Genomic DNA, 187,043 nt, shown 5'->3' on the forward strand with positions numbered 1-187,043 from the left:
CCCGGGCGTGCAGCCGCGCCCCGCGCCCGGCATCCAGTTCGTCGGGGTACCCGAGTTCACCGACCTCGGCACCAAGGTCTCGCAGGAGATCAGCGCCGCCATCGCCGGCCGCCAGAGCGTGGACGAGGCCCTCGCGAAGTCGCAGGAACTGGCGGAGAAGGTCGGCAAGGAGTACCGCAAATGACGGCCCCCGGATCGGTGGAGGGGCCGCCGGCAGGCCGGACGGGCGGCCCGGACGGGCGGCACGCCAACGGCTCGGACGGCGCAGGACCGCCGGGTGCGACCTCCACCCGCGCCGTACCGCCCAGGCCGAGGAAGAAGGGCGGGGCGCGGGCGTGGGCCACCAGGGCGCCGCTGCTGCCGGCCCTCGTGTTCCTGATCGCGGTCACCCAACTGCCCTTCGTGGCGACCCTGGTCATCTCCCTCTTCGACTGGAACTCGCTGGCCCCCGACGCCCGTTCCTTCACCTGGTTCGGGAACTACGCGACCGTCGCCACCGACGCAGACCTGCGCGGTTCCGTGGCCACCACCGCGGCGCTCACCGCGACCGTGGTCCTGGTCAGCGTCGTCCTCGGCCTGCTGCTCGCCCTGCTGCTCGACCGGGTGTTCCTGGGCCGCGGACTGGTGCGGACCCTGCTCATCACCCCGTTCCTGATCGTCCCGGTCTCCGCGGCGCTGCTGTGGAAGCACGCCCTGTACAACCCGGAGTACGGCCTGCTGAACGGGGCCTGGAACTGGGTCGGCGGCCTCTTCGGCAACGACAGCCCCGCCCAGCCCGACTGGATCTCCGGGATGCCGCTGCTCGCGGTGGAGGCCTCGCTGGTGTGGCAGTGGACGCCGTTCATGATGCTGATCCTGCTGGCCGGACTCCAGAGCCGGCCGCCGGACATGATGGAGGCGGCCCGCCTCGACGGGGCGAGCGCCTGGCAGATGTTCCGCTACCTGACCCTGCCCCATCTGCGCCGCTACCTCGAACTGGGTGTCCTGCTCGGATCGATCTACATCGTGCAGAACTTCGACGCCGTCTTCACGATCACCTCCGGCGGCCTGGGCACCGCCAACCTGCCCTACACCATCTACCAGACCTTCTACCAGGCCCACGAGTACGGACTGGCCTCCGCGGCAGGGGTCCTGGTGGTCATCGGCACCCTGGTCATCGCGACCTTCGCGCTGCGCGTCGTCTCGTCCCTCTTCCAGGAGGAGGCCACCCGGTCATGACCACCGCAGCCGTACGACGCCCCCCGCGCGCCGCACTGCCACCCGCCGCCCGCAGGGCGAAGCGGCGCTCCACCTGGCTCGGGCTGCTCGCCTGGGCGGCCGGCCTGCTCTTCTGCCTGCCCGCGCTGTGGATGCTGCTCACCTCGCTGCACTCCGAGCCGGACGCCGCGACCAACCCGCCGTCGCTCGGCGCCGCCCTCACCTTCGACGGATACCGGGAGTTCTTCGGGGCCGGGGGAGGGGCCAGCCCGTGGCCCTCCCTCATCAACTCGGCCACGGCGAGCCTGGTGTCCACGGCGCTGGTGCTGCTGCTGGCACTCCCGGCGGCCTACGCGCTGTCGATCAGACCGGTCCGCAAGTGGACCGACGTCATGTTCTTCTTCCTGTCCACCAAGATGCTGCCCGTGGTGGCCGGACTGCTCCCGGTGTACCTGTTCGCGAAGAGCGTCGGGATGCTCGACAACGTCTGGCTGCTCGTCGTCCTGTACACCTCGATGAACCTGCCGATCGCGGTGTGGATGCTCCAGTCCTTCCTCGCCGACATCCCGCTCTCCATCATCGAGGCCGCACAGGTGGACGGGGCGCGGCTGCCGACGGTGCTGGCCCGGATCGTCGCCCCGCTGGCCGGCCCGGGCATCGCCGCCACCTCGTTGATCTGCTTCATCTTCTCCTGGAACGAGATGCTCTTCGCCCGGGTGCTCACCGGCGTGACCGCCCAGACCGCCCCCGTCTTCCTCACCGGATTCGTCACCAGCCAGGGCCTGTTCCTCGCCCAGCTGTGCGCCGCGTCCGTCGTGGTGTCCCTGCCGGTGCTCGCCGCCGGCTTCGCAGCCCAGGACAAGCTCGTCCAGGGCCTTTCCCTTGGAGCCGTCAAATGAGGGCAGCGATCGTCGAGGCACCCGGCAAGGTGTCGGTCACCACCGTCCCCGACCCGGAGCCGGGGCCGCGCGACGTGATCGTCAAGGTCGCCTCCTGCGGACTGTGCGGAACCGACCTGCACATCCTGCAGGGCGAGTTCGCGCCCTCACTGCCGATCGTCCCCGGGCACGAGTTCGCGGGTGAGATCGTCGAAGTGGGCTCCGACGTCACCGAGTTGGCGGTGGGGGACCTGGTCGCCGTGGATCCCTCCCTGCACTGTCACGAGTGCAAGTACTGCCGGTCGGGGCGCGGCAACCTCTGCGACCGGTGGGCGGCGATCGGCGTCACCGTGGCGGGCGGCGCAGCCGAGTTCGCCCGTGCCCCGGTGGCCAACTGCGTACGGCTGCCCGCCCACGTCGACGTACGGGACGCGGCGCTCATCGAGCCGCTGTCCTGCGCGGTGCGCGGCTACGACGTGCTGAGCGGGAACCTCGGCGCCGAGGTGCTGATCTACGGATCGGGGACGATGGGCCTGATGATGCTGGAACTGGCCAAGCGGACCGGGGCCGCGTCCGTCGACATACTCGACGTCAATCCCGAACGCCTGGCCACCGCGCGGCAGTTGGGGGTCGACGGCTCCGGTGCGTACGCCGACGAGCTGCACCGGCCGCAGGGCTGGGACCTCGTCGTCGACGCCACCGGGAACGCGGCCGCCATCCAGGACGGGCTCGGCCGCGTCGCCAAGGGCGGCACCTTCCTGCAGTTCGGGGTCGCCGACTACGCGACGACCGCGACCGTCGAGCCGTACCGGATCTACAACCAGGAGATCACCATCACCGGCTCGATGGCGGTCCTGCACAGCTACGAGCGCGCCGCGGCACTCTTCGCCGCCGGTGTTCTCGACCCGGCCGTCTTCATCAGCGACCGGCTGCCGCTGGAGCAGTACGCGCAGGCCATGGAGCGGTTCCGGGCGGGGAAGGGGCGCAAGATCGTCGTGGAGCCGTGAGCGGCGCCGTAGGCGGAGGCCTCACCCCGGCCGCCGCCGTCCCGTGCCCGCCGTCTGCCCCAGGCGCCGTAGGCACAGCGGCTCACCCCGGCCGCCGCCGTCCCGTGCCGGACCCGCCGTGTGCCCCCGCTCAGAGCCCCAGCCACACGTACGCCGCCTGCGCGGTGAAGTCCGCGTGCCCGCCCCGGAACAGGAGGTCGGCGGTGCCGAACGCCGGGTCGTCCTCGCTGCCCGGTACGTACGGGATCGCCGCACACCGCATGCCCGCCGCCAGCGCCGCCGTCACCCCCGGTGCCGCGTCCTCGAACACCGCGCAGTAGCCGGGTTCCGCCGCCAGCAGCGCGGCGGCCCGCAGGAAGACGTCGGGGGCGGGCTTGCCGTGCGCCACCTCCTCCGCGGAGACGATCACCGCTCCCGCCGCCTCGCCCAGGTACGCGTCGAGCCCGGTACCCGCGAGGACCGCCTCGATGGCAGCCCGGGAGGAACCCGACGCGACCGCCATCGGTACCCCCTGCGTGTGCAGCCGCTCCACCAGTTGGCGCATCTCCGGGTAGACCTCGGTGGAGGCGCGGGCCAGCTCCAGGTACAGCCGGTTGTAGTCGGCGAGCAGCTCGTCGGTGGCCTTGGCGATCCCGTAGGTCTCCCGGAGGATCTCCAGCGTCTCGCGCGTGCCGATCCCGATGAACCGGGTGTTCTCCTCCCAGGTGTAATCGACGCCGTACGACGCGAGGAGCTTGCGCCCGGTCTCGTAGTAGTTCGGCTCGCTGTCCACCAGGGTGCCGTCGAGATCGAAGATGACCGAAAGGGGGCGTGGGGTGCTCATGAGCACAGCATGAGGCATGCGGATCAACGCACCCCGGCCGCCTTTCCGATCGCCTCCACCAGCGGCAGCAACCGGTGCGGCACCCGCTCCCGCAGCGCCACCTCCGTACGCGTCCTGACCACACCCGGCACCTGGATCAGCCGCTGGATGACGTCCTCCAGGTGCCCGGCGTCGCGCGCCACCACCCGGGTCATCAGGTCCCCGCCGCCCGTGATCGAGAACGCCTCCACGATCTCCGGCACTCCGGCGAGCGCGTCCCCGACGTCGTCCAGATGGCCCTGCGTGACCTCCACGTGCACGAACGCCAGCACCGGGTGGCCGAGTGCGGCGGGGGAGAGGGCGGGGCCCGTCCCGGTGATCACCCCGTCCCGCTCCAGCCGGTCCAGCCGTGCCTGGAGCGTGCCGCGCGCGATGCCCAGGATCCGCGCGTACTCCCGCACGCTCGTGCGCGGCTGCTCGATGAGCAGTCGCAGAATGCGGGTGTCGAGCGCATCCACTGACAAGTTGCCCCTCCATGGTCCGTTGGTCCGCCGCCGGCCCTGCCGTACGCCTCCATTGTGGGCCATTGGTCCAGTCCCCGCAGCACGAGTTGAGCCACTGTCCCACCAGATGCTTTCCTGAGGCCACTGATGGCGCCGCACAGCGCCCGGAGCGGCGACGGCGCCGCACCGGACCGGGCGGCGCCTTTTCCATGCCGCCGCGCGCCGCGTCCGGCCGCGCGGACGTCCGGACGCTTCCTGTCCGGCGCCTTGCTGTCCATTTCGAAAGCTTGTTGTCCGCACACGACCGAGGGGGCGGGGTCACCGCTGTGAAGAGGATGTTCCACGCACCGGACCCGGGCCGGATGCGGCTGCGCAGCGCGCTGCGCGCCGTCCTTGGCATCGGCTTGGCCGTCACCCTCTCGGGGCTGGTCGGTCACTCGCTGGTCGCGGCGATCACGGCCGGCCTCGCCGCGCTGCTGGCCCTCTTCACGGTCGGCGATCCCACCGTCCGCAGACAGGCGGTCACCACCGCGCTGCTGCCGGTCGTCGGCTTTCCGGTACTGGCGCTCGCGACCGCGCTGCACGGTCACGCCCTGCTGCGGGACGCGGCCTTCCTCGCCGTGGTGGGGGTGGGCGTGTACGCCCGCCGGTGGGGGCCGCGGGGGCACGCCCTGGGGATCTTCGCGTTCATGGCGTTCTTCATGACGCAGTTTCTCCACGCCGTGCCGGCGCAGCTGCCCGAGCTGTACACCGCCGTCGCACTCGCGCTCACCGCCTCCTCGGCGGTGCGGTTCGGGTTCTGGTGCTACGAGAGGCGGGTTCCGCCGCCGGTCCTTCCGGTCCCGGTGCCCGGACGCCGGCTGTCCAGGGTCACCACCCGGCAGGCGATCCAGGCGACGGTGGCGTCCGCCTTCGCCCTCGGCGTGGGGCAGCTCCTGTCCGAGGAGCGCTGGTACTGGGCGGTGGGCACCGTGTGGTGGATCTTCGTGAACACGACCTCACGGGGAGAGACGCTCGTACGCGGCTTCCGCCGGGTGGCGGGCACGCTCACGGGCATCGTCATCGGCCTGGTGGTCGCGGTCGAACTCGACGGGGCGCCCGTTCCCACCGCCGTCCTCGTCGCGCTCTGCGTCTTCGGGATCTTCTACACCGCCGCCGTCTCGTACACCTGGATGATGCTGGCGGTGACCGTGATGGCGGGCCTGCTCTACGGGCTCCTGGGCGTACTCGACCATGACCTCCTGGTCCTGCGCCTGGCCGAGACGGGGGCCGGGGCGGCCGGGGTGGCGCTCGCCGTGCTGCTCGTCCTGCCGGTGACGACCCACGCGACCACCCACGCCTGGATCCACCGCGCCGTGCAGTGCGTGCACACCTGCACGGAGGACGCGGCGGCCCGGCTGGCGGGGAAACCCGACGCGGATCCCGCCCCGGGCGTGGCGGAGCTGGAACTCCTGCTCGGCCGCGTCCGGCTCTCGCTGGCACCGCTCGTACACCCCCTGAGTCCGCTGCGGGGCCGCAAGGCACGAGCGCGCCAGGTGCTCGCCCTGCTCGACGACTGCGCCCGTGAGATCCGGGCGCTGGCCGGCATCGCGGCGGACGCGGAGGCGTCCCACGACGCACGCCTCACCGCCGCCTGCTACCGGGTGGAGCGAGCGGTCGAGGCACTCACGTCCCCGGACACCACGCACCCGGAGACCGAGTCCGTCCTCGGCCAGGAGAACGCCGCAGACGTGGCGGCCCTGCTGCACCTGCACGCGATCGAACGCGCCCTGGCACAGCTGGCCGCACCCCTCGCCGCGCGACCGGCGTCCCGCTAGCCGAATCACCCGTGCCGACGGCCGCAGGCTTCCGCGCCGACGGCCGCAGGCTTCCGCGCCGCGGACGGGCTCCCTCGGTCCGGTGTCCGGTGGCGTGGGACGCAGACCCGGTTTCGGACGGACCGGCTGGAATGGCGGCAGTAGCTGTCAGCGGCGACGCTGGGGCCGTGGCGCACGCTTTCGCAGCCCGCCCGGCCGCACCCGGAGGCATGACGGCCGCAGGGCGACCCCCAGGAGGCAGCGGTGAGCGAGGACAAGGGGCCCGCTGGCACGGACGAGCAGGCCGAACTACGCGAACTGCGCGGCCGGGTCGCGGCCATGGAAGCGCAGCGGGGCGGCCGGGGACATCGCGGCCGGTCGTTCCTGGCCACCGTACTCATCATGATCGGCTGCCTGCTCGCACCCCTGGCCGCCGTCGCCTCCTGGGCGGCCGGCACGGTCGGTGACACGGACCGGTACGTCGCCACGGTCGGCCCCCTCGCCGACGACCCCGCAGTGCAGGACGCCGTCGCCGACCGGGCCACGGACGCCCTGACGGCCAGGATCGATCTGTCGACACTGCTGTCCGACGTGGCCGCCGCCGACCGACCCCGGCTGGCACAGGCCCTGGGCCGGCTCGGCGACTCGCTGGAGGGGGCCGTCCACAGCTTCGTGCACGACCAGGCGCGTGCCGTGGCCGGCTCCGACGCGTTCCGCGACTTCTGGAACCAGGCGAACCGGCGGGCCCAGAGCTCGCTCCGGAAGGCACTGACCGGAAGCGGCGGGGGAGCGGTCCAGTTGAAGGGCGACACCGTCACGCTCGACCTGGCGCCGTTCGTCGACCGGGTCAAGGAACGGCTCGTCGACGAGGGCATGACGGTCGCGAACCGGATCCCCGAGATCCACACCGACTTCACGCTCGTCAGGTCGGACGACGTCGGCAGGGCCAAGTCGTACGTGCGGCTGCTGCAACTGGCCGGGAACTGGCTTCCCGTCATCGCCCTCGTCCTTGTCACTGCCGGGGTGCTGCTGTCGCCACGCAGGCGAAGGGCCCTGGCCGGCGCGGCCCTGGCCGTTGCCGTGACCTGCGGACTGCTCGGGGTCGGGCTGCGCGTCCTCCGCGTGTTCTACCTCGACAGGCTGCCCGTGGACGTCTCGCAGGATGCGGCGGCGGCGGTGTACGACACGCTGACGCGAACCATGTTCACCATGGTCCGCTCGGTCGTGGCGCTCGGCGTCGTCGTCGCCCTGGCGGCGTGGCTCACCGGGCCCGGCCGCCGGGCGGCTCTGGTCCGCGGGCTGTGGACGTCCGGCATCGGAGCCGTCCGGTCCACCGCCGACCGCGGCGGAATGCGACTGGGGCCGGTCGGTCCCTTCGTCCGCCGCCACCGCACCTCTCTCACCTGGGTGCTGGTCGCTGCCGCGTTGCTCGTCCACCTGTGGTGGTCCTACCCCACCGGTTGGGTCGTGGTCGGGATCGCCCTGTGTCTGCTGTTCCTGCTGGCGGTGGTGGAGTTCCTGGCACAGCGGCCGGACGGGGCGGGCGCCGTGCGCCCAGAGCGCCTCCTCTGACCGGGCGGACCGGTCACCACGACGCGCTCGGGGAAGCTTGCGGCGCGGACCCGCTACCCGCGCGACCCGGCTCGCCCCTTGCCCGCGTGGCCCTGCACACCCCTGCCCGCGCGCCCCGGCTCGCCCCTGTCCGCGCGACCCGACTCACCAGGTCTCCGTCCCGTCCGGCGCGGAGGAGGGCCGGTCCGGCCCCTCGCCCGCTCCCTTCTCCTTGGCCCGCATCCGCAGCCCGAGCAGCGGGAAGACGAGCATCGACATCATGGCCGCGCCGACGAGCGCCGCCGCCTCACCCGTCCCCACCGCCTTGTCGTCGAGCCCGATCGTCGTGATCGCGACGACCAGCGGCAGGCAGGTGGCGGAGTAGACCGTCAGCGCCCTGCGGCTGAGCGGCGAGAGGTCGCGCGGAGCGAACGCGTACGCCGGCAGTCCCCGCACGACGAGGAACAGGACCAGGAACACCGGCAGCAGCAGGAGCGGGCGACCGCCGTCGAGCAGCGCCGAAAGGTCGAACTCGATCCCCGTCACGATGAAGAACAGTGGCACCAGGAAACCGAAACCGAGCGCCTCGATCTTGCCCAGGACGTTCTCGCTGTCCTCCGGCGAGCTGCCCCGCAGGACCAGCCGGGTGAGCAGGCCCGCGACGAAGGCGCCGAGGAGGACGTCGAGACCGAAGGCGTACGACAGGCCCAGCATCGCGAAGAGCAGCAGCATCACGAACCGGACCGCGAACTGGCCGCTCGTGTGGAGGGTGGTGTGGACGACCCGGACGAACCACGCGGGCCGCGGGCGCAGTGCCGCCCACAAGGCTGCCGCGGCGACGACGGCGAACACCCCGAGGACAAGGGTCGCCGCGCCCGGCGCCCGCCCGCTGAGCAGGACCGAGATGGCGATGACCGGCCCGAACTCACCGACCGAACCGAAGGCCATCACCACCGTGCCGAACCTGCCCCGCAGATCACCGCTGTCGCGCAGGAGCGGCAGCACCGTGCCGAGTGCCGTACTGGTGAGCGCGGTACCGATGATCACGCTCCGGTCGAAGTCCAGGCCGGTCAGGGCCAACGCGATGCCGAGCCCCAGCACCAGCGAGAGCCCCCAGGCACGTACGGAACGGTTCAACGTGTCGCCGCGGATGGCACCGAACTGGATCTCGTAGCCCGCGAGGAAGATGAGCATCGACAGGCCGAGGTCCGCGAGCGCGTCGATGACCTCGTTCGAGTGGGCCCAGCCGAGTACGTCGGGACCCAGCAGGATGCCGAGCAGGATCTCGAAGATGACCAGGGGGACCCTCATCCGGCGTGCGCAGCCGTGGGCGAGCAGGGGGGCCAGTACCGCGGCGGCCATGATGAGGATCAGCGTTCCCGGGTGGTCCATGGCGGCGTCCCCTGCTGGGCGGCGAGTTCGTGGTGCTCCCCCGACGATCGGTGCAGGGGGCCGGTGGGGCACGTGAGGGCGGACCATGCGGGTGACTCCGGCGGGCGGGCGCGAAACCGGGCGTGGGAGCTGGGTACTTCACCCGGACGGGCCCGCCCGGGTGAGGGCGCGGGGCCTGCGCGCCAGACTTGACCCGAGCCGGCCGCGGGCGTCCTGATGCGGGACCGCGGTCCGGTACGACGCCGGAGGACACCTCGTACCGCGCCCTGTACGGCGCCGTCGCTCACGGACGAGTCCGCGACGGCACCCCACCCGGAGACGGGCGGCCGGGCATCCCGTGGACGCCCAGGCACCCACCGGACGATCACGAAACGGCGGTACCGGCCCAGGTGACGAACAGTGTGAGGGAGACGGCGCACGGGATGCGCCGGCCTGCCGCCCTGGCGTTCTCGGCCGTGACCATGGGGGTGATCTACTTCCTGCTGCCCCTGCACGTGCTCGGACGGCACCGGCCGGTGCTGAGCTGGCTGGTCCTGGTGTGCGCACTGGTCGTGGTCGCCCTGGGCCTGCTCGTGGAGATCCAGTCCGTCATCACCGGCAGGGGCGGCACCCGGCCCGCCTGGACCATCGCGGGACTCATGTGCCTGTCGGTCTGCGTGTTCTCCGCCGCCTACTTCGTACTCGCGCAGCAGCCGCACGAGTTCGTCGGGTTGCGCACCCGGGTGGACGCGCTGTACTTCACCGTGGTCACCCTGGCCACGATCGGCTACGGGGACATCAGCCCCAGCGGCCAGGCGGCTCGGGCGCTGACCCTCATCCAGGTCCTGTACAGCTTCGTCTTCCTCACCGCGGCGGCCACCGCGCTCTCGCGCCAGGTCCGGGTCCGCCTGCTGCGGCACAGGGGTCCCCGGTCCGAGCGGGACGGAGGCTGAGCGGGTTGCGCGGTTGCGCGGTTGCGCGGTCGCGCGGTCGCCGGGTCGGGGTGGATGCCCGGCGGTCGGCGTCGCTTCAGGACCGGTACGGGCACGGGCTGGACCGGTACGGGCACGGGCTCTCCGCTCGGAAGGGGGCGTGCGGCTCTCCTCGCACGCTCCCGTAGGCTTCTCCGCGCTCCCCGGCGGCCGGTGCCCAACCGGCCGATCGCCGTACATCGGGGGTAAACCCGGCGGCATCATGCGGAGAAACGATCCGGCGGGACGGAATTCCGGGCGTAGATCGTTGATGTCTGGGGATGGGAGCAGGATGCGCGATGACCTTGAGCGAGCCGCCGGAGTGATACCGGGGCCGACTGCCGACCCGATACCCGGGTCGGTCCCCGGACCGACCCCCGCCCCGGGCTTCCCGGGCGGTGCGGTGTTCGGCGCGGCCGGTCCGACGACTGGCCCTGGCGGTCCGGTGCTTGGCACTGGCGGTCCGACGACTGGTCCTGGCGGTCGGGTGCTCGGCACCGGCGGTCCGACGCCGGTCGCCCCTGCTCAGCGGTTCCCGGTTCCGGACGCTCCGGTGCGGAGTGCCCCGGTCCCGGACGCCCAGGACTTCCTCCTCCCGCCCCCTGGCGCGCCCGCCCCGGCTGTCGCGAGCGTCCCCGGCCCCGCGCCCGCTCCCGAGCAGCGTGACCACTTGCTCTCCGCTCCCGAGCAGCAAGACCGCATGCTCCCCGCTCCCGAGCAGCACGACCGCGCGCTCCCGGCCTTCGAGTCCGCCGCCCGGTGCCCCGTCGCCCACGGTGCGGGCCTGCTGCCGGCGCTTCCTGACGGGCCTTCGGCCGTGGAGCCCGTCAACCGCGCGTACGCCACCGACCTCGCCACCCTGCACCGCCTCGCCGAGGACTTCGTCCGCCTCCTGCACCACGAGATGCCCGCCCACGGCGACCCCGGGCCCCGACTGGCCGCCGTGCACGCGGAGATCGACGCCACCGGTACGTACCGGCACACCCCCGGCGAACTCGCCTTCGGCGCCCGGGTCGCCTGGCGCAACAGCAACCGTTGCATCGGCCGTCTCTACTGGAACTCGCTGCGGGTCCGCGACCGGCGTCACGTCAGCGACGCCGACGGCGTCGCCCGCGAGTGCGCCGACCATCTCCGGGAGGCGGGCAACGGCGGTCGCATCCGCCCGTTGATCACGATCTTCGCCCCGGACACCCCGGCCCGTCCCGGCCCCCGCATCTGGAACGAACAACTCGTCCGGTACGCCGGTTACACCGCCGCGGGCGGCGAGATCGTCGGTGACCCCCGCAACGCGGGCCTCACCCAGCTCGCCGCGCGGCTCGGCTGGCGCGGCGGCCCCGGCAGCCCCTTCGACGTACTGCCGTTGATCGTGCAGGGCAGCGACGACAAGCCGCAGTTGTACGAACTGCCCGCCGACGCGGTCCTGGAAGTGCCGCTCCGGCACCCCGAGGACACCTGGGCCGAGGAGTGGGGCCTGCGCTGGCACGCGGTGCCCGCGATCTCCCACATGTGTCTGGAGATCGGCGGCATCTGCTACCCCTGCGCCCCCTTCAACGGCTGGTACATGGGCACCGAGATAGGCGCCAGGGACCTGGCCGACACCGACCGCTACAACCTGCTGCCCGCGCTCGCGGCGCGCCTCGGCCTGGACATGAGCTCCGACCGTTCGCTGTGGAAGGACCGGGCGTTGGTCGAGCTCAACCGGGCCGTCCTGCACTCCTTCGACCGCGCGGGCATCACCATCACCGACCACCACACCGAGTCGGAACGATTCCTCACCCATCTCGACCGCGAGGAGGCCAGGGGGCGGGAAGTGGGCGCCGACTGGTCGTGGATCGTGCCGCCGATGTCGAGTGCGGCGACCCCGGTCTTCCACCGGACGTACGACAACACCGAGTTGACCCCCCTGTTCACGCACCACGAGGACGCGCTCGTACGGGCGCGGGGCGAGGGCGCCCACTGACCCGGCACGCCGGGGCCTGACCGGTCCGGGGCGGTCCGTTCGGGCACCGGTCGGTCCGGACCGCCCTGCTACCGTCGGCCCCGCACGCACACCCACTCGCGGAAAGGGGCTGCACGGTGAGCAGCAGCACGGCATCGGGCGCGCACTCGGAACAGGTGGCCCCCGGGCAGGGGCCGGCCGCGCCGGTACCTCCAGGACCGGCGCGTGCGTTCATCGGTTCGTTCACCTCGGCGGGCGGACGTGGACTCCTCACCGCGGCCGTGGACCCGCGGACCGGCGCGCTCACCGCGCTCGGCGCCACCGCTGCCGTCGCCGATCCGTCGTACCTGGCGCTCGCCCCCGACGGCCGGGTCCTGTACGCGGTGAGCGAGCGGGACCAAGGTGCGGTCGCGGCATTCGACGTTGCCGACGCGCTGCCGCGGCAGCTGGGGGAGCCGGTGCCGGCCGGCGGCGGCTCACCCACCCATCTCGCCCTCGCCGACGGCCACGTGGTCACCGCGAACTACGGTTCCGGCAGCGTCACCGTCCTCCCGCTGCGCGCCGACGGAGCCCTGGACGCCCCGTCCTGCGTACTGCACCACCACGGCAGCGGCCCCGACCCGGAACGCCAGGAAGGCCCGCACGCCCACCAGGTGCTGCCGGACCCGAGCGGTCGCTGGGTGCTCAGCGTCGACCTCGGGACCGACTCGGTCCGGGTCTGCGCGCTCGCCGCGGACACCGGCACCCTGAGCGTGCGCGCCGAGGTCGCCCTGCGCGCCGGCAGCGGCCCCCGCCACCTGGCCTTCCACCCGGCGGGCACGCACGCCTACGTCGTCAACGAGCTGGCACCCACCATGACCGTCTGCCGCTGGGACGCCGCCGAAGGCACCCTCACGCGGCTCTCGGAGGTCCCGCTGCTGCCGGAGCCGGTCGAGGGTGCCAGCTACGCCTCCGAGGTCGTTGTCGCCCCCGACGGACGCTTCCTGTGGGTCGCCAACCGTGGCCACGACAGCATCTCGGTGTTCGCCCTCCCGGCCGACGCCGCGCGCCCGGAACTGCGCACCACCGTTCCGTGCGGCGGTCACTGGCCGCGTGACCTGGTCCTCGATCCGACGGGCCGCCGCCTTTACGCGGCCAACGAGCGCTCGGGGGACGTCACCTGGTTCGACGTCGACCAGGAGAGCGGGATCCCGCGCCTGGCGGGCTCGCTCGACGCACCGGCGGCCTCCTGCGTGGTCCTCGGCTGACCCGGCGTACGCGCAAGGCCCGCACCCTCGGCGATCAGGTGCGGGCCTTCTGCGTACGTGAGCGGGCGCGGCCGGTCAGTGGACCGGCGCCGCCTGCTGCGGGGTGATGCCCAGCGCCGTCGTGTACTGCGAGAGCACCAGCTTGCCGATCGCCGGGTAGGCGCCCAGCGGCTCGGCGAACGCGCAGCCCGCCTCCTTCGCGGCGGTCTCCAGCAGGTCGGCGGCGACCTCCGGGCCGATCAGGTACGGGGCGAGCGCCAGGTTCGCGGAGCCCGAACCGCGGAGCTGCTCGGCGATCGAGGCGATCGAGCCCTCCTCGTCGAGCGCGGCGGCCATCACCGGCACGGCCAGCCGCGCGGCCAGCAGCATCCCGGTGATCCCGGCCGCCTGCACGGCCTCCTCGCCGCCGACCGTCGCCAGCACGATGCCGTCGGCGGCCGTGGCGACCGTGAACAGCCGGGCGCGGTCCGCGCGCGACAGACCGGCCTCCGAGAGGCGCACGTGCAGGGCTTCTGCGAGCAGCGGGTGCGGGCCGAGGACGTCGGTCAGCTCGGCGGCGGCGTGGCTGTCCACGAGCGCCTGCCGTATGCGGCGCATCGTGGCGGCCTCGGGCCCGGCGAGCAGCGGCACGACGACGGCGACGGGCCCCTCGGGCGCCGCCACCTCGCGGCCGACGGCCAGGGCCTGCTGGTAGCGGGCGGTGCGCTCGGCGGCGGCGTGCGCGAGCACGGCGTCCAGGGTCGGGTACTCGCCCTGGTCGTCACCGTCGAGGTAACCGATGCGGGCGTCGAGGCCCGGCAGCTCGGAGCGGGCGATGCTCAGGAGTTCTTCCGCCAGGCTGCGCGTGGCGGTGGACGGCTCGCCGGGAACGGCGAGAACGAGTGCGGGCGCACCCTCGGGAGCGGCCACGGGCTCCGGACGGCGGTGGCGTCCGGGCTGGCGGGGGCGCGGCATTCGTACAGGCAGGCCGGAAGCGGGCCCAGTGGGGGAGCTCATGGCGCCGCATGCTACTGGCTTTGCGGGTGCCGCCGTTCGGGGAGGGTGTATTCGAGCGGTATCTGTCCCGTTTTATCCAGTGCATGACGATGGATGGCGGTGAATGCCCAGTCACTCAGCGGGTTTGATGTCCCGATACATGCAACATGTGCGGATCGGGCGGAAATGACAGGGTGCCGGTGGCGAGTGCCGAGGCGATCTCCAGTGCCCCGTGCAGCGGATCCCCCGCCGCCGGAACGAACCGCGCCTGCGGCAGCCCCTCCGCGAGAGCCGCGCGCAGAGGGACGAGGAGAGGATCGCCCAGCCGCAGCAGGCCGCCCGTGAACGCGACCTCGCAGCCGGGCGACGCCAGGTCCGCTCCGTCGTGCCGCGGCGGGCACACGGCGGCGGCCGCGTCCGTGAGATGACGGGCGGCCTCCCGCAGGATGCCGGCGGCCACCGGGTCCCGCGGCGCGCACGCGGCCACCTCCGGGGCGAACGAGGCGAGAACGGCGGGCCGGTCGGTACGCGGATACAGCTGCCCCGGTAGTCCCTGCGCTGGGCCGAAGACCGCTTCGAGCCGCTCCAGCAGCGCGGCCGACCCGCCGCGCCGGCCGTCATGGGCGCGCATCGCCGCTTCGAGCCCGGCCCGTCCGATCCACGCCCCGCCCCCGCAGTCACCGAGCAGATGGCCCCAGCCGTCGGCCCGCCGCCACGTGGCCAGGTCGGTGCCCAGGGCGATCAGACCGGTGCCCGCCGCGACCACCGCCCCCGGTCGCGGCCCGAGTGCTCCGGCGTACGCGGTCACGGCGTCGGCGGCGAGCGCCACCTTCCGCACACCGAACTCCCGGAACAGCAGACCGGGCAGTTCCGCCCGCAGGCCGTCGCCCAGGGTCGCCATCCCCGCGGCGCCGACGCACACTGCCGCCAGTTCGCCGCCGCCCGCACGGGCCAGCAACTTCCGTGCCGCGGGCACAAGTTGCGCGGAAAGGTGCGCGGCGTCGATACCCCGGCCGCCGGTGCGTACCGGCTCGGCGGAAACGGTCGTGGGCGACACCGGCGCCAGACTGCCGGCCCTCGCGAGCGCGAACCGCACACCGGAGCCCCCGGAGTCGACGCCGAGGACGTACTCCCCGCGCCCGGCCGTACCGCCAGGGGGGCTGCCCGCAGTGTGGATGTCCATGGTCCGCGGGAGCCTACCTCGGGCGAGCGGCGCGGGGGAGGGGGTCCGAAGCGCAGTCCTGCCCACGGGGAGCCCAGGTCAGGGCGTTGTCGTACTACGCCAGTAGAGTGAGGCCCGTGACAGCGCGACCGTTGAACGAAGTGGTGGAGCCGGGGTGGGCACAGGCGTTGGCGCCCGTGGCCGGACGTATTGCGGCGATGGGAGACTTTCTGCGGGCGGAGGTGGCGGCGGGCCGCACCTATCTGCCCGCCGGAGCGAATGTGCTGCGGGCCTTCCAGCAGCCTTTCGACGACGTACGGGTGCTGATCGTCGGTCAGGACCCCTACCCGACGCCCGGAATGGCGATCGGGCTGAGCTTCGCGGTGAACGCCGATGTGCGGGTGCTCCCCGGCAGCCTGGAGAACATCTACCGGGAACTGCACACGGACCTGGGGCTGCCGCGCCCGTCGAACGGCGACCTGACGCCGTGGACCCGGCAAGGCGTGCTGCTGCTCAACCGGGCGCTGACCACCGCGCCCCGCAAGCCGGGCGCCCACCGGGGCAAGGGCTGGGAGGAAGTCACCGAGCAGGCGATCCGGGCGCTGGTGGCACGCGGCAAGCCGATGGTGGCGGTGCTGTGGGGGAGTGACGCACGCAGGCTGCGCCCGCTGCTGGGGGAGGTGCCGTCGGTGGAGTCGGTGCACCCGTCCCCGATGTCCGCCGACCGCGGGTTCTTCGGCTCCCGGCCGTTCAGCCGGACCAACGAACTGCTGACCCGCCAGGGAGCGGCCCCGGTGGACTGGCAGCTTCCGTAACGAAACCCCCCTCGCACCTGCCAGCGCCCGCCCACCGCAACTCGCACGAGAGGGTCCCTTCGTGCGAGCCCTCCCGAACGGGCCCTCTCGTACAGGGACACAGTCCGGCCCCCTCCCGGGCGGTCCGGGGCCGGACGGTGCCCTGTTCAGCCGATCACCGCCGCCCGTACGCACAGCACGTCCGGCAGGTGCGAGGCCAGTTGCCGCCAGCTGTCGCCGTCGTCCGCGCTCGCGAACACCTCGCCGTTGCGATTGCCGAAGTAGACCCCGGCCGACGGTGCGTTGTCGTCCGTGCACAGCGCGTCGCGCAGCACCGTCCCGTAGTGCTCCTCCTGCGGCAGGCCGGACGTCAGCGGCTCCCAGCTCTTGCCCGCGTCCTGGGTCCGGTAGACCCGGCACCTGCGGTCCGCGGGCACCCGGTCCGAGTCGGCCGTGATCGGGAAGACGTACGCCGTGTCCCCCCGGTGGGGGTGGGCCGCCACCGCGAAGCCGAAGGTGGACGGCAGTCCCTCGCCGATGTCCGTCCAGTTCGCGCCCGCGTCGTCACTGCGGAAGACACCCCAGTGGTTCTGCAGGTACAACCGGTCCGCGTCGGCGGAGTCCTGCGCGATCTTGTGCACGCACTGGCCGAACTCGGGGTCCGGGTCCGGCAGGAAGACCGCCGACACGCCCTTGTTGGACGGGGCCCAGCTCGCCCCGCCGTCCCTGGTCCGGAACACCCCTGCCGTGGACACCGCCACCGTCACCAGGTCCGGGTCGCGCGGGTCCGTCACCACCGTGTGCACGGCCTCACCACCGCCGCCCGGCACCCACCGGTCGCGCGTCGGATGCTCCCACAGCGGCCGGACGAGCTCGAAGGTCTCGCCCCGGTCCGCCGAGCGGTACAGCGCCGCCGGCTCCGTGCCCGCGTAGACCACGCCCGGCGCGGCCGGTCCCGCCGGGTGGAGCTGCCACACCCTCTCCAGCGAGGCCCCGGTGTCCGGCGGGAACCTGACGGCGGGCTTCTTGGGCTCCGTCCAGGTGACGCCGAGATCGTCGGAGTGGAAGACCGAGGGGCCCCAGTGCGCGCTGTCCCCGCCGACCAGCAGCCGGGGCGTGTCCCCGCTCCGGTCGATCCCCACCGAATACACAGCCTGCGCGTTGAAGTGCGGGCCGTCGAACTCCCACTCCCCGCCACCGCGACAGCGGCCGAGAAAGAGTCCCTTGCGTGTGCCTACCGCGAGCAGTACGTCGGACATGGCCGACACCTCCCAGACTTCGTTGTCCCCAGGTATCGGCCAGTCTGCACCCCACCACTGACAACGGCCCCGGCGAAGGGCGTCGCCCCAGGTCAGGCCGGTAAGCCGGGAATGTCCGCGAGTGTCGGCGCAGGGTCGGGAGCGGCTTCAGGACGGATTCCTTGACAGGCTCCCCGCCCTTGGAAAACATCCGTCCGGTACGCCCCGAACGGACCGACCGACGAGGAGAGTCAGCCATGACGTCCCCCACCCCGCAGCAGGTCCTCGCGGCGGCCGCCGGCCCCGTGCCGCCGGGCGCGTCCCTGCCGACACCGCCCGTCTTCGATACGGTCGAGCAGGAGCGCCAGTACCGTAAGGAGCAACTGGCCGCCGGGTTCCGCCTGTTCGGCAGGTTCGGCTTCTCCGAGGGCGTTGCGGGCCACATCACCGCCCGCGACCCCGAGCACCCCGAGCACTTCTGGGTGAACCCCTTCGGCACGGCCTTCTCCCTGATCAAGGCGTCCGACCTGATCCTGGTCGATCACGAGGGCAACCTGCTGCACGGCAGCCGCCCCGTGAACCGCGCCGCGTTCGTCATCCACGCCGCCGTGCACCAGGCCCGCCCCGACGCGGTCGCGGCCGCCCACTCGCACTCCCTGTACGGCAAGGCGTTCTCCAGCCTCGGCGTGCCGCTCGACCCGATCACCCAGGACGCCTGTGCGTTCTTCGAGGACCACGGCCTCCACACCGAGTACTCGGGGGTGGTCAGCGACGCGGAGGAAGGGCGGCGGATCGCCCGCGCGCTCGCCTCGTACAAGGCCGTGATCCTGCAGAACCACGGCCTGCTCACCGTCGGGGGCACCGTCGCCGAGGCCCTCTGGTGGTTCATCACGATGGAACGTTCCTGCCAGGCCCAGCTCCTCGCCATGGCGGCCGGCACACCCAAGCTCATCGACCGCGGCACCGCGCTGCACACCAGGAGCCAGCTCGGCGGCTCCTTCGCGGGCTGGTTCCAGGCACAGCCGCTGCTGGACCAGATCTCCGTGTCCGACCCCGACCTGTTCGGCTGACCGGGAGGCGCAGGCCGTCGCCGCGCCGCGCACAGCGCACCGCGCGTCCCGCACCCCGCCGGGACCGCGCTTGGTCCCGCACCCCGCCGGGACCGCGCACCGGCCCGCACCCCCGCCGGGCCCCCGTCACCGTCCCGCGCCCCTGTACCTGAGACACCTGAGAGCGAGCGTTCATGAGTCACCTGGCCGGCCGAGGCATCGCCGACATCACCGGGGAGGCCGCCGAGTGCGGGATGCTCGGCTACGGCAAGGCCGGACAGCGCACCACCGGCATCCACACGCGCCTGCGCGCACGTGCCTTCGCCTTCGCCGAGGGCACCGGGCCCGCCGACCGGCGGCTGATGCTGGTGGTCTGCGACCTGCCGCTGATCTCCGGCGGGCTCGTCCAGGAGGTCGTACGGCGACTGCCCGACGGCTGGACCGAGTCCAACCTGATGATCACCGCCACCCACACCCACTGCGGCCCCGGCGGCTACTTCCACCACGCGCTCTACAACAGCAACACGGGCGGCTTCCGCCCCAAGACGTACGCGGCGATCGTCGACGGGATCACCGAGGCGGCGCACGCGGCCCTCGACGACCTGGCGCCCGCCGAACTCGCCCTCTCCCACGGCGAACTCCACGGTGCCAGCGTGAACCGCTCCCGCCGCGCCTTCGACCGCAACCCCGGGCACGACCGCGCCTACTTCCCCGAGGCGGTCGACCCGCACACCACCCTGCTGCGCATCACCCGCGGCGGCGAACTCACGGGCGCGGTCCACTGGTTCCCCGTCCACAACACCAGCATGACCAACAACAACACCCTCATCAGCAGCGACAACAAGGGCTACGCCGCCTACAAATGGGAGCGCCTCGACCACAGAACGGACTACCTGGCCCCCGGGCAGCCCGACCTGGTGACCGCCTTCGCGCAGACCAACACCGGCGACATGTCCCCCAACCTCAACCTCCGCCCCGGCAGTGGCCCCACCGATGACGAGTACGAGAACACCAGGATCACCGGCACCCGACAGCAGGAGTCAGCCACCGCGCTCCTGGCCACCGCGGCCCCGCTGACCGGTCCGATCGACCACCGGATCACCCATCTCGGCCTCTCCGGCACCGAGGTGGGCCCTGACTTCACGGGCGACGGCCGTGCGCACCGCACCGGTTCCCCCGTGGGAGGCGCCGCGGCCCTCGCGGGCGCCTGGGCCGACGGCAAGGGGTTCGCCGGTTTCCGCGAGGGCCGCAACCCGGTCTGGGACGCCCTGTCGCGGCGGGTGATCTACGCGCTCTCGCCCGCCCTGCGCGACGCCCACGCGCCCAAGGCGCTCGTGCTGCCCGCAGGCCCGCTGAACCGGCTGCGCCCCATGGTCCAGGAGCGCGTGCCCGTGCAACTGCTGCGCATCGGACGGCTGTACCTCATCGGCATCCCGGGCGAGGTCACGATCGTGGCCGGACTGCGGCTGCGCCGTACCGTCGCGGGGATCGTCGGCGCCGACCTCGGGGAAGTGCTCGTCGCGAGCTACAGCAACGGCTACTTCCACTACGTCACCACCCCCGAGGAGTACGACGCCCAGGAGTACGAGGGCGGCAGCACCCTCTTCGGCAGATGGCAGCTGTCCGCCCTCTGCCAGACCGCCGCGGCCCTCGCCACCGCCATGCGCGACGGCCGCCCCGTCCGGCCGGGCACCCCGGAGCCCCTCCCGACGGCACGCGAGCACCGTCGGCGCACGCCGTCCGACGAACCGCACCCGGGCCGCTCCTACGGCGACGTGCTCTCCTTCGCCCGCATCGGCAGACAGGTCACGGCCTGCTTCGTGGCCGCGCACCCCGCCAACGACCTGCGCAGGGGCGACACCTACCTCGCGGTGGAACGGGCCGAGGGCGAGACCTGGACCCGCTACGCGGACGACGGCGACTGGTCGACCACCTTCCGCTGGGCCCGCACCGGCCGCGGCACCTCCACCGCCACCGTGACCTGGACCGTCCCGGACGGCACACCCCCCGGCCCGTACCGTCTGCGCTACTTCGGCAACAGCACGGACCGAGGGGCCTTCACGGGTGCGACGGAAGTCTTCGTCGTACGGTGAGATTCCCCCGGGCCCGCGGCCCGCCGGGCTCGGACGGACCGGCCGGCGGCCCGCCGGGCTCAGACGGACCTGTGGTACTGATCCGGCACCCGCACCTCGCCGCCCAGCTCCCGGGCCGCGTGCCGCGCCCAGGACGGGTTGCGCAGCAGCTCCCGGCCGAGCAGCACCGCGTCGGACTCCCCGTTGGCGAGGATCTTCTCCGCCTGCGCGGCCTCGGTGATCATCCCCACGGCCGCGACCGGCAGCGAGGTCTCCGCCTTGACCCGGGCCGCGAACGGCACCTGGTAGCCGGGGCCGACGGGAATCCGCACACCCGACGCGTTGCCGCCGGTCGACACGTCCAGCAGGTCCACCCCGTGCTCCTGGAGCAGCGAGGCGAAGCGCACCGTGTCGTCGCCGTCCCAGCCGTTCTCCGCCAGCCAGTCCGTCGCCGAGATCCGGAAGAACAGCGGCAGCTCCTCGGGCCACACGGCCCGCACCGCGTCGACGACCTCAAGGGCGAAGCGGGTGCGGTTCTCGAAGGAGCCGCCGTACCCGTCCGTGCGGCGGTTGGAGTGCGGGGACAGGAACTCGCCGATCAGATAGCCGTGCGCGCCGTGCACCTCCGCCACCTGGAAGCCCGCGTCCAGCGCGCGCCGCGCGGCGTCCGCGAACTGTCCGACGATCTCCCCGATCTGCGCCACCGAGAGCTCATCGGGCACGGGGTGGCCCTCCTGGAAGGGCACCGGGCTCGGCGCGACGGGCTGCCAGCCGTTCTCCTCGGGCCCCACCGGCCCGCCGCCCTTCCACGGCCGGTCGGTGGAAGCCTTGCGGCCCGCGTGGGCGAGCTGGATGCCGGGTACGGTGCCCTGCGACGTCAGGAAGGCCGTGATCCGCCGGAAGGCCGCCACCTGGGTGTCGTTCCAGATTCCCAGGTCCGCCGGGCTGATACGTCCCTCGGGGCTCACCGCGGTCGCCTCGACCAGGATCAGGCCCGTACCGCCGGTGGCACGCGCCGCGTAGTGGGCGAAGTGCCAGTCGTGCGGGACGCCTGCCTCCGGGCCGCACGGCTGCGCGCTGTACTGGCACATCGGCGCCATCCAGACACGGTTGGGGAAGGTCAGGCCGCGCAGGGTGAGGGGCTGGAAGAGACTGCTCACAGCGAACTCCGATCGAGGAAGGGCCGGTTGCTGGTAGTACGTTAACCATCGTAGTACGGCATCTGTCAAACTACGATGAGTCTCGTACAATCAGAATCCGGGCGTCCCGTCCGGCCTCCCGCCGGTGCGGCCTTCGCCGCCCGCCGATCACGTACGCCAAGAGGAAGAGGGGCAGTCATCGTGAGCACCGCCGCAGTGAACAGCCGTGAACTCGCGCACCCCGACCGTGCGGAGATCCGCCTCGAAGGCGTGCTGCACGCGCTGTCGGACCCGATGCGGCTGCGCATCGTCCGTGACCTGGCGGCGGCGGAGCAGGAGCTCGCCTGCGCCACCTTCGAGCTGCCCGTCTCGAAGTCCACGACGACCCACCACTTCCGCGTGCTGCGCGAGAGCGGCGTCATCCAGCAGGCCTACCGCGGCACGGCCAAGATGAGCGAGCTGCGCCGCGCCGACCTGGAAGAACTCTTCCCCGGACTGCTCGAAGTGATCCTGGAGGCCGCGGAGTTGCAGGCGGGACGCGGCTGAGCCCGGCAGGAAGGCTGGCGCGCCCGGGCCCGCGGCCGGCCGTGTCCGGCAGCTCCGGGCGAAGGGCCGCCGCAGGAGTGCAGCGGGGCTGCCGACCGTGTCCGGCGGCTCAGAACGAAGGGCCGCCGGCCGCGTCCAGGAGCTCAGGGGCCGGGGCCGCCGGCCGCGTCCAGCAGGCCCGCCCAGTCGGCGATCTTCACCGACCGCCGGCCCAGTGACTCCCCGAGCGCCGCCTCCGCCGCCTCGATGGCCAGCCACCCGGGCCACAGCACCGGGCGCAGTCCGGACCGCCGCAGCACGTCGACGGGTTCATCCCCGGCCACCGTGCGCCGCGCCAGGGCCGGAGCGTCGGCCAGCAGCGAGTTCACGGTCTCCTTGGCGCACGGCCGGTTGGTGCCTATCACTCCGGTCGGCCCCCGCTTGATCCACCCGGCGACGTACTCGCCCGCCGCCGGCCGCCCGTCCCGCAGCACCCGCCCGGCCGTGTGCGGCACCGTTCCCCGCGCGGGGTCGAACGGAAGTCCGGGCAGCGGTGTTCCGTGGTAGCCGACCGAGCGCAGCACCAACTGGGCCTCGATCTCCTCGTACACGCCCGTGCCGCGCACCGCGCCCGTCCCGTCCGGCTCCGTGCGTTCGAACCGTACTGCGGCCACCCGCCCGGCCTCGGCCAGCACCTCCACCGGGCGCAGGAAGAACCGCAGCCGAACTGTCCGCCCACGCGGGGGAGGTGGCGCCTGCGCCCAGCCGCGCAGCACCTCGACGTTGCGGCGCAGGGCGGTGGGCAGGCCGGACGGATCATCGAACGCCGCGTCCAGGGCCAGCTCGACGGGTTCCACCGAGACCGAGGCGTCGGGCAGCGCGCCGAGTTCGCGCAGTTCCTTGGTGGTGAACTTGGCCTGGGACGGCCCGCGTCTGCCCACCATGTGGACCTCGCGCACCGTGGACCCCGACAGCAGGTCGAGGGCGCGCTGCGGCACGTCCGTGGGCAGCAACTCCTGGGCTCCACGCGCCAGTACACGTGCCACGTCGACGGCCACGTTGCCCACCCCGACGACCACCGCCGAGCGCACCCCCAGGGCGAAGCCGCCCGGATTGGCGTCCGGGTGCGCGCTGTACCAGGAGACGAACTCGGTGGCGGAGAAGCTGCCGGGGAGGTCCTCGCCGGGGATGCCGAGGCGACGGTCGGCGGCGGCGCCGACGCAGTAGACCACCGCGTGGTACATCTCCAGCAGTCGCTCGGGCGGGAGTTCGGGCGTCCCCGCCTCGATGTTGCCGAGGAAGGAGACCTGTTCGTGCTCCAGGACGCCGCGCAGGGTGCCCTGCAGCGACTTGATCTTCTCGTGGTCGGGGGCGACGCCGTACCGCACCAGTCCGTAGGGGCACGGCAGCCGGTCCAGCACGTCCACCCGCACGGGTACGGCGGTCTGCTGGACGAGTGCCTGGGCCGTGTAGACCCCGCTCGGCCCCGACCCGACGACTGCGACGCGAAGCATGGCGGAACTCCCTCCCGCAGGGTCTCTCCAGGATCGCACCGCCCGCCCGGGAGCGGCAGGGGGCTGCGCCACCGGAATGCCCGGTGTGAGCGGCGTGTGCGTGCCGTGACGGAATTCTGGTCATCGACGGGATAGGTTCCTAAAGTGCCGGAAAGTACGTTTTGCAACCCGCCCAGTAGTTTTGCGCCTAATGGCGCAGTTTCGGTGTGGCCTGTCTGGGAACTACAGGGCCACGGCACCGTCACCACCGGCCCCGACGACTCCTTCGGTGGGCCCTGGGACGGTGGCGCACGCCGCGAGGTCCTCCCTCCGTGGTTCAACATCCGTCTGACCTTCGCCGACGGTGCCCGGATCGAGGTGCTCGCCGTGGTCTCGGAGGGCCGGGTCGCCATCGAGGACATGAAGGCCGACCCGCCCTTGTCGTTCGACGGCTTCGCCACGCTCGCCAACTGGATCGAGGGGCCGCTGGAGGACGCCTGCCGGGTCGCCGTCGAACAGCAGCGGTTCGCCTCGGGCGGGTCGCGCGGCGTCGCCGAGGCCGTGCCCGTCTTCGCCGAGGAACCGGCGGGCAAGCGCAGGGCCCGTCCCACCTGGCCGCGCGGCAGCGCGGGACGCATGATCGCCGCCGAGGCGTACCGGACCGCGCAGAAGGAGGGCGAGGATCCCGTCCTCGCGGTGATGTACGCGACCGGACGCAGCCGGCGCAAGTCGCTCAAGGTCATCGCGAGCGCCCGGGACGAGGGGTACCTGGCACCCCGCCACAACCGCCGCTGAACCCCGTTCACCCGGCGCCGGTCACTGCTCCTTCAGCATCCGTACCATCCGGTTGATCTCGGTCGTCTGCTGGGCGACCAACTCGGTCGCCCACTCCTCGACCATCAGGTCGTTGCCCTCGGCCAGTGCGGTGCCCGCCATGGTGAGCGCCCCCTTGTGGTGCGTGATCATCAGCTTCAGGAACAGCTCGTCGAACTGCTTGCCCCTGGCCGCCCTCAGCTCCGCCAGCTGCTTCTCGGTGGCCATGCCCGCCATCGCCCCGTGGTCGTGCGGGGCCTCGGGCCGCTTGTCGGCGCCGTTGCGCTGCTGCCACGCCGCCATGACGTCGATCTCCGGGCGCTGTGACGCCGCGATCCGTTCGGCGAGCAGTCGCACGCCCCGGGAGGAGGCGCGCGTCGGAGCCAGTGCGGTCATCACCAGGGCCTGGCCGTGGTGTGCGGTCATCATCCGCGTGTAGGCGAAGTCCGCCGAGTTGGGCGCGTTGACCGGGGCTGCCGCACGGGCCTCGTCGGGGGACAGCGTCCTGGCCGGTTCGCCCGGCTTTCCCGGCGCCACCACGGCGGTGTCCCCGGCCGGCTTCGCCCGTGCGTCCTCCTGCGGCGTGCCCGAACAGGCGGACAGGGCGAGCAGGGCGGCGACGGCGAGCGGAACCTGCGCGACGAACTTGTGGAGCGCTCCGCCCGGTTGACGGAAATGCACAGCGGCCTCCTGGGGCACAACGGTGAGTTGATGACCGTCCTAGCACGATTTCGCACACGGATGATCAAAAAACTTCATTACATCTCCGTTGCCGTCTGTTGAGATGTACATGCGAAGGAAGATACTCGCGGAGTCCCGCCTTCGTTCAACTGCGAACCAGATCAAAGGAGTACGCAGTGACCTCGTTGACAGCACCACGTGTCCGACGACGTAGACGCCTGGGTGTGGCAACCGCCGCAGCCGGGCTGTTCGCCACCCTCCTCACGGCGGGCCCCGCCGCCGCGACCCCCGACCCCGGTGACAGCCCCAAGCAGCGGCAGTCGGTCACCACCTCGCAGCAGGAGGAGGCCCGCAAGGCCATCCAGGGCGGCGAGATACCCGGCGTGGACGAGATCGTTCACAGCAAGAACGTCGAACACCTCGCGAACATCCCCAAGGACGCGCTCAAGGGCACCAACTCGGACCTCGCCTTCCAGGGCAAGTACGCCTTCGCGGGCAACTACGACGGTTTCCGGATCTTCGACATCAGCAACCCGAGGAAGCCGAGGACCGTCACCCAGGTCCTGTGTCCCGGATCGCAGAACGACATCTCGGTCTCCGGCAACCTGCTCTTCCTCTCCACCGACTCCTCGCGCAGTGACAACTCCTGCACCAGCGTCACGCAGCCCGCGACCGAGAAGTCCTCCTGGGAGGGCATGAAGATCTTCGACATCAGCGACATCCGCAAGCCGCGGTACGTCGCAGCCGTCGAGACCGCCTGCGGTTCGCACACCCACACCCTGGTGCCGGAACGCCGCGACGTGTACGTGTACGTCTCCTCGTACTCGCCCAGCGCCGCCTACCCGGACTGCAAGCCGCCGCACGACGGCATCTCGATCATCAAGGTGCCGCGCACGGCTCCCCAGAAGGCCGCGGTCATCGACTTCCCAGTGCTCTTCCCCGACGGCGGCAACCCCGGTGGCGGCGCCGAGAAGCCGTACGTCTCGGCGACCACCGGCTGCCACGACATCACCGTGCTGCCCTCCAAGGACCTCGCGGCCGGCGCCTGCATGGGTGACGGCATCCTCTTCTCCATCGCGAACCCGGCGAAGCCCAAGGTCATCGACCGTGTCCAGGACAACACCAACTTCGCGTTCTGGCACTCGGCCACCTTCAACGAGCGCGCGGACAAGGTCGTCTTCACCGATGAGCTCGGCGGCGGCGGAGCCGCGACCTGCAACGCCGAGATCGGTCCCAAGCGCGGTGCCAACGGCATCTACGAGATCAAGGGCCGGGGCGACCACCGCAAGCTCGTCCTCAAGAGCTACTACAAGATCCCCCGCCACCAGGCGGCCACCGAGAACTGCGTGGCCCACAACGGATCCATCATCCCGGTCCACGGCCGGGACATCATGGTCCAGTCCTGGTACCAGGGCGGTGTCTCCTTCTGGGACTTCACCGACTCCTCCAAGCCGAAGGAGATCGGCTACTTCGAGCGCGGTCCCATCTCCGCCGACGCGCTGGTCGGCGGCGGCACCTGGTCCGCGTACTACTACAACGGTTACGTCTACTCCAACGACATGACCAAGGGCCTCGACGTCCTGAAGATCGACGACCGGCGCACCGATCCCGCGAAGCGGGTCCGGCTGCGCGAGCTCAACGTGCAGACGCAGCCCGACTACCTCTGACGGTCCTGCTCCCTCGCACCCGCGTCAGCTACGGTCACCCGCGCCGCCGGACGGATTCCCGTCCGGCGGCGCTCCGAGTTCCCAGTCCAGCCCGTACCGCTGGAACAGCTCCGAGCGCAGCCGCATCAGCGGCATCGGCGCACCGGGCAGCAGCAGGGCGAACACCGTGCCCATCAGCAGGGCCCGCAGCATCACGTACTCGGTCTCGGGATCCGCGGAGCCGTAGCGGACCATCGCACCCCGCAGGGCGTCGGCGAGCTGCTGTTGCTCCGGGCACTTCACGAAGCCCTCCGCCTGGAGGATGCCGGCCATGTGCGTGCGCATCAGCAGGGGGTGTTCCTGAGCCAGCCCCAGCACCGCGTCCACCGCGCGCGCCAGGACCTCGCGCCCGTCCTGCGCGGCCGGTTCCCGCTCGATCGCGGACCGGATCGTACGGTGCATCAGCCGGTGCACCGCTGACTGCAACAACTGCCGCTTGCCAGGGAAGTAGTACGACACCAGGCCCCGCGCGGAGCCGGCCCGGTCGGCGATGTCCGCGAGGGTCGTCGCCTCGTACCCCCGCTCGCCGACGAGTTCCACCGTCGCCTGCAGGATCCGCTCGCGCGAACGCCGCCGCAATTCCTCGTTGTGCGATGCGCTGCGCGGGGACATGCTGTAACTCCTGCGTTGACTGGCTCGAAGCCAGTATACTCAGCGGACGGTTGCCACCCCGGCTCGTTCGGGGGCGGCCTGCGGGACCGCTGTCTGCCTTGGGCGACGCGGGGGATCGTCCAAGGTGGACAGCACGGCCGGGCCCCGGGATTCACTCCTGGGGCCCGACCGGTGTCCGGGGCCGGTGGGACCGGTCGAGCAGGTCCAGCACCGGACGCAGTCCGTCCGGACGTTCGGCCGCGGGCAGGTGGTCCACGAAATGGACCGCACAGCCCAGCGCGGCGGCCCCGCCGTCCGCGGTCCGGTCGTCACCCACCATCAGCACCTGGGCCGGATCCTGGCCCAACGCCTCGCACGCCGTCCTGAACAGCCGGGCGTCGGGCTTCTGCACCCCGTGTTCGTACGAGAGCACGTACGCGTCGACGAACGGGTCCAGACCATGGGCGCGGAACACCGGACGCAGGTCCCAGCCGATGTTGCTCACCACCCCCACCGCGACTCCGCGCGCGTGCAGCTCCCGCAGCACCTCCGGCGCGTCCGGGTACGGCTGCCAGGCTTCCGGGAGCATGTGGCGTGCGTACAGCGCGTCGTGCAGGGAGTCGTGCGGGAGCTGCACCTGGCGGGAGAGCCCGGTGTACGCCGCGCGGTGCCCCTGCGCGCTCTCGTCCCTGGTGGCCCACAGCGCGGCCAGTTCGGGCGGCATCCGCAACGGCGGAGCGCCGCCCGGCAGGGCCCCGGCCGCCGACAGCAGCTCGGCGTACCGATGCCGGTCCGCAGCGGGCACGCTCGCGCCGAGCACCGCGTCGACCCAGGAACGGGCCGGCTCGACGCGGAGCAGTGTGCCGGAGAAGTCGAAGAGCACGGCTTTGATCGTCATTTTGGGATCATCCCCGCGGCGCGGTCCGGTACGCGTAAAGGGCGGCCGACAAAAGCACCGCCACCGTACCGAGCAGCCAGCCCGCGAGGACGTCGGAGAACCAGTGCACACCGAGGTAGAGGCGGGTGAACCCGACGCCCACGACCGACACCACCCCGACGGCCAGCAACGCGACCCGCGCCGCGCGCGGAGCTCCGTACAGCCACATCAGCCAGAGCAGAAGCCCGAAGGTCACCGTCGCCGTCATCGCGTGACCGGAGGGGAAGGCCGCGTAATGGGCGGAGTCGACCGGGTCGGCCCACTGCGGACGCTCGCGCCCGACAGCGGACTTGAGCACCTGCTGGACGAACGCGCCGACCGCGCTCGTCACCGCGATCCACATCGCCGCCAGGCGCTCACCGCGCAGCAGCAGCCAGACGAAGACCGCCGCGACGACCGCCCGCATCGCCCAGGGGTCCCACACCCAGTCGGACAGGATCCGGTTGGTACGGGTGGCCCCCGGATCGTCCACCGCCCAGCGGTGCAGCCCGTTGGCGAGGCCGACGTCGAGGGTGAGCAACGGCCCCCATCCGGTGGCGACCAGGGCCAGCAGCACCGCGAAGGCGCCGCTGAGGAGGGCGCCCGGCAGGAGCGTCGGCGGGCGGGCAGGCAGGGCGGGGCGAGGGGAGCGCATGAGGTGATCCTTGCCGACCTGCGGCGGATCAAGCTCCCTCGGCGCACCGGGGCCTGTCGGCCTGCTCCCGAGCACGTTCATCCGGTGCACCGGGGCCTGTCGGCCGTCGCCGGACGGAGTTGCCCGGCGTGCGCACACGCGCCGGCTTGCGGCGGGACGGGACCCCGCGGCGGGGCGAGCTATCCCAGCGCGCTGAGACCCGGTACGAACGCCACCACGAGCGGGACGACGGGAACCAGCGCCGACACCGCCGTCAACCGCAGCCGGCGGCCCGGACTCAGCCTCGGGACCGGGGAGAGCAGCCGGTTCACCCGCTGCGGCAGACCGGCTTCAGGCGTCGGGCAGGGGCCGAACACCCCGCGGTGCTCGTTGAGTTCCACCAGCGCGAGCGCCGTGGTCAGCCGGCCGAACCTGCGGGATGCCATGTCGTCGGCGGCCAGCTCGACCAGCCGGTGCATCTCGTCGCGGAACGCCGCGAACACCGGGATCTGCGGGAAACCGTTCGCCAGCGCGCCCGAGCAGTGCAGCAGCCAGTCGTGCCGGGCGCGTGCGTGTCCCTGCTCATGGGCCACCACCGCGTCGAGCTGGCGCCCCTTGAGCCGGCGCAGCGCCGCAGTGGTGATGACCAGGCGCGCTTCGGCCCCCGGCAGCCACCAGGCGTGCGGCCGTTCCTCCTCCAGCACGACGAGACGGTCCTCGCCCGGCCCGCCCGGACCCAGCCGTTCCTCGCCCGGCAGTACCGGCGCCCGTACCAGCAGCTCCGCCCGGCGCTGCCTGCGCGCGGTGCGCGCCCGGAGGATCTCGCGGGTCAGCATGGCGCCGGTCCAGACCCCGCAGCCCGCCAGGACGACCGCGAGGGCCGCGGACCACGGGCCGTGCGCGCCGAAGGCGTACGCCTCGACGACCCCGCGCGGCGCGGGCGCGAACACGTGCCCCCGTACCAACTGCCACGCGGCGGCCGCGCTGAACGTCATGGCGAGGGCAAAACACAGCAGCACCGCGCCCACCACGCACTGCCACATCCAGAGCGCGACCACGGGTTCCCGCTCCCGCCAGTCGGTGGCCGCCAGCAGACGCGGAGCCGTCGCGGCGGTCAGCAGGCCGAGCAGCAGCAGCGCCAGGGCAACCATCATGGCGTCAGCCTATGAGGGCACCACCACCCCCGGGTATGGGAGCGGTCCAGGAAGTGACGTACGACTCACCGGGCCCGACAGCCCCTTGCGCGCCGTCTCCCCACCGCTTCGCCCTGCCCGACGGCTGCTCGCCGGCCCCTCACAGCGTCAGCAGCATGGTGAACATGCCGAGCGCCATGGACAGCCGGCAGGCGAGCGCCAGTTCCGGGCGGGCGCCCCAGCCGAACGCCCCGCCCGCGGGCACCGGCACCGGCGCCGGTGACGCCGACGGCAACGCGCCGGCCAGCGGGATCAGCCGGGCCCCCGCCCGCAGGACGTACACCGCGTAGTACGCGAGCAGCACCCCGGTCAGCAGCGGCACCCCGCCCGCCGTCACGGCCCCGTGCCCCACGTGGCCGCCCGCCGCACCACCGGCGCCGGGAGCCATCACCACCGCCATGTACACCATGGCGGCGGAACCGATCAGATGGTGCAGGTGGTGGGAGCCGTGCGTGCCCCCGCGCACCCACCACAGGGCGCGCAGGGCCGCCGCTCCGAACACCGTCGCGTACACCGCCCAGCTCCAGCCAGGCGGGGCGAACACCGCGGCGGGCACCGCCATCACCGCCATCCCGAGCCCCATCAGGGCCTCACCCCTGGCCACCGGGCGCTCCGCCCGCGGCCCGCTGCGCATCCGCAGCAGGCAGTACGCACTCGTCACCCCGCACAGCGCCACCAGCAGCCAGCCGGACATCGCCGCTCCGTGCACGGAATACCTCCCGTTCGGTCCACCACGACTTGTCGACAGGTCGAGGAGTCGATGCCCGCAAGGGCCGGGGCGTACGCACGCGCAACGGCACACGGGGGGAGCACGGACCGCGTTAGGGTCGGACAGCGACCGGACGACGCCACAGAAACACCCCCGGTTCCGCGACAGCACAGGAAACGCACCCGGCCCGGCGCCAACGAGGGGCACGGGTGCGGCACAGAGCAGATGGGGCACCGCCAGCATGGACACCACTTCGCGCCCGGCCCTCGGGGAACTCGTCTACCGCGACGCCGTCGAGGCCGACGCGGACGCGCTCGTCGCGCTCATCGAGTCGGCCTACCGCGGCGACAGCAGCCGTACGGGATGGACCACCGAGGCCGACATCCTCGAAGGGCAGCGGACCGACGCCCAGGGCGTCCTCGCCGTCATCACTGACCCGGGCAGCCGGCTGCTCACCGTCGAGCGGGACGGCGAGCTGGTCGCCTGCTGCCAGCTCGAACACCGGGGGGACGCCGCCTACTTCGGTATGTTCGCGGTGCGGCCGGGGGTGCAGGGCGGCGGTCTCGGAAAGCTGATCATCGCGGAGGCCGAGCGCCTGGCGCGGGAGTCCTGGCAGGCGCGCGAGATGCACATGACCGTGATCTCCGTACGCCACGACCTCATCGCCTGGTACGAGCGCAGGGGCTACCGCCGTACGGGACGGATGACGCCGTTCCCGTACGGCGACGAGCGCTTCGGGATCCCGCAGCGCGACGACCTCCAGTTCGAGCTCCTGCTGAAGGAACTCTGAGCGGCCGCGCGACCCCCGGGAGGGGGCCGGGCCGGGCGACGGCCCGTCCCGGCCCGTGAGCGGTCCTCAGGCCATGAACCTCAGGCCATGAAGCGACCCGTCCTGCGGATCTCCGGGTAGTCGGTGGTCACCCCGTCCAGCTCCAGCGCGTGGGCCAGCCGCAGCTCGTCCGGGGTGTTCACCACCCAGCCGATCACCCGCAGTTTCTCCGCGTGCGCGCGCCGTACGGTCTCCAGGGTGAGCCGCTGGAGATCGAGCACGACGGCCGCCGCCCCCACGGCGAGCGCGCGGTCCACCACCTCGGGGCCGTAGAACTGCGCGACCAGCGCGGTCCGCACCCCGGGCAGCAGGGCGGTGACCTGGGCGAGGGCCTCGTCGTGGAAGGACAGCACCTCGACGCGGTCCAGCAGGTCGCGCCGCCGCAGCACCTCGGCCAGCGCACGCGCCGCGGCCACGTCCTTGATCTCCGCCTGCAGGGGCGCGGAGACCGCGTCCAGCACCTCCTCGAAGAGCGGGACCTGCTGGCCGCCGCCCGCGTCCAGGGCGCGCAGCTCGGCGAGCGACATCGCCGAGATGGCCCCTTGACCGTCCGTCGTGCGGTCGACGTCGGCGTCGTGCATGACGACGAGGGCGCCGTCCTTGCTCAGGTGCACATCGAGTTCGATGACGTCCATGCCCGCCTGCTGGGCGTGGCGGAAGGAGTTCAGGGTGTTCTCGTGCTCGACACCCATGACTCCGCGATGACCGATGGTGAGGAAAGACAAGGTGATCTCGCTTCCGTCGACGGCGGCTCACAGCGAGATTAACGGCCCGTCCCGGCAACGGAACCCGCCTGGCGCGAGGAAGTGGAATCTTCGAACTGGGTACCGGCGATTCCCAGGATCAGACCGGTGGCGAGGGCGGCGAGAAGGACGGCGCGCATGCTCATGCGGAGGGCTCCGGGCAGGTAGGGACGGGGGCGGGGCACCGCCTGTCGCGACAGGCGCGGTCGTGACAGGCGCGGTTGCGACAGGTGGTGCTCGCGACAGGTGGTGCTCGCGACAAGGACAGGGTGCGACCGTCCTACCGCCAGAAGTGCGCGGGAGGGCGTTACCTCACCCGTCCGTGGGCGCGTCCGGCGGGAGTTGACCCTCCGTCCCTGGCGGGTGGAGTTCCGCGAGATCGGCCAGCATCGCCCGCGCCAGTTCGAGTTCGGCGAGATGCTGCCGCTCGGCCCAGCGCAGCGCGACCTGTGGATGCGCCCACTGCGTCACCCCCTCGGCGCGAGCGAGGGCTTCGCGTACGCCCGCCAACTCGCCTTCCGTGCAGGTGATGTGCTCCGTCACGCGGGCGCGCAGCCGGGCGGGGTCCGAGAGGTGCCCGAGCCATACGCGCAGGACGAGCGGGTGCTTCAGCACGGAGGGCCCCGTCCCGCCGGTGTCCGCCCACTCGGTGAGCGCCTCGCGGCCCCGCGGGGAGAGGGTGTAACGCCGCTTGGCGCGTACCTCCTCGGGGCCCGAACGGCTCGACGTGACGTAGCCCAGGTCCTCAAGTCTGCGTAGCTCCGCGTAGATCTGGCTGATCGCCGGCGACCAGTAGAAGAAGCGCAGTGAGGAGTCCGCCCACTTCTTCAGCTCGTAGCCGGTGCGCTCGCCGGGGAAGGACAGCAGCCCGAGCACCGCCCATGCGGTGGGCGGCAGTTGGGCGATGTCGTCCTGCCGCGCATCTTGCTTCTTCGAGAACTGACGGTTAGTCATATGACGAATTGAAGTAGCGGCGGAGCACGGAAATCAACCCCTGGAGGGGCCGTGGAATTCTCAGTCATCTTCGAGGCCCAACTGGCCGACCCCACCCCCGAACGTGAGCACCAGGTCATCCGGGACAGCGTGGAGCAGGCCGTCCTGGCCGAGCGGATGGGGTTCGACCGGATCTGGGCCGTCGAACACCACTCCCTCAAGTGGTACGCGCACATGTCGGCCCCGGAGATCTTCCTCACCTGGGTCGCCGCGAAGACCTCGACGATCAGAATCGGGCACGGCGTCGTCTGCATGCCGTTCGCCTTCAACCACCCGGCGCGGGTGGCCGAACGGGCCGCCATGCTCGACCTGTTGTCCGGCGGGCGGCTCGATCTCGGCGCGGGCCGCGGCGGTACGAAGCAGGAGACCTCGCTGTGCGGCGTGGACCCGGACCGCACGACCAGGGAGGTCGAGGAGGCACTGCGGATCATCGGCCGGGCCTGGCAGGAGGACGAGCTGGAGTACCACGGCGAGCTCATCGACATCGACCCGCACCCGATCCTGCCGCGCCCCCGGCAGAGTCCGCACCCGCCGCTCTTCCTCGCGTGCAGCCGCACCGAGACGCTCGTCCGGGCCGCCGAACTCGGCGTCGGCGCGCTCGTGATGGGCTTCGCGGGGCCCGAGGCGATCGCCGACATGCGCACGGCGTACGACGCGGCGCGCGCTGCCCGCGGTGACGGACGCTTCGTGTCCAGCGTCGTCAACGACCACTTCTCCGTGCTGTGCCCGACGATCGTCCTCGACGACGGGGAGCGGGCCAGGAGCGTCGGCGTGCGCGGGCAGCGGTTCTTCGCCCAGTCCATCGGCCACTGGTACGGCGGCGCCGGCGTCCCCGACGAGGCGGTCGTGGCGGGCGCCGACGAGGGCGCGGAGATGCGCAGGGCGGCCGAGCAGGTGCTCGCGCGTCTGCACGAGCAGCGCATTCCGGTGCGTCCCACGTCGACCGCCACCTTCCTCGCCGACCACGCGTACGGCACCGCGGACGACGCGATCGCGTACGTGGAGCGGCTGCGCGACGCGGGCGCCGACGAGATCATGTGCCTGATCCAGATGGGCACGGTGCCTCAGGAGGCGTGTCTGGAGACCCTGCGGCAGTGGGGCGAGAAGGTCATCCCGCACTTCCGTGGGGCGTGAGGACATGACCGGTACCGCGCAGGGCGACCGGCTCGACCCCGCGGCCCGCCCCCTGGTCGACCGTATGACCAGGGGTTTTCCCGATCTCGGGGGCGGCGTCACCGACGCGGCCCGAGCCCGTCGTGTCCTCGCCGCGTCGCTCCCGCCCGGTGCCGGGTGCCCGGCGGTGGGTTCCGTGGAGGACCGTACGCTCCCGGGGCCCGCGGGGGCGCCGGGGATCCGCGTGCGCGTCTACCGGCCGACGCGTCCCGTCCCTCACCCGACCGTCGTCTTCTTCCACGGCGGCGGGTTCAGCCTGGGCGGTCTCGACTCGCACGACGGCACGGTGCGCCAGATCTGCCGGGGCGCGGGCGCGGCCGTCGTCTCGGTGGACTACCGGCTCGCACCCGAGGCGCCGTACCCGGCCGCGGTCGAGGACGCGTACGCCTCGTTGTGCTGGGTCGCCGAGCACATCGAGGAGGCGGGCGGCGACCCGGGCGCGCTGGTCGTCGCCGGAGACAGCTCCGGCGGCGCGCTCGCCGCGGTGGCCGCCCGGATCGCGCGCGACAGGGGCGGCCCCGACCTCGCCCTCCAGGTGCTGCTCTACCCGGTGCTCGACGCGGCCCAGGACACCCGCTCGTACCGGGACAACGCCCGCGGCTACTTCCTGACGGCGGCGCACATGCGGTGGTTCTGGGAGCAGTACTTGGGGCCCGAGGGCGCCGCGAGCCAGGTGGCGCGGCATCCGGACGTCTCGCCGCTGCGCGCCCGGGACCTCTTCGGGCTGCCGCCCGCCCTTGTCCTGACGGCGGGCTGCGACCCGCTGTGCGACGAGGGCAGGGACTATGCCCGCGCGCTGGGGGCGGCGGGGGTGGCGGTCACCGCGCGGCACTTCCCCGCGATGTTCCACGGGTTTCTCGGGTTCACCGGGCTCCTCGCCGACTCCCGTACGGCGATGGCCGCCGTCACGGAAGCCATCGCCGCCCTCGAAGTGCACGGCAGGAAGAATTCCGGTGATCTGGGGGGTGCGGCAGGATAATTTGTTCCATGCCCACTTGTGCGAGATAACCCTGCGTGGATACGGTTCCTTGACGCGAGGTTCTCCGGTGGAGGAAGTGACATGACGCAAATCTTGGCGCAGGGCATAGCCGATGGAGCCGTGGCGGAAGCCTCGCGGGTGGTCGACCACCCTGCCTGGCGGGTGCTCAAGGACGCGGTGGAGCAGATCAGGCCCTGGCAGTGCGCCGACGGCTCGATCGATCTCGACGCCGAGGGCGCCCCCGCCCGCGGGGAGGTGGACGCCGTGCTCGACCGGGTGATCACCGCGGTCGAGGAGCTGGCCCCGCTGCTGCCGCACGACGCCGCCTACCACCGGGCGCTCGTCGCCGACCTGCGTGCCTGGGCCGGATCCGGCTACGCGGTCCCCGACTTCCTGGACTCGCTGCTCGCCTTCCAGCCGGCCGCCTCGCGCGCCGACGGACTCCAGCACCTCGTGCTGTTCCCGATGTACACCCAGAACGGCAACCCGGACCGCAACCTCGAAGCGGTCGCGCTGCGCATGGTGTGGCCCGAGTGGCTGGCGGAGCTGGAGCGCACGCGGTACGACAACCCGCTGTTCTGCGGCATCACCTTCGAGGACTTCACCTCGGGTTACGACACCAACTCCGCCGTGCTCTTCCCCGAGACGATCGCCGTGCGCCAGGCGCCGGAGCGGTTCACCTGGGGCGGCATCTTCTGCGACCGCGAGGCGGCCCGCTTCCGTGCCGTCACCGCGGCGGCCGTGGACGTCCTGGGCCTCGAACTGCCCGACGACATCCGGGCGATGGTCGCCGACCAGGACCGCTGCCAGCAGGCCTTCGTACTGTGGGACATGGTCCACGACCGCACGCACAGCCACGGCGACCTGCCGTTCGACCCCTTCATGATCAAGCAGCGGCAGCCGTTCTGGATGTACGGCCTGGAGGAGCTGCGCTGCGACCTCACCGCCTTCAGGGAGGCGGTGAAGCTGGAGGCTGACGGCGTCCCGCAGGGCCGCGACGTGCAGTACGCGATGCTCTTCGACCGGATGTTCCGCTTCCCGGTCACCGGCGAGCGGGTGCGCAACTACGACGGGCTGGGCGGCCAGCTCCTCTTCGCGTACCTGCACCAGCACGACGTGGTGCGCTGGACCGACAACACCCTCAAGATCGACTGGGTGCGGGCCCCGCAGGTCACCAACCAGCTCTGCGCCGAGATCGAGGAGCTGTACCGGGCCGGCATCGACCGCCCGAAACTGGTGCACTGGTTCGCCGCGTACGACCTGGTGGCGCGCTATCTCTCCCCGCACCCGGGATCGCGCTGGGCCAAGGGCCCCGACGCCCTGGACCTCTCGCTGCCGCCCCGGAAACTGGTCGACGACGTGCTTCCCGACGAGTTTCCGCTGAGCATGTTCTATGAGGCGCTTTCCAAGAAGCTCAAGTCAGTGATCGCCTCGACCAAGGGGATCACCGCGGCGGGCGCCGAGCGGGTGGCCGCGTGAGCTCCCGCGCCCAGGAGGCGACCGACATGACCGCACGCAACACACCGGAGGGGCCTCTGGAGGGGGCCGTCATCGCGGTGGCGGGCGCGGCCGGGCCCGCGGGGCGCGCGACGCTGCTGCGACTCGCCGAGGCCGGGGCCACGGTCGTCGGCGCGGACGCGGACGCCGCCCGTCTCGCGGAGGCCGTCGATGCCGCCCGGTACGCGCACGGCGGCGCGACCGTCACGGGCGACACCGTCGACCTGCTCGACCTGGCCGCCACCCGCGCGTGGGCGGACAAGACCGAGAAGGAGTTCGGCCGGGTCGACGGGATGGTCCACCTCGTCGGCGGCTGGCGCGGTTCGGCGACCTTCGCGGAGACCGACCTCGCCGACTGGGACCTGCTCGAAAAGCTGCTGATCCGCACCGTGCAGCACACCTCGCTCGCCTTCCAGGAAGGCCTCCAGCGCAGTGACCGGGGCCGCTATCTGCTGATCAGTGCCGCGGGCGCGTCCAGGCCCACCGCGGGGAACGCCGCCTACGCCGCCTCCAAGGCTGCCGCCGAGGCGTGGACGCTCGCCCTGGGCGACGCCTTCCGCAAGGCGGGGGGCGAGCAGGGGCCGCGTACCGCTGCTGCCATCCTGGTGATCAAGGCTCTGGTGCACGACGCGATGCGCGCCGAGCGCCCGAATGCGAAGTTCGCGGGCTTCACCGACGTCACGGAACTGGCCGAGGCCATCGCCGGTGTCTGGGAGCGGCCCGCCGCCGAAGTGAATGGACAGCGACTGTGGCTGACCCCCGAACCGTGACGGAGCCCGGGAGCGGTTCCGCGCCGGAACCGACCACCACGACGACCGTGACCACCACGACCACCACCACCGTGAGCGGACCGGTGAACCGGCCCAGGACGGACGCCCGTCGGCACCACGACCCCACCTCACGGGGGTTCGCCAGCGACAACTACGCGGGCGCCCATCCCGAGATCCTGGCCGCCCTCGCGCTCGCCAACGGCGGCCACCAGGTCGCGTACGGCGAGGACGACTACACCGCGCACCTCCAGCAGGTGGTGCGCGGCCACTTCGGCCCGTCCGCCGAGGCGTTCCCGGTCTTCAACGGCACCGGCGCCAACGTCGTCTCCCTGCAGGCGCTCACCGACCGCTGGGGCGCGGTGATCGCGGCCGAGAGCGCCCACATCAACGTCGACGAGGGCGGTGCCCCCGAGCGGATGGGCGGACTCAAGCTGCTCACGGTGGCGACCCCGGACGGCAAGCTCACCCCCGAGCTGATCGACCGGCAGGCCTGGGGCTTCGACGACGAGCACCGGGCGATGCCGCAGGTCGTCTCGATCACCCAGAACACCGAACTCGGCACGGTGTACACCCCGGACGAGATACGGGCGATCTGCGACCACGCCCACGCGCACGGCATGAAGGTCCACCTCGACGGCGCGCGCATCGCCAACGCCGCCGCCTCGCTCGACGTCCCCATGCGCGCCTTCACCAACGCCGCGGGCGTCGACCTGCTGTCGTACGGCGGCACCAAGAACGGCATGCTCTTCGGCGAGGCCGTGATCGTCCTCGACCCGGACGCGGTCCGCCCGGCGGCGATGAAGCGGCTGCGCAAGTCGTCCATGCAGCTCGCCTCCAAGATGCGCTTCGTGTCGGTGCAGCTGGAGGCGCTGCTCGCACGCGACCTGTGGCTGCGCAACGCCCGGCACTCCAACGAGATGGCCCGGCGCCTCGCCGCGGGCGTCCGCGGCGTCGACGGCGTGGAGATCCTCCACGAGGTGCAGGCGAACGCGGTGTTCGCCCGGCTGCCGCACGACGTGAGCGAACGCCTCCAGAAACGCTTCCGCTTCTACTTCTGGGACGAGGCTGCGGGCGACGTGCGCTGGATGTGTGCCTACGACACCACCGAGGACGACGTGGACGCCTTCGTGCAGGCGCTCAAGGAGGAGATGGCCCGCTGAGCAGTCCCCCGGGGCGGCTCGTGAGATGCATAGATATGCGATCGACCGAAAAGTTATTGACTCTCGGTCGGTCGCATTCCTATGCTCACGGGCCATGGAGCTGATCCAGCAAAACCCGGACCTGTCCGCCTATCTGGCGTCCGACGAGGCCATCGACCACCACCACCCGCTCGTGCGGCGGACGGCCGCACAACTCGCCGGACAGGTCGCGGACTCATATGCATACGCCCATGCGGCCTTCGAGTACGTACGGGACACCCTCCCGCACTCGGCGGACTCGGGAGATCCGCGCGTCACCTGGCGCGCCTCGGACGTCCTGGCGCAGCGCACCGGGATCTGCCACGCCAAGGCGCACGCCCTGGCCGCGCTGCTGCGCGCGGAGGACATCCCCACCGCGCTCTGCTACCAGCGGCTGGAGTACGACGGAGCGGGCGGCCACTGTGTGCACGGACTGGTCGCCGTACGGTTTCGCGGCGGCTGGCACCGGCAGGACTGCCGCGGCAACAAGGAAGGCGTCGACGCGCGGTTCTCGCTCGACGGCGAGCGCCTGGCGTTCGTGCCGGCCGGGGAGCGCGGCGAGCGGGACTACCCGACCCTGTACGCCGCACCCCACCCGGCCGTGCTCCGTGTCCTCAAGGAGGCGCCGGACCGCGCCCGCCTGTGGGACGCGCTACCGGATGCACTATGAGGCCTCAGTGCCTGTGGGACGCGCTGCCGGACGCCCTGTGAGGCCTCAGCCCGCCTCGCGCAGCTGTGCCTGGGTCGGGGCCGTGCCCCCGAGGTGGGCCGGGACCCACCACGTGTCCTTGTCGTCCCTCGGGCGCACCGGGTAGGCGCGCTGGGCGGCCTCCAGCAACTCCTGGACGTGCTCGCGCAGCCGCCGGGTGATGGCGCCCGCGTACTCGTCCGTCGAGGCCTTCAGGGGCTTGCCCACGCGGATGGTGACGGGGATGTGGTGACGGCCGAAGTTGCGCGGCCTGCCCTTGGTCCAGATCCGCTGGGTGCCCCAGACGGCCATCGGGATCAGCGGTACGCCGGCCTCCTGGGCCAGCCTCGCCGCGCCCGACTTGAAGCTCTTCAACGTGAACGACTCGGAGATCGTCGCCTCCGGGAAGACCCCGATGATCTCGCCGGAACGCAGCGAGTCCAGCGCGTGCCGGTAGGCGTTCTCACCCTGCTTGCGGTCCACGGGGATGTGCTTCATGCCGCGCATCAACGGCCCCGACACCTTGTGCCGGAACACCGACTCCTTCGCCATGAAGCGCACCAGGCGCTTCTGCGGAAGGGCGGCGAAGCCGTTGAAGATGAAATCGAGGTAACTGATGTGGTTGCTGACCAGCACTGCCCCGCCCGAGCGGGGGATGTTCTCAGAACCCTGAGTGTCGATCTTGAGGTCGAGCGCCTTGAAGAGGGTGCGAGCGGCGCCGATGACCGGTCGATAGACGAGTTCTGCCATGACGGGGGACCCTTCTCTGACCGGGGAGGGCTCTCCCGGTGTGAAAGTTACGCTGCCGTAGGTTTTCGGCGTTGGGCAGATCGTGCCCCATGTACGGCCCAGTAGCCAGTCCCCGGGTACCCAGAACGCGAGATTCTCATCACGTCCCGCGATGTCCACTCATACCCTGACCTGCTGCGGGTTCGTCGAGGGCGACGGGAGGGCGGGGAATCACGGCGCCGGGCCGAACGCTGCACACTGTGTCAAGCACCGCGTAAGGGGAGGGTGAAATATGCCGGAACACGACGCCACCACGCGGCTCGGCGCGGGCGAACTAGGCGTCGCGCCGGGGGAGCGGGCCACCCTCGTGCAGTTCTCCAGCGCGTTCTGCCAGCCGTGCCGGGCCACCCGCAGGACCCTCTCCGAGGTGGCGGCGATGGTCGAGGGAGTGACGTACGTGGAGATCGACGCCGAGGGCCGGCTGGAACTCGTACGGCGGCTGGACGTCCGGCAGACGCCGACCGTACTCGTCCTGGACGGGGCGGGCCGGATCGTGCGGCGCGCGACGGGGCAGCCGCGCAGGGTGGACGTCATCGCCGCCCTGGGGCACGCCGTCGGGTGACCCGGCCGGGGCCGGTGAAGGGCCCGACGTGATCAATCTCCCAGTGGCCGCGGCCCCGCGCGTACTTGACTGCGTCCACCCCCGATCGTCAGGGTGACACCATGCCCACGGAAATCCTTCTGCACGGGCGGGCCCACGTGGACCTGGCCCGCTGCGCGAGCGCGCGTTGTCCGGGTGTCTGAGCAGCCACGGACCCCAGGACCGCGCCCTCCGTCCCCGAAGGACAACTCCATGACGCTCCAGCCCGCCCTCGCCGCTCCCCGGCAGGCCACCCCCGAACTGTTCCGTTCCGTCTTCCGGCAGCACGCCGCCGGGGTCGCCGTGATCACCGCCGCCGGGCGCGGGGGTGAGCCCGTGGGATTCACCGCCACGTCCCTCAACTCTGTCGCGGCCGAACCCCCGTTGCTCTCTTTCGGGGTGGGCACCACGTCCTCCAGCTGGCCCGTCATCGCGGAGGCCGAGCACATCGGCGTACACATACTGGGCGAGCAGCAGGAGCCGCTGGCCGCGACGTTCGCGCGCAGCGGCGCCGACCGGTTCGGCGCGCCCACACGGTGGCAGGTCGGCCCCGAGGGCGTGCCGGTGCTCGACGGCGTACTGGCGTGGCTGGTGTGCCGGGTGGTGGCGCGGGTGCCCGCCGGGGACCACCGGATCGTGCTCGCCGAGGCCGTCGCCGGTGATCCCTCGGGTGCGGGCCGGCCGCTCCTCTACCACCAGGGGCGCTTCAACGCCCTGCGCGACTGAGGGTTCCCGCAAGCGCGCTTGCGGGGCCGATCGCGCGGCGTTGGACAGGTCACAGTTCAAAGCGCTTGCTCATCGGGAAAGCTATGGGTGTACTGGCGAGTAATATTCTGGTCGGGACGTAACCCGCCCCGACCGGAAACCGCCCCTTCAGGCGCCTATGCTGCCTGCAACGAGGCAGCCGACAAATAGACGATGCAGTAGGAGAGCCGGCGTGAGCTTGAGGATCGTTGTCTGTGTGAAGTACGTGCCCGACGCCACCGGCGACCGGCACTTCGCCGATGACCTGACGGTCGACCGCGACGATGTCGACGGTCTGCTGTCGGAGCTCGACGAGTACGCCGTCGAGCAGGCGCTGCAGATCGCCGGCGAGGCCGACGACGCGGAGATCACCGTCCTGACGGTGGGCCCGGAGGACGCCAAGGACGCGCTCCGCAAGGCGCTCTCCATGGGCGCCGACAAGGCCGTCCACGTCGAGGACGACGACGTGCACGGCAGTGACGTCATGGCCACGTCGCTGGTGCTCGCCAAGGCTGTCGAGAAGACCGGTTACGACCTGGTCATCACCGGCATGGCGTCGACCGACGGCACCATGGGCGTCCTGCCCGCGATCCTGGCCGAGCGCCTGGGCGTCCCGCAGGTCACGCTGCTCTCCGAGGTCACCGTCGAGGACGGTGTCGTCAAGGGCCGCCGCGACGGCGACTCCGCCACCGAGCAGCTGGAGGCCTCCCTCCCGGCGCTCGTGTCGGTGACGGACCAGTCCGGAGAGGCCCGCTACCCGTCCTTCAAGGGCATCATGGCCGCCAAGAAGAAGCCGGTGGAGTCCCTGGACCTGGACGACCTTGACCTCGACGCCGAGGAGGTCGGCCTCGAAGGCTCCTGGACCAAGGTCGACTCCGCGGACAAGCGCCCGGAGCGCACCGCGGGCACGATCGTCAAGGACGAGGGCGAGGGCGGCAAGCAGCTCGCCGAGTTCCTCGCGGGCCAGAAGTTCATCTAGCGGCCGAGGTCCGGAGGCGTTCTACCGGACCGGCGCAGCAGGCCCGCGCACCTCAACCCCCGCCCCGTTTCTTCGCACTCGCAGGAGAGCATTCCCATGGCTGAAGTTCTCGTCTATGTCGACCACGTGGACGGTGCCGTCCGCAAGCCCACCCTGGAGCTGCTGACGCTCGCCCGCCGCATCGGCGAGCCCGTCGCCGTCTTCCTCGGCGCCGGTGGCGACGGTGCCGCCGCGGTGCTCGGTGAGCACGGTGCGACCCGGGTACTGACCGCTGACGCCCCGGAGTTCGGCGACTACCTCGTCGTTCCGAAGGTGGACGCGCTCCAGGCCGCGTACGACGCCGTCTCCCCGGTCGCCGTGCTCGTCCCGTCCTCCGCCGAGGGCAAGGAGATCGCGGCCCGCCTCGCGGTCCGCATCGGCTCCGGCATCATCACCGACGCCGTCGACGTCGAGTCCGGTGACGAGGGCCCGGTGGCCACGCAGGCCGCGTTCGCCGCCTCGTACACCACGAAGTCCCGTGTCTCCAAGGGCACCCCGGTCATCACCGTCAAGCCGAACTCGGCCCCGGTCGAGCCCGCCCAGGCGGCCGGCGCGGTCGAGGCGCTGACCGTGTCCTTCTCCGCTGCCGCCACCGGCACCAAGGTCGTCTCGCGCACACCGCGCGAGTCCACCGGCCGCCCCGAGCTGACCGAGGCCGCGATCGTGGTCTCCGGCGGCCGCGGCGTCAACGGCGCCGAGAACTTCTCGATCATCGAGAAGCTCGCCGACTCCCTCGGTGCGGCCGTCGGTGCCTCGCGCGCCGCCGTCGACGCCGGCTGGTACCCGCACACCAACCAGGTCGGCCAGACCGGCAAGTCCGTCTCGCCGCAGCTGTACGTCGCCTCCGGCATCTCCGGCGCGATCCAGCACCGGGCCGGTATGCAGACCTCCAAGACCATCGTCGCCATCAACAAGGACGCCGAGGCCCCGATCTTCGACCTCGTCGACTACGGCGTCGTCGGCGACCTGTTCGCCGTCGTTCCCCAGCTGACCGATGAGGTCGAGTCCCGCAAGGGCTGACCTGCAACTTCTTGTACGAACTCGGGGCCGTGCGGTGTTCTGCCGCACGGCCCCGAGCCGTGTGGCGGCCCGTTCCCGGCAGCCATTGACGCGGATCATGCGAGCCATTAACTTCGCTATGCGGATTGTTTATTCCGGGAAGCGGAAACCGCGAAAACTGGAGGGTTGGAATGGGTCAGCAGGAGAAGGTGGCAACGAGCCTCGCCGGCGCGGTCAGCGAGGGGATCAGCGCCTCCCTCGTACCGATCGACGCGGAGCTCGAGCGCCGCTACCCCGGAGACCCAGGGACCCGGCAGCCCGTCCACACCGTGTACGTCCCGGGCAACCTCTACGACGCGGGCACCATACGCTCCTGGGGCGACCAGGCGCTCAAGATGCTCGACGAGCACGCCCCCAGCGCCGCGGTGTTCGCCGAGGTGCTCGGCCTCGACCCGGCCCTCGCCGACGCCGTGTACGACCGCGTACGCGCCAAGCTGGAGCGCGAGCCGGTCGAGGACCTGCGCGTCGACTTCGAGGACGGCTACGGCGGCACCGCGGCCGACGAGGACACCTACGTCGCCCGCGCCGCGCGCCTGGTGGCCGACTCGTACAAGGACGGCACCGCCGCCCCGTACACCGGCATCCGTATGAAGTGCTTCGAGGCCCCCGTGCGCGACCGGGCCATCCGCACCCTGGACGTCTTCCTCACCGGCCTGATGGAGAACGGCGGCCTCCCCGACGGGCTCGTCCTGACGCTCCCCAAGGTCACGTACTGCGAGCAGGTCACCGCGATGGTGCGCCTGGTCGAGGCCTTCGAGAAGGCGCACGGCCTGCCGGCCGGCCGGATCGGTTTCGAGATCCAGATCGAGACCAGCCAGTCCATCCTCGGCGCCGACGGCACCGCCACCGTCGCCCGCATGATCGAAGCGGCCGAGGGCCGCGCGACCGGGCTGCACTACGGCACCTTCGACTACAGCGCCTGCCTCGGCGTCAGCGCCGCCTACCAGGCCAGCGACCACCCCGCGGCCGACCACGCCAAGGCGATCATGCAAGTCGCCGCGGCGGGCACCGGCGTACGCGTCTCGGACGGCTCCACCAACGTCCTGCCGGTCGGCCCCACCGAGAAGGTGCACGACGCCTGGCGCCTGCACTACGGCCTCACCCGGCGCGCCCTGGCCCGCGCCTACTACCAGGGCTGGGACATGCACCCGGGTCACCTGCCGACCCGTTACGCGGCCGTCTTCACCTACTACCGCGAGGGTTTCGAGCAGGCTGCCGCACGCCTCGCCGCGTACGCGAACCAGGTCGTCGGCGGCGACGTCGCCGACGAGCCCGCGTCCGCGAAGGCGCTCGCCGGGTACCTGCTGCGCGGCATCGACTGCGGCGCCCTGGACACCGCCGAGGTCGCCAAGCTCAGCGGGCTGACCCGCGCGGACCTGGAGAGCTTCGCCGTACCGCGCCGCGGGGACCTCACGACCACGGCTCCGTAACCGCACCGCCGCCGCTCCGGGCCCCCGCCGCCCGGGGCCCGGCCGGCCGGAACCCGGCCCCCCGGCCCGGCCGGGGGGCCTCCCGCGTTCTCAGACGGCGTCCCACGGCGGGATCTCACCCGAACCGCGGGCGACGAGCCGGGTCTCCAGCACCACTTGGGACGGTTCCCCTGCCGCTCCGTCGAGCCGGCTGAACAGCAGGCCCGCGGCGGTACGGCCGAGCGTCGCGGCGTCCTGGGCGACGACCGTGACGCCGGGGACGAGCAGATCGGCCAGCTCGAAGTCGTCGAAGCCGACCAGGGCGACCGGGCGTTCGCGCCCCGCGAGGACCCGCACGACCGTTACCGTCACCCGGTTGTTGCCGGTGAAGACCGCCGTCACCGGCTCGTCCGCGGTGTCCAGCATCGCGACCGCGGCGGCCCGCACCCGCTCCGGTTCCGTACTGCCCAGCTCCACCCAGCCCTCGGCGACGGGCAGGCCCGCGTCCTCCATCGCCGCGTGGTAGCCGCGCAGCCGCTCCGTCGCGGTGTGGATCCGCGGCTGGTCGCCGATGAACCCGATCCTGCGGTGGCCGTGCGCGATCAGGTGCGCCACGCCGTCCCGCGCACCGCCGAAGCTGTCGGAACGTACGACATCCGCGTCGATCCGGCCCGGCGGGCGGTCCACGAACACCGTCGCGACGCCCGCGGCCATCTCCGGCTCAAGGTAGCGGTGGTCGTCGCCCGCCGGAATCACGATCAGCCCGTCCACCCGGCGGGCGCACAGCGCGAGCACCAGTTCCTGCTCACGCTCCGGGTCCTCGGCGCTGGAGCCGTTGATGAGCAGCGCGCCGTGCGAGCGGGCGACCTCCTCCACGGCGCGGTTCAGCGGCCCGTAGAAGGGGTCGGCGAGGTCTTCGAGCACCAGGCCGATGCTGGCGGTACGGCCCTTGCGCAGCACCCGGGCGCTGTCGTTGCGGCGGAAACCCAGGGCGTCGATGGCCTCCCTGACACGTCGTTCGGTGTCGGGGGTGACGCCGGCCTCGGCGTTGACGACCCGTGAGACGGTCTTGAGACCGACTCCCGCGCGGGCGGCCACGTCCTTCATGGTCGGCCGGTTTCCGTAGCGGCCAGAGGGCGGCAGGGGGCGCTGGGACCTCGCTGCGGCGGTAGAAGGAGGTGCGGTGTCGGCCACTGTGCGCTGTCCTGTCGGTCGTCGGCGTGGGGCGTGCGGCGGTGTGGCACCGAGCATAGGGCCCCACTGTCTGGACAACGTTGTCAGCAATATGGAGACTGGCCCAGTCCCCTGATCTTTTTCCGTTCCTCTTTTTTCTGGAGATGCACGCCGATGTACACCGAGTCCACCGACCTCGTCGCAGCGCTCGACATCGGCGGCACCAAGATCGCCGGAGCGCTGGTGGACGGCACCGGCCGGATCCGCCTCAGGACCCAGCTGCCGACCCCCGCACAGGAGGACGGCGACACGGTCATGGGCGCGGTGGAGGCGGTGCTCGACACGCTCAAGCAGTCGCCGCTGTGGCCCGAGGTGCGCGCGGTGGGCATCGGCAGCGCGGGCCCCGTCGACGCGTCGGCCGGCACGGTCAGCCCGGTCAACGTGCCGGGCTGGCGCGGCTTCCCGCTGGTGGCGCGGGTGCGCACGGCAGCGGACGGCCTCCCGGTCGAACTCGTCGGCGACGGGGTCGCGATGACCGCCGCCGAGCACTGGCAGGGCGCGGCCCGCGGCCACGACAACGCCCTGTGCCTGGTGGTCTCCACCGGCGTCGGCGGCGGGCTCGTCCTGAACGGCACCCTGCACCCCGGGCCCACCGGCAACGCCGGGCACATCGGCCACATCAGTGTCGAGGTGAACGGAGACGCCTGCCCGTGCGGTTCGCGCGGTTGCGTCGAGCGCATCGCCAGCGGTCCCAACATCGCCCGTCGCGCCGTCGAGCAGGGCTGGCTCCCCGGCGCGGACGGCGACACCACGGCGGCCGCCGTGGCAGCCGCGGCAGCGGCGGGGGACCCGGTCGCCCTCGCCTCGTTCGAACGTGCCGCCCAGGCGCTGGCCGCCGGGATCGCCGCGACCGCGACCCTGGTGGAGGTGGACATCGCGGTGATCGGCGGCGGAGTGGCCGGGGCGGGCGGCGTGCTGTTCGACCCGCTGCGGCGCGCACTCAAGGACTACGCCGCGCTGTCCTTCGTTCAGGAGCTGCAGGTGGTGCCCGCACAGATGGGCAACGACGCCGGTCTGGTGGGCGCGGCGGCAGCGGCTCTGCTCGGCACGGGCCGGGGCGGGACCGGCAGCCGCCGCGCGGCCGGCTGACCGGCCTGCGAGGGGGAGCTTTCGGGGTCGGGAGCCCACCCCCCCTGGCCGGGTCGGGAGCCCACCCCCCCCTGGCCGGGTCGGGAGCCCGCCCCTGGCCGGGCCGGGCTCCCGGTTCGGACCGCGGTCAGCAGTTCAGCTTCGCGTCGCCCCAGTCGGCGTGGTCGTGGTCGACCCCGTCCCCGCCGTCGGTGACCACCAGCCGCACCGTCTGCGCACCGCTCACGTCGGCGGAAACAGCCTGTGCGGCCGAGGAGTTGTCGAGCACTCCGGTCGACGCCGCCTTCCGGCCGTCGGCCCACACCTCGAAGACGGCCGTGCCCCTGTCGCCCGACTCGTCGTCGAGACCGACCCGTGCGGTGAAGGTGGCGCACTTACCGCCGGTGTAGTACTCGGCCTCGCTCGCCGCGTGGGTGCCCAGGCCCTTGGTGAAGACCTGGCCGCCCACGGTGAGCGGCCTGCCGTCGCCGGCCGGCTCCTCGCCGTTGCTGAGGTCCTTCTCGATCGGGCCCCAGCCGTTGGCCGAGCTCAGCGTCCCGAGGTCACTCGCGTACGAGACCCCGGCCGGCGGCGCCACCGCGAACCGCACCGCTGCCGGAACGGTCGTGGTCAGCCGCTGCCCGGCGGCCGAGCGGTACGAGGCGGTGAGGGTCAGGCCGTAACTCCCGGGCCCGGTGCCCGGCGGCGCGACGGCCGACCACCCGGTGCGCAGCCGCTCGCCGCCGGGGAGCTCCGGGGTGCTGCTCGGGGTGGTCGCGCGGATCTTCCAGCCCGCAGGGCCCGTCAGCCGCACCGACAGCCCGAACGCGGACGTGCGGCCCAGGTCGGCGACGGTGGAGACGAGTTCGGCGCCGTGGCCCACCTCGGTCGGCGCAGCGGTGTCCGTGCCGGCCTCGACGACCGGCGGCAGGGTGGCCCACCGCTCGTCGGCCGACACCCGCAGCAGCACGGTGCCGTGCGCGGGGACCGTCGCGGCGAGGGTGCCCGCCGTGTGCCCGGTGGTCTTCCGCCACAGGTCGCGCACCCGGTAACCGGTGGCGGCGGGCAGGCCCACGGACCCGGCGGTGGTGGCCACGCGCTGCGGGGAGCCGGTCTCGTTGAAGAGCGCGACGGCCCGGCTGCCGTCGGCCATCTCCTTGGCGACGACCCACCGGCCGCCCTCGGAACTCACCACGGCGCCCTGTTTGCCGAGCCTGTCCTGGTCGACGGCGATGACTTCCCTGTTGGAGAGGATCTCGAAGGTCTCCGGGGTGGCCTTGCGCAGGTCGGAGCCGATCAGCAACGGGGCCGCCATGATCGACCACATGGAGAAGTGGGTGCGGTACTCGGTGCCGGTCATGCCGCCGTTGCCGACCTCCAGCATGTCGGGGTCGTTCCAGCCGCCGGGGCCCGCGTACTTCGCCAGCGGCAGGTTCTGCTTCATGATCGACAGCATCGAGCCCCAGCTGTCGTTGATGTCACCCGTCGTGCGCCACATGTGGCCGACGTCCTTGCCCCACTCCCACGGCCGGTACGAGCCCCACTCGCAGAGGCTGTAGAGGATGGGGCGGCCGGTCTTGGCGGATGCGGCCTTCAGCGCGTCGCGCATGGTGGTGTACCGGAGCATGTGGTCCACGCCCTGGTTGTTGCAGTTGTCGTACTTGAGGTAGTCGACGCCCCACCCGGCGAACTGCTCCGCGTCGCTGTACTCGTGGTTCAGCCCGCCCGGCATGCCGACACTGTCGCAGGTCCTGGTGCCCGCGCTGCTGTACAGGCCGAACTTCAGGCCCTTGGCGTGGACGTAGTCCGCCACCGCCTTGATCCCCTGGGGGAACCGCACCGGGTCGGGCACCAGCTTGCCCGCCGCGTCGCGCTCCGGCTTCGCCCAGCAGTCGTCCAGGTTGACGTACTCGTACCCGGCGGCCTTGAGCCCCTTCTCGACGAAGAGGTCCGCGATGCCCTTGACCATGGCCTCGTTGAACTCGGCGCGGCAGTGGGTGGAGTTCCAGTTGTTGAAACCCATGGGCGGGGTGAGGGCGAGACCGTCCGGCAGCTTGGGCCGCTCGGTGGGACCGGGCACGGGTGCGGGCGCCGGCTGGCGGGCGGGCGCGGGTGCGGCGACGGCGGCCGGAGCGGCGAGGCCCGCGGCGCAGAGCAGCGCCGCGGTGAGTGCGCCCGCGACTCTCCGGGCGCGTAAGTGGGCCGACGGCGGTGTGGGGGCGGTAGGGCGCGTGGGCGTGCGACGCATGGGGGGTTCCTCCGTACTCGTGGCGCTCTCGTGATGCCTGATACTCACGGACGAGGGTGGAATGACCTGATCTGTGACGCGTGGTCTGCGCGTGTCACTGATGCATCGATGCGCGTCAACGGTAGGGCTTGTTCGACCCTGTGGGAAAGAGGCCGGGAGGGGTGCGGTTGTGGGGGGTTGTGTGGTGGGGGGAGGGCGAGGGTGCGGTTCCGGACCGCCGGCCCGGTCACCGTCCGGACGTGTGGCCGTGCATTGCCGAACGTCCTGGGCATGGCCGCGCATCGCCGAACGTATCGACGGGTAGGGGCAGCCGGTGACCACGAACGACGATCCGTTGGCCGAGGCGCGTGCCCTCGCGGGGTGCTACGGGCTGCGGCCACTGCCTGTGGAGGGTGGACTGTTCCGCAGGACGTGGGCCGGGCCGCCCGACGCGACCGGCCGCGCGTCCGGGTCGGCGATCATGGTGTTGCTGACCTCGGCCCCCGGCGACTTCTCCGCCCTGCACCGGCTGCCCGCCGACGAGGTGTGGCACTTCTACCGCGGTGACCCGCTGGAGTTGCTGCTCCTCGCGCCGGACGGCACCGACCGCCTGGTGCCGCTCGGCGACTTCGCGCGGGGCGGCCCCGTGCAGTACGTCGTGCCGGCCGGAACGTGGATGGGCGCACGGGTCGCGCGGGGCGGCGGCTGGTCGTTGTTCGGGACGACCATGGCGCCGGGGTTCGCGCCGGCCGACTACGAGGGCGGCGACCCGGACCGACTCGCTGCCCGCTACCCCCGACAGGCCGTACGTATCCGGGAGTTGTGCCGCACAGGCGCCCCGCTCACCATGACCGCAGAGGACGACATCCGTGACGCAGACACCCGTGACGACGATGAGTGAGACGACCGGGCACGAGGCTGCCGCGCGCGAGGGCGGCGGTGATGGGGGTGGACGTGGGGCCACCGGGTCCGGGACGGCCGGCTTCGGAACGGCAGGGCCCGGGACGACCGGCCCTCCCGCGGGCCCGCGGAACACGTCCGCGCGAGACACCGGCCTGCCCGACCTCACCGGGCGCGTCGCCCTGGTCACCGGGGCCAGCGGCCTCGTCGGCGGAGGCATCGCCGCCCGGTTCGCCGCCGCCGGCGCCGGGGTCGTCGTGCACTACCGCGAGAACGAGAAGTCGGCCCAGGCGCTGGTGGCGCAGATCGTCGACGCCGGCGGGCAGGCGCTGTCCGTACAGGCGGACCTGAACCGTGCGTCCGAGTGCGAGCGGCTCCTCGAAACGGCGGCCGACTGGCGCGGCGGACTGGACGCGCTCGTCCACGCCGCGGGCATCCAGCCCGTCCGGGACCTGGCGGACATGACCGACGACGACTGGCGGCAGATGTACGACACCAACACCACCAGCGCGTTCTCCTGCACCCGCGCGGCCGTACCTCTCCTGGCTGCCCGAGGCGGCGGCAGTATCACGTACATCGCCTCGATCGAGGGCGGCCAGGCGACCCCGGGCCATGCGCACTACTGCGCGTCCAAGGCCGCGCTGATCATGTTCGCCCGCTCCGCAGCCCTGGAACACGGCCGGGACGCCGTCCGCGTCAACACCGTGTCCCCCGGGCTGATCGAACGTCCCGGCCTGCGGGACGACTGGCCCGAAGGAGTCCGCCGCTGGTCCCGGGCGGCGCCTCTGGCCAGGCTCGGCAGCCCCGAGGACATCGGCAACGCCTGCGTCTTCCTCGCATCGGACGCGGCCGGCTGGATCACCGGTACGGACCTGGTGGTGGACGGCGGGGTCAGCGCGCTGCCCACCTGGTGAGCCCCGGCGACCGCTTGGTGCCCGCCTGGTGCCCGCCTGGTGCCCGCCTGGTGACCGCCCGGTGACCGCCTGGTGGTCCTGCGCCCCCTCAGACCGCCATCGCCTCGGCTGGTGCCCCCTGCACCACAACCACCAGGAACATGTCCGCGTCCAGGTCCATCACGACCTCGGCCGGGCAGCCCTCGGCGCGCCGGTCCTTCGCGTACTCCTCGGCGGGCCAGCTGCCGCGCGGGCCACCGGCCGGAAATCGACTCAACACAGTGCGGTTCATGCCGCGCCCCTCTCGTCCGTGCTCCTGCTGTACCTCTGTGCGCCCAACGAGATTCCGTGACGACGGGTCACGGTCGCAGTACGTCCCGGGGGCGCCCCCGTGTCTGCTTCGACGCGCGGACCGGTCATATGCGTTGCTCCACCCGGGCCACAGGTCGGCCACGGTTGTGTCCGGGAACGGCTCCAGGCACCATGCCGCCGGGACCGCCGTTCGTGGCAGGGTGTTGCGGGCAGTCCACTGGGGGCTACGGCAGAGGGGGACCCGTGATTGTTTGGATAAACGGGGCGTTCGGAGCGGGCAAGACCAGTGCCGCACGCGAACTGATCGATCTGATTCCGAACAGCACCTTCTACGACCCGGAGGTGATCGGCGCCGGGCTCGGCCAGCTGTTGCCGGCGAAGCGGCTCGCCGAGGTCGGCGACTACCAGGACCTGCCGATCTGGCGGCGCATGGTCGTGGACACCGCGGCTGCCCTGCTTGCCGAGGTGCCCGGGGTGCTCGTGGTGCCGATGACCCTGCTGAGGCAGGAGTACCGGGACGAGATATTCGGCGGGCTGGCATCGCGTCGTATCCCGGTACGACATGTGCTGCTCCAGGTCGAGGAAACGATCCTGCGGACGCGGATCGCGGCCCGGGAAGAGCCGGGCATGACCGACGCCGACACGGAGGCCAGGGTGCGCCGGTGGGCCTACGACCACATCGAGCCCTACCTCGCAGCGCTCGACTGGATCACCGGGGACGCGCACGTCGTCGACGGCAGCCACCGCACGCCCCACGAAACCGCCGAGCAGATCGCCCGGGCGGTACGTTCCGGAGCGGCGCCGGTCTGCGACATCGTGCAGACGCCCCCGCCCGCCGCCGAGACCCTCGCGGCGGGCGTGCTGCTCTTCGACGCCGACGGCCGCGTGCTGCTCGTCGACCCGACCTACAAACCCGGCTGGGAGTTCCCCGGCGGGGTGGTGGAGAGCGGTGAGGCGCCGGCGCGGGCCGGGGTGCGGGAGGTCGCGGAGGAGATCGGGATACGGCTGGGACAGCCGCCCAGGCTGCTCGTCGTCGACTGGGAACCGCCCAGGCCGCCCGGGTTCGGCGGGCTGCGGATGCTGTTCGACGGTGGCCAGCTGGAGGACGGCGGCGCGGACCGGGTACTGCTGCCGGGGCCCGAACTGCGGGCGTGGCGGTTCGTCACCGAGGAGGAGGCGGCCGGGCTGCTGCCCCCCGACCGGTACGCGCGGCTGCGCTGGGCGCTGCGGGCCCGGGAGCGCGGGACGGTGCTCAATCTGGAGGACGGAGTACCGGTGGGCTGAACACGTACGGCCCGTGCGGCCGGGGTGCGGGCGTGTCTCACCCGGCCGTCGAAGCCCGTTCCGCCGCGGAGAGGAGGGTGGTGGCCGTGTCCCGCGTGAGCGGGTCGCCGTGGCCGAAGCAGGCGACGGACGGCGCGAGGGAGGCGAGCCGCCGCATGGTGGCGAGGGCCTGCTCGCGGTCCACGTTGAACACGCCCAGGATGACCTCGTCCACGGCCGCGACGGTGTCGCCCGTGAACAGCACGCCGTGGTGCGGAAGATGGACGGCGACGGAGCCCTCCGTGTGGCCGGGTGCGTGCACGATGCGCGCACCGCCGCCGAAGTCGAGAAGATCCCCGTCCTCCAGCTCCCGGTCGACCCGGGTGGGCGGCGGCTCCGGCACGGTCAGCCCGTTCTCCCACAACGGCAGCTCCCAGTCGAGGAGTTGCGGCTGAGGGGTCGGGGCCTCGCCGCGTACCACCGGCGCGTCAAGCCGGTGCGCCAGCACCTCGGCGCCATACCGCTGCGCCAGCTCATCGGCAGCTCCCACGTGGTCGCGGTGGCAGTGGGTGAGCACGATCCGGCGCAGCAGCCGCGGGTCGGCCCCCACGCTCCGTATCGCTCCCTCGATGTCCGCTGCCGCGTCCCGGTGGCCGGCGTCGATCAGGGTGAGCTCGGCGCCCTCGCGCCACAGGTAGGCCTGGCCGACGGGGAAGCGGAGCATGTGCAGCTGGGGGAGTACCGCTACGAGGTCCATGCGGCGAACGTACGAGAAGACGTACGCCCGCCGCAGGCGGCTTCGCTCAGCGCATAGTTCGCCCGACGCCGAACGGGCCGGGCGGACTCTCCGCGTCGCGTCGAGAGTGCGTCGAGCGTGCCTGGCCGGTCGCGCCGCGCGGGGTCAGGCCTTCTTCGACTCGGCGTAGTTGACGAGGAAGAGGGCCTCGGCCACCGAGAGGCGCTCCAGCTCCTCGGGCGAGACGCTCTCGTTCACCGCGTGGATCTGCGCCTCGGGCTCGCTCAGCCCGATGAGCAGGATCTCCGAATCGGGGTAGAGCGTCGCGAGGGTGCTGCACAGCGGGATGGAGCCGCCCATGCCGGACGTCTGCATCTCCTGGCCCGGGTACGCGACACGCATCGCGTCCGCCATCGAGGTGTACGCCGGGCTGGCGGTGTCCGCCTGGAACGGCTGGCCCTGGCCGACCTGTTCCACCTCGACCTTCGCACCCCACGGGGCGTGCGCGTGCAGGTGGGCGGTGAGCAGCTTCGTCGCCTCGGCCGCGTCCTGGCCCGGCGGCACCCGCAGGCTGATCTGGGCGCGCGCACCCGCCTGGACGGACGGGGTGGCACCGACGACCGGCGGGCAGTCGATGCCCACCACGGTGACTGCGGGACGTGCCCAGATGCGGTCGGCGACCGTGCCGGTGCCGATCAGCTCGACCCCGTCGCGCACCTTCGCGTCGCCGCGGAACTCGTCCTGTGGGTACTGCAGACCGCCCCAGGTACCGTCCGCCGTCAGCCCGTCGACGGTCGTCGAACCGTCCGGGCCGCGCAGGGAGGCGAGCAGCTGGATCATCGCGGCGAGCGCGTCCGGCGCGGCGCCGCCGAACTGGCCCGAGTGCAGGTTGCCTTCGAGGGTGTCGAGGGTGACCCGCAGCATCGTCATGCCGCGCAGGGTGGCCGTGACCGTGGGCAGGCCGACGCGGAAGTTTCCGGTGTCACCGATCACGATCGTGTCGGCGGCCAGCAGTTGCGGGTGTGCCTCCGCGTACCGCTCCAGGCCCCCGGTGCCCTGCTCCTCGGAACCCTCGGCGATCACCTTGACGGAGACCGGGACGCCGCCGTTCGCCTTGAGGGCGCGCAGGGCGAGCAGGTGCATGAGGAAGCCGCCCTTGCAGTCGGCAGCGCCGCGCCCGTACCAGCGGCCGTCGCGCTCCGTCAGCTCGAACGGCGGCGACACCCACTTGTCCACACCGAGCGGCGGCTGTACGTCGTAGTGCGCATACAGCAGTACGGTCGGGGCGCCCTCGGGCCCCGGCAGGAAGCCGTACACCGACTGGGTGCCGTCGGGCGTGTCGAGCAGGGCGACGTCCTCGAAGCCCTCGGCGCGCAGGGCGTCGGCGCACCAGTTCGCGGCGGCCTCGCACTCGCTCCTGGGGAACTGCGCGGGGTCCGCCACCGACTGGAAGGCGACCAGCTCGGCGAGCTCCGACTTGGCGCGGGGCATCAGCTCGGCGACGGTCGCGGCGATCGGGTGGGTGGCGGTCATGGGCACGCTCCTCGTGGGTGCGACGGTGGGTCGGGTGCCTCGTCGGGGACCCCTGCCGGACGGCACGGGTCGGCTGCTTGCGACGAGTGCTCCGCGGACAGTTGTGTGTACGGCGAAGACATGACCGATCCTCCCACAGCGGATCCGGCTTCCTCCGCGCCGTAGGATGCCGCAGGAAAGCATGGGGCACGGGTCGGATCAGGAGCAGAAGCACATCGTGAGCAGCGAGAACGCAGACGCCGCAGCAGACGCCGGACACGAGCGGGGCGAGGACGGCGGGCCCGTGTGGGACGTCGTGGTGGTGGGGGCGGGGCCGGCCGGGGCGTCCGCCGCCTACGCGGCGGCGAGCGCCGGGCGGCGCGTGCTTCTGCTGGAGAAGGCGGAACTCCCCCGGTACAAGACATGCGGAGGCGGCATCATCGGCCCCTCCCGCGACAGCCTGCCGCCCGGCTTCGTGCTGCCGCTGCGGGACCGGATCCACGCGGTCACCTTCTCGCTGGACGGGCGGCGGACGCGCACCAGGAAGTCGCGGACGATGCTCTTCGGGCTGGTCAACCGGCCCGAGTTCGACCAGGCGCTGGTTGCGAGGGCGACGGAGGCGGGCGCGGTCCTGCGTACCGGTGTGACGGTCGCGCGCGTCGAGCAGCACGGTGCGGCGGTGCCCGACCGGCGCACGGCTGCGGTCGTGCTCTCGGACGGTGAGACCGTTCTGGCGCGGGCCGTCGTCGGGGCCGACGGCAGTGCCAGCCGGATAGGGGCGCACGTCGGGGTGGAGCTCGACCAGGTCGACCTCGGCCTGGAGCTGGAGATCCCGGTGCCCAGGACGGTCGCGGACGACTGGGCGGGCCGGGTGCTCATCGACTGGGGCCCCATCCCCGGCAGTTACGGGTGGGTCTTCCCCAAGGGGGACACGCTGACGGTCGGCGTGATCGCGGCCAAGGGCGAAGGGGCCGCCACCAAGCAGTACTTGACGGACTTCGTCGCCCGGCTCGGCCTCTCCGGCTTCGAACCCTCGGTCTCCTCCGGGCATCTGACGCGCTGTCGGGCTGCCGGGTCGCCGTTGTCGCGGGGCCGGGTGCTGGTGTGCGGGGACGCGGCGGGTCTGCTGGAGCCGTGGACCCGGGAAGGCATCTCCTTCGCCCTGCGGTCCGGACGGCTCGCGGGGGAGTGGGCGCTGCGCATCGCGGAGGCCCAGGACGCGGTCGACGCCCGGCGGCAGGCCCTGAACTACGCCTTCGCCATCAAGGCGGGCCTCGGCGTGGAGATGGGCGTGGGCAAGCGGATGCTCACGCAGTTCGAACGTCATCCGGCGCTGCTGCACGCCGCGCTCACCGGCCTGCGGCCGGCCTGGAAGGCGTTCGCGCGGATCACCCGGGGGACGACGACGCTGGGCGAACTCGTACGGATGCACCCGATGGCGCAGCGGGCCCTGAACGCCGTGCACCGGCCGGACGACACCCCGCCGAACCCGCGCGGGGCCGAGGCGGCGGAGAAGGCCGACGGGAAGGATGACGGGAAGGTCGACGGGAAGAAGGACGACGCCCACGGGGCCGACACGAGCTCTGGCGCGAGCGCCGGTACGGGTGCCGACACGAGCGCCGAAGCGGGTGCGGACACGAGCGTTGATACGGGTGCCGACGCGGGCAAGGACGGCCGGAGTGGCGCCGTCGAGACCTCCGGGGCGGGCGAAGGCCGGTCGGACGAGGGCAGGACGGACGTGCGCTGAGCCTGTGGCGTGGGGCTGCGGCCGCGGGGTGCGGCCGTGCGGGTGCCATTGCCGTTACAGGGATCGGTGTCGGCAGCTGTCCCGGTCGGTAGCTGTCCCGACCCGTCGGGCCCTCGTGGTCCGGCGGGTCGATGCGTACTGGCGGGTGGTCGATGCGTGCCGGCGGGTCATCCGTACCAGCGGGTCGCTCCGTGCCGGTAGGTCACTTCGTAAGCGTGATGCGGAAGACCGGGTGCTTGGGGGCGGCGGCGAGCAGTTCCGCGTCCGTCGAGTCCGCGGTGACGTCACCGAAGAAGCGGCCCACCTCCCAGCCCCACTTCTTGAGGTACGTGCGCAGGATGACCGGCTTCTCGGCGTCGGTGACCTCGACGGCGGTGAACTGCTGCGTCCTGCGGCCCACTTGCAGCTTTCCACCGCCCGCGGCCCGCATGTTGCGGACCCACTCGGAGTGACCGCGTGCCGAGACCAGGTAGGGGCCGCCCGCGTACGGGAGCGGATTGACCGGAAGCCGGCGCCACTCCCCGCTCTTGCGCCCCTGTACGGAGAGCTCGGCGGTGCCGAGCAGGCTGACGCCGCGCCGGGCGAGCCAGCCGACGGCGCCGTTCAGGAGGTTGTCGAAGCGGCCGGGCTTGACGTAGTGCGTGGCGCTCATGGCGGATCCCCTGTCGTGGGTCGATGATTCTGCCATTGAGAGAGCGCTGCTCGAATTCAAGAGCAGTGCTCTCGGTTGTGAGCACCAGTCTGCACGGGCGGACGAGTCAAAGCAAGAGCAGTGCTCACAAAAGTGCTCGCCGAGCACGATGTAGTGCACTGCTCTCGTTATTGTGCGGTGCTCTCAGTCAATGGCACACTCCCTCCATGAGCACCACGCGCGGAGCCAGGGAACGGGCCAGGACCGAAGTCACCGCCGCCATCAAGGAAGAGGCACGCAGACAGCTTGCTGCCGACGGCGCCGCCAAGCTCTCGCTGCGCGCCGTCGCCCGAGAACTCGGCATGGTCTCCTCCGCCCTCTACCGCTACTTCCCCAGCCGAGACGACCTCCTCACCGCCCTGATCACCGACGCGTACGACGCGGTCGGCGAGGCGGCGGAGGCCGCGCTCGCAAACGCTCCCGCCGACGCGGACCACCTCGCGCGCTGGCTCGCGGTGTGCATGTCCGTACGGCGGTGGGCGCTCGGTCATCCGCACGAGTACGCACTCATCTACGGTTCGCCGGTGCCGGGCTACAGTGCCCCGCAGACCACGGCGGAGCCGGCCGCCAGGGTGGCCCTGGCCCTGGTGTCCGTGGCGCGCGACGCCCATCGCTCGCGTGGGCTCGCCCTGGTACGGATCCCCGGCGCCCTGCGCCCCGAGGCGGAACGGCTCGCCGGGGACGTCGCTCCCGATCTGCCCCCGGAGACCGCGGTGGCCTTCGCCGCGGTGTGGGCGCAGCTGTTCGGGCTGATCTCCTTCGAGGTCTTCGGCCACTACCACCGGGTGGTCGAGGACCGGGACGCCTTCTTCGCCCATGCGGCGGGGGAGCTGGCACGGGCGGTGGGGGTGCTGACGCAGAGCTGACGCGCGTGTGTCGCGGGACGGCTCGGGTCCGTACCCACAGGCTTACGGGTCCGGGCTGGTGCGGCCCGGCTGGCCTGGCTGAGTGCCGGGCGCTCCCCGGTATCCCCACAGCACGTGCACGATGCGCGCGACGAAGGCGAAGGCGGCCAGAACGGCGCCCGCGAGGAGCAGTCCGCGCCGCAGTGTCGGCGGAAGGTCGAAGAGGAGGCGTGGCAGCGTCAGCGCGCCGAATGTGACCAGGGCCAGTGCGAAGCCGCTCACCAGGGCGTACCCGATCTCCACGGTCATCGCGTCGCGTTGAGCCTGCGTTCGGGTCCCCATGGCTGGAGTGTGCCAAGGCGCGCCGCCGGGGGGAAGGGCGCGCGGGGCTGTCGGCGGGTCCGGCGGCCTCGGCTGCGGACGCGCGCGGCGAAAACCGTCGGGTGCGGCAGGCAGGCCGGGCAAGCAAGCAAACGGGCGGGCAGAGGAGTAAGCGCAGGAGCGCAGGAGCGCGGGGCTGCTCAGGGGCTGGTCACCGGGTCACGGGCGGCTTGGTGTTGCGCGCGACCACGCCCAGGCACGCGGCCGCCGTGGCCAGGACCGCCACCGTGGCCAGCGCGGTGGGCAGCGAGAACCAGTCGGTCAGGAACCCGATGGCGGGCGGGCCCAGGAGCAACCCGCCGTAACCGAGCGTCGAGGCAGCCGCGACGCCGCTCGGACCGGCCAGCTCGCCCGCCCGGGAGATGGCGACGGGGAAGATGTTCGCCAGACCCAGACCGGTGACCGCGAAGCCGAGCAGGGCGAGCCACAGAGTCGGGGCGAGGGAGCCGAAGAGCATGCCGACGGCGGCGGTCGAACCGCCGAGGGCCAGGGTTCGGGTCTGGCCGAGGCGTTCGAGGAGGGTCGTGCCGGTGAGCCGTCCGACGGTCATGGCGAGCGCGAAGAGCGAGTACCCGGCGGCGGCCGTGCCCGGGTGGGCGTCCAGGTCCTCCTGGAGGTGCAGCGATCCCCAGTCCGCGAGTGCGCCCTCGCCGTACGCCGTGCACAGGGCGATGACGCCGAAGAGGAGGACGGCGCGGCGATGGGTGGACGTCGGCGCCGGGGCGTTCGCGGTGGTTTCCGCAACCTTGCCGTCCCCGCCGCCCCTGCTGCCCCCGCCATCCTTGTCGACCTTGCCGTCCCCGCCGGACCCGCCCGGCCCGGCGGGTCGAGCCGCGGCCTTCGAGGCTTCTGCCGTGCCGGGAGACGACGTGTCGGAGGAACGCACCGGGACAGAGGCCTCCGTACGTTCCGACAGCTGCCGGGACTCCCGCAGCAGGGTGGGGCCGGCCGCTGCCGTGACCAGCAGGCCCAGCACGGTGAGCGTCAGCAGGTGCACGGCGGGGGAGAGGCTGCCCGCGACCAGTCCGCCGAGTCCGGCGCCGACCATGCCGCCCAGGCTGAACGCCGCGTGGAAACTCGGCATGACCGGGCGGCCCACCGCGGTCACCAGGTCGACGGCCGCACTGTTCATGGCGACGCTGATGCCGCCGTACATCGCACCGAACACCAGCAGTACGAGACCGAGTGCGAGCGGCGAACGGGTCAGTGGCGGGAGCGCGATGCTCAGCGAGAGCAGTGCTCCGCAGCAGACCGTGACCCGTGCGCTCCCGAAGCGGCCGCACAGCCGGCCCGTGAGGGTCATGGTGATCACGGCGCCCGCCGACACGCCGAGGAGAGCGAGCCCGAGCGTGCTGGCCGAGGCGGAGGTCTGCTCCTTGATCGCGGGGATCCTGACCACCCACCCGGCGAATACGAAGCCGTCGAGGGCGAAGAACAGGGTCAGTGCGGTGCGGAGACGGGACAGGGAGGGCGCGGCGGTGTTTCCGTCCGAAACCCCCGGCGCTCTCGTCCGGACTTTGTTTAGGTTCGGCACAAAGGCAGCATAGGGGCAGCCCCCACACGGGGCAAGGCGCTCCCGGGGCGTGGCAGACTCCACAGCATGAACGGCAAGGGGACCACGGTGACCAGCACCAGAACGAGGTTGGAGAGGGGCCGCGGGGCGCTCGGCCCCGCCCTGGAACTCGTACACACCGGCCGTGCGCCCACGCGTGCCGTGCTCACCGCGGAGCTCGGTGTCACCCGGGCCACCGCCGGTGCGGTCGCCGCCGAACTCGAAGCGCTCGGACTGATCCAGGTCGACTCCCGGCCGGGCGCGGCCGCCGGATCACAGGGCCGCCCCTCGCACCGGCTGACCGTCGACGACGCGGGCCCCGTCGTGCTCGCCGCCCAGGTGCACGCCGACGGCTACCGGGCCGCGCTGGTCGGCCTCGGCGGCCGGATCGTGGCGACGGCGCCCGGCTGCGAGGTGATCGACGCCGACCCGGCGCAGATCATCGGCTCGGTCGTGAACGCGGGTGCGCGACTGCTCCGGGAGAGCGGGCGCAGGTGCGCGGGGGCCGGGCTCGCCGTCCCCTCGGCCGTCGCCGAACCGGAGGGCACCGCCCTCAACCCCCTGCACCTGGCGTGGCCCGCGGGGTCCGCCGTCCGGCAGATCTTCGCCGAGCGCGTCGCCGCGGCGGGCATCGAAGGCCCGGCCTTCACCGGCAACGACGTCAACCTCGCGGCCCTCGCCGAGCACCGGCACGGCGCAGGCCGCGGCGCACAGCACCTCCTGTGTGTCGCCACGGGTCACCGCGGCGTCGGCGGGGCGCTCGTACTCAACGGCCGTCTGCACAGCGGGAGTTCGGGTCTCGCGCTGGAGGTCGGCCACCTCACCGTGAACCCGGCGGGCCGCCCGTGCCACTGCGGCAGCCGGGGCTGCCTCGACGTCGAGACCGACCCCCTCGCCTTCCTGGCGGCGGCGGGCCGCACGGCGGGGCCCGAGGTCTCCCTGCTCCAGCAGTCGCGCGACCTGCTCCGGGAGGAGTACGCGGACCCGGCGGTCCGGGGCGCGGCGCAGGCCCTGGTCGACCGCCTGGGCCTCGGCCTCGCCGGACTGGTCAACATCCTCAACCCGGACCGGATCATCCTCGGCGGCCTGCACCAGGCACTGCTCGCCGCCGAGCCCGACCGGCTGCGGGCCGTCGTGGCCGACCGCAGCCTGTGGGGCCGCAGCGGGGGAGTTCCGATCCTGGCCTGCACGCTGGACCACAACTCCCTGGTCGGTGCGGCGGAGTTGGCCTGGCAGCCGGTACTGGACGATCCGTCGGCGGCGCTCGGCGCGGGGTCGGCCGTCTGACGGGACGCCGCCTGGCCGACCGTGCGCCGACAGGGCGACACGGCCCGGCTGTCATCGTCCCGCACCGCCGGGACGACCTGGCGGTACACCGCGTGTCACCGTCCCGCGATGCTGAGGCGACCCTGCGCCGACAGTGCAGCACGGCCTGCTTGTTACCGTCCCGCTCATGACTGTCACCCCCGCCGACGTACGGTCGGCCGCCTGCCTCGCCGTCGCCACCCTTCGCCGTGCCCGCGACGCGGACTGGAGCGTTCGGGCAGGCGCATTGGAGTGGGACTGCTGGGAGACCGCCGAGCACCTGATCGACGACCTCTTCTCGTACGCCGTGCAGCTCGCGTCCGAACGCACCGACACCGACGTGCCGTTCCGCTACACCCAGGAGACCCCCGGCTCCCCCTGCAACGCCGTGCGCGCCGAGCGTGCGACAGGCGTGGACGGGCTGCTCCTCGCGCTCGAATCCGCCGCCGGACTGCTGCACGCCGTCACTGCGACCAAGCCTGCCGAGGCGAGGGCGCACCACGTCTTCGGCGTCTCCGACCCGGAGGGCTTCGCGGCGATGGGGGTCGTCGAAACCCTCGTCCACACGTACGACCTGGCGAGCGGGCTCGGCATCGACGGTTGGGAGCCGCCCGCCGACCTGTGCGCGCGCACCCTGCACCGTCTGTTCCCCGACGCCCCTGTCGGCCCGCCGCCGTGGCCCACCCTGCTGTGGTGCACCGGCCGCGGTGAACTCCCGGGCCTGCCCCGTCCCGCCACGTGGCGTTGGTACGGGGAGCCCCGGTGAGGGCAGGACGGCCAATCGGTCACCGCGGGCCACGTAAGTCTGCCCCCGGGGGCCCGTGCGGGGCCCGTGCGGCCCCAGGTCTAGCCCAGGACGAGCGGGCGGGTCCGTACGACCCGTTTCTTGCGCTCGCGGCCCAGGTGCAGCGGCAGGGTCACCGTGGCCCCGGCGGCGGGCAGGGTGAACCAGACGGTCTTGCCCGCATCGCCGTGCGGGTGCACGCCCCAGGCCTCGCTGACCGCTGCGATCAGCGCCAGACCGCGTCCGCCGGTGTCGAGCAGACCGGCGTCGCAGACCCTGGGAAGGGTGGGATCGTGATCCTGGACCGACACCGTGAGCCGGTCGAGCAGCAGCTCGATCTCCACGGTGCAGACCTTGTCCGGCTCCGCGTGCCGGTGGACGTTGGTCAGCAGCTCGGTGACGCCTAGAGCCGCTTGGTCTATCAATGGGTCCTGATGCCAGTAACGCAGTTGCGCCGAAACGATCCTGCGGACTTGGCCGATCCGCGACGGCAGAGCTTGCAACTCCACCGTGCAGTACCTGCTGGGCTGGCTGATCACGGCTGCGACTCCCCGATTGAGGTCGGAAGACGGTCGAAGACGGTCCGGGTGCCGGGGTCCGGCCGGTGCTGCTGCGCAAACCACAGCGTCACTGCCGGTGCACCCTGTGTGAGGTATCGCCAGGGTGACCCAGTGCGTACCCCCGCGCAACTCGCGCCGCCTCCGCCACGCGGGGCACCTGGCCTACTGGGGCGGCCCCCTGCCCGGCTCGGCCGCCGTCCGGCGACAACGGATTGCGGGCAGGCATGTGACGCGTCTCGGCGGCGGCGCGGTGGTTCCGAGGGCAGGGCCCGGCCCGCCCTGATGAGAGCGAGGCCACCGCTGCCGGCCGTACGCAAGGTGTGCTGAAGTCGGGCTCCGGCATGGTGACTTCACCCCTTTCCGTGAGCCCCGGGTCCTGTCGGCGGTGCTGCTGCGCTGCCCGCGCGGGGGCGGACACCCGCACCGAGGGAGCCGGTACGCCGCCGGTGGCGAGCCCGTCCCGCGCCCCCGGTGCGGTCTGCCCGCGTGCGGTCGCTCCGTAACACAAGGGAACCCTATGGCTGCCCAAAGTGAACGTTTGTGCAGGTGGACGACCTAGAGTGGCAAGTGGGTGCGCACTGTGCCGACGGCTCATGCCGCGGGCACGGTATCCCCGCACGACCGTACGGAACCGCACGGCAGGGCACGGCAGCAGCACGAGGAGTGGCGCGGATGAGCACCATCGACCCGGCAGAGCACGACGGTCAGGCTCCGGCCGCCGCCGCGCCCGTCGCCGTACCGACTATCGACGTGGACCGCAGCGACCCGGACTACCGGGCCTGGCTCAAGGAGGCCGTCCGCAAGGTGCAGGCCGACGCCAACCGGTCCGCCGACACCCATCTGCTGCGCTTCCCGCTGCCCGAGCAGTGGGGTATCGACCTCTACCTCAAGGACGAGTCGACGCATCCCACCGGCAGCCTCAAGCACCGGCTCGCCCGCTCGTTGTTCCTGTACGGGCTGTGCAACGGATGGATCCGGCCCGGCCGGCCCGTCATCGAGGCGTCCAGCGGTTCCACCGCCGTCTCCGAGGCGTACTTCGCGAAACTGATCGGTGTGCAGTTCATCGCGGTGATGCCCCGCACGACGAGCGCCGAGAAGATCCGGCTCATCGAGTTCCACGGCGGGCGCTGCCACTTCGTGGACGACTCACGGCAGATGTACGAGGAGTCGGCCCGCCTCGCCGCGGAGACCGGCGGCCACTACATGGACCAGTTCACCTACGCCGAGCGGGCCACCGACTGGCGCGGCAACAACAACATCGCCGAGTCGATCTACCAGCAACTGAAGCTGGAGCGCTACCCGGAGCCCAGCTGGATCGTCGCCACGGCGGGCACCGGCGGCACCTCCGCGACCATCGCCCGGTACGTGCACTACATGCAGTACGACACCTTCATCTGCGTCCCCGACCCGGAGAACTCCTGCTTCTTCGAAGGCTGGCGGAACCACGACCCGCTCGCCACCAGCGACTGCGGCTCGCGCATCGAGGGCATCGGCCGGCCCCGGATGGAACCGTCGTTCGTCACCGGTGCGGTCGACCGGATGATGAAGGTCCCCGACGCCGCGAGCGTCGCGGCCGTCCGCGCGCTGGCCGCGGCGCTCGGCCGCAAGGCGGGCGGCTCCACCGGCACCGGCCTGTGGAGCGCGCTGAAGATCGTCGGCGAGATGGTGGCACAGGGGCGTACCGGCAGCGTGGTCACCCTGATCTGCGACCCGGGCGACCGCTACCTCGACAAGTACTACTCGGACGCCTGGCTGGCCGAGCAGGGACTCGACATCGCCCCTTACGCGGCGGCGGTGGAGCAGTTCCTGAAGACCGGCATCTGGCCGTAGCAGGCCGGCGCCCTACTCGGCGGGCCGGTCGGCCCGCCGGGCGGTCAGCCGTTCGTCCAGTGTGCGCACCGCGTCCCGGAACGCGCGCCCCACCCCGGGGCGCGCCGCGCGCAGGAGGAGGCGCAGCGGCGCCGGGCCGTCCACGGCCATCGTCCACTGCACGCGGGTCGCCGCGCCGGTCGGCCAGATCCGCCACTCCTCCAGCATGGCCCGCACGCCGGGCGCGTTGCAGAGGTCGATCCGGTACGCGTAGAGCCGCGACGGCTCCGCGGCCACCACCGTCTCCATGAACTTGGTGCCGCCCCTGAGGTGCACCTCGCGGCCCTGCTCCGTCGGCCGGGCGAACGTCACGGCCGAGAACCAGCGGGGCCACTCGGCGGTCTCCTCGGCCAGGGCGCGGTACACCTCCTCCGGCGGCGCGCCGACCTCGGCGGCGAAGACCAGTCGCAGCGGCGCGGACTCGGCGAATTCGAGGCCGACGCCCCGGAGTTGGCGGACCATGCGGGATGAACCTCCGGCGGGACGTAAACGGGCGGACGCGAACGGTCGGACGCGAACGGTCGGACGTGACAGCGTAGTTGACGAACTGTCAGTTGTCGTCGGGATCGACTGCCGGTGCTTGCTCGCCCGCGACCACCAGCCCCGGCAGGTGCTCCGTCATCTCCTCGCGCGCTGCCGCCGAGACTCCCTGGTCCGTGACGAACGAGTCCACCTGATCCAGTGACGCGAACGAACTCAGGCCCACCGTGCCCCACTTGGTGTGGTCCGCGACCACCACCACCCGGCGGGCCGAGCCGACCAGCCGCCGGTTGGTCTCCGCCTCGGCGAGGTTGGGTGTGGACAGGCCCGCTTCCACGGATATCCCGTGCACCCCGAGGAAGAGCACGTCGAAGTGGAGTGAGCCGATCGCCCGGTCGGCGACGGGGCCGACGAGTGAGTCCGAGGGGGTCCGCACCCCGCCGGTGAGCACGACCGTCGCGGCGCCCGCGCCGTCGCCGCCCGCCTGCCGCGCCGAATGGAACACGTCCGCCACCCGCACCGAGTTGGTCACCACCGTCAGGTCGGGCACGTCCAGCAGGTGCCGGGCCAGGGCGTAGGTGGTGGTGCCGCCCGACAGCGCGATGGCGCTGCCCGGCGCCACCGTCGCGGCGGCCGCCCGCGCGATGTCCTCCTTCGCGGACAGCTCCAGCGCCGACTTCGCCTCGAAACCGGGCTCGTGGGTGCGCGCCTCGACCACCGGCACGGCGCCGCCGTGCACCTTCTCCACGACTCCCTGCCTGGCGAGCGCGTCGAGATCGCGGCGCACCGTCATGTCGGACACGTTCAGGCGCCGGGTCAGCTCGTTGACCCGCACTCCGCCCCGGCGGCGCACCTCGTCGAGGATGAGGGCGCGGCGCTGTTCGGCGAGCAGGTTCTGGTTCTCGGTCACTGCGGGCCCCGGTCCTTCCACGTCGGCGTAAGGGTTGCTCATCCTCGCACGGGCGGTGTCGCGCCCTGACGGCCGGTGGGCCGCCGGGTAGCCTGCACATTTCGTGCGGGCGACTCGCGAAGAATGTGCGGCGGGGGTGGGCAGCGGGGTCCGCGTCCGGGATGCTGAAAGCCCCACCGCGAAACCCTGCGCGAGGACGAGCCCCCACCGTCCCCGCCGCGTACCTCCCTCCCCCTCGCGCAGGCACCCGCACACGCACGCACGCACACGCACGAGAGCGAGCTCGCAGTGCCCCCTGCCCCCACCGCTCCGGACGGCCCTGCCCCGGACGCGCTTGCCCCGGACGCGCTTGCCCCGGACGCGCTTGCCCCGGACGCCCTCGCCCCGGACACCCTCGCTCCGGGTGCCGCCGCCCCGGAGCACCGCGCCCCGTGCGGCCCCGACGCCGAGGGCCCGACGCCCGCGCTCGAACTCCTCGTCCACGGGGTGGGCGGGGCCACCCCGCAGGACATGCTCGGCGACCCCCGGACCGTCCGCATCACTGGCGACGGCACCGCCGCGGTCTTCCGGCGCGGCGAGGACGCCGACGCCGAGGAACGGCCCGCCGACTACCTCGACAAGCCGATCCCCGAGGCATACGTCTGGTCCAACCTCACCTCGGGCAACGGCATCCGGGCGCTGTGGCTCCTGCTGCTCCCCTTCATGGTCGTCAACCTCGCCCACTGGATGCGCCCCACCACCCACGGCCGCGTCCGCACCACAAGGCTCTACGGCGTCCTGGTCCGCCTCGTCGCGCTCACCCTCACGGTCCTTCTGACCGCCGCCGCCTGCGAGGTCGCCATGGACCTCACCGCCTGGCAGTGCGCGGGCTCGGTCGCCTGTGCGGGCGAGAAGTCCTGGCTCGGATTCCTGTCCCCGGCGGGCGGCGGCTGGTGGAGCCCGCCAGGGCGCCGCATCGCGCTGGCCGCGCTGGTGCCCGCCGCCCTCACCGGCCTGCTCTGGTACCTCTCGCACCGCACCTGGAGCGCATACGAGTCCCAGCAGCCGCTGCCCGCCTCCGCCGTCCCCGCCGATCCGGAAGGGGGGTCCGACCCCGCGCTCGGCCGCCCCGGATTCTGGTACGGGCGCAGGCTCGTCGCCAGGCTGCGTGCCGCGCACACCGCCGCCGGGTTCCTGGTGGTGGCCGCGGCCCTCTCCGTGGCCACCGCGCGCCGCGACCGCGCGACCGGAGGCCCCTTCCTGGACGCCTGGGGCTGGGCCATGCAGGGTGCGCTCCTGGCAGGCGCCGTCGTGGTTGTCTGGGTCGTCTGCCGACGCGGACGCAGCGAGTCCCGCTTCGACCTCGCTCTCGACCGCGCCCTGGTCACGCTGCTGCCCGCGACCGCGCTGGCCGGACTTCTGCTGGCCGTGCTGTACGCCGGCTGGTCCCGGCCGGGCTGGCAGTCGCAGGGCCAACTCACCGGCGGAGCGCGCGCCTTCGGGGCGTTGACGCTCGCCCAGCTCCTGCTGGTCCTGTGCCTCGCCGTGGTCGCGTACCTCCTGCACCGCCGCGCGCCCGTCGCACGTACCGCCATGCGGGGTCTCGGGGGGCCCGCCGTCGCCATGCTGGCCTGCGCACTCGGCGGCGTCATGTCAGGCGGCGTCGCCCAACGGGTCGCGGACTGGCTCGACGGGCCCGCCACCCCCGGCATGTCGACCGGCCCCGCCGCCCCGCTGATCGGCCCGCCCGTACTGCTGACCTGGCAGGCCTCCGTCATTCCGCCGCTGCTGCTGGTGCTGGTCCTGCTGGCCGTCTTCTACGGCGTGCGCACCTGGCGTACCCGTAACGCCCTCACCACCCGTGTCGAGGCCGAGTACCCCGGCGAGAACCCCGACCCGATCCGCACCGGCCGCATCGCCCTCACGCGCGCCGCCGCCGACCTCACCGACCACGCCCCTCGCATGATCGCCGTCCTCTCCGGGGCGACGCTGGTGCTCGGTGCGGTCGCGCTCCTCGGCGCCTTCCTGTACGACGAGGTGCCCGGCCGCGCCGCCCAGGGCACGCCCTCGCCCGTGGAGGCCGTCGCGCACACCTCGCAGGCACTGGGCTCCTGGCTGATCGGGTTCGGGTTCCTGCTCTTCGTGACCTGGGGCCGTCGCGCCTACCGCGATCCCAAGGCCCGCCGCACCATCGGGATCCTCTGGGACGTCGGTACCTTCTGGCCGCGTGCGGCCCACCCCTTCGCCCCGCCGTGCTACGCGGAGCGGGCGGTCCCCGACCTCACCTGGCGGATGGCCACCTGGACCGACAGGACCCGTGGGCGCCTCGTCATCTCCGGTCACTCACAGGGCAGCGTCCTGGCCGCGGCCGCGGTCTGGCAACTCCCGCAGCACACCCGTCGCCGGGTCGCCCTGCTCACCTACGGAGCCCCGCTGGAACGGCTGTACGGACGCTGGTTCCCGGCCTATTTCGGCCCTTCCTGTCTGTGCGCCCTGCACGACGAGGTGGCCTGCTGGCGCAATCTGTGGCGGCACACCGACCCGATAGGAGGCCCGGTCCGCGTCGTTCCCGACGAGGGCCGCCACCCGGTGGACCACGACCCGCTCCTCGACCCGCTCGCCTACGGCCGCACCCGTGAACAGCCGCTGCCCGCACCGGTCCTGGGCCACTCCGACTATCAGGCGGACCCGGTGTTCGCCGCCGAGCGCGACAGGCTCCTGGCCCAGCTGCCGGAGCCGACGCTGCCCCGCCAGCAGGGCAACGAGGCGGTGGATCAGGGCAGTTCGGGAAGGTCGTCCGGGTAGAGGAGCGTCAGGTCGTCCGTGGACACCTCGGTGAACTGGGCGACCCGGCCGGCGTGCCGCTCCACCATCGACTCGAAGGTCTGCCTGGCGGTACGGCCGTTGCCGAACGCCGGGCCCTTCGGCAGCGCGGTGAAGTACTTCAACAGCGCCTCCGGGGTGCCGGTGCCGAGCCGGTACTCATGGTCCTCGGACTGCTGCTCGACGATCCGCAGCAGCTCCTCCGGCTCGTAGTCGGAGAAGGTGATGGTCCGTGAGAAGCGCGACGCCACACCGGGGTTGACGCTGAGAAAGCGCTCCATCTCCGCCGTGTAGCCCGCCACGATCACCACCACCGCCTCCCGGTGGTCCTCCATCAGCTTCACCAGCGTGTCGATGGCCTCCTTGCCGAAGTCCCGGCCGGAGTCCTCGGGGGAGAGCGCGTACGCCTCGTCGATGAACAGCACCCCGCCGCGCGCCCTGTCGAACGCCTCCTGGGTGCGGATGGCCGTCGACCCGATGTGCTCACCCACCAGGTCGACCCGGGACACCTCGACGAGGTGGCCGCGCTCCAGCACCCCGAGGGACGCCAGGATCTCGCCGTACAGCCGGGCCACCGTCGTCTTGCCCGTGCCGGGGGAGCCGGTGAACACCAGGTGCCGGCGCACCGACGCCGCCTTGAGCCCGGCCTCCTGCCGTCTGCGCCCGATCTCGATCATGTCGGTGAGGGCGCGCACCTCCCGTTTGACGCTCTCCAGGCCCACCAGCGCGTCGAGTTCACCGAGCACGTCCTGCGAGGAACGGGACGGGTCCACGGCAGGGGTGCCGGACGTGGGGACGGAGGTGGCCGTCGGGCGCTGCACGGGGATGTCGGAGAGCAGACCGGGGGACTGGGTGGCGGTCAGCACCACCGGCGGCGGTTCGGCGGCGGCGGCCCTCACCCCGCTCTCGTCACTGGTGCAGTCCTCGACGACGGGGCCGTCCTCGGCGAACTCGTAACCGCCGCGCGCGCACCGCTCGGTGCGGCAGCGCGTCAAGGTCGTACGGCAGCCGTCCATGACGTGGAAGCCGTAACCGCTGCTGCCGGTCACCCGGCAGCCGTGGAAGGTGCCGCGTCCCTCCGCGGAGACGTAGAACCCCGACTCGGCGGGGGAGGTGACGGTGCACCGTTCGATCCGCGGGTCGGCGCCCTTGGTGACGATCACGCCCGTCTGCACGGCGTCGATCGTGCAGTTCGCGAGGGTGCCGCCGCTTCCGTGGTCCCGGAACCACGCGCCCGTCGACGCCTCCTTGATGCGGCAGTCGTCGAGCTGCGCGATCGCCCCGTCACTCACCGACACAGCGGTGTTGCGCACCTGCGAGAGGTCGCTGTCCACGACGTCGGCGCGCGAACCCCGGTCCAGGACGAACAGGGCGTCCGGCACGTCGTGCACCCGGCAGGAGTCCAGGACGGCGGTCGCGCCGTCGCTGACCCACACCGCCGGGTAGTCGCCCGTGCTGTCGTGGATCTCACAGCCGTTGGCGTCCACCCGGGTGCCCGGGTCCCACACCGAGAGGCCGTTGCGGCCGAAGCGCCGCACCGTGGAGCGGGACAGGGTGAGCACCGCGCGCCCCCGCAGGTCGACGGCGTTCTCCGGGATGTCGTGGATGTCGCAGTCGGACAGCGTCAGTACCGCGTCCGTGTCGAGCGTCACGCCGTCGGCCGAGGTCCGGTGCACCGAACACCCGGTGAGGTGTCCCGTGCCGCGCGAGGTGACCTGCACGCCGGTGCCCTTCACCTCGTAGATCTCGCAGCCGATCGCCTCGACGCCTGAGCCCTCGCCGGACACCGCGAGCCCCGAGCCGGACGTGTGGTGGATGCGGCAGCGCTCCAGCCGCGGGTGCGCGCCCCCGCTGACCGAGACCCCGGCCTGGCCCGCCGCGGCGACCTCGCAGTCCTCGAACAGACCGCCCGCGCCGTCCAGCACGCCGATGCCGACGCCGCCCGGGTTGTCGATCGTGCAACGCCGCACCGTCGGCCGTGCGGCGCCGCGCACCTCGATGCCGACCGCGGAGCGCGTCACGATGCGCAGCCCCTCCAGCTCCGGCGTGCCGTCCTCGATCAGCAGCGCGGGCGCGGCGGAGTCCTGGCCCTCCAGGCACAGTTCCTGTACGACGGCGGAGGCGCGGACCGTCAGCGCGACGCCGTCCACCGGGGCGATCCGCACCGAACCGGCACCACCCTCGGGGGCGCGCAGCGTCACCGAGCGCCGTACGACGAGGTTCTCCCGGTACGTGCCTGGGGCGATGGTGAGGACGTCGCCGTCCCCCGCGGCCTCCAGGGCGGCGGCGAGGGAGTCGTACTCACCCGTGCGGCGCCGCCACCTCGAAGTACCGGAGTGCGTCACCTGGACCGTGCCCTGTGCCATGGCGTTGCCGTGCCCCCACCTCGTACGTCCCGCTGCTCACGTCGATCTCGCTGCACCACCGTAGCGCGCGGGGGAAGCGGCAGTTGACCGGTCCGGGCAGCGTCAGCCGCCCGCGCCCGTGCGGCCCCACTCGGGACCGACCTTCGCCCACGCCCGGTCGAGCCGCTCGTACCGCCGTTGCATGAGACGCCGTACGACCAGCAGCCTCGCACAGTGCGCCAGGGCCGCGACCGTGGCTGCCGCGCCCAGACCCGTGAGTGCGGCCTGGGCGGCCGCCGTCGAGGCGTCCAGGGGGCGGTTGACGATGCGGCCGTGGCCGTCGGTCCACATCGGGAAGGTGTCCCCGGGGTCGGCCGCCCGGTTGAGCGTCGTGGCCCGCCCGGTGTGCCGGGTGCCGTCGTGGGCGGTCCAGCGGGCCAGCACGCCGACCGGGCCGGCGTATCCGGTGCTCGTCCCCGCCCCGCCGTCCGCGCGCCGCTCGCGCAGCGGGCGCAGCACCACGCCCTGGGTCTCGTGCCGCTCGTGGTGCTGGACGCGCGCCGCGTGCTGGAGGGAGGCGTTCGTGCGCAGTCCGACGGCCAGTCCCGCCGCCGGGGCGGCGAGGACGATCAGCAGGAGCGCGACGAGCGCGGCCCAGGCCTCCACGAGATCGGTGCCGCGGCGCAGCGGACTGTCACGCCAGCGCCACACGCCCGACGCGGTCCGCCGCCTCCGCGCGGACCACATCCGTTCCGCCGCCCTCGAAGGCTCCTCGGCTGCTCGCACGTCCCCGCCCCTTCCGCGTCCGCCCAACGCGCCTGCCGCATCAGCGAGTTCCCGGGAGGGGGCGTGCTCATTCGGCCGAACCGGGACAGAACTCTATGCCTCCTCGAAGACCACCGGGTCACCGATCCGCAGCACCCCGGTGCCTTCCGGCACCACGTTCTGGCCGAAGACCAGCATCCCGGCGGACCTGCGGTGCTTCGCGAGGGTGCGCAGCGGCTCCTTGCCGCGCTCGGCGGTGGCCTGGTCCGTGGTGGTGACGACGCAGCGCCCGGACGGTTTCGCGACCCGGAAGGAGACCTCGCCGACGGTGATCCGGCGCCAGCCGTCCTCCGCCCAGGGGGCGGTGCCCGCCAGCACCAGATTCGGCCGGAACCGGTTCATCGGAAGGGGGCCCTCGTCCGGCATGTCGCCCTGCGCGATCAGCGAGTTGAGGGCGTCGAGCGAGGACAGGGTGGTGACGAGGAGGGGGAACCCGTCGGCGAAGCTCACGCTCTCGCCCGCGCGCCCGAAGTCGGGGTGTATGAGCCGGCGGTGCGCCGGGTCGTCCATGTGCACCATGCGCACCTCGCAGCCCAGGTACGCGCCCCACCACGCGTCGGCCGCCGAACCGGCGGGCACCGCCTCGTACTTGTCGCCGAACAGCGTCACCGGCACCGTCCGTACGGGCGCGGGGACGCTCACCTCCAGCGGGTCGAGGCCCGGGGCGGACAGCCGCACCGCACCGCCGGGCAGCGGTTCGGACCCGGCGAGCGCCAGCCTCGGGTGCTCGCGCTGGGTGATCCCCTTCCCCGACGCGTCGGTCAGCAGCCATCTGCGGTCCCCGACGGGCCCCCAGGGCTCGATCGCCAGTTCCCGGGGTGCGCAACCGCGGGTCGCCTTCACCGGATAGACGTGCAGCGAGTGCACCGAGGCCTCAACAGAGTGGGTCATGCGGACCATCCTGCCAGCGGGCTCGGACATCTTTCCGAGTCCACTGTGTGCCTCCGGGCGGGGAGTGCCTCCAGCAGCTCCCGGCCGGTCCCCCTAGTAGCCGCCGCCCTGCTGGTACTGCCTGTTGTACGGGTCCTCGTACGGTGCGGCGGCGGGCGCGGGGCGCGGGGCCACCGGACGCATCGCCTCGTAACCTGCGGGTGCGACGGGACGCTGCGGCTGCGGCTGCTGCTGCCCCTGCGGTGCGACCGGGCGCTGCGGTTGCGGACGCTGCATCTGCGGGGGCTGGCCACCCGGGTACCCGCGCGGCGGGCCGGCCTGCTGCGGGATGTACGGCGCGGGCGCGTTCTGCAGTTGCGGAACGGGAGCCTGCTGCAGGTGCGGTGCCTGCTGGTACTGCTGGACGGGCGGCTGCTGCTGCGCGGGCTGGGGGTAGCCGTAGGCGGGCTGCGGGTGCGAAGGTGCGGCCGGCAGTGCGGGAAGCGCGGACGGCAGGGCCGGCAGATAGCTGTTGCCCGAGTCGTACATGGCGGGCACCCGGATCGGGGCGATCTGGGGCGTGCCCCGCTCGGCGACGAGGGAGTCGTAGATCGGGGTGTCCGGGAAGGACGGCGCGGAATAGTAGCCGCCGCCATAGGTGGCGCGGGGGGAGGTCATGGCAACTAAGTTAAGCCCAAGATGTTCTGGTTGGGGAGCCCGATAAGAGGGTTGTTTTACGTGTTGTGAGTGGTCCTGGGTCACTAATCAGAGCGAACTTGGGGAAAACGGTCGTCTTGTAGCGTTCGGATCGTGTAAGGAACGGTCTATTTCGACTCGCGATGGGGGCGAGCATGTCCATGCTTAAGGGAACCAACGTGCCGGTGCCGGCACAGTCCGTGCGGATCGAGGTGGGCCGCCGATCGGGCCCCGGGGTGCCCGACGTCGACGCGTCCGCGCTCCTGCTCACCGGTGGCCGGGTGCGCTCGGACGCCGACTTCGTGTTCTACAACCAGCCCGCGCACGCCTCGGGCGCGGTCCGCCACGACGGCAAGCGGCCCGGCGGCGCCGGCGAGGTGACCGACACCCTCTCCGTCGACCTCGCGCGCGTGGAGGGCGCGGTCGAGACCGTGGTGCTGGCCGCGTCCGCCGACGGCGGCAGCTTCGGGCAGGTGCCGGGGCTGTACGTACGGGTGCTGGACGCGGCGAGCGGCGCGGAGATCGCCCGCTTCGACAGCCAGGACGCCACCGTGGAGACGGCGTTCGTGCTCGGGGAGCTCTACCGGCGCCAGGGCGCCTGGAAGTTCAGGGCGGTCGGCCAGGGCTACAGCAGCGGCCTCGAAGGGCTCGCGACGGACTACGGCATCACGGTCGACGAACCGCAGCGGGCCGCCCCCGCCCCTGCCCCCTCCTCCGCACCTGCCCCCGCACCGGCAGCCCCCACGCCGGCTCCTCCCACCCCTGCCCCCGCGCCCGCACCTGAGCCCGCGCCCACCGTGCCCGTGTGGCCCGCGGCTCCCGACGCGCCGCAGGCCCTCGCCACCTCGTGGCCGTCCGCGCCAGCGCCGTCCCACGCCACGCCGCCCCCCGTGGCACCCGCCGCCCCCGCGCCGGGGCCGGCGACCGCTCCCGTGCAACTGACCAAGGTCACGCTCACCAAGGCCGCGCCGGCCGTCTCCCTCGCCAAGCAGGGCGGCTCCAGCGGCGCCATGCGCGTCAACCTCAACTGGGAGTCCCGCAAGCAGTTCAAGGGCTGGGGCAGCAAGCTCGGCCGGGCGATGGCGCAGCACTCCGACCTCGACCTCGACCTGTGCGCGCTGTACGAACTCACCGACGGCCGCAAGGGCGTGGTGCAGGCCCTGGGCAACGCGTTCGGCTCGCTCCACCAGCCGCCCTTCATCCTGCTGGACGGCGACGACCGCACCGGCGCGCTCTCCGCAGGCGAGAACCTCACCGTCAACCTCGACCACAAGGCCCAACTGCGCCGCGTGCTCATCTTCGTGACGATCTACGAGGGTGCGCGCTCCTTCGCCGATCTGCACGCCACGGTGACCCTCACCCCGCAGAACGGCGCCCCGATCGACTTCTCGCTCGACGAGTGCACCGTGCCCTCGACGGTCGCGGCCCTCGCCCTGATCAGTTACGAGAACGGCGACCTCACGGTCCGCAGGGAGGCCCAGTACCTGGTGCCCCAGCGCGGCGTGAGCCCGCAGCGCACCGTCGACCAGGCCTACGGCTGGGGCATGAACTGGACCCCCGGCCGGAAGTGAGGGCCCCTCAGCGGTCCGGCGCGGCCCGGGGACCGGCGTAGGTACGCCCCTTCCAGGCCGCGCCCCGGCCCCTGAGGTGCTGGACCGCCGAGTCCACCGTCATCAGCGTGTACAGGAGCGCCGTGAACGGCAGCAGCGGGGCCAGCGCCAGCGTGAGCCGGTAGTACCGCAGCACCGGGACGTACGTCCCCGCCAGCACCGCCCACGCCGCGAGCCCCGCCCACCCGGCCGCCGCGTCCCCGGTGAGCAGCCCGACCCCCAACGCGTACGGCGGTGCCAGGTACACCACCGCGAGCCCGGCCACCGTCACGAGCAGCAGCAGCGGGCTGTGCCGCAGCTGTGCGTACGCGCTGCGCGAGACCATCCGCCAGAGGTCGCCGAGGCCCGGGTAGGGGCGCACGCTGTCCACCCGGTCGGCGAGACCGAGCCAGATCCGCCCGCCCGCGCGCCGCACGACCCGGGCCAGCGCCACGTCGTCGATCACCGCGCCCCGGATCGACTCGGGCACCCGCGCACGCTGCGCCGTCTCCGTACGCAGCAGCACGCACCCGCCCGCGGCGGCGGCCGTCCGCGACCCGTCGCGGTTGACCCACCGGAACGGATAGAGCTGCGCGAAGAAGTACACGAACGCCGGGACGACGAGGCGCTCCCAGTAACTGACCACGCGCAGCCGGGCCATCTGTGACACCAGGTCGAATCCTCCGCCGCGCGCCGAGGCCACCAGCTCCCGCAGGCTGTCCGGCTCGTGGGCGATGTCGGCGTCCGTGAGCAGCAGATACTCCGGGCTGCTCGCTCGGGCCAGCTCGATCCCGTAGCGCACCGCCCACAGCTTGCCCGTCCACCCGGGGCCCGGCTCACCTGGGGAGATCACCGTCAGCGGCAGCCCGCCGTACTGCGCCGACAGGGCGCGCGCGAGCTTGCCCGTGCCGTCGCTGCTCCCGTCGTCGACCAGGATCACCTCGGCGCCGCCCGGGTAGTCCTGGGTCAGCAGTGACGGCAGGCTCTCCGGCAGCACCGCCGCCTCGTCGCGCGCGGGCACCACCACGGCCACGTAAGGCCACTGCCCCGCGGGCGGCTCGGCCCGGCGCGGCAGGCGCTGATCGGTACGCCAGAAGAAACCGTGGCCGAGGAGCAGCCACAGCCAGACGGTCAGCGATCCCACAGCGATCCACGCGACGACGCTCACCGTCGCAGTCTGCCGCAGGAGCGGGCCCGGCGGGAGGACGCCGGGGCGTTCGAAGGGTCGGGCTAAGGTGACGGGGTGAAGATCGCGCTCATGGACTCCGGAATCGGACTGCTGGCAGCGGCGGCGGCGGTGCACCGGCTGCGGCCCGACGCCGACCTGGTCGTCGCCTCCGACCCCGACGGGATGCCCTGGGGGCCCCGTACCCCCGAGGACATCACGGCGCACGCCCTGGCCGTCGCCAGGGCCGCCGCCGCGCACCGGCCGGACGCACTGATCATCGGCTGCAACACCGCCACCGTGCACGCGCTGGAGACGATCCGCGCCGAGCTGGAGCCGGGGATTCCGGTCATCGGCACGGTTCCTGCGATCAAGCCTGCGGCCGCGGGGGGCGGCCCCTTCGCGATCTGGGCCACCCCGGCCACCACCGGCAGCCCCTACCAGCGCGGCCTGATCCGTGACTTCGCCGCGGGTGTCCGGGTCACCGAGGTGCCCTGCCCCGGCCTCGCGGACGCGCTGGAGGTCGCCGACGAGGACGGGATCGACCGGGCGGTGGCCGCCGCCGCCGCGCTGACGCCGTCCGATGTAAGGACCGTCGTCCTGGGATGCACCCATTACGAGCTGGTCGAGGACCGCATCCGCGCGGCCCTCCAGCCGGCCGACGCCGAGACACCCCTGACGCTGCTCGGCTCGGCGGAGGCCGTCGCGGCGCAGGCACTTCGCCGGGCCGGTGCCCAGCCGGCGCCGGCCGCCGATCCCTCATCCCACCTCACGGTTCTCCTCAGCGGACGCAGGTCGGCCACGCTGACCGCACCCGCCCTCGCCTACTCCGAGGGACGCCTGCTGGCTGCCATGACCGCGGAACGTGAGTACGCTGCCACGCATGAGGGAAATCCCCGGGGCTGAGGGTCTCCCGAGCGAGCCCGCCCCCCACGCGAACACCTGGACCGGCCGTGCGACCAACCGCGCGCAGTGGCTGCTCTCGGCCTCCGGCGCGGCTTTCCTGGCGCTGGGCATCGAACTCGCCGTCGACTCCTCCTGGGTCTCCGGCGTCGTCCCGCTCCTGATGGCGGTCGTCGGCTGCGTCGCGGCCGGACTGCTCATCCTGTTCGGGACACTGGCGTTCGTCCATGTGGCGGTGAAGGTCGACGACCACGCCCTGGAAGTACGCTGCGGCCACATCGGGCTGCCCCGCCGCCGCATCCTGCTCTCGCACGTCGTCGGCGCCGAGTTCGCGCCACGGGTCACCCCGCGTCAGTGGGGCGGCTGGGGCTACCGCTGGCGGCCCGACCAGGGCATGGCGGTGGTGGTGCGCCGCGGCGAGGCCGTGGTGCTGAAGCTCGGCGACGGACGTACGTTCACGGTCACCGTCGACGACGCGGCGGGCGCGGTCCGAGCAGTCCGGGACCGGCTCCGCCTCGACCCGGCGGCGGGCAGGCCGAGCGCTTGACGGCTCGGTGGTGCAGGGTGAGTGCCTGACGGCTCGGCGGCCGGCGGGCCGAGCGTCTGACGGTTGGGCGGTGCGGGCCGAGCGCCCGACGGTTCAGCGGTGCAGGTCGCGCGCCCGGTCCCGCGGCGGGTCCTCGGCCGCGCCCTGCTGGAGGCGCGCCGTGGCCAGACCCGCCAGCAGTGCGGCACCGGCCGTCACCGGCGTGAAACTCAACGCGTTGCCGATGCTCGCCAGAGCTGCCAGCGCCGTCAGCGCGGCGCCCGCGGAGAGGACGACCGGCGTGCTCCGGGGCGAGCGCCACAGCCCGTACACCAGCCAGCAGTAGGCCGCACCGAGCAGTGCCACGCCCATCACCCCCTGCTCGGCCGCCTGCTGCAACGGCGCCGAGTGCGGTTTGCCGTCGGAGTCGACGCTCTGGCGGGCGACCTGGCTGAGCCCGCCGAACCGGTCGGGGCCCACCCCGGCCAGCGGGTTCTCCTTGGCCATGTCCAGAGCGTCCTGCCACAGCCCCACCCGGCTCGGCGTGAGCTGTCCGCGCAGGGACACCGTCAGCCCCTGCGGGAGTACGTCCTCGGCGACCGCCCAGGACGCCCCGACGACCAAGACCGCGGCCACCACCAGCCCCACCAGGCCGGGCAGTCTGCGCCGCATCCTGGCGGCCGCCAGGGAGCACAGCAGCACCCCCAGCACCGCGGCGAAGCCGGCCGCCGACCCCAGGGCGAGCGCCCCCGCGGCCACCGCGAGAGCCACCAGCCGCAGCAGCACCCGTACGGCAGCCGCCTGCGCGGCCCCGGCCGCGACACATGCCGCACCCGCGGCCAGCACCAGCAACGCGGCGGCCGCCCCCATGTGCCCCGGCGCCGGTGACGCGCTCGCACCTGGCATGCTTTCCCCGGATGCCAGGGCGAGCCCGAGGGCGCCGAGCGCGAGAGAAGTGGCGGCGAGCACCGGCAGCAGGGTGCCGAAGATCCGCCCGCACGCGTACCCGGCGGCGACCGCGAGCACCGCGAGCAGCACGCCCTCGGGGCGCGCGTCCCGCCCGGCGGCGCAGACCAGCGCCCAGACGGCGCACAGGCCCAGCACGACCGCGCCGGCCACGTCACACGCGCCACCGCGGTCCCGGGGCTCCTGCCCGCCCTCCGTGACCGGACCGCCGCTGCGCACGTCCATCCCGCCGCCCCCCGCACCGTGACGGGCCCCGCCGGCTCCGGCCGGAACCGGCCGTGCGGCAAGGACTGGCGCACACGGTAACGGGAGCGGCGAAATTTGTGGATGTGTCTCGCAACATCGTGCCTGGACGACGCATCGCCTGGATCGTGCCGAGACGACGCATCGCCTGGGCCGTGCACGGACGACGCATCGTCTGGGCCGTGCACGGACGACGCATCGCCTGGATCGTGCACGGACGACGCAAACGCCTGGCGGGCTTCCGCCCCTGCGGGCGGCAGCGAGGGACCGTCCTGCTCAGCGCGCCCGGAGCCACCGTAGACTCCGCCGGGTGAGCGCCACCATCACCCCCGCAGCAGCCCCGCCGGAACCTGCCCCGGCCGCACCCCGCCGAGGGTTCTGGCTGGTGCGGTCCGCCGCAGCCGCCGTGTCCGGACTGCTGCTCTACGCGAGCTTCCCGCCCCGCCCCCTGTGGTGGCTGGCCCTGCCCGGTTTCGCCCTGCTCGGCTGGGCCCTGCGCGGGCGCAGGCTGCGCACCGGATTCGGCCTCGGGTTGCTTTTCGGGATCGGCTTCCTCGTCCCGCTGCTGTCCTGGACGGGCGAGGAGGTCGGCCCCGTGCCGTGGCTCGCGCTCGCCCTCATCGAGGCGCTGTTCCTCGGTTTTGTCGGCATGGGCGTGACCGCGACCTCGAAGCTCCCCGCCTGGCCCGTGTGGGCGGCCGGGCTGTGGGTCCTGGGGGAGGGGCTGCGATCCCGGTTCCCCTTCGAGGGCTTCTCCTGGGGGAAGATCGCCTTCGGGCAGGCGGACGGGGTCTTCCTGCCGCTGGCGGCGCTCGGCGGCACCCCGCTCGTCGGCTTCGCCGTCGCCCTGTGCGGATTCGGCCTCTACGAGGCGGTGCGGCAGTTCCTGGCCCGGCGCACCGCCCCGTCCGGCGGGCGCCCGTTCCCGGCCTCGCGCCCCGCCCCGTCCGGCGGGACGAGGCCCGCCTCCCGAGCAGGTGTCGCGGTGGCGGCTCTCGCCGTGCTCGTCCCCCTGGTGGTGTCGCTCGCCGCCCGCCCCCTCCTCGACGATTCCGCCGAGGACGGCACGGCCACCGTCGGCCTGATCCAGGGCAACGTGCCGCGCCTCGGCCTGGACTTCAACGACCAGCGGCGCGCCGTCCTCGACAACCACGCCCGCCGTACCGAGCAGCTCGCCGAGGACGTCAAGAACCACAAGGAGCCCCGGCCCGACTTCGTCATCTGGCCGGAGAACTCCTCGGACCTCGACCCGTACCGCAACTACGACGCCCGCGAAGTCATCGACCGGGCCGTCCGGGAGATCGGCGTCCCCGTCGCGATCGGCGCGGTGCTCACCCCCGACACCGGCAAACTGCGCAACACCCTCATCCAGTGGGACCCCGAGCGCGGGCCCGTCGACACGTACGACAAACGGCACATACAGCCGTTCGGCGAGTACATGCCGATGCGCGACTTCGCCCGCCTCTTCAGTTCGGACGTGGACCGGGTGCGCCGTGACTTCGGACCCGGCAAGAAGGTCGGCGTCTTCGACATGGCGGGCACAAAGGTAGGCCTGGTCACCTGTTACGAGGCGGCCTTCGACGACGCCGTACGGGACACGGTGGTGCACGGCGGCCAGCTCATCGCCGTACCCAGCAACAACGCCACCTTCGGCCGCAGCGAGATGACGTACCAGCAACTGGCCATGAGCCGGGTGCGTGCCGCCGAGCACGGCAGGGCCGTCCTCGTGCCGGTCACCAGCGGTGTCAGCGCGGTCATCCAGCCCGACGGCAAGGTCGTCCAGCAGACCAAGATGTTCACCCCGGACGCCCTGGTCGCGAAGGTGCCGCTGCGCTCCTCGCTGACTCCCGCAACCCGGGTCGGCATCGCCCCGGAGATCGCACTGGCCCTGCTCGGTGCGGCCGGCATCGCGTGGACCGTCACGCGAGCAGTACGTGCACGACGCAAGTAACAGCTCCATTAGGGTTCTGTCATGGCTACTCCCGATTTCATCAAGAACATCCGTTCCACCGCGGGACACCAACTGCTCTTTCTCCCGGGCGTGACGGCCGTCGTCTTCGACGACGAGGGCCGGGTGCTGCTCGGGCGGCGCTCCGACAACGGCGAGTGGTCCCTCGTCGGCGGCATCTCCGACCCCGGCGAGCAGCCGGCCCGGACGGCGGTGCGCGAGGTGTTCGAGGAGACGGCGGTCGAGTGCGAGGTGGAGCGGGTCGTCCTGGTCCAGACCCTGCGGCCGATGCAGTACGCCAACGGCGACATCTGCCAGTTCATGGACATCACGGTGGCCTGCCGGGCCACCGGCGGCGAGGCGGCGGTCAACGACGAGGAGTCCCTTGAGGTCGGCTGGTTCCCGGTCGACGCGCTCCCCGAGATGCGGGAGTTCGCCACCTTCCGGATCAAGCAGGCCCTCGCGAACGAGCCGACCTGGTTCGCGCCGGCGGAGGACGCGGTGGCAGGGGGCGCGGGTGTGGGCGTCACCCCCGCGGGCTACTGAATCGAGCGGACGCGGACGCGAACGCGGCACGAACGTGACGGCTCCTGCGCGGACGCCGTCCCGCCGGATGCCGGTGGGAGACCTCTCGGTACCGGTGTCTTACATTCCGGTACCGGTGTCACACCTTCCGGTACGGGTGTCAGACCTTCCGGTAGGTGTACGCCTCGGTGGCCGCCGACTCGATGGCGTCCAGCGGAGCCCCTGCCGAAGCGGTGACGACGGCGGCCACCGCGCCCTCCACGAAGGGCGCGTCCAACATCCGTGTGCGGGGCGGCAGTCCGCCCCCCGCACCGTCCGGCCCACGGTCACTCTCCGCTTCCGCCGCCGCCTCCTCCGCGTCCGCGTCCGCGAGCATTGACTTCACCGTGAGTACGGCACTGCCCAGGTCGACGAGCACCGCAACTCCGGCCCCGCGGTCCACCGACCAGGCTGCTTCGGCGATCAGTTGCGCGCTGGTGCCGAGGCCACCGTCCGAGTCTCCGCCCGCGGCGGCGACCGGAGCGGCGGGGCCGCCCCCGGCCAGCCCCCGGGCCAGCTCGGCGACGGCCGCTGCCACCGCCGCACTGTGCGACACGAGCACCACCCCGACCAGGCCGCCGCCGTCCGCCACGCTGCCGCCGTCCTTCACCGCGCTCATCCGTCCACCCCGGCGAGCGTACGGAGCAGCAGGGCGGCCGAGGTGGCTCCTGGGTCCTGGTGGCCGACACTTCGCGCACCGAGGTAACTGGCCCGCCCCTTGCGTGCCTGGAGCGGCACGGTGGCCAGAGCGCCGCTCTCCGCGGCGTCACGGGCGGCGGCGAAGACCTCGGCGGGCGACGGTACTCCCGAACTGGAGCGCTCCTCCAGGACGGCCACCGCGGGCAGCAGCGCGTCCAGCATCGTCTTGTCTCCCGCCGCGGCCCCGCCCAGCTTCGCCACGGCGTCGACACCGGCCCGCAGGGCCTGGGCGAGTTCCGCCACGGACACCTCCTGCGCCTCGCCGAGCGCCTTGCCCGTGCGCCGCAGCAACGTCCCGTACAGCGGCCCCGACGCACCGCCCACCGTCGAAATCAACTGCCGTCCGGCCAGGGACAGTACGCCGCCAGGTGTGCTGGGCGGCTCCTTCTCCAGCACAGTTGCGACGGCTGCGAAGCCGCGCCGCAGATTGCTTCCGTGGTCGGCGTCGCCGATCGCGGAGTCGAGCTCCGTCAGCCGGTCGGCCGCCTCCTTGACGGCGGAGGCCATGCCGCTCATCCACCGGTGGAAGAACGAAGAATCCAACACCAAGTCTCCTTCCGAGAACGCTTCCCTGACTCTGGCTCTGCCCTTGACCCTGGCCCTGGATCCGGCGACTGCCTCCGGCACGGGGATTCTCAGCGGCCCCAGCGCAGTGAAGCAGTCTGTACGGGCGCGTCCCACCACCGCAGCAGTTCCTCGTCGACCTGGCAGAGCGTCACCGAGCAACCCGCCATGTCGAGGGACGTGACGTAGTTCCCGACGAGGGTACGGGCCACGGGCACGCCACGCTCGCGAAGGACCCGCTGCACCTCGGCGTTGAACCCGTAGAGCTCCAACAGGGGGGTCGCGCCCATCCCGTTCACCAGGGCCAGTACCGGGCCGGTCGGTCGCAGGTCGTCCAGCACGGCGTCCACCGCGTAGTCGGCGATCTCGTGCGAGGTCATCATGGCCCGCCGCTCGCGCCCCGGCTCGCCGTGGATACCGATGCCCAACTCAAGTTTTCCTGCCGGCAGTTCGAAGGTCGGGCTGCCCTTGGCCGGGGTCGAGCAGGCGCTGAGCGCCACCCCGAAGCTCCGCGCGGACCCGTTCACCCGCCGCGCCACCTCGGCCACCCGCTCCAACGGGGCGCCCTCTTCCGCCGCCGCCCCGGCTATCTTCTCCACGAAAAGGGTCGCCCCGGTGCCGCGCCGTCCCGCCGTGAACAAGCTGTCGGTCACCGCGACGTCGTCGTTGACAAGCACCTTGTCGACGCGGATGCCCTCCTCCTCCGCCAGTTCCGCCGCCATGTCGAAGTTCAGTACGTCCCCGGTGTAGTTCTTGACGACGAACAGCACCCCCAGGCCCGCGTCGACGGCGGCGGCAGCGCGCACCATCTGGTCCGGCACGGGTGACGTGAACACCTCGCCGGGGCAGGCGGCAGAGAGCATTCCGGGGCCCACGAAGCCCCCGTGCAGCGGCTCGTGCCCGCTGCCGCCGCCGGAGACGAGTCCGACCCTTCCCGCGACGGGTGCGTCCCGCCGCACCACGACCCGGTTCTCCACGTCGACGGCGAGTTCGGGATGCGCGGCGGCCATTCCGCGCAAGGCGTCCGACACGACGGTCTCCGGCACGTTGATGAGCATCCTCATGTGTACCTCCAGCAGGGCGGCGCAGGGGCGGTCGAACTGCGTCCTCAGTATCCAAGAGCGGTGGCTCCCGGGAGAGGGGTGTGCGACCGCTGCCTGTGTGTGGTGGGGATCCCGCGCGGTGGGTTCAGGGGGTGAAGTGCCGTACGTAGCGCTTCTGCCAGGGGGTCTCGACCGCGCGGCGGTCGTAGTGGGCGCGGACGTAGCGGACCGCGTCCCGCGGGGGGACGCCGTCCAGGACGGCGAGGCAGGCGAGTGCGGTGCCGGTGCGTCCGCGGCCGCCGGCGCAGGCCAGCTCGACGCGGTCGGTGCCGGTACGGGCCAGGGCCTCGGCCAGCACGGTTTGGGCCCCGCCCCGGTCGGCCGGCAGCCGGAAGTCCGGCCAGCGCAGCCAGTGCGCCTCCCACGGCACCGCGGGCGGCTGCTCACCGAGCAGATACAAGGCGTAGGTAGGGGCCGGACCCTCCGGCAGGCGGACGCGCAGTCCCCGGCCCCGGACCAGCCGTCCGGACGGGAGGCGCAGCACCCCGGCGGCCGTGGGCTCCCACCGGGGTGCGGGGCTGTCTTCAGATGGATGGCTCACTGTGCTGCTCCTGTCCCGATGGGGGAGATGTGCCTGGCGGCGGGGGTGCACGCCCGCCCCTCGGACAGGCCGAGGACGAGCGACACGGTCAGCGGTGCTGTCACCCGAACGGCCCCTCTCCGCTGTCGTCCACCTCCCGCGGCCCTGACCGTGGTTGCCACGTCGGTTCGCGACGTACCGCCCGACGAAGGAGCTTCTCGTGGCACATTCAACGACGCCCGCAGGAACCCCGAGCGGCACCGACCCGCACCTCGCGGGCGGCAGCCCCTGGGCGGCGGGCGGAACCATGTTCGCAGGCGTGCTGCTGCTGGTGGACGGCGTTCTCGACATCCTGAAGGGCATCGTCGGCATCGCCAAGGACGACGTCTACACCCGCCTCGGCGACTACGTCTTCAAGTTCAACGTCACCACCTGGGGCTGGATCCACCTCATCCTCGGCATCGTGCTCGCCGTGGTCGGCTGGGGCATCCTCAAGAACGCCCTGTGGGCCAGGGCGACCGGTGTGATGCTCGCCGCCCTGAGCATCGTCGTCAACTTCCTGTGGCTGCCGTACGTGCCGATCTGGGCGTTGATCTCCATCGGCATCGGCGTGTTCGTCATCTGGGCGCTGTGCGCGGCACGTACGGACCCCTCGGGCATGCGCAAGGACCCCGCAGGCGCGCGTAGGGACTCCGCGACCGGCTGAGAAGCGGGTTCCGGAGCAGCACGGAGGCCAGGACGGTCCGCCAAGGGCCCGTCCTGGCCTCCGCTTGTGTGGTGCGCGGGTGCGGCCCGCCAAGGGCCGTCCTGGCCCCCGTTTGTGCGGTGCGCGGTGCGGTCCGCTATCCCGCGGCTTCCCCGGCCTCTTCGGGCTCCCCGACGATCTTGGCCGGCCGGTCCACGCGGTCGAGGCTGTCGAGGCGGGCCAGGTGATCGCCGAAGCCCCCGCGGGCCCGGGGGCGCAACCGGCTGGAGGTGGTGACGGGACAGTCGGGAGTACGCAGGATCCGGGCCCCGGCCCGCTCCAGGGCGGCGACCAGACCGTGGTCCTCGTCCAGCGGCAACGGCGGGAAGCCGCCCGCCGCCGCGTACGCGCCCGCCGAACAGCCGAGGTTCGCACCGTGCACGTGCGGATGCTGCCAGCCGGTCCGCCCCTGGTCCCGCGGCCCGCGGTGCCCCGCGGGCGGCCGGGACGCCTCGTACAGGCGGTGGTAGCGGACGGCGAGGTTGCGCGAGTGCGGCGGCCAGCGGTCCACGGCGACGGTTCCGACGAGCGCCTCCCAACCCTCTTCCGCCCTGGCCAGATGGAAGGCCAGCCAGTCCGCCGGCACCCTGCTGTCGGCGTCCGTGGACGCGATCCACGCACTGCCGGCCCCGGCGGCGGGGAGGGTGGCGAGCCCCGCCGCCACCGCGGCGGCCCTGGCGCGCCCGACGTTGCGGTAGCGGACCGGGACGACCAACGCGCCCGCTGACCGCGCGATCGCTGCCGTGCCGTCCGTGCAGCTGTCCGCCGCGACCACCGTGACCACCCGCACCGATTCGAGAGCGGGGTGCCTGGCCGCGGTGCCGATCGCATCCAGCGCCGCCGGCAGCAGGGACTGCTCGTTGCACGCCGGAACGATCACGACGACGGAGCGCCGTGGCTCCACACCCGTCATACGAGGCCTTCGCGCGCGGCGGGCGAGGGCGCGGGCGCACCGTCCGGGCCCGTACGCACGTACACCTGGAGGACGAAGTCGTCCTCCCGGTGGTCGGCCGTCAGCGACAGCCCTGAGACCGAGCCGACGATCTCGGCGAGCGTGCTGCCCGTGCCGAGGTGTTCGGGGACCGGGTGGTTCCAGTGGACGGTGACGAGGGTGCCGCCCTCGTCGAGGGAGTCGACGACGCGGGCCAGGAGTTCCTGGAGGGTGGCCGCATCGAAGTAGTAGAGCAGTTCGGACAGGACGATCAGGTCGAAGCTGCCCGCGGGCCACTGCGCCGGCAGGGTGAGCCGGCTGACCTCCACATGAGGCAGCCCGGCCGTGCGCTCCCGGGCGCTGACCACGGCCGACTCCACCCGGTCGCAGGCCAGCAACTGGTCGCAGCGCTCGGCGAGCCGGACGGTCAACTCGCCGACCGAACAGGCGGGTTCGAAGGCGCGCCGATAGCGGGGGAGCGGGAGACAGGCCACTGTGAGGTCGTACTTCCGCCGCTCGTACCAGCGCTCGGCCAGGTGCCAGGGGTCGGGCGCGTGGCGGTACATGTCGTCGAAGTACGAGGCGGGGGTGCCGGGGGCTCCCTCCGGGGCGCCCGGGGGCGCGGCAGCGTGGCGTGCGCTGAGGGTACCCGCCGCGTCCGCGGTTCCTGCCGGGTCCGCCGTGCCGGTCATCGGAACACCACCTCCAGGTCGCGCAGATGATGGGCGAGCTCCTCGGGCGGCAGGATCGCGGCGTCGCCGGGGCCGGGGCCAAGTGGCCGCACCTGGCTGACGAAGCGCTCGACCGCCGCCCTCTTGCGGGCCCGGACGTCCGGGGGCAGGAGGATGCGCGCCGCCCGGTCCCACGGCACCGCGGGATCGCCCGGCGTCGCCCAGTGCCACATCCACACCGGATAGAGCCAGCACGGCACGCCGGCGTCGGCAGCCGCCCGCTCCGCGGCACGCCCCGCCGCTTCGTGATCGCCGTGCACGTCACCCGTCCACGGCGCGACGACCAGGTCCGCGTCCTGGACGAGCAGCGCGAGCTGTGCCGCGACGTGGTCCTCGTACGGACCGACCTGGGTGTCGGGCACCCGCAGCCGTACGACCGTGGTGTCCTTCGCCCCGAGTTCGGCGAGCGCGGCGCGGGTCTCGGCCGTCCTCACCCGTACGAGATCCTCCGCGGTGAGTACCCGGCTCCCGGGGTGCGAGGCCTCGCCGTCCGTGACCGCGACCACGGTCACCTCCGCCCCGGCCGCCGCGAGCATGGCGATGGCGCCGCCGAAACCGAGCACCTCGTCGTCGGGGTGCGCCGCGACGACGACCGCGCGGGAGCAGGGCTTCACGGTGAGCTCGGGCAGTTCCGCCCAGCCGGACCACGCCCGCCACGCCGCCTCGTCCGTGCCCGGGGCCTGGATGGGGTCGGCGAAGGGCCGGGCCGGGACGCCGGTCATCGGTCGCCCTCCGGCCGTGCGAGCAGTGCTCCGAGTCCGGCGAGATCACGTTCGGCGTGGTGCTGACGGATGTACACGGTGAGGTCCGCCGCGTCCCGGGCGTGGCGGGCGTCGTGGCACAGCGGCCCGGCCCCGGTGGCCCGTCCCACGTGCTCCAGCACGGCCTCGCACACCGACTCCACGAAGGCGCGTACCCGCAGTGCTCGCAGCCGCGCCCCGCCCCCGGAGTCCAGCGGGTCCGCGTCGATCTCCTCGGCCGCCCGCTCCAGCAGGACCTGCGCCGCGTGCAACTGCACGTCCACCGCCCCCAGGTGCGCGTCCGTATGGGGGTCCGCACGGCGTGCCGCGGCCTCCTTGAGGACGCGGGCGACCGCCAGCGCGCCGCCGTACCAGCACGCGGCCACCCCGATGCCACCGTGCTCGAACCCCGGCCTGCGCACGTACGCCTCCGGCCCGCCGACCTCCTGGGCCGGTACGTCGGTGAACCGCACGTCCGGAGTGTCGCTGCCCGCCATGCCGACGGCCTGCCAGGTGCCTTCCACCGGCCGGCAGCCCTCTTCGTCCACCCGTACCGCGAACAGCCGGCGTTCCTCCCCGGCCCGTGCGGTGACCAGCGCGTGCGTGCAGCTGTGCGCTCCTGAGCAGTACTGCTTCAACCCGCCGAGCACCCACCCCGAGTCCTTGCGGATCGCCGTGAGCCCCTCACCGGGCGGTTCCGCGGCCCACACGCCCCACCGCTCCCCGGCGGCGGGCGCCGGAGCGCCCAGCTCCGCCAGGATGGCCGTGGCGTCGACGTGGCCCTCCACCAGCCGCGCCGTGCACAGCCCGCTCGCCGCGACGTCCCGCAGCGCCGCGAACCGGTCGGCCGTACGCCCCGAGCCGGGCAGCGGGAACTCCAGCTCGCCCGACTCGACGCGCCCGACCACGGCGGCGAAGCCCGCGGCGGCCTCGGCAGCCGGCCGCGGGATCTGGTCACCTGGCATGGCACGTACTCCTTCTCGTTCTCCACCGACGTTCACCAGCAGTGGGTGCGGGGCGAGGTCGGCGCCGCCCGCACCCTGCCCACTCTGAAGCGCTTCGCCGGGGCGCGCACACGGGCGCCGCCCCCGAGCGGGCCGGCGATCTTCCCAGTGCCCCTTCGGACGAGGGCAAAACCCGCGGAACCGCAGGTGTGACGGCGCGGAGGGCGGGAATCCGGGCGTAGCGCCGCCGTCGCACGGGAAGCCGGACGGGCAGACGGACCAGGCGGACGGACAAGATGTTCCGGGCCGGGAACGGGTGCATGATCGAGGAGCCCGGTCACCGGCCCTCGCACCACCAGCCGAGGCACCTCACAGCAAGCACCACCACCCGAGGCACCACCACGAGCAAGGGATGAGACGGATGGCACGCGCGGCTCTGTTCGACGTCGACGGGACCCTCGTCGACACCAACCACCTGCACGTCGTCACCTGGTGGGAGGCCTTCCGCCAGGCAGGTCACGACGTGCCGATGCGCGACATCCACCGTGCGGTGGGACTCGGCTCGGACGACCTGATCAGCCACCTTCTGGGGGACGGCCGCGACCGCGACCAGGACGACACGATCAGCGCCGCGCACACCACGCTGTACGGGACGTACTTCGAACGCCTGCCCGCGTTCGCCGGGACGAGCGATCTGCTGCACACCCTGCACCGACGGGGCTGGCGCATCGTGCTCGCGACCTCGGCGGGCGGCCCCGAGCTGGCGGCCCTGCGCCGGGCCATCGGCGCGGACGACGTCATCGTGGGTGTCGCGAGCGCGGACGACGTCGAACAGGGCAAGCCCGCCCCGGACCCGGTGCACCAGGCACTGGAGATCGCGGGGGCGGACCCCGAGGACGCGGTGTTCGTGGGGGACACCGTGTGGGACATGAAGGCGGGAGCACGGGCCGGGGTGCGGACCGTCGGCCTGCTCTGCGGAGGCATTCCGCGCGCGGATCTGGAGCAGGCGGGCGCCGCCGAGATCTGGACCGACCCCGCCACCTTGCTGTCCCGGCTGGACGACAGCCTCATCTCCGCACTCGAACGCAAGGCGCAGGACTGACCCACCGGTGACCCGCGGGGACGCGGGGGGAGGCCGGGGACGACCGGGGACGGGCTACGCCGTACGGGTCACGGAGGGGGCAGGACGCCCGCCACGGCGGCGACCACGCCGATCAGTGCGTACACCGACATGCCCGCGGTCACTCCTCGAACGCGCCGAGAATCCGCTCCGCCGCCAGCGTGGGGGTCAACTCGCCCTCGCGCAACGCGTGTTCGATGCCGGGTGCAGCACTTCGTACCGCCGGATGGGAGTGCAGGCGGCCGAGCAGCTCGTCGCGGACCATCGCCCACGCCCAGTCGACCTGCTGGCCCGCCCGTTTGGCGGCCAGCCGGCCGGACGAGTCCAGGAGCGTACGGTGCTGTTCCAGGCGGTCCCAGACCTCGTCGAGCCCCGCGTTCTCCCGGGCGCTGCAACTCAGCACCGGGGGGGTCCAGTTGGCGTCGGCAGGGTGCATCAGACGCAGGGCGCCCGCCAGCTCCCTCGCCGCGGACCGCGCGTCGCGCTCGTGCGGTCCGTCGGCCTTGTTGACCGCCACGATGTCGGCGAGCTCCAGGACGCCCTTCTTGATGCCCTGCAACTGGTCGCCGGTACGGGCCAGGGTGAGCAGCAGGAAGGAGTCGACCATGTTCGCCACCGCCGTCTCGGACTGGCCGACGCCCACCGTCTCCACCAGTACGACGTCGTAACCGGCGGCCTCCACGACCACCATCGCCTCCCGCGTCGCCCGCGCCACCCCGCCCAGCGTCCCCGCCGAGGGGGAGGGGCGCACATAGGCGGACGGATCGACCGCCAGGCGTTCCATCCGGGTCTTGTCGCCCAGGATGGAGCCGCCCGTCCGGCTCGACGAGGGATCGACGGCGAGCACCGCCACCCGGTGCCCGAGCCCCGTCAGCATCGTGCCGAACGCGTCGATGAAGGTCGACTTGCCGACACCGGGAACCCCGCTGACGCCGATCCGGCGTGCCGCGCCCGAGTGCGGCAGCAACTCGGTGAGCAGTTGCTGGGCGAGCACCCGGTGATCGGCGCGGGACGACTCGACGAGAGTGATGGCACGGGCGACGAACGCCCGCTTCCCGTCGAGCACGCCCTTGGCGTACGCCTCGATGTCGGTCTTCGGGGGCATCCGGTCCTCAGTCTCCGTCCGGCACAGTCTTCGGGGGCATCCGGTTCAGTCTTCGTCCGGCCCGGTCAGCTCGTGCCCCAGGTCCGCCGCCAGCCGCTTCACCAGGTCGTACGCCGCGTCCGGGATCACCGTACCCGGGGGGAACACGGCGGCCGCCCCCATCTCCAGGAGCGTGGGGACGTCCTGCGGCGGGATCACCCCACCGACGACGACCATCACGTCCTCCCGGCCCTCCGCCGCCAGTTCCTCCCGCAGCGCCGGCACCAGCGTGAGGTGCCCGGCGGCGAGGGAGGACACCCCGACGATGTGCACGTCCGCCTCGACCGCCTGGCGCGCGACCTCGGCCGGGGTCTGGAACAGCGGGCCGACGTCGACGTCGAAGCCCAGGTCCGCGAAGGCCGTGGCAATCACCTTCTGGCCCCGGTCGTGGCCGTCCTGGCCCATCTTGGCGACCAGGATGCGCGGGCGGCGGCCCTCCGCCTGCTCGAAGACGTCGACCAGGGCACGGGTGCGCTCCACCGAAGGGGACTCTCCTGCCTCGTTGCGGTACACACCGGCGATCGTACGGATCTGGCCCGCGTGCCGCCCGTAGACCTTCTCCAGCGCGTCCGAGATCTCGCCCACGGTCGCCTTCGCGCGGGCCGCGTTCACGGCGAGGGCGAGGAGGTTGTCGTCCAGGTTCCGGGAGGAACCCCGCTCGGCGGACGCGGTGAGCGCGCGCAGGGCGTCCTGGCAGGCGTTCTCGTCGCGCTCCTCGCGCAGCCGCCTGAGCTTGGCGATCTGCTGGGCGCGCACCGAGGAGTTGTCGACCTTGAGGACGTCGATCTCCTCGTCGGTGGCCACCCGGTACTTGTTGACGCCGATGACGGGCTGACGGCCGGAGTCGATCCGGGCCTGGGTGCGGGCGGCGGCCTCCTCGATGCGGAGCTTGGGGATGCCCGCGTCGATGGCCTTCGCCATGCCGCCCGCCGCCTCCACCTCCTCGATGTGCTGCCAGGCGCGCCGCGCCAGGTCGTGGGTGAGCTTCTCGACGTACGCGCTGCCGCCCCAGGGGTCGATGACGCGGGTGGTGCCGGACTCCTGCTGGAGCAGGAGCTGGGTGTTGCGGGCGATGCGCGCGGAGAAGTCGGTGGGCAGGGCGAGTGCCTCGTCGAGGGCGTTGGTGTGCAGCGACTGGGTGTGGCCCTGGGTCGCGGCCATCGCCTCGATGCACGTGCGCGGCACGTTGTTGAAGACGTCCTGGGCGGTCAGTGACCAGCCCGAGGTCTGCGAATGGGTGCGCAGGGAAAGAGACTTGGCGCTCGACGGCTCGAACTGCCTGACCAGCTTCGCCCAGAGCAGCCGCGCGGCCCGCAACTTGGCAATCTCCATGAAGAAGTTCATGCCGATCGCCCAGAAGAAGGACAGCCGGGGCGCGAACGCGTCGACGTCCAGGCCCACTTCCAGCCCCGCGCGCAGGTACTCGACGCCGTCGGCGAGGGTGTAGGCCAGCTCCAGGTCGGCCGTCGCACCGGCCTCCTGGATGTGATAGCCGGAGATGGAGATGGAGTTGTAGCGCGGCATCTTCTGCGAGGTGAACGCGAAGATGTCGGAGATGATCCGCATCGAGGGCTTCGGCGGGTAGATGTAGGTGTTGCGGACCATGAACTCTTTGAGGATGTCGTTCTGGATGGTCCCGGCCAGCTTCTCCGGCCCCACCCCCTGCTCCTCGGCGGCCACGATGTACAGCGCGAGGACCGGCAGTACGGCGCCGTTCATCGTCATCGACACCGACATCTTGTCCAGCGGGATGCCGTCGAAGAGCTGGCGCATGTCGAGGATCGAGTCGATCGCCACGCCCGCCATGCCGACGTCACCGGTCACCCGGGGATGATCGCTGTCGTAACCGCGGTGGGTCGGCAGGTCGAAGGCGACGGAGAGTCCCTTCTGGCCGGCGGCGAGGTTGCGCCGGTAGAAGGCGTTGGACTCCTCGGCCGTCGAGAAACCCGCGTACTGGCGGATCGTCCACGGCTGGTTGACGTACATCGTGGGATACGGACCGCGCAGGTACGGGGCCACTCCGGGGTACGTCTGCAGGAAGTCCAGGCCCTCGGTGTCCTTGGCCGTGTAGAGCGGCTTGACCGGAACGCCCTCGGGCGTCTCCCAGACGAGATCCTCGACACCTCGCCCCGTCGCCTCCTTGACGGCGGAGCGCCACTGCTCGTCGGATCCGGCGGGTGCGGCCTGCGCCCGGGACGAGGGCCCGGCGGGGGCGGCCGGTGATCCGGGCCCGGCGAGCGGGATCTGCGAGAAGTCGGGAATGCTGCCCATTACTTCACTTCCATACGGTCGAGGACGGAGGTGAGCACGGCCACCGCGTCCGAGCCCGCGAAGACGAACGCGTCGACGCCGGCACTCCGGTACGAGTCTTCGGATTCCCCGGGGCGGCCCGCGAGGAACACCGACCGCGCCCCCGCCTCCTTGAGGGCGGCCGCGACCTGCGCGGCCTGCTCCGCGTACAGGGCGTCGCTGGAGCAGATGCAGGCGACGCCCGCGCCGCTCGCGGCGAACGCCCCGGCAGCCGTGTCCGCGTCGACCGTCACCGGATCGTGCACCGGTTCGACGCCGCCCGCCTGGAAGAGGTTCGCGGCGAAGGTGACCCGCCCGGTGTGCGCGGCGGCGGGCCCGAGCGCGGCGAGGAAGACCCGCGGCCGGGTTCCGGTCGCGACCAGATGGGCGTCCGAGCGGGCGCGCAGCGCCTCGTACGCCTCGTCGCGGCGGACCAGGGGCAGCCCGCCCGAGGGCCTCGCGGGCGCCGGGTCGCGGACGACGGCGCGTTCGGCGAGGAGCGGGAACTCGCTGACCCCGGTGATGGGTTCACGCCGCTGGGCGAGCGCCTTCGTACGCCGCTCCCAGGTGGCGGCAATCCGTGCGCCGACGAGCCCGGAGGCAAGTGCCCGCTCCTGGCCGCCCGCGCGTTCGATCTCCTGGAACCACTCCCAGGCCGCCGCCGCGAGTTCGTCCGTCAACCGCTCGACGTACCAGGAGCCGCCCGCCGGGTCGACGACCCGCGACAGGTGCGACTCCTCGACGAGGATGGTGGAGGTGTTACGGGCGATACGGCGCGCGAACGCGTCCGGCAGGCCGATCGACCGGTCGAACGGCAGGACGGTCACCGCGTCCGCGCCGCCCACCCCGGCCGCCGTGCAGGCGATCGTGGTACGCAGCATGTTCACCCAGGGGTCGCGCCGCGTCATCATGACCGACGACGTCACCGCGTGCTGCCGCTGCCCGCCGGCCCCCGGCGCACCGCACGCCTCGGCGACCCGGGCCCACAGCAGGCGGGCCGCACGGAACTTGGCGATGGTGAGGAACTGGTCGGCGGTGGCCGAGTACCTGAAGTCGAGCTGCCCGCACGCCGTTTCGACGTCGAGGCCGGCACCGGTGAGGGTGCGGAGGTAGGCGACGCCGGTGGCCAGGGAGCAGCCCAGCTCCTGCGCGGCGGAGGCTCCTGCCTCGTGGTAGGGCAGCGCGTCCACCACCAGTGCACGCAGGCCCGGGTACTGACGTGACGTCAACTTGGCCAGGGTGGCAGCCTGTTCGGCCAGTTCGGGATCGTACGTACCGGTGCGGGCGGCGACTCCCAGCGGGTCCGCGCCGAGGTTGCCCCGCGCCTCGCCGGCGGCCACGCCGCGCACCTCGTAGAGGCGGAGCAACTCACGTGCGGCAGCGTCGAATTCGGCCCCGGCGTCGAGGGCGACGGGCGCCAGATCGAGGTACACCCCGTCCAGTACGCGCTCCAGCCCGGCCACCGGAACTCCGGCGGCGCCGACCGCCAGCCACAGCGAGGAGACACCGTTCTCCAGGTCGGCCAGCACCGCCTCGTTGGCGAGCGCGGGATCGGGCCGCTCGTGCCGCTGCCGTACGTCCCACCCGCCGGCGGCCGTCGCCCCCGCAGCGGAGGAGCCCCGGGTGAACGGGGCGAAACCGGGCAGGCCGGCTGCCCCCGTGTCGCGGGTGTTGTCGGCGGTGTACAGCGGGCGCGTGATGAGCCCGTCGTCGAGGGAAGTGGACAGGGCTTCTTCGGCCGCGAACCCCGTGACGTCTTTACCCGATTTGCGCAGCACGCCTTCCACCAGGCGCTGCCACTGCTCATGGGTCGCATCAGGGAACTCGGCGGCCAGGGAGAGCCCGTCGTCAGGCAGGACCGTCATGCCCAGATGCTAGGGCAGTGCGCCAAAGCCGCAGCAGGGGTAACCGCTGTGACCTTGACCTCTCCTGACCTGCCTTGATCCGTCCACCCGGATGCCCTAACGAAAAGGTTGACCGCGAGCGCCGCGCACCGCACCACCGGGCACCGGGCGCCGAGCACCGAGCCCTGAGCCGCGCGGGATCGGCCGGCGCCCGGAGCTCAGGCCAGCCGCAGTTCCCCCTCCGGCTGCTCCTTGCCGCGGCCCGTGGGGGAGGACACCAGGGAGAAGGGGTGGCCGGCCGGGTCCGAGTAGCGCCGCACGTCCCGGCTGAGGCCGGTGTTGTTCGGTGTCTCCAACGGGCGGGCGCCCAGGCCGATCACCTCGCGCTCCGCCTCGTCCATGTCCTCGGCCGCCACCAGGATGCGCAGATGGGCCTGTTGCGAGTCGTCGGGACGCGGCCAGCTCGGCGGCGCGTACCCGTGGTCCCGTCGGATCGCCAGATGGACGCCTTCGTGCCCGACGATCTCCACGAAGTCCATGTCCTCGCCCCTGCGGGTCTCCGCGTCGAAGAGCCTGGCGTAGAACTCCGCCAACTCGTCCGCCTCCGCGCAGTCCAGCACCAGCACCGTCCGCTTCTCCACCGTCATGTTCCTGTCCCGCCTCCGCGATCCGCCGTGCGCGATGCCGTGCCCCTACGTTCTGCACGTACCCAGGGCGGGGCAGGAAACGCCGTCGCACGGCCGGGGTTCGTACCCACCGCCACGCGTCCCGCGCGGGCGGAGACGGGTCAACTGCCAGGGCCGCGCGTCGGGTGCGTCGGCCCGGACGGGGGAGGGGTGTCGGCGCAGGACGCGAAGTGCAGCTCGCGACCCGCTGTGCGCGGCGCGAAGAACCGGGCCACGTCCTCGTCGGACACCTCGGCGGGTGTCGCGGGCGACCACCGCGGGTTGCGGTCCTTGTCCACGATCAGCGCGCGCACCCCCTCCACCAGGTCGGGCCGGTGCAGCGCAGCGCACGAGACCCGGTACTCCTGCACCAGCACCCGCTCCAGCGAGCCGAGCCCACGTGCCCGCCGCAGGGCTTCCAGAGTCACCTTCACAGAGGTCGGTGACCTGGTCAGGATCGTTTCGGCGGCCTCCTTAGCCGCCTGCACCCCGCTGTTGGACAGCCGGTCCAGGATCTCTTCGACCGTCGGTGCCGCATAGCAGTGGTCGATCCACGGGCGCGCGTCCGCCAGCTCCCCCTCGCCGGGCTCCGCCGCGTGGCGCCGTACAGCTTCCGCGGCCGGCAGCGCACCGAGGTCCGCGAGCAGCGCGTCCAGGTGCGCCGAGGGTACGAAGTGGTCGGCGAGCCCGCACAACAGGGCGTCCGCGGGGCCCACCGCGTTTCCGGTCAGCGCGAGGTGGGTGCCCAGTTCACCGGGGGCCCGTGCGAGCAAATGCGTACCGCCGACGTCGGGGACGAAGCCGATACCGGTTTCCGGCATGGCGACGCGGGAGCGTTCGGTGACGACGCGGAGGCTGCCGTGGGCGGAGACGCCGACGCCGCCACCCATCACGATGCCGTCCATCACGGCGACGTACGGCTTGGGGAAGCGGGCGATACGGGCGTTCAGCCGGTACTCGTCCCACCAGAAGGCCTCGGTCGCCCGCCCGTCACCGTCCCGCGCGTCGTCGTGGATGGCGCGGATGTCACCGCCCGCGCACAACCCGCGCCCGCCCGCACCGGAGATCACGACGGTTTCCACCGCCGGGTCGAACTCCCATGCGGCGAGGGCCGATCCGAGGGTGCGGACCATGGGGTGGGTGAGGGAGTTGAGGGCACGGGGGCGGTTGAGGACGAGGTGTCCGGCGTGGCCCTCGACGTGTGCGAGGACGGGATCCTGCGCGCTCTGCTCATGCATGGGTCAGCCCTTCAGGACGGGTCGGACGGGTGGGGGCAGTCGGACGGTCGAGGGCCCGTCGGCCGGTTCAGGCCGTCGTCCGGGTCCGACCGTGCGGGCCGGTCGGATGCCGGGAGCAGGAGTGGGCGCACGGACCGCCAGCAACGGGGGTCCGCCGCGGACAGGAGTCCGCTGCGGTCGTCGTCCGGCCGGTACCCGGACGCGTCGTCGGGACGAAGCACGGTGCAGCCCGCCTCGGTGGCGAGGAGTGCTCCCGGCGCGTGGTCCCAGGGAAGCGTGCGGTGGTGGAGCAGGAAGTCCAGTGCGCCCTCGGCCAGCCGTGGATAGTCGACGCCCGCGCACTTCGTGCCCGAGGAGAGCCGGGCGAACCGCGGTGCCGAGGACTCGACGTGGGCGCGCGCCCGGGGGGAGAGGAATCCGGTGAGGGCGGCGCCGCGAAGGGCCCCGGGCTCGGCCGGAGCCGGTGCGCGGAGCAGTCGGACGCCGTCGCCACGCCAGGCGCCGGATCCCCTCTCCGCCGTGTACGTCGCACCGGTCGCGGGTTGCAGGATCCAGGACGCCACGGTCTGCCCGCCGCTTACCAGCGCGGCCATCACGGCGTAGTCGTCGCGGCCCGCGACGAAGTTCGCGGTGCCGTCGAGCGGATCGACCAGCCAGACCTCGGGTTCCTGCGCGACGGCCGCGAGCAGGGCGGGGGTTGCGGCGACGGCCTCCTCGCCGACCACGGGCACGTCCCGTAGACCGCGCAGCCGCCGGGTGATCAGTGCCTCCGCGTCCCGGTCGGCCACGGTGACCACCTCGCCGGGAGTCTTCTCCGTGATCTCGCCCTCGCCGAGGGCCCGGTGGCGGGGCACGATCGCCTCGGCGGCTGCCTCCCGCAGAACGTCGGTCACCTCGTCGATCCACATGATCGCCAGGCTAATCGACGGGCCGGGGGCGAGGGGGCGCAGTGCACGCGCCCCCTTCCCAGGCCTGTGTGCACGCGGCCTTCACGGGTCGTTGTGCACGCAGCCTCCATGGGCTTTCGTGCACCCGGCCCGGGCGCTCCGCGAGCGCCGTGCACTCGCGCTCCCCTCAGCGCTCAGTGCTCGTTCTCCGTCGGCCGCAGGTCGCGCGGTACCCACGCCCATGCCACCGCCGCCGCGCCCAGGGTCAGGACGGCGCCGACCAGGAACGCCGGGGTGATGGCCGTCGTGTACGCCGCCGAGATCGTGTCCAGCAGGGCGCGGCCGGCGTCGCCGCCGATGCCCTGCGCGACGTGCGCCGCTTCTCCCACTGAGTCCCGTACCGACTGCGCGGCAGGGCCTTCGATGGCCAGGGGCGGCAGGTTGGTGCGGTACAGGGCGGTGGCCAGGCTGCCGAGTATGGCGACCCCGAGCGCGGCACCGAGCTCGTAGCAGGTCTCCTCGACGGCGGCCGCGCCGCCGACCTCGTGGGCCGGGGTGGCCGCCATCAGCGTCACCGAGGCGACCGTGGTCGCGATGCCCACGCCCATGCCGAGCACGGCGAGCGCGACGGCGACCGCCGGGTAGCCGATCTGGGCGAACTGCTGCACCGTCCACGGCAGGGCGAGACCCGCCGTCATGACCAGCAGGCCCGAGCCGAGGATGTGCCGGATCGGGAAGCGCTGCATCAGCGAGGGCGTCACCATCGAGGTGAGGACCAGGCCGAGCGAGGCCGGCAGCAGCCGGACGCCCGCCTCCAGAGGTGTGTACCCCTGCCCGTACTGGAACCACTGGGTCACCAGGAAGAGCACCGCACCCATGCCGACCATGCCGAGGAAGATCGACACGGCCGCGATGGAGAAGGACCGGTTGGTGAACAGGCGCACCTGGAGCAGCGGGCTCTCCAGGCGGAGTTGACGGCGTACGAACACCGTCAGCGCGACCGCGGCCAGTACCAGCAGCGCCCACGGCAGCGGGTCCGCGAAGCCGCTCTTGCCGAGCTGCTTGATGCCGCCCGCGAGGGCGAGCATGCCGACGATCGACTGACCCACGCCCCACCAGTCCCAGCGGCCGCTGCGCGGTGAGTGCGACTCGGGCAGGATCCAGGCACCCAGCGCGATCACCAGCGCGGCGACGGGCAGGTTCAGCAGGAACGCCGACTGCCAGCCGAAGTCCTCGACGAGGAGCCCGCCGACCACCGGGCCCAGCGCCATGCCCGCACCGAAGACGGCCGCCCACACGGCGTACGCGAAGGCCCGTTCCTTGGCCTCGGTGAAGACGTGGCGCAGGATCGACAGCGTGGACGGCATGATCGCCGCACCGCCGACGCCGAGCAGCGCGCGGGCCGCGATCACGTGCCACGCCTCGGTCGCCAGGACCGCGAGCAGCGACGCCAGGGCGAAGATCGCGAATCCGGTCAGCAGCATCCGTTTGCGGCCGATCCGGTCGCCCAGCGCACCCGCCGTCACGAGCAGGCCGGAGAGGATCAGCGCGTAGACGTCGATGATCCACAACTGCTCGACCGAGCCGGGCTGGAGGTCGGCGACCAGGGACGGGAACGCCACGTTGAGGATCGTGGTGTCCATCGCGATCAACAGGAGGCTGCCCGACAGGATCGCCAGGACGACCCAGCGCCGTGGGTCCAGGTGCGGGGCGGCGGTCCCGGCGTCGGGCCGGGCGGCGGCGGGGGAGGACATGAAACACCGTTCCGAGACTAGTAAGACTCAACTGAGACACCAGTGTCTCACACGGAAGGTGTTCGTCCCAGTCCTGGGGTGTGCGGGCCCCAGCCTCGGGGCGTGCAGGGGCCCGGTCTCGGGGTGTGCAGGGGCCCGGTCTCGGAGTGTGGAAGGGCCCGGCCTTCGGATGTGCGGGGGCCTGGGGTGGGCGCGAGTAAGGTCGCCGGAGCGTGAATAAGGGCTGGTGAGAGCTGATGTGAATAAGGGCTGGTGGGAAACGGCCGGATCCCGCACGCTGGCCCGATGCTGATCAGAGACGCCACCGCCGACGACTGGGCCGCGATCTGGCCCTTCTTCCACCAGATCACCGCCGCCGGTGAGACCTTCACCTTCCCGGTCGGCCTCGACCGCGAGAGCGGTCGCGGCTGGTGGATGCTGAGCGCCCCGAACCTCACGGTCGTCGCCGTCGACGACACCGGCGAGATCCTGGGCACCGCCAAGATGAACAACAACCAGCACGGCAACGGCGCCCATGTCGCAAGCGCCAGCTACATGGTGGACCCCGCCCACGGCGGCCGGGGCGTCGGCCGCGCCCTCGTCGAGCACACCCTCGACCGGGCGCGCGCACAGGGCTTCCGCGCCATGCAGTTCAACGCGGTCGCCGCTACCAACACGCACGCGGTACGCCTCTACGAACGGCTCGGCTTTCGCATCGTCGGCACCATCCCCGAGGGCTTCCACCACCCCCGGGAGGGGTACGTCGGCCTGCACGTCATGCACCGACCGCTCTGAGAGGCGGCCGTCCGCTCCGACAAGCCGCCCCTCTTCTTGAGAAGTCGTCCGCTCCGAGAAGCGGAAGCGGTGGCCGGGCGCGGTGGCCGGGCGCGGTGGCCGGGGGCAGTGGGACGCCCCCGGCCGGACGACTCAGCCCACGTCGTCGTTACGAACGTTGCTCCTGCCGCCGTCCACGGGCGCGGCGCCCCGTCCCGGTGCGGCTTCCCGGACGGCGGCCTCGCGCGGCGCGGCGGGGGCCGCCTCGGGGTCGGCGGACCGGGTCACCTCGGCGCGGATCATGGCGTTGAGGGCGAGGAAAGGGTCGATGGGCATGGCAAAGCCTTCCTGCGTGCGAAGAATGCGGTGCGTGCGTGGGGAGGACCTGCGGGGCGCCGTCCGCGAGTGACGGGCGGCAGAGGTCCGCTCAGCAGCGCAGCACCACGCGGCGCACCGGATGCGGCACGGGGGCCTGGAGCTGTGCCAGGACGCGGGAGGCGATCTCCGGACGCTCGACGCGGTTGCCGGGGAAGGGAGTGCGTACGACTCGGACGGGCCCGCGCACGCCGTCGCGAACCGTGGTCCTGCGCACGGCGGCGGCGGCAGCCCGCAGCTCGGAGTCCGTACCGTCCACGAGGCCCTCGGTCTCGGCGGTGGACGACGGCGGGCGTGCGTCGGGGGCGGGCACGGCTCCCGGCAGCCCCGACACCATCAGCGCCGCCAGCGCGGCGCACACGACGAACACCGCGGCGCCCGCCGCGACGAGCGCCGGCAGCGCAGCGAGCGCGCGGCGCCGGTACGGCGACCGGTGGGAGCGGGGCGCGTCAGCCATGGGGCACAGGTGCCCCGGAGTGACACGCGATCCAGCCGGCCCGGACGTAATTCCCTCCACCGGGGTAGGCCGGTTGGCGCTCTCCGGCGCTCTCCGGCGCTCTCCGGCGCTCTCCGGCGCTCTCCGGCGCGGGCCGGTCGGAATGTGCGGCAGGAATCCCCGCGCGGGCGACGGGTCTTGAGCTTGGCTCAAGGGCTGTCGGACGGGTCCAGGTCCAGCTCGTCCGCGTACTCGTCGCCGATCTCGTCCCCGGCGCGCTGCGGAGCGTCCGGTTCCTCCTCGGCGAGGAGCTGGTCCAGGGACTCGCCACGCCGCGCCTCCTCCGCCGTCGTCCCGAAGGACTCGGCGGGCGACCAGTGGTCCGGCGGGTTGATGCCTGAGTCCAGGGGGTCGTAGTCGAGGTGGTCGCTGATCAGCGTGTCCTGGGCGTCGAGGACTCCGTCGTCCTCCGGCACCTCGCCGCTGTCACCGCCGGAGTCGGTCATGTCGCTCATGACCACACGTTGCCCCACGCGGATGGCGTACGCATCCCGGAGGTGCGGAGCGCGCGGGAGGGCAGAAGAATGCGTGACAGACCCGGACACGCGGTGGAAGTGTCCGGAGGAATCCCCAGGAGGCGGCATGAGCGAGCAGGGACCGGATCCTTCGGAAGTGACCCCCGACAGCCGGCTGCACAGTGGCGGCAGCGACGACGCGACGCCCGAGGACCTGGTACTGGCCTCGGGCCGTGACCTCACGCCCGAGAACCTGGAGTGGGCGCGCAAGCGGCTGGCGGACAAGGGCCGCGCGGCCATCGAGTCGGAGCTGCCCTGACCGGGGTCGTCCCTGACCGGGGTCGTCCTGCCCCGCCCGGTTCGGCCTGGGGCACCTGCTGCCGCACGCAGCGAAGGGTGTGCCCCGCGTCCCGCGCGGGGCACACCCATGTGGTTCCGGTGTGGTTCCTGCCGCTGCCCTGCCGGTTCATCGGCCGGCGTACACGGCGCTGACGAAGGCCACCAGCTGGTCGGCGGGCAGCGCGCGGGCCAGGTCCGCCTCGGTGACCATGCCGACCGGTGTGCCGTTCTCCAGCACCAGCAAGCGGCGGATCCGGGCGTCGCTCATTACGCGGACCGCCTCGTCGCAGTCGGATGACACGTCGACCGAGACCGGCTCGCCCTCTGCCAGGTCGCCCGCGGTGACCTTCGACGGGTCGTGGCCGGCGGCGACGCACTTCACGACGATGTCGCGGTCGGTGACGATGCCGGCCAGGGCGCCGTCACCGTTCGTCACCGGCAGGGCGCCGATGTGGTGCTCCCGCATCAGCTGTGCTGCCCGGTCGAGGGTCTCGGTCGCCGGGATGGAGCGGACGTCAGGGGTCATCAGGTCACGGACGGTGGTCATGGCGGGTCCTCCGGGGTCGACGGGTGCAGCCACCGCCATGCTGTCCGTGCCCCGCCCGCTCGGCGACCGCAAGCTGTCGTACGGGTGATCGGCGCAGGACGCGCCCCGAGGGGGGGGAAGCCGGAAGCCGCCCGGCCCGGGGAGCCGGGAGGGCCGGACGGCCGGATCCGCGGGGCGCCACGGACGGCCGATCATCCGTCCGTGACGCTCCTTGGCGACCGGGGGCAGGCTCGTATGCACTCACCGTGCCCGGGGGCTGGCTCGTATGCACTCACCGTGCTCGTTCCGCACCGGCGCGTCTTCCACAACGCCGGCGGCGGAGGAAGCACGAGCGCAGAACCCGGCCGCTGTCTTGCGCGTACAAGCTTTGCGGCAGTTGGGCAAACCCGGCAACCCGCATCGCTCGTGCGTCGTATCGTCGGCCCATGAACGGCAACCCGCCCGGCAACAGCGTGACGCCCGGCAACAGCACAACACCCGGCAGCACGCCACCCCGTGAGGTCGCCCTCACCGGCAACGCCGGTGCGGCCGGAAACCACGGCGCGCACGGCGACAGCCCTGCGAACGGTCTCGGCGGCCCCTCCGGCGCCGGCCGGGCGGGGTCTGTCCGGGAGGTGCCACGTGCCACGCCCGACCCCGACCCCGTGCCCACGCCGTCCGCGGCCGCCGGGCTGACCACCGGGGCCGTCGCCCGGCGCCTGGGCGTCGCGCCGACCACCTTGCGCTCCTGGGACCGCCGTTACGACATCGGCCCCGCCGTCCGCGGCGACGGTCAGCACCGACGCTGGACCCCCACGGACATTGCCGTCCTGGAGCGCATGTGCGGGTTGACCTCGCGCGGTGTGCCGCCCGCCGAGGCGGCCAAGCTGGCCCGTGCGGGCCCCGACGACCCGCCGCCCGCGCGCCGTCAGGACCCGGACCGCCCCCAGGCCCAGGTACCCGCACCCCGTGCCCCGGACGCCGGTGTCCCGGCGCGTACGGTACGCGGCCTGCGGAACGCCGCCGTGCGGCTCGACTCCCCGCTGCTCGACCGGCTGTTGCTCGCCGCGGTCCAGGAGCACGGCCTCGTCGGCACCTGGCACCAGGCGATGTCTCCCGCGCTGCGCGCCATCGGACGCGCCTGGGCCACCTCGGGCGACAGCGCGGGCGAGAAGTACGTGGAGGCGGAGCACCTGCTCTCCTGGCACATCTCCACCGCCCTGCGCCGCGGCGTCCTGGCCAAGGACCCGGACGACGACGCGCCCGTACTGCTGGCCTGCACACCGGGGGAGATGCACACCCTCGCCCTGGAGGCCCTGGTCGCCGCCCTGTCCGAACGGGGCCTGCCGGTGCGGATGTTCGGCGCCGCGGTCCCCCTGGGCGCCCTCGCCGAGGCGGTACGGCGCACCGGTCCGCGCGCCGTCGTGCTCTGGTCCCAGACCCGCCCGACCGCCGACCGGTCCCTCATCGGCCTGGTCCGCTCCACCACCAGTGGCATCCGCGGTGCCCGCACCCAGCCGGCTGTGCTCGCCGCCGGTCCCGGCTGGACGCGGACGGCCGCGGCCGAGGGCGTGCACCGGCCGCACAGTCTGGCCGAGGCCCTACGGCTGATCGAGGCGGTGCGGTGACGGCCGGGGCCCCGGGCCGCGGCTGATCGAGGCGGTGCGGTGACGGCCGGGGCCCCGGGCGCGTCACGGCGAGGTCCGCGGACGTAACCCTGCCCGCGCCGATCGGGGCCGCTCCGCACCCTTCCACATTCCTGCAACACGTTCTACTGTGTGCGCCGCCGCAGCGACCTGCCGTCACCAAGACGCCCGGAGGGCCCGTGCACCTCGAATACACGCCCGAGCAGCAGCAGTTGCGCACCGAGCTGCGCGCCTACTTCGCCACCCTCGTCCCCGGCAACGCCTACGCCAGGTACGCCGACCCGGCCGCCCAGAAGCGCTTCTACCGGGAGACGGTCCGCCGCCTGGGCGCCGACGGCTGGCTCGGCGTCGGCTGGCCCGAGGAGTACGGCGGGCGCGGTCTGACCCCGATGGAGCAGTACGTCTTCTTCGACGAGGCGGCGCAGGCGGGCGTACCGCTGCCGCTGATGGCCCTCAACACCGTCGGCCCGACGATCATGCAGTTCGGCACCGACGAGCAGAAGTCGTACTTCCTGCCGAAGATCCTCTCCGGCGAACTCGACTTCGCCATCGGGTACAGCGAACCCGACGCGGGCACCGACCTCGCCGCCCTCAAGACCCGCGCCGTACGCGACGGGGACCACTACGTGGTGAACGGGCAGAAGATCTGGACCACCAACGGCGACACCGCCGACTGGGTGTGGCTCGCCGTACGCACCGACCCGGACGCCCCGCCGCACAAGGGCATCACCATGCTCCTGGTTCCGACGTCCGACCCCGGATACTCCTGCACCCTCATCAACACCCTCGCCTCGCACGACACCACCGCCAGCTACTACGAGAACATCCGCGTACCGGTCTCCCGGCGGGTCGGCGAGGAGAACAAGGGCTGGCGGCTCATCACCAACCAGCTCAACCACGAGCGCGTCACGCTCGCCGCCCACGGCACCATGGCGGTGCGCGCCCTGCACGACGTGCAGCGCTGGGCCATGAACACAAAACTCGCCGACGGCCGGAGGGTCGTGGACCTCGGCTGGGTGCGCGGCCGGCTCGCCCGCACGCACGTCAAGCTCGACGCGATGAAGCTGCTCAACTGGAAGATGGTGAACGCCGTCCAGGACGGCACCCTCACCCCGCAGGACGCATCAGCCGTCAAGGTGTACGGCTCCGAGGCCCGCCGGGACGCCTACGGCTGGCTCATGGAGGTCGTCGGCGCGGCCGGCCACCTCAAGGAGGGCTCGGCGGGCGCCGTCCTGCACGGCGAACTGGAGCGCGGCTACCGCTCCGCCGTCATCTTCACGTTCGGCGGCGGCAACAACGAGATCCAGCGCGAGATCATCTCGTGGATCGGGCTGGGCATGCCGAGGGTCCGGCGGTAGCGCGCGGGCGCAGGACCTACCGTGGAAGGCATGTCCTCCACGAGCGGCGCAGACCCCGGCCTCTTCGGGCCCGCATCCGTCACCTGGCAGGTGCACGGCGATCCGATGATGTGGATCGCCGGGGTCCGGGCCCTCTACCTCCAGGCCCTGCACCCGCGGGCAGTCCGCGGCATCATGATCAACAGCACCTTCATGGATGACGCCTGGGGCCGTCTGATGCGCACCGCCGGTTTCGTGGGCACCACCACCTACGGCACCACCGAGGCCGCCGAGCGGGCGGGGGAGCGGGTCCGCGGAATCCACCGGCGGCTGGGCGTGGACGATCCGGAACTGCTGCTCTGGGTGCACTGCGCGGAGATCGACTCCTACCTGGGGGTGGCCCGCCGCTCCGGACTGCGCATGACGGACGCCCAGGCCGACCGGTACGTCGACGAACACCGGCAGAGCGCCCGCCTGGTCGGCCTCGACCCCCGGCAAGTACCAGCCTGCGCCGAAGAGTTGGCGGAGTACTTCGCCGCGATGCGGCCCGCCCTCGAAGCGGGCGACGACGCCCGCGCGGTGCATGCGTTCCTGCGCAGGCCACCCGTGCACCCCGCGCTCGTGCCGGCCCGCGAGCTGGTGTGGCGGCACGTCGCCGGCCTCGCCCTCGCCTCCCTGCCGCCCTGGGCCCTGGACCTGTACGGCGCCCCGGCCCCGCGGGCGGCGGACCGCCGGCTGCGCGCCACCGGGGCCGTCCTGCGCGGCATCCCCGCGCGGCTCCGCTGGCAGCTGCCACCAGGTCACATTCTGAAGGCAGTTGCGCGGCTGGGGCCCGGCAGCCGCCCGGCCCCGTACAAACTCGACCGAATGGCGGCCATACTGGGCGGGCCGGGGAGGGCGCAGCGGAGCGACGGGGGCGACAGTACGAGATGGCGGACACCAGGCTGATCCAAGGCCGGTACCGGCTGCTCGATCAGATCGGGCGCGGGGGAATGGGCGAGGTGTGGCGCGCCCGCGACGAATCGCTGGGCCGGCACGTCGCGGTGAAGTGCCTCAAGCCGATGGGCGTCCAGCACGACCAGAAGATCTCCGGGGTGCTGCGCGAACGCTTCCGGCGCGAGGCGCGGGTGGCGGCGGCCCTCCAGCACCGTGGCGTCACCGTCGTGCACGACTTCGGCGAGTACGAGGGCGTGCTCTACCTGGTCATGGAACTCCTGGAAGGACGCAACCTCAGCCAGCTCCTTGAGGACAACAAGCAGCACCCGCTGCCCGTCCACGACGTCGTCGACATCGCCGAACAGGTCGCCTGGGCGCTCGCCTACACCCATGAACAGGGCATCGTCCACCGCGATCTGAAGCCCGCCAACATCATGCGGCTCACCGACGGGACGGTGAAGATCTGCGACTTCGGCATAGCGCGCCTCGGCCACGACATCGGTTTCACCTCCCGGCTCACCGGCACCGGCATCGCCATGGGCACCCCGCACTACATGTCGCCGGAGCAGATCAGCGGGGTCAACGTCGACCACCGCAGCGACCTCTACTCGCTGGGCTGCGTGCTGTACGAGATCGCCACCGGGGTGCCGCCCTTCGACCTGGACGACGCATGGGCGGTCCTGGTCGGGCACCGGGACACCGTCCCGCGGCCACCGCGCTCCCATCGCGACGAACTCCCCGAGTTCTTCGACCGGATAGTCCTTGAGCTGCTCGCCAAGACCCCGGACGGGCGGCCGGGCGACGCGAAGGACCTGGGCCGCCGTCTCACCGACGGGCGTCTCACTCCGGTGGGCACGGCCGTCGGCGCCCTCGGGCACCCCGCCACGGCGCCGGCCGCCGCCCCCGGGGTCCGTGCGCCGGCCGAGCGTCCCGAGCAGCCGCCGTCGCGGGAGCCCCGGCTGCCGTCCTGGACCCGCGGCATGACCACGGGCCACAAGGCGGGCGGCACCGGCACCCTCACCCCCGCGCACGGGGACCCGGCCGCCGGACTCACCGGCGAGTGGACCGGCGGCAGCGGACTGCGTGCCCCGGGCGGCACCCAGGGCGGTGTCGTTCCCGTACGCACGGAGCGCCCCACGCCGGCGCCCGAGGTCCTGGAAGTCCTCGACAACCGGCACAACGCGGGCCTCAGCCTGGGCAGGCTCGGCCGCTGGGAGGAAGCGGGCGAGGTGCACCGCGCGGTCGCCGCCGAACGCGAGCACGCGCTGGGCCCCGACCACCCCGACACCCTCGCCAGCCACTACGAGGTCGGCTTCACCCTCAGCCGTACGGGACGCGCGGCGGACGCGCTGCGCGAATTCACCAGGGTCTCCGAGGGACGTTCGCGCACCATGGGGGCGGAACACCCGGAAACACTCGCCGCCCGGCAGGAGACGGCCTACGTGCTGGGCCAGCTCGGCCGGCACTTCGACGCCCACCAGGTGTACTCGGCGGTCCTCGCCGCGCGCGAGCGCACCATGGGCGCCGAGCACGTGGACACCCTGCGCTGCCGGCACAACCTCGCCTTCAACCTCAGCAGGCTCGGCCGGCTGGAGGACTCCTACCGGATGGCCCGCGACGTGGCTGCGGCGCGCGGCCGGGTGCTGGGCACCACCCATCCGGACACGCTCGTCACCCGGTACGAGGTGGCGTACGCGCTCGGGCAGCTGGGCCGCTGGACGGAGGCCCTGCAGACCTACCGCGAGGTGGCCGCGGCCCGCGCGCAGGCGCTCGGCGCCGACCACCCCGACACGCTCTCCGCCCGCTACGAGGTGGGGATCTGCCTGGGCCGCCTCGGCCGCAGCGCGGAGGCGCTGGAGCTCTACCGGGACCTGGTCGACGACCGGACCAGAACGGGCGGCCCGGCCGACGCGGAGACCCTGCGGGCCCGGCACGGCCTCGGTGTCAACCTCGGGCGTCTGGCGCGCTGGGAGGAGGCGCTGGCCGAGGCCAGGGACGTGTGCGCGATCCGGGAACGCGTCCTGGGCGCCGGCCACCCCGACACACTGGTCTCCCGGCGCGAGGTCGCCGTGGGACTCGGCTGGCTGGGGCGCTGGGCGGACGCCCTCGCGGTCTACCGTCAGGTCGCCCTGGCCCGCGAACAGGTCCTGGGCGCCGGCCACCCCGACGCTCTCGCCAGCCGCAACGACGAGGCCCAGTGCCTGGAGCAGCTGGGCCGGGGCGCGGAGGCCGCCGAGATCTACCGCCGGGTGGCGGCTCTGCGGAGGGGATAGCGGGGCGGGAGCCGTCGCCTACCAGGTCGGCGTCGGTACCACCGTCAGCAGCGCGGAGACCGCCACCACTCCCACCAGCATCACGACCTCCGCCCGCGCGGGCCGCTCCGCCGCCCGCGGATCCACCTTGCGGTGCCCCGTCCGCCGGCGGTGCAGGCGGGAGCGGGCCACCAGGGCCAGCACGCTCACCACCGCGAAGAGCACGAGCTTCACCAGCAGCGTCCGCCCGTACGCCGTACTGAACACGTCGTCCAGCGGCAACCGCCGCAGCGTGCTGAACGTGCCCGTGACGGCCAGCGCCACGTAGAGGAAGACGGCGACACGCGCATACCGCCCCAGCAGCGCGCGCCCGGGGCCCGCGCCCTGCGCCGCCCCGTCCTTGCGCCACAGGTGCATCGCCCGCAGCACGTACACCAGGGTCCCCGTCCACAGCGCCGACGCCGTCAGGTGAACCGTCGTCAGCGCGATCCCGACCTCCGGGGTGTCCAGCTCGGGATGTGCCCGCACCGCCTCCGAGAGGATCACCACCACCAGCGGCAGGACCGCCCCGGCGGGCCGCTTCAGCCAGGCGCAGCCGGCCGCGGCGAGGAAGGCGTTCGCCTGGAGGAGGAGCATGCCGCCGGGACCCGTCGCGTACGTCTCGGTGAAGGTCATGCCGCCCAGATCGGCCATCTGGACGATCTGGCCGAACGACGCGGCCGCCCCGGTCAGCGACAGCGCGACCCCCCACGCGGGTGGCCGGGCCGCGGGAGCACCCGGCACCGCCCGCGCCAGCCGGTGCCCGGCGATCTCGCCGAGGTGCAGGAAGAGCGCGGCCAGGAACACCGAACGCAGCAGCGTCGTGGTCCCGGCCCCTGGTATCCGGAGCTCGCCCGTGTCGCGGGACACGATGCCCATGCCCAGCAGGGCCACGCCGACGAGCACCGCGACCGCGATCCCCGGCAGGAGATACGTCTTCACGCGCTGCCACCGGACGTCGGCCGCATCGGGCGCGGCGGACGTGGCCGACGGAGGCGATGCAGGCGCGGCCGGCACATGCGAGGCCGGCGCAGGCGCGGCCGTCGGGTCGGCGGACGCGGCGGGCCCGTCGGCGCGGGTCGGGGTGGAAGGCTCCGGGTAGGTCACCCGCCGATTTTCCCCGGGCGGACGATGCGGCACAAAGCGACCCCCTCGTACCGCCCCCGGCCCGGTTCCCCCTCGGGCCCCCGCTCCGCCCGTTCTCCCGGCACGCTCGCTCCCCCTGTCGGACGGATGACCCACCGCATAGGGTCCGGCCATGCCGAAACGTTCCTCGTACGACGTCGTCATCGTCGGCGGCGGTCACAACGGGCTGGTCGCCGCCGCCTACCTCGCCCAGGCGGGCCGCTCGGTGCTCCTGCTCGAACGGCTCCCCGTCACGGGCGGGGCCGCGGTCTCCGCCCGCCCCTTCGCCGGCACGGACGCGAGACTCTCGCGCTACTCGTATCTCGTGTCGCTCCTCCCCGGAGCCATTGTGCGCGACCTCGGTCTGTCCTTCGCCGTACGGAGGCGGACGATCTCCTCGTACACCCCGTACGGGAGCGGTGGTCTGCTCGTGGGCGGCGACGGCACGTCCGCCTCCTTCGCGGAACTGACCGGCGGTGGTAAGGAGTTCCGGGCCTGGGAGGGTTTCTACGGGGCGCTGCGGCAGGTCGGTGAGCGCGTCTTCCCCACGCTCACCGAGCCCCTGCCCGACCGGTCCGCGCTCCGCGGTCGCATCGACGACGAAGCGGCCTGGCGGATGCTCTTCGAGGAGCCGGTCGGCGTCGCGATCGAGGATGTCTTCGCCCACGACCTGGTCCGGGGCGTGGTCCTCACCGACGCGCTGATCGGCACGTTCGCGGACGCCCATGACCCGTCACTGATCCAGAACCGCTGCTTCCTGTACCACGTCATCGGCGGCGGCACCGGCGACTGGGACGTCCCGGTCGGCGGCATGGGCGCGCTCACCGACGCGCTCGCGCACGCCGCACGCAAGGCCGGCGCCTGCCTGGTGACCGGCCACGAGGTGATCCGCATCGACACCGACGGAGCAACCGCGGAGGTCTCGTACCGCACCCGGGGCGCGGGGGGCGGGGCAGATGACGCTGTCGACGGCGGGACCGTGGCGGCCCGGCACGTCCTGGTCAACGCCTCCCCGCACGCACTCGCCGCGCTCCTCGGCGACGAGCCGCCCGCGCACACCCCCGAGGGCGCCCAGTTCAAGGTCAACATGCTGCTGAGCCGGTTGCCGCGGCTGCGGGACCCGGCCGTCACCCCGCAGCAGGCGTTCGCGGGGACGTTCCACGTGGCCGAGGGGTACGAGGAGCTGGCGGCGGCCCACCGGGAGGCCGCGGCCGGGCGTCTGCCGAGCGCGCCGCCCTCGGAGATCTACTGCCACTCGCTGACCGACCCCTCGATCCTCGGCGACGACCTCCGCGCGCGCGGCCACCACACCCTCACCCTCTTCGGGCTGCACACCCCGGCCCGGCTCTTCGCCGCCGACAACGACGCCGCACGCGACGAGCTCCTGCGCACCACCCTGGCCCGCCTCGACGCGCACCTCGCAGAGCCGATCGCCGACTGCCTCGCCACCGACGCGGAGGGCAACCCCTGTGTCGAGGCCAGGACCCCGGTCGATCTGGAACGCGAACTGCGGCTGCCCGGCGGCCACATCTTCCACGGCGACCTGTCCTTCCCCTACCGGCAGGACCAGGAGTGTGCGAGCGGGCCCGGCGAGAGGTGGGGGGTGGCGACCGGCCGCCCCAACGTGCTGCTGTGCGGGGCGGGTTCGGTGCGCGGCGGGGGAGTCAGCGGGATCGGCGGGCACAACGCGGCGATGGCCGTGCTCGGCCGGTAGCCGCCCTCAGTCGCGGGAAGCCGTCCACCCCTGAGCCGTGAGGCGGGCCGCGTCCTTGGGCCGGGACTCGTCGAAGAGCGTCCGGTGGCCGTCCGTCACCCGCAGCCCGTCGACGTACGCCCCGCGACCGACGTAGCGCACGTCGGTCGCGTACCGCCAGCGCAGGGTGACGCTGCTGCCCTCGTACGGCGCGAGGTCCGCGCCCGCCCGGTGCCAGACGCGCCCCGACCACCCGGTGACCGCCCCGGCCGGGTGGGGCCGCGGCTCAAGCCCCCGCCGTACGGTCGTGAACGGCAGCGGGCGCCAGGTGGCCCCCGCGTCCGTGGACGCCTCCAGGGCCAGGGTGTCCGCCGCCGGTTCGGTGTCCCACCACAGGTCACAGCGCAACAGCCCCCGGTCCGAGCCGAGCGGCAGCGCGGGCAGCGTGAGGGTCGCCGTCGTCGCCGGGGCCATGCCGGAGAACCACGCGGTCCGCCCCCTGGCCGGCCGCACCGCCACCGCCCTCGCCATGGCGTCCGCCGTCGCGACGCGCGGCGCGGACCCGGAGCGCCAACCGCGCACCGGGTGGACCGAGTTGCCCAGCACGATCAGGAACGAGTCGGTGGAGGGATCGATCACCACGCTGGTGCCGGTGAAACCGGTGTGGCCCGCGGTCGTGGGTGTGGCCATCGCGCCCATGTACCAGTGCTGGTAGAGCTCGAAGCCGAGACCGTGCTCGTCGCCGGGGAAGGCGGTGTTGAAGTCGGTGAACAGCAGCTCGACCGACTCCGGCGCCAGAATGCGGGCGTCCCCGTACACGCCCCCGTTGAGCAGCGTGCGGGCGAGGACCGCGAGGTCCCAGGCGGTGGAGAAGACTCCCGCGTGCCCGGCGACGCCGTCGAAGCTGTACGCGTTCTCGTCGTGCACCTCGCCCCAGACCAGACCGCGGTCGAGGCCCGACCACGGCTTGCGGGCGTCCTCGGTGGCCGCCGTCCTCGGCCGCCAGGAAGCCGGCGGGTTGTACCGGGTGCGGTGCATCCCGAGCGGAGCAGTGATCTCGTCGTGGAGCAGTACATCCAGAGTGCGAGCGGTGATCTTCTCCAGGACGAGCTGGAGCGAGATCAGGTTCAGGTCCGAGTACAGATAGGCCGTGCCGGGCGGGCTGGCCGGTGCCTCGTTCCACAGCATCCGCAGCTTTCCCTCCCGGGTCGGCTGCGAGTACAGCGGAATCCAGGCGGTGAAGCCCGAGGTGTGCGTGAGGAGGTGGCGCACGGTGATGTCCGCCTTGCCCGCGGCGCCGAACTCCGGCAGGTACGAGGCGACCTTCGCCTCCAGTTCCAGCGCACCCCGCTCGATCTGCTGGACCGCCAGCAGCGACGTGAACAGCTTCGACACCGACGCCAGGTCGAAGACCGTGTCCCTGGCCGTCGCGATCTGCTGCTCCGGCGGGAACTCCACCGCCGTGTCGGTCTTCTCGTCGTACGCCGCGTAGCGCACGGCCTTCCCGATCGGCTCGTGCAGCGCGACCGTGCCGCCGCGCCCGGCGAGCAGCACCGCGCCGGCGTACCAGGGGTGCACGGGTGAGGGGCCGAGGAACCTCTTCGCCTCCGTCACCACGCGCTCCAGGTGCTCGGGGAGCAGCCCGGCCCGTGCGGCGGAACCGTAACTGAGCGTCGGACGGCGGCGGTCGCCGGCCGACGCCTGCCGCGTCCCGCCGGCATCCGCGGACCCGGCGGCCCGCGCCGCTCCGGCCGCGGGGATCGGACCCAGTACCAACGCACCTCCCAGTGCCACGACCCCGCCCGCGAAGTGCCTTCGTCCCATGCTGCGGCGCCCGGTGTCCCGGGGTCCGGTACCGACGGCTCCGGTACCTCTGTGCTCCCCATCCTCAGTCATGGCCACCAGCAGGCCAAAGCGCACCGCCCGTGTCAACCACCCCGTCCGCGCCGAAGAAACTGACGCAGCATCAGAAAACCTCTTCCCCTCCCGGCCGCCCTGCGGCATCCTGCCGCCCATGAAGACCGAGCTGAGCCAGAAACTGGGAGTCGAGCACGCCATCTTCGGCTTCACGCCGTTTCCGGCGGTGGCGGCGGCACTGACCCGCGCGGGCGGATTCGGTGTGCTGGGCGCGGTCCGCTACACCGCCCCCGACGACCTCGCCCGCGACCTGGACTGGATGCAGGAACACACCGCCGGCAAGCCGTACGGCCTGGACGTGGTCATGCCGGCCAAGAAGGTCGAGGGCGTCACCGAGGCCGAGGTCGAGGCCATGATCCCGGCCGGCCACCGCCGTTACGTCCAGGAGATCCTCGGCAAGCACCACGTGCCAGGACTCGCCGAGGGCGAGGCGTCCGGCTGGCGGATCACCGGGTGGATGGAAGAGGTCGCCCGCAACCAGCTCGACGTCGCCTTCGACTACCCGATCAGACTCCTCGCCAACGCGCTGGGCTCCCCGCCCGCCGACGTCATCGCCCGCGCCCACGCGCACGACGTCCTCGTCGCCGCCCTCGCCGGAAGTCCCAAGCACGCACGCCGGCATGCCGAGGCGGGCATCGACATCGTCGTCGCCCAGGGGTACGAGGCGGGCGGACACACCGGGGAGATCGCCACCATGGTCCTGGTGCCCGAAGTCGTCGACGCGGTAGGAGAGTTGCCGGTGCTCGCCGCCGGCGGCATCGGCAGCGGCGAGCAGATCGCCGCCGCGCTCGCCCTCGGCGCCCAGGGAGCCTGGCTCGGCTCGATCTGGCTCACCACCGAGGAGGCGGACCTGCACTCCCGCGCCCTCACCGCCAAGCTGCTCGCCGCGGGCTCCGGCGACACGGTGCGCTCGCGCGCCCTCACCGGCAAGCCCGCCCGCCAGCTCCGGACCGAGTGGACCGACGCCTGGGACGACCCCAGTGGCCCCGGCGCCCTGCCCATGCCGCTCCAGGGCCTGCTGGTGGCCGAGGCCAACTCCCGTATCCAGAAGTACGAGGTCGAGCCCCTCCTGGGCACCCCGGTCGGCCAGATCGTCGGCCGCATGAACTCCGAACGCAGCGTCCAGGCCGTCTTCGACGAGCTCACCCGGGGCTTCGAGCGGGCCGTCACCCGTATCAACCACATCGCCGGAAGGAACGAGGGAGCATGACGCCTTCGCCGCAGCAGCAGGGGCCCCAGGGGCAGCAGCCGCAGCCACCCAACGGTTTCTGGGCCCAGGCCGCAGCCGATCCCGGCCGGGCCGTCCTGACCGCACCCGACGGTGAGGAGTGGACCGCGGGCCGGCTCCTCGCGTCCGCGAACCAGCTGGTGCACGGGCTGCGGGCGGCCGGTCTCCAGCGCGGCGACACCTTCGCCGTGGTGCTTCCGAACGGCGCCGAGTTCTTCACCGCCTACCTCGCCGCCTCCCAGGCAGGCTTCTACCTGGTCCCGGTCAACCACCACCTCACCGGGCCCGAGATCGCCTGGATCGTCTCCGACTCCGCGGCCAAGGTCCTCCTCGCCCACGAACGCTTCGCCGCCCAGGCCACCGCTGCCGCCGACGAGGCGGGCCTGTCCGCCACCCACCGCTACTGTGTCGGCACGGTTGCGGGGTTCCGCCCCTATCACCAACTCCTCGAAGGACAGGACGAATCGACGCCCGACGACCGGACCCTCGGCTGGGTCATGAACTACACCTCGGGCACCACCGGCCGGCCCCGCGGCATCCGCCGCCCCCTGTCGGGCAAACTCCCCGAGGAGTCCTATCTCGGCGGGTTCCTCGGCATCTTCGGCATCAGGCCCTTCGACGACAACGTCCACCTGGTCTGCTCGCCGCTCTACCACACGGCCGTGCTCCAGTTCGCGGGCGCGGCCCTGCACATCGGGCACCCCCTCGTGCTGATGGACAGGTGGCACCCCGAGGAGATGCTCCGGCTCATCGACACCCGGCGCTGCACCCACACCCACATGGTCCCCACCCAGTTCCACCGGCTGCTCGCCCTCCCCGATCAGGTGCGAAGGCGATACGACGTGACCCCGATGCGGCACGCGATCCACGGCGCCGCGCCCTGCCCCGAACACGTGAAGCGCGCCATGATCGAGTGGTGGGGCGACTGCGTCGAGGAGTACTACGCGGCCAGCGAGGGCGGTGGCGCGTTCGCCACCGCGGAGGACTGGCTCAAGAAGCCGGGTACGGTCGGCAAGGCCTGGCCCATCAGCGAACTCGCGATCTTCGACGACGACGAGAACCGGCTCGCGCCGGGCCAACTGGGCACCGTCTACATGAAGATGAGCACCGGCGGGTTCAGCTACCACAAGGACGAGGCCAAGACCCGCAAGAACCGCATCGGAGACTTCTTCACCGTCGGCGACCTGGGCATCCTGGACGAGGACGGCTACCTCTTCCTCCGCGACCGCAAGATCGACATGATCATCTCGGGCGGCGTGAACATCTATCCCGCCGAGATCGAGGCCGCCCTCCTCGGACATCCCGCCGTGGCCGACGCGGCGGCCTTCGGCATCCCGCACACGGACTGGGGCGAGGAGGTCAAGGCCGTCGTGGAACTCGCCGAGAAGAACGCCCCGTCGGCGGAGCTCGCGCAGAGCATCCTTGCCCACTGCGAGCGCCAACTCGCCGCCTTCAAGCGGCCGAAGACCCTCGACTTCATCGAAACCATGCCCCGCGACCCCAACGGCAAGCTCTACAAGCGGCGGCTGCGCGAGCCCTACTGGGAAGGTCACGGCCGCGCGCTCTGAGCGGCATGCCGCCCCGGTCAGCTCTCCCGCGACAGGAACTCGGCGATCTCCGCGTGCAGTTCGACGGGCACCGCGAAACCCCAGCGGCCCGCCGCCTCGGCCGTCAGCTCGCGACTCCACTCCCAGGAACTCCGGGCCGCCTCCCGCACGGCGGCGCCGTCCAGCGGTGCGGTGGTGGTCGCGTACCGTGCGACATCGGCCGCGGGCAGGTCCTCCTCCATGGCGCGGCTCGGCGTGAGCCAGTGGGCGGTGCTTTCGCGGAGCAGCCGGCAGAGCTGAAGCTGGTGCGGGGCGACCATCGCGTGCAGCAGGTTATGGGCCCGGCCGGTCTCACCGCGCGCCAGCAGATGGGCGAGCATCAGCGTCCAGTTGGCCAGCTCACTGCTCAACTGCTGCGCCGTGGTAGTGGGTTGCGGAGGGACGAAGGGAGCGAGCTGGTCCGCGGCCTCGGTCAGGCGGCCCGTGCGGTCCAGCAGTACGGCCGCATCCGGCCTCGGCAGGTGAACCTGACCGGACCAGGACGGCACCTCCGCGATACCGGCGCTCGCGGCAGTCACATGGAACTCGCCGCGCATCAGGTCGTCGAAGACGACGGCCAGGATGCCGTACATGTTCGTGTACGCCAGCTTCAGCGGAGCGAGCCGCTCCACGAACTCCCGCCCGTCGAAGGTGGCGAGGTGGGCGTCCTCCACGTACAGGTACGCCTCGATGTCGGAGTACGCGTCTGCCTCGCCGAGCGTCCACGACCCGTACAACAACACGCCCTCCAGGCGTGGTTCCGCCCCGGCGGCCGCACGGAGCCGCTCGATGCGCTGGTCCAGGGCGGGGGAGCGGGACTCGGATTCCATGGGCGCAGTCTGCCATCACCCCCAGCAGCGGCAGAACCGCGGGCCCGGCGGTGAAGGGGTGCTTCCGCCGGGCCCGCGGCCCTTGTGCTGCCGCGTTGCGCTGGACGCGGCGTCCGTTGGTCAGAGGGGGGACAGAAGATGGCCCGCCCCCGTCAGGAGAACGCCTGCCCTGTCATGCGGAGCGAAAACCTCGCCGGGGCGGCGACCCCCGCCGCTACCCCACGCCCGCCGTCGCACCCACGGTCGCACCCGCCGTCGGGTCCGCCCCCGTCCGCTGTGCCCACAACTCGACGACGCGCGCCGCCGACGTACCGATTCCGGTGGGCCCCAGCCAGTCCGGCCCCGTGGACACCTGCGGGGTAGGAACGGCGTTGTGCCGCAGCAGGTCGGACTCCTTGTAGCGGTCGCAGCCCTCGTGCCAGGTGAGGATGCCGGCCATCCAGTTCTTCAGCTCGTCCGCGTAGGTGGCCAGAACCTTCCTCGCGTCGGCGTCGAGCTCGAACTCTTCGCAGAGATCCGGCAGTTCTGCGGAGATCACATGCTGGAACTCGGCCATCCTGGCGGCCATCAGATCGACCACGACGTCCCGCGCCCGCTCCACGTCACACTGGAGGAAGTGCTGCACCACCAGCACCCCGTTGTGCATCTCCCCCTCGAACTCGATCTCCTTCTGGTACGAGAAGACGTCGTTCATCAGCGCCGCGTAGTCCATCGCGGAGCGCTCCATCGAGAGGAACGGGCGCGACCGGTAGATCTCCGGGGGCAGCGTGTTCCCGTGGGAGAGCCGCGAGAGGCTCATCGTGAGGTCGGAGCCGAAGGTGAAGCGCCGCATCTCGATGTAGTCGATGGGGTCGGGCACCCGGTCCTGGGCCTGGTTGGCGAGCTCCCACAGCCAGCTCGCCGTCATGTCCTCGATCGCCTTGCGGAACTGCCGCCGCGCAGGCCCGGCCATCGGCCCCGCCGTCCGTCGCCACAGGTCGTCGAGCCCGCGCTCCAGCGGGGTGAGCGGCGGCGGCACCGGCTCGCCGTCGACCGGCATGAACAGCGAGAGCCGGTCGTTGGCGGCCTTCGCCCCGGCCAGGTCCAGGGTGCGCCCGTACAGCACGGGGAAGAGGTCGTCGCCGTACGTTCCCCAGGCCAGCCAGCCCGAGCTGACGTCCAGCTCGGCGAGCGAGGCGTCCGGGTGGATGCCGGCCGCGCACAGGGGCAGGTCGTAGGCCCGGATCTTCTGCTCGTTCCACACGCCCGAGCCGGGCAGCCCCGGTGCCTCCGCGAGAATGCCCATCGCGTGTCCCCAGGCCACCAGGTTCTCCCTGGAGGCGTCCAGATGCGGGCTCAGGGTGGTCGTGAAAGGCATGCCCAGGTCCGGGACCTCAAGGTGCCCGACCCTCTCGAAACGGTGCACGGCCACCGTCTTGAGCCGGGCCGGGACACCGACGGCCAGGGAGGCGAGCAGCTGGGCGGCGGCGGTGCCCAGGCCGTTCGGCCCGGCCAGGGCGTGCGAGACGGGGTCGTGGGCGTCGGCGCCCGCGCCGTTCATGTACCGGCTGGAGCGCATGTGCCATTCGTGACCGCCGGCCTGCCAGTCCTGGAGGCCCTTCGCGTACGCGAGGACGTCCAGCCGCTCCTGGGGTTCGATGCCGAACTCGGCGAAGAGCGGCTCCAGTTCGGTGAAGAAGGTCGTCTCGAACTGCTGCAGCCGCGAGGTCAGCAGGTTGTTGACGGTCTCGGCGGCCTCCTGGGTCGAGCAGCCGAGGAAGGTCTCCATCACCAGGACGCCGTTGGAGAGCTCACCCTCGTCGAGGATCTCCCGCTCGTAGCTGAAGAGGTCGTTGCGCAGGTGCACTCCGTCCGAGAAGGAGTCCCGCAGCACGCACATCGGCCGTGCCGCTGCGATCCGCGCGGGGACCTCCGCCTTGGCCGCGTACTCCACGAGCCCCGCCGACCACGGGGCGCCGCCCACCTTGCGGCGCATCTCGATGTACTCGACGGGGTTCGAGACGCGGCCCTCGCTGATGTTCATCAGCTCCCACATCGACTCGTCCAGGAGGTGCTCGGTGGCGACCGCGAACCGCCGCCGCCAGTCCTCGGACATCGAGGGGCAGGTGCGGCGCCACAGGTCGGCGAGCCCCGCCTCGACCGCGTTGGTCGGCTCGGGCGTCGTCGCCCCCGCCGCCACCGGCATGTACGCGGGCAGCCGGTCCAGGTACTCCTTGGCGCCCGACATGTCGGGGCTGCGCTTGTACAGCTCCACGAAGTGGTCGTCGAAGAAGAACACCCACACGTACCAGTCGGTGATCAGCGCCAACTGCTCGGCGGTGCAGTCGGGGTGGGTGTACGCGCAGAGCAGCGCGTAGTCGTGGCTGTCGAAGTCGTGCTCGTCCCAGATGTCCGAGCCCTCGATCATGACCATCTCGCGCGCCCACACCTTGGAGTGCTCCCGGGCGTGCTCCAGATGGGGATTGAGCCGGGCGGGATGCGGCATGTAGAACTCGGGCAGCCTGAAAGGTTGGGGCATGGTGGAGGAGATCGCCTTCCCTGCTCGACGGTGTGGCTCCGTCCCACGCTAAGCACGGAGCCCCCGCCAGGAGCACGGCCCCGGGCGATCATCACCGAAGTGGTGAATCTGCGCCCGGGGCCGGTTAACGATCTTCAATGCGGTGCAGCGACGCGCCGGGTGCCGTCAGGGACGAGGGCTTCAGCGCTCCGTCGCCCGGACCACCCTCAGCTTCGGCGAGGTGAGGATGTCCCGCTCGCAGAACCGCGAGGTCACCCACCTCTCGCCCGAGAACAGCTCCGTCTGGTCGCTGTAGTACGGGGAGGAGGGGTTGGACGACTGGCTGTACGTCAGCAGCGTCCGCGCCACCGGGCAGGGTCCGCCGTTCCAGCCGACGGCCTGGATGTAGCTGGAGCCCGTGGTCACCTCCGAGTAGCCGCCCGCGGCGGCGTTCCACACCGGCTCGACCTTGTTCCACAGGCCGAGCGACTCCGTGCCGCCGTGCACGGGGATGCGCTTGCCGCCCCGTACGACGAACTGGTTCAGGCCCAGCGGGGCGTCGAGTGCGATCCCGGCGGCCCGCAGCTCCGCGACCGCGCCGATCAGTGCCGGACGGACGCCGGGAGCAGCGGTGTTGAGGGTGTTCGGGGTGCGCACCGGGTCCGCGGGGTCGAACGGGACCTTCCACAGCTCCGCCGCCGGGACGGACGCGGAGAGCGACCGCCAGAACCGGTCGAAGAGCAGCGCGCCCCGGCTCCCGGTGTCCATCTTCCGGTCCCACTTGCGCAGTACGGCGCAGGCCTCGGCGAGCTCCGCGCCGGCGCAGGTCCTGAGGAGTTCGGGCAGCGCCAGGTCGGCGGCGGGCACCCGGTTCGCGAACTGCTGTTCCTGGAGGTCGGAGACGGTGAGGCGCCCCTTGCGGGCCATCGCCGCGACATCCTGGACCGCCCCCCTGGTGCGCATCGAGCGCTGGGTGCCGAGGGAGCCGAAGACGCGCTCGTACCCGGTGATCGGCCGGTCCGCGTTGGTCAGCCAGGCACTGTCGTTCGAGTTCTCCGCGTACGGCGCGTCCCGCAGCGTGGGCATCCTGGACGGACCGAAGATCCCCGGCTCCAGTGCGTCCTTGTCACGGCCCAGGGCGCAGTCACCGCGCGCGCCGTCCAGGATCGCCATGCCGGACGAGGGATAGGTGACCTTGCCGAGCGCGGTGGAGCAGCGCTGCGCCAGGTCGTCCGTGATGCGCGGCAGCACCTGCGACTGGGTGAAGAGGGAGCCGCCGGAGGAGTCCGCGGCGATCGTGTTCACCCACGGCAGGCCCTGGGTGCGGCGCAGCGCCTCCTGCACACCGCGCACGTCGCGGGCCTTGCTGAAGCCGAGCGCGGTGTCCCCCGCGCGCAGGTTCGTCGCGTTGGGGTCGTTGAGCGCGTAGGCCGTGGTGGCCGTCCACGGCAGCGGCAGCTGCGCGCCCAGCGCGGTGACGACCGGCCCGTACCTGGTCCACCACTGGGTGCGGGTGACGGGAGCGCCGTCCTTGACGGGAACGGTCACGGTCCGCTTCGTCATCCGCTCCCGCCGGCCGTCCACGACGTACACCGTCGGGTCGTCGGCGGCGAGGGTGAGCTGATGGAGGTTCATGGTCACACCGGTGGCGACGGTGTGGCTCCAGGCGATGCGCGAGGTGTGCCCGATCGACACGGTCGCGCTCCCCAGCAGGGAGCCGCCCGCCACGTTCAGCTCGCCGGGGACGGTCTGCTGCGACTGCCAGAAGCGCCGCCCGCCGGACCACGGGTAGTGCGGATTGCCGAGCAGCAGCCCGCGGCCGTTCGCCGTCGTACGGCCGCTGAACGCGACGGCGTTGGAGCCCATCGCCGCGTCCGACGTGTCGAAGAACCGCCGTGCCGCCTCGCCCGGATCCACGGACTGCACGGCGCCACGTGCGCCTGGCGCGCCGGTCTGCCGCGCGGCGGCACGGGAACCGTCTCCCGCTGCCGCCGGGGGCTGCGCGGCCGTGATGCCGTCCACGCCGCGACCTTGCCCGCCCAGCACCGCGAGCGCGAAGTTCAGGGTCTGCACGTCCTCGACGGACACCGGACGCAGCCAGCCGGCGCCCTTGCAGGCCGGGTCGGTGAGCTCGTTCTTGCGCAGCCACGCGTTGTACCCGGCCGTCCAGCCCCGCATCAGGTCCTTGACCTGACGGCTGGGCCCCACCGGGGCGGGCCGGGCCATCAGCCTCCCGACCGTCCCGCTGTCGCGCACCCCCTGGAAGTAGAGGTCACTGGCCAGGTTGGTCGAGGCGGACGACAGGGAGCCGTCCGGCTTCCCCTGGGCACCGAAGTACCGCGAGCGCTCGGCGCGGACGGTCGCGAAGCCCTCAGCCAGGGTGCAGGCCTGGTCGTTCGCCTGCGCCCAGCCGGTGCCGAAGCCGAGGTTGGCGTAGTCCTTGGCCACGATGTGCGGGATGCCGTACTCGGTGTACCGGATGACGGCGGAGAGCCCGCCGCCCGAGGGACGCTGCTCCTGGCCCCTGGGGCCTGCGACGGCGGTCGGCGAGAGCGTGGCGGCGGCGGTGAGCAGGGCGATCCCGGTGACGGCAAGGGTTCTCGTACGGGTCCGGAGGGACAACGTGGCTCCCAACTGATCTCAGGAACAGGTTAGTTGTGCCATGCACGGTGCTGTCGGTCCCACTCAGTCACTACCGGTCGGTACCTGTCAACATCCCGCGCGGTATGCGACCTCGCGAACGCCTGCTGAACAGCGCGGCCGGGTGGAGGACCACTTCCGGTCCACCGCGCAGACGATCACTTGGGGCGCCGGTCCACGATCCGCTTGAACTTGCCCACCGAGCGCTCCAGCGTCCCGGGGTCCACCACCTCCACGTCGACGGACACCCCGATGCCGTCCTTCACCGCTGCCGTCACCGTCCGCGCGGCAGCCGTCCTGGCGTCAGCCGTCGCGTCCGCGCGCGCCTCGGCCCGTACCGTCAGCCGGTCCATCCGGCCCTCGCGGGTCAGCAGCAGCTGGAAGTGCGGGGCCAGGGCCGGCGTACGCAGCACGATCTCCTCGACCTGGGTGGGGAAGAGGTTGACCCCTCGCAGGATGACGAGGTCGTCACTGCGGCCGGTGATCCGTTCCATGCGGCGGAAGTTGCGTGCCGTACCGGGCAGCAGGCGGGTCAGGTCCCTGGTCCGGTAACGGATCACCGGCATCGCCTCCTTGGTGAGCGAGGTGAGGACCAGCTCGCCCTCCTCGCCGTCCGGCAGCACCTCCCCGGTCAGCGGGTCGACGACCTCCGGATAGAAGTGGTCCTCCCAGATGTGCAGCCCGTCCTTGGTCTCCACGCACTCCTGCGCGACACCGGGGCCGATCACCTCCGACAGGCCGTATATGTCGACCGCGTCGATCGCGAACCGCCCCTCGATCTCCCGGCGCATCTCCTGCGTCCACGGCTCGGCGCCGAAGATGCCGACCTTGAGGGAGGTGGAGTGCGGGTCGACCCCCTGGCGCTCGAACTCGTCCAGCAGGGTGAGCATGTACGAAGGGGTCAGCATGATGATCTCGGGCCGGAAGTCCTGGATGAGCTGGACCTGTCGTGCGGTCATGCCGCCGGACGCGGGGATCACTGTGCAGCCGAGCCGCTCCGCGCCGTAGTGCGCACCGAGTCCGCCGGTGAACAGCCCGTAGCCGTACGCCACATGGACCTTGTGGCCGGGCCGCCCCCCGGCGGCGCGGATCGACCTGGCCACCATGTCGGCCCACATCGAGAGGTCGCTCTCGGTGTAGCCCACGACGGTCGGGCGGCCGGTCGTGCCGCTGGAGGCGTGGATGCGGCGGACGTCCTCCTGCGGGACGGCGAACATCCCGAAGGGGTAGTTCTCGCGCAGGTCGGCCTTGGTGGTGAAGGGGAAGCGGGCCAGGTCGCCGAGCGAGCGGCAGTCGTCGGGGTGCAGGCCCGCCTTGTCGAACGCGGCCCGGTAGTGCGCCACCTTCGCGTAGGCGTGCCGCAGGCTGCTGCGCAGCCGCTCCAGTTGCAGGGCCTGGAGCTCCTCGCGGCCCAGCCGCTCCGCCGCGTCGAGCAGAGGCTCCATGTGTCACGCTCCCGTTCCTCGAACCCGTTGTCCACGGCGCCACCGCCCGGGGCACCACCCGTAGGGCCAAAGCGGACGACCGATCATTCGGTCGTGGTGCGTCCCGGGTCAGTAATTCAGCACGGATGGTCTCCTGACAAGGGGGCGGACGGTGCAGGATGGCGGACTCCACGGCGCTCCGGCCGCCCTCTGGCTGCAAAACACCCCAAAATGCTGGGTATCGGTTGATCAAGGAAGAACGGGATCGAAGGCGAGTACTCGAATGCAGCGTCGAATCCGCAGGACCGCATGGACCGCAGTTCTCACCGTCGCCGGAGCGGCGGTGCTGGGCGCATGCGGCGGCAGCGGGCCCGCCCCCGCCGTCACCACCACCGTGACCGCGCCCGCGCCGACCGTCACGGTGACGGCTGCCCCCACCCGGGCCGCCCCCGCCCCGGTCCCGAGCGGCAGCAAGCCGGCACCCAGCACGGACGCCCAGGCCGCGCGCAAGCCCGAGGTGGTCCTGACCGGTGACGCGGGAGCGGCGGGCAAGGAACTGCAACGGCTGAGGAAGACCGGCTGGTGGAACCCCGACAAGATCGAGTACGCGGACGATCCGGTGACCGCGCTCCAGCAGTTCGACAAGTGGCTGAGCAAGGGCTACGTGGCGCCCGGCGGCGCCTGGACCCCGGCGGGGGAGGCGGCCGTGGAGGCAGCCAACGACGGAGGCCCCGAGCTCTAGGCAGGGGGCGACGCCGCGTGAGGGTGCGTCCGGTCGCCGGGACGGCCCTCACGCGTCTGGCGCAATCCACGGGCTTGGGTATTTACTGGCATCGCGCTTGTTGACGCCTTTTCTAGCAAGGCGACCGTTCCGGTGGGGTGCCCCGCGCGCCGCGTTCGCCTGCCCGGTCGCTCCAGACCCACCGTCCCGGAGGCCCGAGTTGACCGCCCACGACCGCCCCGCCCGCCTTCTCGTCGCCCTGCTCGCAGGCGCGGGCGCCGCCCACGTCGTGGCGCCGAAGCTGTTCGACGGCATGGTGCCCGAGTTCCTGCCGGGCGAGCAGCGCGCCTGGACGCACGCGAGCGGCGTCGCCGAACTGCTGCTCGCCGCGGCCGTCGCCGTACCGCGGACCAGAAGGGCGGGCGGGCTCGCGGCCGCCGGCTTCTTCGTCGGAGTCCTCCCGGCGAACATCAAGATGGCGTACGACTGGCGCAACAAGCCGAACGCCCTGCGGGCCGGGGCCTACGCGCGCATCCCGCTCCAGATCCCGCTGGTGCTGTGGGCGGCCAAGGTGGGCCGGGACGCGGCCCGCTGAGCACCCGTCACCTCCGCCGGGCGATGCGGGTTCCTCACCGGTTGCGGCGCCGCTTGGTGGTCGTCCTGCGCCAGCCGAACGGGCCGGGAAGATCCATCGAGGTGGTGCGGCGGCCGGTGCTGCTGTGCGTGTGACGGGGCCCGTGGCTGCCGCCGCCCGTGGTGATCGACCACGAGTGGCGGTTGATGTTCAGCCGTACGCCAGGGAGGATCCGGAAGCTCTTGCGGAAGGTCAGCGGCATCGTCGGCATCCTGGTTCTGTGAGGAGGGGCGAAGGCCCGGTGCCGTACTGATTGCCGGTAACGGCGCGACGATGCGCCCGCCGTCCGTTCAGCGCGCGGCAGGCTGCCAGAGCGAGGTCACCGGGTCGTACACCCTGACCCCCTCGGGCAGTCCCAGCTCGGTGGCCCGGATCCGCTTCCCGTGGTGCGCGGGGTCCGCCGCGACCACGATCTCCGGCACGGTCCGCACGTCGCCCGGCGTCGGCGGCAGGAGGACGGTACGCACCGTGGCGTACGCGGACGCACCTGCGGCCACCCGGTAGGGGGCGCTGTCGGCCGGGGGCTCCGGACGGGCCGCGCCGTCCAGGTCGCCGAAGGTGACGGTGGGGATGCGGTCCACCGTGCAGGCGCGCGGGCCGTGGTTGGTGAAGCGGAGGGACAGGACGTCCGGGGTGGGCGCGGCGGTCACCTCGACGGACAGGTTCCGCTCGGCGCAGAGCGCCTGCGGACCGGCTTCCGGGGCGGGCGGCGCGCCGGCGGCGGTGGCCGAGGCGGTGAGCAGCAGGGCGGCGGCGACGGCTGCCGTGGCGGTGATGCGCTGAGAGAAGTGCATACGGTCAATCGTCCGCCCGCAGCGGCCCGGACGCGAGTACATCGGCGACCGTATCGGCGTCCGACGCACGCTTGTCCTCCCGGTAGCGCACCACCCGTGCGAACCGCAGCGTCACGCCCTCCGGGTAGCGGGTGGACCGCTGCACCCCGTCGAACGCGACCTCGACCACCAGTTCCGGCCGCACCCGCACCACGTAACCCTCCTCGGCCACCTTCAGCTGTCCCAGCCGCTCCGTCTGCCACTCCAGCATCGCGTCGGTGAGCCCCTTGAAGGTCTTGCCGAGCATGGCGAAGGAACCGTCCGGCCGCAGCGCCCCCAGATGCAGGTTCGACAGCTTGCCGGTGCGCCGTCCGTGCCCCCACTCGGCGGCGAGCACCACCAGGTCCAGGGTGTGCACCGGCTTCACCTTCAGCCAGGAGGCGCCGCGCCTGCCCGTCTGGTACGGGGCGTCCAGCGCTTTGAGCACGACTCCCTCGTGCCCCCGCTCCAGGGTCTGCGCCAGGAAGCTCTGCGCCTCCTGCACGCCGTCCTCGGCCCTGCGCACGCACTGGGGCCCCGGCACCAGGCGCTCCAACCGCAGCCGGCGCTCGCGGTAGGGCAGGTCGAGAGTGGGTTCGCCGTCGGCGGCCAGCACGTCGAAGAACACCGTGGACAGCGGCAGCGCCTCCCTGGCCGCCGCGACGTCCAGCCGGGAGCCCACCCGGCCCGCCACGTCCTGGAACGGCAGTGGCCGGCCGTCCGCCCCGAAGGCGATCACCTCGCCGTCCAGGACGAACCGGTCGCCCGCCAACCCGGCCGCCAGTTCGACGAGTTCGGGAATGCGGTCGGTGACGTCCTCCAGCGTCCTGGTGAACACCCGCACCTGGTCCCCGGCCCGGTGCACCTGGACCCGGATGCCGTCCAGCTTCTCCTCCACCGCGCACGGCCCCAGTTTGGCCAGCGCCTCGTCGAGGGTCTTGCCGGGGCTCGCGAGCATCGGCGGCACCGCCCGCCCCACCTGCAGCGTGAACCGCGCGAGCGCCTCGGGCCCCTCGGCCAGCAGTGCCCGGCCCACCGTGGTCAGCGAACCCCCCAGCATCACCGCGCGCCGCACGTCCGCGGGCGCGGCGCCCGCCGCCGTGGCCAGCCCCTCGGCGGCCAGGGCGTCCAGCGCCCCCTGACGCACCTCACCCGTGAGCAGACCGGTCAGGAAGTGCTGCTCCTCCCGCGTCGCGGCGGACATCAGCTCGTGCACGAGCCTGACCCGTTCGGTCTGCGCACCACGCCCCGCCACCGCGGCGAACGCGGTCAGCGAGGCGTCGACCGCGGCCACGGTGAGGGCCGGCTCCGCGGCGGGCGGCACGGGCTCGCGCAGCAGGTTCCAGCCGATGCCGATCCGGCCCTGCGGGAGACGCCCCGAGAGGTACGGGACGACGATCGGCACGTCCTCGGGGGCGGCGGCCCGGAACAGCTCCGCGAGCAACGCGGTCTTCTTCGAGCGCGCGGAGGTGGCGGCGACGTCCCGCGACACGCGGGCCAGGGTGTCAAGGAGCATACGGTCCATCCTGCAGCGCTTGCCGGGGAGCGGCATTTCATGCGGGGCGTGGAGGTGCCCCCGCGTGGACGCCTGCGTGGGGGCGCGGGGGCACGCCCGCGGGGACCCACGCAGCCGCGTGGAGGTGTCCTCGCGCTGACGCCCACGCGACGGACGGCGCTTCTCGCGGCGCGGTCGGAGGTTCCGCGGCCCGTTGGGTTTCGTACAGTCACCCCGTGGCCCTCTTCCGTATCGCAGCCCGCACCCCGCTCGCGCCCGCAGAGGCCTGGCGCCGGCTCACCGCCTGGGAGCGGCACGCCGCCCAGGTCCCCTTCACCCGGATCACGGTGACCACCCCGCCGCCGACCGGGCAGGGCACGCGGTTCGTCGCCCGCACCCGGCTGGGCCGGCTCGGGTTCGACGACCCGATGGAGGTGACCGCGTGGCAGGCCCCGTACCACTGCAGGCTGGAGAAGAGCGGCCGGGTGGTCCTGGGCTGGGCCGAAATCGACGTACGGGAGGATCCGGACGGCGGGGGCGGGGCGCGGGTGGCGTGGACGGAGGACCTGCGGCTGCGCGGGCTGCCCCGGATCTGCGACCCGGTGCTGGGCGCCGCGGGCCGACTGGTCTTCGGCCGGGCGATGCGCGCGCTGCTCAGGGAGCCGAAGGGCCGGTGACGCGCGGGCGGCCCCGGCTCAGGGGGTGGGGCGGCGGGTCGGTGGCGTCGCGGACCGGTGACCCGGAGGGTTCCGTCGGCCGGGAGGGTTCCCGTCGGCCGGGAGTGGTTCCCGGCCCGCCGCGCGGTCGCGCGGCTGAGACGTCCCGCCCGTTCGCCGACTACACCGCGCAGCGGCCCGCCGCGCGGTCGCGCGTCTGAGCCTTCACCCGGCTCATTCCTCCTGTGCGGCGGTGGCCTTGGCCCAGCGGTAGTCCGCCTTGCCGCTCGGTGAGCGTCGTATCCGGTCGGTGAGGACCAGCTTCCGGGGGATCTTGTAGCCCGCGAGCCGGGTCCTGCAGTGTTCCTGCACGGCCGCCAGGTCGGGCGCGGTGCCGCCGTCACGCACCTGCACCACCGCCGCCACCCGGCTGCCCCACTTGGCGTCCGGCACCCCGGCGACCAGCGCGTCGTACACCTCCGGATGTGACTTCAGCGCCTGCTCGACCTCCTCCGGGTAGACCTTCTCGCCCCCGGTGTTGATGCACTGCGATCCGCGGCCCAGCACCGTGACGATGCCCGCCTCGTCGACGGTCGCCATGTCGCCGAGCAGCACCCAGCGCTCGCCCTCGCGCTGGAAGAAGGTCTCGGCGGTCTTCTTCGGGTCGTTGTAGTAGCCGAGCGGCACGTGGCCGCGCTGGGCGAGCCGGCCGATCTCTCCGACGGCCACCGGGACGTACGTCGCCGGGTCGACCACCTTGGTGCGCTCGTTGACCTCCAGCCGAAAGCCCTTCTCCGGGCCGGAGTCGTCGGTCGCCTTGCCGTTGGAACCGGACTCGGAGGAACCGAAGTTGTTCAGCAGCAGGACGTTCGGCACCAGCTCCTGGAACTGTGCGCGCACCGTGTCCGACATGATCGCGCCGGACGAGGAGACGCTGAACAGCGAGGAGAGGTCGGTACCCTTCAGCGGCCCGTGCAAGGCGTCGACCAGCGGGCGGAGCATCGCGTCGCCCACCAGCGAGACGCTGGACACCTTCTCCCGCTCGATCGTCCGCAGGACCTCCTCCGGCACGTACTTGCGGTGGATCACCACCCGCTGGCCGTAGTTGAACGCGATGAACGAGGTGAGCGTCGAGGTGCCGTGCATCAGCGGGGGAGTGGGGAAGAAGGTGATCCCCGCGCCGCCTGCGGCCACCCGCTCGGCCAGCTCCTCCGGCCGGGACACCGGCTCCCCTGCCGGGTCGCCACCGAACAACCCGGCGAAGAACAAATCCTCCTGACGCCACATCACCCCCTTGGGCATGCCGGTGGTGCCACCCGTGTAGATGATGAAGAGGTCGTCGGCCGAACGAGGGGCGAAGCCGCGCACGGCGGGAGCGGCAGCCTCGGCGTCCGTGAACTCCACGCAGTCCAGACGGGCTGCCCCCTCGGGCGGGGTGCCCACCCGCACCAGGTGCCGCAGCTTCCCGCTGCGCGGCCGCGCCGCCGCGACCCGCTCGGTGAACTCGGCGTCAAAGACGAGCGCCGCGAGGTCGGCGTCCCGGTAGAGGTACACCAACTCCTCTTCCACATAACGGTAGTTCACATTGACCGGTACCAGCCGTGCCTTCAGGCAGGCGAGTACGGTCTGGAGGTACTCGACACCGTTGTAGAGATGCAGACCCAGATGTTCGCCCGGCTTCAGCCCCGCGCCGATCAGGTGGTGGGCGATGCGGTTCGCCGCCGCGTCGAGGTCGGAGTAGGTGAGACGGCGCTCGGCGCCCGTGCCGGGGTGGTCGATGTGCACGAGAGCCTCGCGGTCGGGGACCGCGTCGACGACCGACTCGAACAGGTCGGCAAGGTTGTACTCCACCGTTCCTCCTGAACCTCGGGTGCGGGTGCGCCAGTTGATGTGTCGGCCATCACAGCAAAGCCGGGTCCAAGTGGGAAGGGCGCGCACCGAAGAAATCTGACTGACTGTCAGAAAACTCTTGAAGTGGTGCGTGGACTCCTGCAACCTGTTCCAGGTCTGATTCCAGGCCCGACGACGGGAGGACGGTCATGGACGGTGACACTGATCCGGGTGCGGCGCCGGGTACGGAGCATCTCGCCGTGCGGCGCGAGGGAGCCACCCTGGTGCTCACCCTGAACAGGCCCGAGGCGAAGAACGCCCTGTCGCTGCCGATGCTGGTCGGGCTGTACGACGGCTGGCTGGCGGCGGACGCGGACGACTCGGTGCGGTCGGTGGTGCTGACCGGCGCGGGCGGTTCCTTCTGCGCCGGAATGGACCTCAAGGCGTTGGCCGGTACGCGGGGGATGGGCGGCGACGGCGATGTCTACCGGGACCGGATGAAGGCCGACCCCGACCTCCACTGGAAGGCGATGCTCCGCCACCACCGGCCGCGCAAACCCGTGATCGCGGCGGTGGAGGGCCACTGTGTGGCCGGCGGTACGGAGATCCTCCAGGGCACGGACATCCGGGTCGCGGGGGCATCCGCGACCTTCGGCCTGTTCGAGGTGCGGCGGGGACTCTTTCCGATCGGTGGTTCGACGGTGCGGCTGCCGCGGCAGATCGCGCGCACCCACGCCCTGGAAATGCTGCTGACGGGACGCCCCTACGGGGCCGAGGAGGCGGCGCGGATCGGCCTGATCGGCCATGTCGTCCCGGACGGGACGGCCCTGGAGAAGGCACTGGCCCTCGCGGAACAGGTCAACGCCTGCGGACCGTTGGCGGTCGAGGCGGTGAAGGCGTCGGTGTACGAGACGGCGGAGATGAGCGAGTCGGAGGGGCTGGTCGCGGAGCTGAAGCGCGGCTGGCCGATCTTCGACACGGCGGACGCGAAGGAGGGGGCACGGGCGTTCGCGGAGAAACGCCCGCCGGAGTACGGAAGGACGTAGCGGTGGCGGCCGGTGGCCGCCCGGACCACCGCCGCGGGGTGCGTTGCGCCGGGAGCGGCCGCGTGCTGCCCGCACCACTGTCGGGAGGCGAGGGGCGCGGGTGGGTCGGTCGCCGGCACGGCTGCGGGGGCGGGGCCGCCTCGCGGAGCTGCCCTCCACCCGCCCCATCCCGAAGCCGCTGCCGCCGGGCAGGGAGCGGTCGGCGCTCGACGCCGGAGGGGCCGGTCCGAGCGGCTCTGCCCCTGTGCACGTCTGCGTCACGCGTCATCAAGCACGGGGCGAGCCGGTGGGCCCAGCCCCTCCGGCCCACTGCTCGAAAGCCACCACCCACCCCAGAATCCGGAGCGTGAGCTCATGAACGCCTCTCCACCCGTCGAGACCCTCCGTGCCCCCCTCGCCGTCGAGTTTCCCTTCACGCGGTCCCTCGGCCCGGTGCAGTCCGCCTTCCTCACGGGCCTTCGCCACCGCACGGTCCTCGGTGTCAGGACCGCCGACCGTGAGGTCCTCGTACCGCCCGTCGAGTACGACCCCCGCACCGCCGACGAGATCCGGGACCTCGTCGAGGTCGCGGCCACCGGGACCGTGACCACCTGGGCGTGGAACCCGTCCCCCCGAAGGTTCCAGCCGCTGGACACCCCCTTCGCCTGGGTGCTCGTCCGGCTAGACGGCGCCGACACCGCCCTGCTGCACGCCCTGGACGCCCCCGGGCCCGACCACGTCCGCACCGGTATGCGGGTCCGGATCCGGTGGGCCGAGGAACGCACCGGCGCCATCACCGACATCGCGTGCTTCGAACCGGACGAGGGCGACCGGCCCCAGCAAGGCGGCCAGGATGCTCAAGTCGCGCCGCACGAGGGCCGGTTCGACGACATGGTGACCCTGCTGACCGTCCCCGCCCGCCTCGACTACACCTACACACCGGGCCGCGCCCCGACCGACTACCTGACCGCGCTCGCCGATCACCGCACCGTCGGCGAGCGGTGCCCGGCCTGCCGCAAGGTGTACGTGCCGCCGCGCGGCGCCTGCCCCACCTGCGGGGTCGCCACCGCCGAACAGGTGGAGGTCGGGCCGCGCGGCACCGTCACGACATTCTGCATCGTCAACATCAAGGCGAAGAACCTGGACATCGAGGTTCCCTACGTCTACGCGCACATCGCACTCGACGGCGCCGACCTCGCTCTGCACGGCCGCATCGCCGGCATCCCCTACGACCAGGTCCGGATGGGCCTGCGGGTCGAACCGGTGTGGTCCGAGGGTGGCCGCTACCCCGACCACTACCGGCCCACCGACGAGCCGGACGCCGACTACGACGTGTACAAGGAGCTGATCTGACATGGCCCCCACCCCCGCGCGGCGGCCCGTACGGGACGTCGCCGTCGTCGCCTTCGCGCAGACCGGCCACCGGCGCCGCACGGACGACGTCTCCGAGGTGGAGATGCTGATGCCCGTGCTGCACCAGGTGCTCGCCGAAACCGGCTTGCGGACCAGCGACATCGGCTTCACCTGCTCCGGCTCCAGCGACTACCTGGCCGGCCGGGCGTTCTCGTTCACCATGGCGCTGGACGGCGTCGGTGCCTGGCCGCCGATCTCCGAGTCGCACGTCGAGATGGACGGCGCCTGGGCGCTGTACGAGGCCTGGGTGAAGATCCTCACCGGCGAGGCGGACACCGCTCTGGTCTACGCGCACGGCAAGTCGTCACCGGGCGACGTCCGTGACGTACTGACCCGCCAGCTCGACCCGTACTACGTCGCACCGCTCTGGCCGGACTCCGTCTCGCTCGCCGCGCTCCAGGCCCAGGCGCTGCTCGACGCGGGCGACACGGACGAGCCCGCACTCGCCGCGGTCGCCGCCCGTAGCCGGGCCGACGCGAGCTCCAACCCGCACGCACAGCTCAAGGGTGACGTTCCGTCAGGCGAGTATCTGGTGCATCCGCTGCGGTCCGGTGACTGTCCGCCGATCGGCGACGGGGCCGCCGCGGTGATCCTCGCCGCCGGGGACCGGGCCCGCGAGCTGTGCACGCGGCCCGCCTGGATCCGGGGGATGGACCACCGCATCGAGGCGCACTCCCTGGGCGTGCGCGACCTCACCGACTCACCGTCCGCCCGACTGGCCGCCGAACGGGCCGGAGCCTACGAAAGCCCGGTGGACACCGCGGAGTTGCACGCGCCCTTCACCTCCCAGGAGGTCGTCCTGCGCAAGGCGCTGCACCTGGGGGCCGACGTCGTGGTCAACCCGTCGGGCGGTGCGCTCGCCGCCAACCCGATGATGGTCGCGGGGCTCATCAGGATCGGCGAGGCGGCCGCCCGGATCCAGCGGGGCGAGTCCGACCGGGCTCTGGCACACGCCACGTCCGGCCCCTGTCTGCAGCAGAACCTCGTAGCGGTCCTGGAGGGGGAAGCCAGTGAGTAGCACCTCGTACGGCAAGGAGCCCGTGGCGGTCGTCGGCATCGGCCAGACCCACCACGTCTCCGCCCGCCACGACGTCTCCATCGCGGGCCTCGTCCGTGAGGCCGCCCAAAGCGCTCTGGCCGACGCCCAGTTGACCTGGCAGGACATCGACGCGGTCGTCATCGGAAAGGCCCCCGACTTCTTCGAGGGCGTCATGATGCCGGAGCTCTACCTCGCCGACGCGCTCGGCGCGGTCGGCAAACCCATGCTCCGCGTCCACACGGCGGGCTCCGTCGGCGGATCCACCGCCCTCGTGGCGGCCAACCTGATCGCCGCCCGCGTGCACGGCACCGTACTCACCCTGGCCTTCGAGAAGCAGTCCGAGTCCAACGCCATGTGGGGCCTCTCCCTCCCCGTCCCCTTCCAGCAGCCCCTGCTGGCAGGAGCCGGCGGTTTCTTCGCGCCGCACGTTCGCGCGTACATGCGCCGCACCGGCGCCCCCGACTCCATCGGCTCCCTCGTCGCGTACAAGGACCGGCGCAACGCCCTCAAGAACCCGTACGCCCACCTCAAGGACCCCACCCTCACCCTGGAGAAGGTGCAGGCGGCCCCGATGCTCTGGGACCCGGTCCGCTACTCCGAGACCTGCCCGTCCTCCGACGGCGCGTGTGCCATGGTCCTCACCGACAGGGAGGGCGCCTCCCGCGCCCCGCACCCGCCCGCCTGGGTGCACGGCGGCGCCATGCGCAGCGAGCCCACCCTCTTCGCCGGCAAGGACTTCGTCTCCCCGCAGGCCGGCAAGGACTGCGCGGCCGACGTCTACCACCAGGCGGGCATCACCGACCCGCGCCGGGAGATCGACGTGGCCGAGATATACGTGCCGTTCTCCTGGTACGAACCCATGTGGCTGGAGAACCTGGGCTTCGCCGGCGAGGGGGAAGGCTGGAAACTCACCGAGTCCGGAGTCACCGAGATCGAGGGCGACCTCCCCGTCAACCCCTCGGGCGGCGTCCTGTCCAGCAACCCCATCGGCGCCTCCGGCATGATCCGGTTCGCCGAGGCCGCCCTCCAGGTCCGCGGCCGGGCCGGCGAGCACCAGATCGACGGTGCCCGTACGGCCCTCGGCCACGCTTACGGCGGCGGGTCCCAGTTCTTCGCGATGTGGGTGGTGGGGTCGCAGCGGCCGGACGCGTGAGCGCGGCGGGCGCGGGTCGAGGGAAGCGGCCCGTGCCCGGGTTCCCCGGCTGCTTCGGGTCGCGGTCGAACTGGTCCGTGGTCCGGCGCCGGCCGGTGGAGTCACTCGCAGAAGATCTGCACCTTGGAGGTGGGGTCCTCCACGTCGACGATGACGTCGTCGAGGTGCTCGATGAGTTCCTCAAGGTGCTGCGGCTTGAGCTCGGTGAGGTCGATCGGTACGCCCGACCTGGCCAGCTCCGTATTGACCTTGGTCATTGCCTGCGGCGGGAGGAGGCTGGTGAGCCGGACCCCGGCGCGCAGCAACTGGAGCGGAACCCGGATGTTGACCCGGCTCGCTCCGTCGGAGCCCGGGTCGTCCGACGAGTCCACGACCACCCGCAAGTACTTGGGCCGTGACTTCGAGCGGGGCGCGGCCGTCGTCGGGGGAGCGGGCTGCTCCCTTTCGAGGACGGCGAGCAGTCGCTCGGCCTCGTCCGCGGTGACCTTGCCATCGGCCAGCATCTGCAGGACCTGACGACGTTGCTCGTTCATGGGGAGCTCCTTGTTGTTCTCGCTCTTGTGACTGCTCTGTCTCATATGACGTTCACCGAGAAGACCGTCCGGCCGTCCGCCAGCTCGAACCGGGTGCCGGGCAGCGCCCACATCACACGCAGGCCTCCGCGCAGGGCGCCCAGCGGACTGATCCTGAAGACGACGCACGCGACCAGACCCGCCGACACGGCGAGCAGCAGCAACGGCGACAGCACCAGCAGGACCGGGAGCACCGGCACGAACAGCCGGCGTCGACGGCCGTCCGAACGGCGGTAGCGCACCGTCACCAGTTGCGGGATCACCGCCGGCCCTCCAGCTCTGCCAGCGCTTCCTCGGCGCTGATGTCCCCCCGCCGCAGGCGGTCGACCACCTCGGCGGCGCCGGTGGGGGCGGGGTCGGTGTCCACGAAGTCGAGCTCGTCCGCGATCCGCTTGAGCCGGGACTTGACCGTCGGGTAGCTCACCCCGAAGGTCCGCTCCATCTCCTTGATCGACCCGTGCGACCTGACGAACGCGGCCACGAAGACCTGGTCGTCGATGCTCAGCTGCGCCAGCTGCGGCGGCTCGAACTGCCCCTCGATCGCGATCCCGCTGCCCGCCAGCCGGACCCGCTCGACCATGAACGGCTGTCCCTGTGTCAGGTCCGTCAGTTCCTGCCAGTCCACCCTCGGCTCCTTACTCTCGATGACGAGCCCGTGGTTCATTTCTACCTTGAGATTCTTAAGATGACAACGAGCAGAACTTAATTTTCTCAAGTTCTACCTTGAATGCCTGGCCTCTCGGTCCGTGGCCTGTCGGTCACCCGGTGCGATCGCTACTGTGGCTCACGGATGACGACGAACGGGAGGAGCGCGACGTGGCGACAAGCACGCAGCAGGGGCTGGTGGGCGCGGCCAGGCCGGAACTCGATCTGAGCGGGGCCGACTGGCAGTCCGGCAGCAAGGGGGCGGGCGACGTGCAGATCGCCTTCGTGGAGGGGTTCATCGCCATGCGCAACGGGGCGGTGCCCGGCAGCCCGTCCCTGATCTTCAACCCGGCGGAGTGGCGGGCCTTCGTGGTCAACGCGAGTCATGGAGCGTTCGACCTCACCTGACGGTCCCCGCGGCAGCTCGATCCGCCCGGTGGGCCGCAGGACAGGCCCGGTGGTCCGATTCGTCCGATGATGAGGGGGAAGAGGGGCGGGGACCGGGGGAAGCAGCCGCACACACCTGGAGGTCACCATGCGCAGCAGTGACGTACTCGTCGAGGGTTACGGAAGGATCAAGGAAGAGGTCCGTGCGGCCGTCGAGGGACTGTCGGCGGACGAGCTGTCCCGGCAGGTGCCGGAGGGAGCCAACACCCTCGGATGGCTCGTCTGGCACCTCGCCCGCGTCCAGGACGACCACATCAGCGACGTCGCCGGCCGCGAGCAGGCCTGGACCGAGGACGGCTGGGCCGAACGCCTCGGGCTGCCGGTCGCCAACTCCGACACCGGGTACGGGCACACCGCGCAGCAGATGGCTTCCGTACGGGTGGCCTCGGCGGCCGACCTCCTCGGTTACTACGACGCCGTGCACGAACGGACCCTCGCCTTCCTCTCGGCCACCGGCGACGAGGACCTCGACCGTGTCGTCGACAAGGAGTGGGACCCGCCGGTGACGCTCGGCGCCCGCCTGATCAGCGTTCTCGCCGACGACCTCCAGCACGTGGGTCAGGCCGCGTTCGTACGGGGGTCGCTGCGCCGGGGCGAGGGGAGCGGCTGAGCGCACCTGCGCTCAGCACGGCCCGCGCCACGGGTCGAGTTCGAGGTTCTTGCGCATGGAGGAGAGGCCGAGGCGACGGCTCTGTGCGCAGAACTCCCCGTTGGCCAGGTCGTACTCCACGTGGAAGACGGCCTTGCCCGCGGTGACGAACGGACGCAGCGCGGCGCACTCGTCGAACTCCGCGCACTGCTCGTTGACCGCGAAGTCGAAGTACCGCACCAGCTCCGGGATTTGCGGCAGGTCGTTCTTGAGGCCGACGGCCAGCCCCTTCGTGCGGGCGAGCGAGGACAGCATCTTGTTGTACGCGAGCTGGTGGGCGGCGGTGAGCGGGAAGCCGGTGTCGTGGAGATAGGCGTCCATCAGATCGGGCTCGACGGCGTCGAAGCCCTTGCGCCTGCACATCTCGAACCGCCGGTCCATCAGCGGTCGCAGGACGTCCAGCCGCCGGATGTCCAGCCAGCGCTCGCCGTCCCAGCCGTTCGGGCCGCCACGGACCGAGGCGGGGAAGTCGTCGCGGTCGGGCCGGAAGTCCTCCCAGGCCCCCGCGTTGATGTAGCAGATGACCTTGCGGCCGTCCGCGTGCAGCCGGGCCACGTCGGCCGCGGAGTTCTCGAAACCGTCGATGTCGTACACGGGGACGTCGGTACGGGGGTCCACCCGGCCGTCGAGCTGCCACTGCCAGGCGGTGCCGGGGCGCGGCTGCCAGATCCGCCGCACGGGTGGTGCGGGGGCAGGAGCCGTGGCAGGCCTCCGGGGTGGTGCGGAGGACCGTTGGGGCGACGGCGGGAGGGACTTGGACGGTGGCGCCGTGCGCGGCGGGGTGGCCGCCGACGAGGGCCGAGGCGCGGCCGTGGCGGTGCCCGCGGCGCCGGGGCCCCCGGCGGTGGGTGCGGCGCGCGGTCCGGGTGCCGGCGAGGAGCAGCCGCCGAGGAACAGCAGCAGCGCGCACACCCCCGCCAGCAACGCCGAAAGGGCGGCGGTCGGTCGAGGAGCGGCCCGGCCGGCCGTTTTTCGCGGGGAGGCGGTCACGGGGAAGGCTCCAGCAGTTCGGGTGGCAGGGCCGACCAGGGGTTGGGGAGTTCGCCGCCGACCGCGCAGCACACCGCCGCCCCCCGGTCGAGCGCGGTCCGCACCGCGACGGGAGACATCGCCCGCGGGACGCCGTACACCAGATGGCAGAAGCGCTCCGGGGGGAAGCGGGTGGTCCATCTGGGCCGGTCGAACGGCGCGACGTAACTCGTCCAGTGCCCCTCGAACGTGACGATCAGGTCGGCGAGGCGGGCGTAGCCGGGAGCCGGGTGGGCCCCCGGGTTGAGGACCACGGTCCGCGCACCCGTCCGGCGCGCGGCCCGGACGGTCCTGCGGCAGTGCGGCAGCGCGGACCGCTCGGCAGGGGCCCGGTCGAAGAACCACCCGTCCACCGAGAACCAGGACCGGTGCCGCTCCAGGTCGGCCGCCACCTCGCTCTCGGGACGCTCGCCGTAGTCCAGGTCGACGTAACCGAGTACGGGAACTCCCGCCGCACGAAGGCCTCGTGAGGCCTCCGCGAAGGCGGGGTCCGCGAGCTCGCCCGGCCCGTCCGCGGCGTTCAGGACGACACCGTGGACCCGGTCGGCGGCGGCCAGGGCCAGCCGCCACGGCTCCGGGTCGACGGCCGGGTGCGTGTAGAGCGGCAGCAGTACGCTCACCGCGCGGCATCCTGGCGCGGCTGCGGGTCCTGATACCCCGGCGCGGCGGGGGTGGCCGGGCCCCCGGTGACGACCGGGTTCCGAGGACCCGCGGGCCCGCCGGCGGACGCCCACTGCGCCGGAGCGGGCACGAGAACACGCCCGGTCTCCCCGACGACCGTCCCCGTCTCCCCGACGACCGTCCCCGTCTCCCCGAGGACCGTCCCCGTCTCCCCGTGGACCGCTCGCGCGCCCCGCGGGGCCGCCCGAGCCTCACCAGGAGCAGCCCCGGCGCCCCCGTGGGCCAGCCCGGAGCCTCCTACCGCCTCCCACAGTGCCCGTACCGAGTCCCGCAGTACGTACGCGGGCCGCCAGCCCAGTGCGTGGTCCGCCGCCTCGATGTCGGAGCACTGCCACGACACGTCGGCGGACCGTGCCGAGCCCGACCCGGCGCTCTCCTCGACCCGGCCGCGGAATCCGGCGGCCAGGACCAGGCCCGTCACCAGGTCTCGGACCGGGACGGCGGTACCGCAGGACACGTTCAGCACCGGTGGCAACGGGCCCGGCGCCGTCGCCGCCAGGACGACGGCGCGCGCCACGTCCCGGACATCGACGAAGTCCCGGTAGGCGGACAGGTCACCGAGCCGGACCACCTTGCCCGGGTCGTCACCCGCCTCGTGCAGCTCCCGGGCGAGACGTCCCGGCAGTCCGGCCGCGGGGGCGCCGGGGCCCACCGGGTTGCCGACCCGCAGGACGACCGCGTCGAGTCCGGACGCGGTGACGGCGAAGGTGCCGGCCAGTTTGGTGGCGCCGTAAGGGCCCGCGGGCCGCGTCGCGGCGGCCTCGGTGACCCGTACGCCGTGCGAGGTCGTCCCGTACTCGGCCGCCGAACCCAGGTGCACCAGCCGCGCCCGGGGCGCCGAGCGGCGCATGGCGGCAGCCAGTACGGCGGGCCCGCGCGCGTTCACCTCCGCGAGGGTGAGCGGGTCACCGCCCACCGCGCCCGCGCAGTTGACCACCACGTCGGGGCCGAACTCCGCCAACGCGTCCGCGAGTTCGTCCGGTGACGCGGTGGCGAGGTCGACGCGCAGCCCGGCGTCGGGGCCCCGGCCGCCGCCGAGCAGCCGGACGCCCGCGAGGGCCCCCAGCTGCCCGGCCGCGTGGGCGCCCAGGTATCCCGTGGAACCCAGGACGAGAATGCGCATCGTCTCTCAGGCTCCCTTGAGCAGCAGCGACTGGTGCGTGGTGAACTCCGCGTTCGCCCGGTCGTAGTCGTCGGGCCGCCCGATGTCGAGCCAGTAGCCCTCGAACGCGTAGGCGTGCGGCGGGTTCCGGGTCTTCAGGAGGTCGAGCACCAGCTCGTCGAAGCCCAGCGGGAGGCCCGCCGTGTAGCCGTCCAAGGTGGCACGGGACAGCCCGTACACGCCCATCGACACCCGGTAGTCCACGCTCGGCTTCTCGGTGAACGCGACCACCTTGGAGGCGTCCGTGGTCAGCACGCCGAAGTCGATGCGCACCTGGCGGGCGTAGGTGGCGATCGTCAGGGGCGCCTGGGAGGCGCGGTGCCGGCGCAGCACGTCGGCGTAGTCGAGGTCGGTGAGGATGTCGCCGTTCATCACGAGGAACGACTCCGGCAGCCGGTCACGCAGGTTGAGCAGCGGGCCGATGGTGCCGAGCGGGCTCTCCTCCGTGGCGTAGTCGATCCGCATGCCCCAGCGCTCCCCGTCGCCGACGTAGGCGCGGATGATGTGGCCGAGATGGCCGATGGCCAGGGTGCAGCTGGTGAACCCGGCCGACGACAGCTGCCGGAGCACGATCTCCAGAATGGCGTGCTGGTCACCGATCGGTACCAGCGGCTTGGGAAGTGCGGTGGTGTACGGCCGGAGCCGGACGCCCTTGCCTCCGGCGAGTATCACAGCGTGCATGGGAGTCTCCCTTGGTACGACTGGCGGAATGAGCGGGGCTGCGCGTGGGGGAGTTGATGACGGGCGGATGCGTGTCCCTGGGGGGTGGGAAGTCAGATGTTGTAGATGTCGGTCTTGTAGCGGGCCAGGTTGGCCGGGTCGCGGAAGAACTCGACGGTCGCCGCCAGCCCCTGCTCCAGGTCGTGGGCGGGGGTCCAGCCGGTGGCGGCAGTCAGCCGGGACGCGTCCGCGACCAGCCGCATCACCTCGGAGTTCGCCGGGCGGATGCGCTGCTCGTCCTCGCGGACGTCCAGGTCTGCCTCCATCACCTTGCCGATGAGCCGCACCAGGTCGCCCACCGAGATCTCCCCGCCCGTACCGGCGTTGAAGGTGCGGCCCACGACGTCGTCGGCAGGAGCCGTGCCCACCGCGAGGAACGCCTGCGCCGTGTCCCGTACGAAGGTGAAGTCGCGGGTCGGGCGCAGGTCGCCGAGGGTGATCGTCCGTGAGCCCGCCGCCACCTGGCCGATGACGGTCGGGATGACCGCCCGCATCGACTGCCGGGGACCGAAGGTGTTGAACGGCCGCAGGGTCACCACGGGAGTGGCGAAACTCGCGTAGTAGCTGTCCGCCAGCCGGTCGCCCCCCGCCTTCGAAGCGGCGTAAGGGGACTGGGTGTTGATCGGGTGGTCCTCGGTGATCGGCACGGTCCGTGCGGTGCCGTACGTCTCGCTGGTGGAGGTGTGCACCAGCCGCGGGGTGCCCAACGCCCGTACCGCCTCAAGGACGTTGAGGGTGCCGGTGACGTTGGTGTCCACATAGCTGTGCGGCGCCTGGTAGGAGTAGGGGATCGCGATGAGCGCCGCCAGGTGGTAGACGGCGTCGGCGCCCTCGGCCAGCGCCCGGACCGACCCGGGGTCGCGGACGTCGCCGAGCACGATCTCCACCTGGTCGAGGACGTCGGCGGGCAGCGTCTCCAGCCAGCCGTACGACGAGAAGGAGTTGTACTGGGCCATGGCGCGCACCCTGAAGCCGGCGGCGACCAGGGCCTCGGTCAGATGGGAACCGATGAAGCCCTCGGCCCCGGTGACGGCGGCGAGCGGTGAGGTGGTCAACGTGTGCGTCCTTTGCGGAAGTGGATCGAAGTGGGAGTGGCGTGGACGGAGCGGGGGAGGGGAGCCGTCCGGGCCCCGGGCAGGGGCGCGGAGCAGCAGGGACGACAGAGAGGGGTGCGGGCGCGGGCCGTCTCAGGCGTGCGCCGTCGGCCGGCCGAGCAGGGCGACACAACAGATCAGCAGGGCCACCGCGGCCGTGCCGCAGCACAGCAGCGGTACGAACGGACCCGGTGGCGGGCCTGGCAGGCCCGCGCTCGCCGCCCAGGCCGCACCGCCGACCCCCGCCGCCGCGACGGCACAGATCGCGGCGGGCAGCCAGGCGATGCCGAAGGCCTGCAGCAGCAACGCCGTCCACAGCACCGCGCCAAGTGCGAGCAGCGGCGCGACCTCGGCCCCGGTCAGCAGCGCCGTCGGAACCAGCGGCAGCAGATAACCGAGCAGACACCCGCCCAGCACCCCCGCCGACCGCAGCCGGAACCCGGCCGGGGTCGCCGCCCTGCGGAGCGCCGCCACGGACAGCCCCCGGTAACGGAAGAGCAGCCACTCGGCGGGACCCATGCTGAGGGTGAGCGCGACCACGGCGTACGGGTGCCGCAGCCCGGCGGACATCACCAGCAGCCCCGCGGCGAGCCCGAACAGCCCGTACGGCAGCGAAGGCAGCACACCGGGCCGGACCGCGCCCGGCGCCGGGCCCTCCCGGAGCGCCGTAAGGATCGTGTACCAGGCCGCACCCACCGCCAACAGCGCGGTCAGCAGCGGCAGGACGGTCCGCACCCACGGGTCCGGGTCCCACCACGGCAGCAGCCCGGCGCCCGCGATCAGCGGCGTCAGCGTGGTGAGGAGCAGCCGCTCGCGGGCGAACACCAGCAGCACGCTCGCCGCCGCGAGATAGACCGACTGCCACACCGTGAACAGGGCGGCGGGCCCCGGGCCCACCAGTACCGCGCCCGCCCCGGCAGCCAGCACACCGCCCGCCGGAGCCCCGTACAGCAGGGTCAGACCGGCCTCCCGGCGTCCCGACGTCAGCCGCAGGTACGCCCGGTGCGCGAGACCCTGGCTCCACGCCCAGGACAGCAGCCCCGCCACGACCAGCGCGAGCACCGCCCGGTCGGTGAACCAGAGCTCCGAGGTCAACGGGTAGGCGAGGCCGGGCAGCCCGAACAGTGCGCCGCGCAGTTCACACCGCACATGGTCGGGGGCCCACGGGTCGGTCTCGGGCGCGGGCTCGGGGAAGCTGCGCGGCACCCGGGTGTAAAGGTCCTCGGCCAGCGAGAACAGGTTCGGGTGGCCGTACCTCTCCTTGATCGCGTCCGCCGTCAGCCCCTCGGACTCCAGCAGGGCCGCCACCTCGTAGGCGTGCACGGCCGGCCCGACACGGTCGGCGAGCTGCGCCGCCAGAGTGTCCACCGCGTCGTCGCTGCGCACCCGGCGGCCGGCCCCGATGCGCGGCAGCCGCAGCGCCATGGTCACCGAGGAGACGGACGCGAGCCGCAGCGTGAGGGTGTCCTCCTTACCCCGGCCCTGCTCCAGGGAGATCGGACCGCTCATCCGGCCACCTGCCTCAACCGCGCGGCCTCGGCGACGTCGCCCACCACGGCCGAGAACTGTCCCGTGGTACGGCGGGTCTCGGCGGCGGGCGCCGAGAGCGTGGCGGTGCCGTGCGCCGCCAGGTCGAGGTAGATCGCCCGGAAGGTGTCCACGGTCTGGCGCAGCGTGAACTGCTCGATCACCCGCAGCCTGGCCGCCTCGCCCATGCCCGCCCGCCGCCGCGGGTCGCGCAGCAGCTCCAGGGCGGCTGCGGCCATCGCGGACGGGTCCCGCGGCGGCACCACCAGGCCCGCGTCACCAACGGCCTCGCGCACCCCGCCCACGTCGGTGGAGACGGTGGCCCGGCCGCACGACATGGCCTCGATCAGGGTGAAGGGGAAGCCCTCGCTGATGCTGGAGAGCATCACCACGTTGCCCGCCGCGTAGGCGTCCTTGATGTCCTCGACGCGCCCCTCGAAGGTCACCGCCTCCCCGTGCCCGAGCGAGGCCGCCAGCGCCTCGCAGCGCTCCCGGTACGCCTCGCCGCCGCGCGGGGTGCCGCCGAACAGCCGTAGCGTGGCGGTCGGAAGCTGCGCCCGCACCTCGGCGAACGCCCGGATGAGCGTCTCCAGGTCCTTGATCGGGTCGACCCGTCCCGCCCAGCTGAGCGTCGGCCCGGCCGGCTCGGGCCCGGCGTGCGGGAAGGCGGCCGGGTCGACGCCGTTGTAGACGGTACGGATCAACTCCGGTGCTGCGCCGCCCTGTTCCTCCCAGAGCCGGTTGTACCGGTTGCCGGGAGTGATCAGGGCGGCCTTGCGGTACGTCTCCTCCGCCAGCAGCCGGAAGAACCCGAGCAGCACCGCCTTGACCGGCCACCGGTAGGGGGCCGTCCGGTAGCCGAGGTAGCGCTCGCGCAGGTACACCCCGTGCTCGGTCAGCAGCAGCGGAACGCCGTACTGCCGCAGCCCGGCGAGTCCGGGGAGGACCGCCACGCCGCCGCTCACCGCGTGCGAGACCCCCGTCCGCGGCGGCGGGGCCGCCAGCGGCCTGAGCGCGTGCTCCAGGAGGCCGGTGGCGGTCACCGCGTCGTGCACGGTGGGCCCGGCCTCCCTGGTGGGCAGCCCCGGCCGGTTCCACACCCCGGTGAGGATCCGGATCGCGGCGTCCGAACGGAGCGCGGGGCTCAGCATCCCGTCGCGTGCCGCGTGCGCCAGGTCGTACAGGGCGGACGCGAAACCGTCCTCGGCGCCCGGGTCGAGCAGCGCGGTGAGGAATTGTTCGTACGAGGCCAGGAGCCGTCGCAGCCGACGGCCGCGCGGCGGTGAACCGGCGGGCACCGGGCCCCACATGGGCACGGAGAGGGGCTCGCGGACGTTCGCGGGCAGCTCCCAGGCGAGGGGCTCGCGGCCGGAGCCGGTGACGGCGACGACGTCGAAACCGATGTCCGGCATTCCGGTGACCAACTGGTCGCACCAGACGCTCACACCGCCGTGACTGTGCGGATAGGTGCCTTCGGTGAGGAGAGTGACCCGCGTGGCACCTGAGTCCGGTGCGCGGTGTGGATCCAGCATGGGTGTGCTCCACGGCAGGAAAGGATGCGGAAGAGACGAGGTACGGGCCGGCCGCCGCTTCGGGGCCGGCCCCTGGGTGTCGTCGGTGGCGCGTGGCCGGGGTCAGCGCCCGCCGCGGAGGGGCACCGGCTGTGCGACACCCGGAGGAATCGGGAGGCGCGGCACCGTCTGCCGCGGCCCGAGCGGCGGTTGCTGCACGGCTGCGCCCCGTGCGGGCACGGACCGTTGTGCCGCGCCGGCGGCCAGGGCCAGCGTCACCTCGGCCTGTGCGCTGTCCGGGGCCACCCAACCGGACACCGTTCCCGCGTACGGCTGCCCGAAGGCGCCGGTGCCGGAGCTGAGCACCCTGCGGGTGCCGACGGGCATGGTGGCGGCGGCCCGCACGCCGGCCGGGGCCCGCACGGTCACGGTGTCGCCGATCCGGAAGGCGGTGACCCGGCCCGTGTCCAGGGCGGACTTCCAGAGGGCCCGGTCCCGGAGCTCCGCGCCGATCTCGCGCATCCGCAGGTTCACCAGGGGCGCGGACGCCGTGTACAGGTCGTCGTAGCGCTGGATCGTGCCGTCCAGGACGGGATAGCCGATCCGGTCCTCGGCGAGGTTGGACTGGTGGATGAAGTGCGGGCGCGGGTCGTTGCCCAGCACATGGCTCATCGTGGTGCTGATCTCCTGCGGCACGATGTGCTGCGCGAAGCCGGTCGCGGCGTCCAGCGGCGCGGGCAGACAGGTGGTCGAGGGGAGGTCCTCGCAGAGCCCGCTGCCGCCCTGGGCCCGGCCGGTGTAGATCCAGTTGTACTCGTCGACCTGTTCGGCGGTCCGGCCCGCGTTGTAGAAGATGTTGACCGGGTGGCGCGAGACGGTGCGGGCCGGGCCGACCTCACGCTGCTGCGGCTCGCGGGAGCTGTCCGAGCCGAGCCACTCGACGCCGTTCGCGGCGAGGGCCGGGGCGAGGTTGGGGTTGTCCTCGGGCTGCTGCGGCGAGATCTTCAGTCCGGAGTGCTCACCCGTCACCAACTCGTCGTGCGACAAAGGAAGTCGCTGGGCGATCCCCCACAGCCTGTTGTCGGCTATCTGCCGGGATATCTCGGCCTGGCCCATGTACTTGACCGAGCCGTCCTGGTTCTTCGCGCACTTCCACGGAATGACGGACACGTCCTGCGCGCAGCCGAGATAGGGGTGGTCGTAGGTGTGGTTGAGCCAGCGGAACTCGTCGCGCCGTGCGCCGAAGGCGTCGGCGAGGGGGTCCGCGCCGTTGTTGTTCTCCCGGTGTTCGACGCTGCCGCCGCCGTTGAACGCGAGGTCCAGGGTGAAGCCGCGCGAGCGTGACCAGTCGGCGGCGTGCCGGACGTCGTCCGCCGTCATCCGGATGGGGTTCGCCTCGCCCTGCCCCGGCGGGCAGTCCACGTCGCCGGGGGTGCAGTTGAGACGGGCGTCCCACCGGTCGTCCGCGGCGAACACGTCGTCGACGTGCACCGCGAAGTAGTTGCGGGCCGCCCCGAGCCGGACGCCCTGGGTCATCCAGTCGACGATGCCGCGCGCCAGCAGCCGGAACTGCTGCTGGTACCGGTTGTAGGCGAAGGTGACGACCAGCTCGCGGCGTCCGTCGTGCCGGTACTCACCGACGAGACTGCCCGTGCCCGCGCCGCCGGGGATCGGCGCCTGGACGTAGGTGGTGAAGTCCGCGCCGGGAGCCGGCTCGGCGAGGAACGCGTAACTCTCACCCACAGCCGGTGAGTTGTCCTCGAACGGCACGGCGCCTTCGAGATAGCCGAAGGGCCCGCCGCGGCCGGCTGCGGTCACCTCGGCACGCACCCCGTCCACGGAGCCGCTGTAGGCGGGCACCTGGAGGCCCACCTGGGGACGGGCGTAGGTGTACGCGTTGACCCGGGGCACCCCGTAGAGCCTCTCGTACGCGACGAGGGCGGCCTGCTCCCCCGAACCGGCCGGGAACGGGTCGTCGTTCGGGGCCACGACCGCCTGGTACCTGGCCCGTGGCCGGCCGTCCACGGTGTCGGCGAGGAACGCGGCGTCGATCACGGGCCGCCCCCCGGCGGCGAGCTCGACCCGGGTGAACGGGGTACCCGCGGCCTCCAGTTCGGCGGCGACGGCAGCCGTCGCGGGCCCTCCGTCGTCGATCACGAGCACCCGGAGGTCGATCCGCGGCGTCTGCTCGGCCGCCACGGGCACGGACGCCGTTGCCGGGGTCCCCGCCGCGGGCAGCCCCAGTGCCAGTGCGAGTACGCCGGCGCCGAGGGCGCCATGACGTCTGATCCGCTTCATGCGGTGTGCTTCCCTCCCGAACGGACCGCGCGGCACTGTCGCCCGGCGGCCCCCACCCCCCACACGGCGGCGCCACCCCTGGAAACCGGGTGGCGCCGCCGCGTTCTGTTGCGACACATGTTCCTGCCTGCGTGCCCAACTTGTGTGCCTGATGTGAAAGATGACGAAAAAAAGTAGGTGTGGCGCAGCAGATCGAGGCAAGGAGAAGGGGTCGCACCGGAGTGCCGGGAGCGATCTTCACCGAACGGCCCCACGCGTGCGCGGGGCAGGTGGAACAAGGCCGTAAACGCTTTCGGTGACCCCGGGGTCACTCTTGGTGGATACCCAGTGGGCCAGACCGGTGCCGCGTGATCCGATGAACCTCTTCCGGCCATGCACAAGACCGGCCGGCCCAGGGGGGAGAGGGCCGACCGGTCGTCAGGGGGCGCCGCCCCCGACCGTCGCACGGGCCGGGGGAGGCCGGAGCTCGGCCCTGGTGCGGGGCGGGGCTCAGCCCGGCGCGGGGGTGACGCGGGCGTCGACGCGTGCGAGGGCGGTGGCCGGAGCCGGGTGCCGAGGTCGGGTGAGGTGCATGAGGGCGGAGACTAGGAGCGCGGCGGGCCCGTCGTCTCCCCCCGCCGGGCCGGGACGCGGCCCCCGCGGCCGGAAGCACTCGCTCCCGACGGGTCGGCGGATGCTCGCCGCCGTGCCGGACGCCCGGGGCAACGCGCTGTACGGCGTGCGTGCCGGTGATGGCGTGCGGACCTGCCGCACCGAGGGTGCGGGGCCGGCGGGGTCGGTTCGGTAATGGCCGGAACTGTGCGCGGCCACAGCCGCGCTCCGAGGCGGGGCCTGACCCGCAAAGGCGGACAACCTGGACGGCCGGTGAAAACTGCGGGTGCCGAGCCGGGCCCCGCCGTGCGACGCCGGGGGACAGGTGAGTGAGGAAAACGTGAAGGAGGTGTGTGGTGCCTCCGGCGGCACCCGCCACCCCGGGCGCGGCCGGGACGCCGCCCCGAGCGGGCGTCACCCGCCCCCGCGGCCCTTCACGGGCATATGCTGAAGCCCTCCGGAAGCTCGCACCGGCGCCGCCTCGCGCCGGGCGCACGGCCGGACCTGGGGGGTGGCGCGATGCCGCGCGGTTCTGGCGTTCCCAAACGCACGCTGTTGGAGCGGGAGAGCGAACTGGCCGCGGTGGACGAGGCGTTGGCCGCACTCACCGGACTGCCCGGCGACCTGGCCGACCCGCGCGGGCCCGCCCGCGGTGGCCTCCTCGCGGTGGCGGGCCCCGCGGGTCTCGGCAAGACCACCCTGCTCGCCGAGGTCCGCCGCCGAGCCACCGCCCGCGGCTGCGGGGTCCTGTCCGGGCGGGGCGGCGACCAGGAGCAGACGGTCGCCTTCCACGTCGCCCGCCAACTCCTCCAGCCCCAGCTCGCCGGCCAGTCCGACACCGAACTCCGCCGCCGTCTGGGCAGTTGGTACGACATCGTGGGCCCCGCCCTCGGCCTCTGCGTGTCGGCACAGGGAGCGCCACCCGACCCGCAGGGCCTGCGCGACGGGCTCGACTGGGTGCTCACCCATGTCGCCGTGCAACGTGCACCCCTGGTCGTGGTCGTCGACGACGCCCACTGGGCCGACCCGGAGTCGCTGAGCTGGCTGGCCGCGTTCGCGCCACGGGTGGAAGACCTGCCCATGCTGCTCGTCGTCGCCTACCGTCCCGACGAACTGCCCCGCCACGCGGAGCAGTTGCGGTCACTGCCGGGGCGGGCCGGGTACCGACCGCTCGGGCTCGAACCGCTCACCCCCGCGGCCACCGGAGCCCTGGTGCGGGACTGGCTCGGCGCCCACGCGGACGACGCGTTCTGCCGCGAGTGCTGGGCCGTCACCGGGGGCAACCCCTTCGAGACCGTCGAACTCGCGGCCAAGGCACTCGACCGCGACCTGACCCCCGACGCGGCCAGCGTCCACCTGCTGCCCGGCATCGTCGCCGCGGTCAAGGGCAGCGGACTCGTCGCCCGCCTCGAACGGCTCGGTACCGGCACGGTGCGGTTCGCCTGGGCCTGCGCCGTCCTCGGCACGGAGATCTCCCTCGAACTCGCGGCGAGCGTCGCGGGCCTCGGCGCCGAGGCCGCTTCCGACGCCGCCGATCGCCTGCGCGAGGCCCGTATCCTCGCGAGCCCCCAGAGGCCCGACGCGCCACTGGAGTTCGGGCACCCGTTGATCGCCACGGCCATCTACCGCGCCATCCCGGACGCCTTCCGGGTCGCCCTGCACGGCCAGGCCGCCTGGTGCGTCGTCGACGCGGGACTCGGCTCGTCGGCCGCCGCCCGCCACCTCCAGGAGACCCACCCCGAGGGCGACCCGTGGGTGGTGCAGCACCTGCGTGCCGCCGCCCGCGAAGCCACCCGGGCCGGAGCCCTCGACGCCGCACGCAGGGCTCTCGCCCGCGCCCTGCGCGAACCCCCGCGGACCGAGGAACGCGCCGCTGTGCTCTACGAGTTGGGCTGTGCGTCGCTCCTCACCGAGCCTGCCACCACCGTCAACCACCTCCGCGCCGCCCTCGAAGAGCCGATCTCCGACCCCGCCCTGCGCCAGGCCGTCGTCTACCGCCTCTCCCAGGTCCTCGCCCACAGCGACCGCCTCGCCGAAGCCTGCGAGACCCTCGCGCACGAGGCCCGCACCGCCACCGACGCCCGCACCCGGCTCCGTATGCAGGCCGAGAAGTTCATGTGGGACGCCTTCCGCGCCGACGAACCCGACTCGCCCGCGCGCTCCCGGCGGCTCGCCCACCTCGCCGACCGGCTCACCGGCCGCGACGTGACCGAGCGCTATGTCATCGGTCTCCGCGCCTGGGACGCCACCCTGCGCGGCGAACCCTCCGAAGTTGCGGTCCACCACTCCGAACGCGCCCTCGTGGGCGGCCTGAGCTGGGCGGACGACACCAGGGGCTTCGAAGTGCCGGTGCTGACCGCACTCGTCTTCCTGTACGCCGACCGGCCCGCCCGCGCCGAGGAGCTCTTCGCCCCCGGCATCGCCGAGTTCGAGCGCCAGGGCTGGCGCGGCGCCCATCTGTCCTTCGCGTACACCCTCCTCGGCTACATCAGGTTGCGCCGCGGCCGTCTCGCCGAGGCCGAGGACTTCGTCCGCGCCGGGGTGCGGCTCGCCGAACGCACCGGGGTCCGCACCCCCGTCCAGTGGTACGGGGTCGGCGCCCTCGTCGAGGTGCTGCTCGCGCGGGGGCGCACGAGCGAGGCGGCGGCGGTCGCCGACGAGCACGGGTTCTGCGAGCCGTTTCCCGCCGCCGTCACCTTCCCCGACTCGCAGACGGTGTACGGCGCACTGCTGCTGGCCCAGGGCCGGAACTCCGAAGCGGTGGCCGAACTCCGCGCGGTGGGAAGGCGGTTGGAGCGGCGCGGTATCCGTAACCCCGGCTGGTGCCCCTGGATGCTGCACCTCGCACTCGCCGAGGCCCGCGACGCGCCCCTGGCCGCGCGGGCCACCGCACGCGAGGCCGTCGCGCGCGCCCGCCGGACCGGCACCCCTTCGGTGATCGGACAGGCGCTCAGGGTCGAGGCGGAGGTGTCGGCGGAACCCACCGAGCGGGTGAAGGTGCTTGAGGAGTCCGTGGCCTGCCTGGCAGCTTCCTCGGCCGCCTACGAACTGAGCCGTTCGCTGTTCGCACTGGGCCGGGAACTCAGGCGCACCACCCGGACCAAGGAGGCCGCCGAGCACCTGTACCGGGCGCTGGAGGGGGCGCTCCTGTGCGGGGCCGACGGCCTGGCGGCCCGGATCCGGGCGGAACTCGCGGCGGCGGGCCTGCGCCCGAGGCGCCTGCACGAAACGGACACGGGTACCTCCACGCTCACCGCAAGAGAGCGGACGGCGGCGGTGCTGACGGCACGCGGGGACTCGCCTGCGGCCGTCGCCAGCGCGCTGGGCACGGACGAGTCAGAGGCGAACCACCTGCTCTCGGCCGTCTTCCGAAAGGTCGGCACGGGCCGGGCCGGGCTGGAGGCGGCGCTCGGGCTGCCGGATCCGGGTACGGCGCCCGAAGTGCCGGACCCGGGAGCGGTCCTCGGTGTGCCGGGGCCGGAAGCGGCGCTCAGTGGGCCGGGGTCAGAAGGGATGCTCAGTGGGTCGGGACCCGGGGCGGCGCTCGAAGTCCCGGGCCCGCGATCGGCGCTGGAAGTGCCGGCCTCCGGAGCGGCGCTCGAAGGGCAGGCGCCGGGGGCGACGCCGGCAGACAAAGGGCCGGCGGCGGCGCCGAAGGCTTGAGGTGTACGTCCGACGCGGCGGCGCCGGGCAGAACAAGGCGGGCCGGCGATCGTCCCCGGCCGGACGAGCGTCCACGGCGGCCACTCCCGCGGGCCGGACGAGCCTCCACGGCGACTGGTCCCGCGGGCCGGACGAGCGTCCACGGCGGCCACTTCCGCGGCCGGATCCGAAGCCCGCGACGACGCTTCGGTAAGGGTCCGGCAAAGGGCCCCGCAAAGGGGCCCGGCCGCTTTTCCGCAGGCCGTCCCGGCCACGTACCATGTCGGCATGTCCTTCCTCCGCCGCCGCCCTTCCGCCACGCCCGCGGGTCCGGAATTCGACGTCCTCGCGATGGACCCGGGTGACTGGCCGGGAAACCTCGGCGCCGGCCTGCTGCCCGCGCCCGACGGCAGCTGTCAGGGCGTCTTCCTCCGGTACGACCTGTTCGGCGGGCGCGGCCCCTCGATGATCATCGGGAACCTCCCCGAAGGTTCCCCGGCCCGCGAGCTCACCGACGGCCAGGTCCCCTTCGAGGTGGCCCAGCTGCTCCTCGCCCTGGAGAACGAGGAAGAGGTGGAGGTCGTGAGCGTCGAGGACGTGCCCGTCATGCAGGGTGACAACCTGCTGATCGTGCGCCGCCTCAAGCTCTCCGAGAGCCGTATCTCCTGCGTGCAGTTCGACCGCAGTGACAACGTCCTCGTGACGATCGCCAGTTGGGACCGGCCGATCACCGACGACCTCTACGCGCTGCTGAAGCCGCTCCCCGCGGAGATGTTCCAGGGCTGACCAGCCCGTGGGCGCCGCCCTCTCCATCGGGCGTACGGCTCAGCGTGTGGGCGCGGCCCTCTCCACCGGGCGTACGGCTCAGTCCGTGGGCGCCGCCCGTTCCACCAGGCGTACGTCGGACTCCTTCACATAGCCGATCCGGTGCCCGTACTGGATCTCGTAGTAGTTCTCGCCGCCCCGGACGACCCGGCCCACCTGCCCGTACCCCGGCGCGTAGAAGTACTCGCCGGGCGTCCGCCGGCCGGCGACGTACCACTGGCCCGCCGGGATCCGGTAGGTCAGCGGCACCACCGGCTGGACGGGGACGCCTGCCGGGTACGCGGAGGGCTCCGGGTACGCCCTGCCGTAGACCGGGATGTCCCGGAGGCCCTCGCGGGGCGTGAGCAACGACGCACGGACGTTCACCGCGGTCGGCTGCTCGGCGGGGTTGTGGAACCACGCCTTCTGTCCGAGGTACCAGAGCGCCGTCCAGTCCCCGCGCCGCTCCGCGACCGCGTAGCTCTGGCCGGTCGAGGCCCGTGCCCCGGTGTCGTTGACGTCGGTCGTCGACTGCTCGCCGCCCGGACGCCGGCCGACGTCCTTGACCAGCGGCGCCGCGAGGTCGGGTGCGGTGTGCAGCCGGACCGCACCCGACCCGTGCTCGGGGCACGGCTCGGCCGGTTTCTTGCCGCAACCCCGGTAGGGCGGCCGGTGCGTCCCGTGGTCCGGCAGCACGGTGACCGCCTCGCTGCCGGGCCCCGCCGTCGCCACGAACGGGCTGCCGAGCAGCTCGAAGTAGTGCGCCCAGTCCCAGTACGGGCCCGGGTCGGTGTGCATGCCGCGCACCGTGTCGGGGAGCGCGCCCGGCACGTTGTCGTGGCCGATGATGTGCAGCCGGTCCAGCGGGATGTCGTACTTCGCGGCGAGGTGGCGTACGAGACGGGCCGACGACCGGTACATGGCCTCCGTGTACCAGGCGTCCGGAGCGGTCAGGAAACCCTCGTGCTCCAGGCCGACCGACTTGGCGTTCGTGTACCAGTTGCCCGCGTGCCAGGCCACGTCCTTCAGTGCCACGTGCTGCGCGACATGGCCGTCCGAGGACCGCAGTGTGTACTGCCAGGACACGTTGTCCGGTCTCTGGACCAGGCCGACGCTCGTCTGCCAGGAGCCTTCGGTGTCGTGGATGACGAGGTAGTCGATGCTGCTGTCCCGGCCGCGGGCACCGAGGTCGTGGTTGCCGTGGTCGGTGTCGCCGAGTTTCTTGTACGGGGCGGGGACCCACTCGCAGGACACCGTGACGGGACACTCGACGGGCGCACCGGGACGGGGGCCGGGCCGGCCGGCGGCCGGGGTGGCGGGTGGTGCGGCGGACGGCACGGCGGGCAGCGTGACGGACTGGCCGGTGTCCGTGGTGCGGTGCAGGCCGGCCCGGATGACCGCGAACACCTCGTCCGCGTACTGCCGCACGGCCGCCGGCTCGGTGGCGCCGGAGAAGCGCTGCACCGCCGCGTACCAGTCGGCGGGATCCGGGCCGGGAGCGCGGCCGAGCCGCTGCTGGGCCGCGGCGAGCAACGCGGCGCCACCCAGCACGTTGGCCGCCGGATCGCTGCGCAGCTTCTCGGCGGGAAGCCCGGTGAGCGCGGCGGCCTGCGCCAGCGTCCCGCCGGTGCCGGTGCCGGTGCCGGTGCCGGTCCGGGCCCCGGCGCCGCGGCCGGCGCGGTCGGCTCCGCCGTCGGCTGTGCTCGGGGGGTCCTGGCGGCCGTCGGTGAGGTGCATGGGCCCGTAGCCGCCGGTCACGCTCGGTGCGCCCGGGTGCGTGTCCCAGCGGGACTGGAGGTACGACACCCCCAGCAGCACGCTCTGTGGCAACCGGTATCTGGCCGCGGCAGCTGCGAAACCGGCCTGCAGGGTTTCGGAGGGCGGCGCGGCGGCGGGGATCCGGGCCGCGTGGGCCGACGTGGCGAGCGGGACGAGTGACGTCAGGAGCAGGGCGGCGGAGGCCGCGACGCCCCCCGTCCTGGTGGCGGAAAGGCACGCGGAACGGTGCAAGGCGTCCTCCGGAAGCGAACGGGCCGGGCGGCGGAACCGCTCATGATGCCCACCCGCGCCACCCGAACCGTGCAGGGCCGGCGGGGACGCCCCGCGTGGCGAACCGGCACACCCGCTTCCCGGAACGACAACTGCCGCCTCCACCGGGTGAGTTGTACTCACCTGGCAGAGACGGCAGTTTCGGGGTCGGCGCCACCTGTTCGGGCGACGGGGCGCCGCGGCGCCCGCTGCGGGGCGTCCCCTGGCGGGTCAGGCCCTGCGTCCTGTGACCAACCGGTAGATCAGAAGCACGATCACCGAGCCGACGACCGCGGCGATCCAGGTCGACAGCGAGAAGAAGCCGTTGATGGAGTCGACCCCGAAAATCATCTTGCCCAGCCAGCCGCCGAGCAGACCGCCCACGATGCCGATGAGCATCGTGATCAAGCAGCCGCCCGGGTCCTTCCCCGGCATCAGAGCCTTGGCGATGGCTCCGGCGAGCAGTCCGATCAGGATCCAAGCGATGATGCCCACTGTGATTCAACCTCCGTGCGAACAGAACCCCGGCGGCGGCCGGGGCTTCTAGCTGGTAACCGCACGGCGCTTTTCCCAAACACCTCGCGCGGGCGGGAGCGGGCCAGAGATCACGGAAGGGGTCGAAGGTCCCGGAGCTCCGGGGACCTTCGACCCCTCCTGCGACCTCGGTTCGATTCTCACCCGGCAGGGCGAAGGGCAGTGCCCGCGCCCAGGCACTGCCCTCCGCCCTTCCCCTCCACCCCGCGGTGGCGGACGACCCGCCTCAGCGGGTGCCGACCGCGGCACGCACCGCCCGACGGGCGAGTGCGCAGTCGTCGTGCAGCCGCCGCAACAGCAGGCGCTGCTCCTCGCCGGGAGAGATCCCGGAGCCGCCCGGGGAACCGGCCGGCGGGGCCTCTCGCATGGTCCGCTGCACCTTTGCCTCGTACGAGCGGACTTCGCGCGTCGTGACGAGCATCAGGTTGACCAGGAAGGCGTCCCGGGCCGCTGTGCCGGCCGCCTGCGCGAGCTGGGCGATCTGCCGGCGGGCCACCGGGGAGGCGTCGCCGAGGATCATCCACAGGGTCGCCAGGTCGTAGCCCGGCAGGTACCAGCCCGCGTGCTCCCAGTCGACCAGCACCGGGCCCGCCGGTGACAGCAGGACGTTGGAGAGGAGGGCGTCCCCGTGGCAGAACTGCCAGGGCAGCGAGGACCGGGAGATGCCGTGCAGCAGCTTCTGCAGGTCGCCCAGGTCACGGTCGGTGAACAGGCCCAGCGCGTGGAAGTCGGTGAGCCGCTTGCCGTAGTTGAGGGGCTGGCCGAACATCTCGGCCGGCGGGCGCCAGTGGTTGAGCTTGTCGATCGCGCCGAGGGTGGCCCGGACGTCGGCACGAGGAGGAGCCTCCGCCGGGTGTCGCGTCAGGGCCGCCGCCCGGCCCGGCATCCGCTCGATCACCAGTGTGCAGTTGTCGGGATCCGCGGCGATCAGCCGCGGCACCCGCACCGGTGGGCGGTGCCGGACGAAGGCGCGGTAGGCAGCTATCTCGTGCCTGAACCGCTCGGTCCACTGTTCGGAATGGTCGAGTAAGCACTTCGCGACCGCGGTCGTGCGGCCGACGGTGCCGACGAGCAGCACGGAACGTCCGCTGCGGCGCAGCACCTGCACCGGATTGAACTCCGGGCAGATCCGGTGCACCGAAGCGAGCGCCGCCCGAAGCTGCGCGCCCTGAGGGCCGGACAAGTCGAGTCTCCCGCTGAGCGGTTGGGTTCCGGGCCCTGCCGTGCGCCGAGCCCGACCGGTGCCCGCCGCCGCGGCGTGGTGCGGATCGAGATACGGCCCGCCGCCCGTCACCAGCGGGCGGTGCGGCCGGGGCGGGGCGGACACGGAGGAGGATGCTGTGTACATGGGCGGTACAGGTCCCTTCGTGCGCCGACGAGTTGCGTGCGCCGCCGGTCCCGGCGGACGGTCCGTACCCTGGGGAGTACGAGCCGGCTGCCGGGCCGGGGTGGCGCTTTCCTACCTGACACCCGGCCGCGGGTGGCACACCATCTGGCGCACCCTGGCGAACCCTGGCGAATAGTCGCGACGCATATCGCAGCGGGTTAGTGTCAAGTCAGCCGAGAACCTGGGGGCTTGACGTGACCGGAGAACCCAACACCCGCCTGAACGACCTGTTCGGCCTCACCGGATGGTCCAAGGGTGAACTCGCGAGAATGGTGAACCGGAAGGCGGCGGCCATGGGCCACCCGCAACTGGCCACCGACACCTCGCGGGTACGACGCTGGATCGACACGGGGGAGTCCCCCCGCGATCCGGTGCCCAAGGTGCTGGCGGCTCTGTTCACCGAGCGGCTCGGCCGTGTCGTGACCATCGAGGACCTCGGGTTCACTCGCACTGGCCGCACGGGACGACGCCGGGCCCCGGGCAAGACCGACCACCCCGACGGCGTGCCGTGGACGTCCGAGCAGTTGGCCGAGATCCTCTCCGAATTCACGGGAATGGACCTCATGCTCAACCGACGCGGCCTGGTGGGCGCGGGCGCCGCGCTCGCCGCCGGCTCCGCACTGACCAGCGCCATGCACGACTGGCTGCACTCCGACCCGACTCTCGCGGCCGACGGACCGCGTATCAGCGAACCCCTCCAGGTGGAACGCGCCGGGTACGACCTCTACGAAGCGGCCCCCGTCGGGTCGCAGGAGATCGACGCACTTGAACGATCGGTCGACGTCTTCCGTGCCTGGGACGCGTCGCGTGGCGGCGGGCTCCAGCGCAAGGCGGTCGTCGGCCAGCTCAACGAGGTCGGCGGGATGCTCTCCTACCGGCAACCACCCCATCTGCAACGGCGGTTGTGGGGGGTCGCCGCCAACCTGGCGGTCCTCGCGGGCTGGATGTCGCACGACGTGGGCCTGGAACCCACCGCACAGAAGTACTTCGTCATCGCCGCCCACGCGGCCCGCGAGGGAGGCGACCGGCCGCGCGCGGGCGAGGCGCTCTCCCGGGCGGCCCGGCAGATGGTGCACCTCGGCAAGCCCGACGACGCACTGGACCTGATGAAGCTCGCCAGGTCCGGCTCGGGCGAACAGACCCTGCCGCGCACGCGTGCCATGCTCCACACCATCGAGGCCTGGGCACAGGCCTCCATGGGACAGGGGCAGGCGATGCGGCGCACCCTCGGGGAGGCCGAGGAGCTGTTCGTCTCCGACAACGGCGACGTACCGGCGCCCAGTTGGATGCAGATGTTCGACGAGGCTGACCTGCACGGGATGCAGGCCCTCGCGTTCCGCACCCTCGCGGACCACGAACCGTCCGCGGCGGTGATGGCACAGCGGCACGCCAAGCTGGCCCTGGAACTGCGGCCGGAAGGACGTCAGCGCTCCAAGCTCTTCGACCACATCTCGATGGCCTCGGCCTGCTTCATCGGCAACGACCCCGACCAGGCCGCCAGGTACGCCAGGCTGGCCCTGAGCTCCATGGGGGAGACCTCGTCGCACCGCACCTGGGACCGGCTGCGCAGCATGTACCGGCTCACGGCGCAGTACTCGGACTATCCGATGATCGACGATCTGCGCCGGGACCTGGAGCGGGTGATGCCGAAGAAGGCCGGCGGCACGCGGGGAGCGGGGGCCGCCGCCGTGTGAGCGAACCGGGCTAGGCGTCGACCCTGGCGATCAGTACGCAGGCGTCGTCCTCGCGCTCTGTCTCACCGAACTCCTCCAGCACCAGCCGAACGCACTCACGGGCGCCGTGGGCGTCGGCGAACCGAGGGGCGAGGGACAGCAGCCTGCTCCGGCTCTCCTCGTCCGTGGCGCTGCGCCTCGACAGTCCGTCGGTGTGCAGGACCAGCAGGTCACCCTCGCGAAGGGCCACTTCGGCCTGCTCGTACGAGGTGCCGGTCGTCGCGCCGAGCAGGATGCCCTGCGGCGGGGTCAGCGGTCGTCCCTTGCCGTCGCGGAACAGCAGCGGGGCCGGATGTCCGGCCTGCGCCCAGGTGAGGAGGCGGGTCTGGGGGTCGTACTGGCAGCAGACCGCGCTGCCCAGGGAGGGATGGGCGAAGGAGGTGCCGAGCAGCTGATTGAGGTGCCCCATCAGCGCGGCGGGGCGCACGCCCGCGAGGGCCATGCCGCGCAGGGCGCCCAGGAGGAGCGCCATGGAGGAGGTGGCGCTCACCCCGTGACCGGTCAGGCCGCCGACGGTCAGCAGCGACTGACCGCCGGACAGTTCCATGGCGTCGTACCAGTCCCCGCCGACGAGTTCGCCGCTGGCGGAGGGCAGGTAGTACGCGGCCAGGTCGAGCGCGCCGCCCGCGGGGAGGGGCGCCGCGCCGCGCCAGGACGGCAGGACGGCTTCCTGGAGCTGTACCGCCACCTTGTGCTCGGTGCGGGCGAGATGGCGGCGCAGTTCCAGCGAGTGCCGGTTCTCCCGGACGGTGTGCTGGGTGCGCCGCAGCGTACTGATGTCACGCAGCACGGCCCACATCGAGGCGGTGCAGCCGTCCGCGTCGAGGACGGGTTCGCCCATCATGTGCAGGGTGCGCACCGTGGCGTCGTCCGAACGTACGATCCGGAACTCGCCGTCGATGGGCCTCCCGTCCACCAGGCAGTCGGTCACCATCGCGGTCAGCAGGCCCTGGTCGTCCGGGAGCAGCGCGGCCGGCAGTTCGTCCAGCGAGAGCGGGCCGCTGCCGCGGCCGCGGCCGAAGATCTCGTAGAGCTCGTCGGACCAGCTGACCTCGTCGGTCAGCAGATTCCATTCCGCGCTGCCGACCCGGGTGAGCAGGGAGCCCGCGTCGGGCAGGGGTGGCGGAGATCCGGCGGGGGACGGCGTCGCGGCTACGGCGGGCTCGGCGGGCGCGGCCGGCAGCCCGTCCTTCAGCTGCCCCAGGTGGCACCCCAGATCGTCCAGTTGATGGACAGCCAGGTCGCACAGGGCGCGCTGCCAGCGCAGCTGCGCGTCGTCACTCTCGTCGAGCGGCGCGTCCCGGCGGACCGCGTCCATGTCGCCGCGCAGCCGACGGGTCTGCGTGATCAGTGCGTCGACCATGCCCCGCTCGGGAGGCTGTGGCGCGGAGCGGTCCGCGAACAGGGGGGACGGCATGGCGTACTCCGATACAGGCGCGGCCGGGGACGGTCTGTCGGGTCTTCGGTGGGGTGGGTCCGATGGGTCCGTGCGGCGTGCCGATGAGGGTGCGCGGACGGTGAGAAGTCGACTGTTAAGACTCTGGCACAGGGAGCCGGGGCCCGTAAGCGGTTTGGCAACACTCGATCCGGTGGTGCACCTGGCATATGCCAACGGCTCTCGGGGCCGATCACGAGCGTCTCGCCACCACCGCCCCACCTGCTCCACCAGTCCCGCAGGTCACAGCGGTGGTGGCGCTTAGGGTCCGGCAGGTCGGGTACCCGGCGCGATGTCCCTTCCCGTACGCGCAGCACGAAGGAGCATCAGTGATGGACCGACGCCAGGACGGCCCCGAGGAGCAGTCTCCCGGAATCCCGCGCGACCTCCCCGACCAGCAGGCGGGCGCGGACGACGACCCGCATGCGGCAACCGACATGCCGGACCGGGTGGACCCCGAACCTGAAGAGGGCACGGTGGACGAACCCACGGGCTGAAGGACCGACCCGGGGGCGGAGGGGTGCCCGGCCTGCCGGCAACGCCCGTGCCCCTCGGCTCGTGCCCGGCGGCCCGTGCCCGGGTGGCTCTCACGCCACCGTCCGGCGCGCACACTCCTCCACCACCGCGCGCAGGTCCCCCGTCCTGCGCAACTGCTCGCGTTGCACCTGGGCGCCGTTGCCACGGGCCAGCAGCACATCCAGGTGTTCCTTGACGAGGTCCGTGTCACCGCTGTCGCGCAGCGCATCGGACACGTGCGCCAGCAGCGCCCGTACGACTGTCTCCGCGGGCGCAGGCGTCAGGGTGAGCGGATCGATCAGCTCACCGCAGAGCCCCGACCGCGCCGCCCGCCACGACGCGAGGCGTAGCAGCCCCACACCCGTGTCGTCGGGCGGGCCGCCCGACGCCCACTGCCTGGCCGCCGTCTCCACCAGCGCCCGTACGAGCGCGGCGATGAGCACGGTGTCGTCCGCCTCCAGACAGACATCGGGCACCCGGACCTCGACGGTCGGGTAGTGGCGTGACAGCCGGGCGTCGAAGTAGATCATTCCCTCGTCGAGCAGGGTCCCGGTGGCCAGCATCGCCCGTACCTGCCGGTGGTAGTTCGCGGCCGACCCGAACCGCTCGGTCGCCCCGGTGGACGGCCAGCGCCCCCACACCCGGCTGCGGTACGAGCTGTAGCGGGTCTCCCTGCCCTGCCAGAACGGCGAATTGGCACTCAGCGCGAGCAGCGCGGGCAGCCACGGCTGTATCCGGTCGAGCACCGCGACGCCCTCCTCGTCGGAGTCCACCGAGACGTGCACGTGGCAGCCGCAGGTGAGCTGCTCCAGCGTGGTCAGCCCGAACTCCTCCTCCAGCCGCCGGTAGCGGTCCCCGGCGTTGATCGAGGGGGCGACCGGCAGCGGGGAGGTGGCCAGCGCCGCGAGTTCGGCGCCCGCCCGCCGGGCCCCCGCGGCGGCCTCCCCGCGCCAGCGGCGCACCTCGGCGGCCAGCTCCTCGATGGAGGTCCTCGGGCGGGTGGCTATCTCCAGCTGCTCGCGGTGCAGCTCCTTCTCCAGCGTGGACCCGTCCGGCAGCGCGGCCAGGACGGCCCCGGACACCGCCCTCGGGGTTCCGTCGCCGTCGACCAGCAGAAGTTCCTCTTCCACTCCCACACTTCGCACGGGTGGCCCCCCTCGGGCTCGATGATCTTCGTGGTGGCGGAGCGAGTGCCTTCTTTCTCTACCCACGTGTTCCGGGCGCGCCGCATGTTCATGACTGTGCAAATATCGGATCCATGTCGGCACTGAGCGATCTTCTCCCGCCTGAGGCGGTACGACTGGACGTCCTCGCGGCGGACTGGAGGGAAGCCGTCCGCGACGCGGGCGAGCTCCTCGTCGCCACCGGAGCCACCACGGCGGACTACACCGCCGAAATGATCCGGAACGTGGAGGAGAACGGCCCGTACATCGTCATCGCGCCCGGTTTCGCCTTCGCCCACGCCCGTCCCTCGCCCGCCGTGCTGCGCACCGGAATGTCGTGGCTGCGGCTCGCCCGGCCGGTGGAGTTCGGGCACGAGGCCAACGACCCGGTGAACCTGGTGGTCGCCCTGGCGGCCGAGGACGCCGCCGCGCACACCGCCGCGATGGCTTCACTGGCCCGGCTGCTGGGCGACCCCGAGGCGTCGCGTGCCCTGCAGGAGGCGCGGACTCCGCAGGCACTGCACGCCGTGCTCGCGGGCCGGCAGGACGCTCCCACCCGGACGGACGGGGCCGCGCCGGGGGCAACCACGGGCGCCTCGCCAACCACGGGTGCCTCGGCAACCGCCGGTGCCGCGGGCACCGCCGGCGCCCTCAAGGCCACCGACCCCGCCGATCCTGCCGATCCCGTAAAGCCTGCCTCTCCCGCAGGCCCCGCCGTGCACAAGATCCTCACCGTCTGCGGAAACGGCGTCGGCACCAGCCTCTTCCTCAAGAACACCCTCGAACAGGTCCTCGACCGGTGGAACTGGTCGAGGTACGTGAACGTCGAGGCCACCGACACCATCTCCGCCAAGGGCAAGGCCTCCGAGGCGGTCGCCATCCTCACCTCGCGCGAGATCGCCCGGACACTCGGCGACGTGGGTGTGCCGGTGAAGGTCGTGGAGGACTTCACCTCCACCACCGAGGTGGACGGCGTGCTCCGCGACACCTACGACGTCTGACCGCGGCCCAGGACGTCCGACCGCCTGCGCAGCCGGAACACGTACCACCCGATCGACCCCCGCCCGGAGGCCCCGCTCATGGACTGGCTCGTCTCTCTCGCCAAATTCCTCGTCAACGAGATCCTCAGCCAACCCGCCTACCTCATCGGCATCATCACCGCCGTCGGCCTCATCGCCCTGCGGAAGTCCGCGGGGCAAGTCGTCGGCGGCGCCATCAAGGCGACGCTGGGTTTCCTGCTGATCGGGGCCGGCGCCGGTCTCGTCGTCAACTCCCTGGCCCCGCTCGGCGAGATGATCCAGGGCTCGACCGGTGCGCACGGTGTCATCCCGACCAACGAGGCCATCGTGGGCATCGCACAGGCCCAGTACGGGGCCAGGGTCGCCTGGCTGATGATCGTGGGGTTCGCGGTCAGTCTGCTGCTCGCACGGTTCACGCCCCTGCGGTACGTGTTCCTGACCGGGCACCACATGCTGTTCATGGCCACGCTGCTGACGATGGTCCTCGCCACCGCGGGGCAGGGCTCGGTCGCCGTGGTCGTCGTCGGCGGCGTCCTGCTCGGCATCCTCCTGGTCGCGCTGCCCGCCTTCGCGCACCCCTGGACCAAGCGCGTCACCGGGAACAACAGCGTGGCCATCGGCCACTTCGGTACCGCCGGGTACATCACGGCCGGCGCTGCGGGCCAGCTCGTCGGCAGGCGCAGCCGCAGCACCGAGGAGATGAACCTCCCCGAGGGGCTGCGCTTCCTGCGCGACTCCATGGTCGCCACCGCACTGTCCATGGTGCTCATCTACATGATCATGGCGATCCTGTTCCTGGTGAAGGTCGGTGGGGACGTCGCCTTCAAGGCCTTCGGTGACGGCGCGGCGGCCACCGACGTCGGCAACTACCTGATGAAGTCCGTGATGCAGGGCCTGCAGTTCGGCATCGCCGTCGCCGTCATCCTGTTCGGCGTCCGTACGATCCTGGGCGAGCTGGTGCCCGCCTTCCAGGGCATCGCCAACAAGCTCGTCCCCGGCGCCGTCCCCTCACTGGACGCGCCGATCGTCTTCCCGTACGCCCAGAACGCCGTGCTCATCGGTTTCATCTCCAGCTTCGTCGGCGGCCTGATCAGCCTCGGACTGCTCACCTGGATCTTCAATCCGGCCTTCGGCCTCGCCCTGGTCCTGCCGGGGCTCGTTCCGCACTTCTTCACGGGCGGTGCGGCCGGTGTCTACGGAAACGCCACGGGCGGGCGGCGCGGGGCGGTCGTCGGCGCGTTCCTCAACGGCGTCCTGATCACCTTCCTGCCCGCACTGCTGCTGAAGGTGCTGGGCGCGTTCGGCAAGGAGAACACCACCTTCGGCGACGCCGACTTCGGCTGGTTCGGCTCGATCGTGGGCAATGTCGCCAAGGTCGGCGGCGGAGCTGCGATCGCGCTGATGCTGCTGGTCGGCGCGGTCCTGCTGGCGGGCGCGATCGTGATGCAGAAGCGGGTCGTGGACACCGGCTGGGACCCGGGTGCCAAGCGGGACGCGGCGCTCGGGGTGCATGCCCGCGCGACGACGGCGGCCGACCCGCAGGGCGCCGCCGCACCCTCCGGGACGTACGCCCGCGTCGCCCCGCCGGCCGGGGCCCCCAAGCCCCCGCCGCGCCCCGGCGCCGAGTGACGCACCCCGGCGCCGGGGCCCGGTCGCTACCCGGCGCGCCAGAGGGCCGGCACGTTCGGCGGCTCCCAGCCGGGCCCCGCCGTGTGTGACTGGAGGCAGGTGTAGGAGCGGCCGGCGTACGTCACCCTGTCGCCCGCCCGGTAGGCGGCACCCGCCCTCCAGGTGCCGGACGGGGGCGGGGTGGTCGGTGGGTCGGTGGGCCCCGGATCCTGCGGCACGTTCAGGACGAAGTCGTAACTCCCCTCCTGCAACGGCCCGTTGGTCCGCATGGTCATCAGGAGCCGTGGGTCGAAGATGCTGTCCGTGTTGTTGCGGGGCTCGCCGGGGAAGTACAGCTGGGTGGTCAGTACGGGGCGGCCGGGGGCCTGCACCTTCACGTGGAGGTGCCGGGTGCGGCCGGGGTAGAGGCCGGGCACGATCGTCGTCAGGGTGAACGCGCCCTGGGCGTTGGTGAACTGGTGGCCCCGGAAGCGGAAGCCGCTGTTGTCGTACGCGCCGTTGACGTCCGCCTGCCAGAAGTCGAGCAGGGCGTTCGCGACCGGTCGGCAGGCCAGCCCGAAGACGTACCCGGTGACGGTCAGCCTGGTGCCCGGCGGGTTCCCGTCGAGGAGCGAGGTGCGCAGCGGCGAGTTCGGTTTGAAGTACGGGCCCTCGGTCTGCTGCGGGGTCGGGTCGTCGCCGTCGTCGCAGGACGGGGTGAGCTCGGGGCGCGGGGTCTGCGCGCCCCTGGTGGTCCTGGCCAGGGCCGGCACCCCGACGAGGGCGGTCGGCAGCGCCACCCCGGCGGCGAGCGCCGCCCTCAGCACGGTCTTGCGGGACGGCGAGTGGGGGGAGGGGAGTGGGGAAGGGGCGGTCTCGGGGGTGTGTTCCGTGGGTTCGGACTGGTCCATCGCGGGGACGCCTCCAGGTCGGACGGACGAACGGGAGTGGAAGGGGCCGGGGTGGGCGGCCGGGCTTCCCTGCGAACCTAGGCGGGGGAGTCCGGGTGCGCGAGGGACGCAATGCGGTGGTCGTGGTGCATTGCACCGCTGCCGCGCCGGAACTCGCCGGGGCTGTTGCCGGTCTCGCGGCGGAAGAAGCGGCAGAAGTAGGCCGGGTCCGCGAACCCGACCGCCGATGCCACCTGACGTACCGTCAAATCAGTGCGAGCCAGGAGTCGTTTGGCCTCGTGGACGCGGACCTGGCGCACCAGCCGGCCAGGGGTGCGGCCAGTGCTCTGCTTGACCGCCTCGTTGAGATAGCCGACCGTCACGCCGAGCCGGCGGGCGTAGGAGGCCACCGACGTCTCGCCCCGCTCCGTGCCCGACAGCAGGGCGACGAACTCCTGCGTCACCAGCTTCGGGCGGTCCGCCGGCCCGGCCCCGGCGGGCACCGGACCGGCGAGACGGGAGGCGCGCACGATCAGCACGTGCAGACAGGCCCGCAGCACGGAGGCGAAGCCGGCCGCCCCGCCGCGGTACTCACGCTCCATGTCGGCGACCAGATGGGCGAACCGGGAGGCCTCCTGCGGGCCGGGGCTGAACCACGGCCGCTCCCCGAGCGCGCGCAGCAGATCGCGGTCACCGGGATGGTCCAGCAGGAAGTCCTCGGTGAACAGGACGACCTGCCCCTGCAGCCCGACGGCGTCCTCCCAGTGGTGCACCTGTCCCGGAACCACGAAGCACAGGTGCGGCGGGCGCAGCTCCCACCGGGAGAGGTCGATGACGTGCGCGCCGCGCCCGCCGGTGACGTAGACGATCTCGTAGAACGTGTGGCGGTGCGGGAACGACGCCCGGGACATCGGGCCGACATCGTCGAACGAGCCGATGGCGAAGGGAAACTGCTGGGGTGCGGGCACCTGGAGCCGGTGCAGCGGGACGGCGCTCTCCACGGTTTCCATCGGTTCCGCTCTCCTCGTACTCCGGCTCCGGAGCTCCTCCGGTGCGGCATTGGTCCGGACCGACGCACGATGCCACGCGGGCACGGCGGAGGGAACCGGGCGGTCCGCCAACGGGCGGGAAACCGCCGGTGCGACAGGTCGCCCACGGGGGAGTGAGTGCCGGGGCGGCCCGTCGGCAGGGCCCCCGCAGGCGTCGTCCGAGGTGCCGTCGTGAATGTCCTGGCCCAGCCTGGACAAGCGAGACCCGTACCCCCGGTCACGTTCCGGACAGACGAAGGGCGCACACGCACATGGGAACCGACGACGTCCTGACCGCAGGCGCTCCGCCAGACGACGACCCGGTCGCCATCCGGTCGAGGATCACCCTGCACGTCAACGGGGCGGACAAGTCACTGACCGTCGACCACCGCGCCACCCTCCTGGACGTACTGCGCGAGGACCTCGACCTGACCGGGTCGAAGAAGGGCTGCGACCACGGGCAGTGCGGTGCCTGCACCGTCCTGGTCGACGGCAGGCGGGCCAACAGCTGCCTGCTGCCCGCCGTCGCGCAGGACGACCGGACCGTCACGACCGTCGAGGGACTGGCGGGGCAGGCGGCAGGGACAGGCTGGCAGGGCGGTCAGGACGCGGGCCGGCAGAGCGGCGCCCGGGCGGACGAGGAGCAGTCGGGGCACCACGCGGCGCAGGGCGCCGAGGGCGGACCCGCCCTGCACCCCGTGCAGCAGGCTTTCCTGGAGCGCGACGCCTTCCAGTGCGGCTACTGCACCCCCGGCCAGATCTGCTCCGCCGTCGGCATGCTCGCCGAGGCCGAGGCGGGACATCCGTCGGCCGCCACCCCGCGGCGGGAGCTGGCCGCTCACCCGAACGGCCCCCGGCCCCTGGACCGGGACGAGATCCGTGAACGGCTGAGCGGAAACCTTTGCCGCTGCGGCGCCTACCCGAACATCGTCGCCGCAGTCGAGGACGCCCAGGAGGCACTCCGATGAAGCCCGTCGGTTACGTACGTCCGCAGAGCGTCGAAGAAGCGGCCGCCGCCCACGCCGGCCGTGCGGGAGCCCGCTATCTCGGTGGCGGCACCAACCTCGTCGACCTGATGAAGCTCGGCGTCGAGACGCCCGACCTGCTCGTCGACGTCAGCAGGCTGCCCCTGGACACGGTGGAGGAGCGACCCGACGGTTCCCTGCACCTCGGTGCGACCGTCCGCAACAGCGACCTCGCCGCCCACCCGTTGGTCCGCACCCGCCACCCCGTCCTCTCCCAGGCGCTGCTCGCCGGCGCCTCGGGCCAGTTGCGCAACATCGCCACCACCGGCGGGAACCTCCTCCAGCGCACCCGCTGCAGCTACTTCCAGGACACCTCCAAGCCCTGCAACAAGCGGGCACCCGGCACCGGCTGCGCCGCCCGCGAAGGCGTCCACCACGACCACGCGGTGCTCGGCCACTCCGCCCAGTGCATCGCCACCCACCCCTCCGACCTGGCGGTGGCCCTCGCCGCGCTGGACGCGGTGGTCGAGCTGTGCGGCCCGGACGGGGAACGGACCGTGCCCGTCACGGAGTTCCACCGGCTGCCGGGCGACCGGCCTGACCAGGACACCGTGCTGCGACACGGCGAGCTCATCACCGGCGTCACCCTGCCGTCGGACGCCGCCGGGCTGCCTTCCGCGTACCGCAAGGCGCGCGACCGTGCCTCGTACGCCTTCGCACTGGCCTCGGTGGCCGCCGTGCTCGACATCCAGGACGGTGTCGTACGACAGGTGGCGCTCGCCTTCGGCGGGCTGGCGCACCGACCCTGGCGCGCTCGCCGCGCGGAAGCCGGCCTGCTGGGCGCCGCCCTCACGGCGGACCGCCTCACCGAGGCGCTGGACGCCGAACTCGCGCACGCCGAGCCGCTGCGCGACAACGCGTACAAGGTCCCGCTCGCCCGCCGGCTCGCCCACGAGGTCCTGACGGAACTGGCCACCGACCAAACCTGAACCGGACCTGCCGCGGCCCGCCCCCCGCACCTCCGGCAGCCGCCCCCCCCGCACCTCCGGCAGCCGTCCCCCCCTGCACCTCCGGCAGCCGCCCCCCTCCTGCCACACCTCCGGCCTCCTGTCACACCCTGGCCTCCTGCCACACCTCTGGAAGGACATTCCGCGATGCGCAACCCCCCGACCGCGCTCGGCGCCCCCGCCGCCCGCCGGGAGGGCCGGGACAAGGTCACCGGCGCCGCCCGCTACGCAGCCGAGCACACCCCGTCCGGCTGCGCCTACGCCCGAGCGGTGCCCGCCACGGTCGCACGCGGCCGGATCACCGCCGTCGACGACACCGAGGCCCTGGCCGTCCCCGGCGTGCTGGCCGTCCTCACCCCGCGCTCCGCACCCAAGCTGGGCAAGGCCGACGACCCGACGCTGCACCTCCTCCAGGACGACGACGTCCCGCACCACGGCTGGTACGTCGCGCTCGTCGTCGCCGACACCCCGGAAGCCGCCCGCGAGGCCGCCCAGGCCTTGCGCATCGAATACGCCACCGAGCCGCACGACGTCACCGTCCGTGACGGCCACCCGGACGGCTATACCCCCGATGAGGCCAACGGAGGCTTCCCCGCGACCCGCGAACGCGGCGACACGGAAAAGGCGTTCGCGGGGTCACCGCGACAGGTGGACGCCTCGTACTCGATCCCGCCGCTGCACAACCACCCCATGGAGCCGCACGCCAGCACCGCACGCTGGGACGGCGACCGGCTGACCGTGCACGACTCCAGCCAGGGGGCGAGCACCGTCCGCCAGGTACTGGCCGGGCTGTTCGAGGTGCCGGAGGAGAACATCACCGTCGTCTCCGAGCACGTGGGCGGCGGCTTCGGCTCCAAGGGCACGCCACGCCCGCAGGTCGTACTGGCCGCGATGGCCGCCCGCCATGTCGGCAGACCGGTCAAACTCGCCCTGTCGAGACGGGAGTTGGCAGAGGTCGTCGGGCACCGGGCGCCGACCCTGCACCGGATCAGGCTGGGCGCGCAGGCAGACGGCACCCTCGTCTCCGTCGACCACGAGGTCACCACCCACACGTCCCGGGTCAAGGAGTTCGTCGAGCAGGCCGCCGTGCCGACCCGCGTCATGTACGCCTCCGCGCACAGCCGCACCACGCACCGCGTCGTCCCGCTCGACGTGCCGAGTCCGTCCTGGATGCGCGCACCGGGCGTGGCCCCCGGCATGTACGCCCTGGAGTCGGCCATGGACGAACTCGCCGAGGCCGTCGGGCTCGACCCGGTGGAACTGCGCGTGCGCAACGAACCGCAGAGCGAGCCCGACAGCGGAAAGGCGTTCAGCAGCCGGCACGTGGTCGAGTGCCTGCTGGAGGGCGCCCGCCGCTTCGGCTGGGCCGACCGTGACCCGCGGACGGGCGTCCGCCGGGAGGGAAAGGTGCTGACGGGCACCGGAGTGGCCGCCGCCACCTACCCGGTCGAGGTGTCGCCCTCGCGCGCGTCGGCGCGGGCGCTGCCCGACGGGTCGTACGTCGTACGTGTCAACGCGACGGACATCGGCACGGGTGCACGCACGGTGCTCGCCCAGGTCGCGGCCGACGCGCTCGGCGTACCGCTGGACTCCGTACGCACCGAGGTCGGCAGCACGGAACTGCCGAAGGCACCCCTGGCGGGTGGGTCGTCGGGGACGGCCTCGTGGGGCTGGGCGGTGCACGAGGCGTGCACCGCGCTCGCGGGGCGGCTGGCCGCGCACCAGGGACCGGTCCCGGCGGAAGGGCTGGAGGAGACCGCGGACACCGCGGGAACGGCGGACGCGGAATCCCCGTACGCCCGGCACGCGTTCGGCGCGCACTTCGCCGAGGTACGGGTGGACACGACCAGCGGAGAGGTACGGGTGAACCGCGTGCTCGGCGTCTACGCGGCGGGCCGCATCCTCAACTCCCGCACGGCGAAAGCACAGTTCGTGGGGGGCATGACCATGGGCATCGGCATGGCGCTCACGGAGAACAGCACCCTGGACCCGGCCTTCGGGGACTTCGTGGAACGCGACCTGGCCGCCTATCACGTGCCGTGCCACGCGGACGTGCCGGACATCGAGGCGCACTGGATCGACGAGAAGGACGACCACCTCAACCCGATGGGCAGCAAGGGGATCGGCGAGATCGGCATCGTCGGCACGGCGGCGGCGATCGGCAACGCGGTGCACCACGCGACGGGAATCCGCTTCCGGGAACTCCCACTGACTCCGGCGCGTTTGCTCTCCGCAGGGCTGTGACCTGACAGCTCTGCCCGACCTGCCCGCCCCGGGACCAGGATCTGCCCGTCCCGGGACCAGGATCTGCCCGCCCCGGGGCCAGGACCCGCCCGCCCCGGGGCCCCCGGCCCTGATCCCCCCGGACCTGGAGACCTGCATGCGCCCCGGCGACCAGAGCGAACCGACGTCGCCCTCCCGCCCCGGCCTCGAACCCCGCCCAGGTTCCCGCACCAGCCCCGGCCCCCGCCCCACGGCCGCCGTTCTCCTCCTGCACGGCGGCCGTGCCGACGGCATCGAAGCACCGCCCCCGCTGAATCTCCCGGGCCGCCGCATGGTTCCCTTCGGCCGTGCCGTGTCCCGCGCGGCGGGTGGCGGCCGCATCGCCGTGCGCACCGCCGTCTACCGGCACCGGGGGTGGAACGGCGAGCGTGCCGACCCGGTGCCCGACGCCCTGCGCGCCCTGGACGGACTCGTCGCCGCACTCGGGCCCGTCCCGGTGGTGCTGCTCGGGCACTCGATGGGCGGTCGCGCGGCCCTGCGGGTCGCCGGGCACCCGCAGGTCCGCGGGGTCGTGGGGCTGGCCCCGTGGTGCCCGCCCGGCGAACCGGTCGAGCAGCTGGCGGACCGCGATGTCGTACTCCTGCACGGCGACCGGGACCGTACGACCAGCCCGCGGGGCACCCGCGACCTGGCCGCCCGCGCCCGCCGGGCAGGCGCCCGCAGCTGTGTGGTGAACGTCGAGGGCAGCGTCCACGCGATGCTCCGGCGGGCCACCACCTGGCACGCGCTCACCGCGAGGATCACCGCGGGACTGCTCGGACTCGTGCCGCTGCCGACGGCCGTGGACGAGGCGCTGCGACTGCCCGGGGACACCGACCCGGCCGAAGGGGTCGTCGACGCGGAGCGGTGCACCTGACCCGCGGGCCTGCGTGGGACGTCACGCCCGTGGGGTCGGACGGCGCGGGTCAGCCCGGCAGCGGCCTGCGTACCGTCCGGGGGTGCGGCTGGCTCGGGCCCCGTCCCTCCAGCCTCCGCAGCTCGACGTTGAACTGCGCCCCCACCAGCAGCGACAGGTTCGCGAACCACACCCACACCAGGAAGACGATGATCCCGGCCAGCGACCCGTACAGCCTGCTGTAGCTGGCGATGTTCGTCGCGTAGAAGGCGAATCCGGCCGAAGCGGCCAGCCACAGGAACGCCGCCAGTACTCCGCCGGGCAGACCGCGCCGTACCCCCTTGGCGACGGCCGGTCCCGAGTGGAAAAGGATCATGATCAGCAGGGCGACCAGACAGCCCAGCACCGGCCACTTGAGCCCGGACCACACCGTTTCACCCAGCTGCCCCATCCCCAGCCGGTCGGCGAGCCCGCGGGCCATCGGGCCGGTGATCACCAGAGCCGTCGCACTCATCAGCAGCAGGAGCAGCAGACAGGCGGCGGTCACCACGTTGACGTGCGCCTTGCGCAGCGCGGGCCGGGAGTCCCGCACATGGTGCATGGCGTGCAGCGCCCGCCGGAACACCGCCAAGTAGCTGGATGCCGACCACAGCGAGCTCACCGTCCCCGTGACCAGCAGGATCCATACCGCCGACGTGCCCTGGACTGCCCTCTCCAACGCCTCCCGCAGCGCCGCGCCCGACTCGGCGGGCGCCACCGACGCGATGTCCCGGATCAGCGACTGGGTCGCGTCCGGGTTGGCGAGTCCGATCAGCGTGACCGTCACCAGCAGCGCCGGGACCAGCGCCAGGATGGCGTAGTAGGTGAGCGCCGCCGCCCAGTCGGACACGTCGTCGTTCCACACGGAGACGGGGGTGCGCCGCAGGGCGGTACGGTAACGGGCCGCCCTGCCGGGAGCGGGCGGCGGACCGCTCCGGTCGGCCGGCGGTGCGGTGGGCTCACTCGGCATGGTGCGTTCTTCCGTGGGTGGGGCGGGGGTCGACTGTGCCTACCTTCTCACCTCGGTGTAGCACTTCATCCCCATGTGATGCGGTATGCGCGTCACGGGGAGAAAACGTTTCGCCGCGCCCGCGCCGAGGGGACGAGCATCCCCGCCCCCACCCCGGGCGGGAAAGGGTTCAGGGCGTACGGTGAGCGGCCGCCGCGTCCTGTTCGGGTGCCCCGGAACCGCCCGTCGACGCCCCGCCCCGCGACTCCCGGCGCAACGCGACACCGGTGGCCAGCGCGCCCACTCCTTCCCAGATGCCCACGCCGAGGAAGCCCGCCGGGGCGCGGCCGGAGACCACGGCGAGCGTGAAGACCGTGCAGGTGAGCAGCCGGAACGGGACGGTCCAGCGGAAGAATGCCCGCCAGTCGGCGAGCGCGGCCAGCACGTAGTACACGCCCATGTTGACCGCCGCCATCGAGGAGGCGGTCACGAACATCAGCGTGTGGTCGCCGTCCGCCCGCGCTCCCTTCGGCACCGGATCGAGGCCCATCAGCGCGATCTGGGCGTCCGGGGTGACGAGCCCCACCACCCCGAGCGCCGCCGCCAGCAGGCCGAAGACCGCCATCGTCCAGCCGGAGGGGGAACGGGGCAGCCGTACAGAAGTCTTCACAGAGGTCCTTCGCGAGGGGAGCGGAACACGGGGCGGATTCGAACAGTCCGCCACCATAACTACCTTGTGCACAACCGGCCTTGGCAACCGGGGCAGCCGGCAGGGCCCGCCGACCGCCCCGGTGCGGGCAGGGCGTGGCGCTGCCGCCGCGCCGCCCCCCTGGTATTCGCTGGCGCGGTGGCCGGGCGCGTGGTCCAGTGACCGCATGGATCTTGCAGCGGTACGAGAACTGTTCGACGCCGAGATGCGCCGGGAGGCGTCGCCGGAGCGCCCCGGCATGGAGCTGGAGGACACCGGAGACGTCGTACGGCAGACCGGCGGCGAGGGTGACTGGAACGGTGTCCTGTGGTCCCGGCTGACCGCGGCGGGCGCGGACGCGGCGATCGCCGAGCAGGTCCGGCACTACGGCGCACTCGGCCTGGACTTCGAGTGGAAGCACTACTCGCACGACCTCCCCGACGACCTGCCGCAGCGGCTCCTCGCGGCGGGGTTCGAGCCCGAGGGGCCGGAGGCGCTGATGGTCGCGGAGGCCGCGGCCCTGCAGACGGCCCCCCAACTCCCCGACGGGGTCCGGCTGGTGGAGGTCACGGACAGGGCAGGTGTCGACCTGATGGTCAGGGCCCACGAGCTCGCCTTCGAGGGCAGCCCGGCGCAGCTCTCGGCGCGGCTCGGCGGACGGGTGCTCGCCCAGCTCACCCAGGCCCCGGAGACGATCTCGGTGGTGGTCGCCCTGGCGGGCGGCGAACCGGTGAGCGCGGCCCGCGCCGAATTCCTGCCCGGAAAGCAGTTCGCCGGCCTGTGGGGCGGCGGTACCGTGCCCGGTTGGCGGGGAAAGGGCCTCTACCGCGCCCTGATCGCCCACCGGGCCCGTACCGCCGCCGCCCGCGGCTACCGCTACCTTCAGACGGACGCCGTGCTGGACACCAGCCGGCCGATCCTCGAACGCCTCGGCTTCGTCCAGCTCAGCCTCACGACCCCGTACAACTACCGGGTGGAAACGGCGGGTTGAGGGGTCAGGCGGTGACGATCGCGGGATCGCTCACGCCGGTGCCACCCGTCTCCACGTGCCCGGCGAACCTGCGCAGGAACGCGCTGTCGGTTCCCGAGGTCACCGTCAGGTCGTACCAGTGCTTGCCGCCCCGTACGTCCACGGTCCGCTCGACCTTCCCGCCGGCCGGAACCGTGAAGGAGACCTTCGCGTTTCCGTATCCGTTGACCACGGTCAGCCGGCAGGCCGCCTTGCCGGTGTTGGTCGCGGTGAGTGCCAGCTGTCCGCCGTTGCCGGTGGAGTGGCGCACCTTCACCTCGGGCCCCGCGGTGGCCGCCGTGCCCTTGAAGGTGCGCAGGAAGCCGTTCGGGCCGAACACGGACAGGTCGTAACTGCCGTTGGAGTAGGCGGAGTTCCAGGTGTCGGTGATCTCCTTGGCCGCCTCGGCCGTGTAGGTCCACGGGCCGTCTGTGCGGTTCGCCGAGGTGACCAGGAAGCCCGCGCCCGCGGTCGTGCCCCCGCTCATCGCGAGCGTGAACTTCCCCGTCGACGGCGCGAGCGTCCCGTCCACGTACGGGGCGTAGCGCAGCGGTCGCGAGGGACGCGAGCCGCGCTCCTGCTTGGGCAGTGCGCCCGCCGCCGGCGGCTTGGGCACGTAGCTGTCGTGCCGTTCGTTGTCCGGCGGCTCGTACCCGTCGGTGGCCGGCAGCGACGCGGGGTCCGTGTCGTGCAGCCGGAAGTCGAACGCCGAGGTCAGGTCACCGCACACGGCCCGCCGCCAGGGGGAGATGTTCGGCTCGGCCACCCCGAAGCGGCGCTCCATGAACCGGATGATCGAGGTGTGGTCGAAGGTCTCGGAGCAGACGTAGCCGCCGGTGCTCCACGGCGACACCACGAGCATCGGCACCCGCTGCCCGAGCCCGTACGCACCCGCCGCGTACTTCGCGTTGCCGCCGAACTGGTCCAGGGTGGTGTCCACGGTGGACCTGCCCTGCGCGGCGGAGGCCGGCGGGTACGGCGGCACGACGTGGTCGAAGTAGCCGTCGTTCTCGTCGTAGGTGATGAACAGCGCCGTCCTCGCCCACACGTCCGGGTTCGAGGTGAGCGCGTCGAGCACCTTGGAGATGTACCAGGCGCCGTAGTTCGCGGGCCAGTTGGGGTGCTCGGAGAAGGCCTCGGGCGCGGCGATCCAGGAGACCTGCGGCAGCTTCCCCGACTTGACGTCGGCGGTGAGGATGTCGAAGAACCCGTCGCCGTTCTTCACGTCAGTGCCGGTGCGCGCCTTCTCGAAGAGCGGGTCACCGGGCTTCGCGTTGCGGTAGGCGTTGAAGTACAGCAGCGAGTTGTCGCCGTAGTTGCCCCGGTAGGCGTCGTCGATCCAGCCCCAGCCGCCGGCCGCGTCCAGACCGTCGCCGATGTCCTGGTAGACCTTCCAGGACACACCGGCCTTCTCCAGGCGCTCCGGGTACGTCGTCCAGCCGTAGCCCGCCTCCTCGTTGCCGAGCACCGGGCCTGCGCCCTTGCCGTCGTTGCCGGTGTGACCCGAGAACATGTAGTAGCGGTTGGGGTCGGTGGCTCCGATGAACGAGCAGTGGTAGGCGTCGCACACGGTGAACGCGTCGGCGAGCGCGTAGTGGAACGGGATGTCCGCACGCGTCAGATGGGCCATCGTGCCTGCCGACTTGGCGGGGATCCACTTGTCGTACGAGCCGTTGTTGAAGGCCTGGTGGCCGCCCGCCCAGTCGTGGTTGAGGCCCGCGATGAACTGCATGCCGAGGTCGTCCGCGTCCGGGTGGTACGGCAGCACCTCCTTGGCGCCGTTCGGCTGGTGGAAGACCGACTTGAGGCCGTGCGGCACCACGGGCCGCGGGTCACCGAAGCCCCGCACCCCCTTCATCGCGCCGAAGTAGTGGTCGAACGACCGGTTCTCCTGCATCAGCACGACGACGTGCTCGATGTCCTTCATGCTGCCGGTGCGCCGGGCGGCGGGGATCGCCGCCGCCCGGTCGATGGAACCCGACAGCGCGGCGAAACCGGCCGTGGCGCCGGCTATCTGAAGAAAACGACGGCGGTTGACCGCCGGGGACGAAGGCACATCAGGCATGGGCGGGTGACCTCTGCGAGTGGGGGACAGAATCAAACGGAATGTTGCAAGAGTGATCAGGAAATGGGAAGAGGAAAGGGTGAAGACCGGGTCAAGGGGGCGGTGAATGAGGGGTTCCGGGATTGTTGGATGATCAATAACCTTGACCCGAACACCCGTTGCGCCGTCGCACCGGGCTGCCCCCGTGCACCACCGCGCACGCGCACCGACCGCACGGCCGCCCGCCGCGCCACCGAAGGAGCGTCACCATGTCCGCTGTCGACGAGGCCCCCGACATCCTCTCGCCCGAGTTCGCCGCAGACCCGTACCCCGCCTACCGGGTGATGCGCGAGAGCACACCGCTGATCTGGCACGAAGCCACCCGGAGCTGGATCGTCTCCCGCTACGAGGACGTCGAACGCGTCTTCAAGGACAAGGAGTCGCAGTTCACCACCGACAACTACGACTGGCAGATCGAACCGGTACACGGCAAGACGATCCTCCAGCTCAGCGGCCGTGAGCACTCGGTGCGCCGCGCCCTGGTCGCCCCTGCCTTCCGCGGCAGGGAACTCCAGGAAACCTTCGTCCCGGTCATCGAACGCAACGCCCGTGAACTGATCGACACCTTCCGGGAAACGGGCGAGGTCGACCTGGTGGACGCCTTCGCGACCCGCTTCCCGGTCAACGTCATCGCGGACATGCTGGGCCTGGACAAGGGCGACCACACCAAGTTCCACGGCTGGTACACCGCCGTCATCGCCTTCCTCGGCAACCTGGCGGGCGACCCCGAGGTCGCCGCCGCGGGCGAGCGCACCCGGATCGAGTTCGCCGAGTACATGCTCCCGGTCATCCAGGAGCGGCGGGAGAACCCCGGGGACGACCTGCTGTCCTCACTGTGCGCGGCCGAGGTCGACGGCGTGCGGATGAGCGACGAGGACATCAAGGCGTTCTGCAGCCTGCTCCTCGCGGCGGGCGGCGAGACCACCGACAAGGCGATAGCCGCCCTGTTCGCCAACCTGCTCGCCCACCCGGAGCAGCTCGCGGCCGTGCAGAAGGACCGCACCCTGATCGACCGGGCCTTCGCCGAGACCCTCAGGTACACCCCGCCGGTCCACATGATCATGCGTCAGACCGCGGTCGACGTCACGGTCAGCGGCGGCACCATACCCGCGGGCGCCACCGTCACCTGCCTGATCGGAGCCGCCAACCGCGACGAACAGCGGTACGCGAACGCCGACACCTTCGACATCTTCCGCGCGGACCTGAACGCCACCAACGCGTTCTCCGCCGCCGCCGACCACCTGGCGTTCGCGCTCGGCCGGCACTTCTGCGTCGGAGCGCTGCTGGCCCGCGCGGAGGTCCAGATCGGCGTCAACCAACTCCTGGACGCCATGCCCGACGTCCGCCTCAAGGACGGGGCACGGGTGGGCGAGCACGGCGTGTTCACCCGCGGCCCGGACTCCGTGCCGGTCGTCTTCACGCCCGTACGCTGAGCACGGTCGCGGCCGGGGGTGCGGCTCCCCCGGCCGCCCCGGCCTACCTCGCCACCGGGGTGAACGACACGGGCAACGCCGCCAGTCCCCGCATCCAGATCGAAGGACGCCAGGTCAGCGACTCGGCCGGCACCGAGAGCATCACGTCGGGCAACCGCTCCAGGAGCGTCTCGATCGCGGTACGCGCCATCACGTCAGCCAACTGCGGCGCCGGGTAGGGACACCGGTGCTCACCGTTGCTGAACGACAGATGTGCCGAATTGCCCTCCGCCCCCACATGCCCCTGCGGCCATATCTGCGGATCCGTGTTGGCGGCGGCGAGCCCCAGCACCAGGCAGTCGCCCGCCTGGATCCGGCGCCCGCCGAGCTGGGTGTCGCGCACCGCCCACCGGCCGATGAAGTTCTGGGTCGGGGTGTCCCGCCACAGGATCTCCGTCAGCGCCTCGCCGACGCTCAGCCGGCCACCCGACACGTTCAGCGCAAACCGGTCGTCGGTGAGCAGCAGCCGCAGCGTGTTGCAGATCCAGTTCGCCGTCGGCTGCTGCGCCGCCGCGATCACCGAGATCAGGTCCTGGACGACCTCCTCGTCGGCGAGGCCCGCGGGGTGGTGCAGCATCCGCGAGGTCACGTCGGGCCCGGGGGACGCCCGCTTCTCCTTCACCAGCTGCTGGATGCGCTCCTGCACCCGTACGTACGCGGCCACCGGGTCGTCACCCTCTGCCGCGTCCAGCGACACCCGCAGGTCGTGCACCAGGTCCTCGGTGTCGGCGGCGCCGGCGGGCATCCCGCACATCTGGACCGCCGCCCGCATCGGCAGCGCGTGCGCGTACGCAGACATCAGCTCGGCCTGCCCGCTGCCCTCGAAGCCGTCGATCAGCTCGTCCGCGAGCTGCCGGCACTCGTGGCCCAGCTCGAACTGGTCCACCGCCTCCAGCGCCTCACTGATCACTCCGGCCCGCCGCTCGTGCTCGGCGCCCTCGGTGAACAGCACCGAGGGCTGGTAGCCGACGAACGGCAGCAGCGGCCAGTCCGCGGGGATGTTGTCCCACTGGTTCCAGCGCCGCGAGTCGCGCGCGAACAGCTCGTCGTGACTGGTGACGTAACTGACCTCCGGATACCCGAGCACCAGCCACGCCGGCACGTCCCCGTCCAGGAGGACCGGGGCCACCGCCCCGTGCTCCCTGCGCAGCCCCCGGTACAGCTCGGCCGGGGTCTGCTGGTACTCCAGACCGCCCAGCCGCACGCCTTGGGCGTGCGCGGGACAGCCGGGCGGCGGCACGTCGGTGTCCGCGGCGGAAGGGTGGTCGATGCTCATCAGGTCAGCTCCCGTGCCAGGGCGAGGCGGTAGAGATGGTCGACGAGGGTGGTCAGCACGGCCTTGCCCGAGGACCGCACCCGCGCGTCGCAGGAGATCATCGGCACGCTCTCGTTCAGGGCGAGTGCCTGGCGGATCTCGTCGAGCGAGAAGTGCGCGCCGTCGTCGAACCGGTTCACCGCGACGATGAACGGTGTCCGGTGGTGTTCGAGGCGGTCGATGGCGTACCAGGAGTCCGCCATCCGCCGGGTGTCCACCAGCACGACCGCCCCCAGCGTCCCGGAGAACAGCCGGTCCCACAGGAACCAGAACCGCTCCTGACCCGGCGCCCCGAACAGGTACAGCACCATCTGCTCGTTCAGGGTGATCCGGCCGAAGTCGAAGGCGACCGTGGTGGTGGACTTGTCCGCGTTGCGCGAGAGGTCGTCGACGCCGACCCCCGCCTGTGTCATGTGCTCCTCGGTGTTCAGCGGGCGGATCTCGCTGACCGACTTGACCAGGGTGGTCTTGCCGACGCCGAAGCCGCCGACGACGACGATCTTCAGGCCGGTGTCGGCGGCGTCACCGAGCGGGGTGCGCTCGGGCGCCTGACGCTCGTCGGCCGCGGCGCCGTGCGACACGGTCAGCTCAGAGGCGGCGGAGTCCATTGAGCACCCCCAGCAACAGCTCTGATTCGGGCAGTTCGGCAACTGCGGTGGCCGCACGTGGGCGGCGGGCGGTGATCGACCCGGCGGACAGGAGATCCTCCAGCAGAATGCGTACGACGGTGATCGGCAGCCCTAAGTGGGCGGCGATCTCGACGACGGCGGCGGGGTGGCGGCAGAGTTCGAGGATGCGGACGTGCTCGGAAGGCATACCGGCCGTCGGTTCGCTCTCGCTGACCACCAGGGTGACCAGGTCGAACACCTTGTCGTCGGCCTCCGAGCGGCCGCCCGTCACGGTGTACAGGCGGTCGGGGGAGCCCGTGTCGACGGGCGGGCGGGTCATGACAGGCTGCCGTCAGGGGCCGGAGAGCGCGGATCGGCCCGCAGATGGTCGCCGATCTGCTCGACCAGCTCGCTCATGTGGTGCCCGATCATGCCGGGGTCCGCGCCGGCCGCCGCCACCACCGCGAGGTGGGCGCCCTGCCCCGCCTCGACGATGAGCAGCAGCCCACCGGGGAACTCGGTCATCAGGTTCATCACGCCGCCGCTGCCGTCCCCGAACTCGACCGACGCACCGTGCGCGAGGGACTGCATGCCGGACGCGATGGCCGACAGCTGGTCCGCCTGGTCGAGGGTGAGGTGGCTGCTGCGGCAGAGCTTCAGCCCGTCGCGGGAGAGGACGAGGGCGTGGCGGGAGCCGGGGGTGCGCTCCAGGAGGTTGTCCAGGAGCCAGGTGAGGCTGTTGTCAGTGGTCTGCACGGTGGTCAGGGGCCGTCCGGTGCGGCGCTGCCGCGGCCGGGTCGGGCCCGTGCCTCCAATCCGGGAATCAAGAAATACGGGGGAGGGGTGCGCACGGGGGAGTGCGCGAGGGTCAGACGGAAGGGGTGTCGGCCTGGCCGGGGTCGCCGGGGCGCCGCTGCTGCGACCGGTGGAACGCACCGAAGCGGGCGCCGGCATCCGGGCGGCCGGAGCTCCGCGGGGGCGGTGCGGAACCGGCCGGGTCGGCCGCCGGAGCGTCGTCGGAGGCGGACCGCCGCTGGTCGGCGGCCTCCATGGTGCGGCCCCGGGGACGAACCGGCAGGCCGTTGGGGGTGGAACCGCCCGAGCCCGGCGCGTCACCGGTGGGGGTACGGCCGGCGTGCGCGGGGAGCTCAGGGGTGTGCGGCGGCGCCGCGGGGCGCGCATCGGGAATCAGCGGCGCGTCGGCGGGGGCAGCCACGCCGGACCCGGCGGGAGTCTCCCGAGCCGCGGGCACCGCCTGTGCGGCGGGTGACGCGGACCTGCCGGTCGCGGACGGTGCCTCGGCCGCCGCGGCGACCCGCACCTCGGGCGCCGTCGCGGCAGCGGTCCGCTGCTGCGCCAGCAGCTGAGGCGGCAGCAGGACGACGACACCGGTGCCGCCGCGCGAGGACGGCCGGTAGTTCACCGAGATGCCGTACTTCGCCGCCAGCACGCCCACCACGGCCAGCCCCAGCCGCGTCCCCTGGAGGGACGCCAGGTCCGTCGACTGCCCGGACACCGAGGCGACCGCGCGGCGCATCGCGGCAGGAGCCATGCACAGGCCGCTGTCCTCGACGGTCACCACGAGGCCCGAGGTGCCCTCCTCGACGTACACGTGCACCTCGTTGACCGGCGGCGAGAAGTTCGTCGCGTTGTCCATCAGCTCGGCGAGCAGGTGCATCACACCCTCGGCGGCGAAACCGGCGATCGCCGCCTGCGACGTGGAGTGCAGCCGCACCCTTCGGTAGTCGCTGATCCGGCCCACGGCGCCGCGCAGGACCGACTCCATCACGATCGGCTTGTTCCACGCCCGGCTCGACCGGCCGCCCATCAGCAGCGCCAGACGGTCCGTCAGCAGACCCAACTGCGAGGTGGTGTGGTCGAGGTGGAGCAGATCACCGAAGACCTCACCGCCGTACTTGTCCTGCATGCCCCGCAGGTCCGCCAGTATCCGCAGCGTCTTGGCCTGCACCCGGCCGAGTCCCGTGGCGCTGGCCGCTCGGGCGGCGACCGCACGCCGCTCGCTCTCGGCGAAGTCCCGTACCGTCCGCTCCAGCAGGGACCGCAGCCGGGGGTCGGCGGGCTGTTCCAGACCGGCCAGCACCGTGTCGGCCGAGGCCCCGGAACGCAGCCTGCCCACCGCGTCCGGCAGTACGGCGGCGGCCACCCGTTCGATGTCGCCGATCGTGCGCTCGGCCAGGGCCCGCCCCGCCTCCGCGTCGGCGGTCCGCGTCCTGAGCTCGCCCACGCGGGTGGCGACGGCGTGCAGCAGCTGCGTCAACTGCGGGTCGGTGGGCCGTTGCACGCTGCGCAGCGCGCCGTCGACACCCGCCCCGTCGTGCAGCCGCTTGTCGACCTCGGGCAAGGACACGTTGAGCAGGTGCGCGCTCTCGCCCGCCCGACGGGCCGCCTCCTGCCGCAGCAGTTCGCTCTCGCCCCGGGCCCCGTCGGCGACGCGCGTGTGCTTGACGGTCAGCGCGCCGGCCACGAGCACCGTGACCACTACGGATATTCCGGCGACCACGACCGTCCCGAGCACCCAGGCCCTGGCCGCGCCCGGGGCCGCGACGACCGCGCCGCCGCCGGCCAGCACGACGAGGACCAGACACACCACAGGCGCCACCCAGGGCGGGCGCCTCCTTGGGCCAGGGCGCGGACGGGGGGTGGCAGACGATGTCATAGCGCGGATCCTCAGGCGTGTGTGCGGTGTCGGGGAGGGGCTGGAACCCGTCCCCCGCCGGACGAACAGTTGGTCGGCACGCGGAAGTTGAGTCCTACCTTCCGCTACCCGACCGTGGCCATGCTAGCCACGGAACGACATGTCCGAGCACCGGCCCAGAACCATTACGACAATTACCGCACGCCACCGCTCCCGGCGGTGGCCGCCGACCACACCCGCGCGGCCAGCAACGCCGGCTCGACGCTCCCGTCGACGACCAGGTCGCAGTCGTGGCGCACGGGTTCGACATGTCGCTCATGGGCGTCGCGGCGGTGCTCCACATAGTTCCGCAGCAGCACGTCCAGGGGGAATCCGTCCCGCAGACACTTGCGAGCGATCTTGCGAGCCAGCCGGACATCGGCCGGCAGGTCGACGAACACGTCCAGGCGCCGCCCCGGAGTGCGTCGCGCGACCCGGTGCGCGAACAAGCCGTCGACGACGACGGCCGCCGAGTGGTCCAGCGCCCGCGTCACGTCCCGGTCCAGCCGGTCCAGGTCCACCGACCCGGGGTCGCCCACGTCCAGCCGCGGCGTCCCCGACCCGTCGGCCGCCCACACACCCCGCCCCGGGGAGGTGAAGTAGTAGTCGTCACCGTGCAGGACGCGCACAGGAGAGACCGGCGCCACGCCCTCCAGCGCGGCGGCCAGGGTGGTCTTGCCCGCCCCCGAACCGCCCGTAAGTGTCAGCAGCATGCGTGTGTGCCCTCTCGGTCCGCGAGGGACCGAGGGTGGCACACGCGCGTGGGCAGCAACATTGCCCATAGGCAAGACGACACGACCCAGGGCCCACCGGCGGGGCGACACGGCCAGGGCCCACCGGCGCGACGCCGCCCCCCAGGCAGAGCCCGGCGCCGGGGAGGACCAGGGCCTGACGCCCGCCACCGACAGCGGCTCACCGGCGGGAGCGGACAGAGGAACAGAGGGGCCCGGCGCCTCGCCCGGCCACCCCGTTCTAGGGTGAGGGCGACGCTGCCGCACCCCCGGAACCAGGGAGAACACCCGCGATGAAGCTCCGCTGCGCCGTGCTCGACGACTTCCAGTCCGCCGCGGCCACCGCCACCGACTGGGCACCTGTGGCAGACGAGGTCGAGCGGGTCTCCTTCACCGAGCACTTCACCTCCGAGGACGAACTCGCCGCAGCCCTCGCCGACTTCGACGTCGTGGTCACCCTCCGCGAACGCGTGGCGTTCCCCGCCTCCCTCCTCGCCAGGCTGCCCCGGCTGCGACTCCTGATCGCCTCCGGGATGCGCAACTCCGTCATCGACCTCACCGCCGCCGAACGGTACGGAGTCACCGTCTGCGGCACCGCCAGCTCCTCCGCGCCGCCCGTCGAGCTGACCTGGGCCCTCCTCCTCGGCCTCGCCCGCAACCTGGTGACCGAGGCCAACTCCCTCCGTGACGGCGGTCCCTGGCAGTCCTCCGTCGGCGCGGACCTGCACGGCCGCCGCCTCGGACTCCTCGGCCTCGGCAAGATCGGCAGCCGGGTCGCGGCCGTCGGACTCGCCTTCGGCATGGAGGTGAGCGCCTGGAGCCAGAACCTCACCCCGCAACGGGCCGACGAGATCGGTGTCACCCTCGCCGTGTCCAAGGAGGACCTGCTCGCCACCAGCGACTTCGTCTCCGTCCACCTGGCACTCTCCGACCGTACGCGCGGCCTGCTCGGCGCCCCCGAACTCGCCCTGATGCGGCCCACCGCCCACCTGGTGAACACCTCGCGGGCAGCCATCGTCGACCAGCAGGCACTCCTCACTGCCCTCCACACCGGAACGATCGCCGGGGCCGCCGTCGACGTCTTCGACACCGAACCCCTGCCTGCAGGCCACCCGCTGCGCACCGCTCCGCGACTCCTCGCCACCCCGCACCTCGGTTACGTGTCCCAGGCCAACTACGCGACGTACTACGGACAGGCGGTGGAGAACATCCGCGGCTACCTCGACGGGACGCCGGTCCGCAGGCTCGGCGGGGCCTGAGCCCGGAGGACACTTGCGCCATGGCCGCCTCAGACCCGCCCATCCGCCCGCAGCCGCCCTCCGTCACCTCACCGCCCACTGCCACCGGCGCCCCCTCCCCTCCTTCCACCTCCCCCTCCTCCCCGCACGAACCCTTCGCCCCCGCGACCGGTGACGGCCCCGCACGCGGTGAACCGGCGGAACAGCGCGCCGCGGCGGTCCGCACCGCCTTCGACGGCCTGTTGCAGATCCGCCGCATCACGCTGGGATCCGAATCGCAGCCCGCCCCCTGGGAAGTGCGCCAACTCCTCAACGCGGTCGCCCTCCCGCTGGAAGCCGCGCCCCTCGCCCCCTCCGCGACCGACACCGACGGCCGCCGAACGGCCACCGGGTACCGGGTGCGCCTGGGCGAGGAACCGCAGACCGCGGCTGTCGAGTGGCTCGGCCCGTCCGGCAGCGGCGCCGCCGCCGAGGAACGCGAGCAGCTCGCCCGCTGCGCCGAGGTGCTGACCGCGCTCGGCTGGGACGCGCTGCTCTACCGGGGGCCGCGCCGCCGCTGGTTCGTCGAGGTCCGCCCGCCGCACGGCACTCCGTAACCCACCCCGGGACGCACGAACGGCCCCGGGCGCCCTCTCGGGACGACCGGGGCCGTTCGGTTGGTCAAGCGGGGTGCGGACGCGTCAGCCGACCTGGGTGGGCGAAGAGGTCTTGCCGCCGCCGTCGGCTCCCGCCTGGGCGGCGCTCTCCTCGGCCAGCCGCTCCATGCCGCTGGTGGTCTTCAGCGGCTTCTCCTTGATGAAGACCACCGCGACCAGTGCGAGCGCCGCGAACGGCGCCGCGATCAGGAAGAGGTCGGCGGTCGCCAGGCCGTACGCGTTCTCCACGATGTCGCGCAGCGGCGCGGGAAGCTTGGTCATGTCCGGCACGGAAGCATCGCTCTCGCCGGCCGGCACCGGGATGCCCGCCTTCGTCATGCCGTTGGTCATCTCGGTGGCGACCCTGCTGGCCAGCACCGCGCCGAGGGCGCTCGTACCGATCGTGCCGCCCATGCTGCGGAAGAACGAGAGCACGGAGGTGGCGGCGCCCAGCTCGGTGGCAGGGACGTCGTTCTGCGCGGCGAGCACCAGGTTCTGCATCAGCATGCCGACACCGATACCGAGGATCGCCATGTAGAGGCTCAGCAGACCGAAGTGGGTGTCGGCGTCGATCGTCGACAGCAGTGCGAGCCCCGCGGTCATGATGACCGCGCCCGAGACCAGGTAGACCTTCCACTTGCCGGTCCTGCTGATGATCTGGCCGGCGACGGTCGAGGACACCAGCAGACCCAGGATCATCGGCAGGCTCATCAGGCCCGCAGCCGTCGGCGACTTGCCGAGCGCGATCTGGAAGTACTGCGAGAGGAACACGGTGCCGCCGAACATGGCCACACCCACCAGCAGGCTCGCCACCGTGGTCAGGGTGACCGTGCGGTTGCGGAAGATGGTGAGCGGGATGATCGGCTCCGGTACCCGCGCCTCGACGAACACAGCGGCGACGAGCAGCAGCACGCCACCGCCGGTCAGCGCGGCCGTCTGCCAGGAGGCCCAGTCGAACTGGTGCCCGGCCAGCGAGGTCCAGATCAGCAGCGCGCAGACGCCCGCCACGATCAGGAACGCACCCAGGAAGTCGATCTTCACCTCGCGGCGGACGGTCGGCAGCTTCAGGGTGCGCTGGAGCAGCAGGATGCCGAGCAGCGCGAACGGAACACCGATGAAGAAGCACCAGCGCCAGCCCAGCCACGAGGTGTCCACCAGCACACCGCCGACCAGCGGGCCCGCCACTGTGCCGACCGCGAAGACGGCACCGAAGATGCCGGCGTACTTGCCCAGCTGACGGGGCGGAATGATGGCGGCCATGACGACCTGGGCGAGCGCCGTCAGACCACCGGCACCGATGCCCTGCACGACCCGGCTGAAGATCAGCAGCCCCACCTCGTGCGAGAACCCGGCGAGCAGCGAGCCCACCACGAACATCACGAGGGAGAGCTGGAGCAGCAGCTTCTTGTTGTAGAGGTCCGAGAGCTTGCCCCAGAGCGGGACGGTCGCCGTCATGGCGAGCAGCTCGGAGGTGACGACCCAGGTGTACGAGGACTGGCTCGCGCCGAGATCGGCGATGATCCGCGGGAGGGCGTTGGCCACGACCGTGCCGGCCAGGATGGCGACGAACATGCCGGCCATCAGCCCGGACATGGCCTGGAGTATCTGCTTGTGGTTCATGGAGGTGGGCGCCTCGGCCGGCGCCTCGGTTGTGGTCAAGGTGTCCTTCTTAGGAAGTCGATCCGGGGATCGGGCAGGAAGAAAACTCAGGTGCCGGACGAACCGGCGTCCTTGTCGGGGACGGCCAGTCCGGAGGCCAGATGATCGAAGGCGCGCCGGAACACGTCGATGAAGGCGACGTTCTGCGTGGGCCTGCACCAGTCCTCGATCGAGACGCGTACGGCCGTGGTGGCCACGGCGGCGACCAGGCGGGGATAAAGCCCGACGGGCTCGCCCTCGACGCCGCCCAACCGCTCCGCGACCGTCTCCGCGAGCTCCATCTCCTCGGCCATGTGCGCGCCGAGGCCCCGGACGAGGAGATGCGGGGAACGCTGGAAGACCTTGGCGCGCAGACTCCAGATCTCGTGGCGCTCCTCGACGTCGACGAGCTCGGCGGAGAACGCCTCCCGCAACACGTCGAGCAGGGAGTGCTCGGCGGGCGCCTCGCGCACCGCACGGCGGATCCGATGGCCAACCTCCGCGTCGATCATGAGGAAGGCATCGTCGTGACTGTCGAAGTAGTTGAAGAACGTGCGCGGCGAGACCCCCGCCGCACTGCTGATGGCCTCCACGGTGACGTGCTCCGCCCCGTGCTCGGCGGCCAGCCGCACGGCGGCGTCCGCCAACGCGGCCCTGGTGGCCTGCTTCTTGCGCTCACGGAGCCCGGGACCGCCATCTTTGTTCTGCACAACTTGCAGAGTACGCAAAGATGCAGACCGTGCAAAATTAATTGGTGCGAGGGAGGCCTGGGCCCGGCGGCTGGGGAGGCTTGGGGCGGGGCGGTGAGGGGAGGGTTGACGCGATGGGTGCAGGTCCGTATAGTTCTTCGGGTTGTCCGATGTGAGCACCGGTTACGACTGGCCCAGGACAACCGTTGAGCAATACGGAAACCCACATCGCGCGTGACTACGGTTGCGCCCCTTTGCGTCTCCTTTTTGCGAACGAGGAACCGCAAACCCCGATTTGGTTCGGGGCGCAGGAATCCGCTAATGTCTCACTCGTCGGAACGGCCGGTAAAGGCCGCGAGGACAACCCAAGTTCGACTGGGATTCACACCGGAAACGGTCTGATAGAGTCGGAAACGCAACAACACAAAAGAAACAAAGAAACACCGAACGAAAACGTCCGGAGGAAAGCCCGCAGGGGTGAGTACGAAGGAAGCGTCCGTTCCTTGAGAACTCAACAGCGTGCCAAAAG

At 72.5% G+C, this 187,043-nt stretch carries 170 protein-coding genes and 1 pseudogene (1 of these 171 only partly in view); 77 read left to right on the forward strand and 94 right to left on the reverse strand.

Annotated elements, in window-relative coordinates:
* The 4 genes in view from ACIQM4_RS22980 to ACIQM4_RS22995 are tightly spaced (each overlapping or abutting the next) and all read left to right on the forward strand, a layout consistent with a single transcriptional unit that may run on beyond the window.
* Nucleotides 1-184: the end of an ABC transporter substrate-binding protein gene (locus ACIQM4_RS22980; protein ID WP_401594576.1), read on the forward strand. The gene continues 1,196 nt to the left of window position 1, outside the view; 184 of the gene's 1,380 nt are visible here — the last part of the coding sequence; the start codon falls outside the window, past its left edge; the stop codon is at nt 182-184.
* Nucleotides 181-1,218 (forward strand): carbohydrate ABC transporter permease, encoded by a 1,038-nt coding sequence (locus ACIQM4_RS22985; protein ID WP_401594579.1) that lies wholly within the window; start codon nt 181-183, stop codon nt 1,216-1,218. Before ACIQM4_RS22980 ends, ACIQM4_RS22985 begins: the two co-directional genes overlap by 4 nt.
* The gene (locus ACIQM4_RS22990; protein ID WP_401594581.1) at nt 1,215-2,096 is read left to right on the forward strand and encodes a carbohydrate ABC transporter permease; all 882 of its coding nucleotides are present in this window, start codon (nt 1,215-1,217) and stop codon (nt 2,094-2,096) included. The genes ACIQM4_RS22985 and ACIQM4_RS22990 overlap by 4 nt, the downstream gene beginning before the upstream one ends.
* A complete protein-coding gene (locus tag ACIQM4_RS22995; protein WP_401594584.1) occupies nt 2,093-3,082 on the forward strand; it encodes a zinc-dependent alcohol dehydrogenase family protein in 990 nt (329 codons plus the stop codon). The genes ACIQM4_RS22990 and ACIQM4_RS22995 overlap by 4 nt, the downstream gene beginning before the upstream one ends.
* Nucleotides 3,083-3,212: 130 nt before the next feature.
* Here the strand turns inward: ACIQM4_RS22995 and ACIQM4_RS23000 are convergent, their stop codons facing one another.
* Both ACIQM4_RS23000 and ACIQM4_RS23005 read right to left on the reverse strand, forming a co-directional pair.
* Entirely contained in the window at nt 3,213-3,905 is a 693-nt protein-coding gene (locus ACIQM4_RS23000) for an HAD family hydrolase (RefSeq protein ID WP_401594586.1), read from the reverse strand.
* A 23-nt stretch (nt 3,906-3,928) separates the two neighbouring features.
* Nucleotides 3,929-4,408 (reverse strand): Lrp/AsnC family transcriptional regulator, encoded by a 480-nt coding sequence (locus ACIQM4_RS23005; protein WP_401594589.1) that lies wholly within the window; start codon nt 4,406-4,408, stop codon nt 3,929-3,931.
* Nucleotides 4,409-4,722: 314 nt separating this feature from the next.
* Between ACIQM4_RS23005 and ACIQM4_RS23010 the strand changes: the two genes are divergently transcribed.
* Complete coding sequence (locus tag ACIQM4_RS23010; RefSeq protein WP_401594591.1) at nt 4,723-6,204, forward strand: FUSC family protein; 1,482 nt, start codon at nt 4,723-4,725, stop codon at nt 6,202-6,204.
* A gap of 318 nt (nt 6,205-6,522) precedes the next feature.
* Nucleotides 6,523-7,755, forward strand: coding sequence for a hypothetical protein (locus ACIQM4_RS23015; RefSeq protein ID WP_401595046.1), 1,233 nt, complete (start codon nt 6,523-6,525; stop codon nt 7,753-7,755).
* Between the two features lie 144 nt (nt 7,756-7,899).
* On the opposite strand, the gene ACIQM4_RS23020 is transcribed toward ACIQM4_RS23015, so the two are convergent.
* A complete protein-coding gene (locus ACIQM4_RS23020; protein WP_401594594.1) occupies nt 7,900-9,126 on the reverse strand; it encodes a cation:proton antiporter in 1,227 nt (408 codons plus the stop codon).
* A gap of 389 nt (nt 9,127-9,515) precedes the next feature.
* Here ACIQM4_RS23020 and ACIQM4_RS23025 point away from each other — a divergent pair, with 389 nt between their 5' ends.
* The 3 genes from ACIQM4_RS23025 to ACIQM4_RS23035 all read left to right on the forward strand — a co-directional run bounded on the left by ACIQM4_RS23025 (nt 9,516) and on the right by ACIQM4_RS23035 (nt 13,262).
* Entirely contained in the window at nt 9,516-10,058 is a 543-nt protein-coding gene (locus tag ACIQM4_RS23025; protein ID WP_401594597.1) for a potassium channel family protein, read from the forward strand.
* 718 nt (nt 10,059-10,776) lie between these two features.
* On the forward strand, nt 10,777-12,036 hold the full coding sequence (locus ACIQM4_RS23030) for a nitric oxide synthase oxygenase (RefSeq protein ID WP_401594600.1): 1,260 nt from the start codon (nt 10,777-10,779) through the stop codon (nt 12,034-12,036).
* A 155-nt stretch (nt 12,037-12,191) separates the two neighbouring features.
* Nucleotides 12,192-13,262, forward strand: a complete 1,071-nt coding sequence (locus ACIQM4_RS23035; RefSeq protein ID WP_401595049.1) for a lactonase family protein — start codon at nt 12,192-12,194, stop codon at nt 13,260-13,262.
* A 75-nt stretch (nt 13,263-13,337) separates the two neighbouring features.
* Here ACIQM4_RS23035 and ACIQM4_RS23040 read toward each other — a convergent pair whose 3' ends face one another.
* Nucleotides 13,338-14,258 carry a sirohydrochlorin chelatase gene (locus ACIQM4_RS23040; protein ID WP_401594603.1) on the reverse strand — a complete coding sequence of 307 codons (921 nt, stop codon included), beginning with the start codon at nt 14,256-14,258 and terminating at the stop codon, nt 13,338-13,340.
* Between the two features lie 115 nt (nt 14,259-14,373).
* On the reverse strand, nt 14,374-15,420 hold the full coding sequence (locus ACIQM4_RS23045) for an N-acetylglucosamine kinase (RefSeq protein WP_401594606.1): 1,047 nt from the start codon (nt 15,418-15,420) through the stop codon (nt 14,374-14,376).
* A gap of 116 nt (nt 15,421-15,536) precedes the next feature.
* Between ACIQM4_RS23045 and ACIQM4_RS23050 the strand changes: the two genes are divergently transcribed.
* A complete protein-coding gene (locus ACIQM4_RS23050; protein ID WP_401594608.1) occupies nt 15,537-16,214 on the forward strand; it encodes a uracil-DNA glycosylase in 678 nt (225 codons plus the stop codon).
* Between the two features lie 146 nt (nt 16,215-16,360).
* Here the strand turns inward: ACIQM4_RS23050 and ACIQM4_RS23055 are convergent, their stop codons facing one another.
* Nucleotides 16,361-17,452, reverse strand: a complete 1,092-nt coding sequence (locus ACIQM4_RS23055) for a WD40/YVTN/BNR-like repeat-containing protein (protein WP_401594611.1) — start codon at nt 17,450-17,452, stop codon at nt 16,361-16,363.
* A 236-nt stretch (nt 17,453-17,688) separates the two neighbouring features.
* On the opposite strand from ACIQM4_RS23055, the gene ACIQM4_RS23060 reads away from it, so the two are divergent.
* Entirely contained in the window at nt 17,689-18,501 is an 813-nt protein-coding gene (locus ACIQM4_RS23060; protein ID WP_401594614.1) for a class II aldolase/adducin family protein, read from the forward strand.
* A 173-nt stretch (nt 18,502-18,674) separates the two neighbouring features.
* On the forward strand, nt 18,675-20,573 hold the full coding sequence (locus ACIQM4_RS23065) for a neutral/alkaline non-lysosomal ceramidase N-terminal domain-containing protein (RefSeq protein WP_401594616.1): 1,899 nt from the start codon (nt 18,675-18,677) through the stop codon (nt 20,571-20,573).
* Between the two features lie 59 nt (nt 20,574-20,632).
* On the opposite strand, the gene ACIQM4_RS23070 is transcribed toward ACIQM4_RS23065, so the two are convergent.
* Nucleotides 20,633-21,712: an NADH:flavin oxidoreductase/NADH oxidase gene (locus ACIQM4_RS23070; protein ID WP_401594620.1), complete on the reverse strand. Its 1,080-nt coding sequence runs from the start codon at nt 21,710-21,712 to the stop codon at nt 20,633-20,635.
* Nucleotides 21,713-21,892: 180 nt separating this feature from the next.
* Here ACIQM4_RS23070 and ACIQM4_RS23075 point away from each other — a divergent pair, with 180 nt between their 5' ends.
* Nucleotides 21,893-22,237 (forward strand): ArsR/SmtB family transcription factor, encoded by a 345-nt coding sequence (locus ACIQM4_RS23075; protein ID WP_401594623.1) that lies wholly within the window; start codon nt 21,893-21,895, stop codon nt 22,235-22,237.
* Between the two features lie 143 nt (nt 22,238-22,380).
* Here the strand turns inward: ACIQM4_RS23075 and ACIQM4_RS23080 are convergent, their stop codons facing one another.
* Nucleotides 22,381-23,730 carry an FAD-dependent oxidoreductase gene (locus ACIQM4_RS23080; RefSeq protein ID WP_401594625.1) on the reverse strand — a complete coding sequence of 450 codons (1,350 nt, stop codon included), beginning with the start codon at nt 23,728-23,730 and terminating at the stop codon, nt 22,381-22,383.
* Nucleotides 23,731-23,934: 204 nt separating this feature from the next.
* Here ACIQM4_RS23080 and ACIQM4_RS23085 point away from each other — a divergent pair, with 204 nt between their 5' ends.
* Nucleotides 23,935-24,504, forward strand: a complete 570-nt coding sequence (locus tag ACIQM4_RS23085; RefSeq protein WP_401594628.1) for a DUF6214 family protein — start codon at nt 23,935-23,937, stop codon at nt 24,502-24,504.
* Between the two features lie 21 nt (nt 24,505-24,525).
* On the opposite strand, the gene ACIQM4_RS23090 is transcribed toward ACIQM4_RS23085, so the two are convergent.
* On the reverse strand, nt 24,526-25,203 hold the full coding sequence (locus tag ACIQM4_RS23090; protein WP_401594631.1) for a DUF305 domain-containing protein: 678 nt from the start codon (nt 25,201-25,203) through the stop codon (nt 24,526-24,528).
* A 176-nt stretch (nt 25,204-25,379) separates the two neighbouring features.
* Between ACIQM4_RS23090 and ACIQM4_RS23095 the strand changes: the two genes are divergently transcribed.
* Nucleotides 25,380-26,870 (forward strand): LVIVD repeat-containing protein, encoded by a 1,491-nt coding sequence (locus ACIQM4_RS23095; protein WP_401594634.1) that lies wholly within the window; start codon nt 25,380-25,382, stop codon nt 26,868-26,870.
* A 24-nt stretch (nt 26,871-26,894) separates the two neighbouring features.
* On the opposite strand, the gene ACIQM4_RS23100 is transcribed toward ACIQM4_RS23095, so the two are convergent.
* The 5 genes from ACIQM4_RS23100 to ACIQM4_RS23120 all read right to left on the reverse strand — a co-directional run bounded on the left by ACIQM4_RS23100 (nt 26,895) and on the right by ACIQM4_RS23120 (nt 30,952).
* Entirely contained in the window at nt 26,895-27,521 is a 627-nt protein-coding gene (locus ACIQM4_RS23100; RefSeq protein WP_401594636.1) for a TetR/AcrR family transcriptional regulator, read from the reverse strand.
* A 151-nt stretch (nt 27,522-27,672) separates the two neighbouring features.
* Entirely contained in the window at nt 27,673-28,398 is a 726-nt protein-coding gene (locus ACIQM4_RS23105; protein ID WP_401594639.1) for an HAD family hydrolase, read from the reverse strand.
* Nucleotides 28,399-28,405: 7 nt separating this feature from the next.
* On the reverse strand, nt 28,406-29,071 hold the full coding sequence (locus ACIQM4_RS23110; protein ID WP_401594642.1) for a phosphatase PAP2 family protein: 666 nt from the start codon (nt 29,069-29,071) through the stop codon (nt 28,406-28,408).
* Nucleotides 29,072-29,250: 179 nt separating this feature from the next.
* A complete protein-coding gene (locus tag ACIQM4_RS23115) occupies nt 29,251-30,204 on the reverse strand; it encodes a M56 family metallopeptidase (RefSeq protein ID WP_401594644.1) in 954 nt (317 codons plus the stop codon).
* A 139-nt stretch (nt 30,205-30,343) separates the two neighbouring features.
* Nucleotides 30,344-30,952, reverse strand: a complete 609-nt coding sequence (locus ACIQM4_RS23120; protein ID WP_401594647.1) for a DUF5134 domain-containing protein — start codon at nt 30,950-30,952, stop codon at nt 30,344-30,346.
* 241 nt (nt 30,953-31,193) lie between these two features.
* Here ACIQM4_RS23120 and ACIQM4_RS23125 point away from each other — a divergent pair, with 241 nt between their 5' ends.
* Nucleotides 31,194-31,742 carry a GNAT family N-acetyltransferase gene (locus tag ACIQM4_RS23125; protein WP_401594650.1) on the forward strand — a complete coding sequence of 183 codons (549 nt, stop codon included), beginning with the start codon at nt 31,194-31,196 and terminating at the stop codon, nt 31,740-31,742.
* 80 nt (nt 31,743-31,822) lie between these two features.
* Here the strand turns inward: ACIQM4_RS23125 and ACIQM4_RS23130 are convergent, their stop codons facing one another.
* From ACIQM4_RS23130 to ACIQM4_RS23140, 3 genes are all read right to left on the reverse strand, one after another.
* A complete protein-coding gene (locus tag ACIQM4_RS23130) occupies nt 31,823-32,506 on the reverse strand; it encodes a glycerophosphodiester phosphodiesterase (protein ID WP_401594653.1) in 684 nt (227 codons plus the stop codon).
* Nucleotides 32,507-32,544: 38 nt separating this feature from the next.
* A complete protein-coding gene (locus ACIQM4_RS23135; RefSeq protein ID WP_401594655.1) occupies nt 32,545-32,670 on the reverse strand; it encodes a hypothetical protein in 126 nt (41 codons plus the stop codon).
* Nucleotides 32,671-32,836: 166 nt separating this feature from the next.
* Nucleotides 32,837-33,478, reverse strand: a complete 642-nt coding sequence (locus ACIQM4_RS23140; protein WP_401594658.1) for a PadR family transcriptional regulator — start codon at nt 33,476-33,478, stop codon at nt 32,837-32,839.
* A gap of 51 nt (nt 33,479-33,529) precedes the next feature.
* On the opposite strand from ACIQM4_RS23140, the gene ACIQM4_RS23145 reads away from it, so the two are divergent.
* From ACIQM4_RS23145 to ACIQM4_RS23170, 6 genes are all read left to right on the forward strand, one after another.
* The gene (locus ACIQM4_RS23145; RefSeq protein ID WP_401594660.1) at nt 33,530-34,651 is read left to right on the forward strand and encodes an LLM class flavin-dependent oxidoreductase; all 1,122 of its coding nucleotides are present in this window, start codon (nt 33,530-33,532) and stop codon (nt 34,649-34,651) included.
* A gap of 4 nt (nt 34,652-34,655) precedes the next feature.
* The gene (locus ACIQM4_RS23150; RefSeq protein WP_401594663.1) at nt 34,656-35,669 is read left to right on the forward strand and encodes an alpha/beta hydrolase fold domain-containing protein; all 1,014 of its coding nucleotides are present in this window, start codon (nt 34,656-34,658) and stop codon (nt 35,667-35,669) included.
* 81 nt (nt 35,670-35,750) lie between these two features.
* Nucleotides 35,751-37,148 carry a DUF6421 family protein gene (locus tag ACIQM4_RS23155; RefSeq protein WP_401594666.1) on the forward strand — a complete coding sequence of 466 codons (1,398 nt, stop codon included), beginning with the start codon at nt 35,751-35,753 and terminating at the stop codon, nt 37,146-37,148.
* Nucleotides 37,149-37,174: 26 nt separating this feature from the next.
* Nucleotides 37,175-37,936 (forward strand): SDR family NAD(P)-dependent oxidoreductase, encoded by a 762-nt coding sequence (locus ACIQM4_RS23160; protein ID WP_401594669.1) that lies wholly within the window; start codon nt 37,175-37,177, stop codon nt 37,934-37,936.
* Nucleotides 37,937-38,019: 83 nt separating this feature from the next.
* Entirely contained in the window at nt 38,020-39,096 is a 1,077-nt protein-coding gene (locus ACIQM4_RS23165) for a threonine aldolase family protein (RefSeq protein ID WP_401595052.1), read from the forward strand.
* Between the two features lie 94 nt (nt 39,097-39,190).
* The gene (locus ACIQM4_RS23170; protein WP_401594672.1) at nt 39,191-39,784 is read left to right on the forward strand and encodes a transglutaminase domain-containing protein; all 594 of its coding nucleotides are present in this window, start codon (nt 39,191-39,193) and stop codon (nt 39,782-39,784) included.
* Between the two features lie 45 nt (nt 39,785-39,829).
* Here ACIQM4_RS23170 and ACIQM4_RS23175 read toward each other — a convergent pair whose 3' ends face one another.
* Nucleotides 39,830-40,552 (reverse strand): lysophospholipid acyltransferase family protein, encoded by a 723-nt coding sequence (locus ACIQM4_RS23175; protein ID WP_401594675.1) that lies wholly within the window; start codon nt 40,550-40,552, stop codon nt 39,830-39,832.
* 271 nt (nt 40,553-40,823) lie between these two features.
* Here ACIQM4_RS23175 and ACIQM4_RS23180 point away from each other — a divergent pair, with 271 nt between their 5' ends.
* From ACIQM4_RS23180 to ACIQM4_RS23200, 5 genes are all read left to right on the forward strand, one after another.
* Nucleotides 40,824-41,153 (forward strand): TlpA family protein disulfide reductase, encoded by a 330-nt coding sequence (locus tag ACIQM4_RS23180; protein ID WP_401594678.1) that lies wholly within the window; start codon nt 40,824-40,826, stop codon nt 41,151-41,153.
* A gap of 231 nt (nt 41,154-41,384) precedes the next feature.
* Entirely contained in the window at nt 41,385-41,897 is a 513-nt protein-coding gene (locus ACIQM4_RS23185; RefSeq protein ID WP_401594680.1) for a flavin reductase family protein, read from the forward strand.
* A gap of 211 nt (nt 41,898-42,108) precedes the next feature.
* Nucleotides 42,109-42,894, forward strand: coding sequence for an electron transfer flavoprotein subunit beta/FixA family protein (locus ACIQM4_RS23190; RefSeq protein WP_401594683.1), 786 nt, complete (start codon nt 42,109-42,111; stop codon nt 42,892-42,894).
* A 96-nt stretch (nt 42,895-42,990) separates the two neighbouring features.
* Nucleotides 42,991-43,953 carry an electron transfer flavoprotein subunit alpha/FixB family protein gene (locus ACIQM4_RS23195; RefSeq protein WP_401594686.1) on the forward strand — a complete coding sequence of 321 codons (963 nt, stop codon included), beginning with the start codon at nt 42,991-42,993 and terminating at the stop codon, nt 43,951-43,953.
* Nucleotides 43,954-44,123: 170 nt separating this feature from the next.
* Nucleotides 44,124-45,422 carry a DUF6986 family protein gene (locus tag ACIQM4_RS23200; protein WP_401594688.1) on the forward strand — a complete coding sequence of 433 codons (1,299 nt, stop codon included), beginning with the start codon at nt 44,124-44,126 and terminating at the stop codon, nt 45,420-45,422.
* A 90-nt stretch (nt 45,423-45,512) separates the two neighbouring features.
* On the opposite strand, the gene ACIQM4_RS23205 is transcribed toward ACIQM4_RS23200, so the two are convergent.
* Nucleotides 45,513-46,508 carry a LacI family DNA-binding transcriptional regulator gene (locus tag ACIQM4_RS23205; RefSeq protein WP_401594691.1) on the reverse strand — a complete coding sequence of 332 codons (996 nt, stop codon included), beginning with the start codon at nt 46,506-46,508 and terminating at the stop codon, nt 45,513-45,515.
* Nucleotides 46,509-46,748: 240 nt separating this feature from the next.
* Here ACIQM4_RS23205 and ACIQM4_RS23210 point away from each other — a divergent pair, with 240 nt between their 5' ends.
* Nucleotides 46,749-47,723: an ROK family protein gene (locus tag ACIQM4_RS23210; RefSeq protein ID WP_401594694.1), complete on the forward strand. Its 975-nt coding sequence runs from the start codon at nt 46,749-46,751 to the stop codon at nt 47,721-47,723.
* Between the two features lie 127 nt (nt 47,724-47,850).
* Here ACIQM4_RS23210 and ACIQM4_RS23215 read toward each other — a convergent pair whose 3' ends face one another.
* Nucleotides 47,851-49,950: an NPCBM/NEW2 domain-containing protein gene (locus ACIQM4_RS23215; RefSeq protein WP_401594697.1), complete on the reverse strand. Its 2,100-nt coding sequence runs from the start codon at nt 49,948-49,950 to the stop codon at nt 47,851-47,853.
* A 313-nt stretch (nt 49,951-50,263) separates the two neighbouring features.
* Between ACIQM4_RS23215 and ACIQM4_RS23220 the strand changes: the two genes are divergently transcribed.
* Both ACIQM4_RS23220 and ACIQM4_RS23225 read left to right on the forward strand, forming a co-directional pair.
* Nucleotides 50,264-50,830: a cupin domain-containing protein gene (locus ACIQM4_RS23220; protein WP_401594700.1), complete on the forward strand. Its 567-nt coding sequence runs from the start codon at nt 50,264-50,266 to the stop codon at nt 50,828-50,830.
* Entirely contained in the window at nt 50,799-51,743 is a 945-nt protein-coding gene (locus tag ACIQM4_RS23225; protein ID WP_401594703.1) for an SDR family NAD(P)-dependent oxidoreductase, read from the forward strand. Before ACIQM4_RS23220 ends, ACIQM4_RS23225 begins: the two co-directional genes overlap by 32 nt.
* 88 nt (nt 51,744-51,831) lie before the next feature.
* Here ACIQM4_RS23225 and ACIQM4_RS23230 read toward each other — a convergent pair whose 3' ends face one another.
* Nucleotides 51,832-52,014 (reverse strand): hypothetical protein, encoded by a 183-nt coding sequence (locus ACIQM4_RS23230; protein WP_401594705.1) that lies wholly within the window; start codon nt 52,012-52,014, stop codon nt 51,832-51,834.
* A 263-nt stretch (nt 52,015-52,277) separates the two neighbouring features.
* Here ACIQM4_RS23230 and ACIQM4_RS23235 point away from each other — a divergent pair, with 263 nt between their 5' ends.
* Nucleotides 52,278-53,318 carry an NUDIX domain-containing protein gene (locus tag ACIQM4_RS23235; RefSeq protein WP_401594708.1) on the forward strand — a complete coding sequence of 347 codons (1,041 nt, stop codon included), beginning with the start codon at nt 52,278-52,280 and terminating at the stop codon, nt 53,316-53,318.
* A gap of 37 nt (nt 53,319-53,355) precedes the next feature.
* Here ACIQM4_RS23235 and ACIQM4_RS23240 read toward each other — a convergent pair whose 3' ends face one another.
* Together ACIQM4_RS23240 and ACIQM4_RS23245 are read right to left on the reverse strand one after the other, a co-directional pair.
* On the reverse strand, nt 53,356-54,054 hold the full coding sequence (locus tag ACIQM4_RS23240) for an MBL fold metallo-hydrolase (protein ID WP_401594710.1): 699 nt from the start codon (nt 54,052-54,054) through the stop codon (nt 53,356-53,358).
* A 144-nt stretch (nt 54,055-54,198) separates the two neighbouring features.
* Complete coding sequence (locus ACIQM4_RS23245; RefSeq protein ID WP_401594713.1) at nt 54,199-55,566, reverse strand: dipeptidase; 1,368 nt, start codon at nt 55,564-55,566, stop codon at nt 54,199-54,201.
* A 217-nt stretch (nt 55,567-55,783) separates the two neighbouring features.
* Here ACIQM4_RS23245 and ACIQM4_RS23250 point away from each other — a divergent pair, with 217 nt between their 5' ends.
* Entirely contained in the window at nt 55,784-57,292 is a 1,509-nt protein-coding gene (locus ACIQM4_RS23250) for a geranylgeranyl reductase family protein (RefSeq protein ID WP_401594715.1), read from the forward strand.
* A gap of 202 nt (nt 57,293-57,494) precedes the next feature.
* On the opposite strand, the gene ACIQM4_RS23255 is transcribed toward ACIQM4_RS23250, so the two are convergent.
* The gene (locus tag ACIQM4_RS23255) at nt 57,495-57,944 is read right to left on the reverse strand and encodes a nitroreductase family deazaflavin-dependent oxidoreductase (RefSeq protein ID WP_401594717.1); all 450 of its coding nucleotides are present in this window, start codon (nt 57,942-57,944) and stop codon (nt 57,495-57,497) included.
* A 206-nt stretch (nt 57,945-58,150) separates the two neighbouring features.
* On the opposite strand from ACIQM4_RS23255, the gene ACIQM4_RS23260 reads away from it, so the two are divergent.
* Nucleotides 58,151-58,849, forward strand: a complete 699-nt coding sequence (locus ACIQM4_RS23260) for a TetR/AcrR family transcriptional regulator (RefSeq protein WP_401594720.1) — start codon at nt 58,151-58,153, stop codon at nt 58,847-58,849.
* A 42-nt stretch (nt 58,850-58,891) separates the two neighbouring features.
* Here ACIQM4_RS23260 and ACIQM4_RS23265 read toward each other — a convergent pair whose 3' ends face one another.
* Together ACIQM4_RS23265 and ACIQM4_RS23270 are read right to left on the reverse strand one after the other, a co-directional pair.
* A complete protein-coding gene (locus ACIQM4_RS23265; protein WP_401594722.1) occupies nt 58,892-59,170 on the reverse strand; it encodes a DUF6332 family protein in 279 nt (92 codons plus the stop codon).
* A gap of 190 nt (nt 59,171-59,360) precedes the next feature.
* Nucleotides 59,361-60,743 (reverse strand): MFS transporter, encoded by a 1,383-nt coding sequence (locus ACIQM4_RS23270; protein WP_401594725.1) that lies wholly within the window; start codon nt 60,741-60,743, stop codon nt 59,361-59,363.
* 66 nt (nt 60,744-60,809) lie between these two features.
* Between ACIQM4_RS23270 and ACIQM4_RS23275 the strand changes: the two genes are divergently transcribed.
* Both ACIQM4_RS23275 and ACIQM4_RS23280 read left to right on the forward strand, forming a co-directional pair.
* Nucleotides 60,810-62,048, forward strand: coding sequence for an ROK family protein (locus ACIQM4_RS23275; RefSeq protein WP_401594728.1), 1,239 nt, complete (start codon nt 60,810-60,812; stop codon nt 62,046-62,048).
* A 166-nt stretch (nt 62,049-62,214) separates the two neighbouring features.
* Complete coding sequence (locus ACIQM4_RS23280; RefSeq protein ID WP_401594731.1) at nt 62,215-62,832, forward strand: hypothetical protein; 618 nt, start codon at nt 62,215-62,217, stop codon at nt 62,830-62,832.
* Between the two features lie 80 nt (nt 62,833-62,912).
* On the opposite strand, the gene ACIQM4_RS23285 is transcribed toward ACIQM4_RS23280, so the two are convergent.
* Nucleotides 62,913-63,389: an ATP-binding protein gene (locus tag ACIQM4_RS23285; RefSeq protein ID WP_401594734.1), complete on the reverse strand. Its 477-nt coding sequence runs from the start codon at nt 63,387-63,389 to the stop codon at nt 62,913-62,915.
* A 693-nt stretch (nt 63,390-64,082) separates the two neighbouring features.
* On the opposite strand from ACIQM4_RS23285, the gene ACIQM4_RS23290 reads away from it, so the two are divergent.
* Complete coding sequence (locus ACIQM4_RS23290; protein WP_401594737.1) at nt 64,083-65,240, forward strand: PLP-dependent cysteine synthase family protein; 1,158 nt, start codon at nt 64,083-64,085, stop codon at nt 65,238-65,240.
* 12 nt (nt 65,241-65,252) lie between these two features.
* Here ACIQM4_RS23290 and ACIQM4_RS23295 read toward each other — a convergent pair whose 3' ends face one another.
* Both ACIQM4_RS23295 and ACIQM4_RS23300 read right to left on the reverse strand, forming a co-directional pair.
* Nucleotides 65,253-65,741 carry an SRPBCC family protein gene (locus ACIQM4_RS23295; protein ID WP_401594739.1) on the reverse strand — a complete coding sequence of 163 codons (489 nt, stop codon included), beginning with the start codon at nt 65,739-65,741 and terminating at the stop codon, nt 65,253-65,255.
* Between the two features lie 88 nt (nt 65,742-65,829).
* Complete coding sequence (locus ACIQM4_RS23300; protein ID WP_401595055.1) at nt 65,830-66,669, reverse strand: DeoR/GlpR family DNA-binding transcription regulator; 840 nt, start codon at nt 66,667-66,669, stop codon at nt 65,830-65,832.
* Between the two features lie 288 nt (nt 66,670-66,957).
* On the opposite strand from ACIQM4_RS23300, the gene ACIQM4_RS23305 reads away from it, so the two are divergent.
* Nucleotides 66,958-69,453 (forward strand): hypothetical protein, encoded by a 2,496-nt coding sequence (locus ACIQM4_RS23305; RefSeq protein ID WP_401594742.1) that lies wholly within the window; start codon nt 66,958-66,960, stop codon nt 69,451-69,453.
* Here the strand turns inward: ACIQM4_RS23305 and ACIQM4_RS23310 are convergent.
* The 4 genes from ACIQM4_RS23310 to ACIQM4_RS23325 form a co-directional block, all read right to left on the reverse strand.
* Nucleotides 69,423-71,837: a right-handed parallel beta-helix repeat-containing protein gene (locus ACIQM4_RS23310; protein ID WP_401594744.1), complete on the reverse strand. Its 2,415-nt coding sequence runs from the start codon at nt 71,835-71,837 to the stop codon at nt 69,423-69,425. The two genes, ACIQM4_RS23305 and ACIQM4_RS23310, sit on opposite strands and share 31 nt — an antisense overlap.
* Before the next feature lie 102 nt (nt 71,838-71,939).
* Nucleotides 71,940-72,602, reverse strand: coding sequence for a hypothetical protein (locus ACIQM4_RS23315; RefSeq protein WP_401594747.1), 663 nt, complete (start codon nt 72,600-72,602; stop codon nt 71,940-71,942).
* A 93-nt stretch (nt 72,603-72,695) separates the two neighbouring features.
* Complete coding sequence (locus ACIQM4_RS23320; RefSeq protein WP_401594750.1) at nt 72,696-73,532, reverse strand: MOSC domain-containing protein; 837 nt, start codon at nt 73,530-73,532, stop codon at nt 72,696-72,698.
* Between the two features lie 93 nt (nt 73,533-73,625).
* Complete coding sequence (locus tag ACIQM4_RS23325) at nt 73,626-74,189, reverse strand: DUF6643 family protein (RefSeq protein ID WP_401594753.1); 564 nt, start codon at nt 74,187-74,189, stop codon at nt 73,626-73,628.
* A gap of 161 nt (nt 74,190-74,350) precedes the next feature.
* Between ACIQM4_RS23325 and ACIQM4_RS23330 the strand changes: the two genes are divergently transcribed.
* Nucleotides 74,351-75,778 (forward strand): TerD family protein, encoded by a 1,428-nt coding sequence (locus ACIQM4_RS23330; RefSeq protein ID WP_401594756.1) that lies wholly within the window; start codon nt 74,351-74,353, stop codon nt 75,776-75,778.
* A 7-nt stretch (nt 75,779-75,785) separates the two neighbouring features.
* On the opposite strand, the gene ACIQM4_RS23335 is transcribed toward ACIQM4_RS23330, so the two are convergent.
* Nucleotides 75,786-76,964, reverse strand: coding sequence for a glycosyltransferase (locus ACIQM4_RS23335; protein ID WP_401594759.1), 1,179 nt, complete (start codon nt 76,962-76,964; stop codon nt 75,786-75,788).
* A 75-nt stretch (nt 76,965-77,039) separates the two neighbouring features.
* Here ACIQM4_RS23335 and ACIQM4_RS23340 point away from each other — a divergent pair, with 75 nt between their 5' ends.
* The gene (locus ACIQM4_RS23340; RefSeq protein WP_401594761.1) at nt 77,040-77,867 is read left to right on the forward strand and encodes a glutamate racemase; all 828 of its coding nucleotides are present in this window, start codon (nt 77,040-77,042) and stop codon (nt 77,865-77,867) included.
* Nucleotides 77,845-78,411 (forward strand): hypothetical protein, encoded by a 567-nt coding sequence (locus ACIQM4_RS23345; protein WP_401594764.1) that lies wholly within the window; start codon nt 77,845-77,847, stop codon nt 78,409-78,411. Before ACIQM4_RS23340 ends, ACIQM4_RS23345 begins: the two co-directional genes overlap by 23 nt.
* A gap of 93 nt (nt 78,412-78,504) precedes the next feature.
* Here the strand turns inward: ACIQM4_RS23345 and ACIQM4_RS23350 are convergent, their stop codons facing one another.
* On the reverse strand, nt 78,505-79,581 hold the full coding sequence (locus ACIQM4_RS23350) for an O-antigen ligase family protein (protein WP_401594767.1): 1,077 nt from the start codon (nt 79,579-79,581) through the stop codon (nt 78,505-78,507).
* Nucleotides 79,582-79,685: 104 nt separating this feature from the next.
* On the opposite strand from ACIQM4_RS23350, the gene ACIQM4_RS23355 reads away from it, so the two are divergent.
* Genes ACIQM4_RS23355 through ACIQM4_RS23365 form a run of 3 tightly spaced genes read left to right on the forward strand, consistent with a single transcriptional unit; the run spans nt 79,686 to nt 82,093 of the window.
* Nucleotides 79,686-79,913, forward strand: coding sequence for a hypothetical protein (locus ACIQM4_RS23355; protein ID WP_401594770.1), 228 nt, complete (start codon nt 79,686-79,688; stop codon nt 79,911-79,913).
* Complete coding sequence (gene lnt / locus ACIQM4_RS23360; protein WP_401594772.1) at nt 79,910-81,550, forward strand: apolipoprotein N-acyltransferase; 1,641 nt, start codon at nt 79,910-79,912, stop codon at nt 81,548-81,550. Before ACIQM4_RS23355 ends, lnt begins: the two co-directional genes overlap by 4 nt.
* Nucleotides 81,551-81,571: 21 nt before the next feature.
* A complete protein-coding gene (locus ACIQM4_RS23365) occupies nt 81,572-82,093 on the forward strand; it encodes an NUDIX hydrolase (protein ID WP_401594775.1) in 522 nt (173 codons plus the stop codon).
* 139 nt (nt 82,094-82,232) lie between these two features.
* On the opposite strand, the gene ACIQM4_RS23370 is transcribed toward ACIQM4_RS23365, so the two are convergent.
* The 4 genes from ACIQM4_RS23370 to ACIQM4_RS23385 all read right to left on the reverse strand — a co-directional run bounded on the left by ACIQM4_RS23370 (nt 82,233) and on the right by ACIQM4_RS23385 (nt 85,018).
* Nucleotides 82,233-82,730 carry a PTS fructose transporter subunit IIA gene (locus ACIQM4_RS23370; RefSeq protein ID WP_401594778.1) on the reverse strand — a complete coding sequence of 166 codons (498 nt, stop codon included), beginning with the start codon at nt 82,728-82,730 and terminating at the stop codon, nt 82,233-82,235.
* On the reverse strand, nt 82,727-83,356 hold the full coding sequence (gene dhaL, locus ACIQM4_RS23375) for a dihydroxyacetone kinase subunit DhaL (protein WP_401594781.1): 630 nt from the start codon (nt 83,354-83,356) through the stop codon (nt 82,727-82,729). Before dhaL ends, ACIQM4_RS23370 begins: the two co-directional genes overlap by 4 nt.
* A gap of 89 nt (nt 83,357-83,445) precedes the next feature.
* A complete protein-coding gene (gene dhaK / locus ACIQM4_RS23380) occupies nt 83,446-84,438 on the reverse strand; it encodes a dihydroxyacetone kinase subunit DhaK (protein ID WP_401594784.1) in 993 nt (330 codons plus the stop codon).
* Nucleotides 84,439-84,562: 124 nt separating this feature from the next.
* On the reverse strand, nt 84,563-85,018 hold the full coding sequence (locus tag ACIQM4_RS23385; RefSeq protein WP_401594787.1) for a protein phosphatase: 456 nt from the start codon (nt 85,016-85,018) through the stop codon (nt 84,563-84,565).
* Nucleotides 85,019-85,217: 199 nt separating this feature from the next.
* On the opposite strand from ACIQM4_RS23385, the gene ACIQM4_RS23390 reads away from it, so the two are divergent.
* Nucleotides 85,218-85,703: a hypothetical protein gene (locus ACIQM4_RS23390; RefSeq protein WP_401594790.1), complete on the forward strand. Its 486-nt coding sequence runs from the start codon at nt 85,218-85,220 to the stop codon at nt 85,701-85,703.
* 136 nt (nt 85,704-85,839) lie between these two features.
* Here the strand turns inward: ACIQM4_RS23390 and ACIQM4_RS23395 are convergent, their stop codons facing one another.
* The 4 genes from ACIQM4_RS23395 to ACIQM4_RS23410 all read right to left on the reverse strand — a co-directional run bounded on the left by ACIQM4_RS23395 (nt 85,840) and on the right by ACIQM4_RS23410 (nt 89,109).
* Entirely contained in the window at nt 85,840-86,655 is an 816-nt protein-coding gene (locus ACIQM4_RS23395; protein WP_401594793.1) for a glycosyltransferase, read from the reverse strand.
* A complete protein-coding gene (locus ACIQM4_RS23400) occupies nt 86,652-87,239 on the reverse strand; it encodes a class I SAM-dependent methyltransferase (RefSeq protein ID WP_401595057.1) in 588 nt (195 codons plus the stop codon). Before ACIQM4_RS23400 ends, ACIQM4_RS23395 begins: the two co-directional genes overlap by 4 nt.
* A gap of 122 nt (nt 87,240-87,361) precedes the next feature.
* The gene (locus ACIQM4_RS23405) at nt 87,362-88,126 is read right to left on the reverse strand and encodes a PIG-L deacetylase family protein (RefSeq protein WP_401594796.1); all 765 of its coding nucleotides are present in this window, start codon (nt 88,124-88,126) and stop codon (nt 87,362-87,364) included.
* Entirely contained in the window at nt 88,123-89,109 is a 987-nt protein-coding gene (locus ACIQM4_RS23410; protein ID WP_401594799.1) for an acyl-CoA dehydrogenase, read from the reverse strand. Before ACIQM4_RS23410 ends, ACIQM4_RS23405 begins: the two co-directional genes overlap by 4 nt.
* A 400-nt stretch (nt 89,110-89,509) precedes the next feature.
* On the opposite strand from ACIQM4_RS23410, the gene ACIQM4_RS23415 reads away from it, so the two are divergent.
* Nucleotides 89,510-90,190, forward strand: a complete 681-nt coding sequence (locus ACIQM4_RS23415; RefSeq protein ID WP_401594802.1) for an HAD family hydrolase — start codon at nt 89,510-89,512, stop codon at nt 90,188-90,190.
* Nucleotides 90,191-90,329: 139 nt separating this feature from the next.
* Here the strand turns inward: ACIQM4_RS23415 and meaB are convergent, their stop codons facing one another.
* The 7 genes from meaB to ACIQM4_RS23450 form a co-directional block, all read right to left on the reverse strand.
* On the reverse strand, nt 90,330-91,313 hold the full coding sequence (meaB, locus tag ACIQM4_RS23420) for a methylmalonyl Co-A mutase-associated GTPase MeaB (RefSeq protein WP_401594805.1): 984 nt from the start codon (nt 91,311-91,313) through the stop codon (nt 90,330-90,332).
* 45 nt (nt 91,314-91,358) lie between these two features.
* Nucleotides 91,359-93,623, reverse strand: coding sequence for a methylmalonyl-CoA mutase (scpA, locus tag ACIQM4_RS23425; RefSeq protein ID WP_401594808.1), 2,265 nt, complete (start codon nt 93,621-93,623; stop codon nt 91,359-91,361).
* The gene (locus tag ACIQM4_RS23430; RefSeq protein WP_401594811.1) at nt 93,623-95,506 is read right to left on the reverse strand and encodes a methylmalonyl-CoA mutase family protein; all 1,884 of its coding nucleotides are present in this window, start codon (nt 95,504-95,506) and stop codon (nt 93,623-93,625) included. The genes scpA and ACIQM4_RS23430 overlap by 1 nt, the downstream gene beginning before the upstream one ends.
* A gap of 197 nt (nt 95,507-95,703) precedes the next feature.
* Entirely contained in the window at nt 95,704-96,132 is a 429-nt protein-coding gene (locus tag ACIQM4_RS23435; protein ID WP_401594813.1) for a VOC family protein, read from the reverse strand.
* 140 nt (nt 96,133-96,272) lie between these two features.
* The gene (locus ACIQM4_RS23440) at nt 96,273-97,388 is read right to left on the reverse strand and encodes an enoyl-CoA hydratase/isomerase family protein (protein WP_401594816.1); all 1,116 of its coding nucleotides are present in this window, start codon (nt 97,386-97,388) and stop codon (nt 96,273-96,275) included.
* Nucleotides 97,389-97,399: 11 nt separating this feature from the next.
* Complete coding sequence (locus ACIQM4_RS23445) at nt 97,400-98,296, reverse strand: inositol monophosphatase family protein (RefSeq protein ID WP_401594818.1); 897 nt, start codon at nt 98,294-98,296, stop codon at nt 97,400-97,402.
* 173 nt (nt 98,297-98,469) lie between these two features.
* Nucleotides 98,470-100,029, reverse strand: coding sequence for an MFS transporter (locus tag ACIQM4_RS23450; protein WP_401594820.1), 1,560 nt, complete (start codon nt 100,027-100,029; stop codon nt 98,470-98,472).
* A 285-nt stretch (nt 100,030-100,314) separates the two neighbouring features.
* Here ACIQM4_RS23450 and ACIQM4_RS23455 point away from each other — a divergent pair, with 285 nt between their 5' ends.
* Nucleotides 100,315-100,803 (forward strand): GNAT family N-acetyltransferase, encoded by a 489-nt coding sequence (locus ACIQM4_RS23455; protein ID WP_401594823.1) that lies wholly within the window; start codon nt 100,315-100,317, stop codon nt 100,801-100,803.
* Between the two features lie 132 nt (nt 100,804-100,935).
* Here ACIQM4_RS23455 and ACIQM4_RS23460 read toward each other — a convergent pair whose 3' ends face one another.
* From ACIQM4_RS23460 to ACIQM4_RS23470, 3 genes are all read right to left on the reverse strand, one after another.
* Nucleotides 100,936-101,118 (reverse strand): hypothetical protein, encoded by a 183-nt coding sequence (locus ACIQM4_RS23460; RefSeq protein ID WP_401594826.1) that lies wholly within the window; start codon nt 101,116-101,118, stop codon nt 100,936-100,938.
* Between the two features lie 91 nt (nt 101,119-101,209).
* On the reverse strand, nt 101,210-101,614 hold the full coding sequence (locus tag ACIQM4_RS23465) for a hypothetical protein (RefSeq protein ID WP_401594828.1): 405 nt from the start codon (nt 101,612-101,614) through the stop codon (nt 101,210-101,212).
* Between the two features lie 188 nt (nt 101,615-101,802).
* Nucleotides 101,803-102,108 (reverse strand): hypothetical protein, encoded by a 306-nt coding sequence (locus tag ACIQM4_RS23470; protein WP_401594830.1) that lies wholly within the window; start codon nt 102,106-102,108, stop codon nt 101,803-101,805.
* Between the two features lie 127 nt (nt 102,109-102,235).
* Between ACIQM4_RS23470 and ACIQM4_RS23475 the strand changes: the two genes are divergently transcribed.
* Nucleotides 102,236-102,427 (forward strand): hypothetical protein, encoded by a 192-nt coding sequence (locus tag ACIQM4_RS23475; protein WP_401594832.1) that lies wholly within the window; start codon nt 102,236-102,238, stop codon nt 102,425-102,427.
* Nucleotides 102,428-102,574: 147 nt separating this feature from the next.
* On the opposite strand, the gene ACIQM4_RS23480 is transcribed toward ACIQM4_RS23475, so the two are convergent.
* Nucleotides 102,575-102,994 (reverse strand): CBS domain-containing protein, encoded by a 420-nt coding sequence (locus ACIQM4_RS23480; protein WP_401594835.1) that lies wholly within the window; start codon nt 102,992-102,994, stop codon nt 102,575-102,577.
* A 425-nt stretch (nt 102,995-103,419) separates the two neighbouring features.
* On the opposite strand from ACIQM4_RS23480, the gene ACIQM4_RS23485 reads away from it, so the two are divergent.
* From ACIQM4_RS23485 to ACIQM4_RS23500, 4 genes are all read left to right on the forward strand, one after another.
* The gene (locus tag ACIQM4_RS23485) at nt 103,420-104,601 is read left to right on the forward strand and encodes a MerR family transcriptional regulator (RefSeq protein ID WP_401594838.1); all 1,182 of its coding nucleotides are present in this window, start codon (nt 103,420-103,422) and stop codon (nt 104,599-104,601) included.
* Between the two features lie 197 nt (nt 104,602-104,798).
* A complete protein-coding gene (locus ACIQM4_RS23490) occupies nt 104,799-105,977 on the forward strand; it encodes an acyl-CoA dehydrogenase family protein (protein ID WP_401594841.1) in 1,179 nt (392 codons plus the stop codon).
* A gap of 30 nt (nt 105,978-106,007) precedes the next feature.
* Nucleotides 106,008-106,904 (forward strand): oxygenase MpaB family protein, encoded by an 897-nt coding sequence (locus tag ACIQM4_RS23495; RefSeq protein ID WP_401594843.1) that lies wholly within the window; start codon nt 106,008-106,010, stop codon nt 106,902-106,904.
* Nucleotides 106,886-109,165 (forward strand): tetratricopeptide repeat protein, encoded by a 2,280-nt coding sequence (locus ACIQM4_RS23500; RefSeq protein ID WP_401594846.1) that lies wholly within the window; start codon nt 106,886-106,888, stop codon nt 109,163-109,165. The genes ACIQM4_RS23495 and ACIQM4_RS23500 overlap by 19 nt, the downstream gene beginning before the upstream one ends.
* A gap of 18 nt (nt 109,166-109,183) precedes the next feature.
* On the opposite strand, the gene ACIQM4_RS23505 is transcribed toward ACIQM4_RS23500, so the two are convergent.
* The gene (locus tag ACIQM4_RS23505; protein WP_401594848.1) at nt 109,184-110,125 is read right to left on the reverse strand and encodes a CopD family protein; all 942 of its coding nucleotides are present in this window, start codon (nt 110,123-110,125) and stop codon (nt 109,184-109,186) included.
* A gap of 316 nt (nt 110,126-110,441) precedes the next feature.
* Between ACIQM4_RS23505 and ACIQM4_RS23510 the strand changes: the two genes are divergently transcribed.
* Nucleotides 110,442-112,022 (forward strand): phytoene desaturase family protein, encoded by a 1,581-nt coding sequence (locus tag ACIQM4_RS23510; protein ID WP_401594850.1) that lies wholly within the window; start codon nt 110,442-110,444, stop codon nt 112,020-112,022.
* A 6-nt stretch (nt 112,023-112,028) separates the two neighbouring features.
* On the opposite strand, the gene ACIQM4_RS23515 is transcribed toward ACIQM4_RS23510, so the two are convergent.
* The gene (locus ACIQM4_RS23515; protein ID WP_401594853.1) at nt 112,029-113,825 is read right to left on the reverse strand and encodes a serine hydrolase; all 1,797 of its coding nucleotides are present in this window, start codon (nt 113,823-113,825) and stop codon (nt 112,029-112,031) included.
* 190 nt (nt 113,826-114,015) lie between these two features.
* Here ACIQM4_RS23515 and ACIQM4_RS23520 point away from each other — a divergent pair, with 190 nt between their 5' ends.
* Both ACIQM4_RS23520 and ACIQM4_RS23525 read left to right on the forward strand, forming a co-directional pair.
* A complete protein-coding gene (locus tag ACIQM4_RS23520; RefSeq protein WP_401594855.1) occupies nt 114,016-115,128 on the forward strand; it encodes a nitronate monooxygenase in 1,113 nt (370 codons plus the stop codon).
* Complete coding sequence (locus ACIQM4_RS23525; RefSeq protein ID WP_401594858.1) at nt 115,125-116,714, forward strand: acyl-CoA synthetase; 1,590 nt, start codon at nt 115,125-115,127, stop codon at nt 116,712-116,714. The genes ACIQM4_RS23520 and ACIQM4_RS23525 overlap by 4 nt, the downstream gene beginning before the upstream one ends.
* Nucleotides 116,715-116,731: 17 nt before the next feature.
* Here ACIQM4_RS23525 and ACIQM4_RS23530 read toward each other — a convergent pair whose 3' ends face one another.
* The 4 genes from ACIQM4_RS23530 to paaK all read right to left on the reverse strand — a co-directional run bounded on the left by ACIQM4_RS23530 (nt 116,732) and on the right by paaK (nt 124,144).
* Nucleotides 116,732-117,562 (reverse strand): nucleotidyltransferase domain-containing protein, encoded by an 831-nt coding sequence (locus ACIQM4_RS23530; protein ID WP_401594860.1) that lies wholly within the window; start codon nt 117,560-117,562, stop codon nt 116,732-116,734.
* A 214-nt stretch (nt 117,563-117,776) separates the two neighbouring features.
* The gene (locus tag ACIQM4_RS23535) at nt 117,777-120,080 is read right to left on the reverse strand and encodes a germacradienol/geosmin synthase (RefSeq protein ID WP_401594862.1); all 2,304 of its coding nucleotides are present in this window, start codon (nt 120,078-120,080) and stop codon (nt 117,777-117,779) included.
* A 180-nt stretch (nt 120,081-120,260) separates the two neighbouring features.
* Nucleotides 120,261-122,681, reverse strand: coding sequence for a penicillin acylase family protein (locus ACIQM4_RS23540; protein WP_401594864.1), 2,421 nt, complete (start codon nt 122,679-122,681; stop codon nt 120,261-120,263).
* Between the two features lie 176 nt (nt 122,682-122,857).
* Complete coding sequence (gene paaK, locus ACIQM4_RS23545; RefSeq protein ID WP_401594867.1) at nt 122,858-124,144, reverse strand: phenylacetate--CoA ligase PaaK; 1,287 nt, start codon at nt 124,142-124,144, stop codon at nt 122,858-122,860.
* A 262-nt stretch (nt 124,145-124,406) separates the two neighbouring features.
* On the opposite strand from paaK, the gene ACIQM4_RS23550 reads away from it, so the two are divergent.
* Together ACIQM4_RS23550 and ACIQM4_RS23555 are read left to right on the forward strand one after the other, a co-directional pair.
* Nucleotides 124,407-124,865, forward strand: a complete 459-nt coding sequence (locus ACIQM4_RS23550; protein ID WP_401594869.1) for a hypothetical protein — start codon at nt 124,407-124,409, stop codon at nt 124,863-124,865.
* 199 nt (nt 124,866-125,064) lie between these two features.
* Nucleotides 125,065-125,439, forward strand: a complete 375-nt coding sequence (locus ACIQM4_RS23555; RefSeq protein ID WP_401594872.1) for a hypothetical protein — start codon at nt 125,065-125,067, stop codon at nt 125,437-125,439.
* Between the two features lie 34 nt (nt 125,440-125,473).
* On the opposite strand, the gene ACIQM4_RS23560 is transcribed toward ACIQM4_RS23555, so the two are convergent.
* The 3 genes from ACIQM4_RS23560 to ACIQM4_RS23570 all read right to left on the reverse strand — a co-directional run bounded on the left by ACIQM4_RS23560 (nt 125,474) and on the right by ACIQM4_RS23570 (nt 127,806).
* On the reverse strand, nt 125,474-125,680 hold the full coding sequence (locus tag ACIQM4_RS23560; RefSeq protein ID WP_401595060.1) for a DUF4236 domain-containing protein: 207 nt from the start codon (nt 125,678-125,680) through the stop codon (nt 125,474-125,476).
* An 88-nt stretch (nt 125,681-125,768) separates the two neighbouring features.
* On the reverse strand, nt 125,769-126,272 hold the full coding sequence (locus ACIQM4_RS23565; RefSeq protein WP_401594875.1) for a DUF4232 domain-containing protein: 504 nt from the start codon (nt 126,270-126,272) through the stop codon (nt 125,769-125,771).
* Between the two features lie 4 nt (nt 126,273-126,276).
* Nucleotides 126,277-127,806 carry an ATP-dependent DNA ligase gene (locus tag ACIQM4_RS23570; protein WP_401594877.1) on the reverse strand — a complete coding sequence of 510 codons (1,530 nt, stop codon included), beginning with the start codon at nt 127,804-127,806 and terminating at the stop codon, nt 126,277-126,279.
* 215 nt (nt 127,807-128,021) lie between these two features.
* On the opposite strand from ACIQM4_RS23570, the gene ACIQM4_RS23575 reads away from it, so the two are divergent.
* Nucleotides 128,022-128,462 carry an SRPBCC family protein gene (locus ACIQM4_RS23575; RefSeq protein WP_401594880.1) on the forward strand — a complete coding sequence of 147 codons (441 nt, stop codon included), beginning with the start codon at nt 128,022-128,024 and terminating at the stop codon, nt 128,460-128,462.
* Between the two features lie 213 nt (nt 128,463-128,675).
* Here the strand turns inward: ACIQM4_RS23575 and ACIQM4_RS23580 are convergent, their stop codons facing one another.
* A complete protein-coding gene (locus ACIQM4_RS23580) occupies nt 128,676-130,292 on the reverse strand; it encodes an acyl-CoA synthetase (RefSeq protein ID WP_401594883.1) in 1,617 nt (538 codons plus the stop codon).
* A gap of 188 nt (nt 130,293-130,480) precedes the next feature.
* Here ACIQM4_RS23580 and ACIQM4_RS23585 point away from each other — a divergent pair, with 188 nt between their 5' ends.
* The 4 genes from ACIQM4_RS23585 (at nt 130,481) to ACIQM4_RS23600 (ending at nt 134,901) form a co-directional block, all read left to right on the forward strand.
* Nucleotides 130,481-131,317, forward strand: coding sequence for a crotonase/enoyl-CoA hydratase family protein (locus ACIQM4_RS23585; RefSeq protein WP_401594886.1), 837 nt, complete (start codon nt 130,481-130,483; stop codon nt 131,315-131,317).
* Between the two features lie 354 nt (nt 131,318-131,671).
* On the forward strand, nt 131,672-132,649 hold the full coding sequence (locus ACIQM4_RS23590; RefSeq protein ID WP_401594889.1) for a Zn-ribbon domain-containing OB-fold protein: 978 nt from the start codon (nt 131,672-131,674) through the stop codon (nt 132,647-132,649).
* A 1-nt stretch (nt 132,650) separates the two neighbouring features.
* Nucleotides 132,651-133,727 carry a thiolase domain-containing protein gene (locus ACIQM4_RS23595; RefSeq protein WP_401594892.1) on the forward strand — a complete coding sequence of 359 codons (1,077 nt, stop codon included), beginning with the start codon at nt 132,651-132,653 and terminating at the stop codon, nt 133,725-133,727.
* Entirely contained in the window at nt 133,720-134,901 is a 1,182-nt protein-coding gene (locus tag ACIQM4_RS23600) for a thiolase domain-containing protein (RefSeq protein ID WP_401594895.1), read from the forward strand. The genes ACIQM4_RS23595 and ACIQM4_RS23600 overlap by 8 nt, the downstream gene beginning before the upstream one ends.
* A 101-nt stretch (nt 134,902-135,002) precedes the next feature.
* On the opposite strand, the gene ACIQM4_RS23605 is transcribed toward ACIQM4_RS23600, so the two are convergent.
* Genes ACIQM4_RS23605 through ACIQM4_RS23615 form a run of 3 tightly spaced genes read right to left on the reverse strand, consistent with a single transcriptional unit; the run spans nt 135,003 to nt 136,098 of the window.
* Entirely contained in the window at nt 135,003-135,434 is a 432-nt protein-coding gene (locus tag ACIQM4_RS23605) for an SHOCT-like domain-containing protein (RefSeq protein ID WP_401594898.1), read from the reverse strand.
* Between the two features lie 41 nt (nt 135,435-135,475).
* Nucleotides 135,476-135,736, reverse strand: coding sequence for a hypothetical protein (locus ACIQM4_RS23610; protein WP_401594901.1), 261 nt, complete (start codon nt 135,734-135,736; stop codon nt 135,476-135,478).
* Nucleotides 135,733-136,098, reverse strand: a complete 366-nt coding sequence (locus ACIQM4_RS23615; RefSeq protein ID WP_401594904.1) for a DUF2089 domain-containing protein — start codon at nt 136,096-136,098, stop codon at nt 135,733-135,735. Before ACIQM4_RS23615 ends, ACIQM4_RS23610 begins: the two co-directional genes overlap by 4 nt.
* A gap of 191 nt (nt 136,099-136,289) precedes the next feature.
* On the opposite strand from ACIQM4_RS23615, the gene ACIQM4_RS23620 reads away from it, so the two are divergent.
* Together ACIQM4_RS23620 and ACIQM4_RS23625 are read left to right on the forward strand one after the other, a co-directional pair.
* The gene (locus tag ACIQM4_RS23620; RefSeq protein ID WP_401594906.1) at nt 136,290-136,526 is read left to right on the forward strand and encodes a DUF397 domain-containing protein; all 237 of its coding nucleotides are present in this window, start codon (nt 136,290-136,292) and stop codon (nt 136,524-136,526) included.
* A gap of 127 nt (nt 136,527-136,653) precedes the next feature.
* The gene (locus ACIQM4_RS23625; RefSeq protein WP_401594909.1) at nt 136,654-137,175 is read left to right on the forward strand and encodes a DUF664 domain-containing protein; all 522 of its coding nucleotides are present in this window, start codon (nt 136,654-136,656) and stop codon (nt 137,173-137,175) included.
* Between the two features lie 12 nt (nt 137,176-137,187).
* Here ACIQM4_RS23625 and ACIQM4_RS23630 read toward each other — a convergent pair whose 3' ends face one another.
* The 8 genes and pseudogenes from ACIQM4_RS23630 to ACIQM4_RS23665 all read right to left on the reverse strand — a co-directional run bounded on the left by ACIQM4_RS23630 (nt 137,188) and on the right by ACIQM4_RS23665 (nt 147,236).
* Nucleotides 137,188-138,126, reverse strand: coding sequence for an endo alpha-1,4 polygalactosaminidase (locus ACIQM4_RS23630; protein ID WP_401595062.1), 939 nt, complete (start codon nt 138,124-138,126; stop codon nt 137,188-137,190).
* A gap of 74 nt (nt 138,127-138,200) precedes the next feature.
* Nucleotides 138,201-138,863 (reverse strand): spherulation-specific family 4 protein, encoded by a 663-nt coding sequence (locus tag ACIQM4_RS23635; protein ID WP_401594911.1) that lies wholly within the window; start codon nt 138,861-138,863, stop codon nt 138,201-138,203.
* 290 nt (nt 138,864-139,153) lie between these two features.
* Nucleotides 139,154-140,047: pseudogene (locus ACIQM4_RS23640) on the reverse strand (NAD-dependent epimerase/dehydratase family protein); the annotation flags it as partial.
* A 6-nt stretch (nt 140,048-140,053) separates the two neighbouring features.
* Nucleotides 140,054-140,767 (reverse strand): NDP-sugar synthase, encoded by a 714-nt coding sequence (locus tag ACIQM4_RS23645; RefSeq protein ID WP_401594914.1) that lies wholly within the window; start codon nt 140,765-140,767, stop codon nt 140,054-140,056.
* A 92-nt stretch (nt 140,768-140,859) separates the two neighbouring features.
* A complete protein-coding gene (locus ACIQM4_RS23650) occupies nt 140,860-141,861 on the reverse strand; it encodes an SDR family NAD(P)-dependent oxidoreductase (protein ID WP_401594917.1) in 1,002 nt (333 codons plus the stop codon).
* Between the two features lie 132 nt (nt 141,862-141,993).
* Nucleotides 141,994-143,409: a hypothetical protein gene (locus ACIQM4_RS23655; RefSeq protein WP_401594920.1), complete on the reverse strand. Its 1,416-nt coding sequence runs from the start codon at nt 143,407-143,409 to the stop codon at nt 141,994-141,996.
* Nucleotides 143,406-144,959: a GT4 family glycosyltransferase PelF gene (gene pelF, locus ACIQM4_RS23660; RefSeq protein WP_401594923.1), complete on the reverse strand. Its 1,554-nt coding sequence runs from the start codon at nt 144,957-144,959 to the stop codon at nt 143,406-143,408. Before pelF ends, ACIQM4_RS23655 begins: the two co-directional genes overlap by 4 nt.
* A 102-nt stretch (nt 144,960-145,061) precedes the next feature.
* The gene (locus ACIQM4_RS23665; RefSeq protein WP_401594925.1) at nt 145,062-147,236 is read right to left on the reverse strand and encodes a hypothetical protein; all 2,175 of its coding nucleotides are present in this window, start codon (nt 147,234-147,236) and stop codon (nt 145,062-145,064) included.
* 1,110 nt (nt 147,237-148,346) lie between these two features.
* Between ACIQM4_RS23665 and ACIQM4_RS23670 the strand changes: the two genes are divergently transcribed.
* Together ACIQM4_RS23670 and ACIQM4_RS23675 are read left to right on the forward strand one after the other, a co-directional pair.
* Nucleotides 148,347-151,490, forward strand: a complete 3,144-nt coding sequence (locus ACIQM4_RS23670) for an ATP-binding protein (RefSeq protein WP_401594928.1) — start codon at nt 148,347-148,349, stop codon at nt 151,488-151,490.
* 267 nt (nt 151,491-151,757) lie between these two features.
* Nucleotides 151,758-152,255 (forward strand): hypothetical protein, encoded by a 498-nt coding sequence (locus ACIQM4_RS23675; RefSeq protein ID WP_401594931.1) that lies wholly within the window; start codon nt 151,758-151,760, stop codon nt 152,253-152,255.
* Nucleotides 152,256-152,333: 78 nt separating this feature from the next.
* Here ACIQM4_RS23675 and ACIQM4_RS23680 read toward each other — a convergent pair whose 3' ends face one another.
* The 3 genes from ACIQM4_RS23680 to ACIQM4_RS23690 form a co-directional block, all read right to left on the reverse strand.
* The gene (locus ACIQM4_RS23680; RefSeq protein ID WP_401594934.1) at nt 152,334-154,283 is read right to left on the reverse strand and encodes an N-acetylmuramoyl-L-alanine amidase; all 1,950 of its coding nucleotides are present in this window, start codon (nt 154,281-154,283) and stop codon (nt 152,334-152,336) included.
* A gap of 249 nt (nt 154,284-154,532) precedes the next feature.
* A complete protein-coding gene (locus tag ACIQM4_RS23685; RefSeq protein WP_401594936.1) occupies nt 154,533-154,796 on the reverse strand; it encodes a GlsB/YeaQ/YmgE family stress response membrane protein in 264 nt (87 codons plus the stop codon).
* A 265-nt stretch (nt 154,797-155,061) separates the two neighbouring features.
* Entirely contained in the window at nt 155,062-156,183 is a 1,122-nt protein-coding gene (locus ACIQM4_RS23690) for an aminoglycoside phosphotransferase family protein (protein ID WP_401594939.1), read from the reverse strand.
* Nucleotides 156,184-156,416: 233 nt separating this feature from the next.
* Here ACIQM4_RS23690 and ACIQM4_RS23695 point away from each other — a divergent pair, with 233 nt between their 5' ends.
* A complete protein-coding gene (locus ACIQM4_RS23695; protein WP_401594941.1) occupies nt 156,417-157,916 on the forward strand; it encodes a hypothetical protein in 1,500 nt (499 codons plus the stop codon).
* A gap of 10 nt (nt 157,917-157,926) precedes the next feature.
* Here the strand turns inward: ACIQM4_RS23695 and ACIQM4_RS23700 are convergent, their stop codons facing one another.
* Entirely contained in the window at nt 157,927-159,372 is a 1,446-nt protein-coding gene (locus ACIQM4_RS23700) for a PP2C family protein-serine/threonine phosphatase (RefSeq protein WP_401594943.1), read from the reverse strand.
* 350 nt (nt 159,373-159,722) lie between these two features.
* Here ACIQM4_RS23700 and ACIQM4_RS23705 point away from each other — a divergent pair, with 350 nt between their 5' ends.
* Nucleotides 159,723-159,887 carry a hypothetical protein gene (locus ACIQM4_RS23705; protein WP_401594946.1) on the forward strand — a complete coding sequence of 55 codons (165 nt, stop codon included), beginning with the start codon at nt 159,723-159,725 and terminating at the stop codon, nt 159,885-159,887.
* A 90-nt stretch (nt 159,888-159,977) separates the two neighbouring features.
* On the opposite strand, the gene ACIQM4_RS23710 is transcribed toward ACIQM4_RS23705, so the two are convergent.
* Nucleotides 159,978-161,051 (reverse strand): glutamate--cysteine ligase, encoded by a 1,074-nt coding sequence (locus ACIQM4_RS23710; protein WP_401594949.1) that lies wholly within the window; start codon nt 161,049-161,051, stop codon nt 159,978-159,980.
* Between the two features lie 113 nt (nt 161,052-161,164).
* Here ACIQM4_RS23710 and ACIQM4_RS23715 point away from each other — a divergent pair, with 113 nt between their 5' ends.
* Nucleotides 161,165-162,070 (forward strand): PTS sugar transporter subunit IIA, encoded by a 906-nt coding sequence (locus tag ACIQM4_RS23715; RefSeq protein ID WP_401594951.1) that lies wholly within the window; start codon nt 161,165-161,167, stop codon nt 162,068-162,070.
* A 78-nt stretch (nt 162,071-162,148) separates the two neighbouring features.
* On the forward strand, nt 162,149-163,717 hold the full coding sequence (locus tag ACIQM4_RS23720) for a PTS ascorbate transporter subunit IIC (protein ID WP_401594954.1): 1,569 nt from the start codon (nt 162,149-162,151) through the stop codon (nt 163,715-163,717).
* A 26-nt stretch (nt 163,718-163,743) separates the two neighbouring features.
* Here the strand turns inward: ACIQM4_RS23720 and ACIQM4_RS23725 are convergent, their stop codons facing one another.
* Together ACIQM4_RS23725 and ACIQM4_RS23730 are read right to left on the reverse strand one after the other, a co-directional pair.
* Nucleotides 163,744-164,607, reverse strand: a complete 864-nt coding sequence (locus ACIQM4_RS23725; RefSeq protein ID WP_401594956.1) for a carbohydrate-binding protein — start codon at nt 164,605-164,607, stop codon at nt 163,744-163,746.
* Nucleotides 164,608-164,684: 77 nt separating this feature from the next.
* On the reverse strand, nt 164,685-165,596 hold the full coding sequence (locus tag ACIQM4_RS23730) for a helix-turn-helix domain-containing protein (protein ID WP_401594958.1): 912 nt from the start codon (nt 165,594-165,596) through the stop codon (nt 164,685-164,687).
* Between the two features lie 290 nt (nt 165,597-165,886).
* Between ACIQM4_RS23730 and ACIQM4_RS23735 the strand changes: the two genes are divergently transcribed.
* From ACIQM4_RS23735 to ACIQM4_RS23750, 4 genes are all read left to right on the forward strand, one after another.
* A complete protein-coding gene (locus ACIQM4_RS23735) occupies nt 165,887-166,582 on the forward strand; it encodes a (2Fe-2S)-binding protein (protein ID WP_401594961.1) in 696 nt (231 codons plus the stop codon).
* Nucleotides 166,579-167,568 (forward strand): FAD binding domain-containing protein, encoded by a 990-nt coding sequence (locus ACIQM4_RS23740; protein ID WP_401594963.1) that lies wholly within the window; start codon nt 166,579-166,581, stop codon nt 167,566-167,568. The genes ACIQM4_RS23735 and ACIQM4_RS23740 overlap by 4 nt, the downstream gene beginning before the upstream one ends.
* Nucleotides 167,569-167,733: 165 nt before the next feature.
* Nucleotides 167,734-169,830, forward strand: coding sequence for a xanthine dehydrogenase family protein molybdopterin-binding subunit (locus ACIQM4_RS23745; RefSeq protein ID WP_401594966.1), 2,097 nt, complete (start codon nt 167,734-167,736; stop codon nt 169,828-169,830).
* Between the two features lie 136 nt (nt 169,831-169,966).
* Nucleotides 169,967-170,725 carry an alpha/beta hydrolase gene (locus ACIQM4_RS23750; RefSeq protein ID WP_401594968.1) on the forward strand — a complete coding sequence of 253 codons (759 nt, stop codon included), beginning with the start codon at nt 169,967-169,969 and terminating at the stop codon, nt 170,723-170,725.
* Between the two features lie 49 nt (nt 170,726-170,774).
* Here the strand turns inward: ACIQM4_RS23750 and ACIQM4_RS23755 are convergent, their stop codons facing one another.
* On the reverse strand, nt 170,775-171,713 hold the full coding sequence (locus tag ACIQM4_RS23755; protein ID WP_401594970.1) for a YihY/virulence factor BrkB family protein: 939 nt from the start codon (nt 171,711-171,713) through the stop codon (nt 170,775-170,777).
* 169 nt (nt 171,714-171,882) lie between these two features.
* On the reverse strand, nt 171,883-172,317 hold the full coding sequence (locus ACIQM4_RS23760; RefSeq protein WP_401595065.1) for a hypothetical protein: 435 nt from the start codon (nt 172,315-172,317) through the stop codon (nt 171,883-171,885).
* A 250-nt stretch (nt 172,318-172,567) separates the two neighbouring features.
* Between ACIQM4_RS23760 and ACIQM4_RS23765 the strand changes: the two genes are divergently transcribed.
* Nucleotides 172,568-173,371: a GNAT family N-acetyltransferase gene (locus ACIQM4_RS23765; RefSeq protein WP_401594972.1), complete on the forward strand. Its 804-nt coding sequence runs from the start codon at nt 172,568-172,570 to the stop codon at nt 173,369-173,371.
* Between the two features lie 4 nt (nt 173,372-173,375).
* On the opposite strand, the gene ACIQM4_RS23770 is transcribed toward ACIQM4_RS23765, so the two are convergent.
* Nucleotides 173,376-175,454 (reverse strand): phosphocholine-specific phospholipase C, encoded by a 2,079-nt coding sequence (locus ACIQM4_RS23770; protein ID WP_401594975.1) that lies wholly within the window; start codon nt 175,452-175,454, stop codon nt 173,376-173,378.
* 248 nt (nt 175,455-175,702) lie between these two features.
* On the opposite strand from ACIQM4_RS23770, the gene ACIQM4_RS23775 reads away from it, so the two are divergent.
* On the forward strand, nt 175,703-176,926 hold the full coding sequence (locus ACIQM4_RS23775) for a cytochrome P450 (protein WP_401594978.1): 1,224 nt from the start codon (nt 175,703-175,705) through the stop codon (nt 176,924-176,926).
* Nucleotides 176,927-176,969: 43 nt separating this feature from the next.
* Here ACIQM4_RS23775 and ACIQM4_RS23780 read toward each other — a convergent pair whose 3' ends face one another.
* From ACIQM4_RS23780 to ACIQM4_RS23805, 6 genes are all read right to left on the reverse strand, one after another.
* Entirely contained in the window at nt 176,970-178,241 is a 1,272-nt protein-coding gene (locus tag ACIQM4_RS23780) for a cytochrome P450 (protein ID WP_401594980.1), read from the reverse strand.
* The gene (locus ACIQM4_RS23785) at nt 178,241-178,888 is read right to left on the reverse strand and encodes a GTP-binding protein (RefSeq protein ID WP_401594982.1); all 648 of its coding nucleotides are present in this window, start codon (nt 178,886-178,888) and stop codon (nt 178,241-178,243) included. Before ACIQM4_RS23785 ends, ACIQM4_RS23780 begins: the two co-directional genes overlap by 1 nt.
* Nucleotides 178,869-179,228 (reverse strand): DUF742 domain-containing protein, encoded by a 360-nt coding sequence (locus ACIQM4_RS23790; protein ID WP_401594985.1) that lies wholly within the window; start codon nt 179,226-179,228, stop codon nt 178,869-178,871. The genes ACIQM4_RS23785 and ACIQM4_RS23790 overlap by 20 nt, the downstream gene beginning before the upstream one ends.
* On the reverse strand, nt 179,225-179,644 hold the full coding sequence (locus tag ACIQM4_RS23795; RefSeq protein WP_401594987.1) for a roadblock/LC7 domain-containing protein: 420 nt from the start codon (nt 179,642-179,644) through the stop codon (nt 179,225-179,227). Before ACIQM4_RS23795 ends, ACIQM4_RS23790 begins: the two co-directional genes overlap by 4 nt.
* 112 nt (nt 179,645-179,756) lie before the next feature.
* Nucleotides 179,757-181,508, reverse strand: a complete 1,752-nt coding sequence (locus ACIQM4_RS23800; protein WP_401594990.1) for an ATP-binding protein — start codon at nt 181,506-181,508, stop codon at nt 179,757-179,759.
* Between the two features lie 230 nt (nt 181,509-181,738).
* On the reverse strand, nt 181,739-182,296 hold the full coding sequence (locus tag ACIQM4_RS23805; protein WP_401594993.1) for a uridine kinase: 558 nt from the start codon (nt 182,294-182,296) through the stop codon (nt 181,739-181,741).
* Between the two features lie 311 nt (nt 182,297-182,607).
* Here ACIQM4_RS23805 and ACIQM4_RS23810 point away from each other — a divergent pair, with 311 nt between their 5' ends.
* Both ACIQM4_RS23810 and ACIQM4_RS23815 read left to right on the forward strand, forming a co-directional pair.
* Nucleotides 182,608-183,573, forward strand: a complete 966-nt coding sequence (locus tag ACIQM4_RS23810) for a D-2-hydroxyacid dehydrogenase family protein (RefSeq protein ID WP_401594995.1) — start codon at nt 182,608-182,610, stop codon at nt 183,571-183,573.
* A 20-nt stretch (nt 183,574-183,593) separates the two neighbouring features.
* A complete protein-coding gene (locus tag ACIQM4_RS23815) occupies nt 183,594-184,148 on the forward strand; it encodes a hypothetical protein (protein ID WP_401594997.1) in 555 nt (184 codons plus the stop codon).
* Nucleotides 184,149-184,232: 84 nt separating this feature from the next.
* Here the strand turns inward: ACIQM4_RS23815 and ACIQM4_RS23820 are convergent, their stop codons facing one another.
* From ACIQM4_RS23820 to ACIQM4_RS23830, 3 genes are all read right to left on the reverse strand, one after another.
* A complete protein-coding gene (locus ACIQM4_RS23820) occupies nt 184,233-185,807 on the reverse strand; it encodes an MDR family MFS transporter (RefSeq protein WP_401595068.1) in 1,575 nt (524 codons plus the stop codon).
* A gap of 86 nt (nt 185,808-185,893) precedes the next feature.
* Nucleotides 185,894-186,544 carry a TetR/AcrR family transcriptional regulator gene (locus ACIQM4_RS23825; RefSeq protein ID WP_401595070.1) on the reverse strand — a complete coding sequence of 217 codons (651 nt, stop codon included), beginning with the start codon at nt 186,542-186,544 and terminating at the stop codon, nt 185,894-185,896.
* Between the two features lie 296 nt (nt 186,545-186,840).
* On the reverse strand, nt 186,841-187,043 hold a 203-nt coding region (locus tag ACIQM4_RS23830), incomplete at its 5' end, for a hypothetical protein (RefSeq protein WP_401595000.1).

Origin of the sequence: Streptomyces sp. NPDC091272, assembly GCF_044757485.1 — a bacterium.
In the GTDB taxonomy this organism is placed as follows: Bacteria; Actinomycetota; Actinomycetes; order Streptomycetales; family Streptomycetaceae; genus Streptomyces.

Bases quoted from the DNA above. Each gene is read 5' to 3' on its own strand.
- ACIQM4_RS23460 (WP_401594826.1), bottom strand. From the start codon at position 101,118: ATGCCCATCGACCCTTTCCTCGCCCTCAACGCCATGATCCGCGCCGAG.
- ACIQM4_RS23670 (WP_401594928.1), top strand. From the start codon at position 148,347: ATGCCGCGCGGTTCTGGCGTTCCCAAACGCACGCTGTTGGAGCGGGAG.
- ACIQM4_RS23765 (WP_401594972.1), top strand. From the start codon at position 172,568: ATGGATCTTGCAGCGGTACGAGAACTGTTCGACGCCGAGATGCGCCGG.
- ACIQM4_RS23525 (WP_401594858.1), top strand. From the start codon at position 115,125: ATGACGCCTTCGCCGCAGCAGCAGGGGCCCCAGGGGCAGCAGCCGCAG.
- ACIQM4_RS23810 (WP_401594995.1), top strand. From the start codon at position 182,608: ATGAAGCTCCGCTGCGCCGTGCTCGACGACTTCCAGTCCGCCGCGGCC.
- ACIQM4_RS23175 (WP_401594675.1), bottom strand. From the start codon at position 40,552: ATGGCAGAACTCGTCTATCGACCGGTCATCGGCGCCGCTCGCACCCTC.
- ACIQM4_RS23605 (WP_401594898.1), bottom strand. From the start codon at position 135,434: ATGAACGAGCAACGTCGTCAGGTCCTGCAGATGCTGGCCGATGGCAAG.
- pelF (WP_401594923.1), bottom strand. From the start codon at position 144,959: ATGCTGGATCCACACCGCGCACCGGACTCAGGTGCCACGCGGGTCACT.
- ACIQM4_RS23730 (WP_401594958.1), bottom strand. From the start codon at position 165,596: ATGGAAACCGTGGAGAGCGCCGTCCCGCTGCACCGGCTCCAGGTGCCC.
- ACIQM4_RS23720 (WP_401594954.1), top strand. From the start codon at position 162,149: ATGGACTGGCTCGTCTCTCTCGCCAAATTCCTCGTCAACGAGATCCTC.
- paaK (WP_401594867.1), bottom strand. From the start codon at position 124,144: ATGGAGCCTCTGCTCGACGCGGCGGAGCGGCTGGGCCGCGAGGAGCTC.
- ACIQM4_RS23015 (WP_401595046.1), top strand. From the start codon at position 6,523: ATGGAAGCGCAGCGGGGCGGCCGGGGACATCGCGGCCGGTCGTTCCTG.
- ACIQM4_RS23345 (WP_401594764.1), top strand. From the start codon at position 77,845: ATGAGGGAAATCCCCGGGGCTGAGGGTCTCCCGAGCGAGCCCGCCCCC.
- ACIQM4_RS23180 (WP_401594678.1), top strand. From the start codon at position 40,824: ATGCCGGAACACGACGCCACCACGCGGCTCGGCGCGGGCGAACTAGGC.
- ACIQM4_RS23055 (WP_401594611.1), bottom strand. From the start codon at position 17,452: ATGTCCGACGTACTGCTCGCGGTAGGCACACGCAAGGGACTCTTTCTC.
- ACIQM4_RS23245 (WP_401594713.1), bottom strand. From the start codon at position 55,566: ATGACCGCCACCCACCCGATCGCCGCGACCGTCGCCGAGCTGATGCCC.
- ACIQM4_RS23775 (WP_401594978.1), top strand. From the start codon at position 175,703: ATGTCCGCTGTCGACGAGGCCCCCGACATCCTCTCGCCCGAGTTCGCC.
- ACIQM4_RS23465 (WP_401594828.1), bottom strand. From the start codon at position 101,614: ATGGCTGACGCGCCCCGCTCCCACCGGTCGCCGTACCGGCGCCGCGCG.
- ACIQM4_RS23265 (WP_401594722.1), bottom strand. From the start codon at position 59,170: ATGGGGACCCGAACGCAGGCTCAACGCGACGCGATGACCGTGGAGATC.
- ACIQM4_RS23125 (WP_401594650.1), top strand. From the start codon at position 31,194: ATGGACACCACTTCGCGCCCGGCCCTCGGGGAACTCGTCTACCGCGAC.
- ACIQM4_RS23755 (WP_401594970.1), bottom strand. From the start codon at position 171,713: ATGCCGAGTGAGCCCACCGCACCGCCGGCCGACCGGAGCGGTCCGCCG.
- ACIQM4_RS23255 (WP_401594717.1), bottom strand. From the start codon at position 57,944: ATGAGCGCCACGCACTACGTCAAGCCCGGCCGCTTCGACAACCTCCTG.
- ACIQM4_RS23135 (WP_401594655.1), bottom strand. From the start codon at position 32,670: ATGAGCATGCGCGCCGTCCTTCTCGCCGCCCTCGCCACCGGTCTGATC.
- ACIQM4_RS23240 (WP_401594710.1), bottom strand. From the start codon at position 54,054: ATGGACCTCGTAGCGGTACTCCCCCAGCTGCACATGCTCCGCTTCCCC.
- ACIQM4_RS23205 (WP_401594691.1), bottom strand. From the start codon at position 46,508: ATGAAGGACGTGGCCGCCCGCGCGGGAGTCGGTCTCAAGACCGTCTCA.
- ACIQM4_RS23740 (WP_401594963.1), top strand. From the start codon at position 166,579: ATGAAGCCCGTCGGTTACGTACGTCCGCAGAGCGTCGAAGAAGCGGCC.
- ACIQM4_RS23155 (WP_401594666.1), top strand. From the start codon at position 35,751: ATGACGCAAATCTTGGCGCAGGGCATAGCCGATGGAGCCGTGGCGGAA.
- scpA (WP_401594808.1), bottom strand. From the start codon at position 93,623: ATGGGCAGCATTCCCGACTTCTCGCAGATCCCGCTCGCCGGGCCCGGA.
- dhaK (WP_401594784.1), bottom strand. From the start codon at position 84,438: ATGAGGATGCTCATCAACGTGCCGGAGACCGTCGTGTCGGACGCCTTG.
- ACIQM4_RS23045 (WP_401594606.1), bottom strand. From the start codon at position 15,420: ATGGACATCCACACTGCGGGCAGCCCCCCTGGCGGTACGGCCGGGCGC.
- ACIQM4_RS23535 (WP_401594862.1), bottom strand. From the start codon at position 120,080: ATGCCCCAACCTTTCAGGCTGCCCGAGTTCTACATGCCGCATCCCGCC.
- ACIQM4_RS23495 (WP_401594843.1), top strand. From the start codon at position 106,008: ATGTCCTCCACGAGCGGCGCAGACCCCGGCCTCTTCGGGCCCGCATCC.
- ACIQM4_RS23060 (WP_401594614.1), top strand. From the start codon at position 17,689: ATGACGTCCCCCACCCCGCAGCAGGTCCTCGCGGCGGCCGCCGGCCCC.
- ACIQM4_RS23805 (WP_401594993.1), bottom strand. From the start codon at position 182,296: ATGCTGCTGACACTTACGGGCGGTTCGGGGGCGGGCAAGACCACCCTG.
- ACIQM4_RS23560 (WP_401595060.1), bottom strand. From the start codon at position 125,680: ATGCCGCTGACCTTCCGCAAGAGCTTCCGGATCCTCCCTGGCGTACGG.
- ACIQM4_RS23400 (WP_401595057.1), bottom strand. From the start codon at position 87,239: ATGTACCGCCACGCGCCCGACCCCTGGCACCTGGCCGAGCGCTGGTAC.
- ACIQM4_RS23395 (WP_401594793.1), bottom strand. From the start codon at position 86,655: ATGACGGGTGTGGAGCCACGGCGCTCCGTCGTCGTGATCGTTCCGGCG.
- ACIQM4_RS23185 (WP_401594680.1), top strand. From the start codon at position 41,385: ATGACGCTCCAGCCCGCCCTCGCCGCTCCCCGGCAGGCCACCCCCGAA.
- ACIQM4_RS23780 (WP_401594980.1), bottom strand. From the start codon at position 178,241: ATGAGCATCGACCACCCTTCCGCCGCGGACACCGACGTGCCGCCGCCC.
- ACIQM4_RS23115 (WP_401594644.1), bottom strand. From the start codon at position 30,204: ATGATGGTTGCCCTGGCGCTGCTGCTGCTCGGCCTGCTGACCGCCGCG.
- ACIQM4_RS23415 (WP_401594802.1), top strand. From the start codon at position 89,510: ATGGCACGCGCGGCTCTGTTCGACGTCGACGGGACCCTCGTCGACACC.
- ACIQM4_RS22985 (WP_401594579.1), top strand. From the start codon at position 181: ATGACGGCCCCCGGATCGGTGGAGGGGCCGCCGGCAGGCCGGACGGGC.
- ACIQM4_RS23570 (WP_401594877.1), bottom strand. From the start codon at position 127,806: ATGCTCCTTGACACCCTGGCCCGCGTGTCGCGGGACGTCGCCGCCACC.
- ACIQM4_RS22995 (WP_401594584.1), top strand. From the start codon at position 2,093: ATGAGGGCAGCGATCGTCGAGGCACCCGGCAAGGTGTCGGTCACCACC.
- ACIQM4_RS23690 (WP_401594939.1), bottom strand. From the start codon at position 156,183: ATGTACACAGCATCCTCCTCCGTGTCCGCCCCGCCCCGGCCGCACCGC.
- ACIQM4_RS23785 (WP_401594982.1), bottom strand. From the start codon at position 178,888: ATGGACTCCGCCGCCTCTGAGCTGACCGTGTCGCACGGCGCCGCGGCC.
- ACIQM4_RS23590 (WP_401594889.1), top strand. From the start codon at position 131,672: ATGAACGCCTCTCCACCCGTCGAGACCCTCCGTGCCCCCCTCGCCGTC.
- ACIQM4_RS23725 (WP_401594956.1), bottom strand. From the start codon at position 164,607: ATGGACCAGTCCGAACCCACGGAACACACCCCCGAGACCGCCCCTTCC.
- ACIQM4_RS23675 (WP_401594931.1), top strand. From the start codon at position 151,758: ATGTCCTTCCTCCGCCGCCGCCCTTCCGCCACGCCCGCGGGTCCGGAA.
- ACIQM4_RS23445 (WP_401594818.1), bottom strand. From the start codon at position 98,296: ATGTGGATCGACGAGGTGACCGACGTTCTGCGGGAGGCAGCCGCCGAG.
- ACIQM4_RS23000 (WP_401594586.1), bottom strand. From the start codon at position 3,905: ATGAGCACCCCACGCCCCCTTTCGGTCATCTTCGATCTCGACGGCACC.
- ACIQM4_RS23020 (WP_401594594.1), bottom strand. From the start codon at position 9,126: ATGGACCACCCGGGAACGCTGATCCTCATCATGGCCGCCGCGGTACTG.
- meaB (WP_401594805.1), bottom strand. From the start codon at position 91,313: ATGCCCCCGAAGACCGACATCGAGGCGTACGCCAAGGGCGTGCTCGAC.
- ACIQM4_RS23790 (WP_401594985.1), bottom strand. From the start codon at position 179,228: ATGACCCGCCCGCCCGTCGACACGGGCTCCCCCGACCGCCTGTACACC.
- ACIQM4_RS23520 (WP_401594855.1), top strand. From the start codon at position 114,016: ATGAAGACCGAGCTGAGCCAGAAACTGGGAGTCGAGCACGCCATCTTC.
- ACIQM4_RS23475 (WP_401594832.1), top strand. From the start codon at position 102,236: ATGAGCGAGCAGGGACCGGATCCTTCGGAAGTGACCCCCGACAGCCGG.
- ACIQM4_RS23815 (WP_401594997.1), top strand. From the start codon at position 183,594: ATGGCCGCCTCAGACCCGCCCATCCGCCCGCAGCCGCCCTCCGTCACC.
- ACIQM4_RS23565 (WP_401594875.1), bottom strand. From the start codon at position 126,272: ATGCACTTCTCTCAGCGCATCACCGCCACGGCAGCCGTCGCCGCCGCC.
- ACIQM4_RS23160 (WP_401594669.1), top strand. From the start codon at position 37,175: ATGACCGCACGCAACACACCGGAGGGGCCTCTGGAGGGGGCCGTCATC.
- ACIQM4_RS22990 (WP_401594581.1), top strand. From the start codon at position 1,215: ATGACCACCGCAGCCGTACGACGCCCCCCGCGCGCCGCACTGCCACCC.
- ACIQM4_RS23530 (WP_401594860.1), bottom strand. From the start codon at position 117,562: ATGGAATCCGAGTCCCGCTCCCCCGCCCTGGACCAGCGCATCGAGCGG.
- ACIQM4_RS23080 (WP_401594625.1), bottom strand. From the start codon at position 23,730: ATGCTTCGCGTCGCAGTCGTCGGGTCGGGGCCGAGCGGGGTCTACACG.
- ACIQM4_RS23745 (WP_401594966.1), top strand. From the start codon at position 167,734: ATGCGCAACCCCCCGACCGCGCTCGGCGCCCCCGCCGCCCGCCGGGAG.
- ACIQM4_RS23735 (WP_401594961.1), top strand. From the start codon at position 165,887: ATGGGAACCGACGACGTCCTGACCGCAGGCGCTCCGCCAGACGACGAC.
- ACIQM4_RS23010 (WP_401594591.1), top strand. From the start codon at position 4,723: ATGTTCCACGCACCGGACCCGGGCCGGATGCGGCTGCGCAGCGCGCTG.
- ACIQM4_RS23645 (WP_401594914.1), bottom strand. From the start codon at position 140,767: ATGCACGCTGTGATACTCGCCGGAGGCAAGGGCGTCCGGCTCCGGCCG.
- ACIQM4_RS23665 (WP_401594925.1), bottom strand. From the start codon at position 147,236: ATGAAGCGGATCAGACGTCATGGCGCCCTCGGCGCCGGCGTACTCGCA.
- ACIQM4_RS23105 (WP_401594639.1), bottom strand. From the start codon at position 28,398: ATGACGATCAAAGCCGTGCTCTTCGACTTCTCCGGCACACTGCTCCGC.
- ACIQM4_RS23030 (WP_401594600.1), top strand. From the start codon at position 10,777: ATGCTCCCCGCTCCCGAGCAGCACGACCGCGCGCTCCCGGCCTTCGAG.
- ACIQM4_RS23500 (WP_401594846.1), top strand. From the start codon at position 106,886: ATGGCGGACACCAGGCTGATCCAAGGCCGGTACCGGCTGCTCGATCAG.
- ACIQM4_RS23140 (WP_401594658.1), bottom strand. From the start codon at position 33,478: ATGACTAACCGTCAGTTCTCGAAGAAGCAAGATGCGCGGCAGGACGAC.
- ACIQM4_RS23655 (WP_401594920.1), bottom strand. From the start codon at position 143,409: ATGAGCGGTCCGATCTCCCTGGAGCAGGGCCGGGGTAAGGAGGACACC.
- ACIQM4_RS23760 (WP_401595065.1), bottom strand. From the start codon at position 172,317: ATGGCGGTCTTCGGCCTGCTGGCGGCGGCGCTCGGGGTGGTGGGGCTC.
- ACIQM4_RS23705 (WP_401594946.1), top strand. From the start codon at position 159,723: ATGGACCGACGCCAGGACGGCCCCGAGGAGCAGTCTCCCGGAATCCCG.
- ACIQM4_RS23515 (WP_401594853.1), bottom strand. From the start codon at position 113,825: ATGGGACGAAGGCACTTCGCGGGCGGGGTCGTGGCACTGGGAGGTGCG.
- ACIQM4_RS23550 (WP_401594869.1), top strand. From the start codon at position 124,407: ATGCAGCGTCGAATCCGCAGGACCGCATGGACCGCAGTTCTCACCGTC.
- ACIQM4_RS23100 (WP_401594636.1), bottom strand. From the start codon at position 27,521: ATGTCCCCGCGCAGCGCATCGCACAACGAGGAATTGCGGCGGCGTTCG.
- ACIQM4_RS23750 (WP_401594968.1), top strand. From the start codon at position 169,967: ATGCGCCCCGGCGACCAGAGCGAACCGACGTCGCCCTCCCGCCCCGGC.
- ACIQM4_RS23480 (WP_401594835.1), bottom strand. From the start codon at position 102,994: ATGACCACCGTCCGTGACCTGATGACCCCTGACGTCCGCTCCATCCCG.
- ACIQM4_RS23040 (WP_401594603.1), bottom strand. From the start codon at position 14,258: ATGAGCTCCCCCACTGGGCCCGCTTCCGGCCTGCCTGTACGAATGCCG.
- ACIQM4_RS23715 (WP_401594951.1), top strand. From the start codon at position 161,165: ATGTCGGCACTGAGCGATCTTCTCCCGCCTGAGGCGGTACGACTGGAC.
- ACIQM4_RS23455 (WP_401594823.1), top strand. From the start codon at position 100,315: ATGCTGATCAGAGACGCCACCGCCGACGACTGGGCCGCGATCTGGCCC.
- ACIQM4_RS23625 (WP_401594909.1), top strand. From the start codon at position 136,654: ATGCGCAGCAGTGACGTACTCGTCGAGGGTTACGGAAGGATCAAGGAA.
- ACIQM4_RS23370 (WP_401594778.1), bottom strand. From the start codon at position 82,730: ATGAGCGCGGTGAAGGACGGCGGCAGCGTGGCGGACGGCGGCGGCCTG.
- ACIQM4_RS23065 (WP_401594616.1), top strand. From the start codon at position 18,675: ATGAGTCACCTGGCCGGCCGAGGCATCGCCGACATCACCGGGGAGGCC.
- ACIQM4_RS23700 (WP_401594943.1), bottom strand. From the start codon at position 159,372: ATGCCGTCCCCCCTGTTCGCGGACCGCTCCGCGCCACAGCCTCCCGAG.
- ACIQM4_RS23295 (WP_401594739.1), bottom strand. From the start codon at position 65,741: ATGGTCCGCCAACTCCGGGGCGTCGGCCTCGAATTCGCCGAGTCCGCG.
- ACIQM4_RS23320 (WP_401594750.1), bottom strand. From the start codon at position 73,532: ATGACCCACTCTGTTGAGGCCTCGGTGCACTCGCTGCACGTCTATCCG.
- ACIQM4_RS23215 (WP_401594697.1), bottom strand. From the start codon at position 49,950: ATGCGTCGCACGCCCACGCGCCCTACCGCCCCCACACCGCCGTCGGCC.
- ACIQM4_RS23485 (WP_401594838.1), top strand. From the start codon at position 103,420: ATGAACGGCAACCCGCCCGGCAACAGCGTGACGCCCGGCAACAGCACA.
- ACIQM4_RS23230 (WP_401594705.1), bottom strand. From the start codon at position 52,014: ATGAACCGCACTGTGTTGAGTCGATTTCCGGCCGGTGGCCCGCGCGGC.
- ACIQM4_RS23275 (WP_401594728.1), top strand. From the start codon at position 60,810: ATGAACGGCAAGGGGACCACGGTGACCAGCACCAGAACGAGGTTGGAG.
- ACIQM4_RS23280 (WP_401594731.1), top strand. From the start codon at position 62,215: ATGACTGTCACCCCCGCCGACGTACGGTCGGCCGCCTGCCTCGCCGTC.
- ACIQM4_RS23195 (WP_401594686.1), top strand. From the start codon at position 42,991: ATGGCTGAAGTTCTCGTCTATGTCGACCACGTGGACGGTGCCGTCCGC.
- ACIQM4_RS23410 (WP_401594799.1), bottom strand. From the start codon at position 89,109: ATGCCAGGTGACCAGATCCCGCGGCCGGCTGCCGAGGCCGCCGCGGGC.
- ACIQM4_RS23330 (WP_401594756.1), top strand. From the start codon at position 74,351: ATGGGGGCGAGCATGTCCATGCTTAAGGGAACCAACGTGCCGGTGCCG.
- ACIQM4_RS23440 (WP_401594816.1), bottom strand. From the start codon at position 97,388: ATGCATGAGCAGAGCGCGCAGGATCCCGTCCTCGCACACGTCGAGGGC.
- ACIQM4_RS23585 (WP_401594886.1), top strand. From the start codon at position 130,481: ATGGACGGTGACACTGATCCGGGTGCGGCGCCGGGTACGGAGCATCTC.
- ACIQM4_RS23430 (WP_401594811.1), bottom strand. From the start codon at position 95,506: ATGACGGTCCTGCCTGACGACGGGCTCTCCCTGGCCGCCGAGTTCCCT.
- ACIQM4_RS23260 (WP_401594720.1), top strand. From the start codon at position 58,151: ATGAGCACCACGCGCGGAGCCAGGGAACGGGCCAGGACCGAAGTCACC.
- ACIQM4_RS23290 (WP_401594737.1), top strand. From the start codon at position 64,083: ATGAGCACCATCGACCCGGCAGAGCACGACGGTCAGGCTCCGGCCGCC.
- ACIQM4_RS23820 (WP_401595068.1), bottom strand. From the start codon at position 185,807: ATGAACCACAAGCAGATACTCCAGGCCATGTCCGGGCTGATGGCCGGC.
- ACIQM4_RS23150 (WP_401594663.1), top strand. From the start codon at position 34,656: ATGACCGGTACCGCGCAGGGCGACCGGCTCGACCCCGCGGCCCGCCCC.
- ACIQM4_RS23365 (WP_401594775.1), top strand. From the start codon at position 81,572: ATGGCTACTCCCGATTTCATCAAGAACATCCGTTCCACCGCGGGACAC.
- ACIQM4_RS23350 (WP_401594767.1), bottom strand. From the start codon at position 79,581: ATGGACGTGCGCAGCGGCGGTCCGGTCACGGAGGGCGGGCAGGAGCCC.
- ACIQM4_RS23110 (WP_401594642.1), bottom strand. From the start codon at position 29,071: ATGCGCTCCCCTCGCCCCGCCCTGCCTGCCCGCCCGCCGACGCTCCTG.
- ACIQM4_RS23405 (WP_401594796.1), bottom strand. From the start codon at position 88,126: ATGACCGGCGTCCCGGCCCGGCCCTTCGCCGACCCCATCCAGGCCCCG.
- ACIQM4_RS23435 (WP_401594813.1), bottom strand. From the start codon at position 96,132: ATGACGGTGGAGAAGCGGACGGTGCTGGTGCTGGACTGCGCGGAGGCG.
- ACIQM4_RS23510 (WP_401594850.1), top strand. From the start codon at position 110,442: ATGCCGAAACGTTCCTCGTACGACGTCGTCATCGTCGGCGGCGGTCAC.
- ACIQM4_RS23210 (WP_401594694.1), top strand. From the start codon at position 46,749: ATGTACACCGAGTCCACCGACCTCGTCGCAGCGCTCGACATCGGCGGC.
- ACIQM4_RS23310 (WP_401594744.1), bottom strand. From the start codon at position 71,837: ATGGCACAGGGCACGGTCCAGGTGACGCACTCCGGTACTTCGAGGTGG.
- ACIQM4_RS23200 (WP_401594688.1), top strand. From the start codon at position 44,124: ATGGGTCAGCAGGAGAAGGTGGCAACGAGCCTCGCCGGCGCGGTCAGC.
- ACIQM4_RS23325 (WP_401594753.1), bottom strand. From the start codon at position 74,189: ATGACCTCCCCCCGCGCCACCTATGGCGGCGGCTACTATTCCGCGCCG.
- ACIQM4_RS23170 (WP_401594672.1), top strand. From the start codon at position 39,191: ATGGAGCTGATCCAGCAAAACCCGGACCTGTCCGCCTATCTGGCGTCC.
- ACIQM4_RS23470 (WP_401594830.1), bottom strand. From the start codon at position 102,108: ATGAGCGACATGACCGACTCCGGCGGTGACAGCGGCGAGGTGCCGGAG.
- ACIQM4_RS23595 (WP_401594892.1), top strand. From the start codon at position 132,651: ATGGCCCCCACCCCCGCGCGGCGGCCCGTACGGGACGTCGCCGTCGTC.
- ACIQM4_RS23450 (WP_401594820.1), bottom strand. From the start codon at position 100,029: ATGTCCTCCCCCGCCGCCGCCCGGCCCGACGCCGGGACCGCCGCCCCG.
- ACIQM4_RS23770 (WP_401594975.1), bottom strand. From the start codon at position 175,454: ATGCCTGATGTGCCTTCGTCCCCGGCGGTCAACCGCCGTCGTTTTCTT.